The following is a 230,686-nucleotide window of genomic DNA, read 5'->3' as shown; positions in this document are numbered from 1 at the left end:
GCCTTAACTGGTTGAACTTTCGGCAATTCCAAGGGCTGGCTGACGCTGCTGGTTACTTTTGTTGCTGGCTCTGATTTACTCAATAAAGGCAACTGGTCGTAACTTACCTGTGCCCTACCTTCAGGAGTTCTCGCAGCCCGCTTCAAAGAAACGAGGTACTCATACTCCTCCTCTGGTAAGGTACTTTTAAGCAGACGGCTAATTGTCGAGTTGCTGACGCCATAGCGATCTGCCAAGGTTGAGGTTGTTTCAGCACTTTCTCGATATAATTTAAGGATTTCTTGTTTGTCAGAATCTGTTAGTTTTCTCACGGTAGACACCAAAAATCTTTTCTTCTAAGCTCTTTTTCGTCCGCGCTCCCGCCGCGTTCGGCTTAATGATGTGTCATATTCTAGGGCAGCGCCCATACCAAATAACACCCCACTAAACACCCAAAATACTTCTAGTACGTCCCCACTTTGATAGTTGGAACCTTGGGCGTATTTAAACCACATATCTGCAATGTATAGCGAAAAGGCCGCTGCTGCAATCATTCTCCAAGATTGGGCAAGTCGCCCCCCCCAAAAGGTTAACAGCAGAGTGGTGGCAATAATTAATATAGCCACATCGCTAACTATATAAAACCAATTTAAAATCGAGCCTAGCAGATCTAAGGTTGTTGCTTGTTGCAGAGAAATCCACCAAGCTAAAAGACTGCCAAACACTGCAATGGCCAAAACAATTAGCCATTGCCATTTTTCCAAATTGATTCTTCTAGAAACTGCTGCCAAAATCATGCCTACACCAAGGGATAAATAAGTCAGTACAAAAAACACATCGCCAATAGATACATCCGGTTCTTTCTTTAAAATTATTTCCGTATAACCGAAAAATATTCCTCCTAGGAAATAGGACAGCATACCTATGCCAATTGCGAGCCAAACATTGCGACCACTGACAATCTGTGGACTACGCCAATTCCTCAAGCATAAGATACCCGCACCCAGGTAAGCTACCGCTTCAAAAATATTTGTACCAATTACATACCATTCGGCACGACTTTGCGTCCCATCCGCTCCTGGAACTTTGGCACTAAACAATAAAAAGTATAACAGTGCTAGCACCGCCCAGCCAATATTCAGCAAAATAATGTTCCCAGTGGTAAAAATCGATGGCGGACGGTAGGAATTTTCGTAAGAACTACTCATAAGTCTTGGCTATGTGAATACACTCTGGCAATATTTTCGCGAGCAGGACCGTGTGGAAGCATGGATGAGCATCAAGTAGTACATTACCGGAGAAATAAAACTATCATTCAAAACAGCGCCCAAGCCTAAAATCAAAGCCTGTTGAAGTTTGAATTTTTAATTTTGCCCAGCGGTAGTAGTTCATGGCTTTGCCAAACCATACCCCATCGAGCGTCAAAAGCAAGTGCTGGTGACAGCAATTTCCTTCCACGTCCATGCTATTGCCACAGTTTACTCAGTGAAGACTGATTTAGCCAAGTGATAAACAGCGATCGCTCTGGTTCTGGCATATCTTGTAACCGATCAATCACTTGATAGGCAAAGTTAGCATTGCCAAAATACGCTTTTCCTAGTCTATACAGTTCTTGTAAGAAGCTAATCACATATTTTTCTGGCCAAACCGGAAGGTTGACTGTATCCAGTGGGTTGTTAGTCAGCAAGTATTTGACGGCTTCAGGTGTTGATACTCCCGGTAATTGCTTTTGGCGCAAAACCTGTGTAATATCTTTCTCAAATAAAGCCGCTTGACGATTCCCTAACAACTCTTCCACCTCCATATAGACAGCTTGCAGCAGCAAAATACTCCCTTGGATGAAAATCGCGATTTGGCCATCACCACCTGTATCGCTATCTAGCTGCTCTAAACGTATTTTACCCCAGACGCTAAACCGCTCTGGTTCTTCGAGCAAGACACAGGCTTTACCTTGATTATCGGTTAAATCCCTCCATAAGGCTCTAGCTTCTTCCTCTTGACTAGCTTTGAAAACGCTAATTAAGCGAAAGGCTTGCCCCTGATAATGGAGGATCGACACCTGCTGATCCCGTTTTGGGTGGTGAATAGTTGATATTTCAACATTCTGCCGTTTGAGAATAAACATAGAACTAGCAAATAACTCCTCTCAGGGGCATTCTCGATATGCGATCTATAATCGCATGTGGCGGCATCGCCAAGCGTGCGATTACTTAGCGTGCCCTAGGAGCAAGCCTCGCAATAACGAGAAGCTTTCTTATGGTTAGCCGCCCAGAGGGTGTTTACGCTAAGGGGTAAAGTACCCGTTGACAAAACAATATATCTAAATTAGCGCCCCTTTTGTTACATTTTTAGTGTATATTTACCAAATAGCAATTTGGATCTTAGCCTTGCCGATGAAAAATCTGCAATTTTTGCTTGCCTGTTGCTGGTAAAAAGAGGTATAATCTAAACAGATGACTCCTTAAAGAGCCACGTTTTTAGCTTGGGTGTGTAACTCAGGGGATAGAGTAACTGTCTTCTAAACAGTCAGCCGCAGGTTCGATTCCTGCCACACCCGTTTTAACTCAATACGAACCTTTGAGAAGCCTTTTTATGGTAAGTTGTCCTAGAGGCTTTAATTTTTGCATCAATGCACCACACGAAAGACAAAGGCGATATAGCTGCAGCTAAAGCAATAGCAGATTTAGCAATTAAAGGATACTCAATTTTGACACCACTGGTGTGTGAGCATTTACCTTTTGATCTGGTTGCCTACGACAATAGTAAGTTTTATAGAATTCAGGCTAAATATAACAGCGACGGCGAAATTAAAAATAAAACTAGTTGGGCAGATAAGAACGGCAATCATTATAGAAAATACAAACCTGATGACTTTGACTTTTATGGTCTTTATTTACCGGATATCAACAAAGTAGTATATCCATCAATTAAGTTTGGCGGTTGTCGCATCAGATCAACGCCCCCTAAATCTCCCAGTCCTTTTTATTGGTGGGAGGATTTTACAGAGTTTACTGAAGTAGCGCCTAAGCGAACCTACAAAGAATTTGGCGTTGATTTAACAACTAGGAAGGTTAGTCCAGATTCGAGAATTCACACCAGGAAAGTTGAAAGGCCATCAAAGGAAGAATTAGCAAAGTTGGTGTGGGAAAAGCCAACGGCGCAAATTGGTAGAGATTTTGGTGTGTCTGATAAGGCTGTAGAGAAGTGGTGTAAGGCTTATGGGTTGGATAAGCCGGCTAGGGGATATTGGGTGAGGAAGGCTTATGGAAGGGTTGAGGGATAGGTAAATAGTTTGTATTTTAGGCTACTAGCGCTATTTATTATCTGATATATATACATAATTCTGAGAAGGTTATAATCTATAGTCATGTTTTATACTGATTGTAATCATGAGGATACCCGACTATCAAAGCATCATGCTACCGTTGCTACAACTACTAGTAGACGAGAAAGAACATTCACTACAGGAATCTATTGAATATTTGGCTGAGAAGTTTAAGTTATCAGATGAAGCACGCAAAGAGTTGCTACCGAGTGGGCGCCAGTCTGCTTTTGATAACCGTGTTGGTTGGGCGCGAACATACATGAAAAAAGCTGGGTTATTGGAATATACACGAAGAGGATATTTCCGAATTACAGAACGTGGGCTGAAAATTATTAACAAAAATCCCCAGGATATAAATGTAAAATTTCTGGAGCAATTTTCGGAATTTATAGATTTTAAAAGTAACAGGAAATTAGAAAATAAATCAGGAAATAATCAGAGTGAACTAATAAGCAATCAGACACCGGAAGAAGATATAGAAACAGCTATACAAAAATTAAACCAAGATTTAGCAACTGATATTATACAAACAATCAAGAAATCTTCCCCAGCTTTTTTTGAAAAGCTTGTGGTTGATTTACTTCTCAAAATGGGATATGGTGGTACACGCAAAGATGCAGGACAAACGGTAGGAAGAAGTGGAGATGGTGGAATTGATGGAATTATTAATGAAGACCGTCTTGGACTTGACGTTATATATCTTCAAGCTAAACGTTGGGAAAATTCTATAGGTAGACCAGAAATCCAGAAGTTTGCTGGAACTCTACAGGGTTTCCGTGCTAAAAAAGGTATTTTTATTACTTCATCAACATTTACTAAAGAAGCGATAGATTTTGTATCAAGGATTGATAGTCGTATAATTCTCATAGACGGTCAAAATCTTGCAGAGTTGATGATAGAACACAATGTTGGAGTAACACCATTTGTTTCTTATGAAGTAAAGAAAATAGATTCTGATTACTTTACAGAAGCATAATGGATTTTAACTTTATGTATTTTACCTATTGATAACTAAAAAATAAAATCTTCGTATGGTGCGTCAGGGTAATAATTGCACTGATTTTCAAAGCTGTTGGCTGACGCACACTATAGAAACAATAATAAGCCCGTGATGAGGATTAAAATTATAAATATCAACTTTAGCAAGAGTGTGTAGTTGCTGCATAAATAAAAAAAATATATATTACAGCGGTTTCAATTGCTCCAATATCTGAGAATCAAGATATTTTTGCTCAATCATCTCCACTGAATTATCACACCATTTAGCAACTACAGCCGTAGGAACTCCTTTGGCGATTTGCTCAGATATGAAAGTATCACGACAAGAGTAGGGAGTTGTTTTACGTTCTACCAATGAGTCTACAATTTTATCCCATGCACGGCGCGAAAAGTTTCTGTAATGTATTGATAGTCCTTCCGGTGAGGGAAATACTAAAGATTCAGCGTGAGGATTTTCTGGTTTTATTTTCAATAACAATTCTTGCAATCTTTGGTTGCAGTTAAAAGTTCGCTTCTTATTGTTTTTCGAGCCATCAACTCTCACTCTTTCACCGTTCCCCACCTGAACTAATGCGCTGTCAAAGGTAATTTTGGAACAATCTGGTGTAATATGCTGCCATTGTAACCCAATAGCTTCTGAGGGACGGCATCCTGTTAAGAATAAAAACTCCACAAATGGTGCATAATGGCTGTAACCTATTCCTTTAGCTGGTTTGTGATTTCTAAAACTATGAATTATCTTTTGCTTTTCTTCTTCACTAAAAGCATTAGGTTGTGAATTATCTTGCCATTTATGCTTGGGAAGCTCGTTATACATTCCTTCAAAGGGATTAAATGTCACTAAACCGCGCTTCATTCCCCATTTACAAGCTGCTGATAGATACATGAGTACATCTTTGGCTTGTGAATTGGTTGTTTGTTGCAATAGTGAAATCCGAATTTTCATCCCTTCATCTAAAGCTTGATATGGACAGCGTTTAATATGTTTTTCTAATACCGCCAGTTTATCCAGTGTTGTCGGTTTGAGTGATTGGCGTTTGTAATCAATATATCTGTCCCATAGTTGAGAAATTGTTAAGACTATTTGAGGTTCATCGGGATTGACTATTGATAAGTGTCTTTGTGGCTTGTATTTGGCTAGTTTTTCGTCGAATTCGCCTGAGATAATGTCTAACTCTATCTCATGTGCTTTCTGTTCTGCTAGCTGACGATTTTCAGGTGTATCAGCTAAATTCAAAGTCAGATACTTTTGTTTACCTTCGTAAATTTGTCTTGGCAATCTCAGTCGTAATCTACCTTGAAATGATTCAATACCTACTGACCCCTTGGATATCTTTTGTATTCTATTCATAGATTTTGACTATTAAAATAAATTGCTCTACAAAAATCATAGTCAAATCATAGTCAAAACACAAGTACGATACCCAAAATTTTCACCCGATACCCAAATCATAGTCAAATCATAGTCAAATCATAGTCAAAAATATTAGTAAGGGACTCAGTTCCTAAACCCCTAAGTCACTTCCGAAGGCTCAAACCCTTACTCTACCGTTGATTAGACTCATGAAAAACAAGCCCGTGACGAGGATTGAACTCGTGACCTCACCCTTACCAAGGGTGTGCTCTACCACTGAGCCACACGGGCAAAATACACTTTTGATTTTTAAGTTAAGAGTTACAATGCTGTTACCTCAGTCATTATAACTCATAACTTTACAAGTGGTGGGCCGGGCTGGATTTGAACCAGCGTAGGCGTAAACCAACGGATTTACAGTCCGTCTCCATTAACCACTCGGACACCGACCCATTTGTCCCACAATTATTTACTTTAGCAGCAGTTTTCGGAAATTGCAAGGGGTTAGAGAAAAATTATTTTTCTTCCAGAAACCTGGTTTGTGTAGCCTAACTCAGGAGTTCGCCGGTTTCTTGCAAGGAGTGCAAGCGGCGATAAATTCCCTCTTGGCGCAATAGTTCATCGTGTCTACCTACTTCGACAATCCTTCCCTGATCTAGAACTACAATTTTATCGGCTTCCCGGACTGTACTCAGGCGGTGGGCAATAATAATCGTGGTGCGAGTTCCCTGAATTGATCGCATGGCTAGTTGTATTGAACGCTCTGATTCATAATCTAGGCTGGAGGTAGCCTCATCAAACACCAGCACGTCTGGTTCGACTAGCAAGGCCCTAGCAATTCCTAAGCGCTGTCTTTGTCCTCCTGATAATCTGACACCACGTTCGCCGACAACGGTGTAATATCCCTGGGGTAGTTGTTCTATCACTTCATCAACTCTGGCTATTCTACAAGCTTGCTGAACTTGCTCAAAATTGGCGTTTGGTCTGCCATAGGTGAGATTATTCAATAAGGTACCGTTGAAAATGTCTACTTCTTGGTGAACGATCGCCAATCTTCGTCTATATTTACCCACATCTAAGGTGCGAATATCTTGACCATCAATCAGTATTTGTCCTTGTTGAGGTTCAAAGTACCGCAATAATAGTTTGACTAAGGTGGATTTCCCAGAACCGGAACGCCCTACTAATGCTACTGTTTGATATGGCTCAATCAAAAGATTGATATCTTGTAAAACTTGGCGATTGGCATCATACCCAAAACTGATACCAGAAAATTCTAGTTTTCCAGAAAATTGATAAGGTAATTCTGTTGGCTGTTGCTCATTTAAGAACGAATCTCCATCAATAGCGGATGGTTCTTGCATAAATTCGTGAAACCGCACCATAGAAGAATAGCGCCGGGCGAATACTTCTGCTAGGTTACTAATTGGTTGAATTTCAGCATAAGCCATACTCGAAAGAGTTAATGTCATGATAAAATGACCTAAAGAAATCTTACCGCTGACTGTTTCTGCTAAAGTTAAACCTAGCACGAGAAATACAGCAAACTGTACCATCGTGCGTTGCCAACTAGCAAGTTTTACATAACCTTTGTGAATGCGATACTCTACAACTGTTAACTCTCGTTTTAACCTTTGACTTTGCCGCTTTAGTTCTTCAGGTTCAGTCGCAAAGGCTTTAACAGTTTTGATATTTGTGATAATTTCCGAAGTGCGACTTTCTGTATTTTCACTGTATTTATCCAGGATACTCTCGTGCAAAATTAGCCGCTGTAATTTCCGCAAGCTCAAGCTGAGGATAATTCCAAATGAAATCAGAAATAATATCGCAATCCGCCACTCAATAAACCAGATAAACACAAAAATTCCCAGCACTCGCGATAGTTTAGGAATTAACTGTCCAGCAATCTCTGGATAAGTCCATGTATGATTAGTAAGACCTCTAGATACTCTTCCTGCTATACGTCCAGGGTTATTTTCGTCATAAAATTCTAGTGGTAAACTGAGAATTTTTTCTATAGCTTTTTGTCCCTGAATACGACGCGCCCTTAATGGTATATCCCAGTGAAACCAATGGGTTAACCAAGCTTCAAACGGCGCTCTCAATACGGTGACAACGAAAATTAAACCCAGTAACACTCCCAAAGATAGAGGTTTACTGGCTGGGTAATTTATAATGTTTAAAAAAATTGCGATCGCGCCTTGAAGTGGTTTGTCTAACGGTTGTCCAGACAAAACGTTTAGAATCTGTCCGATAGCATAAGGTACAGTCAAATCAATAATTTCGTTAATACTGGATACTGTAATGCTGAAAATACTCCACTTCCAGTCGGGACGAAAGTAATTGAGTATATCTCTAAATTTTGCCATGATGCACACCTTCCAAGAACGCGAGCAGTAGCTTGTAATTTATTATATTACATATTTAATACATAAAATCAATAGCTCAATTAATAAATCATTCTTGTGGCTGAGAATTTGGGGATTGGGGATTGGGGATTGGGGATTGGGGATTGGGGATTGGGGATTGGGAAACGTTGATTTTGGTTCTTAATTATGGGATTTTACGGCGATAGGCTAACGCAAAAAAGTTCTGAATTATGGATGCGGAGTCATAATAAAAAACCTCATCCCTAATCCCTAATCCCTGTTTCCTGTGGTAAAAATTCTAGGCGATAGCGATAAAGGGCGACTGTTTGAGAGCCTGCTTTAAATTGACATACTCCCCGCCCTAAAAGGGCGGAGATTCTGGAGTCAAACAGCAATTGCTGGCATGGCCAGTCTAACATCACCTAACCCAATGGTTGATGCCCCAACCATTTGAATATTTCTCGCGGCGTTTTCATCACGTCCATTAATTGATTGACAAGATGGACAACGCCACTGTCTTATGGATAAATCTAGATTTTCTAAAATATGCCCACAATGAGAACAAGTTTTACTAGATGGATACCATTGATCTATATAAACAAGTTGTTTGTTTTTCTTTTTAGTTACCCATGACAATATTTGGAGAAATTCTCCAAAAGCCACGTCTGATATTTTTCTACCCCAAAGACGTTGCATACCTTTGAGGTTTAGGGTTTCAAAACATAAAACATCAAACTTGTCTGTCAATTGATCAGCTAATTTCCAGAACCAATCACGTCTACGGTTACAAACATTTTCATGTTGACGAACTAAATTCTTTCTAGCTCTTTCACGATTGTTTGACCGTTTTACCTTTTTGGAGTGGTTCTTACTAGCTTTCTTAATAGCATTCAGAGATTGCTTGAGAAATTCTGGAGAATCAATTAAAGTTCCATCAGAGCAAGTTAGAAATGTCTTCAACCCGAAATCAAACCCCGCTATTTTACCAGTCGTTGATTTAATTTCTGGTTCTAACTCATTATCAACTACAATCACCATAAATAACTCACCTAGTGCAGTGCGTTTAATGGTTAATGTTTTGATTTTGCCCTCTACCTCTCTAGATTTCCAAAATTGATAAACTCGATTGGCAATTTTAATTCTATTCCCACTTAAGAGTTTATAACCTGCTTGTTTAAGAGTGAATGATTTGTATTTTTTAACCTTTTTAAAATTCGGTGGTCTGACTCCTTTCTTATTATGTTTAAAAAATAATTGGTAGGCTTTCTCTATGCGTTGACAGATATCTTGCACTGCTTGAGAACCTATTGATTGCCAAAATTGATGCCGTTTTCTTAATTTGGCAATATGAGACTGGAGTTTTGCACAGTTTAAGTGTTTGCCCCACATGCGATAGTACCGTTTATGTAGAGCAATACAATGATTATAGATCACCCCTGCGGCGTTGATCATCCGTTTCAGGTGTCTATTCCTTTTGTGTTCGTACAGCTTAAACTTTAGTGTGATCATGGCAATATTATATCAAAGTCGCCCTAGAAGGGCGAGGCTTTAAACCCATTTCTTTGGTAACAATTTCTGGCGCTAATGGCGCAACTAAATCCACTAAGGTACTCGTAACCTTCCAAGAACCAGCCATCCAGTCAGGATAAACCAAATCCCCTGTAGCAGGTTGCACAGAAGTTAATTTTTCCCACCGAGGAAAATTTGTCAAGCGTTGAGATAATTCACCCGCTATGGCGTCTCCACTCCTGACGAGAAATAACACCACCAAGCAAAAGCTCCAAATTGCTTTCCTAGCAACGATTTGCATGATTTATTGCTAAGTATTAATTTTTTATGATTTAATACTCATTAAAGCAGAAAATATGTTGCTTTTTTTACTAAAATTAACCAATAAACAAATAAACAATATTAAGCCGAAATCAATGAGGACAAACGGATGATTAACGTTTCAATGCTACAAAAACTTCTGCAAAACTTTGTGAATGGAATACCTAATATTCAAGGTGCGGCTTTGGTCAGTCCTGATGGTTTAGCTTTAGCTTCTGTACTCCCATCAGACATGGATGAAGACCGCACTGCTGCTATGTCTGCAGCTATGTTATCATTGGGCGAACGCATCGGTAATGAATTGGTTCGTGGTACAGTTGACCGAATTGTTGTTGAAGGCGAAAAAGGCTATGGCGTTGTAGTTAGCTGTGGACAAGACGCAGTTTTATTAGTTTTAGCAAGTTCTGAACTCAAACAAGGAATATTGTTTCTAGAACTCAAACGTGCTGTTGCTCAAATTGCGCCTCTAGTGGCTTAATACCAATTCAATACCAATTCAAAAATTTTTTGCAACACATCGATAATCTGTAGGGGCGCAAGGCCTTGTGTCCCTACCCTGTGCCATTCTTTTCTCAAATTGGTATAATTATACAACAATACAGTCTTTGACCGTTGACCAAAAAGCGAGACGCAAGCCCCTGGCTTTAGACATGGGGATAAGTCGGTAGGAACTTTTAAGTTCCGTGAAACGATTGTGTGGCTTGGGCCACAGTGGTATAATTGAAGAGCTTGTGAGTAAGAACAACCATCTGCGCGTTGATTCATCCTAGTACGGAGCAATCCCGGCAACGGACATATCCAACTTGATTTGGAATAGTTAAAGGGCAAATAATGGCAGGATGTTGAGCGTACCTAACTGGCGTTGTGATGGACTCAGAAAACGAAAAAAGAAAAGTAAGCGCAATTGCAGCACTTCCGTGGTGGTTGTTATGAGCGTCTAGGGTGTCTTTGATAGCACCATTAAAAGTTCGTTTATGGACTCTTTAAGAATCCCCCGGCTTTAGACGTGGGGAGTATCAATGTCAACACTCAACGGTCAACATTATTACAGCAATTTTCATTCATTTGAACCACGCTTTTGGGGCGCAAGGCCTTGCGCCCCAAAAGCGTTGTCTATTTACCTGAAAATGGCTGTAAGATGTCTTACCGTTGATTCGCCAGTAGTATGCTTTTCTTTTTTGTAGACTGAGCAACTCTTGATTCTACGGTGAACGGTGGAATTTCTTGAAGTTCAGCCTCACTTAAGCTATACTGTTCACAAACTAAGCTAAGGCGATCGCCTGGGGTTTTGACACCATTTACAGAATGGGTTAAATCGCCCTGAAAGTAAAGTAAAGTATTCATTTGCGGCTTAATTTGTCCAAGTTGGCGTTTGTGCGATCGCAGTACCAGTTCTCCCCCCTGCATATCTGAGGGTACCCGCACATAAAGAACACTCACAACTGCAGGCGGCTCAATGGTTTTACAATAGGAACGCAAAGAGCGATCAATATGCGGATCGACACGGGAACCCTCTTTTAACAGTAAAGGATTGAGGTAAAAAGCATTACAATTTGGCTGCAAAGCTAAATCTAGATAAGGCTTGAAGTAGGGAAACTGCTGTTCTACCATTGACAGATGCGATCGCACAAACACCACAGAAAACCCTTTAGTACCGACAAAATCGCGGTTGAGATTATTAATACTAAAGTAAGGACAAGCATGGATTTCTCCCCACAAGTTATTTAAATAGTCGCTGGAAAAAGCGTTCGTTTGTTGTTGATAATATTTCACTATACTTTCTTGCAGTTTTCAACCTATAGCGATTCTCAGTTAAGTGAGGTACAAAATTGTATCACGCGGTGTAAGGGCACGGCAATGCCGTGCCCCTACGGGTGTACCTTACTAGGGCGAGAAACGCTATACAGCACTTTCCAGCAATGTGAAGTACAATATGTAAGATAGATAAATTATTATTATGAAACCATATTCCGTCGATCTGAGAGAAAAAATAGTCAATGCTTATCAGTTAGGAAATATTTCAGTTAGAAAGTTAGCTGTAAACTTTGGTGTTGGTAAAGCTTTTGTACAAAAAATGTTGAGACAGTATAAAGAGAAAGGACATGTTAATCCTGGTAAGCAAGGGACAAGAAAAAAAGCGGTATTAGCAGATTCTGCGGCTCAACTTGTTGCATTGGTAAAAAAGTATCCAGATGCAACTCTCTCTGAATATTGTGAATATTGGCTCTTAACTGAGGGGCAACTAGTGAGTTCCAGCATGATGTGTAGAGAATTGCAAAAATTAAATCTAACTCGTAAAAAAAAACGGTTCGCAGCAGTCAGGCAGCTACCGATAGAGTTCAATTGCTCAGGTGTGAATACAGAGAGAAAGTCAGAGATATAGAGCCGAAAAATCTGGTTTTTTTGGATGAAGCAGGCTTACTGCTTGGGTTAATGCGTCCAAAAGCTCGTAGTGAAAAAGGAAGTAGAGTATATGATGTAAAACCATTTTATCGAGGTAAAAAAGTCACTATTATCGGCGCAATCAGTATGGATAAAGTATTGGCTGTGATGACACTAGATGGTTCAATGGATAGTAATGCTTTTCGCGTGTTTATAGAAAAGTTGTTAGTGCCTCAATTATGGAAAGGTGCAGTTGTCATAATGGATAACCTATTTGCCCATAAGATCGATGAAATTACGCCCATAATTGAATCTGTTGGTGCCAGTGTCATCAATCTATCTTCTTATTCACCAGATTTTAATCCCATTGAACATTGGTGGTCACAGCTTAAAGCTTTTATCAAAACATTTTCTCCAAAAACTACTCAAATGGTAGATGTATTGATTGCAATTGCTTTAAATCTAATCAATCCTATGCATCTGCGAAATTGGTTTGCTAACTGCTGCTACTGTACTTCATGATTCAGGAAAGTGCTGTAATCAATAATTATTAATTCATCATTCACGTTTAATAGAAATTTTTAATCCCCAATCCCCAATCCCCAATCCCTAACTCAACGCAGAATCTGTTCAATCATTCGGTTAGCTTGCGATGCATAACCGCCCCCAAATAAATTGAAGTGATTGAGAATATGATACAAGTTATAGAGTATTTTTCTTTGTTCATAACCTGCATTTAGACGTGGTTTGCGACCTGGGGGCACGATGTGCGCTCCGACGCCTGAAAAATGCGCTAAAAAATATCGGATACCCTTAATGCTGGTGCAATTCCAGCCTTTGCTAATTACTGTGAAAGACATTTTTTTTCAAGAACATATATTAGACATCTCCAAAATAGAACCATTCTGTGCTAAAAGGGTATAAAATCATCTTTTTTACCACAAAAATATGAGTGACATGTTAAGTTATATTCAAAATAACCCTCAAGAAACACAGCGGTTAGTAGGCGTAAAGTATGACCAACTTGAGCAACTAATAAAACAGGCGATCGCCTTAGATACCGAAAAGCAACAAAACATAGAAAAAAAGAAAGTTAGAATTATAAATAAAGGTGGTGGTCGGAAGGTAAAGTTATCTAACGAAGACCAAATTCTATTAACGTTGACATATTTAAGACATATGACAACGTTTCAATTATTAGGCATACAGTTTGGAGTCAGTGAATCAACCGCCAATGATACATTTAATTACTGGCTTACAATCCTACAAGAAATCCTGCCATCAAGTTTACTTGAACAAGTAAAAAAAAACGCAAGTGATTACGAGATAGTTCAAGAAATTTTAACAGATTATGAACTAATAGTGGATAGCTGCGAACAGCCGAGAGAAAGACCAGGGGAGTATCAAGAGCAGCAGGATTATTACTCTGGAAAAAAGAAAAGTCATACATTTAAAAATCAAATTACTGTTCTACCTGATGGGAGAGATATTGTTGATATAATTGCGGGAGAGCCAGGACCTAAAAGTGACATAGCTTTATTTCGTCAAGGTCAGAAAAACTTTGAAACCCATCAAAAATTTCAAGGGGATAAAGGTTATGTCGGAGAGTCATCAATTAAAACTCTTACGAAGAAGCCGAAAAAAAGAGAATTAAGCGAATCACAAAAAAAGAAAAATAAACAAATGGCTTCCGACCGAATATTTGTCGAACATTTAATTCGGATATTAAAAATATTTAGAGTGGCGTCTGAAAGATTTAGATTAAATCCAACTAAATATGAACAAATAATTATGACGATATGTGGACTTGTAAGGTTCCGAATAGGAGCCTTAGTCTTATAAATACATGATAGGCGATTTTCACCTCATTAAAATGGACGTGCATCGATACTTATTTTTACCTTATTATCAACAGTAACTGTCTCAAAGCCTTATTTTTGCATTCAGCGTGGCTGATATTCGCAATTGGCGATGGCTACGCCCGCCGCAGGCATCGCTCCTTGAAAGCCAGTCATAGAGAGACATTGGTATTTTTCGGAGATGTCTAATCGACTTTTTGTGACCTTACATTCCACTGCAAGGTCACTAATTTTAATGGTTTGAAAGTGAAATTCGATAGCATCGGACCGAACCAACCATCATTACTTCCTTGTCTGCAAGCTTCACAGCTTTGCAGCGTGAAACCTTGATCATGGGGAATGAGCCATCAGCGGCCAGGCTGAAGACTTCGTAATTTTTGAGGGATGCCCACTCAACTGGTGTTTTGTCTACGAGTCCAGAAAAAGCGACCGTAGACATATCAGCAGCTGATGATGCGGTGGGCAAAGATGGTAAATGACGCTTCGGTTTGTCACCTTTAGCCTTGGTTTTGGGGTTGTTAAGTGATGCTTTGGTGCCATTGCTATTGAATTCCAGTGTGTCCATAAGTTGTGATTAATGGGGGTTTAGTGGGGCGATGCGCCCCATTTTTGTTTTGGGGTGAAAGGCTGTAATGCTTGCGGCTAGGAGTTTTTTATCGGCAGGATGCCTGTAAAATGCGGCTCTTCCGTACTTAGCGTGCTGAATTTATTAAATAATCAGCTTGAAACCCTTGCAGAGCTAAGATAATAGCCATTATTTTCTGTATTTTATATCATATTGCTAAAAATTAAATTATGAACGCCTGTAAGCCTTACTTTTAAAGCAAATTTATAAACTTTAATTAATAATTAAGCACGCTAAGTACGCAAGAACCAGAATTTGCGGACGAACACCATGAGCCAGATAATAGTCAAAGTGTTCGTCCGCAACAAGTGGAAGAATTTGCGGACGAACACACCCACTGGGTACAAGACTACTGGGTGAAGCGAGGAAACAAAAAACACCATTACTATAGGTATTGCTGGATGGTAGGGAGAAAGAAACATTGCATTCACATCGGCAATACTTCTTTGGCAAGTGCTAAGGAGAAAAAGCAGGAAGTTGAGTATGCGATTGCAGATGGTCAATCGCCGGATGAAATTAAAAGAATCATTAAATCCTACAATTCAAATTCAGGTAGTGATGCATAGTAATGATTTAAGCACGTAAATTGTTGTTATAATGATGAATGAAATACCAAATTGCCCCAATGTGATTGTCAATCGATTTTGAGAACGATAATGTTTTACGAACTAACCGCGAAACTCTTTGACGCAAAGTATTATTAAATCGTTCAATATAACTTGTATGACCGCTATCTTTACCAACTGAACAGTGGCGTTTGCTTGGTAAGACTTGTTCATAAGCCTCCCAGAAATCTGTGTAACAAACGGCACATTGACGATAAACGGGAGGAAGCGATGCGGAAGCCGCCGCTACGCGAACGCCACAATTGTTTTGCTGATTGACTAGAACGATCACCAATAAATACTCCAACAATTTCTCGTGTTGTGGCGTCAATTGCGAGCCAAATCCATTGTTTATTCTCTTTTGACCCCACATAAGACCACATTTCATCAATTTGGATGATTAAGCGACATGGTTTTTTTTTAGTTACTTCTACGGTTTTGGGAACTTGGTAGTATTTCTGATTTACGTAGTATTGAAGCCAACGTAATGAAACACCAGTAACACGAGCGATGTCTACGACGGGCTTCGCCTACGCCCTTAATGAAACCCGTTCAAGTAGAAGTTTATCAATCAAGGTACGTGTTGAGAGATCGATTGGTTGTCGGGTTGGGCTTTCAACAAATTGTCGCTCACAGTTGTGACATTTGAACCGTTGTTTACCATAATGAGTGTGTCCATTTTTGACGATGTTTTTTGAGTTGCATTTAGGGCAGTTCATAGTTCCTGTATTTAACGATACTTTTTTAGTATATCATTACTATGCATTACTACCTAATTTTTATCTTTTGTCGTATGAAGATTGATATAAATACATTAATAGCGTTTTTTAGTTTCGCTTTAGCCCTTTTCACGACTGGCACGGGGGCTATTCTCTGGTATGCCAATACAGAGAAAAAAAAGTACGCAGCAGAGAGAGATTTCGCCCATTTAAAACGAAACCAAGAATCTATATCTGAAGGGATTGATCATTTGTTGACCGAGTTAGATCGGCGATTAGATACCATTGAGCGGGATATTCTAGAGATCAAAAGCTGTTTGTCTCATAATCAAAAGTTATCACGGGGCGACGATTAAGCCTTGATTATGCCCGCTGGGGATTCCGTCCACATCTTAAAGTTAGGAGTTAGGAGTTAGGAGTTGGGAGTTGGGAGTTATGAGTTGGAAGCGCGGGGTTGGGAGTTTGGAGTCAGGTAAATAAACCACGCGGTAGGGGCGCAAGGACTTGCGCCCCTACGAGGATCTCTGGTTATTGCATGAAAATTGCACTAAAACTATAACTCATAACTCCTCACTCCTAACTTTAAACTGGTTTGACGACAACTACACCATAAGCATCTGGGGAAAGATACTGTTGAGCAGCTAGGATTAAATCAGTTGCATCCTGAGCTTGAATACTGGCTGGGTAGTTAAAAGCTGGTTCTAAATCTCCAATCAATGTCTGATAATAACCGTATAAACCGGCGCGATCGCTTGGTGTTTCGTTGCTAAAGATAAATTTGTTGGCGACTCGTCGCTGTACGCGAGCAATTTCTGATGTTTTGACCAACTCTGTTTGTAACATGCGGATATGTTGGGAGATCGCTTCCTCTACAGCTTGTAAGTTTTCGACTGCACACTTAGCTGAAATATAGAATGTTCCTTGTAGGCGATTGCTCATATTACTCACAGAAATCGAGGAAACCAAACCCCTCTCTTCCCGCAAATCCCTGACCAGCCTTGATGTCCGTCCATGTCCCAAAATTCCGGCTAAAACATCCAATGCATAAGTTTGATGGAGTTCAATCATCCCTGGAACCCGCCAAACCATGACCAGTCGTGCTTGCTGAAGACTTTCATCGATAAATTCCCGCCGTACAATGCTTCTAAAAGCTGATTCAGGAATAACTGTTGACTGTTGACTGTTGACTGTTGACCCTGGACTGTTTTGTGTAAATGCTTTGGCAATAATTTCGATTAATTCATCCGTAGGTAAATTTCCCACAGCTACAGCGGTAATTGATGGAGGTTGATACCAAGTATGGTGAAAATTCCGCATTTGCTGGGGTTGGAGTTGAGATATTACGGTTTCCGGTCCCAATACTGGACGACGATAAGGTAGCTGTTCATACGCTGTTTCTATCGCCCGGCGAAAAGTCCGCCGCTGGGGATTATCTTCAGAACGTCTAATTTCTTCCAGAACTACCAACCTTTCCCGTTCAAAGGCATCATCGGGAATACTAGCATTAACTACTACATCTATTTGCAGTGGCGCAAGTTCAGCAAAATCTTTAGGGGCAGCGGTTATGTAATATTGGGTATAGTCTTGACTAGTAGCAGCATTAGTTACAGCACCCCGCTCTTCAATACGACGTTCAAATTCGCCGCTAGCCAGTTGCTCAGTTCCCTTAAAAATCATATGCTCTAAAAAGTGCGCCATGCCATTAATGGCATCCGATTCTACTGCTGAACCTACTTTAATCCATAAACTGAGGTTAACAGCTTCAACAGGCATTTGCTCCGCGACGATTGTCAAACCATTGGGTAACTCATGGAGCGTTGGGGTATTGAGACGAGGAAATTTTGGTAGGGTAGAGGTCATTGGTAGTTGTGAATGGTGAAGAGCAGACAGAGAAGCTTCTAAGACCTACTCTGGGGGTACATTAATAATTGTAGGGTGCGTGACGCTTCGATAAATATTAGACATCTCCGAAAAATACCAATGTCTCTCTATGACTGGCTTTCAAGGAGCGATGCCTGCGGCGGGCGTAGCCATCGCCAATTGCGAATATCAGCCACGCTGAATGCAAAAATAAGGCTTTGAGACAGTTACTGTTGATAATAAGGTAAAAATAAGTATCGATGCACGTCCATTTTAATGAGGTGAAAATCGCCTATCATGTATTTATAAGACTAAGGCTCCTATTCGGAACCTTACAAGTCCACATATCGTCATAATTATTTGTTCATATTTAGTTGGATTTAATCTAAATCTTTCAGACGCCACTCTAAATATTTTTAATATCCGAATTAAATGTTCGACAAATATTCGGTCGGAAGCCATTTGTTTATTTTTCTTTTTTTGTGATTCGCTTAATTCTCTTTTTTTCGGCTTCTTCGTAGGAGTTTTAATTGATGACTCTCCGACATAACCTTTATCCCCTTGAAATTTTTGATGGGTTTCAAAGTTTTTCTGACCTTGACGAAATAAAGCTATGTCACTTTTAGGTCCTGGCTCTCCCGCAATTATATCAACAATATCTCTCCCATCAGGTAGAACAGTAATTTGATTTTTAAATGTATGACTTTTCTTTTTTCCAGAGTAATAATCCTGCTGCTCTTGATACTCCCCTGGTCTTTCTCTCGGCTGTTCGCAGCTATCCACTATTAGTTCATAATCTGTTAAAATTTCTTGAACTATCTCGTAATCACTTGCGTTTTTTTTTACTTGTTCAAGTAAACTTGATGGCAGGATTTCTTGTAGGATTGTAAGCCAGTAATTAAATGTATCATTGGCGGTTGATTCACTGACTCCAAACTGTATGCCTAATAATTGAAACGTTGTCATATGTCTTAAATATGTCGGCTCTTGCGTACTTAGCGTGCTAAATTGATAGGATAATGCCAAGAAAGTAAAGCTCTAATCTCAAAATTACGAAAGTTTCTAAATCCAAATCCACTTCGCTTTATTAACTTCAGTTTATTATTTATTCCTTCTACTACTCCACTGGTAGTCCTTCGTTCAAAATATCCGACTATTTCTCCAAACCACCGTTTAATTGTCTGCACACTTCTTTGATAATATGGTTCAGCTTTTTTTAACCAATTGATTAATTCTAGCGTTCCCGTTACCACATTTTTATTGTCTTCAAATAAATTGTGAAAATCTTCTTTTAATGAATGCATTCTAGCTATTAAAGGAGAAGCTTGTTTAATTCTATTTAATTTATCTTTTTGCTTTTCGGTGAGCTTATTCTCGGCTTTTAGAATTGTAAATTTATTTCCTTTTAAACTTTCAAATACTTTTTTTCTTTCCGGGGCATTTAACTCAGATGCTATTTTATTTTCTGCTATCCTAGCTCGATTTAATTCTTCATGTACTAATTTAGTAACATGGAACCTATCTACCGTTACAAGGGCGTTTGGACAAATCTTCTCAATTAAAGATTTATAATTGCCTGTCATATCAATACTTACTTCTTCTATTTGTGACAAAACTTTTTCTCCCCACATTCTCATGGTTTTTTTGATTTCAATTTGTTTTCTTTCTTTTACTAAACCTATCAATTTACCTGAATCTATATCTACTAGCACGACAATAAATTTTCCTTGTCCTTTGACCAAACTAATTTCATCTATTCCTAATCTTCTTAAATCTTTGACATCTATTGGCATCACATTTTTAGCTACATCTTCAAGCATTGATATGACTTCTTCATTAGTTAGTCCATTATTTCTGGCTCTTCCGTACTTAGCGTGCTGAATTTATTAAATAATCCGCTTGAAACCCTTGCAGAGCTAAGATAATAGCCATTATTTTCTGTATTTTATATCATATTGCTAAAAATTAAATTATGAACGCCTGTAAGCCTTACTTTTAAAGCAAATTTATAGACTTTAATTAATAATTAAGCACGCTAAGTACGCAAGAACCCTTATTGCTTTGTAGTTCTCATTTTGTTTGAATAAAGTGTCTAAGCTAGCTTGTGATTGAGTTCCCCATCCGTAGAAAAAACCTTGACGCTGAGTGAATTGAGCAGTGTTGTAAAGCTGCCGAGAAATAGTGGTAATGTCACTACAATAATCAAACCAGTCATGTCCTTCTTTGATTATGTGCTTTTCTACTTGACGCATATTTATACTGAGCGTAGTCAAAGTATTGATCAACTTTGGCAATGAAATTAGTATATCATTCAAGATCCAGTAAGATATGCTTGACTAGAAAACTTAATCAATCTGTTGGAGAATTTAAGGCTTCTACAATTTTTTCGGTTTTGCGCTTTGCCCTGATATCTTTTTCGGGTCGTAATCAACAATTACCGTACCCGTGGGCAGTTGCTCTGTTATGGTATTTTACCTGCTTTGTCATGTCGCCAAGCGGTAAGGTAGGAAATCCCCAAGGTTTTAGCATAATCAGATAATTTCATTAGGACTGTCTTTTAGACTATATCTGACTATGCTAGACTATATTTTGTTTAAAGTTTTATCATACTGCTCTATCTTATCCGCGACTCATGGTAGACATCTTGACTCTAGAGATTGGGGGCGGGAAACTGTAACTAAATTCCTCATCACCTCTTGTCATTTCTTCCGGAATGAGGAGATAATGGGATGTAGTCTCTAACAGAAAGCTACGATGGACAAATCCGGTGAAATGACAATCAGTATTGGAGACGCTGCACAACAGCTAGGTGTCTCAGTCATAACTTTAAGGAGGTGGGCAGACTCAGGAAAGATACGTTCAGAGCGTTCACCTTCAGGACAGAGAAGATTTTATCTAGCAGACATTAAACGCATTACTCCTAGAGATTTAAAGCAGTTAGATGACCGCGTAACCATAAATTACGCCAGAGTTTCAAGCCACGACCAGAAGGAAGATTTAGTGCGTCAAGTGCAGGTATTAGAAGCATTTAGTTCTGCTAATGGATGGCAGTTTGAAACCATTCAAGATTTAGGCAGTGGTTTAAACTACAACAAAAAAGGACTTCAAAAATTGCTCAAACGCATTATGCAAGGTGATGTCGGCAGATTAGTGCTGACTCACAAAGACCGATTACTAAGATTTGGCTCGGAAATTGTTTTTGCAATGTGTGCAGAGTTTGAAACTGAGGTTGTCATTATCAATAAATCCGCAGAGGAAACAACTTTTGAGCAAGAGTTGGTCACAGACATGATTGAGTTAATTACCGTGTTTTCAGCACGTCTGTATGGCTCTAGAAGCAAGAAAAATAAGAAATTGATTGATGGCATGACTCAAGTAGTAAAGGAGGTGTCATAGTGCTACTAGGTTTCAAGACTGAATTGAAACTGAATAATCAGCAACGCATTGCATTAGCAAAACATTGTGGAGTAGCACGCCATGCTTGGAACTGGGGACTTGGATTGACCAAACAAATCCTTGACCATAACAAAGATAATCCTGATTCTAAAATTAAGTTTCCTACTGCTATTGACCTACATAAGTGGTTAGTAGCATTAGTGAAATCTGAGCATGAGTGGTATTACGAATGTTCAAAAAGTACGCCACAGCAAGCATTAATGGCTTTGCGTGAGTCTTGGAAACGATGCTTCAACAAGACTGCTGGTGTTCCAAAATTTAAGAAAAAAGGTAAACGTGATTCTTTCACTCTAGAAGGTATAGTCAAAATCTTAAGCAATAACAAAATCCAAGTTCCTGTAATTGGTATTCTTAAAACCTATGAACGATTACCGCAGGTATTAACAAAGTCTTGTACAATATCTCGCCAAGCGGACAGATGGTTTATTAGTTTTAGGTTTGAGGTAGAAACGGCTGTAGGCACTTCCAACAGTGTTTTAGGCGTTGACCTCGGTGTCAAAACGTTGGCTACACTTTCAACAGGTGAAGTTATATTAGGAGCCAAATCTTATAAAAAATATGAAACTAAGTTAAGCAGAATGCAATGGTTGAATCGCCATAAAATTATTGGTTCAGCTAATTGGAAGAAGGCGCAAATACAGATTGCTAGGTTGCATAGAAAGATAGCCAACATCCGAAAAGATACGTTACACAAGCTCACGACACTACTAGCCAAGAACCACGGCACAGTAGTGATTGAAGACCTTAATGTGTCTGGAATGTTGGCTAACCACAAACTAGCGTCATCGATTGCTGATATGGGATTTTTCGAGTTTCGCCGTCAATTAACATATAAGTGCAAACTGTATGGTTCTAATTTGGTTGTAGTTGATAGATGGTTTCCTAGTTCCAAAACCTGCTCTAACTGCGGAACCAAAAAAGAAACGCTCTCGCTATCAGAAAGAGTGTTTGAGTGTGGTAACTGCGGTTTCACAATTGACCGTGATTTGAACGCTGCAATCAATTTGGTATTAGCTGTCAGTTAGACAGTATTAGCCTGTGGACTGGTTGATGCCGACATCTCCAGAATAAAGCAGGAAATAAACGAAACTCAAACTCAGTTGAATAGCTTTGATAGGTGTTGACTAGGTTTGAGTAGGATTTATGTAACGGTTGAGCGGTTTAATGCCAATTCAAAAAATCTTTGCAACACATCGATAATCTGTAGGGGCGCAAGGCCTTTCGCCCTACCCTATCTGTCCCATTCTTTTTTCAAATTGGTATAAGTTTCAGCCTCAAAGCCTCAAGTTTCAGCCTCAAAGCCTCAAGTTTCAGCCTCAAAGCCTCAAGTTTCAGCCTCAAAGCCTCAAGTTTCAGCCTCAAAAACACCCCAGCCCTAGCCCCTAAGCGCAAAGAGGGGAATAAGAGGTTTTTTAATGTGTTCTGGTGTACGCAGTTTATAACGGCTACTTATTCGAGATTTTTTTTAATTGTCAGTCCCTAAGACGATGCTAGAAATCAGATTTTTAGTTTCACAGATGTATAATCAACAGTGATATTTTTCCAGATCATAATACTAAAATCCTTGGTAGGTAAACTTTACAACCTATGTGTCACACCCTCAGAGATGAATAATATTAAACTGTTTGGTATGTCGGCGGAAAAGGGCAGATGGTTTATGATACCTCTTGGTGCAACTGTCTTACTCTGTTTGGGTACTGTTTATTCGTGGAGTATCTTTAGAAAACCTTTAGAAAAGTTGCTGAATATTGGTGCAACTGAAAGCTTATTACCATTTACAGTCCTGCTGGTACTTTTTGCCCTGTTAATGCCAATTACTGGCTTTTACATCAACCGCTTTGGTGCTAATATTGTCACCGCTGTTGGTGGTGTGGTCATGGGAATTGGTTATGTCCTTTCTGGTTTCGGTGACAATATCTATCAGCTAACTATCACTTACGGTGTAATTGCTGGTGTGGGTGTGGGGATAGCTTATGGTGTACCGTTAGCAGTTGCTGCTAAATGGTTTCCTGACAAAAAAGGTATTGCTATTGGCTTAACTGTCATTGGTTTTGGTCTGTCACCTTTTATTACAGCACCTTTAGCAAAATCACTGATTGAGACTTACGGAGTCAAACAAACATTTGTCATCTTAGGTATTGCTTTTACAGCGATTATTTTGGCAATTTCCACTGTACTCAAGACACCACCAGATGGCTGGAAGCCTGCAGGTTGGAATCCTCCTGTGTCCGTAGAGACAAATGCATCTAGCACCAGTGAACTACCAATCACACAAACCCCAGCATTTTATGGCTTATGGTTATGCTATACCATTGGCTCTTTTTCTGGACTGGCGGCGATTGGTATTGCTAGCCCTTTGGGTCAGGAAATTGTTAAACTAGATCCAACAACAGCAGCCAATACAGTTTCCTTATTTGCCGTTTTTAATGGTTTGGGGCGTCTGTTTTTTGGTTGGTTCACTGACCGTTTTACACCTAAATTTGGGGCAATTTTCGCCTTCGTCCTCGTTATCATCGCCTCGATTTTGATGTTGAAAGTTGGTGAGGGTGATGCAATTACTTATTTAGTCGCATTTTCTCTGTTTTATTTTTCTTTTGGTGGTTGGTTAGCCATTGCGCCAACGACAACTTTAATTCTGTTTCCACCAGCGGACTATGCTAAAAATTACGGCATTGTCTTCACCGCTTATGGTGCTGGTGCTTTAGGCGGGACTTTGCTAGCAGGCAGAATTAGGGATATATTCGGCAGTTACACTCTTTTCTTTTATCCCACTATGGCTTTAGCAATTTTGGGAATTGTGTTAGCTGTATTCATGCTCAAACGCAGTTTCTCTAGTGCTGTGGTTGCTGAGTAAGCAATAGGACAAATAAAAAAATACTCAACTAGTTATTGTGGGGTCGAACTGGAAGTCCGACCCCACAATATTGGATAATTAAGAAACATCCACACCGCTTTTTACCTCCACTACACAGCCTAATATTGTTGTATATCACCGAACAGTATTGCTTAAAAAAAGCATCTCTTAGACTGATATTTGTAATCAAATTTGCATTTTGTTACTGGATTTTATAGTAATTTTTAGCAAAGGGTAATAATTCATGACTTAAAGCCTTTTGCCCCGAAGGTTTTAAGAGTTTTTTATCAAAAAAAATCCTATTTTTGAGGATAAAATACTGATGGCTAGTGATTATAGTGATAATCAATTGTTGACAGATCAAGGACTAAATATTACTTCTGTCTCTTCAGGAAATACCTTTAATGACAGCGAAAACTACGGTTTAAGTCTCAATGGTCGTAGTAGCTCTCACACAACTAACAATGATTTGAAAACAAATGATGCTGATGTGCAGCAGAGCAGTAGTGATGTTAGCACTACAAGCTATAGCTCTAACTCTGGCTACGGCTTGGTGAATGCAGGAGCCGCAGTGGCTAAAGCTATTGGTCAGAATACCTTTGCTGATGTTCCTGATTTGGGTGGGAAAAATTGGGGCGCCGATATGGTAAAAGCCCCAGAAGCCTGGACAAAGGGATATACAGGAAAAGGTGTTGTCGTTGCTGTTGTGGATACTGGAGTTGACTACAACCACGAAGATTTACGGGATAATATCTGGACTAATACCAAGGAAATTGCTGATAATGGTATAGATGATGATGGTAACGGCTATATTGATGATGTCCGGGGTTGGAACTTTATTGAGAACACCAATGAAGTTTTAGATAAAAACGGTCATGGTACCCATGTTTCTGGCACTATTGCTGGGGAAAACAATGACTATGGTGTGACCGGTATTGCTTATGATTCCAAGATTATGTCGGTTAAAGTTCTCAATGATTCTGGTTCAGGCTCCTATAGTGGCATCGCTAATGGTATTTACTATGCTGTAAATAATGGTGCTAATGTAATTAACCTCAGCCTGGGTAGTAATTTTCCTAATAGCACTCTAGAATCAGCTATTGAATATGCCAGTCGCAAAGGTGTGGTTGTTGTCATGGCCGCAGGCAATAATGGTTACCCGATCACATCTTATCCCGCCACCTATGCAGATAAGTGGGGAATTGCAGTTGGGGCTGTAGATCGCAATAATAATATGGCTGATTTCTCTAATGAACCAGGAATCAGTCAACTTGCTTATGTCACAGCTCCAGGGGTAGATATCTACTCCTCAGTGCCAGGTAATAAGTATGCCTACTATAAGGGTACGTCTATGGCGACTCCCCACGTTGCCGGGGTAGTTGCTCTAATGCTTAGTGCTAACCGTAACCTGACTGATGCTCAAGTGCGTCAGATCATCACCCAGACTGCAGGAAATAGTACATCAAATCTCAACTCTGGCTTCAACTTCAACAATAATTCCCTAGTGGGTCAATTAGTTGCACAGATGCCAAACAATATTACACAAATACCAACCTCTAATTTCAACCTCAGTTCTATAACCGAGAGGAATACTGCAACTTTAGATTTGGACAGTATTAGTATCTCTAAATTGCAAAATAATGACCTATTTTCGGAGTTCACAACCTTAGACACAAGGCACTACGATAGCACTCTTAACAACAAATAGACATCTCCGAAAAATGCTAATACCCTTCTATGACTGGCTTTTAACAGGCGATGCCTGCGGCGGGCGTAGCCATCGCCAATGGTAAATATCAGCAACTCTCAACGCCAAAATAAGGGTTTGAGACAGTTTGTGTTGATAATCAGGTATAACTGAGTATTTATAAACGCCTATTTTCATGAAAGAAAAATCGTCCCATTTTATATTTATAAAACCAAGGCTCCTATTCGCAATCTTACAAGCCCACATATTGTCATAATTATTTGTTCGTATTTACTTGTATTTAATCTGAATCTTTCAGATGCCACTCTAAATATCTTAATTACACGAATCAAATGTTCAACAAATATTCGTTCAGATGCAATTACTTTATTTTTCTCTTTTTCTGACCGAGTTAATTCTCCTTTTTTTGGCTTTTTTGTCGGAGTTTTAATCGATGCTTCTCCTTCATAACCTTTATCTCCTTTAAACTTTTGATGAGGATTAAATGCATTCTGCCCTGAGCGAAACAAATTTATATCACTTTTTGGTCCTGGTTCTCCCGCGATTACATCAACAATATCTTTGCCATCTGGTAAAACAGTAATTTGGTTTTTAAAGGTATGGTGCTTTTTCTTGCCTGAGTAATACTTGGACTGCTCTTTATAGTCGCCTGGTCGCTCTCTAGCCTGTTCCGAAGTATCTACTATTAGTTCATAGTCGGTTAGGATTTCTTGCACTACCTCGTAATCACTGATGTTTTTTTTTACCTGTTGAAGTAAACTTGATGGCAGGATTTGTTGTAGGATTGGGAACCAGTAGTTAAATGTATCGTTTGCGGTTGATTCACTCACTCCAAACTGGATACCTAACAATTGAAATGTTGTTAAATGTCGTAAATATATCAAAGTTAAAAGAATTTGCTCTTCTGTTGATAGCTTTACCTTACGACCGCCCCCTTTATTTATGATTCTAACTTTCTTCGCTTCGATGTCCTGTTGCTTTTGGGTATGTAAGGCTATCGCCTGGTTTATTAGTTGTTCTAGTTGCTCATACTTTAGACCAACTAATCGCTGGGTTTCCTGGGAGTTATTTTTAATGTAACCTAATACGTCACTCATGTTCTTGTGGTAAAAAACTTAATTGTATACCCTTCTACCACAGAATGTTTCTATTTTGGAGATATCTAATGGATTGCTATCAATGAAGGTGATAGTGCTGAAATGTTTGTTCCTAGGGTGCGTTCTACCAATTTGAAAAAAGAATGGGACAGATAGGGTAGGGGCGCAATACTGCGTAGGTTTTGGAATTTCTTGGTTGAGGTACGGGGAGCAGGGGGGTATTTTGGCTTCCCCTGCAAATCCTACGCAGTATCGGGTAGGGGCGCAAGCAATACTGCTCGGTTAACCCCAAAAACCTTAACCCACGTAGGTTGGGTTGAGGAACGTAGCTTGCTTGCCGTAGGCTAACCCAACATTTGGGGGGCTTTGTTGGGTTTGCGGTGAGCCTCAACCCAACCTACGATTTTCCAAAACCTACGCAGTATTGGGGGCGCAAGGCCTTGCGCCCCTACAGATTATCGATGTGTTGCAAAGATTTTTTGAATTGGTATTAGTTCTGGGCGGGGTTTCGGGTAAAACCTACGCAGTATTGATATCTGTAGGGTGAGCATTTCCCACCCTACCTCAAGGGCTACGTGAAGTGCTGGGAGTAGCTTACCGCAAAGAAAATGCTTCGCTAAATCGCTTTGTCACAGGCTCAATGATAAATGTCAAAATTGACTTTTTCCGAGTGACAATTTCACCACTGGCGGCCATCCCAGGAGTAAATGTGACTGCTTGACCTCGGACGATCACGGAATGTTTACTCAGCTTAATTCTGGTAGGGAAAACTAAGCCTAATTCTTTGTCGGCAATTGCATTCGGACTGATTTGGACGACTGTACCATCAATAGTACCAAATTCCTGGAAGGGGAAAGTCGCCATTTTTACTTTTGCGTTCATCCCTCGGCGAATAAATCCGATGTCGCGGTTGAGGACTTTAACTTCGAGTAGCATTTCTTCGCCTTCTGGCAAAATTGACAGTAGTTCTTCACCTGCTTGTACTGGTCCTTTGGTGGCTTTAATTTTGTAAATTGTCCCGGAAACGGGAGCCTTGATTGTTTCTCCTGCTTGTTGCTTTCTCGCTTGCTCTAATTGACCAGCAACGTTGGCTAGTTCTTCATTGCGCTTGTTCCTCTGGGTCAAAATTTCACTTTGGCGTTCTGAAGCCAGACGCTGCGCTTGATTGCGAGCGCCTTGATAGGCTTGTTCGCCTTGGTGAATTTCTTGCACTTGAGCTGCAATATCTTTTTCTAAAGATGTTACTTTATCTTCGGCTTCTGTGATTCTATTTTGGGCATTGGTAACTTCATCTTGTGCCCTGGTAATTTCTGTTTTGGCACGATTTAATCTTTCTTGTGCTTCCAAGTAATCAACTCTGGGTACAGCACCAGGAGTAATGAGGGAGCGTAGCCCTTGTTCTCTTTGTTGAGCGATCGCCAGGTTGCTTTCTATTTTAGTGCGGATGCTTTGGGCGTTGACTAGGTTGGTTTTGGCGTTGACTAGGCTAGTTTTGGCGTTGACTAGGTTTTCTTGTAAGCGATTTAACCGCACTTTGGCCTGAGCAATTAACGCCTGTTGGCGATTGGCTTCGGCTTCAGCACCTGCTTGACGCGCTTTGTAGTCTGATAGACGCGAGTTTAACAATTCATTTTGTAGTTTTGTGCCGGTAGCTTTAGCTCCGATACGTTCTGCATCCAACCGTTCCAAGTCTTCCTGAATCAACTTCTTAGCGTTAGCCAGACGGACAACATCGCTTGTTTGTAAGTCAGGATCTCGTTGAATCAATACTTGGTCTTTGGTAACGCGATCGCCTTCTTTTACCTTAACAGTCACAATTGTGCCATTACCCAAGGATGTCACAGGTCGCACTTGTGTAGAAGCAATTAATTCCCCTTGCGCTGTCGCGACTTCATCGATTTGGGAAAAATGCGCCCAGGCGATCGCCCCAAATACTACTATGCTCATTGTTCCCGCTAATAATCTGGTGTAAAGCGGTGGTAATTCTTGTACCGCCTTACCCAATTCATAGGATAGTTGTTCGTCTGGTTTAGCAAATGTCTGTTTTGTTTGACGTGCTTGAGCAGCATTTGCTGCTAGGGAATATTTCATATATTGTCCTTTGTCCTTTGTCCTTTGTCATTTGTCATTTGTCCTTTGTCCTTTGTCATTTGTCATTTGTCATTTGTCATTTGTCATTTGTCGTTTGTCAGTTGTTTAATCATCAATGACCAATGACCCTTGACCCTTGACCCTTGACCAATGACCAATGACTAATGACCAATGACTAATGACCAATGACTAATGACCAATGACTAATGACCCTTGACCAATGACCCTTGACCAATGACTAATGACTAAAAATTCGATAGTAATGCAGATGGACGTAAAATAGTGAAATTTAACCCAGTAGCAGTCAAATATCCCTCTACGGCTCGTTTAGCCTTAAATGCGGGAGCATCTTCATAGGAATACGCGGGATGCGGGAAACTCAGCGTCTTCAGACCGCTCGTGGTCAGCGGCACGAGCGACTTCAGTCGCAGTGGTATTTGTGTTAAAATTAGATTGTGAGTAAGAACAAAAAACATCTACGTGTTGAAGCATCCTAGTATCGGAGAAATCCCGGCTCCTATGAAACAACGGTTAGGTTTAAGTCCTGGCGCAGTATGACAGGAAAGAGCAAATAAAGGCTTGTTGCGGAGCGTACCGCGTCTTGGCTTAGTGATGGATTCACCAAAGCATTGGAAAAAATAAAAGTAGCTAGAAACCTAAGCTTGACTTAGAGTGACTAGGTAGACGGCGTTTGACGGTCGTAGCGAGAGTTTTACTCTGTCTGTAGAATCTCAGTGTCTTTAGACCTGAGAGTGTCAAATCCTCTGTCTGCTTTCAGTAAGCAATTGATAGCCTGATCTCAAATCTCGACTTCGACAATCACTGGCGTATGATCGCTGGGTTGGGTCAATTTTCTGGGTTCAACATCAATAATGCAGCTTGTAGCACGCTCATACAGCCCAGGTGTGAGATAGTGATGGTCAATCCGCCAACCTAAGTTGCGACGAAAGGCGGCTGTGCGATAGTCCCACCAGCTGTAGTGTCCGCCAACTGTAGTAAATTTGCGAAAGGCATCAGCAAATCCCAAGGACAATATATCTCGTAAGGCTTGGCGCTCTGCTGCCGATGCCATAATGTGGTTGTCAGTCTTTACTTGATCGTGAATATCCTTGGCTTCGAGTGCGATATTAAAGTCGCCACACACGCAGATACTTGCTTGTGATTTCAGGAGTAATTGCAAATACTCCTGCAGCACTTTCAACCAGCCTAACTTGTATTCGTATTTCTCGCTGCCTACAGCTGAACCATTGGGAACATAAAGGTTGACAATCCGAATGCCATCGATTACACCAGTAATCACACGCTTTTGTGTATCCCATTCCGGTTCGAGATTGGGCAAAATAGCTGTGAAACCAGTGGTGACATCTGAAAGGGGTTGGCGACTGATTAAGGCGACGCCATTGTAAGCTTTCTGTCCAGAAATATAAAGTTGATAGCCCAATTCTTCAAAAGGCGATCGCGGAAAGTCGGCGTCTATAACTTTTGTTTCTTGTAAGCACAGGACATCAACAGGATTTTGACTTAACCAAGCAATCACCTGTTCTAGGCGTGTACGAATTGAGTTGACATTCCAAGTAGCAATTTTCATTAGTCAGTTCAGGCAACTCCAAAACCTAAATTATCCCACTTGAGGTTGACCGTTTACCGTTGACTGTCAACTGTTAAGCTGTGGCACATCTTGCTTGAAAATAGGGACTGGGGACTGGGGACACTTCGGCAAGCTCAGTGCATCGCTGGGGACTGGGGACTGTCCAAGAGAAATTCATGTTTGGTTGTGGAATTTTCCCGTGATTGACTGACTTGAAAATAAGACCGTACCCAATACTGCTCGGTTAACAAATGTAGAGACGTTACATGTAACGTCAAGACAAGGGTTTCACGCTTTGCGATTTTCAAAACCTACGCAGTATTGAGACCGTACCACGCCAGTTTGCACAACCTAGGAAAAGCAAGCCACTGGCTCCCTAACCCCTAAGCGCAAGTGAGGCGGGGAAGCGTTAGGTTTTTTCATGTGTCCTAGTGTATGCACTTTATCAAACATAAACAAATATGAAATTATCAAATTTTCATGATTGAAATTTTCATGATTATTTAATTTTTATAAATTTTCCATATTTGGCGTTATTTCCCCTAAATGAATCCTTCATAATATTCCTGATATCCCATTATTTAGTGTTTACAGATACAAAATATACAAATTTGTCAGATATACTAGAAAATATCATAATTGCTAATGATCCCCAAGATAGATGAAAATAGTAAGCAATAGGTTGTACATTAGAAATGTAGTTAAAAAATCGTGTCTACGAATAGACTGAAGTCTGGCGATGGTGTTTTGACAGTAAAGAGGCAATAGCACCGATAATTTCAGGATTACTGGAACTAAATCGCCAAATCACCCAAATATTTGTAGAAAACAACGTCAGCTTTACCCAAATGGCTAATTGATTGTTAAAAACAGAGCTACAAACAAATTATTTCAGACCGGATCAACTTAAATGAGTGCATTTATGTTGCCCTCATTGAATTTTAATCAATAATTTTTTTTGACCGTTTTAAACAACAACTCTTTTCAGGGAGGACATTGGATATGAGTATGAGAGCCAACAATTGCCCATGTTGTGGCGGTTCCCTCCTGCGTCACGTTCGTCATAGCGAACTTTATTGGTTTTGTCTATCCTGTCGCCAGGAAGTACCTCTGTTAACTATGACTCGATTGTCAAATCTAGAAACTCGTAATACAGGATTGACTCCCCAGCCTGCAGTTAATACCTAGTACCCCTACGCGGAATTTGGAATGACGCTCCTGCGCCGTTAACGCTCACAGGGATTAGTGCAAGTGAATTAATCGAAGAATGGGGACGGCGAATTAGTTCGCAGTTCGTACAGCCATCGGTTTCCCATCCTCATCTGGGTATTCAAGTGAACTACTGGATGAAACAAGAATCCCACGGCTTGAAGCCGTGGGAGCGTCAACAGACTCCAGTCATCTGGTTAAGTTACAGCAATTTTCACGCAATAACCACAGATCTTCGTAGGGGCGCAAGGCCTTGCGCCCCTACCCTCTGGTCTATTTACCTGAAAATGGCTGTAAGCCTAAAATTGAATATTTCCGTAGGTTGGCTTGAAGAAATAAAAAAAGACAGGCAATGAGCCTGTCCTGAAACTTAAAATTGATAATTGAGCAATGAATTTAGAAATTCATCTCAGCAGCTTGGACTTTCTCAATCTGCTTTTTCTTCAGTACCAACAGAACTTGAGCCATCATGACAAGCACAATGAAAGCAATTAACCATTGGATTCTCGAAGCATCTTGCAACACAATTTCTGCATCTCGTTGACCAAATCCGCCAACATTGGGGTTACTGGTCAAAGCATCACCAGTTTTCACAGCTTGGCCTTCAGCAACAATCAATTCTGGTCCTAAAGGAATTGTATCTGTTACCACTTCACCAGATTCTGGTTGGATGCTCACGAGATATTTGACGTTACCGTCTTCATCTTCCTCTTTCGCAATTTTGGTAATTGTGCCAGTAGCGGAAGCATTATATACTGTGTTGTTGCTCTTTTCACCAGTGGGGTAAACTTGTCCACGTCCCCGGTTCCCACCTACGTGAACTGAATATTTACCAAACTGGATGCTTTTGTCAGTTGCGGGGTTAGGAGAGAGAACTGGGAAGACAATTTCCTGATACTCTTCACCGGGAAGTGGTCCGACGATGACGACGTTTTCTTTGTCTTCGCTGTAGGGTTGGAAGGTAATATCACCAAGTTCTTCCTTCCATTCTTCAGGAATGCGTTCATCTGGAGCAATTTTGAAGCCTTCAGGTAGCATCAGTACTGCACCAACATTTAAGCCGACCTTAGAACCATCAGCACCCACCTGCTGCACATTGGTATCGTAGGGAATTTTCACCACCGCTTTAAATACGGTGTCAGGTAGCACGGATTGGGGAACTTCTACTTCCGTAGGCTTGGCTGCTAGGTGACAGTTAGCGCAAACAATCCGCCCGGTCGGTTCGCGGGGGGTTTCGGGATAGGTTTCCTGTGCCCAAAAGGGATAAGCAGCAGCAGATTGGGGAAGAGCGAGATCGCTGGTGAAGAAAAATGTCACCGTAGCGATCGCTATGAGCAATGTTTTTAGCATGGCTCTAGCACTGCGAGTTAAGCTCGCTGTAGTCAAAGCATTTCTCATCTCTATAAGGACAACGATTCTCTCATGAATTAGTTATTAGTCATTAGTCAAGGGTCATTAGTCAAGGGTCATTAGTCAAGAGTGTCGATTCCCGAACAAATGACTAGGGACAAATAACTCATGACAAAATGATTACGCCCACCAAGGTGCATCGCCGGTGCGGAAGTCGGTTTCAGTCCAAGGGGTCAAGACTACTTTGTCTTCTTGTACACTGGTATGAGCTAGAGCCAAAGATAGTGGTGCAGGACCGCGAACAACTTTACCAGTTGCGTCATATTGGGAACCGTGACAAGGACATTTAAACTTGTTCTCAGCCACGTTCCAGGGGACAACACAACCTAAGTGGGTACAAATGGCGTTAATGCCATAATCACCGATCGCCTCTTTGCTTTCTACCACCAGATAAGTCGGGTCGCCCTTCAGTCCTTGAACTAGGGAGCGATCGCCTACATTATGGCCTTCTAGAAATTTACTGACACTAACATCGTTGCCTAGTTCATCTTTTGCCGTTGTCCCGCCACCACTTCCACCAGTAACAGGTGGAATAAAGTACTTGACAACGGGATACAATGCACCCAGAGCCACTCCCGTTATCGTTCCAAAAGTGAGCAGATTCATGAATTGACGACGCCCCATATCGGGCACGTCTGCTGATTCAGAAAATTGAGCCATAATCTACGCGCTCTTTGTGTATTTTATTAAGCATTTAGACAAGAGTACCAGTACTTAAGCAACTCTTATCTGAATCGAAATGCTAGAGCCTTACAATAATGCCAAATTTCTCTATTCCAAGATATATTTAGCATCTTTTTTGTTAGCATTACATTTCTTTATATCCTTATCATACAAGAGTTACGGAACTTAACATCATAACTAAATGTAAAATCTAATTGAGACCAGCTATGACAGGACAGGAATTACGTCAAATTTTACTCGATAAGTGGGGACGCTCTTACGATATCCAGTTGCGGCGCTCCCAGGGGAAGATATTTTTGCAAGTGATGTGGAAATATCTAGAGCAAGCTTCCTTCCCCTTAAGCGAGGCTGAGTATCAAGGCCACCTCGATACAATCGCCAATTATCTTCATGCTTTAGGCGGCTCTAATCAAGTGCAAACTTTTATTACAAAAACGCGAGAGCGTCCACGACTCGGCAAAGCTGTCAGCATTCCGCTCGATTTGGGTGAACGCTCTTCGGAATGGATTTTATGATGGGACTGGGGACTGGGGACTGGGGACTGGGGATTGGGGATTGGGGATTGGGGACTGGGGACTGGGATTTGACACTCCTTAGCCTTTAGGCTAAGGATTGTTGGTTCAACGAGTCCACTTAGCCTAGACCCCTTGCGGTATCTAAGCCAGAGGTGGTTCTCTCCCCTAGCGTTAACTTTTGGTCTGCCCGACCATAGTTGCACATAGTGCAAAATTTGTTTGCAGTTTAATGCTGTTAGTCTAGTACCTGTAAATCTTTTACCTACTTCCAGGTGATACTAGAACTACGAAGTAGAACCAGCAAGATTTAGTTGTCTTGGCGTAGCCTCTCCCTTTGGGAGAAGGTGCAGCGTCTACTTGTTAGGTAGCAAATGGGTTTTTTATGTGGTTGATTACCCTGACACAAAGCCTATTATACCAAAAGCCGTCGTAGAACGACGGGGTTTTAGACCCAGATTTTTGATAAATCCAGTCATTTACCTGTCAACTTCACCAGACCAATACCACCAAAATAAAGTCCTAGCACGGCTCCTGCTAACAGACTTTGGGTTAGGGGGTCAGTAGAAGGTGTGAGAACTGCTCCTAAAACCACTGCGCCCATAATCACGAAGCGCCAACCAGAAAGCATTAGATCTGAAGAAACAATTCCTAAAGAACCAAGCAATAGTTGAATTACCGGAATTTGAAATGCTAAACCAGTGCTGAATAATAGCAGTAGCACGAATTCAAAATATTTATCAATTGACCATAATTGCTCGACAACATCAGCACCGTAGCTGATGAAGAATTTTAACGCTGCAGGGATGAGCAGCAAATAAGCAAATACTAACCCGCCGGCAAATAAAACACTCGATCCCAAAACCACAGGTCCGAGTAAGCGGCGTTCACGACGAGTCAGTCCGGGGAGAACGAACTGGATAATTTGGTAAAGTATGAACGGAGTAGAAAGCACCAAGCCGCTGTAAGCTGCGACTTTCAACGAGACAAAGAAATATTCCCCAGGAGCAAGTTGGAGAAATTTGACTCCCTGTGCGGGAACTTCTAAGAGTTGGACAATTGGCTTAACGACAAAAAAACAGCCGATAACGCCTACCGCTGCTGCAGCCAATGCATAAAATATCCGTTGTCGCAACTCCTCTAAGTGGTCGAACAGCGACATCTCGACTTCACCAGGTAAGTCATCAAGAGGATCAATTTCTGGGTCGATATCGCCAGGAGTTGAGACAGTGGCGTCTGGGGGAATTCCCAGTTCGTCAGACTGCGGTGCTGTGTCTAGGTCTTGTGGGGTCATGTTTTAGCTTGTCGGCAACATTTCTTAACTATTTTATCTACTTGACACTCCCCCGACAGAACAAGTGTTGAGAATCACCAATTTCTCAAATCTGATGCACCCTACTCATGTGCCACTAAGGGCGGTGTCAATAGGGCGCAAGGCCTTGCGCCCCTACAGATCATTGTCCTATTCCCGCGCCCCTACTGCGCCGGCAATTTTGGGTGTTCGGCGGAGTATTTGCCGACAATTTCGGAAATTTCGGGGTTGTAAAGTCTGAGATAATTCCAGTAGTTGCCTAAGACTTGGCGGACGTAATTTTTGGTTTCGTCAAAGGGAATTTGTTCGACGAATTCGTCTGGGTCTTTGGTGGTGATGGTTTGCAGCCATTTAGAAACATTACCCGGACCTGCATTATAACTGGCGATCGCCAACAAGGTATTATTATTATATTGCTGATGGGTATGATCCAAATACCAAGTCCCTAGCATGACGTTATCGTTAGGGTTCTCCAGGTTAATTTTTTTGAAGTCTACCTTGATTTGTGGGGCAATCCATTTAGCTGTGTCTGGCATTACCTGCATTAAGCCAGTCGCACCAACGATAGATTTAGCTTTTGGCTCAAACCGCGATTCTTGACGCATTAAGGCGGTGACTAGCAGGGGATTTAGCTGACGTTGGGCTGACCACTGTTTAATTTCTGGGAGATAGGGAAAGGGATAACGGGCTTGCCAATAGGTAATCTGTTTACTGAGAGCCTCATATTCAGCTTTTTCTGCTGGTGTTTCCCGGTCTTCCAATTTGGAGATTTTGTCAATTCCGATGAGATTTTCGCCATTTACCAGACGCATCAATCCTTCGGTAAATTGTTCTGCGACTGTGGGCTGGGTTTTGTTCTGAAATTCTGTCTCCCATTGCAACCAAGCATCACGGTCTTGACCTAATAGATACAGTTCTTTGAAGGTTTGTGAACCTGCGGTAGGTACCGGACGCTGGGGAGGGACGACTTCTGGGTTCATTTGGCGAACGGTGTTAAAGTTACCGACATTCAAGCCCAGTATTGATGCGGAGCGCCAAGCATAATAAGAGTAAGGAAATTTACTTATCACATATTCGTAAGCCTCTTGAGCTTCTTGCTGTTTCCCCAGTATGGTTGCCCATTTAGCTACCCAAAACCCGGCTCTGGGAGCCAATATGCTGTTGGGGTTGTTGGTAGGAATTGGTTCTGCAGATTGCCATGCACCGATGTAATCTTTAGCTTTGGCTTTATCTAGGGCATTTTTCCAGCGGTACTCTGCGGCTGCGTCAGAATTGCCGTACTTACTCAGTAGTAATTGCCAAGCGGCGTTAGCTGATTTATTCTCCTTAAGGGCTTCTAAGCTTTTGGCTTTGGCAACGATCGCTCTACTACCTAGCTCTGGAAATTTAGTGATTACTTGGTCAAGATATGGTATAGCATCTTTGCGGCTTTTCGCCATTTCTGCTAAACGCAGCAAAGCTGTCCCAGTTTCTGTGGCGTCTGGAAATTGTTTTACCAGTTGTTGATAACTGGCGATCGCCTTTTCTCGTTCTTTACCTCTGATCTGCAACCCGCGTCCAATGCGGTAAAGGCTTTCTGGTGTCTGGGGTGCTTTGGCGTAAGCGATCGCCGCTTTGTCAAATTGATTGTTTGTCCAATAAGCTGCGCCAATTAGTTCCCAGTCTTCAGGTTTGAGGTTGGGTTGTTTCACCAGGTCATCCAACACCCCAACTATTCCTGGTTGATCAGTGGCGTATTTTGCCAAAATTAACTGCAATTGTGGCTGATTCGGATTTTCTTGCAATCGCTTGCGGATAATTTCCCAGGTTAGGGGGTTGGAAGGAAATTTGGCGATCGCTGTATCTTGGAGTTTCGGTTGGGCTATGAGATATATAGCTTTGACTACCGCTGCTTCTTGAGGATATTGTTTGAGCAATTGCTGTCGAATATCCGAAGCTTTGCGGTTTTCGCCCAGCATGTCTTGTGCTTGCGCTTGTTTGAGCAAAATATAGGGAGCGAGAATAGGATAGTCTTTCTCTAGTCCTGTGAGTAAACTCAGCGCTTTTTTGGCTTGTGTTCTTTCAATGTAATCACTCGCCAAAATATAACGGGCGCGTTCTCGGTCTGGAAAGCCAGAATTCTGAGCTATATCTGTTAGTTTTGCCGCTCTTTCTGGCAGAGATTGTAACACCAGTGGGTAGACGGCTGATTTGGCTTTTGTCGCCTCAGATATTTGCTCAGGCTGACTCTTACCTTGTTTGAGCCATTGTCCCAAGGTTTTTCCAATCTCAGGTGCTGAAACCATCGCCCCTGCTAAAAAGGCACACAGTCCAGCACCAGCAATGAGAGGAATTGGATTTTCTTTAAGCTGCTTCAGCATGAATACCCGCTGAAAATTTCAGATGAATTTCTTGAAACTTTAGCATTACTAGCGCTCAGTGTTATCACTTTTCTATCTTAAGATTTTTCTTTCTATGGCAAAAAACCCAAATCCCTAATTTGACTGATGGTTGAGATTTGGCGACAATTTGCCCACACTCGACAGATAGTGCATACTTGATCCCATGACATCTATCTTAAGTATATAGTCTGCTGATTTCAGCCTAGCCGTATACCAATTTCAACGAAGAGGCAGGGGGCAGGGGGCAGGGGGCAGGGGGCAGGGGGCAGGGGGCAGGGGGCAGGGGGCAGGATCGAAGACCAAGGCGGCGCAGTCACCAGGGAAGAAATTCGCCGTCGCTTTGGGGATAATGTAACTGCAATTGTCGATGGTTGTACTGATGCTGATAGTATACCTAAACCGCCTTGGGAAGAGCGCAAAAAGGCATATATTGCTCATATTCCTACAGCATCCCCATCAGTGCGACTAGTGTCAGCCGCAGATAAACTTTACAACGCCCAGTCTATTCTTAAAGATTATCGCCTGTTGGGCGAATCGCTTTGGGAAAGGTTTGTGGGAGTTGACATACTCCCCGGCGTGAACGCACGGGGATTCTAATTCATGGTTCACAGAAATCCGCTTGCTATATCAAGTTTCCTATCAATAGTATTGGCGGTCTTCTCCCCATGCTTTTCATCTGGCGATGCAGATTCCCAATGCCCTTGGGTACTGTTGTTTTGCCACTCAACTCCTAATATCTTCATTCCTTTTTTGAGGATATTAATTGCCGCGTTCGTATCACGGCATATTTCAACCCCACAGTTATAACATGAATGAGTTCGGGTGCTGAGTGACTTTTTCACCCTATGTCCACAATTAGAGCAATCTTGGGAGGTGTAAGCGGGCGTTACTGCTACCACTGCCTTATCCCAGATTTTTCCGTAGTAGTCTAGCCATTGAGTGAACTGATACCAACTAGCGTCAGAAATCGATTTAGCCAAATGATGATTTTTGACCATGTTCGCAATCTTCAAATCTTCATAAACTACAACATCGTTAGATGTCACTACGCATCGAGCTTGCTTTATAGCCCAATCTTTACGCTGTCTTTGGATTTTTAGATGAACTTTACCTAATCGTTTCCGCGACTTGTGATAATTAATTGACTGAGGTTTTTTATCTTTAACAAACTTTTTGCTCAACCGTTTCTGAGCCTTGGCTAGTCTACGCTCAGACTTTCTCAAGAATTGGGGATAAATTACAACATTATCATTTTGGTCTTTAGTGAAATATTTTAACCCTAAATCTAACCCAACGACATTGCCAGTGAATTCCCCAACTTCTTTACGGTCAGCGTCAAAACAGAATTGGGCATAATACCCATCCGCCCTTCTGATTACCCGGACACGATTAATTTTAAGTCTATGAAGGTCTTCTCGCGTGGCTGAATTGCAGAATACAGATAAAGACCCAACTTTAAAGCCATCCGTGAAAGTAATAATCTTGCAATCATCAGATAGTTTCCAGCCTGATACTTTATATTCTACAGAGCGACAATGCTTTTTAAACTTGGGATAACCTTTCTTCTTCTCCTGCTTTTTACAACGTTTATAGAAACTTGAGATAGCAGCCCAAGCTCTTTCGGCACTGGCTTGACGCGCTGCGGAATTTAACTTTAAAGCAAAGTCAAATTCAATTGCTAAGTCCTTGCACAGCTTATATAAGTCAGCCTTACCAACCCCTTGGTTATCCATCCAGTAGCGAAGGGTCTTATTTCTAATGAATTGGGCAGTGCGAATGGCATCATCAAGAGCTTGGTATTGCTCCAGGGTTCCGTTTAGTAGCTTGGTTTCTCTGACTATCATGCCCGTATTTTATCACGGAATATTGCACATAAAACAATATTAGAAAATATAAAGCCGTCCTAGAAGGACGGGGCTTTTACCCATTTTTTCGGTAAAGAAGGTACTCTTTGGTATTATCGGGCACTAGCAGATACCTTCAGTCAGACAGGCTCAACTGCGCTAGTTGCAGAATTAGAACGGGTAGTATCCGCGCTAGAGGTATTGGTATCGCTTGAGATTATTCAGAAGAAATAAAGGTTGAAGCATGAAGAGTGAAAAATTCCTACTTCATACTTCATACTTCATACTTCTTCATATAAAACTGTAACAAAGATAACAGTTCTTTTTTGGCTAGCGAAACATACTACTTACTGAGCTATCTTCGTGAATTCGCCAGATAGTTTCTCCTAGTACATTAGCCACTGAAAGCACTACCAGTTGTGGAAAGTGACTGCTATCTGGGATCGGAATGGTATTGGTGACAATAACTTCCTCAAATACGCCACTGGACAACCGCTCAACTGCAGGTGGGGAAAATACTGCATGAGTGGCGCAGGCGTAAACTTGACGTGCGCCTTCTTCACGCAGTAGCTTGGCGCCTGCAGCAATTGTGCCGCCAGTGTCGATCATGTCGTCTACCAACACTGCTGTTTTGCCCTTAACATCGCCGATGACATTCATCACTTCAGCTATATTGTGAGCCTGACGACGTTTGTCAATAATTGCTAAGGGAGCATCATTCAGCTTTTTGGCAAATGCTCTAGCCCGTGCTACACCCCCGACATCGGGAGAAACAACTACAAGATCGGGTAGTTGTTTGCTCGCCAAATAATCCAGCAGGACTGGCGAACCGTAAACATGGTCTAAGGGGATATCAAAATAGCCCTGAATTTGAGATGAATGCAAATCCATTGCTAGAACACGGTTAGCACCTGCTTGTGTGATCAGGTTAGCAACCAACTTTGCAGTTATCGACTCACGTCCTGCGGTTTTGCGGTCAGCGCGAGCATAACCATAGTAAGGAATTACTGCTGTCACCTGTCGGGCCGAAGCTCGACGACAGGCGTCAATCATAATCAGTAATTCCATTAAGTGATCGTTGACGGGTTGACAAGAGGGCTGGATTAAATAAACATCACAACCCCGAATTGATTCTTGGATTTGAACGTAAAGTTCACCATCCGCAAATCTTTTGCGAATCATCGGTCCCAAGTCCATCCCCAGATAGCGAGCGACTTCTTGAGACAGTTGTAAATTAGCAGAGCCAGAAAATAGCCGCAGGCGATGATTTTCATTCACTCCTGTCGGCGCTGGTTGTATTTTTAAAGTTGCAGAACTGAGCACAGCAGATCCTCGATGTGCATTCATGGAAATCTTAACATCAGCAATTTATCAAATTTAACCGTAATAGTGTCAAAAAATATCTATTTAAGTTTAAACTTTTCTGTATAAAATTATAGATTGATAATTTTTCAGTAATTTCAGCAACCAAACTATTGGTAATTTATTAGGATAGGGCATGGGGCACTTGTACTGAGCGAAGCCGAAGTATAGGGCATGGGGAAAAGTCACCAATGCCAAAACTTGCCACCAAGTCGGCTCTTGAGCAACCTCAACCACCCACAAGGGGATGGATAAACCGCCGATTTCCAATGAATTTCTTTTGGACTAGCCCCTAGTCTAATGGCCCTTATTTTCAAGCTAGTTATCAGTTATCTAGTAGCCGCATTATCCCAGCTATGAAAGACTTTTGGCAATTGGCCGCAGGTGTTGGGGCGGTGAAACATGCGTACTTACGCTTCTACTATTCACTATTTTAACACCGTAGTTCTCCGTTCCACCACAGGAGGATTGCTGATGACATTTGGACGCTAGAACCTGGGCTGCGAATATTAGTGATCTCAAGTTGTGTCCAGAAATGGGAATTAGGTATGCTGGGAGGTGCGGGATACACTGCATACCCCCATAGCTAAGTTACTATTTTTAATGACATTTAGTATAAACTTTATACTTTCATCCTTTAGGTGATTTCTTCCTAAGTTGCTACTACACTCAATCAATCGATTATGCAACCACCGATTACAATTGGCACTGTCTTGCAAAACCGTTACCGCATAATTCAAATTCTCGGACAGGGAGGATTTGGTAGAACCTATCTCGCAGAAGACCCGCGACGCTTTAACGAACATTGCGCCATCAAGGAATTGATCACAACGACAACGGGGGCTTTCGTCTCCCAAAAAGCACAAGAACTTTTTGAGCGAGAAGCAGCAATTTTGTATCAAATCGAGCATCCGCAAGTACCTAAATTTCGAGAAAGATTTGAACAAGACCAGCGCTTGTTTTTGGTGGAAGATTACGTTGCTGGTAAGACGTACCGAACTATACTTTCTCAACGCCAAGCGGTTGGTCAAACCTTGACTGAAACAGAAGTATTGCAATTGATGCGCTTTTTGTTACCTGTGTTAGGACATATTCATAATCTAGGGATTATTCATCGAGATATTTCTCCAGAAAATATTATTTTGCGAGATAGTGACGCAATGCCTGTTTTAATTGACTTTGGGGTGGTAAAAGAACTAGCAACTCGATTACTATCTCCAGATAGCACAGCCTCAGTTACTACTGTGGGGAAATTAGGTTATGCTCCCAGTGAACAAATGCAAACAGGGCGAGCTTATCCTAGTAGTGATTTATATGCTCTGGCGGTGACAGCAATAGTTTTGTTAACTGGTAGAGAACCGACGGATTTATTTGATGAAACCCAACTTACTTGGAATTGGCAACGCTGGACAAGAGTTAATCCCCGATTCGCTGAAATTATAAATCGAATGCTGATTTATATACCGGGCGATCGCTACCAAAGTGCTGCTGATGTACTCCAAGCATTACAATCTGTAGATCAACCCAATGTTCCTGCACCTGAATTGTCGAATGTGCAAACAATTGCTGTTGGTCGCCGTCCTGATGAGCTACCGCCACATGTTCCCAATAAACCCAATCCGGTGATTCCCCCCAGCCAAAATAGCTCGGTTTTAGATAACCCTTTGGCAGTTGGGGTAATTGGGACTGCTGTAATTATTCTAGCAGGATTTGGTTCTTGGTCTTTGGTAAGTTCCATTCGTAGTCAGTCCAAAGCACCACCAGAAACACCACCACAAACTTTCCCTTCTCCAGTGATTGCTGGTGGAACTACACCTACATCTACACCTACACCTACATCTACATCTACATCTACATCTACACTTACACCTACATCTACACCTACATCTACTAATGGAAAATCTGTTTTATCTAGTAAACGCCTAAATCTGGAAGCATCTAATCCAACCAAAGTTGATGGTACTCTCACAGCTAATCAAGTAATTGAATACTCATTTTCTGGAAAAAAAGGACTTAAATTAAGTGTGCTAATTGAGCAGGGAAATGGTATTTTATTAACATTATTAGATGCTAATCAAAAACCAATTGATAGTAGTGCGGAAAAAGTTAAATTCTATGAAGGAACATTGCCTTTAACTGGTAAATATATTATGCAGTTAACTCTGTCCCCTGAAGTAGGGGAAAGTGATTATAGTCTCAGTGTTTCCTTAGAAAACCCAGTCGAACCAACGCCAACCGAAACGCCTATACAGACGCCCACACCAACACCAACGCCCAAGACAAGTCCAACTTCAACTCCAACAGCAACTCCAACAGAAAAAGCAACAGAAACACCAACTCCAACACCCACAGACACTGCTAATGAAGAAGAAAATAAACCTCCTGATGATACAACATCCCAACCAGATTTTACTCCCAAAAATTCACCGTAGTATGGTTGAATGCTGAGTACAGATATTGACAAATAAGAAATGACAAATGACAAATAACAATAGATTGTTGAACACACTACTGATTACTGGAACTGATACGGATGCTGGCAAAACTGTATTAACAACAGCGTTGGCTGCATATTGGCAAAAATATTACCCCCAGCGCAGTTTGGGGATAATGAAACCCATTCAATCGGGAGTGGGCGATCGCGAGTGGTATCAAAAGCTGTTTGTGCTGGAACAAACAGCCCAAGAAATTACACCTTTATATTTTCAAGCACCTCTAGCACCTCCCATCGCCGCAGCCAAAGAAAATCGTGATGTAGATTTAGCTATAGTTTGGCAAAGTTTGTCTAACTTGCGATCGCGTCGTGATTTTGTTTTAGTAGAAACCTTGGGAGGGTTAGGTTCACCAGTGACTGCAGAATTAACGGTAGCAGATTTGGCTGGACAATGGCGTTTACCAACAGTATTGGTGGTACCAGTCAGATTAGGGGCGATCGCCCAAGCAGTGGCCAATGTCGCCTTAGCTAGACAAACAAAAGTCAATCTCAAAGGCATCATTCTTAACTGCTCCCAACCCCGTACTGATGAAGAAATAGCAGACTTGACACCACCAGATTTAATTCAATCGCTTACTAATATCCCGATTTTAGGCTGCTTACCTTACCTAGATAAACCAGATGATTTGGATAAACTTGCCCAAATCACATCAAACTTAGATTTAGTTGATTTTCTGCTGCGTTAAAAATACCAAGTGCATCTATAACAATGGCAAAACCCGCAGATGTTAGCACCAAAAAACTAATTAGTCTAGCACCCGATAATTGGGTGCGATGGATAACACAAATTCCAGATATTACCGCTCTGGAAATTCTCTCTGGTGAATTTCAATGGATAAGTAGAGAAAGTGATGTATTAATTCGTGCTAATAGTCCTGAACATGGAGAATTTCTGGTATTAAACGAATTGCAATTACGCTATAGTGCCAAAATGCCCCGGCGAATACGTTCTTATACAGCACTGGCGGAAGAAAAATATGGCTTACCTACCTATCCCGTACTCATTAATATTCTACCAACAAATGATGTAATAATCCCCACTTCTTTTGCCTCGAATGTTGCGGGATTACGGGCGATTCAAGAATATCGCGTGATTAATTTGTGGGAAGTTGATGTGAATATTGCTTTTCAACAACCGTTACCATCTTTACTTCCCTTTGTACCAATTCTGAAAGGAGGGGATGACGAATCTACCATTAGGGAAGCATTACAAATTTTGCGTGGGAATGAAGACTTAAATCAACTGGAGACGGTTTTAGCTTTTTTTGCTAATTTTGTGTTAGAGAGTGCCTTAGTTCAAGAAATCATGAGGTGGGATATGGCTGTATTACGTGAATCACCCTGGTATCAAGAAATTTTACGTGAAGGAGAAGCGCGAGGAGAAGCACGAGGAGAAGCGCGGGGAGAAGCGCGAGGAGAAGCGCGAGGAGAAGCGCGGGGAGAAGCGCGGGGAATAATATCCAGTATCCGAACCAGTCTAGAGGCGAAATTTGGTAGCGAGGGATTGGAATTGATGCCTCAAATCTCCCAAATATCTGATTTACAGCGACTGCAAGGGATTTTACGAAGTTTAATATTAGCAAATACTGTTGAAGAATTGCGGCAAATTTTGTAATTGATCTTTATCCAAAAAAAAGTTGAAATACAGTAGGGTGGGCATTGCCCACCAAAACCAGAATGTGGTGGACAATACCTACAAATACTCTCCTAGGTCAACCAGATCAAATTTGATCGCAACAGATGAGTCCTATAGCACTTCCTATTCAGTGATGGTACTCAATTGTATCACGCGATGTAGGGGCACGGCACTGCCGTGCCCTTACCGATGTACCTCACTAGGGCGAGAAACGCTATAACGCTTCCTTTTCAACACAATTCCAAATCCTGCAGCCGTCAACGAGCCTAAAATCGTCAAAGGTTCAGGGACAGGGGAGGGGTTATATACAGTCAATACTCCCGCACCATCGCTGTTACTGGAAGTTTGCACTCGAAAGCCAAAGGTATCACCATTGTTGACGTTCAACGATACGGGGTTCGTGCTGTGGTCGCCATCTTTAACGGCTAATGGCGTATAGTTGCCATTGAGAAGATAGCCTGCAGAGTCAAATCCGGGAGTATCCAAGGTAAAATAACTCCAATTAAAGCTAATATTACCAGATCTAGATGGATTAATGGGGATAGTCCAATCTGTAATACCAGATGAATTGCTGCCGTTATCGCCCCCTGTGAGGATGACGCTGCCATTTGCGGCATTGCTGGTGTCTACAGTACCATTAGCATTAGTGTTAGTCAAAGTCCAATTACTAGCATTGTAACCACCATTGAACAGATTTGCAGCGGTTGCTTTGCTAGGAAGAGTAGACATAATGCCCAGTGTAGCAGAAGTTGCTAAACCAAAGCTGAGGATATGGCGATATTTGCTGGAGTTGATTTGAGAAAGCATATTCATTGGGTAAAGGTAGTTTGAAGGTTTACTTTTGCGTATCAGTTGCGGGTTGTTTTGAGATGCACGAAGATGAGGGAAGGGGGGAGTGTGAAGTTTTGAGTTCGTTCGCTGAAGTTCCGAGTTCCGAAGTCGAAGTTCCGTGTTCCGAAGTCGAAGTTCCGAGTTCCGAAGTCGAAGTTCCGTGTTCCGAAGCCAAAACTTCTTCCCCACGATAAAACTCAGCACTCCCCTGAGAAGTTAGACAAAGTAATTACTGGATACCAATGACCCAGGGGTTAAAGTACCGACTATTCCTGTCACCTCAATGAACAGGTCGCTGTTAGCATTAAAGCCTGCGGTGCTATCGTTGACAGCTAGATAGCTGCGTCGTGTCGGGACGGTAGCACCATAGCTAAAGAACACCGCCTGATTAGCGCCTAATGCTTGCGATCCTGGGGTTGTAGGGTCAGCATCAGCGTAGACTGCAGTGACAGCAGCTGTTAAATTGGCAGCAGAGATATTCCCTGCGTTGAAGGTAGCGGTGGGAATATTGGCTAAATCTATGCGATCGCCCTGACCGGGATTAAAACTACGAAGGCGATCTGGATTAGCAAATAGTGAATCGGTGAAGTTGTTGTAGACAAACCTATCACCACCATCACCACCGGTGAGGACATCTTTACCCGCACCACCATTGAGGATATCATTGCCAGCACCACCATTGAGGTTATCGTCGCCTCCTTGTCCACTGATAGTGTCATTCCCATCACCACCTGTAAACACATTGTTACCACTAGTACCTGCGAAGGTGAGAGGTAAATTTATATCATCATTCAAGATGTTGATAGTGCCTTGACTGGTGACGAGAATTGCTCCATTAGGATTAGTTAAGTTAACAAAGAAACTCTCATTAGACTCTACATTTGTATCACCCAAAATGGGGATATCTACGGTTAGCTCAGTAGTACCAGGAAGGAAAGTTAAGGTGCCACTTGTAGCGGTGTAGTCAGAACCTGCAATGGCTTTGTTAGCTCCATTACCATCAAGTGTTGCATAATCCACAGTCACAACCCCAGTGTTGGGACTGGATAGATTCACGAATAAGCTGGCGGTGCGGCTACCACTATTCCCTTCAGCTATAGTCGTACTATTGATAGTGACAAAAGATGTGTCCCCAACGTCGGTAACGTTAATCGTCAACGGTTTCTCGTAAGATAAACCGCCTTTATCTGTGGTTCTGACTCGGAGATTGTAACTATTCTTAGTTTCAAAGTCGAAGGAGGCTGTAGCTATGAGTTGATTACCTAAAATGATAAATTTGCTGTTATCGGAGTCACCTGTTCCAGAAACTAAGCTGTAGGTAAAGCTCTCAGACAAATCAGGGTCTGTCGTATCAAAAGAGCCTATTACTGTGCCAACTGGTTTATTTTCGGCAATTGTATTATTAGACAGACTGATATTTGTCGGAGCTTCGTTAACGTCGGTAACGTTAATCGTCAACGGTTTCTCGTAAGATAAACCGCCTTTGTCTGTAGTTCTGACTCGGAGATTGTAACTATTCTTAGCTTCAAAGTCGAAGGAGGCGTTAGCTTTGAGTTGATTACCTACAATGGTGAATTTGCTGTTATCGGAGTCACCAGTTCCAGAAACTAAGCTGTAGGTAAAGCTCTCAGACAAATCAGGGTCTGTCGTATCAAAAGAGCCTATTACTGTGCCAATTGGTTGATTTTCAGCAATAGTGTTATTAGACAGACTGATATTTGTCGGAGCTTCGTTAACGTCGGTAACGTTAATCGTAAACTGTTTCTCGTAAGGTGAATCGCCTTGGTCTGTGGTTCTGACTCGGAGATTGTAACTATTTTTAGTTTCAAAGTCGAAGGAGGCGTTCGCTTTGACTTGATTACCGTCGATGGTAAATTTGCTGTTATCGGTGTCACCAGTTCCAGAAACTAAGCTGTAGGTAAAGCTCTCATTAAAATCAGGGTCTGTCGTATCAAAAGAGCCTATTACTGTGCCAATTGGTTGATTTTCGGCGATGTTGGTATTAGACAGAGTGAGATTTGTTGGAGGCTCGTTAACGTTGGAGACCGTAATAGTAAACGGTTTCTCATAAGATAAACCGCCTTTGTCTGTGGTTTTGGCTCGGACACTGTAACTATGTTTCTGAGTTTCAAAGTCGAAGGGGGCTTTGGCTTGGAATTGATTACCTACAATCGTAAATAGGTTGTTATCGGTGTCACCAGTTCCAGAAACTAAGCTGTAGGTAAAGGTTTCAACCAGATCCGGGTCTGTGGTGCTGAAATTGCCTACGGTTGTTTGATTTTCGGGAATCTTGACTGTAGACAGCGTGATATTTGTCGGAGCTTCGTTAAGGTCGGTAACGGTAATAGTAAAGGGTTTGTCGTAAAATGAACCATTGTTGTCTGTGGTTCTGACTCTGACACTGTAACTATCCTGAGCCTCAAAGTCGAAGGGGGCTTTGGCTTGGAGTTGATTACCTGCAATGGTAAATAGGCTATTATCGGTGTCACCAATACCAGCGACAAAGCTGTAGGTAAAGGTGTTACCAGGGTCTGGGTCTGTAGTGGCGAAATTGCCTACTATTCCTTGATTTTCAGGAATTTTGACCGGAGATAGCGTGAGATTTGTCGGCGCTTGGTTGGAGATAATGGTTCCAATGACAGGGGTTGTTGTACCAATGTTGTAACCACTACCTGTGGCAAGAGTTACAGCAACGGTTTCATTAGGTTCAACTATGGTGTCTGGTGTTGGGTCAATGGTGAGAGTAGCAGTAGTTGCACCAGCATCAAAGGTAATTGTACCAGTGGTGCCGTTGAAACTGGCTGCACCAAGTTGGGTGTAGTCGCTGTTGAAGGTAGCAGTACCACCAACGCTATAGTTGACGGTTAAAGCATTGGTTATAACTCCCTTTCTGGTGAAGGTGTAAGCTAAGTTGGTTGTCTGATCTTCAACGACGCTGCTCGGAGAGACTGTTAAAGTAACTTCTGTGTCATCATTAACAATGGTTCCAATGACAGGGGTTGTTGTACCAATGTTGTAACCACTACCTGTGGCAAGAGTTACAGCAACGGTTTCATCACTTTCAACTATGGTGTCTAGTGTTGGGTCAATGGTGAGAGTAGCAGTAGTTGCATTAGGGGCAAAGGTAATTGTACCAGTGGTGCCGTTGAAACTTGCTGCACCAAGTTGGGCGTAGTCGGCGTTGAAGGTCGCAGTTCCGCCAACGCTATAGTTGACGGTTAAAGCGTTGGTTGTAACTCCCATTCTGGTGAAGGTGTAAACCAGGTTGGTGGTAGCATCTTCGGTGACAATGGCAGGATTTACCCCTAAAGTAATGCCCTGATCATTATCTTTAATGACTAAGGTGGTACTATTTGGTGTTCCGAGATCGTAACTGGTAGTATCAATTAATGACAGAATTAGAGTTTCATCCCCCTCTAGGACAGTATCATCAATGGGAGTAACTGTAATCGTGGCAGAAGCCTGTCCAGCTGGAATAATTATGCTGCCAGGCAAGGGGTTGTAATCGGCGGTAGTAGCAGTTCCCGAAATTGAGTAATTCACGGTGAGAGGACTGGCACTGCTACCTGTCCGACTGATAGTAAATGTCCCAGGATTGGGGGGTGTGCTTTCGCTGATGTCGACATCAGTAGCAGTCAGCGTGACAATAGTTGGGTTGCCAAAACTGTCTGCTTGAATAAAGACTGCCGAGTCATAAATACTATCGCTTGTATCGGCAATTGCCAGCTTTACTGTACTAGGAATGCCAGGAGTAAGATTGCTGGCAACTGCACTCAATATCGTCGTCAAACCATCAAATTGAGTATCGAAAGCGTTATTACCATTGGATCGAAAAAATTGCGAGTTATTGACATTGTTGACAGTATTGATACTAACGGGCGTTGTCGTACCAGGAATGAGAGCAATATTTTGACCATTGACGAAAAAAGCAAAAACGTCATTAAACGATGAACCGACAAACTCAAGATACTCTTCGGAAGCAAACACAAAGGCAAAGCTGGCAGTGGTAGATGCCGGAATAAAGTCAAACTTTAATACTGCCGCATCATTTGTGGTTAGAGGAGCGACTATGTTATTTAGATTTGTGTCACCTGGTGTACCGTTGTTAGTGCTGATACTACCACTGTTGTTTGGACCTATGGCATTAGCTATATTTCCACTGCTAAGAATGATCCCTTGATCGATGCGTAAACCTGCTGCTAGTCCTTGACTAAAAAGCCCTCCCGCAACATTACTACCCGTAAAACTTACATTGCTTACTTCCACGCCAGCACCGATTAAACTGGTGACAAGAGTTATGGGAGTTACGCTATTCAGATTGGTTGTATTCAAAGCCATAAAAAAGTTCCCTTTCGATTTAAATTACTGACTTTTCATATCCCCCCTCTTCGGGAGGGACTAGAACCGTTTCATTTTTCCCGCAGTCCTTTAGCTATCGACAATTTAATGCCAAGCCACTGCAGCAATTCTCAAATTTAGGAGAACTGTGGTTTAAAAAAAACAGCACTATCCACCCGCCAAGCGCTTTAAGCCAGGCGCAGGGTACACACAAAGGAAATAAAGAATCTCAAAAATCAGGAGTGCTGTATAGCCAAGATTCCGTAATTGCTATTTTATTAAGCAATATCACGTATACAGATTCGATGCTAAACAGTAACAAATAAACTCTTCCCACCAAATAAAGGTGGACGGAAAGACTTAATTTAAGCAAGTCAAGCACCTTAGAAGACGTGATTACGGCTTTTTAAGCAGCAAAAGCAGATATTTTCTTGGCAAATAAGTCTCATTTCGCACCTTAAGGCATGTACGAAATTAAACTTATGATCAAAATCAATGTAATTTATTTATCTGCAAGAAAAAATACTCTCTTACGTAAATTCATGAAATCTTTAATTATCTAATCAGATAAATTTGACTGCATAAAAGTTGATAATATTTTTTAAGGATATGGTAAATTTTACTGGCAGATATATTAAGAAATGTAAAGAAAGTTGTACTAATCGAGTAAAATAAAAGATCAGTTTTGCGAGGTGTTCGATGAGTATCCTTGACCGCCGCCGTCAACTTCAACAACAGATTGCTCAACTTCCAGATGACCAACTGACCCAGGTTGAGCAATATCTAGCATTTCTTGATTTTCAGAAAACAGTTCCATCTCAATCAGAAGTGACCAAATCACCTTCCACTGGAGCTTCGATTCTGGCATCTTTAGAGCAAGCACACATTCCGCCCGATTCTCCTGAGTCGGATGAGAAGAACGCACAACCACCGGAGGATTTTACCGCTAAGATCGCTGAAATAAAACAACGTGGCGATCGTTCTCAATCTATGATCCGACGAGGTTCTACAGGTCAAAACTTGCTCAAATTTGCTGGTACTTGGCATGGAGACGACCTAGAGGAGTGCCTAGCATTTCTTCATGCAACCCGCTCAAAAGCGAAGTTTTAAGCCAATAATTTATGTATTTGCTGGATACCAATCACTGTAGTTATCTCATTAACAACAATCCTCAAGTTGTCGCAACTGCTCAAAGCTATGCTCAAGATACTTTTGGGATTAGCATCATTAGCTATGGTGAGTTGCTCTACATGACAGAAAAATCAGAGCGTCGAGAGATGAATTTACAAGTGGTTCAAGCATTCCTGACAGAGATTGATATTTATCTGATCAACACAGAAATAGCTGAGATATACAGTCAACTGAAGAACCGCATTTTTCGTCAATTTGCCCCAAAAGAAAAAAACAAACGCCGTAGTACCCGCATTCAGGATCTCGGTTTTGATGACAATGATCTATGGATCGCCGCAACAGCAATTTATCATAATATTACTCTCGTCTCTGCTGACAGCGACTTCACTAGGATTCAGCAAGTTTACAACTTTTCAGTGGAATCCTGGATTTAATTGCTTCTCTATCCGTTCTGTGATTTGAACTTTTGTGCGGGTTCCTCCCAGATCGGGGATTCTTACAGCCGTTTTCAGTTAATTAAACCACAGACCAAAGTAGGGGCACAGCAGTGCTATGCCCAAGAGAGTGTGGTTATTGTGTGAAAACTGCTGTAATGTAGCCCTAACCGATGAAACTCGAAGGCTCTACAGTATTTGGTATTCCAAGTCAGTGGTGGTTACTTTACACTAAGAAAATAACCTGAGTCAGCTGTGTTAAACTAGCTTTTATTCACAATGGTTTCCACTTTCCCACATCCATCTACTGTTGACTTATCTCGCGTTCGACTCTCGATCCGCTCATTGCAACCTGAGTTGGTAGAATGGCGGCGGCGGCTACATCAAAAACCAGAATTGGGTTTTAAAGAAACACTCACCGCAGAGTTGATCGAAAAGAAGTTACAAGCATGGGGAATTGAGCATCAAACTGGCATTGCCCAAACTGGGATTGTTGCTATCATTAAAGGTAACAAACTCACCTCCGAAAAAGTGTTGGCGATTCGGGCTGATATGGATGCATTGCCCATTCAAGAACTCAATGAGGTATCCTATCGCTCCCAGCATGATGGAGTGATGCACGCTTGTGGTCATGATGGACATACGGCGATCGCCCTCGGTACAGCTTACTATCTCCAACAACATCGCGACGATTTTGGCGGGACCGTGAAAATTATCTTCCAGCCAGCAGAAGAAGGACCAGGCGGCGCAAAGCCAATGATTGCAGCTGGGGTACTCAAAAACCCTGATGTTGACGCCATTATTGGTTTGCATTTGTGGAATAATTTGCCTTTAGGAACCGTAGGTGTCCGTAGTGGGGCATTGATGGCAGCTGTCGAGTCTTTTGACTGTACAATTTTGGGCAAAGGTGGACATGGTGCAATTCCGCATCAAACTGTTGATACTGTCGTAGTTGCTGCCCAAATTATCAATGCCCTGCAAACCATTGTCGCTCGTAACGTCAATCCTATTGATTCGGCAGTTGTGACAGTAGGGAAACTTCATGCTGGTAGTAAGCGAAATGTAATACCTGACACTGCGAATATGTGTGGAACTGTCAGGTATTTTAATCCAGCGTACAAAGACTTTTTTAAACAGCGCGTGGAAGAGATTATTGCCGGGACTTGTCAGAGTCATGGGGCAAAATATAAGTTAGAATATTCGTCACTTTATCCACCCGTAATTAATGATCCTATCATTGCTGAACTAGTGCGATCGGTGGCAGAAGAAGTAATTGAAACCCCAATGGGTATTGTTCCCGAATGCCAAACTATGGCTGCTGAGGATATGTCATATTTTTTAGAAGCTGTTCCTGGCTGCTATTTCTTTTTAGGTTCTGCAAATCCAGCAAAAGATTTGGCTTATCCCCATCATCATCCCCGATTTGATTTTGACGAAACCGCCTTACCAATTGGTGTGGAAATATTTGTTCGTACCGTGGAAAAATTTTTCAATTAATATAAAAATAAGCCCCATATCCTTATCCGTTGCAGCGGTGTGGGGTTCTTCTTTTGGACTTTTGCAAGAGGTCTTATTAAGACTAGCATTGCTTGGGCTTTTGGCGTAGGCAAAGCCCGTCTTATACCGTTTCACTTTAAGTATGATACAAATACGTTGGTAGGGGCACGGCAATGCCGTGCCCCTACTGGCTTCTATATGTATCAGAGTTTTGGTGAAATGGTATTAAACATCGCTATTCAACTACTATTAGCCCCAAAAATGTAATTTTGGCATATTACAAAACGAAGTGCAGAATGTGGGGTTAAATAAATTACTTTTTTTACTGCAGAGGCACAGAGAACGCAGAGGCTTTATCGCTAAAAATAAAATTTTATGACCATTTTTTCTGCCCTATATGCAAGCTATTAATTAAAGGTTATTAGCCATAAATACTACCCAGATTTGCGCCAATGGGTTGGGGTTTCTATATAATCTGGTAGGCGAGTGGTGCGATCGCCGACTGCCATAGTAATCTGTTTTGATTCTAAGTTTTTGACTCCTGTCAGGATTGCGCCTTCTAGGTTAACATCAATCAGGTTAGCCCCCTCAAGGTTAGCGCCCATGAGATTTGCCTGGTACAAGTTGGCTTCATAGAGGATAGCCCCAGAAAAGTTGACGCCGATGAGGTTTGCCTGATACAAGTCAGCTTCTGTCAAACTGGCTTGGGAGAGATTGGCAAAAAATACCTCTGTCTGCTGTAGTTTAGCTGCATTCAGATTAGCACCACAGAGGTTGGCGCCATTGAGGTTAGCCCCGTGGAGATTCGCTCCAATCAGACCGGTCATGTGCAAGTTAGCTTTACCCAACTTTGCGCCGCAGAGGTTAGCTAGAAATAACTTTGCTCCTGAGAGGTTAGCGACTTTTAGGGTTGCTTGTTGTAAGTTGGCTTTATAGAGGTTAGCCCCTTGTAAATTAGCTGCACGCAGACTTGCTCCCGACAGGTTTGCAGAACGCAGGTTAACACTACAGAGATTGGCTCGATTCAAGTTTGCCAAACATAGGTTAGCTTCACGGAGATTGGCTTTGAACAAGTTGGCTTCATAGAGAATCGACCGGGAGAGTTTAGCGCTTTCCAGGTCAGCCCCAGACAGGTCTACCCCACGCAGGTCAGCCCCAGACAGGTCAGCCCCGCGCAGGTCAGCGCCACTCAGGTTAGCTTCCAGCAGGTCAGCCCCCCTGATGTCGATATTACGTAAATCCAGTTTTTGATTTTCCTGCTCTGGCTGCGAATTGCGTCTACCAATGACCGTCAGAGCTACTTGAATATCCGTCCTAAGTTTGGGTAATATTCCATTATAGTTCAAATCTAACTTGTCTGTAAAATCCTCGCTGCCCCTTTTTTCAGGATAGTATATAGGTGGTGAATCATCCTCAGTTTGCTGCTGTTCCTCACAGAGGGGAGCGTTCTCGCGCACAAAAGCAGTGAGTATTTGCATAATTGTCCAGTGTTCTTGGGGAAAATCCTGTGCGACTCGTTCTAAAGCATAAATTGCGCCTGTTCGAGTTTCAGTCCTTTCATGTCCCAGATGGGCAATAGCCGCCATAAAACGTTGAGCAATCAGTCTATCTTGAGAGACTTTAGCATTTTGCAGCCCAATTTCCAGATTTTTCTCCGCAGCGATCGCACTTTGATGCAAAGCTTGGGCACGCTTGGCGCCATAGTAAGCATTTATCATTACTGCCAATCCCAGGAACACTATAGCAATAGTCGTTAATGCTTGAAGTGCGTATTGGATTTGTTGCTGAATTGACAATTCCTTAATATTGGACAATGCAAAAACAATCAGAGTCAACAAAAGGGCAAATATAACTGTTATGGCTATTAAACAATTTAAGAGTGCGCCTGTCTTATTACCAGACATAGCAGAAATCTTCCTCACAACCAAGAGTTATTACTTAGATAATTGGGAAGAGTAGTATAGCATGTAGCTGGAAATTTGAATATATATTTTAGACTTTGGGGATTAGGGATTAGTCAAGCGTTGCAGAATATTTTTTATTTGAAAATTAGTTATCAGTTAACTGATTCTACTGTGACTTAAGGAGTTGTATATTATCTAGTAGACCAATTTTGCGATCGTCTCCTGCTTGGTATAGGGCATCCGTGAGGGATTACCCTTGAGATTGCTCCTAAAATCCCATCGCCTCAGCGACTGCATCCAGTTCTGCCTCAATGCCTTGTTTAAATTGACTGTGACTGTGTTTAATGGCTGTGTCTGGGTCTTTTAAACCATTGCCGGTGAGGACGCAAACTACTGTTGCGCCTGTGGGGATTTGGTCTTTAACCTGTAACATGCCGGCGACTGAAGCGGCGCTGGCTGGTTCGCAAAAAATGCCTTCAGATGATGCTAACAAGCGATAAGCGTCGAGAATTTCGGCGTCAGTAACGGCATGAAATTTGCCCTGGCTGGCTGATTGGGCTGCAACTGCTTTTTCCCAGCTAGCAGGATTGCCAATGCGAATTGCTGTGGCTATGGTTTCGGGATGGGCGACTGGCTGACCGTTAACTAAGGGTGCTGCACCAGCTGCTTGAAAGCCCATCATTTGGGGTAGGCGATCGCATTTTCCTGCTTGATGGTATTGACAAAACCCCATCCAATATGCTGATATATTCCCGGCATTACCTACGGGGATACACAGCCAATCTGGGGCATTGCCTAGAACATCGACAATTTCAAATGCTCCTGTTTTCTGTCCTTCTAGGCGGTAGGGGTTGACCGAATTCACCAAAGTTATCGGATAGTTTTCTGCCATTTCGCGGACGATTTCTAGGGCGCGGTCAAAATTCCCTTTAATAGCCAGTACCTCAGCCCCATAAAGCAACGCCTGCGCTAATTTACCCAAGGCGACGTAGCCATCAGGAATCAAGACAAAGGCATTCATTCCCCCACGCCTAGCATAAGCCGCCGCCGCTGCGGAGGTGTTGCCTGTGCTAGCACAAATTACCGCTTTGGCGCCAGCTTCCTTAGCCTTAGAAATTGCCATTGTCATTCCCCGGTCTTTGAAGCTACCGGTGGGGTTTAATCCGTCGTATTTGACAAACACACGCACTTGTCTTCCTATGCGTTCGGCGATCGCCGGCACTGGAATTAGGGGAGTATCACCCTCTAACAGGGTGACAATCGGTGTTTTTTCGCTGACCGGCAAGTATTGACGATAGGCTTCTATCAGTCCAGGCCAAGGTTGGCGATGAGATTTAGCAACAGACAGGTTCAAAGTCACGGGATTTATCAAACTTCTGAGTTTTACTGGGGACTGGGGACTGGGGACTGGGGACTGGGGACACAACGACCGCTCAGTGCATCGCTGGCGACTGTAAATATCTTCCACCACCGGATGCTCACAACACAAGCAGAAAATTATTTATTTTGGTGTAGGCATGACTACACCGAGGATTTTTCTACAGTGACAACTCCCACCGTCAACCGCTAAGAGCGGTCTAACGGGGGCTTCTCAAATTCACAAATGAGAGTTCTTGCCTCACAGGCTGTCTACTGACTAAGCCTCCGCAAGCAGCAAACGGTTGTCCTACCGTCCGTTTAAGTATATTTAGACTTGCGTTCAAATCCCTGTCCAAACTAATCTTGCAGTTTGGACAATCATGAACTCGAACAGACAAATCTTTAACTACTCTTTCCTGGCAATTAAAACACTCAATACTAGTGCCTCTGGCATCAACTTCTCTTGTATGCTTGCCGCGTCTTACCGCTACTGCTTGCAATATATTCAAGAATGTTCGCCATGCAACGTCAAGTATTGATTTAGCCAATCTAGTTCTAGCAAGACCCTTGATATTTAACTTCTCGAATCCAATTAAATCGTAAGTTGTACATAAATAATGAGCTACAGAATAATGAAAATCTTTCCGTTGTCTAGCGATATGCAGATGCAATCTAGCAACCTTATTCGCCTGTTGCTGATAGTTCTTAGACCAAATTTCCAGCCTAGCCAGTTTGCGCTGTTGGCGGGCTAGAACAGTCTGAGCTTTGCGATAGAACTGAGGAACAGCAATTGCTTGGGCATCACTAGTAGTTAAGAATTTCTCTAGCCCGACATCAATTCCGCAAACTGATTTAATTTCATCAATCGGCAAGGAAGTCGGAACAGTGTTATCTTCAATCGCAAAACTTACATACCAACCATCAGATTTACAAACAATTGTTGCCTGTTTAATCTCGAAGCCATTAGGTATCGGACGGTGCAGGATGACTGGAATTTCCCCAATTTTCGACAACTTTAAAATGTTGCCAACTTCATAAGCTCCAGCTTTAGGGCTGTTGACCCTAGGAAAGGTAAAAGAACAGATGTCACCTTGTTTTTTAAATCTAGGTTTACCGCCTCTGTTGCCGTTTTTATCAGGAATTAACCACCGTTTCCAGGCTTTATCCAACCGCATCAAATTCTGTTGTTGACAGTCAGCATAAATGTCTTTGTATTCAGGAAACAATGATTTTGTCTCCTTTAAATTGGCAGCCTGTGAATAGTAATCTACCTTGCTGGGAATATCCCCAATTGCCTCAGATATCAGGCTACATTGATCTAACAATGAACGAGTGCGGCGCAGGTAATCTAATCTCTCTCCTAAAGCATAGTTCCAGTGACGGCGCAACAATTCCCCCCAGTGGCTCAAGGTCGCCACCTGTTCAGGATTTGGTTGCAATCGGTACTGATAAGTTAGTAGCATAGAGTGATTATATCATGTTTAGTGCTGTGAGTTATAACAAAGGCTACCGTTGTATTTACTCTCTTAACATTCATTTGGTGCTAGTGACCAAATATCGGCGCCAGGTTATCAACCAAGAGATTCTAAAAAGATTGTATGAAATACTTGCTCTTCCCTTGATATCTGGAGTTTAGACTAAAAGCGATATGATAGAACGCAAACCAAATGGAATTAGCGGTTAAAAATATTCGAGAAGTCAGCCTCAAAGCATCCGCAATCTTTAATAATTATGTAGTATGCATGTTTAAAAAATAAAACAATAATGATAATCATGGAAAGGGTGGGAGAGAAACGAGTAATGCTCGTTTCTCTCCCACCCCCCCTTATTTGATTATCATTATCAACACGCTGGAGATTAGATGGGGAATGATCAAGAAAAAAAGGGGAGTCTGATTGAACACAGTCCCCATGAAGGCAGAAGCTGAGATAACGAACTACCATTACTCACCTGCCAATATGAAACGTGCCAGACTTGAAGAGTTTCGTCAATTAGCTTACAAACATTTAGGTAGAGCCAAAGACGCGACATTTGAATTAACAGATGCCATATTGCTGACCCGGAATGTTTACTCCTTAGCCGACTTATCTTTATCACCAGTATTTAGACGCAAGTGGTCAAGTATCTATGAGGCGCTACAAGATAGCCGACCGCAGCGACAGAAATTAATGCAGTTATACATCAAACAAATGCCAGTAGAGGGGCGTCCACTTTTGGCTGGAGATCATACTAACTGGTCGCGTCCGGATGCCGTAACACTGCAAGAGAGAACTTATGAGCATAGTGGCACATCCATAGCAGGAAATAAACCGATTACCATTGGTCAAGGATACAGTACAATTGCTTGGATACCAGAGGATTCCGGTAGTTGGGCATTACCTTTGAGACATGAACGGATCACAAGTGGGGAAAGTCCAATCTCAAAAGCGATTTGGCAACTAAAACAGGTGTGTAAATATTTACCCACCAGAGCGATTTCAGTTTGGGATAGTGAATATGGGTGTGCGCCTTTTGTCTTAAAAACTGCCAGTATTCCCGCAGATATTTTGGTACGATTGCGCTCAAATCTTTGTTTATGGGGTGAGCCTGAAGCTTATTCGGGTAAGGGACGTCCCAAGAAACACGGGTCTAAATTCAAACTTAATGAATCCACGACATGGAGTGATGCAGAATCTGTTTTAGAATTGGATGATCCGAAACTACAACGAGTAAGGGTTAGCCTCTGGAAGAATTTACATTTTCGTAAAGCGGCAGCGCGTCCGATGTTACTCATTAGGGTTGAACGTCTCGACGCACAAGGCAATGAACGAGTGTCCAAACCTTTGTGGTTAGCTTGGGTTGGAGAAGAAATGCCACCACTAGAGGAAGTTTGGTGTCTTTACTTGCGTCGCTTTACCGTTGACCACTGGTATCGTTTTTTGAAACAACGCTTACATTGGACTGCGCCCAAGTTAAGTACTCCTAAGCAGTGTGAGCGCTGGAGTGACCTAATGCCTCTAATGACTTGGGAATTGTGGTTAGCCCGTGATATCGTGACTGATAATCCTTTACCTTGGCAGAAGTCACTCGATAATTTGACTCCTGGACGAGTCGCTCAAGCTATGGGTGGAGTTTTTGCGGTGATTGGTACTCCAGCCCTTCCACCCAAACCTCGCGGAAAGTCCCCTGGTTGGGAAGCAGGAAAAAAGCGCCACCGTAAAAACCGATGCCCGATTGTAAAAAAAACCGTAACACGACCACGTAAAGAGCCATCAGTTGCGGTTTAATACTAAAGATTATTCATAATTTCGCTAAGTCTCTGATTAACTCAGCCCTGCTGGGTCGTTTTGCATAGCTTAGTCTAAACTCCAGTTGATATAAGTGGAGTAGCAAGTTAACAGATTTCAACGGTGAACCAGACCACGTTCACCTGGTCATTGACTTCCCACCAGATGTTGAAATCAGTAAGCTGGTTAACAACCTTAAAACTGTTTCAAGTCGATTAATTCGTAAAGAGTTTGCTGATGTTGTTAATCGAATTTATAGCAAGCCCGTGTTCTGGACAGGTGCTTATTTCGTTGCTAGCGGAGGTGGTGTTACCGTTGATCAAGTTAAAAAATATGTCGAGAATCAGAGTGAGATTGCGGAGTAATTGGCAATTCGTCACCCACCCCACTCACCTCTTTGAACGGTGGTCAAAATTGGTCGGGGGTGGGATTCCTTACTGCCCTGCTATCCCCCTCACCGCCAAACGGAGTACCGTTCTGGCGGGAGTACCTCGCAGTTTAGATGGATTGGCAATTATTAAAGATTGTGGTATACATACGACAGCTTCTGGACGGATTTGTTACCCAGTCTCCAGTCCATTTTTCCGGAACAGAGTCTTGGGAATTGTAGTCTCTCATTGTAAAAGCTCAAACCTATTAAAGTAAATGATTGAAACTATACAATCATTTAACAAAACTTAAAACAACATTATTATAATATCTTTAATGGTGTGAGTCGAGTTGTGATTTTAAAATTACCTATGTCAAAATCTAGTGTTTCTGAACGTAATACCCAGTCTGTACTTGCCAGCCAGTTAAACAAGTCTTACTATCAAGACGACCAGCAAGCTAAATTGATGAACCTGCAAGCAGAGGTAGATTCTCTGTTGCAGCAGTTGCAAGATATCAAACAGCAAAAGCTAACTACCAATACCCTAGACTAATAAATCACTAGATTTTAGATCCTTGGGATTGACCAACTGATATCAGTACAGGACTTACGCACTAGGCTATTCGTGGAGATCGGGCATAGGGCATTGGTTAATTTTTCCTGCCCCATGCCCAACCCAAACCCTTGATTTTCGTTACTCATGCGTAATTCCTACAATAGAAGAATTAGGCGTGCCCTAATAAATGAAGTGCCTGTTTATACAAACCGAAATGGCACTTACGTTGAAGAATACGGATAATAATTAGTACACCAAGTTGCCAGTACCACGTAACTGTCGCAAAGAATTGATGCAATACGGACAGTCGCACTTAAATAACCTAATTGCAGCCTCGCTTTCTTCATGTGTAAAATTAAGTTCTGCAACTGTGCTATCAGACGGCTGTGCTGAGAGTACCATCGATTTGCGTGCAGGAGCTGCCTTTGGATCTCTCTGGGAATCTCGAATACACACAAAATCCTTAAGACCGTGAGGATTAGTGATACAGGTACGACCGTCACCGGTGTGCATTAATCGCTGGTTAAGGTTAACACTAGCGTGAGCAGGATTGATTATCCCCAGCGTGGATATTAATGATGTAAAAATCGAGGAACTGGCGAGCAAATTAAGTATGAGTTTTCTGTTCATAAATTTCCTAAAAGGATATGACAGTCTAGGTTATTCGATTCATTATCAAATATCAAGTGAATTTTGGCACTAATTTGATTTCATTATGCCCGTTAACCAAAAATACTTCGTAATAACAACCAAACATTGAGCATGACGATAACAATAGCAACTCCCCAAGCTAAAAATTTGAGCCATAAGGGATTGACAAACTCACCCATTAAGCGACGGTTGCTAGTAAACATCACCAATGGAATCACTGCAAACGGTAACTGTAAGCTCAGTATAACCTGACTGAGAACGATAAGACGACTGGTACTATGTTCTCCAAAGATAATAATTGTCATCAAGGCTGGAACGATCGCTAACATGCGGCTAACTAGACGCCGTAACCATGATGGAAGGCGAAATTCTAAAAAACCTTCCATCACAATCTGTCCAGCCAGGGTTGCAGTCAGTGTGGAACTTTGACCAGAAGCAAGTAAGGCTATTCCAAAAATGGCACTTGCAGCACTAACGCCTAACAATGGTGACAGCAGTTTGTATGCATCTTGTAGTTCTGCTACATTCTGATGACCGGAAAAATGAAATGTTGCAGCTGAAACAATTAAAATTGCTGAGTTGATAAACAGTGCCAACGACAGCGCAAAAGTTGAATCAATTATGCCGAATTTGATCGCTTCCCATCTTTTTTCAGTAGTAGGTTCCCAATCACGGGTTTGGACAATAGAAGAATGTAAATATAGGTTGTGGGGCATCACTGTTGCGCCTAAAATGCCAATGGCAATGTAGAGCATTTCCGGATTTTGTAAAATTTCTGCCTTGGGCAGATATCCTAACAAAATCCCCTTCATATCGGGCTTGGAAAACACAACTTGTGCTATGAAACAGATGCCGATGGTTGCTACCGACATTGTTATCAAGGCTTCTGTATAGCGAAAACCTTTATGATGCAACAATAGCAATGCCAGGACATCCAGGGCAGTGATGCACACTCCCCATACTAAAGGAATACCGAATAAAAGTTGCAGGGCGATCGCACTTCCTAGTAGTTCTGCTAAGTCACAAGCGGCGATCGCAATCTCACACAGTACCCACAAAGTAAAGTTCACCTTTTGACTGAAATAGTCTCGACAAGCCTGGGCTAAATCTTTCCCCGTAGCAACACCCAAGCGTACACACAGCGATTGCAACAATATCGCCATCAGGTTCGACAGCAGAATTACTGACAACAGGGTATAGCCAAACCTAGAACCGCCAACAATATCTGTTACCCAGTTTCCTGGGTCCATATATCCAACTGAAACCAGATACCCAGGCCCTGCATAGGCCAGCATTTTGCGCCAAAAGCCTTTACCGTTAGGAATTTTAATACTGCGGTAGTTTTCAGGGAGACTGGGGCGATTTTCGGGACGAGTCATTTGTTTTGGGGGTAAATTTTTTCATATTCTTCTCATAATCTCATAAAATCAGGGTTCAACATCAACCTCTAGGTGCATCATTGAAGCGGCTGGGATTAAAACGATTGGTGATGCTAACAGGCGATCGCACCCCTGTAGCCCAGCAAATTGCCCAACAAGTTGGCATTACAGAGTATCAAGCAGAACTGCTACCACAAGATAAACTCCAAGAAATTCAACACATGCGCCGAGATGGGGTAGTAGGTATGGTTGGGGAAGGGGGGCTTAATTCCCTCCTTTTTAAGGAGGGTTAGGGAGGATCAAGCCTTAACTGAACGGTATTGATTTTTATTTTTCGTTTACTTAAGTAACTGAAATATTTTTTCAGAGTTTTTTTCAATATTGCAACTTGAACCAGATAAAATATTATTTACAACCAACAAATCAAATTGAATGACGCGCTTTATTCATGACAAATTCGCCAAGGACTATTTGGAAGAATTATTAAAAAATTATGGGGAGGTTAACTCCAGTGTAAAAGTTGCCGGAGAGATAAAAGAAATCGATGTGTTATTCACACCATCAGCACAACCAAACCCTAGTTTACACATCTTAGGCTTGCTAGGAAGATTTGCCGAATATCCAGCAATCTTCGAGCCATTTCGGAATGCAGCTACTGCTGATGAAATCTGCGACTGTGTTCTAAAATCATTGGAAGTAAAAGCTGGACTAAGACGAGAGGCTAAGGGAAATAAAACCAAACTCCCAGAAGAGAAAATACCTAAATTGTGGGTACTGACTCCAACTGCATCCGCAGCAGTATTATCTAGCTTTAACGTTAACCAAAAAGAGGGGTGGTTATCAGGAGTATACTTTCTCGGCGATGCATTACGGGCAGCAATTGTAGTGATTCATCAATTACCGCAAACACCAGAGACGTTGTGGTTACGACTTTTAGCTAGGGGAACTGTGCAATCACAGGCGATTGTGGAGTTGGAAGCGCTACCATTAAATCATCCATACCAGAAAGCAACGCTCGAATTAGTTTATAACCTACGCGCCAATTTGAGAATTAATCAAGATTTAGATGAAGATGACACGGAGTTAGTTATGCGATTAGAACCACTCTATCAGCAAGACCGCGCCAGAGCCATAGAAGAAGGAAAACAAGAAGGAAAAGAAGAAGGAAAAAAAGAAGGAAAAAAAGAAGGACAACAGGAAGGCGAACAACGTCTAGTTATACGTCAACTAAATCGTCGATTTGGTGAGGTTGATACATCGTTAATTGAACGAGTTCGAGGATTATCTATTGAACAATTGGAGGAATTAGGAGAGGCGTTATTAGATTTCGCTGTGGTAGCGGATTTAGAAGCTTGGTTGAACCAACAAGCAGGATAATATTTTTCACTTGTTTGTAGGGTGCGTCAGAAAACTAGACAACTGATATGTTTTCCATATTTTAGGTTTGACACACCCTACGCCCACTAAAATCTGGCAACATATTGAGACCTTTGTAGGGGCGCAAGGCCTTGCGCCCCTACGCAATTTATCTGTAGCATTCTTTTTTCAAAGTAATGTCTATTACTCAAAACGCTGATTTTTTTCTGACCAACGTTTGAGGCTGTAGTTATGGGCATTTTCGACTAATAAAGCGGGAGATTCCCCCTCTGCAATCTGGGCGATCGCAGTGAGTAATTGTCCGTTATTTTGCTGAAAATCTGTATAAATTACTTTACCACTATCAGACAGAATCAAGGTACGTGGACGGGATGAATTTTGTTCCGGTTCCTGAGTCTCTGATGCTGACTGCTTCAACAATGCAATGGCTTGGGCGGAGATAGTCAGGACGATTTCTGGCTTGGCGTTATTGGTTAAATCAATCACTTGAACTGGCCAATAGCCTAATTTTTGTTGCATCTGTGGCAAACTAGGCATAGCACCATCGGGAATTTGACCAGATTCCTGTAAATATCGCCACATAGTGGGTAGAATCGCCTTCACCTTTTGTGGATCTTGTTGCTGTAGTTGGGACAGAGTAATGGGAGATGGCTGTACCCATTCTAGGGCACTATTTGTCAGGGCTAAAGGTCGCGGTTGGAGAGGATGATTTTGTTTTTCGGGTTGATTTTCGGGAATTGGTTGTCCTGCAGCTAATAGCCGCAAAACCCCATGCTGCAATTGTACCGCTTTGACAGTAGCGATGGTGGTTTGCTGTTCGCCGTTGGGTAGCCAGATAACTATCTGGATTGTCGGGTCAAAACTCAAGCCTAAAGTTTCCCAGATTGGTAATTGCAAATTCCCAAAGGGGAAATTTAGCCAGCGTTTCCCGTCATTAAATGCACTCACTTCTACTTGATACCAAACTTCGTTATCTGTGAGTGTGAGGTCGGCTGTTGGGTCTGGTTGTATCCACTCACCGCTGGTAACTTGAGTCAGGGGTTGTACAGAACCGATAATTCTGCTAAGTTGATTAGAGGAGACTTGGGGTGTTGTGACTTCACCATTTAGCTTGCCTAACAGACCTTGAATATAGGTAAGAGTTTCTGAGGTAATTTTGGGTTGTGCTTGTAACCAGGAATTAGCCCGTTGTTCCCCATGCTGAACTGCAACCATCAGACACCCCCAAGCCTGCACCTGGGGTCGATTGGGGTCTACTCGCAAGCCAGCGGCTGTACGATTCCACAATCGTCCGCTATCGGCTTTGAGGAGAGTGACAACTTCTTGTAAATTCTGTGGAGATGCTTCAAATACCTGTAAAGCTTTCTCCCAGCGACCATCAATCAAATCTGCCAATACTTGTTGACCAGGACTTGCCCAATTTTTCTCGGCTTGGATTTTGGTAAGTTGGGAGTGCCTGCGAATTATATCAATTTGTGCTTGCACGTCCGCTGATATGACTGGTTTTCGCTGTTTGAGCATATATTGTAATCGCTCAAAGGCTGGGGTCCACAGTCCACTACGGGCGAGTAATAGGGCGTCTTGATAAGCAGAATCTTTCAAGTCTTGGCGTGTGAGGGAAATTTCCGCCAATTGCACAGGATTTTGGAATAATTCCGTAGCTTTGACTTGATAAACCCGCAAGCGTGGTTCTAAACCAACTGTTTGATCAATAACCAACTCCTTGACATCATCACCAGTCACCTGTTGCCATTTGGGTAGTTGTCCATTGGGACTTGTCCAAGACAATAGCTGTTGGAGATTTTGACGTTGGGGATTGTAATAGACAATATTACCATAGGCAATCGCCCCTGTTCCTTCTTGGCGCTGTCCTCGCAAATCAAACCAAATCCCTGGGGTTGGCGCCTCACCTTCAAAACGTTTGACTTGATTTAACGGTAAGGAAATGCTAGAATCTTGATGTTCTAATTCATTTCCGTTCAAGGGAGCCAGGACAAAAGATTCCTCTAGTCCAGTTACAGACAGTTGGGTGACGAGGTGATAGTATTTTTGCGGCTGGGATTGAAACTCCAAATCATCTGAGCGCTGATAAACCCGCAATTCAACTAAGTATTGACAATCAGACAAACAATTAGGACGCTGCTGAAAAACTGGCAGTAAAAACGAATCGTCTTTATCCTGATCCAAAACTATGGTTTCCCCAGCTATTTGTTGTTGTTGACTCAAGCTGAGTTGAATTTGTTTGAGAGTTTGGGGACTGTCGCTATTACCGAAAGAGATTTGCGCCCATTCCGGTAAAAATTTATTCAGCCAGGTAATTTGATGTGGATTAAAGATAAAGAGAATACTTATCCAGGCAAAAGTAATAAATAAACCTGCGCTACTGATCAGAAGTGCGATCGCCAGCATCGATGATAGCCAATTTCCCCCTTGAGCTTTTTTCTGGGGTAATTTGGGCACATGTTGGATTGCACCTGTACGAGGTGGATTTGATCGAAGGGATCTGTGGGTCAGCTTGTCCGACCGATTTGCCATATTAGTTCTCAGTCAATCCAGGAGATATACGCTCAGTGCTTTTTCTTTTATACTCCCGCTTTTCAATGTTGTCATTTGTTCTTTGTCCTTTGTCATTGGTCATTGACCATTGACCATTGACCATTGACCATTGACCATTGACCATTGAACAAAAATGTTTCGCGCAGTCCCCACCTAAAAATACTATAAAAATATCTACATTTTAGGTGGGGTAAGCGAAACCAGTATAAAACGCGCAGCAACAATTATTCTTTCATGCTATAATTCTGATAATTAGTTTTTGCGGTACTGTAAAAGCTTTACAGCCGGAGACATAGACCAATTTCACTAATTGTTTATAACGAGTAAAAAGTCATTATATTAATAATACTTTTTACTAGGGTGTTCGTAAGCGAAAGTTCTAACGACACACTGAGAACGCCAGTAACCCTGGTAACGCTCAAGAAGTATTACAGCTTCTTAGCGCACGAATCCCCATCTATAATCTTTGATTTAGATGGGGTGCGTTCAATAAAGAGCATTCATGCATGGGGTGAATCTAAAATCCAAAATCCAAAATCCAAAATTACAGCAATTTTCAGGTAAATAGACCACGCGGTAGGGGCGCAAGGCCTTGCGCCCCTACGAGTATGCGTGGTTCAAATCGATGAAAATTGCTGTAATTCACGTCCGCTGACGACGACAATACATCACCAACAGCACAAATAATCCCATTCCAGTCAGATATTTAATCGGACTTGGTACACTAGGATTAGGAGAAAAAAAGCCTTCAATAGTGCCAGCAATCATCAACATTGGCACAATCCCAAAAATTAACTTAACCGCCTGGGAACCATATAATTTTAGCGCATCACCCCGACGATATTGACCAGGAAATAAAATCGCTTTTGCGAGTAAAAATCCCGCACCACCAGCAAAAAAGATCGCGGGTAATTCTAGGGAACCGTGAGGAAAAACAAACGCCCAAAAGGGATAAGCCAGTTGATTTTGACCCACCAAAGTACCAATAGCACCAATCAATAAACCATTAAATACCATCAAATAGGCAGTGTAAGCCCCAGCGGTCATCCCACCAGCCACAGCCGCAAAGGAAACCGAAAGATTATTAATCATAATACTGCTAGATGCCACAGGTTCAATGCCGACTATCGACCCCATCCACAATTTATGCTCATCTCGCACCAGAGAAATTAACTGTTGGGGTACTATCAGCGACATAAACGTTGGATCTTGCCAAGCATACCACCAAGCGACTATTCCGCCCAAAAGGAATAAAGCCGTAGCAGTAGCAATGTATGGGAATGTTTGCTGGACTATATTGGGTAATCCCCAGCGATAAAATTCCACCACAGCTTCCCATTCGTGGCGCCGCGAACCTTGGTATATCTGCGTATAGCCACGAGTTGTTAAAGATTGTAAACTTTGAATCAGAGTATTGCCCACTTGTTGGGTACGCGCCCGTGCTAAATCTGCGGCTACTGAACGATATAAACTAGCTAACTCGCGAATTTGGGCAGATTTTAGTGACTTGAGTCCTTTTTGTTCTATCTGCCTTAATAAAGCGTCTAAACGCTGCCAATTTGGTTCTCGTCGGCCTATCCAACGTTGAATATTCATAAATTTCGCGAAGATTTTGGTTGAATGTACTTTAAGATAACCTCAAATTGATCTGCGTACTCTTAAGGAAGATTTGATATTATGTCTGGTAATTTTAATTCTCCCAGTTCCATACAACCACTAAGTTTGGGTAATGTAGTTAGCGCCGGACTGCGACTGTATCGTTCTCATCTAAAATCTTATTTTTTCCTGGCGTTAAAAGTTGCTTTATGGTCACTGCTGCCGTTTTTGATTTTCATTCCTGGAGGAATAATATTATTTTCAAACTCTATATCTGGTAATAATTCTCCTCTAGCTTGGTTAATTATAATGGTAATTGGATTAGGTTTGTATTTCTATGCCTTCGGTAGATCCTTGGTTAACACTACAACTATCTCACGATTAGCATTTGGTGAATTGGTTAATCAACCAGAGACTGTGAGTCATGCCCATAAACAAGTTTTACCTAAATTGTGGAGTTTGGTATTTACCGTAATTACGCTATCTTTAGGTTTTTTGATCATTTTAATATGTTTTGTTTTGTTTTGGAGCTTAATAGCTTTTTTTGGGGGCTTAATATTGAATGCAATATTGAATAGAAATTCGCTGATTATGGTGCTGATTATAGGACTACTAAATTTACTGATTTTCTTTGCTGCTTGTGCTGCTTTTATTTGGTTGTCTGCTAGGTTGTGTTTGGCTGTAGAACTGCTAGCAATTGAAGATAATCTTGGTCTAGATACTGCAATAAGCCGCAGCTGGGATTTAAGCAAAGGGTATGGATGGAGGATTGTTTTAATATTGTTTGTTGCCTTCTTAATTACAATACCTATCCAAATAATTGTTCAGTTGTTTATTCAGATATTTTCTCAACCATTAATTCAATATACAATATTAGATGCTATTAATGGTTCAACAAATGCAGTTATATTGGTGAGTATAGTTTACTTGCTGATATTATTAATAGGATTCTTAATGAACGCACTTATTTTACCGTTTTGGCAAGCAATCAAAGCTGTAATTTACTACGATTTGCGGAGTCGTCGTGAAGGGTTGGGCTTACAGTTACGCAATCGCGAAATTTAAACGCTAGTACTGAGACTATTATGCACCTATTTAATCGGGTTAAATTCAACACCCCAGAAAGTGTAGAGCTAGAATTTACTCTCGCCGGGATTGGTAATCGCGCCTGGGCTTTGCTGATTGACTATCATGTTTTAGCTCTAATTTTAGTGGTGTTCCTCATTGTTTGGGGCATAGTTTCAGTGCAGTTAATAAGTGTTGGAGAGCAATTTTTGGGTCCAGCCCTTCCTATTTGGCTTGTCGCGATTACCATCATCATTTACTTTGTCGTTTATGTCGGTTATTTTGTATTTTTTGAAACGATATGGCAAGGGCAAACCCCTGGTAAACGCTTGGCTAAAATTCGCGTTGTACGAGATGATGGTAGACCAGTGGGACTGCAACAAACAACCCTCCGCGCCTTACTGCGACCTTTTGATGAGTTTTTGTTTCTGGGAGCGTTATTAATTATCTTTAATCGCCGTGAAAAGCGCTTGGGTGATTTGGCTGCTGGGACAATTGTTATTCAGGCACAAACGCCCACTAACTCCGCGAATTTTAGGATTTCTGAACAAGCAAATTTACTTCATGAACAGTTAGTAGAAATTGCAGATTTTTCACAATTATTGCCAGATGATTTTGCCATTATTCGCGAGTATTTGCAGCGACGTAATGGCATGTCATCTAAAGCTAGAGCCTTACTAGCTACCAAATTAAGCCAACAGGTGCAAAATATTATTAATTTAGATAATCTGCCTCAAGGTGTTAGCTATGACGTATTTTTAGAAGCTATTTATCTTGCATATAGACAGAAAGAATTTTAGGGTGGGCAATGCCCACCCTACTTGACTGGATATTTAACTCTTAATTAATCACCAAACTTGCCCAATTTGATTGACGATAATATTTGGTCATGTCGTCAAACTTCCTTAATTCGACGCGGTGAATGAGAAATTCTGGCAAACTTAACAGCCATTTTTGATTTAACTCAGACAGCATGGTGCTGAAATTTGTCCGGTCTAAATCGGGAGCTACTTCGCCAAAATAGCCTAATGTGATATGGGCGGTAAAGTGATAGTGTTGTTCAATTCCCAAGGCGATTAACTTGGGATTTTGATAAATGGTACGGCGGAATTTAATAATCTCCTCATAGGAACGTGCATCTTGGGGTACTAAACAAACGGCGATAGCTCTGGGAAATACTATCAGTCCTAAGACCTGCCAAGAAATAGGATGATTTTCCTTTGTCAGGGATTGTTGATATTGCTGAAAAATTTCCGCGCAGCAAGAATGTAACTGCTGTTCAAAATCGGGATTTTTTTCGCAGGTGTCACGGTAAGCACTGTCCCAAATCAAGTCCGCCAAGGTTAGATGAAAGCTAGTAGGGGGAACAGGTACAATCAAATCACCATTCAAAGGTAACTGTAAGAGTTCCTGTTGATAACCTTCTAACTTTGTATAGAAACCAGAGTTTTCTGAGTCGTCTGCTGCTGGTGGGGTAATTAGGGTATAGCCAGGAAAAGGTGCTGCTTGTCTATATCCAGAATACGGCTGAAATTTAGAAGATTCCTGGATATGCTGGACTTGGGATCTGTAAGCTTCGGGTAGCGTCATCCGAGCCACTCGATTTAAGTAAGTTTGATAGATGTCGTCCAATCTTCTTGCCCTCGCGCTCTCACTTGATAGATTTTAGGCATATTTATCCTGATTAATAAAGTATTTAACTAAGTCGGAGGGAATAAACCGAACTATAGCGTTTCTCGCCCTAGTGAGGTACATCGGTAAGGGCACGGCAGTGCCGTGCCCCTACATCGCGTGATACAATTTTGTACCTCATCTGAATAGGAAGTGCTATATGTTATGAAACGAAAATATTTCCGGACTTATGCTAGTGTCACATTGAAAGAATGGTGCATGACGCCACAACTCTTGTAACTAGGTACAATATTTATCGCAGCGTCATGCAGTAGCGCCTATATTTGCCAAACCCTTAAGAATGAATTTTGACATGGGAATCTACGTTTACTGGGGTGAAGATGATTTTTTTCTCGAAAAAGCCGTGATGCTGCTGCGCGATCGCATTCTTGATCCTCTATGGACAAGTTTTAACTACACCTGTTTCCTTCCCGATCAACCCGATGCTGTCATCCAGGGGTTAAATCAGGCGATGACACCAAGTTTTGGTGCTGGTGGACGGTTGGTATGGCTAATCAATTCTACCCTCTGCCAGCATTGCCCAGAGAATGTATTAGCAGAACTGACGCGAACTTTACCAGTCATACCAGAAAACTCAAGTTTATTGCTCACCAGCCGTAACAAACCAGATGAACGCCTCAAATCTACGAAATTGTTGAAACAATACGCTACAGAGTTCCGAGAATTTCCGCTGATTCCACCTTGGAAGACAGAATTGCTAGTACAAGCAGTGAATCAAGCTGCTCAAATTGTCGGTGTCAAACTTACGCCCAAGATTGCGGAACTATTGGCGGAATCGGTAGGTAACGATACACGGCTTCTTTACAATGAACTAGAAAAATTGCGGCTGTACACTGCTAGCATCAATCAGCCTTTAGACATAGATATCATTACGCAATTAGTCAGAAATACTACCCAAAATAGTTTACAATTAGCAGCAGCCATGAGAACAGGGGATACAGCCAAAGCTTTAGTAACTTTGACTGATTTGATTAATGCTTCTGAGCCTGGGTTGCGGATAGTAGCAACATTAATTGGGCAATTCCGCACTTGGTTATGGATAAAAATTATGATGGAAAGTGGGGAACGCAATCCCCAAGCGATCGCCCAAGCTGCTGAGGTAGGGAACCCGAAACGCATTTATTTTTTACAGCAAGAAGTCAAGTCCCTTTCTGTCGAGCAACTCATGTCCACCTTACCCCTACTATTAGAGTTAGAAGTTAGTCTCAAGCAAGGATCTGCAGAAACTTCAACATTACAGACTAAAGTTATAGAAATTTGTCAAGTATGTCGTAGAAGCTGACAATCAATATAAAAGTTTGATGTACTTAGGTTTATCTGGAACTTCTCACTTCTAAAATAATTCAGAGTTATTATATATCCCTACTGTAGTTCTGTGTCACACATCCTATGAAGAAAAACGCCGTTTTCGTTCTCCGACTAAACCTGCAGCGGATGCTTTCTCAAGCCTGGTTTTGCGGTTCTCTCGCCACTGCAGGTTTAGTAGCCAGCACTTTGCTCTTGAGTGTCAAAGCTGATGCTCAAACTCCATCACCAGTTAATAATAATGAAATCAATAACTATGCTCAAGCGGTTTTAACAATGGAGTCAGAACGCCAACAAGCTTTTGACGACATTAAAAAACTTATGGGTGGAGACATTCCCAAGATTGTTTGTAATGACGCCAGAAGCATAAATGCTCTGCCACCAAAAGCTCAAGAGATTGCAATCAATTACTGTAAAAACTCCACAAAAATTGTCCTAGATAATGGTTTAAGTATTGACCAGTTCAACAAAATTACTTTACAGCTACAAAATAACAACAGCTTAAAAGATCAGGTTGAAAAGTCATTAATGCGCTTGCAAAAACAATCTCAAAATCCCTAGGTAAAACTTCACTCCAAACTCTAAATGATGACCTGAAAAATTCCTATTCTAAAATGCAGCTGATGGCGAAGAAATCAAACAGCATTTTTTCGCGACAATCTGGTAATATAGAAACGTGAGCAATGGCTACCTAAAATTTTTACAGCCATGTCAGAAACTACCCTAACTCCACCATCCGTCAGCCTACCCCCAACCCAGGCAGACTTGCCTTACGATGACGATATCCCAATGGAAAGCCAACGCCATAAATTGCAAATGGATCTACTGATTGATGCCTTGCTTCCTTGGCTGGCACAACGAGAAGATGGATACGTAGGCGGCAATATGTTTGTCTACTTTAGTATGGCCCAGCTAAAAAACCAAGATTTTCGCGGTCCAGACTTTTTCGCTGTCTTGGGAGTTCCCCAGGGAGAACGCCGCAGTTGGGTGGTTTGGGAAGAGGGTAAAGGGCCGGATGTAGTCATTGAGTTGTTGTCTGAAAGTACCGCCACTGCGGATAAAAATCAGAAAAAGCTGATTTATCAAAATCAGATGCGCGTACCAGAATATTTCTGGTTTGATCCGTTTAACCCTGATGATTGGGCTGGTTTTTCTCTACAACAAGGACTTTATCAACCAATAGCACCTAAGAGCCAGAGTCAATTAATTAGCGAGGCCTTAGGTTTATCATTGCTGCGCTGGAAAGGTAGCTATAAAGGTGTTGATGCAACTTGGTTGCGCTGGGGAACTTTAGCTGCAGAATTACTACCAACCGCCGAAGAAATTGCACAAGCAGAACGACTTCAGGCCCAAGCAGAACGACTTCGGGCACAAAGAGCAGAATCTCAACTGCAACAAACAGCACGCAACTTGCTGGAGTCAGGAATGACGGTAGAACAAGTAGCGAGGTTAACCAGTTTGTCTATCTCAGAAATCGAAGCACTTGGTCAGGACAGCAACCTCACATCCTAAGTGCGCCCGACAAGGCTAGCAACGACTGTCGCTAATTCTGCAGGCTCGATGGGTTTGGGCAAATGCAGTTGATAACCTTCTTGTATGGCTCGCATTCGATCCTCTGCTCTAGCATAGGCGGTCAAGGCTGCTGCGGGAATTTTTCCCCCTAGTTCTGGTGGTTGCGATCGCAGTTTGCGGATTAATGAGTAACCATCTTCATAGGGCATACCTATATCACTAACTAAAACATCTGGTTTCCACTGGGTAATAACCTGTAAAGCATCTTGTACAGATTCTACTGCTTGTACTTCGGCTTTGTACTGTTGCAGTACGGTGGTGATAAAATAACGGGTATCGGCTTCGTCATCTACCACCAGTACCCGCACACCTAAGAGGCAGAGAGGGGGAGGCGGATCGGGGGGAAGAGGGAGATTGTTGATTATTTGTTGATTCTGCAAAAGTGGTAGCTTGACTGTAAATGTCGCTCCTTGCTGCTCACCAGGACTTTCTACCTCAATGGTACCACCATGTAGTTCTACTAAATGACGCACAATGGCTAACCCTAACCCTAGTCCACCATGTGGCCTGGTGCTGGAACTATCGGCTTGGCGAAACCGATCAAATACGTAAGGCAGAAAGTCAGGAGTGATACCAATGCCTGTATCAATGACTTGAATCTGTGCGTAGCTATCTGAAGTCTTGTTTTGTTCTTGATTGCTGAGTGTCACCCTAATTTCCACCGCCCCGCCTTTGGGTGTAAATTTAATGGCATTGGAGAGCAGATTCCAGATGATCTGCTGCAGGCGCTCTGCATCGCCGGTAACTAAAAATTGGGAATTGAGATCCTTGGCTTGACCCAAGACGCTATTATTTGAGCTTCCAGAAATTTGATAGGTTTTGGAATTGATTTCCCTAGATTCGGGCTTTTCGCTATTGACATATGAACCCACACCTGCTTCTAGACACTTAGCACCAACAAGGGAGAATGAAAGATCGATTTCCTTGGCTTGGGCGGCTAGGCTAACATTATCGAGGCTGGACTGAATAATCGGAATTAAATCGCAAGTCCGGACATTGAGGCGCAAGTTACCTCTAATCATCCGCGAAATATCCAGCAGGTCTTCAATTAGCTGGGTTTGCGCCCTCGCATTGCGCTCAATTGTTTCCAGTCCCCTGGCTTTTTGAGGTTCGCTGAGATTGCGGGAAGACAGCAGCTGGGACCAACCGAGGATGGCGTTGAGGGGCGATCGCAATTCATGGGACAAAATCGCCAAAAACTCGTCTTTCATGCGGTTGGCTTCGCGCAGCTGTTCAGTTTGCTGTTGTAAAGAAGCAATTAAACCAGCCCGTTCCATTGCGATCGCTATTTGGTCGCAAACTGCTTGCATCATCCCTTTTTGATTGTCGGTGAAAAAAGAGCGACTGCGACTGCCAAAGGAAAGAGTACCTAACAGTTGCCCCTGAGCGATTAATGGGTAACTATAATAGGCTGTAATCCCTAAAGAGCGAATTATTTCTGTTTTGGGGTCAGTTGAATGCTGGACATCATTTAAAGCCATCGCCCGGCGTTCTTGGGCTACAGTTCCACACACACCTTGACCTAACTCTATCCACTCCATTTCTGTTGCGAATTTCTCGGAAATCCCTCTAGATGAGGCTAGATGCATTACCTGAGACTTTTCTGCAATCAAGTAGTTAAAGTAAAGATCCAAATCAATTTGCTCAGAAAGTTTACTGAACAGACTATCGATGAGTGCTACTGGCTGCTGGCTCGATAATAGCTCGCTGGCGGTGTCAAATAAAAGCTGGAGTCTTTTATAGCCCAAGGATAGCCGGTTTTCTGCATCCTTGAGATTGGTGATGTCGTGGAACACCATTACACAGGTAGCAGGATGACCGTGCATGGCTGGCAGTGTATCAGCAAATATCAGTAGGGAATGAATATCTCCGCTCGTGTGCCAATCTAGTTCCAATCCATCCAGCCGTTCGCCACGGGCAACGCGTACCCCTGGCATTTGGTCGTTGAGGAGACGATTACCAGCGGCATCGGTGTAATAGTAAAACTTATGATACTCTATTGCTGGGATGCCTTTGGGAAATTCCCCCCCGGCTAATTGGTCAGCAGCGCGATTGGCGAAAGTCACCCTGGCTGTACCTGGTTCAATAAATACCAGGGGTTTTGGCATCAAATTTAGCACGTCTTCCAACCATTTTTGCTCATTTCGCAGGACTACTTCAGCTTGCTTGCGCTCAGTGATATCCAAAAATGCACCGATGCAGCCTCTGGTTTTGCCCTCCTCGTCAAACAGTGGTGCAACGTACTCCAGCAGCTTGACGATTTTGCCATTTTCATGTATGATATCCAATTCAAAATCGAGAACCTCGACGCCTTTAGCAGCAGAGTACTGCATGGGGAGTTCCTCTGGCGAGAGTTCCCTACCTTCACGGTAAACTTTAAATCCTGGTCTTTGTTGAATGGGAGCGCTGAGGGAGGCATTCATTTCTAGAGAAATGCCTAACTGGTCGGCAAAAGCGGGGTTAACTTTGATATTTTCACATTCTGGATCTTCAGCAATTCCAATGCCAATGGGGATAACATCCAGTAAAGTTTGTAACTCAGCAACGCGGCGCTGAAGATTTTTGTTGAGTAGTTCTATTTTTTCTTGAGCATGTCGGCGTTGGCTCAAGTCTAAAATAAAAGCCACTGACTCTTGGCGTTGTTCTCCCAGTAACACATAACCAACTAATACGGGGACACGGCTACCATCTTTGCGAATGTATTCTTTTTCGTAGGGAGTACAAGCACCATTGGGATTTTCCTGAGCTTCGGCGATCTTTTGTTGATTCAGGGATAGATATTCGGGTGCTGTAATCTGGTTGGCGTCGATTCTACCTGCTAATAAATCTGAGCGGGTGTAACCAATCATCCCCAGAAATTCGTCGTTTGCTTGGTGGATAAGTCCATCAACCTCGCCCAGCGCAATCCCGATAATGTTCGCATCGACAAAACTCTTGAGTTTGTCTTCGTAAGCTCGCAGTGTCTCTTGGGCGCGATCGCGTTGGCGACTGAGACGTTCGACAATAGCTGCAGTATGCCAGACTAAAAATGCGAAAATCACAATCTGTACAATCGCAAACAGCGATACTGCAAACGCGCCATCGTATTGTTTGCTATGTTTACCTTGAACGATTATCCACCCCAAGAAAAAAGGTACGGCGATCGCAGCTAATAATAATCTGCGCGCAAACAAGCCACCATAGCTATCACTCATCACTACCCGCATCAATCCTTCATTTGGGTGTAGCCACCAAATGCCTATACACAATATCAAGAAGGTTAGTGCGGAGTGTAAGGCCATTGTTGTGGTAGGGGGAAGTACGCCGTAGATAATTTCTACTTTGTACGCAATGCCTATGAGAGCCGTAAAAGCAATCAAACCGACGATCAACGTGATCATCTGGGCATACCAATATCTACGACGGTGGTGTTTTTGGGACAAAAGCAGTAGGACTATGCCGAGAAGCATAAAATCCACGGACGAGTTTAACCCCATACGCCCCGGATGTGAAGTGATCTCTATCACTGATGAGTCACGGAACAGCAGATGATCAATTCCGAGATCCCAACGGAACACATATTCACTGACTGTGAGCGAACCAATGAGCAGCACAGCTACGGCACAAGCCCTAGCCAGCCCCATGTAGATCCTACTCCCAGGTGGACTTAATTGTTTGTTCTGTTTCCACCTGCCACCAAACCTTTTATCCCCTACTATCTGTAATAGCCACAGCGATACACCAGACAGCACAAAACACAGTGCTGCATTTGCTTTCATTGTTACCTGACTGGTATAGCAGCCGCTCTTGAGAAAATCGATATCAAAAGACCAGCCTAGCAATACCAAGCAGCCTACCAAAATGGCGATCGCTCCGCCCGCCCTAGGCATCGCACTAGCCATTTGTATTAGCAGTAAATCTACTCTAGCTCTATGTATATTTTGTATTCGCCAGCGGTCGTTTAACATTGAGTTTTTTGTAACCGCATCTATACTAACGTGGTCATTTGCAATATTTTTTTCTGGTAATTTTTCCGTAGTTTTCCTAAACTATGTTACTAAAGGCTATTTTTTTTTAAATCTATCTATATGCATATTTTCTCGACACTGGGGTGACATCTCCTACACTTCCGCAAGCGGTAAGTGTAGGCTTCCAACAGCCCGATGAAGGGTATGAAGGATTTCCTCCGTGGTACTATCGTCCATAGTTCCAACTATGTCCAGTTTCCCACTACGGCTTTTTATACTGGGGAAAATGCCCAACCCCAGTCTTTTCAAGTTGACTGCTGCATTAATGTCGCGGTCAACCATCAAAGTATTTTGCTCATCCCAATATTCTCTGATACTGCAATCAGTAAAAATAATTTCATTGCGGTAGCTGAGAATCATTGAACTATATTGTGGCTTCTGTGAAACTGCTACAGCACCAGCTTTTTCGGCTATGCACTCCAGAATTTCAAAGAAGTGTCCAAAAGCACCATCAGCCCATGACTTATTCAGACCTGATTTAGCAGACTGTCCATTGGGAAGATAACTGGTTCTTGCGTACTTAGCGTGCTAAATATGTTGAAAAATAAGCTTGAAATCCTTGCTGGGATAAGATGACAGCCATTATTTACTGCCTTTTAGGTCTGATGATTAAAATTTTGGCTATAAGCGCCTGTAAGCCTTGATTTTAAAACAAAGTTATCGACTGTAATTAAAAATTTAGCACGTTAAGTACGCAAGAACCACCTAAACGTAGGCGTAAGGTTTTAATAGGCGAAGTAGCCAAGCGAGTAAAACAGATATTTTATGATTTAGCAAAAGAAAAAGACTGGGATATTTTAGCCTTAGAAATAGCACCATATCATATACATTTATTCGTTGAATATCAACCTACTTATGCTATTAATCAAATAGTTAAATTCTTTAAGGGTCGGTCATCTTATCTGCTCAGAAACGAATTTCCCGACTTGAAAAAGATGCCTAGTATGTGGACTAATAGTTATTTTTATTCAACTGCTGGAAATGTTAGCGCAGCAGTAATCAAAAAATATATTGAAGACCCACACCACAAATAAAAAATATCACGTTTAATAAATTCACCGTTGGCGCTACATCCCTGGTCTAAAAGACGCAGGGATGTAGCGCCTATCGGGTTATTTTCATAAAGGTGAGATTTGGACATCTTCTGCCTTCTGTGTTCTACCTTCTGCCACTAGTTTACCGCCTTTAATTAACTTAAGTCGCTGTCCCCGCCATTGAATGGTGCTTCCGACAAAGCCACAGCACCAAATACCAAAGTGAATCAAATCTCGTATGGGAATCAGCCACAAATACTTTTTCGCCACTGGGTCTTGTAAACTTCTCACCCCAACTACCCAAGCCATTACCCACCGCATCACCCAAGTGATAATCAAGCCAGTCCAGCCTAATATTGAGCCTCCCGTAGCAATCAACAACAGCAAGCTGCTAACAACTCCCTGGGTAAACAGAAGTCCCAAATAACCCCAAGGACGGGAAACGCGGATACAACGCGCCCAACGAATCTGGCGTTGGATGGCGTCAGATAAGTTGCTGGTAGCTAAGATATGGTCAACTATATAATTAGATAGCACCACTTTGTAACCTGCTTGGGCTGGTAAGTAGCCAAGTTGGAAGTCGTCTGCTAAATAATCGGCAATTACCGCAAATCCACCAATCTCTTCTAATACTTGTTTGCGGATGACAATCGTGGAACCAAAGGCATATTTTATACCTTCCATCTGATTGCTGACTAAAACCCCTGTAGGGAAATCGGTAGCTGTTCCTATGGCTTCTAAGGTTGTCACCCAGCCTTGTGCTGAGGAACGATATAAACAGGTAACAACCGCCACATTGTGATCTTGCAAAGGTTGGACAACTCGTTGCAAATAGTCTGGACCAACGCGGATATCACTATCGGCGATCAGTAAAATTTGATGTTTAGCAGCAGTGACAGCATTGGCTAGATTACTCACTTTTAGGTTAGCGCCAATGATGCGATCGCTCACGACTAACTGAATATCTACATCGGGGAACTGCTGGATAATTTTCTCGACAACTTCAATACCAGGGTCAAGGCGATCGCGCACGGCAAAGATAATCTGGTATTCTGGATAATCTTGCTGACAAAATGAAGCGAGATTGTGTTCTGCATCACGATCAAGCCCACAAATCGGTTTGAGGATGGTAACAGCCGGATGAAATTCACAAATGATAGGATGGGGGTGACTAAAAAAGGCGATCGCCGCGTATATCCCATAGCTGTAAAAAAAGACAGCAGCTAGGCACAGTATAAATAGTATTATATCAATGATTGGCATGTGATTGTATAAAAGCTCGTTGATTTTATCTTAAATAATACAAATAATGATTTGTGTATAAAACTCCTATATTTTATTATTTTAGTATCGAGATTCAGTAAACACCCAAAAAACCCTTACCAATGACAAATGACAAAGGAGTAATGAGTAATGAGTAATGACAAATGACAATGAGTAATGAGTAATGAGTAATGAGTAATGAGTAATGAGTAATGAGTAATGAGTAATGAGTAATGAGTAATGACAAATGACAATGAGTAATGAGTAATGAGTAATGAGTAATGAGTAATGAGTAATGAGTAATGACAAATGACAATGAGTAATGAGTAATGAGTAATGAGTAATGACAAATGACAATGAGTAATGAGTAATGAGTAATGAGTAATGAGTTGGACAAATGACAAATGACAAATGACAAATGACAAATGACAAATGACCAATAACAATCCCTAGAAGAGCGAATTCAATCACTTATGAATCTGATATACTTTCTTTTACGTTCTTCTTGGGGGATGGTGGCGATCGCGATTGTCACCGGCTTCCTGAGTGGTGGTAGTAGTGCTGGACTGATTGCTTTAATTAGTGCGGCTGCAAATAGCGGTAAAAATTCACCCCTCACATCTATTGCTTGGGGTTTTTTGGGCTTAGTAATAGTGGCACTCATTACTAGTATCACGTCCCAAGTGATGCTAATTCGTCTTTCTCAAAATGCCGTTTTGCAATTACGAATGCGCTTGAGTCGCCAAATTTTAGCTTCCCAGTTGAGTCATCTGGAACAGTTAGGAAATCCTCGACTATTAGCAACCTTAACTGAGGATGTACAAGCAGTAGCCAATGCAGTATATATCATTCCTTTTCTCTGCATTGATTTGGCGATGGTTTTGGGTTGTTTGGTGTATATCACTTGGCTATCTTGGCTAGTATTTCTGTCGGTAGTGGTTTTAATGTTGGTAGGGATAGGTAGCTGTCAATGGCTGTTAAATAGAGGAGAGAAATTACTCGCCCTTGCTCGTGATGATCAAGATGTGTTATTTAAACATTTGGGCACTATCACCGCTGGCGTTAAGGAACTCAAACTTAACTATCAACGCCGGCAAATTTTTCTCACAAAAAACCTCCAATCAACAGCAAACAGATTCCGTCATCACAATGTTGAAGGACTAACCCTGTTTGCGACGACTACTAGCTGGGGTAAACTGCTGTTTTTCTTCGCCATTGGTTTTTTACTCTTCGCGTTACCTAAATTACTCACCATCAGTCCCCAAACCCTCTCTGGCTTCATCTTAACTTTTACATATTTAATGTTGCCGATGGATAATATCGTCAACAATTTACCACAAATTAGTAAAGCTAATGTCGCCTTACAAAAAATAGAGTCTTTGGGTTTATCTTTAGCAAATCGCGCTGAAGTATCAACAGTGCCACCTGCTGTTAAATCTAATTGGCAAAGGTTAAAATTTCAAGGCGTGACTCACAATTACTACAGAGAAACAGAAGAAAGCGGCTTTATTCTAGGACCGATAGATTTAACAATATTTCCTCAAGAACTGCTGTTTATTGTCGGCGGAAATGGTAGTGGTAAATCCACCCTAGCCAAACTAATTACTGGACTTTACGTCCCCGAAGCCGGGGAGATTTACTTGGATGATGAGTTAATTACCGAACAAAATCGAGAATGGTATCGTCAGCATTTTGCGGTGGTATTCTCTGACTTTTATTTATTTGACGAACTTTTAGGTTTAGAAAATAAAAATTTAGATATTCAAGCCAGAGAATACCTCAAGCTACTGCAACTAGACCATAAAGTGAAAGTAGAAAATGGGCAACTTTCGACCACAGCGCTTTCTCAAGGACAGCGTAAACGACTAGCTTTGCTGACAGCTTATTTAGAAGACCGACCAATTTATTTATTTGATGAATGGGCTGCAGACCAAGACCCAATATTCAAAGAGATATTCTACACGCAATTGCTACCAGAATTGCAGAATAGAGGAAAAACTGTGCTAGTCATCAGTCATGATGACCGATATTTTCATTTAGCAGACAGGATCATAAAATTAGACTACGGCAAAATTGAATATAGTAAGCAGTATCAAGGAATTGCAGATGACAGAGGCTAAAAACGTACTCGGTACAAATTTAGAAATTTGCTGTACTTCTCCCCTAACTGGATTTTACCGCGACGGGTTTTGTAGTACCGGTGGTCAAGATTTTGGGATGCACGTTGTTTGCGCCCAAATGACACCAGCATTTTTGGAATTTACTAAATCTCAAGGAAACGACCTGAGTACACCCGTTCCCCAATTTAATTTTCCTGGTTTACAGCCTGGAGATTGTTGGTGTTTATGTGCGGCGCGTTGGCAAGAAGCTTTTGAGGCTGGGGTTGCACCACCAGTTGTGCTTGCAGCGACCCATGCTAGAGCCTTGGAGGTCTGTAATTTAGAGGATTTGAAAAAACACGCTCTCACTGTCTCTTAGGGGTTATAGTTCGTAGTTGCGCTTGAGCGCTCAAGCCCTACTGCGAACATCAAAGCTACTAATTATAGCACTTCCTATTCAGATGAGGTACAAAATTGTATCACGCGATGTAGGGGCACGGCACTGCCGTGCCCTTACCGATGTACCTCACTAGGGCGAGAAACGCTATATCTAATTATGCGACGCTTATAACCCAATACGGTTCAGTTAAGGAAAATTGTAGGTTGGGTTGAGGCTTTGCGTTACCCAACAAACCCGCCAAATGTTGGGTTAGCCTGTGCTTCGCCCCTGCGGGTCTACGTTCCTCAACCCAACCTACATGGGTCAAGGTTTTTGGCTCTAACACCAAGCGTATTGTGATATAACATACCCCTAAATAAAAGGGTGCGTTAGGCTAAAGCCATAACACACCCTACTTCAGATTTGTTAAAGCGCTACTGCGAACTAATCAATATACCAATTGGAAAAATGATGGCGACATATGTAAGTACCTATTTGTCGCATTCTTTTTTGAAATTAGTATTACTATCCCTTACATTTATCTGTCCCATTCAAATCAGGGGTAGCATCGGGATAAAAGGTACGAATCCCGCCATTTTTAGCGACGAAAACGTTAGTAAAAATTTTCCCGTCATCAGTAACATTCAAAAGACAGGCGGCTTTTCCCTCGGATATGGGATTGTTTTTGTACGCTTTTGTGACTATTCTTAAAGTGTCTTCCGCATTCAGGGTGTAGCCATATCCTTTAATGGGAGATTTGACTTGCTTATTACCGTCCTGCATCACTACACCCAAGGTATAAATAACACCAGGAACAACCTCTGCTTTATTGTCAAAATTGGGTAAACGTCCAGCTAAACCTCTGTTTTGCAAATCTAAGTAGCGTCCAAAAAAATGTAATCCACCGATTTTATTTCCTTCTGGTTCACCGCAGAAGATGTGATCAAAGCCTTGGGTGTTAAACCAAATATCGGCCAAATCTTTGAGAAACTGAGTATCAGAAGTCCGTCCGGCTACTATAGAACCGCGAACATCTTGTTTAATATTGGCTAGAACATCGGGAAATTTTTTCAGCAAAAGTTGAAACTGAATCGGACTAACTACGGTACCGACATTACCGCAGAGTTGATTGATTGCTATATCAAAGTTGTTTAACTTAGGAGGAGGAGGAGTCAAGTCTTGTCTACCACCAACAGCAACCTTGATGGGATTGTTAACATTGTCAAAGAAAGGCAGGAATTTGGACTTAGACTGAGTTGGGGGATTTGAAGCTGTTGTATCAGATGTTTTATCATTAGTGGAAATTTTACCACTGCTGAGTTCGCCACAACTCAAATCAACCCAACGCTCACCAAAACCAGGAAATTTGATGTAAGCATGGGTTGGATCTGTTTCTTTGTTTAAACCAATCGCTGCGTAGGTTTCGTCAACAGTCAGAGGGACAGGATTTTTACCGCTGATGGAGGTCGTAGCGTTACAGGATTTGGTCAGCTTGAATGTACCGGTGTATGCTGTTTGCGCCCAAACAGGACTAGGTAAAGCACTGAGAACTAACAACCCCGTGACCAAAGTTAAGCAAACTAGACGATTTAAGTTCTTAACAAAGCGGGAAATTGTTTTTTTGCTCGGAAGGTGAAACATATTTGAGGTCGGTATATTTACCGTTAGCTGTTTTCGCCTCTAACCTACTCTGTAAAGAAATGTTTTGTCAAGAAATAATGAAAAAATTGTGAGTAGGTGCTTTTGTCTGGCGCTACATCAATTTATCCTGATACCAATTCAAAAAATCTTTGCAACACATCGATAATTTGTAGGACTTACGCATTGACAAATTAGATAAATAATGCACTAAGAGAAATTAGGAAAAAACAGGCGGTAGGTGGACGCAGCCATCGCTACGAACTTGTCTTGGTAACGAAAGTAGTTGTCTTGGTAACGAAAGTAGTTGTCTTGGTAACGAAAGTAGTTGTCTTGGTAACGAAAGTAGTTGTCTTGGTAACGAAAGTAGTTGTCTTGGTAACGAAAGTAGTTGTCTTGGTAACGAAAGTAGTTGTCTTGGTAACGAAAGTAGTTGTCTTGGTAACGAAAGTAGTTGTCTTGGTAACGAAAGTAGTTGCCTTGGTAACGAAAGTAGTTGTCTTGGTAACGAAACCACTTGTTTTCTTAACCTAGTTACTTGTTTTCTTAACCTAGTTACTTATTTTCTTAACCAATCGTTATGCACATAATAGCTAATTTGTACAGTGCATAAGTCCTAATCTGTAGGGGCGCAAGGCCTTGCGCCTCCACGTTCACTGTGGTTCAAAGAAATGAAAATTGCTGTAATCACAAGGAGAACGCTAGTAGTCTGTCAATTTTGTTTTGAGGGATTTTTGGTAGTGTGAGCGTCTGGCTCACGCGGGCAAGATGCCCGCACTACAGTCCATCATTTTTATCTTGACACAGTAGTGTGAGCGTCTCGCTCACGCGGGCAAGATGCCCGCACTACAGTCCATCATTTTTATCTTGACACAGTAGTGTGAGCGTCTCGCTCACGCGGGCAAGATGCCCGCACTACAGTCCATCATTTTTATCTTGACACAGTAGTGTGAGCGTCTCGCTCACGCGGGCAAGATGCCCGCACTACAGTCCATCATTTTTATCTTGACACAGTAGTGTGAGCGTCTGGCTCACGCGGGCAAGATGCCCGCACCACAGTCCATCATTTTTATCTTGACACAGTAGTGTGAGCGTCTGGCTCACGCGGGCAAGATGCCCGCACCACAGTCCATCATTTTTATCTTGACACAGTAGTGTGAGCGTCTCGCTCACGCGGGCAAGATGCCCGCACTACAGTCCATCATTTTTATCTTGACACAGTAGTGTGAGCGTCTCGCTCACGCGGGCAAGATGCCCGCACTACAGTCCATCATTTTTATCTTGACACAGTAATAGCTAAATCCCTTCTAACGATTAAACCACTCACTCAGCTTTCTCAGAACTCCCTGCGCCAAATCGCCTAAGAGTGATATGTTATTATCCTTGCTGTCTTTCATCTGGGAGCGAAGAATTGCCAGATTTTGGCGACAGGTAACTGTGTGAGGATGATTGACACCTAATTTTTGCTCTAAAATTGCCAAAGCTTGCTGTAACAAGGGTTCGGCTGCTGTGTAATTTCCTTGGGAATAGTAGAGTAAAGCCAAGTTGTTGAGGCTAGTGGCGACGTGGGGATGTTCTTCTCCCAGCAGGCGTTTTCTCATCGCCAAAGCTTGCAGATACAAGGGTTCGGCTGCTGTGTAATTTCCTTGGGAACGGTAGAGTTCAGCCAAGTTGTTGAGGCTAGTGGCGACGAGGGGATGTTCTTCTCCCAGCAGGCGTTTATACATCGCCAAAGCTTGCTGTAACAAGGGTTTGGCTGCTGTGTAATTTCCTTGGGAATCGTAGAGGGAAGCCAAGTTGTTGAGGCTTTGGGCGACGTCGGGATGTTCTTCTCCCAGCAGGCGTTTTCTCATCGCCAAAGCTTGCTGTAACAAGGGTTCGGCTGCAGTGTAATTTCCTTGGGAATAGTAGAGTAAAGCCAAGTTGTTGAGGCTTTGGGCGACGTGGGGATGTTCTTCTCCCAGCAGGCGTTTATACATCGCCAAAGCTTGCTGATATAAGGGTTCGGCTGCTGTGTAATTTCCTTGGGAACGGTAGAGTTCAGCCAAGTTGTTGAGGCTAGCGGCGACGTGGGGATGTTCTTCTCCCAGCAGGCGTTTATACATCGCCAAAGCTTGCTGATATAAGGGTTCGGCTGCTGTGTAATTTCCTTGGGAATCATAGAGGGAAGCCAAGTTGTTGAGGCTAGTGGCGACGTCGGGATGTTCTTCTCCCAGCAGGCGTTTTCTCATCGCCAAAGCTTGCTGATACAAGGGTTCGGCTGCAGTGTAATTTCCTTGGGAATCGTAGAGTAAAGCCAAGTTGTTGAGGCTAGTGGCGACGTCGGGATGTTCTTCTCCCAGCAGGCGTTTATACATCGCCAAAGCTTGCAGATACAAGGGTTCGGCTGCTGTGTAATTTCCTTGGGAACGGTAGAGTTCAGCCAAGTTGTTGAGGCTAGCGGCGACGTGGGGATGTTCTTCTCCCAAACGGGCTTTGACTGCTGATAAACACTGTTCATACCAAGGTTCTGCTAACCCATACAAACCCTGTCCTTCATAAAATCTACCCAAGCCAACAAACACCCAAATTAAATCTTCATCCTTGACAACATCAATTAAATTTTGGGCTACTTCTTGGAGATGGGGAATAGTATCTTGCACTGACTCGATAACTTCACGGGTGGGAGTTGCAGGAATTTCTTCTGCTTTTTTTACTATAGCTGCGGCAAAAGCTTGTTTAATCTCTACCCCTAACCCTTCATCGCCAACAATAAGGGGAAGTTGTGCTAATTTCCCTATAAGAAATTGCCGAATTAACGAATGAATTTGATAGCAAGCGTTTTTATCTTCTAATCTTTGAATAAGATGACGTTTGTAGAGTTGCTTTTTGGCTTCTGTGACATCCCCCTTTGCCCAATTCAACAACTCACTGGTAGATTCTACCAATTGCCAAGGAATGACACCAGGGGCAAATAAACTCAACAACGCACCGACAAGCTGGGTTTTTTCATTGAGTTCTCGCCAGCTTAATTCAAAGGCGGCTTTTACTCCTAGCTGTCTGCGTTCCAGTGCTTCATCCTCTAGCTGTTGTGCTTTCAGCCTTTGCAGCATTTCTGCTAAGGTTAAATCTGGATCTTCCGCTAAATACTGTCCGACTAATTCCAACCCCAAGGGTAAATATCCCAGCCATTGACATAATTCTTCAGCCCTTGTCTGTTCTCGTTGTATCCGCTGTTCACCGACAAAAACTGTCAGCAATTTTAAAGCATCTGCTGGTGACAGCACATCTAAGGGAATTTCCTCAACAAAATTGGGGTTGAGGTTGCGTAAGCGGGTGGTGATGAGTACCCGAAAGCGGTTGGCTGTTGGTAGTAAATCTCCCAGGTTTTCTAAAATCGTGACATCATCTAATATTACCAACACCAAACCCTCGGATGGTTGCCAATGTTGCCAACACCACCGCGCTTGTTCTTGGGGGTTCAGCAGTTTTCCGCCTAATTCTTTTGGGATTTCTTGACCGATATAAAACAGATAAAATTGCACAATGCTAGCTGCTAAGTCCGATTCTCTCACATTCAGCCAGCAGATACCCCCAGGATAATCAGGTTCATGTCTAAGTGCATACTGGGTTGCTAGTTCTGTTTTACCGACACCACCCATCCCAGCCACCGCCGAAATTGCTACTTTACCCGACTGCAGCATTTTCTGATGGATGAGGTTAAGTTTATCTTCTCGCCCGACAAAATTGACGGCGCCTTTGTAAGGAATGTATTTTGGGGGATTTATCTTTACCCGTTCCCGTTCGGGCGACTCTAGTCAATTTCGTGCTTCATGAATAATGATATTCCCTGAAGTAGTGTTGTAAACTCTACTATTATCGCGATTTTCCTGTTTTTCAATACCTATTGTGTCGGCTTTCTTCGTGGGACTTTGGGCTTTAATAGCTGCAGTTAACTCTGCAATCGCCTTTTTCAGTTCCGGGTTAGCTTCTGCAGCCTGGTTGACTTGATTTCCTAATGCTTCCACAGCCTCCTTAATTTCCGGGTCTGCTGCTGCGGCTTTTTTGACCTCTTCTATTAACACAGCTTCACCAATATCTTCTCGTTCTGCTGGTGGTAAAGCTGCTTGTGCGGCTATTTCGGGTGATTTTTCTTGGAGAACTTGCTTGGCTTTTTCGTAAACCACATCAAAAGCTTTACTTAGTGTCCATTCGGCGAGTGTATTGCCTGCAAAACCTAAAAGAAAGATCGCACCAGCAGTAATTGGGTCCATATAATTAAGTAGAATATTATACCTTTATTAGATATTATATAGCGTTGCCCATTCAGATATAGTAAAATACTATACCTTTATTAGATAATACATAGCGTTGCCCATTCAGATGTAGTACGAGGTGATGTCGCCTGGCGGGTTTGTTGGGTTTCTCCACAGTAAACCCAACCTACAAACCTGTGAATCAACGCGCTAATTTGGCATAATTTGTCAACTCAAACCCATGAACATTCAACACCTCACGTACTCGCCCACTCAACAGCGCCCCTAGTTCCACTTCCCCAGATGCTGGCGGTCCATTCAACGGTTCCCCAGGATTGATAACTGCTGGATGGGCATAAATCTCTACTAAATCTGCTTGAATTTGCGGAATCAAACCCAGCAAATATTCCTCACTTATATTACTAGTTTGCAACAAGCCGTATACCCGGTCAGCAAAACGAATATCATGAGATTTCAGCAACCCTTCACCATAACGCCGCAGTCCACCAAAGACAGCAGACCAAACTAACTTAGTCAGTAAGTCCCTGCGGTCAAGTTTGAGAGTCATCCCCAATTCTTCCGATGGTAGTCTGATGACGCGAATATCAAACTCCGGCGCTAACTCTACTAAAATGCGTAATATTACAGGATGAGCATGTAAATGTAAATGCCCATCAACATGAGAAAGCGTCAGCCCAGAGTCACGGAATTTTTGCAACTGAGCGCGGATTTCTTGGCGCAATTCCTCACGGGCGGCGGGTTGGAATTGGTAACGCAACCCAGCAACCAGGGGACTGTCGGCAAAATTGCCAGATGTATCAACTAAATGGGGAATTTGGCTGGGTGGTAAAACAGACCGACCACAAACCAGCACCAGATGTAAACCTACAGCTAAATTTGGGTGAGAACGCGCCCAGGCGATCGCTTCTTGAGCGGCATCTCCTGTTACCATCAGACTGGTGCTAGTCAGCACACCTTGCTCATGTGCTGTGATAATTGCTTGATTCACACCAGCAGAAAAGCCGAAATCATCACCATTAATAATAGCGAAGCGGCGACGTTGGAGATTGGGCATAGGGACTGGGGATTGGGGGGCTTACAAGGGTAGGTATTTTGTATTTTGAGTTACCGATGAATTTCTGATCATCCGATTCACAAAACTGAGATAATCGTCTAATTCCTCATATTCATCTAATTCTTTTTCTTCCTCGGAAGTAAGAGCAGATTCTTGTTGTTTAATCAATAATGCTTCAATTCGTCCCTGTACTAAGCTAGAAGCTCGAAATATAGGCACTCCTTCTACTAGCTCAATGCGGACAGCACCATCTAATGGTAAACTTTTGGGTAAGTGTAACAATTTCATAAATCAATGCGACTTTAAGAATTTCCTAGTCCCGCGATTTCAAAGTCTTATACAATACCACTAAAACGCTGACACATGTAGATTTCGCGTAGGGGCACGGCATTGCCCAGTGGTGTCAACTTAAGCAAAAAGCCTTGTAAAATCTCGTTTCCAGGCTCTGACTGGAAATGAGATCGCAGAGGCTCCGCCTCTGTTGCATTGAAGGCGGAGCCTTCTAGAATTCATTCCCATACAGAGTATGGGAACGAGAATGTATGTCGGGTAAGCGTTTGGCCTTAAGTTGACACCAATGGGCAATGCCGTGCCCCTACAGCTGGTATCATATCGTGTGGATTTAGGGGTATCTAAAAATTTATCCGGCTAAACAAATAGTTTGAAATCGCGGGACTAGCCCCCCGGAAGGGGGGTGGGGTGTTATTTTCAGATCAGCTAATCTTCTGGCGCGAAAGGGGTAATCTCCAAAATCAGACGACTGCTGTTTGACTAGATTTTGCATTAGCTACAGACTGAGTGCGACGTTCTTTCAAATAAGAGAAGAACTCACCACCCTCGCGCAGACGACGGACTAACATTTGTCTATCTGTCAACATTTCCCGAACAATTGGTATAATCGCTTTGGGACGAAAGTAGAATTTACGATACATCCGCTCAACTGCATCCTCAATTTCGGCACTCGAAAGTGAGGGATATTGCAATGTTGAGGTTTGAATACCGGAATTTGCTACTAAAGCTTGGTTGGTAAACCAGCCGTTTTCCTTAGCTTGTTCATATAATTCTGTACCTGGATAAGGCGCAGCAATGGAAACTTGAATTGTATGGGGGCTGAGTTCGCACGCGAAGCGGATGGTTTCTTCTACGGTTTCCTGGTTTTCTACAGGCAACCCAATGATAAAGGTACCATGTACAGTGATGCCGAGTTTATGGCAATTTTTCATAAATTCCCGCGCCACTTCTAGCTTGATACCTTTTTTGATGCGGTTGAGAATATCTTGATTCCCAGATTCAAAACCAACCAGCAGCAATCTCAGACCGTTGTCGCGCAGGGTTTTGAGGGTATCATAATCTAAATTGGCACGGGCGTTACAACTCCACGTGAGTTTTAACCGCTTCATATGTTCGCTAATGGCGATCGCCCGATGTTTATCTATTGTAAAGGTATCGTCATCAAACATATATTCCCGCACCTTGTCGCCGAAAATGGCTTTGGCTTCTTCCATTTCCCGTCCCACAGCTTCGGGAGTTTTATGGCGATAGAGGTGTCCACCAATGGTTTGCGGCCATAGACAGAAGGTGCATTTTGCGGGACAACCGCGCCCAGTGTAAAAGGAAATGTACGGATGTAGTAGGTAGCCGATGAAATATTTGCTGATATCTAGGTCACGGGCATAAGTTGGGAGTACGCTGGGCATAGCATCCCAGTCATGGATCAATGGACGCTCTTCATTATGGCGCACATGAGCATTCTGGTCACGGTAGCTCAAACCCTTGATTTCTTCCCAAGGTTTGCCTTCTGCTAGTTCCTTACAGGTATAATCAAATTCATTACGACACACAAAATCAATGACTGGGTTATCCCGCAGTGTGTCCTCTGGTAATACTGCCACATGCGCCCCAACAAAGCCAATTTGCAAATCGGGATTTTGCGCCTTGATAGCTTCAGCACACTTGACATCATTCGCCAGTGAGGGTGTACTGGTGTGCATGATAACCAGTTCGTAGTCTTTGGCAATTTCCAGCACATCTTGGACAGTTTGACCATGTGGTGGCGCATCCACCAGCTTACTACCGGGAACCAAGGCTGCAGGTTGGGCTAGCCATGTGGGATACCAAAAAGACGTAATTTCGCGTTTGGCTTGGTACCGGGAACCCGCACCACCATCAAACCCATCGAAGGAAGGAGGACTGAGGAAAAGCGTTTTTTTCACTGAATAGATCTCCTGATCATTAATTAGGATAATGAGTCCCTAAACATTTTTTGATGTAATGTAGTAATAGGCTAGGGCTATAATCACTCTTGACAAGAAATTCAAAGCTGAAAATCAACAGCTTTTTTGACTCCTGACTCTTGACTCTTGCCTATTACCTTTTGACTCAAAATATTAACTCGCTTTCATGTTGACACCCATTAGCTGTTGGATAAGTGCCAAAACATCATTACGGCTGAGTTTTTCTTTACCATTAGCTAGGGCTTCAAGGGTACCATAAGCTAAGGTAAACGGAATTTGACAAAAGTCTAAAGCCGGACCTGGAGGAAGGGACTTGATATAAGCATCTGCCAGTGTTAAATTTCTACTGGCATAATCTCGCATATTTTCTGCATTCCAACCATCAGGTAAGAACTTTACTCCCCGTCCCAAATCTTCAGAGTGGTTACGCAGAATGTTGATCGCTTGTAAACCCCGACCAAATCCTATGGCTAGGGTACGATTCGTTTTTGTGCCATCGTACCAAGCCCATAAGTCCGAAAGCAACAATCCCACCGCACCTGCAACACCAAAGGTATAACGATCTAAATCAGATTCTGTCTGAATTTTCCAGTTTTTTTCTGCCCAATAAGCCATTCTGTCTGCCATCGCCGCAGTCGCATCCCAAATTCGAGGTGCGATTGTCTCTGGTGCTAATATCGACCATTCTCTAATTCTGATGGTGACTTCTGCTAAAGTATTTTCATACTCGCTAAATCCTTGAGAAAAAGCATCAACCGCAAATCCATCAACACCTGCTTGCAATGTTAAGCTAATCGTGCGTAAAAGTTTCGCCTTAGTCGCGTTATCCAATGTTGGATGGTCTTCAATTTCATCAATGGCACGCATACATAAATATGCTGCTGCAACTGCTTCTTGCAATCCTGGCGGTAAAATACTAATTGGAATATAAAACGTTCGACTAGTCTCTTCAAGGATTTGCAGCGCATCTCTACGTAAATCCATATTTTCACTCCCCTCTTGATTGTCACACCACATGAAGTTAGCAGTTTCTTGATGATACTGGATATAGTTTTTACTAAACCTTAAAAACTAAATAAATGCTAGTATTTCCTCTAAAAATTAATAGCTATTGGTATTACAATTAACAAAAATCTCACATTTATCAAAGTCTAATCTAGTATATAAGGCTTTGTCCGCAAAAATGTGTAGTTTATAGTTCCAAATCACATAGTCAAACATAGTCAGACTTATGCAATTTAGCTTTAAGCAACTCTACTTTCAGCATGGACACGCTTAAATAGTGGAGTTATCCGCCTTGGATGTACTACCAGACACCCCCTATCCCTTAGAATAGACTGGAGACAGTCAAACCCTTCAGGATTACTTTTTCTGCCGATGTTGTAGCCTGCGTTCACGTCAGCATGAATCTTCAAACCATCTTTACTGATATACCACGCACGTTTGACACGTTTTCCTGAGAATACATGCTTGATCTTGTTGTTAGGTTGATAAGTTGGGATGATGTCCCAATCAATCGCTGAAGCCTTACTTGTGTAAGATTCTTCTGCTACCTTAACGGTAATACCGACTCTAACTAATTTATAAGTCAGCATTTCGATAAATATTGCGTGTGGTATCTGAGTAAAATTTTGGTTTGTACGTTTACCTAAATTAAGACGTGTTTTCCATTGTTCGTTTTTCCCGATTGAGACGTGAGTTACACCAAGAGATAGAAGTTCATCCACAATCATTTTTGTGGCTTGATGTAAATATGAAGAAACAAATTGATGGCGATTACGAACGATGTTTGCAATTCGCCTTGACCGAGCTTTCCTATTGGGTAGAAAACCTCGAAACTTGGCAATCTGCTTGTTATAAAACTGGTTGGCTGATTTCAATGGTTTACCATTTACAATAATTGGTTGTATTGCTAGATCATTGAAAACAATCGTCGCTAGATTATCTAAACCAATATCTATCGCCGCATTCAGTTCAGGATTCAAACTACAAAAAAACTCTGACAACTCGGTAATTTCATAGACTATTTCGATAACGAAGCATCCAGTTTTTGGGATAATTCGTACCTCACACAAGTCCTCAAACTTTAGTCCAGGCTTTACTGGAATCCTGATTGGCGACATTGATGGGATAATGAAACCTTTATTAAATTCTCTTTTACCAATTGCTTGATTATTGAATTTAACTACGTTTTTGTCATCAACATAATTAGGTGGTTTTGGTCTACCAGTGAACTTAGTTGGTTCAAGTTTATAAGCCACTAATGCTTTGTAGTAAGCAATCCACGCATCTGCATTCTGTTTTAATACGAGTTGAGCTACTTTTGCGCTTATTGCTTTGTAGTTCTCGTTTTGTTTAAATAAAGTGTCTAAGCTAGCTTGTGATTGAGTTCCCCATCCGTAGAAAAAACCTTGACGCTGAGTGAATTGAGCAGTGTTGTAAAGCTGCCGGGAAATAGTGGTAATGTCACTACAATAATCAAACCAGTCATGTCCTTCTTTGATTATGTGCTTTTCTACTTGACGCATATTTATACTGAGCGTAGTCAAAGTATTGATCAACTTTGGCAATGAAATTAGTATATCATTCAAGATACAGTAAGATATGCTTGACTAGAAAACTTAATCAATCTGTTGGAGAATTTAAGGCTTCTACAATTTTTTCGGTTTTGCGCTTTGCCCTGATATCTTTTTCGGGTCGTAATCAACAATTACCGTACCCGTGGGAAGTTGCTCTGTTGGATATGGTATTTTACCTGCTTTGTCATGTCGCCAAGCGGTAAGGTAGGAAATCCCCAAGGTTTTAGCATAATCAGATAATTTCATTAGGACTGTCTTTTAGACTATATCTGACTATGCTAGACTATATTTTGTTTAAAGTTTTATCATACTTTTATCCAGCTATATAGGCAAAAGTCAAGGGTCAAGGGTCAAAAGTCGGCTCTTCCGTACTTAGCGTGCTAAATTTATTAAATAATCAGCTTGAAACCCTTACTGAGATACGGTAATAGCCATTATTTCCTGTATTTTTGGTCATATTGCTGAAAATTAAATTATGAACGCCTGTAAGTCTTACTTTTAAAGCAAATTTATAGACTTTAACTAATAATTAAGCACGCTAAGTACGCAAGAACCATATTTATCGAAATGCTGACTTATAAATTAGTTAGAGTCGGTATTACCGTTAAGGTAGCAGAAGAATCTTACACAAGTAAGGCTTCAGCGATTGATTGGGACATCATCCCAACTTATCAACCTAACAACAAGATCAAGCATGTATTCTCAGGAAAACGTGTCAAACGTGCGTGGTATATCAGTAAAAATGGTTTGAAGATTCATGCTGACGTGAACGCAGGCTACAACATCGGCAGAAAAAGTAATCCTGAAGGGTTTGACTGTCTCCAGTCTATTCTAAGGGATAGGGGGTGTCTGGTAGTACATCCAAGGCGGATAACTCCACTATTTAAGCGTGTCCATGCTGAAAGTAGAGTCGCTTAAAGCTAAATTGCATAAGTCTGACTATATTTGACTATGTGATTTGGAACTATATTAGATGGCTTTATTTCCTAATCAAGATCAATAAAATACGATTGTGACAGTTTAGGATGCGGAATATCGGATGTATTAAAATAAGATGACGTGCTGAGGAGGTAGCAAATGGAGCCATTAACTGCTGGCGGCTTGGGTTCTGGCGGATTTCTGTGAACCATGAATTAGAATCCCCGTGCGTTCACGCCGGGGAGTATGTCAAATGATTTCAGGTTTGTTACCAAATATCACGACGTTATTACAGCAATTTTCACTCATTTGAACCACAGATCTTCGTAGGGGCGCAAGGCCTTGCGCCCCTACCCTGTGGTCTATTTACCTGAAAATGGCTGTAACAAACCGAAACCAAACCTAATCCCCCATACCCTTACTTAAACACGCTACCAAGGGCACGCGCCATATTTTGAGGCTGCATTGCATCCATCGCTGCAGTCGGTTCATAACCGCAGTGAACCATACAATCTGCACATTTGGGATTACCACTAGCGCGACCGTATTGACTCCAGTCTGTTTTGTCTAGCAATTCTTTAAAGGTTTTGTAATAACCTTCATTTAGCAGATAACAGGGTTTTTGCCAACCGAGAACGCTGTAACTTGGGCTACCCCAAGGTGTACATTCATAGTCCTTTTCTCCTGTGAGAAAATCGAGGAACAGCGGGTTATGGTTGAAGTCCCAATTTTTCTCCCCAGCTTTATATGGAGCCAAAATCGACCGGAAAAGGGCGCGTGTTTGTTCCCGCTTGAGAAAATGATCTTGATCTGGCGCCCATTCGTAACTGTAGCCAGGGGAAATCATCATTCCATCAAGATTTAGTGTGGTCAAAAAGTCAAAGAAATCCTGCATATCTTTGGGTTCGCAACCTTCAAAGATAGTCGTGTTCGTAGCCACACGAAAACCTTGAGCTTTAGCGGCGCGAATTGCTTTGACAGCAATATCAAAAACACCTTTGCGGTCTACACATTGATCATGCCATTCCCGCAGCCCATCTAAATGGACGCTGAATGTCAAATATTGGGAAGGTTGAAACTTATGCAGACTCTTTTCTAACAACAAACCATTAGTACACAAATAAATATACTTCTTACGCTCAACTAATCCCCGGACAATTTCATCAATTTGGGGATGTAGCAGCGGTTCTCCTCCGGGAATCGAAACGACCGGTGCGCCGCACTCGTCCACTGCAGCGAAGCACTGTTCTGGGGTGAGGTTTTGCTTCAACACTTCCGTTGGATGTTGTATTTTACCACAACCAGTACAAGCCAAGTTACAGCGAAACAGCGGCTCCAACATTAATACTAGGGGGAAGCGTTTACGCCCTTTTAAGCGCTGAGTTACAAGATACTTACCGATATCTATAGCTTGTTGTAAATTAACCGCCATGATTCTGAACACTCCTCTGTTATATCGAAAAACACCACATTGACATCCTCCCACCACTAATTCGGAGTACCGAATATAGTGGGGGATTCCAAAGATCGCTCTTTGGGTTTCCTCTTTCCACGAGTTGACTTGCTTAAAGGAGTTTCCTCACTCAAGTATTGGTCAGTCTCTCCAGAGGCGTTAGTTCCGACGTGACCCGCCGTACTCAATCCTTTTTCTAATATGTTCCGCGCTGCGTTCCAATCCCTATCTTGGGTATACCCACAATGAGGACAAACATGAGTTCTGGTGCTAAGAGTCTTTTTGACAACCTCTCCACAATTAGAGCAATTCTGTGAGGTATAATGTGGTGGAACGGCAACCGTGACAACACCAAACACCTTACCAAAATACTCAACCCATTCACGAAACAGCGACCATGAAGCGTCACTAATCGACTTAGCCAATCGGTGATTTTTCACCATATTTCGCACCATCAAATCTAGCCTTCGGCAACGGCTTCGCCGAACATACGCCACGAGGTCGTTAGACCTCACCACGCACCTTGCTGTCTTTACAGCAAAGTCTTTACGCTGGCGACTTACTTTGAGGTGTTTACGAGCAAGTTTATTTCTAAACTTAATTCTATTTTGAGAACCTTTTCTAGTCTTAGACATCCGCCGTTGCAAACGCCTCAAGGACTTTTCACTTTTACGAAGATGTCTAGGGTTGGCGACTGTTTCTCCGTTACTATCTGTATAGAAGTGGTTTAACCCCACATCAATACCAATAGTTTTACCAGTTGGTTCTCGTCTTTCAACTCGTTCATGGTCAATGCAAAACTGGCAATAATAGCCATCTGCACGACGCACAACCCGCACCCTTTTAAACTGTTTCCTGTGGTAGAAATGCAGGTCACGAGTTCCCCAGAGTTTGAAAGTTCCTGCTTGAAACCCATCAGAAAAAGTGATATACCTGCGGTCTTCAGAAAGTTTCCATCCACAAGTTTTGTACTCAACAGAACCATGTGTTTGTTCTTTCTTAAACTTTGGAAATCCCTTTTTTCCTGGCTTATTTTTCTTGCAGTTATCAAGGAACCGAGCAATTGCAGACCAAGCTCTTACCCTTCGGGAAGGCTTCGCCAACAGCACTGGCTTGCCTTGCCATCGAATTAAGCTTGGCGACCCAAGGAAACTCAATATTAGCCGCAAGTACAGCGCAGAACTTACTGAGGTCGTATCGCCCAATACCCTTGTTATCCATCCAGTATCTAAGGCTGGCATTGCGAACAAAACGGGCAGTTCTAATCGCTTCATCAAGCGCTTGATACTGTCCGTCTTCTCCCTCAAGTTTGGCCTCAAATACCAGCATATTTACGTCATGTACATTAACGTAAACCATAACATGGATTGGCAAAAAACTCAACTGTTCCCTTTCCCTTACTGGCTTGCAGCCAGTTGTGGTCGGGGAACGTTTCGTTTTTTGCCCTCGATTCATCTCGCCGCCAAATCAAAGATTATGGCGGGAGCCTTCTCTCCGATTTAGGTAAAAAGCAAAACTTAAGATTGCCGACTTCTTGAAGGATACCACTGGCGAATGGTAGGTTTAACGGTCATCGCCTGCTAAAACAAGATTTTTGGCAAGGTTCTTAGCAGGGTTTTTGGCGTCGAACGATGATCTTGGAGGGCGCAAGGCCTTGCGCCCCTACAGAATACTAATCTGCTGTACCCAGTCCCCAGTCCGCAGTCGCTTTAAACATATCTCTGACTGACAAACCAATCGACAGCATCTTTAAGGGCGGTTGTCAAGGAAGATTGAGGTAAACCCAACTCTCTGACCGCCTTGGATGCATCGTAATACATAGGTTGTTGCGCCATGCGGACACCATCTAAAGGTACTGAGGGCAATTTACCCAAAGGTGCGAGAATCTTTTCATCAACCCAAGCAACGCTTAAAGGTAGCCAAGCAGGTACAGCCTGCTGGGGCGCCTTTATACCTGTAAGATGGGCAAGTTGTTCGAGTAGTTCCTTTAGGGGAAGATTTTGGTATCCTAAAATATAGCGATCGCCTGATTTACCCCGCTGCAAAGCTAGTAAGTGCCCCCTGACCACATCTCGCACGTCAATAAAATTCAGACCAGTGTCCATATAAAAAGGCATTTGTCGCCGTAAGAACCGCAGGATAATATCACCAGTTGGGGTAGGCTTAATATCCAACGGTCCGATGGGACTACTGGGATTGACCACAACTATTTGCTGACCTGCAGCAGCTGCTTGCATAGCTGCTTGTTCTGCGAGAAACTTAGACTTTTTGTAGTCACCCACCAATTTGTTTAAGGGACTCTGATGTGTTTCATCTACGACTTTACCAGATTCCCCCACGCCAATTGCAGCTACAGAACTAGTATATACACTACGTTCAATCTCTGCTTTTTGCGCCGCATCCAACACATTGCGCGTTCCTTCCACATTGTGACGGTAAAGTAACTCTCGGTCAGTTTGCCACAAAGAATAGTGTGCTGCAACGTGAAATAGGTACTGACAACCAAGCATTTGTTTCCAGAGATTTGGGTCATTCAAATCACCAGAAACAATTTCTACCTCTAATCCTCGTAGATTTTCTAGATTACTGCTAGGGCGTACCAGCGCTTTAACTGTGTATCCCTCTTGCAGCAACAACCGCACCAAATGGGCACCAATGAAACCAGTGCCCCCCGTCACAAATGCTTGCATCAATAGCTACCCCTCTTTTTATACCGGGGGAACCAATCATCTAAAATAGCGTAGACTACAGGCACCACAATTAAACTGAGGATCGTGGAACTGACCAAGCCGCCAGCAATAGATACAGCCATAGGCGATCGCAATTCTGAACCTGCGCCTAAACCCAAAGCAATGGGCACCATACCTAAAATTGTCGCCGCAGTGGTCATAATAATTGGTCGCAGCCTTACTGGCCCCGCCTTGAGGATGGCTTCTGTTCGCCCCAAACCAGATTCCCGTAATTGGTTAATGTAATCGACAATCAAGATGGCGTTTTTGTTGGTAATCCCCAGCAAAAACACAAAGCCAATCAGGGAAATCATGCCAAAATCGCTCTTGGTGATTAATAATGCCAGCATTGCCCCAACCAGCGCCAAAGGTAAAGAGATACCAATTACTATCGGGTCTACCCAGCCTTTGAATAGCCAAATCAAAACGAAGACAATACACAACGCCGACAGACCAAGAGTAGTGCCAAAACTGCCAAAAACTTCACCCAACCGGGCAGAATCTCCTCCCAGGTCTAAAGAAACACCAGCAGGAATCACTTTTTTAGCTTCTGCTACCAATTTATCAGTGGCATCACCCAAGGATAAATCCTTACCAAGGTTAGCGCTGATATAGGCTACCCGCTGATTCTTCAACCGTTCAATGTGAAATACCTTGTCCTGTGGATTGGTTTCCCCAGTGACAGTGACATCAGCAAATCCTGGTAATTTCACCAGTTTGTCTTTAATATCCTTGGCTGCTTTGCTGAGTGCTTTTAAGTCATTACCGCGTAACGCCACCTGCAGAGGTTTTTGACCGCCTGTATCCACAAATTGAATATCTTCCACACTGGTAGTCACACCAGGAAGAATCGGCAAAGTTGACCGGAATTGGTCTTGTAATTCCGCCGTCTTGAGTTTGCGGTTATCTTTCAGCTTCACATAAAGCGTACCTTTATTTGGCTCACCACCGCGAGAACCAACAGTAGTAAATACCGTTTCCACATCTGGCGATTTTCTCACCACCGCTTCCAGTTTCTTCGCCACCACCAGAGAGTCATTTAAAGGATTGGGGATGGGGGATTGTGTAGGGGGAAGTTTTCCGGCTAAACCTTGTGGGGGTAAAATAGGTAGGGGTGCGGTGTAAGCAATATTGAACTCACCGCGATCAAGTTTGGGAATAAATCCTTTGGGAATCAGGGGAATTAGGGCTACACCTGCAACAAAGCTGAATACAGCTAACCCCAACACTATCTTGCGGTGACTTAAAGACCAACCCAGCAAGTCACGGTAAGCTTGGGCAAAGCGTACCCATAACATTCCTTCTCGGCGTTCGGTACGAGAAGATGGCGGTTTGAGCCAGTAAATAGATAAAACTGGTGATAAAGTCCGGGCTACCAGTAACGAAGCCAGCATTGCTGCTGATACAGTAATTCCAAAAGGCTTGAAGAACTGACCAATTACCCCACCCATCAAACCGATGGGTAGGAAAACAGCTACCGCCGTAAACGTGGCTGCGGTGACTGTCAGTCCAATTTCATTAGTGGCTAGAAAGGCAGCTTGGCGGGGAGTTTCACCCTCTTCGACGTGCCGCATGATATTTTCCACATCAACGATCGCGTCATCAACAATACTACCAATTACCAAAGCTAAAGCCAATAGGGTGATTGTCTCTAAGTTGAAGCCGAAAATTGCCATGACGATAAACGTCGCCAACAAAGAGGTAGGAATCGCTAACGCCGAAATTAGGGTGGCTTGCCAATTCCATAAAAAAGGAAAAATGACGATCACCGATAACACAATTGCTTCAATCAACGCATCAATCGTTGAATGGGTGGCGTTGCGGATATATTCTGCTTGCGTCGCCGCTAAAGTCAGTTTGACATCCTTGAGGGTAGAGCGTAGCCTTTGGACTTCTTGCTCTACCCGGTTCACCACTTCCAACGTGTTAGCTGTGCCTTTTTTGATCACCTGAAATGCTAAAGCATTTTTACCATTAAACCTAACTAATGTCCCTCCTCCTGTAGGTAGAGATGTTGTATTTGCCGATAACACAGGAGAAGATGTAATCGGAGCGCCTAACAATGATACTTTCAGGACTCCAGGCAATTTAGCGATCGCCGGCTGAATTTGGTCTTTAGTCAACTTAGTCAAATCCGTGAGATTCTTTGAGGAACTCTCAATGGCATAACTAATCGCCGCTGACTCGTTCAGGTTCAGGGGAATAATTTTCGTAGATGCACCCTGAGTTAGTTTAAACTGCTTCAGTGCAGTTTCGACTTGACGAGTCGAGGTGTCTAAATTCGTACCAACAACAAAAGACAAACTAACTGCAGTTTGTCCAGGATAAGTCGATGAGCGGATATCCTCAAGTCCTTCCAGAGATTTGAGACGCTGTTCTAATGGCTGGGTCAGTTTGGACTCAGTATCCAGGGCTGTAGCCAGAGGGGCTGTAGCATTCACCACCACCACTGGAAACGTAATATCTGGAAACAAAGCATACTTAAGGGAACTGAAAGCTAATAGCCCAGCTACCGTCACCGCAATCCAAAAACTGACCGTCAGCCACGAAAATTCAATCGCTAACCTGGAAATATTGAACCGTTCTCGTGCAGATTTTGAGCTACTAGACTTGACCATCTTGGAAAATTATCGTGCAGGTGACACAATTATTAGACATGCTACAGTAATCACCACAACTTTGCTATTTGTCTTTGCTCAATTCTCCCTCTCTCCCCATCCCCCATGACCCATATCATCCTCGTCCCCCAGGGAGCAGAGTATCAAGCTGTATGTCGCGGTTTGAGTCGTGTTAGCGGTTCCAAGCCAACTGTCATCGCCATTCGCGTTGGTATCAAATCCCTAACCACATATCTGCACAAATTGCAAGCACAGGGACAATTTCCCCATCATCCACAGATGAAAGTGCTGCTGATGGGTTTATGTGGTAGCTTAACCCCCATGCACACAGTTGGTGATATTGTCCTGTATCAAGATTGTGTTTATCAGGGAAAACAGCAAGAGTGCGATCGCACCTTCACAGCCGAAATTCACTCACACCTCAACTCCCCAGTAACTTTGGTCAAATCATTGACAAGCGATCGCCTGGTTTGGTCTGCAGCCGAAAAACGCCGTCTAGGTGAAAAGTTTGCTGCTGATGTTGTTGACATGGAAGGATTTGCCGCTTTAGAGTTCTTTAATGCATTGGCTGTGTCAGTCGCCATGTTGCGAGTGGTCAGCGATGACTGTCACCACGATATACCTGATCTGACCTCAGCAATTAGCGCCGATGGTTCTCTCAAGCCTTTTCCCCTAGCATGGGAATTACTCCGTCAACCTGTTGGAGCTACTCGATTGATTCGCGGTTCCTTACGGGGATTGAAAGTTTTAGAAAAAGTCATAAAACCTTCTTTGGGGGCACATTAATAATCCTAGGGTGCGTGACGCTTCGATAAATATTGTACGTAGTTACAAGACTTATGGCGTCACGCACCATTCTTTCAATCTGATACCAATTCAAAAAATATTTGCAACACATCGATAATCTGTAGGGGCGCAAGGCCTTGCGCCCCAAAAGCGTGGTCTATTTACCTGAAAATGCCTGTAAGTTAAGGAAAATTGTCGTAGGGGCACGGCATGAATAAAATTGTCATTAGAAGAAAAGATTTTGGATGTTCCCTACAGTGTATACCATTGGAGTCTAACTGAACTGTATTGAGCTAAAAGCTAGAAAACAACTACGACTCTTAACCGAACCGTATTGAGTCCTGAGTAAGTTTAAATTATCTCAAATTCAATTTTTCCTGATGGAGAGAAAAATCAGAGGGATATAGAGAAGGTAGATGCACTTTAATTCCATGACAGCCCTCAGCCGTAGACTGAGGGCTTTTATCATTTAAAAATACTTGGCAGTAAACCGGGAGCTAACCACAATCCATAGCCAATAAATCCAAATAATAAGGTAATTAATACAGTAATGATATAGCTAATGCACATCAATAACCCATCCGATTCAATTGTGGCAACTGCTAACAGTAAAATACCTACGGTGGGGATGGGATTGGTCAGGGGAATTGGTGAAATTAGTAATATTGTCAACCAAGAAATGCAAAGCCCATTTAATCGCCAAATCCAAGGATTATTTGCTATTTTCGCCCATCGGGGACGGGCAATTTTCTCTAATATCTTAGTGATTCGACGCAGGTTTTGCAAAATTATCTCGGCAAAAGGGCGAGGAAATTTGTAGTTAGCAATCTTTTGGGGTAACCAAGGCGATCGCCTCCCTAACACCATCTGCATTGACAACAGCAAGCAGGCACCACCAAAAGGGCCAGTTAATCCTGGTGGCATGGGAAACAAAAATGGCAACACTAATAATGCAATCACCAAGCTAAAACCCCTTTCGGAGGTTTCTGCGAGAATATCGCCTAGTGTCAGTGGCTGTTCGGCTAGGCGTTGCAAAAGTGACTTGATGTCTTGAGAAAATCTCAGATGCATTTGGTGTCAGTTAATTGCTATTTTCCACGATAGCTGCTTTTACCTTTTAAATCTATGGTAATGGTGGCACGAAAACCGCTAAAGCTTGAGGTATAACTCGGAAGTGGGCTGGTGTATGGGTTGTAATTTCACCATCCGTATTTATGGGACGCTCTTTACGAGTATACACTTCAATTTCTTGACCCTGAAGAAACCTGACTTGTCGCCGATTTATATGTCTTCCTTGTCGCAGTGCTGGGAGTAAAAGTATTATTTGCCACCAATGTTCAATTTCTAAACTGTAAAGATCTAGCCTTTGGTCATCGATTGTAGCATCGTGAACTACTGCCATCCCACCGCCATAATAACGACCATTTCCTACGGCTATTTGTACCGTTCGCCCATGAATTGATTCGCCATTGACTCGAATTTCTGCGCTAAAAGGTCTAGCTTCCCAAATCACCCGCAATGCAGTGGCTAAATAAGCGAATATTCCCCAACGGCGCTTTACTTCTTTGGTCAGTCGTTGGGTAATTTTTACACTTAGTCCTAAACTAGCAACATTAAAAAAATATTTGCCGTTTACCCACCCTAAATCAATACGTCTTTGTTCTCCGTTGGCAATGATTTTACAAGCTTCGAGTAAAGAGTTAGGAATTTTTAAAGTCCTGGCCAAATCGTTGGCAGTTCCTAATGGTAAAATTCCCAAAGGTAACTCGGTTGTAACTAAAGCATCTACTGCCGCATTCAGGGTACCATCGCCACCACCAATGATGACTAAATCAACTTCATGCTGATATTGCAAGATGACTTCACGAAGGTGTTTGGCGTTTTCTGTCGATTCCTCGATTAAATCAATACCTAGGTTCTCTAAGCAATCAATTGCTTCTCTGAGACGTTTTTGTCCTTGGCGAGCATGACGATTTATTAACAGAAGTGCGCGGGGACTCATGGGAAGGACCTTTAGATGATTGGGGAATTGGGAAGCAGGAAAGTAGAAGTGTACAGATTTTGTTGAAAAATTAAATGTGTGGCTTATATCTGCTGCGGTTGATAATTAAACAGGGGTCAAGTGTTATGAAAAATACCAATAACTCAGGTGTTCACCGCCTCTTATGTCGTTGTAGTCGTTACTTTTTTGGGTTTGTTTTATCGAGTTTAGCTTTATTAGCAATTGGGTTGTTAATACCTAGAAAATGGGGCACTTATTCACATGCTCATTGTGATGTAGATATTTGTGTTGCTAATAGGGGGATTCATTCTGATATTATAGTACCTACAAGAAATTATGTTTTTGATTGGACTATATATATATCTCTAGATAGAATCGGTGGAATAGATAATTATCATGATTACAAATATTTAAGCTTTGGTTGGGGCGAACGCGATTTTTATATGACAACCCCAACTCTTGCATATTTAAATTTATCCACGACTTTTAGAGCCTTATTTTTACCAACACCCTCTATAATCTATGTTCAAGGTTATCAATTAATTCCAGATTATCTCGAAGTTAAATGTATTAAAGTAAATCAGACAGATTATTTAAACTTAATGGAATTTATTCAAGCTACCTTTGAACAAGATGCACAGGGTAGAAAAATTCGCCTAGGTAATGGTCACACTGCTAATGCAGGTTTTTATGCAGCGGTGGGAAGTTACTCTATATTAAGAAATTGTAATACTTGGACAGCAGAAGGCTTGCGAAAAGCTGATGTCAATACTCCCCTTTGGGATGGGCTACCTGCTGGCATTATGTTGCATTTAAGAAGTAGTTGCAAGTGAAATCCCCTCACAAGTTCCTCATTTTCTTACTCTATCATGAGTAAAGTTTCTCAACTTTGAGAAATATTACAGCTATTTGCTTTTATACAGACCAAAATGTAAATACATTAAACGCAACGTTTCTACATAGGTAGGAACTTCAGGTATATATTATATTTATGTGACAATGGTAATTAAAAAAAACCCAGGACTTACGCACTAGGCTATTCGTGGAGATCGGGCATAGGGCATAGGGCATGGGGCATTGGTGAATTTTTCGATCCCTCTGCCCTATGCCCCATGCCCAACCCAAACCCTTGATTTTTCGTTACTCATGCGTAAGTCCTAAAACCATATTAGTGACACTCCTACACCAATTGCAAGCAATGTGGTGTAGGCTTCCGAGTCCTGTTAAGGATATCAGGAACTTCTTTCCCTGCGGGACGCTACGCGAACGTGGTACTCCATTTTTCCCACCACAGCATTTTATAGTGAGGTACGTGCCCTGCCCCACTTTTGGTCTTAAAAAAATTCCAAGTTCAAACTAGTTTCCTTGAAAATTTTACTTACAGGAGGCAGCAACGCATACACGGTTGCATTTCCCTATAAAACCCCATATTTTCAGTTTTCTTGGCGTACCTTCTCCCTTTGGGAGAAGGTACTATGTTAGACCAGCATTTTAGGCTTTGTCGTCACTGAATACAATAGCAAGAAGTGATTACCTATCTCAAGATATTGAGAAAAACTCAACTGCCCTCTAATCTGTTTTACCTGCGGTAAAAAACAATTAGAGGGCGTCTCGTTTTTATCCCGTCATTCATCCCACACCAACTTCGGGTATGATGTGGGGCTTCTGCCGGGTTAAGCTAAAAATAAATATACCTGAAACCCTCTTACTACCCCTTCCCACTTTTAAAACATCCTCTGAGGGATTTTTGCAAGAGGTCTAATAAGCCCCAATTCAATTTGTAAGAAATGCGGGGATAAAACCATACTGAAGGTATAAATATCAAAGCCAAGAAAGTCGCACCTAAAACACCTCCAGAAATACAGATTGCTAAAGGTCCCCAAAATGATCCACCATAGAGAAATAGTGGCATAAACCCAGTCACAGTAGTTAAGGTCGTGGTTAAGACATGGCGAGTTGAAGTAACAATGACTTCTCGTATTTCTTGACGGTTGTTTCGAGAATCAAGAGGTAAATCTTCTAAAGCAGCTAATATAAGAATGCTATCGTTCATTGCTAGTCCAACTAAGCCAATGGTTCCCACGATTGACATAAATCCTAATGGATACTTAGATAACCACAGAGATAATAATGCTAATCCAATAGAACTGATTCCCACGAAAGTAATTAAAGCTGCAAAACGGAAAGAGTTAAAAGATAGAACCAGAGTGGATATGAGCAAAATCGTCAACACACCTACACTAGCGACCAGACCAGCTAATGCACTATTTCTTTCTTCTTCTTCTCCTCCAAATTCGAGGGTATAACCCAGAGGAAGACGAAAATCTCCTGAGTCTAGATTTGCTCGGAATTCATCTAAAACTGTGGAAGCTAAACTATCTGGTTGAATAAAACCTTGAACTGTATTAACTCGCTTACCATTGCGTCGAGGAATAACCGCTAATTCTGGAATCAGTTGGAAATCTACAAGCGATGAAACAGGGATATTGGGTCGTCCAGACTGAGATTCTCCTCCCAACAGATCTAAAGAAGCAATTTGTTGAAGATTTGAGCGATTGCTGTTACTCACCCTGACGCGCACAGGTAATTCTTCCGTTGATTCTAAAATCGATCCGCCCACAGATCCTTCTAAGAGGGTATTGAGTTGATTAGCAATCATGGCATTATCTAACCCGGTCAGCCTGGCTGTTTCTTCATTAATTTTTAACCCTAATTTGGGTTCAATTTCACTTAAATCAGCGACTGAATAGGAAATATCAGGGAGTTTAGCAAGTTCTGTTCTCAATTCTTCTCCTACTTCTCTGAGAATATTCACATCTGAACCATAAATTCGTAATTCGATGGGAGCGCTAACAGGTGGACCTTGTTCTAGAAGACGTACCGATACCCTTGCCATTGGTAGTATTTGCTTCAATTGTGATTCTAAACTTTGAATAAATTTAGGATTCTCGGTAGCAGAATTAAGCTGAATCAAACCTTGAGCAAAATTAGAGGTATCTCTAATTCCATCCGACAAATTGTAATAAAAGGGTGGAGCATTACGTCCTAAAAACCATTGAACTGCTTTAACTTCCGGATTATTGAGGAGAGTTTTTTGTGCTTGCTTGACTTTTTCTGTGGTTACCTCTAAAGCAGTCGTGGATGAAAGTTGTATTTCAATGGTTAATTGATCTCTTTCTGCAGGTGGGAAAAACTGTTCCGGTAAATCCGCAGCTACGACAAACCCAGCCAGAGGTAGGAGTAATCCTAAAATAATTCCCAGAATTGGCACAAACAAAATCCCACTCAGAATCCGGCGGTAAAGCCAAGTTAAAGCAGGAAAACTAATTCCTGCATTCCACCATGCACTGAGCAAATGGTTTTTGGGTCGGCTCAATTCGTGTAGTCGGACACTGAGAACGGGAATAATTGTTAATGCTAAGAACAGAGAGCTAACTAAGGCTAACATTACACTTTGGGCAATGGATCTCACAAATTCCCCTGTTCCTCCCTCTAATAAGGCAATTGGCATAAAGGACAAAATTGTGGTGAGGGTAGAAGCCATTAAGGGAATGCCCAAATATTTTACCGTTTGCGGAATTACAATCTTGGCAGAAATCCCTTCTTGTAAGCCTTTTTGTATTTCATCAACAACGACAATGGAATTATCAATCAAAATTCCCAAAGCAATCACAATTCCAGTCACTGACATTTGATGCAGGGGAATTTGGAAGAAATTCATACCCCCAAATACCATGAGGATAGATAAGGGTAAAGACGTTCCCATGACAATTGCTGCTCGCCACCCCATCATCACAAAAGCAGTCAACATAACGCAACCAACACCTAACCACATATTGGCAAATAATCCCTCTAGTCGCGCTACTACATAGCGATTTTGCTCAAAAATGATATTTAGGCTGACACCATTAGGAAGTCCTTGACGAAAGCGATCTATTATTTTTTCCGCAGCTGCAGTCCATTCATCAATCCGTTGACCTGATTCCATCATCACGGCAATGACAATGGCAGGTTTTCCATCAATTATGGTTAATTCTGGTGGTGGGTCTTCAATGCCCTTAGTCACCAAAGCAATGTCCCCTAAGCGGGTAAATTGTCCTCCATTACTGTAACGAATGGGAATCTCTCTAATTCTAGACAGAGATTTTAAGCTGGTATCTACTTCTAATAACAAATCATTGCGGTTACTGCGAAGTTGTCCTGCTGCCACTTTGGCATCACTAGTTTGAATTTGCTGGGAAACCTCTGCTACTGTTAAACCTAATGCAGATAACTTATCTGGATCAATAGTGACCATGATTTCTTCAGCAGGAACACCCACTAATTCAACTTTATCTGTTCCCCAAAGGTTCTCAAAGTCATCAAATAATTCCAGACCAATGCGACGCAAAATCGAGTAATTAGGAGGTGTATCCAATTCCCAAGTTAGAGCGGTTAATAAACTAAAGGCTTGACTATCTCCTTCTTCATATATCGGTCTTTGAGCTTCTGGGGGAAGTTGGGGAATGATATCAGCTATTCGATCTCGAATCCGTGACCAAACTGGATCTGTATCTGTAATTTCATCCTTGAGGGAAATACCCACTCTCGATTGTCCTAACTCGGACGTAGAGTCAATGGTATCAATTTCTTTAATACTAGATAGAGATTGTTCAATCTTTTCGGTAATCAAGGATTCCACTCGATAGGGACTAGCACCAGGTAAAAAGGTGGTGATGTCTGCCGTGCGATTAATAGTCGGTGGATCTTCCATGCGAGGGATTAACTCAAAGGAAGATAATCCCCATACGACAATGAGAGTTAAGGTGAGAATTAGCAGCTTAGAGTTGCGATAAAATAAGTCTTTCATTCCAGTCCATAAAATTGAAAATATGCCAGTTAAATGCTCCAACGCTTATGCAAAACTCAATACACGTTTTTATTGTTAGTGAACCAAAAAAAAGCATTTTAACGCGAGTGGCAAAGATTAAATCTTTTTACAAAAACATAATCTACGGATTGACCGCTTATACCCTGGGAGCTTTTTTGTTAAAATGTAACTTTTCAAACATTCTCTTAGGGAGAAGAGCTTACCAAACTTGTACCATTTGATCAGCAACAATGCGATCTGCGCCTTCAATAATGACTTGATCACCAGGGGTTAATGTCCCTCTCACTAACAGGCGATCGCCTTGAATGGAGAGAACCTCTAGATCTTTGCGTTTAATACTAAACATTCGAGGATTCTTGGGATTTGCTTTTCCTAACACATAACAAGACCATAACCCCCGCGTTCCTTTAACTAAAGCTCCTGTTGGTAACCAATAGCCTGATAAGGGTATAGACTGGGATAGTTCTACACTGACGATTTGCCCTGAGCGAATTCCTCTAGTCTGATTTAAGTTGAAAATGACAGTAACTGTGCGGGTTGTGGAGTCAAGCAGGGGTAAAATCGAGGTCACTTTCCCAGTAATCACCTGTTCTGCGATTTTTAAGCGATGGGTGCTACCAATAGGCAATTTATTCGCTGTTTCTGAGGGAATACCAATCCTAGCTTCTAGACTATTATCTTCTACTAAGCGGACAATGGCTTGACCAGAAGTGACAACAGTACCAATATTGACATTTTGCTGGGCAATAGTACCACTATAGGGAGCTTTGAGTTGGCTTTTTTGAATATCTAGGTAAATCCTTTCAATTTGAGCATTAAATTGGTCAATCACGGACTTTTGCAAGGAAATCTGTTCGGGGCGACTTCCAGCCAGGAGTTCATCTACCTGACTTTGTGCCTCATCAACTCGCGCTTGTTGGGCTTTGACATCTGTCCTCACTTCTTCAAGTTGTTCTGATGAGATTGCACCAGCTTTGAGCAAATTTTGTCTTCTTTCGAATTTGGCCTGGGCTAAAACCATTTGTTCTTTAAGATCCCTGACTTTAGCTTTGGACGCTGCAATGGCTTGAGAACGAGGACCGGCTTGTAATTCTTGCAGTTGAGCCACAGCTTGTGCTCGCTGTGCTAACAGTTCTCGTTTTTGTACTTGTAAATTTCTAGTATCAAGGATGGCAATTAACGACCCTTTCTTGACCTCTTGGCCTTCTTCAACTAATAAAGAAACTAATGTCCCAGATTGCTCAAATCCTATGTCACTAGTACGTTTAACTACAACATTTCCTGCATAGCGACGGGATTCTTGATGATTAGTAACTGGATTAACTACTAATGTTCTCACAGGAAGAGCCTTAGAAGCGACAGTATTAACAGCAACAGGATCAGCTTCTGTCGTACTTCCTGAAGACGTGATTCTTTCTAAGATAAAATTACGGCTAGAGGGATAAACCAAAGTTGATAAAAACCCCAATAAACCTAAAAGGATGAGTCGCCAAGGCAATTGAGAATTCTTTTTCTTTGATTTGCTTATGTCTGATGGTGTGTCTGATGGGGATACAGAATTGTGGTGATTCATGGTGTTAATTACATCTGGATAGAAACCTAGCATCTTAGCAGCACCTAGAGATAATAAGCCTGCAAATAGAAAGGCAATTTGAACTCCCCAAGGATTACTCGGCGTTTTCCCTAACATCAAGATTAATCCAGTCAATAATGATCCGAATCCCTGACTAAATTGAATAATTAGTCCTCGTGTACCAAAAAATATAGCTTCTCTTCTACTTCCCTCTTTTTCCGTGTCTTCCTCAATAATATCAGATAAAATGGCATTAGGTAAACTAAAAAAGCTTGCTAAAGCTAAATGGGATATAATGATAGTAATTAACCAAGGCAGAAGGGAATCTTGAAACCAAAAGCGACCTACTGCCATAATAATCATCCCTACACCATACCAGATCATTGAGCCTTGAAAAACTCGTTTTTTGCCATATTTTTTCGATAGAGGGATAACAAAAGCAAATCCAGCGATCGCACTGCCAATCATGGCAGTATTAATGACTGCTCCAAAACTTACTTCTCGTTTCAGTAAAGCAATGACCAAAAAAGTGGGAATTACAGAAATAATACTAATTACCATCCAGGCGAGAATCATCGCCATAATATAAGTACGAAAACTGGGATTGGAAAAGGCAGAGGATACAGCAGTTTTAAAAGTCGGATATTTCCCTTTAGGGGGGGCATATTCCTCTTTTTCTAAAATTGGCATAGCTAGGGTAATTAATCCCATAAGACTAATCGTTATTCCCATTCCCATAAAACCATATGCATCTGTTAACCAAGGCGCGATAATGCCTCCTATAGTTGCACCAACTAGTCCGAAAACCCCAATTTGGGTGGAGAGTTTCACCCGTCCTTCAGGTGTTTTTGCCAAAGTGGGTAGCCATGCAAGATAGGGGACATGATAGATTGCCATTCCCACATAAAAAATCCAAAGCATTAACCCTAAATAGAAAACGCTGGCAATTTGATTAAGATTAGTTGGTGGATTAAAAAGGAAGAAAAACCCTCCAATTAGAGGTAATAAACTAATCAGTAAAAAAGGCCTCCTTTTACCCAAAGGACTCCAAAAGCGATCTGATAAATAACCAACAAATGGCTGTGCAAATGCTCCACCAATTCGACTCACCATCATTGCCATTCCCACTAAAGCTGATGGCACTAAAATTGGTAAATTATTATCATTAGGAATACCTGGATCATAACGATAAATTAGCATCGCTAACAAAGCATTGTTGAGAACAAAATTACCAAACCACCCTATAATATAAGGTATGTAATCTATTTGTAATCGGTGCGTTTTATTAGAACCAATAGGAGTCATGGGAGAAATATTTAAGGGGTTACTGAATAAGTAGTCTACAAATTGAATCCAGGTGTGACAGAAACTTTGTTTATTGATCTGTAAAAGGTTCTTTCTCAATTTAGGATTCAACCAGAAAATAAACTTAATACAAATTTGAACAAAGATAGGATTTGGAAAAATTTCCCAAAAGATTTGAGGTGGTAATCAGGTAGGTAAACAAAAAGTTCAGCTTGCAGGCTTGTCAGGCTATAGTTTGACCTCTATGATTACCTTGAATTCGTATCACGAAAATTCATACCTACCAGGTGAGAGGATGCGATAAGGATCTAAACTGTCTTTAATTTTCCTCATAAATATCTGATAATCATCTTTTGGAGTAGGTAAACTATCCATTGACTGAGTACTGAGGCGATAGGGATAATAGCCTTGAACCATTAAAATTTGAAGTAGTTCATCATGACAATCTAAGGCTTTTTGATCTTCCCCTTCTACTAAACGATCATAAAAAATGGTAGCATTAATATTAATATTCCGAGCAGTAACACAGTTCATTCCGATATTAGGTTCAAAGCCATATTTTTGAGTAATACTGCTAATAATTTCTAGGGCTTTTCTGACGTGATTCCCTTGAAATGGAACAGCAGGAACACACCAAATCATGCCACAACCATCTTCATCTAAGTTAAAGTTAGGGCTAGGAGGAGTTTTTTTGCGCCAATAAGCCATTTGTAAAACTCTCTCTGTAATCATTCCCCGTTGCGGATTTTTATTATAAATTAAATCCACTTTATCTTTAATTTCAACTCCAGTAAATATTTTGAAAATCGGACTTAATTTTTTAGCCATTTCAAATTTATTTGCGTCAAAAAACATTAATTTATTGACGATTCCTTTGAGGGCTTTTGCAATCAATTTACGTTCTACTTTTCCTTGTTCAGGAGTTGCTGAATATAAAGCTCCTTCACCTATCCAAACTCCTCCTCCCCATTGATGACTTAATTGTTCTAATAAATCAGCAGGTAAGGGACTTTTTTCTTGAGTTTCTTGCCAAGGATATTGTTGTTGAATAGACAACATCCGGTAATCATTATTAATGTGAAAGGTAGTTTTGATTATTCCTTCTAATTTAAGACGGCGTAAAGCATCAATTAATGCCTCTAAATTACTATCTTTGTCAATACTATAGAAAAAGGCTTGAAAATACTTGGGATAGGGTATTAACCACAAGGTCATTTGTGTGACAATGCCGAGATTAGATTGAGTAAAAAGTCCATCAAAATAAGGTCCGACTCCCCAACGATTTACCGCTCCAGCTTGGGGATTTTCAAAGCGATTAAATCCGGTATGAATACACTCGCTAGTAGGTAAAACAACTTCCATCCCACAAACATGATTAAAGCGATCACCTAATGGACCTTTGGCTTCTCCCCTTTCCATAATATTGCCAATTAGACTTGAATCAGGGGTACTGCCTGTCACACTCATGAGTAATTTATTACCTTTTTCTTGTAAAAACTCATAAAGTTGTCGTTGTGTTACGCCTGGTTCAATTGTGACATAAGCTAAGGTTTCACTGTAATCTAAAATACGATTTAGACGACTCAAATCCATTAAAATACAACCATCTGAGGTAGGAACACGAGAACCGTATCCCCAATTTTTTCCGGTACTAATCGGGTAAATAGGAGTTCGATATCGATTAGCAATTTTCAGACATTCTTGGATATCTTCGCGATTGCCAGGACGAATAATAGCAGGAATTTTAGCTGTCGTTTGATAAGTAGCTGTTTCAGCCTCTAGACGTTCTTTGGCATCAGTAATAACATACTCTGAACCTAATAAATTTTCCCATTCTGTTAGGGCATTACCTAAACTTTCACCAGTTGAACCAGAAGAAATTACATAATTCATGGTATTATTTGTCTAATAAATAGTTGCAAAGCTTATGGAAATTTAATATGAAGCTGCATATAAAAGAGCTTCTAACATAAAGTTATAAATCGATTTCATCTGTAGAAAGTTACTAGTTTGGACAACGATAGAGGAGACAGAAGTTTTGAGGAGATTCAAGAAAATTTTCAGCGATAAAACCTATTGTTTTGTCTCTTGAAAACAAGTCTTCAATAAATTATCCTGACTCCGAGACTTCTGGCTCCTTCCTCCCTAATTAACTTTGAACAGTTTGCTCATTTCTAGAAAAAATTGAGCTAAAAGTCGGAATGAAACGAGGCCGGTTGGCAAAAACTTCTTGATAATTGGTATCCTCAATTAAGGCTTCCTCTTCGGCGGGAACACGTTGCGTCATTAACCAACCGTTAATTAAAGTAAAGACAATTGCTGTCAGATAGGCTGTATGAAATAAGGGAACAACAGCCAATTCAGTCATCATGGCGCACCAGTTCGGATGACGAATATACTGGTAAATACCCTTGTCAATCACGGGAGTACCAGGGACAGTGACCACTTTATGAATCCAGCGATCGCCTAAAGCCCGAATAGAGGAATAGCGCAAGCTTTGGGCGCAGAAGGTGGCAATGATGGAAAATATGCCTAAAGCCGGAATAAATGGTCTATCCAAGAGATAAACTTCCGCAATCATACACAACATCCAGCTAGATTGAAAAATCTTGACAAATCCCACATAGTTAGAACTATGTAGTTTGCCACCATTTTCCAAGACTTTGGTCATATTTTGCTTACTCAGACGAGTCACACGAACGCGCTGCACAATAATGTAGAAAATAAGTGCAATAAACGATATTTGGCTTAACATGGTAAAAATCCTTAAAATTGGACTAGAATAGCCTCTAGAGCGAATCCAGGACCCATAGAAATCATCAATCCATAGGAACCACTAGGGTGTTGTTGACGAGATAGGGTTTCATCAAGAATGCAGAGAATAGTAGCTGAAGCAATATTGCCAATTTTCCCTAAAACATCCCAACTAACCTGTAGAGCATCTGATTCTAGGTTAAATTCTTCAATTACTGCATCAAGAATCTTCGGACCCCCTGGATGTACCATCCAACAAGAGATTTGATCAAGTTTAACGCCCTGTTCTTCCAGTAGGGATTCAACGGCTTTTCTGACTCCTCCTTTGACGTAATCGGAGACTTCAGGACGTAAAATTTGGCGAAAACCATAGTCGGTTAAAGGTAATGCCATTAAATTCTCGGTATGAGACAGTAAAAGTGATTGAGTCCCTAAAACCTTGAGTTTTACTTGACCCTGCTTCACTAAAGGATGTTCATCTCCTGCTAACAGAACTGCTCCTACCCCATCACCGAATAAAGCAGCCACCACTAAGGTCATGATGACATTGCTATATTGAGAGGTATCTTCAGGTAATTCCCACAATAATTCTGTTAAATCACTGTGAATTGATCCTTGCCAAAGTCCAGATGAGGGATCAGTGGTAAACAAAATTGCCACTTCGGTGGGATGCCCATCAAGATAGTCCGTCACCCGTGCTAACCCCTGCGCTCCTCCTAAACAACCTACTCCTGATAAGGCTGCTCGTTTGACGTTTAAGGGAAAATCGATGCGGTTTAGGAGCAATCCCTCCATTGAAGGGACTGCAGGAAGAACGCTAACAGAGGTGATATGGGAAATGTCTTTTGGAGAAATATCCGCTTTTTTGAGCAGATCACTGACAGTAGATTCAACTAAATCCATTGTTCTATCGACCATAGCCCTAAAGGGTTCAGCGATACCTGGTGGTTCATCTGGATCAAAATCATCAAGGGGAATGGTAAAGTATCGCCCATTAATTTTGACATTACTGAAAAAACGATTAACTTGCTCTAGGTCAAAGAAGGTTTGTTCAGTAAAATCCAGGTTATTTTCTTGGCAATATTCACGAATAATGTTAGCGCAATGATTACGAATATTTGCTTCTAGGATTTCTTGGGAATAGTAATGATTAGGAAAGCCAGTTGCCGTCTCAATAATGTAAGTCATTTTTATTGTCCGAAACCAGAAATCTTGGTGTTTGATTAATCAGCAATCTATTACTAAAAACGATGTCTACTTAAGCTAATAATTTTTTAGCTAGTTGTTTTGCTTGTCGCATATAACCCAGTTTGTCAATAACAAGAGAATGAGTTCCGCTATGGGATTTACTTTCTGAGGGCAAAACTGTTTTTAGCTGATTTTTAAGGGATTCAAATTTTTTAGCAAAACGAGAATTTTTATCTTGAGCCTTAAGATAAGCAGCTACTAATTGACTTTGTTCTTCAAAAACACGCCAATGTGTTCCCGTCGGATGTACCATCCCAATCACAAATAGGTTGTTTTCATCGGGATGAAAAACATTCATGTAGAGATTAGGATGAGGTTTACCTTCTTCCCAATTTAAGGCCAGTTTGTCAATAAAGGGAAATTCAACTTTATAACCTGTAGCATAAATTATAACATCAATTTCTTCACTTGTGCCATCTTCAAAAAATACTTTTTTGTCAGCCATTTTTTGAATATTAGGCTTATGGGTCACATCTCCATGAACATAGTAACGGTAAATTTGTTGGTCACTATTGGGAATGATTAAGCCATTACTTTTGCAATTAGTAGGAATGTTGTATTTTTTTAAGTTAACTCCTTGCAAAAATAGCGTAATTGGAGATAAAAATGACATCATTTTCATGTGTTCTTGAGCCGGAATCATATTCATTATCGGGGTGTTAATCATGACCCATTCCGGAGGTAAGCCAAATAAAAATTTGGGCATACATAAGAATCCACGGCGTGTACTATGGAAGGTTTTACGTCCATTAATAGCAGCTTCTACCACTAAATCCATAGCTGATTGTCCTGCTCCTACAACCAAAACTATTTTATCACTTAATTGGAGAGGATCATCATAGTCTTTGGAGTGTAATATATCTCCTGAAAAGTCACCAGGGAATTGAGGAATATTGGGTTTATTGTGATAACCACTGGCAATTAATACCCCTTTATAGCGTCTTGTTTCTCCATTGCTCAAGGTGATATCCCAAAAGCTACCTGCTTTTTCAACTTGCTTAACAGCTATCTCAAATTCAATGTGATCATATAACCCAAAATGACGGGCGTAATCTTGGAGATATTGATAAACTAAACGATGATTTGGATAATCAGGATAATGATCAGGCATCGGAAAATCCGAAAAAGGCTGGGTTGTTTTATGTCCAATTAAATGGGTGTTTTTATACATTGGACTATCATCACGATCATAAATCCAAATTCCCCCAACATCCTGAGCATATTCAATTACGTTAAAGGGAATCTTGGCTTTACTTAAAGCTCTAGCGGCAGCTAATCCCGCAGCGCCAGCCCCAATGATACAGTATTGGTGTTTGTAATCTAAAGTCATGTTTTGTCCTCTTTTGATAGGTGTAACTCAAGCAGTTATTTGTTCAGAAAAGTTGAGAAGAGTTTGGGCGATCATTTGCAGAATTATTTCAGTATGTTGATTTATAAAGAAATGTCCCCCCGATAATAAATGCAAAGTAAATTGTTGATTGGTTTGTATTTGCCATTGTTCAATTTCAGCTTGAGAAACCTTGGTATCATTACAACCTCCTAAGACAGTAATGGGACAATTCAAGGGATGATCTTGACGATAAAAATAGGTTTCTATTAGTTTAAAGTCTGCCCGTAATATGGGTAGATAAACTGCCATTAAATCTGAATTATTTAACACCGTTTCTGGTGTTCCTTGATAGCGGCGTAAAGCATCTAAAAATAGCTGATCAGCAAGGCGGTGAATAGGCAAATCTGCGTTAGGAAGTTGAGGTGAGCGAAATCCCGACATAAATAAATGTTGGGGCATTCTTTGCTGATGTTTAGCTAATTCTCTAGTTAATTCAAAACTAATTAATGCCCCCATGCTGTGACCAAAAAAGGCATAAGGTTGATCTAAATAGGGCTTGATGACAGGAGTTAATTGGTTAATTAGAGATTTGAGAGAGGTAATTGGGGTTTCTTGAATGCGATTTTCTCGTCCCGGTAACTGAATTCTACAGAGTTCAATTTGCGATGGACAATGATTCACCCAAGTTTGGAATGAGGATGCAGATCCTCCCGCAAAAGGGAAACAGAACAGGCGTATTTTGGTATTAGGATTAATGTTTGTGCGAATAATCCAAAGGTTTGGATCTGTGGAAATATTTTCTACTTTTGCGACTTTCTTGCCTTTTTTTAGTCTCTGTTTCACTGAGACTTTAGGAGTTGAAGCAATTTGAGTATCTTGGAAAATTAATCCCAAGACTTGTGGTAAAAACTGATTAACACTCAATCCAGCTAAATATTCTACTGGCACGGTGATTTTTAAATCTGCCTCCATCTTCCGTCGTAATTCAGTGGCCATGAGAGAATCAAGTCCCAGACTAGATAGAGGCTGAGTTTTATCCAGTTTAATCTTCGATGATCCCGTAATTTGTCCTAAAACACGGGTTAAATAGTTTTCTAACTTTTCTAACCGTTCATTGGAGGGACTGGCTAAAAGGGAATCTATAGAGAGTTTAGGGGAAGAATGATTAGATTTAGAGGATTTTGGAGCATCTGAAGACTTAGATCTGATTTTAGCCAAATATTCCAGCAGTTTTGGCAATAACTTTACCTCTTCTGGAGTGAACTCTCCCGTCTCGGCTAACTGCTGCGCTTGAGTTAGGGGTTGACTAATTAAAGATAAATTCCGTGAATCAAGGTAATTATCAGCTATTTTTAGCCAATAACTAGACTTTTCAAAGGGGTAAGTTGGTAAGGTGCAAAGTTTACTTGCTGAGTTAACCATGATCCCTTGCCAATTGATATCAATACCTTGAACATAAAGCTGGGCAACACTCTGCAACAGTTGTTGTAGGTCGGGATTATTTCGTCGTAAACTAGGCAACCATAGGCGATCGCTTGAAGGATCTATTGAGCGTCCCATTCCCAATAAAACGGGATGGCAACTACATTCAATTAAAACCTCATATCCCTTATCTAATAAAGTTTTTAAGCCATCAGCAAAGCGAACCGTAGAACGCAGATGACGACACCAATAGTCTGGGGTTTGGATTTCTGACTTGATCAGTTTGCCGGTGACATTGGAGATTAAGGGAAGTTGGGGGGAATGATAGGTAATGGTACGGGCAATTTGATGAAATTCTCCTAAAATTTCTTCCATGAGGGGGGAATGGAAGGCTTGCGACACCTTAAGCTGAGTAATTTTGATATCTTTGCCCTCTAGCTTAGTGACAATAGCTTCAATGTCCGAGGATGCACCCGAAAGGACAATATTGTTCTCCCCATTGATCGCTGCGATCGCAACGGTTGTCGGATAGTCAGCAATTAGAGGTTCTATCTCAACTTCTGAAGCAGATACAACGATCATTGAGCCAGATTGCTGCACAGAATCCATCAATTTTGCTCGATGGACGACTAATTTTAAGCCATCTTCTAAACTAAACACCCCTGCTACACAAGCCGCCACATATTCCCCTAAACTATGCCCCATCACACCCTGGGGCATAATTCCCCAGGATTGCCATAGTTGTACGAGGGCGTATTCAATGGCAAATAGAGCAGGTTGAGTATAACAGGTTCGATTTAAGCGATTTTCAGATATTTCGTCTGATTTTTGCGGATAAATTAAGTCTAGTAAAGAAAAATCCCAGTATTCACTTAAAATAGCATCACAGTAATCCAGAATTTCACGAAACAAGGGATAGGACTGATAGAGTTCTTGTCCCATGCCAAGATATTGAGAACCTTGTCCCGTCAACAGAAAGGCAATTTTTGACCGTTTTTTACCGTTGGTATAACCTTGTTGGATGACAACAGAAGGATTATGGTCAGCAAATTCTGTCAAATGTTCTTGAAGTTCTTGCTGAGTAGATATGACACAAGCCAAACGATGGTTTAGTTGAGAACGACTAAAATTGCTGGTGTGGCAAATATCCGCAAGAGAAAGATGGGGCTGATTTTTGAGATAACCTGCGTAGGTTTCAGCTAATTTAACTAACGCAGATTCAGTTTTAGCAGAAAGGGTGAAGAGATATTTACCAGGAACTATAGAAGCAGGGGGCGTGTTTTCTTCTGGTTGAAATTCTTCGACGATAATATGTGCATTAGTCCCGTTTAAGCCAAAGGAACTGACTCCTGCTAATCGATACTGATTATGGGATACCCAAGGCAGGATTTGGGTGGGGATTTTAATCTTTTGGCTATCCCAGTCTACATGAGGGTTAGGGTTATGAAAGTGAAGATGAGGGGGAATTTTTTGATGTTGCAAGCATAAAATCACTTTGATTAGTCCAGCAATTCCCGCAGCACCTTCTAAATGTCCAATATTGGTTTTGACAGATCCCACGAACAACGGATGAGGATTTGTAGCAAAAACTGTTGACAATGCCCCTAATTCAATGGGATCTCCCAGAGATGTTCCAGTACCGTGGGCTTCAATATAACTGACATTTTCTGGTTCAACCTTGGCATTCTTCAAGGCTTGACGAATCAGTTGTTCTTGGGCTACTTGATTAGGAACCGTTAAACCACTACTCGCGCCTCCATGATTAACAGCAGACCCTCTAATTAAGCCTAAAATATGATTATTATTTTCAATAGCAGCAGATAAACGTTTTAAAATAATTACTCCACAACCTTCTCCTCTCACATAGCCATTTGCTGAACTATCAAAGGTTTTACAGCGTCCATCAGGAGATAACATTTGAGCGCGGGATTCCATAATGCTCACCAAGGGAGTTAGCATTAAATTGACTCCTCCGGCTAAAGCTATGTCACACTCTGAGTTGCGTAAACTCTGACAAGCCAAATGAACAGAAACTAAAGAAGAGGCGCAAGCAGTATCGACAGTTAAGGCGGGTCCATGAAAACCAAAAAGATAGGATAACCGTCCAGCCGCCACACTGATGGCATTTCCGGTTCCCGTATAAAGGTCAATAAGTTCAGGATTTTGGCTAAAATCGGAGTAATCTTGGGTCATCATGCCAATAAAAACCCCTGTTTGACTTCCTCGTAAATCTAATGGTGAGATTCCTCCTTGTTCAAATGCTTCCCAAGCAACTTCTAAGAGTAACCTTTGTTGGGGATCTGTTTGTTCCGTTTCTCTAGCAGAAAGACCAAAAAAGTCAGCATCAAATTGATCAATCGGTTGATTTAAAAAGCCTCCGTGACGAGTATAGACCTTACCTTTGGCATCGGGTTTCGGATCATAATAATCATCAATATTCCAGCGTTGAGGGGGAATCTCGGTAATTCCATCCGTTCCTGACTGCAATAATTCCCAGAAAGCTTCAGGAGAATTGGCACCACTGGGAAAACGACAACTCATCCCCACGATGGCAATGGGTTCAGTTTGAGCTTTTTCTAAGGCATTTAGTTTAGTTTTCACTGCCCTAAGCTGATTTAAGGCATCTTTCATCAAGGTTGCTTGATCAGGTTTTGAGGGAGTCTGTGTCATGGTGAATTAGTAAGTGTGAGTAGCAGTTGATCAATCAGTGGATAAGAATGCTTTTAAATAATGAAACAGCCCTGCGCTAAACTAGGGGCTAGGATTCGGATAGAGAGCGTGAATTTTGTCTATTTCTGCTAATATTTCTGGATATAATTCTAGATTCACACTGGAAATATTTTCCTGTAACTGTTCTAAAGTGGTTGCACCAATAATTGTGCTAGTTACAAACCAACGCGATCGCACAAAAGCTATTGCCATTTTTGCTGGACTCAGGTTATATTTCCTAGCAATATCCACATAACTTTTGACTGCTTTTTCAGAGTTTGTTTTCTCATAGCGACGACCAATACCTTTAAATAGTCCATAACGAGATTTTTCTGGAATTCCATTGAGATATTTTCCAGTAAGTGTGCCAAAACCTAAAGGACTATAAGCTAGTAAACTAACATGATGAAAACGACAAGTTTCTGCTAAATTAATGTGAAAAACTCGGTTAGTTAAGTTGAAAGCATTTTGAATAGATACGACCTTTGGCAACCCTAATTTTTCCGCTATATGACAAAATTCGCTCACTCCCCAAGGGGTTTCATTGCTTAAACCCAAATACCTGATTTTTCCTGCTTTAATTACATCAGCAAATACTTCTAATTGTTCGGCAATTGGTACTGTTTCTCGCTCTTGAGTTTGGTCATACTCAGGCGCATTAAAAAAAAGAGGAACATAGCGATCTGGCCAGTGAATCTGATAGAGATCGATATATTCAGTTCCTAATCGTCTTAAACTGTCTTCTACTGCCTTGGTAATATTTTTACGATCTATGCGATTATCTTTTCTTATATAAGATAAGCTATCGCCTGGTCCTGCTATTTTAGTTGCAACAATTATTTTATCCCGTTGTTGCTTCGCTAACCATTCACCAATATATGCTTCTGTTTTTCCCTGAGTTTCTGCTTTTCTTGGGACAGGATACATTTCTGCTGTATCCAAAAAATTAATCCCTGCACCAACACCATAATCTAATAGTAATTTAGCATCTTCAATAGAGTTTTGTTGTCCATAAGTCATAGTACCTAAACACATTTCTGATACTAATATATCACTATTTCCTAACTGATTATATTTCACTGGTTTTTCTCCTTATTTCATAAAAATTGAAGTCTGGATAATGCCATCGAAGATAATATTTTGAAATCTTGCAAAAATCAAAAGAGCTTAAAATATACAAATCACTTTTTATCATTTTATAATGAATTTAATTCCTGTAACAGCAAATCAGCCACTTCCTCTTGAGACAAGTCATCTAATTCGTCATTGACTACAGCTGTTGAAGGGGATTTATGACCTATTCGCAAAGGTTTTAAAGCAAAATCTAGGAGAATAATCTCAACCATGAGGTAATCTACCAAAGTTTCCACGGTTGGATATTTAAACGTTAGGGTTGAGGGAAGAGATTCTCCTAAGTCTCTACCTAAACGGTTTCGCAATTCCACTACCATCAATGAATCCATTCCTAAATCAAAAAAGCCCTGATCCACTTGGGTAAATTCTGTAACTGGAATACCTAGAATTTCCGCAACCACCTTCTGGACATGATAGGTGAGGGCATCCTGGCGTTCATTAGCAGGAATTTCACCTAAAAACTGCAGGAAACTCCCTTGTTTTTTCTCTTTTTGATGTGATGGCTGTTGTAAATCGCTGAAAAAGGGAGGAATTATTTGACTTGCTAAGGCATTAAAAAAGGTATTCCAATTTACAGAAGTCACCGTAATTTGGGGTGAAGAGAGTTTCATCACTTTTTCTAACAGATTTAAGCCTTGTTTGGGATTTAGATAAGTAAATCCTTGCTTAAATAATCGTCTTTTCTCTTTTTCATTTAACTGTTGCACCATACCACCTTCTTCCCAGGGTCCCCAATTAATAGTTAGAGCAGGAAGTCCTAAAGAGTGCCGATAATGGGCTAAACTGTCCAAAAAGGCGTTAGCACTGGCATAATTTCCCTGCCCTGATGAGCCTAAAACCGAAGCAACAGAAGAAAATGATACAAACCAATCCAGTTGATCCCCTTGACTGAGAGTGTGTAAATTCCAAGCCCCCAGAATTTTGGGCGCAAATACACGATTAAATTTTTCCCAGGTTTGCTGTTGTAAAACGGCATCGTCTAAAACCCCTGCGGCATGAATAATTCCTTTCAAAGGAGGTAACTGACTATGGATAAAGGCGAAAACTTGACGCATCTGAGATATTTTGCCCACATCCCCTGCTAAGACCTCTACTTTTACTCCCTTTGCTTCTAATTGACTGATAATTGGTTCAATACTTGGATTTATTCCCCGACGACTTAATAAAACTAAGGTTTTCGCTCCTTTTTCAATTAACCATTGTGCAGTTTGCTGTCCCAATGCACCTAAGCCTCCAGTGATGAGATAGGTAGCATTTTTATCAATGGTTAGAGAATTTGTAGCGGATTTAGGTTTCAATTTTCCTAAACGGGCAACATATCGCTGACTCTTACGCCAAGCAATTTGTTGTTCTCCATCCTGACTTTGGAGAGAAACAAATAATTCTGATGCCAGGGTTTTGCTATCATTCCCACCATCACCATCAATGCACAGACAACACAACTCAGGATATTCTAAAGCTATAGTACGTCCTAGACCCCATAGGGAACTTTGTTGGATAGTAACAGCAGCGGGATGAGAGGGGATATTTTGAGCAGATTGAGTGGCAATATAGAGCCGAGGATGATGACCAATGTCAATCTTGGTTAATTGCTGTACTAAGTATAGCAATGTTCCACAAAGTTGTTGCTGACTTTCTGCCAACATATCACTATTTTCTGGAGATTTGTCATAATCTAATCCCCACAAATAAACAATGCCTTGATAAGTATTTTCTAGCAGGGTTTGCCAATTTTTAGTTGACTGGGTGACAAGGCTACATTCATGTCCTTGTTGTTGTAATTGTGCTGCTAGTTCTGCTCCTACCCCTTTTTGATCAGCAAAAATTAACCAATTTCCTGTCTGAGTAAAACCTTGGGGAATCATAGGTAATGCTTGCCATCCCACCTCATATAAGCTATCTGTCAACCTCTGGCTATGGGATAATAGGGTTTGAGGTGTAACAACTTGAAAGGTTAATCCGTCAATTTCGCTGATTAATTGCCCTGATTCATTGCAAATAGTCAAATTGGCGGTAAAAATTCCATTTTTCTCATTGCTGTGATTTAATTGACCATGACAATACAAAGAGGTTTCCTTAGCCCCATAAAAAACTAACTTATCTATTGCTGTGGGCAGATAGGTTGTATTTCTTGGCAGCGATGGAAATAATGCAAACATGGCATGAAAACAGCCATCAAGTAAGACTGGATGTAGTTGGTAACTATTCTTTTGAGAAATTAAGTGATCTGGAAGTTCAATTTTGGCAGTTATTTCGGTTTGATTGCGGAAAAGTTGGGTAATAACCTGAAAACTACTGCCATAGTTCACCCCTTGATCCAAACATTCTTGATAATAGCTGTCAACATCAATTTCTTCTTGACAGCCTTGCTGAATCTCTGCCCAATTGATGGTTAACGGATCACTTTCATAGCTAGCTAATTTTCCTGATATATGCAGAACCGGAGATTGATTTCCATCTTCCGATAAGCTGACAATTTCAAACTTGCGACCATTAAGCAAGCTTAATTGCACCTGTTTAAGTTGATCTTCGGGAAGAACTAAGGCTTTTTCTAGACTAATTTCCGTCAGGCTTATTTTATTTCCTTTATATTGCTCATTTCCTGCGGTTAACACCATTTCTAGATAGGCTGTGGCAGGAAAAATGGGAGTATCAAACACCAAATGATCTTGTAAAAAAGCTGGGTTAACTTTATCAAATTCGGATTGATAGTGAATTTCATTTGCACCCAAAAGACAGAAGGATTTATGCAAGAGGGGATGGAAAGCATTGGCTGTCACATTAGAGTTTTTGGCTTCAGGTTCAGGGTAATCTAACCAATATCGCTGTCTTTGAAAAGGATAAGTTGGTAAAGCCAGTTTTTGGCGATGATAATCTTGATTAAAGCCCTTCCAATCAATTTTTACACCTTCAACATAGAGTTTTGCTAAACTCTTTAACAGAGTTTCCCAGTTGGAGTATTTGGGACTGAGACTACCTAACCAAACTCCATAATCGGGTAAGATTTGTTGTCCTAGAGAAATTAAGGTTGCTTTTGCGCCAATTTCTAAAAATATATCGGTTTTTAACTGACTTAATTGCTCAATTCCCTGAACAAATTGAACTGGAGACAGAAGATGATGAACCCAGTAATTAGGGTTAGTTATCTCTGCATTAATTACATTCCCTGTAATATTAGAAATAATGGGCAGACTAGGAATATGATAGGTAATAGTTTTGGCTATCTCTTGAAATTTCCCAATCATTGCTGTCATTAGCGGAGAATGAAAAGCATGGGAGACCGTTAAGGGACGACTTTCAATATTTTTGGCTTTAAATTGCTGTAATAATCTGTTAATAGCTGCCGTTTCACCAGAAATGATAGTATTCTCTGGGCTATTTATCCCAGCGATCGCCACGATTCCTGTTGATGTTTTCAGTTCATTACTCACAGTCTCCGCATTGGCAAACACAGCAGCCATCATCCCTGTTTTAGGTAATTCTTGCATTAATCGTCCCCGATGGGCAATTAATTTTAAGCCATCTGCTAAACTAAACACTCCAGCTAAACAAGCAGCTACATATTCTCCTACACTATGACCAATCAGATAATGGGGCTTAACTCCCCAAGATAACCACAATTGGGCGAGGGAATATTCTACGGAAAATAAGCAGATTTGAGTATAAAAAGTTTGATCAATTAAGGGATTATCTGTTTTTTCCCCATATAAAATTTCTAAGATAGATTGCACCCCATATTTTTGTAAAATTTGATCGCACTTATCTAAAGCCCGACGGAAAGTAGGTTGGGTTTGATACAATTCCTTCGCCATTCCCTGGTATTGTGAGCCTTGTCCTGTGAACAAAAAAGCTACTTTAGGAGGCTTCTTCCGTGTTAATACCTTTTTTTGACTTAAATATAATGTTTCTCCTCTATAGACAGCATTTAGTTCTTGCTGAAGCTGTTTTTGATTCTGAAAGGGGATTGCTAAACGGTGATCAAAATGCGATCGCCCAGTATTGGCAGTATAAGAGATGTCTTCGTTGGATAGTTGGGTATTTTCACTCAAAAAAGTCTCATACCGTTGGGCTAATTCCTGCAAAGCTTGGTCATTTTTGGCGGAAAGGGTAATTAAATGCCAAGGGAGTTGTAAATTTTCCTTGTCTTCTGCTTTTTTTTCGTTTTTACTTTCTTCAACAATTAAATGTACATTTGTGCCACTCATCCCAAAAGCGCTGACTCCTGCCATCCGAGATACCTTCACTGGAGACCAAGGCGTTAATGTTGTCGGGATCTTGATTGGTAGTTTGTCCCAAGGAATATAGGGATTAGGAGTATTAAAATGAAGATTAGGGGCAATTTGTTGATTTTTTAATTGTAAAACCGTCTTGATTAGGGCAGCAACCCCAGCGGCACCTTCCAAATGCCCCATATTTGTTTTTACTGTCCCCAGCATTAAGGGATTGTCTGGACTACGACCCTGACTATAAACCTTCCCCAAAGACAACACTTCAATGGGATCACCTAAAGAAGTTCCTGTGCCATGAACTTCGACATATTGCAGGTCTTTGGCCTCAATTTTTGCTCTTTTTAGAGCTTCTTTTAATAAAGATTCTTGTGCTTGTCCATTGGGGGCTGTTAAGCCATTACTACGTCCATCATGATTGACAGCCGAGCCACGAATCTGGGCTAAAATGCGATCGCCCTCTTTAATGGCATCAGCCAACCGTTTTAACACCACGACACCGCAACCTTCTCCTCTGCCATAGCCATTAGCAGAAGCATCAAAGGTTTTACTACGACCATCGGGAGAAACTGCCTTTAATTTACAGTTGCTGATGGCGGTAGCAGGAGTTAACATTAAATTGACTCCCCCTGCTAAAGCTAGATTACATTCTTGATTACGTAAACTCTGGCAAGCTAAATGAATGGACAACAATGAGGAAGAACAAGCGGTATCCACTTGCATTGTTGGCCCTTGAAACCCAAAAATATAAGATAATCTACCAACTGCAATGGCGCGACTAGTTCCTAAACTGTTATAAGCATCAATATGGTCAAGAACTGCGTCATGAAAACATAACTGAGCATAATCATCGCGGAAAATGCCCATAAAAACTCCTGTTTGACTATTCATCAAACTTTCGGGAGCCATTCCGCCATTTTCCAAGGCTTCCCAACAAACTTCTAACAATAATCGCTGTTGAGGATCCATGCCAGCAGCTTCTCTAGGACTGATGCCAAAGAATGAGGGATCAAATTCGTCAACCTGATCAAGAAATGCGCCGTGACAGCTATACATTTTTCCCGGTATGTCGGGATCTTGATCATAGTATTTCTCTAAATCCCAACGGTTAGTAGGAATTTCCGTCATGGCATCAATTCCATTAACTAATAGTTGCCAATAGCTATCTGGATCATTCACACCTCCTGGAAAACGACAACCTAGCCCGATAATAGCAATGGGTTCAGTTTGTGCTTTAACAATGGCATCAAGTTGTTGATATCTTTCTAAAAATGCTTTCTTTTGGTCATTCATAATATTATTACTATCAAATTTTAAATACTAGGTGGTAGCGGAACCTGAAGTTGTAGATAAATATGAATTAGTGACAAGTGCCGAAGTTAAGAAAATAGTTGTTTTAGGCATTATCTTCCACGCGTTCGACACTGTGACTCTTAAGCAATGAGTTATTAGCAGTCTAGTTGCCTAATAAGGCAGACATTTCCTCGTCTGATATTTGACCTAAAACTTTCAAGACTTCTTCTTTCTCTGGTAAATTAGCTGAAACAGTAGAAGCATCTGTGTGATTGAGACCTTCAGCTAAATAGTTAGCTAAAGCTTCAACGGTGGGATAATTCCAAACAATAGTAGCTTCAACCTCCAATCCACACCAATCAGTAATATCTTGGGCTAGTTCCACTGCAAAAATAGAATCCAAACCAAAATCAGCAAAAGACAGGCTGGGTTTAATGGTATCAGGATCAACTTTGAGCTTTTTATTCAACCATTCACAAATCCAAGTTTCCAGCATTTCTGGAGTTTGATGATTGAGAGTAATGGTTTGAGTGGCTTCATTACCATTGCTTATAGGCTTGCTGGCAAATTCCACCACAGCTAGAGGATTAATTTTTGTCTTAGCTTCTGGATTTAAGACTAGTAACTCATCTAATTCATAATCTGATCCTGCCAAGCTTTGCTCAATATCATCAATAGACTGAGTATAATCGTTAATTCGTTCGGAAATTGTCTCAACTTTAGAAAATAAAGTTTCCGCGTTGACTCCTGTACGTGCGCTTTGCAGACATTGCTCAAAGTGTAACTGACTCCAGGCTAAAGCATGATCTCGTTTCTCACTGGGATGAATTTCCCTGATTTTCGCTGTTGCTGCTACTAAAGTTGCATAACAAGCTAATTCTCCAATCAAGGAATAAGCCCAAGCGATCGCAGAGGAGCGATCATTAAATATCTTCAACTGAAGACAACGCTGATTAATCTCTTGGGTTGCTTCTTGAAGTTGGGATGCTAATTCAGGTGCATCGAGGATATCTGCCAAAAATTCAGCCAGTTTTTGAGTATGAGTAACGCTTTTACCTAAAAAGATTTTCAAACTTTCATTAGGTCCTTCACCGATGCGTAAGACTCTGGCATCCCGGAGAATTTGGGGGGCAAGATTGGTTTCCATGTAACCTCTGCCTCCCATCATTTGCATTAAACTATCGGCGGCTTCCCATAAATAATCAGCGCCAACAATTTTGGCAATTACTGCCATTTCTCGTGGTACAGCGACCTGACTATCTAAAGCTGTGGTAACACATTTTAATAAACTTTCTGTTGCTACTGTTGCCCCAGTTAAATGGTCAAGTTTGGCAATAGTAACGGGATTTTCTAGTAACCTACCAGTAGCGACTGAGCGACGGGAAGCATAGCGCAACATTAACTGTAAGCAGCGTTTCATACCACCAACGCCCATCATGCCAATTCCTAACCGGGCATATACTAAAGCATCATCAGCGGGTTCAGTACCATTGCCCAATTCTCCGAGTAATTGTTCTTTAGTGACGAGGACATCATCGAAATAAATGGCATTTTGCATAATTCCTCGTAATCCCATGCTTAAGGATTCTTTCCCTAAGCGTAATCCAGGGGTACCTTGACGAACAATAAACCCAGTCAAGCCATTGTTACCAGATTCTTCAGGATCAATTAAACGGACAAAGACATTAATCATTCCTGCCCATCCAGAACCATTCCATCGCTTCATACCGCGAATTCGCCATTGATCCTTACCATCTGGTATGGCAACGGTACTAATTGCACCAATATTTGCACCTGCTTCTGGTTCAGTCATACCAAAGGAAGACAATTCTCTGCCAGTTGCCAATAGAGGTAGTAATTGCTCCTTAATGGATTCTGTTCCATAATTTACAATCGGACGAATACCCAAAGTATTATTGAGACTCACCATTGTAGCCAGGGTGAGATCAATTGCAGATATTTGTTCCATTACCCGCATAAAATCACGATTATTGAGAGCAATTCCCCCATATTGTTCGGGAATCTGCATTCCCATAATCCCGTGATTACCAAAGTCCATGACAATGTAGGGAGGAACACAACGGCGATCATCAATTAAGTGGGAATTAATGCGATTTTTGGCATAATCTCGTAACCAATCCAGGATTTTATCCGCTTTTTGTTGACTGGTTTCGGTAGTAGAAGCTTTTGGTTTAGATAATGGTTGTTGTAGGGTGGGCATCGTCGAATTTATAATTAATTTGAGTTGATTGTTTAAAAATTGATCGCGGCAAGCATGGCGCTGAATCTTCCCACTAGAGGTTTTGGGAATAGAAGCAGGTTTAATTAAAACAATGGCATAAGCTTGCAATTCGTGGTCTTGGAAAACAGTGCGACGAATTGTTTCTATTACTTCTTGCTGGTTAAAATTCCGTAAGGCTGTTCTTTCGACTTCTTGAACAATAACTAACCGTTCTTCTCCCTCAATCTCTATACCAAAGGCGGCTGTACAGCTATGGCGCAAATCTGGATGACATTGTTCAACACTCTGTTCAATATCTTGGGGATAATAATTACCTCCACGAATGATAATCATATCTTTGAGCCGTCCCGTGACGTAGAGTTGCCCTTGATGGAGAAAGCCCAAGTCTCCTGTGCGTAAATAGGGACTTTCAAGAGTATCTGCAATCACTGCTTTAAAGGTATGTTCTGTTGCTTCTGGACGTTGCCAATATCCTTGAGCTACACTTTTACCTTTGACCCAAATTTCCCCGACTTCATAGGGTTGACAACGTTCGCAAGTATGAGGATTAACAATGGCAATTTCTGTCTCAATTTCCGTTTGTCCACAACTAACTAAAAGTTGGGAATTTTCGACTTCTTCAGTAAAAAGAATTTGATTACGACTTAAAGCTTCTTTGTCAACTTGGCAAACTTGAATAGACTGATTTCTACTGACAGCCGTTACTTTTAAAGTCGCTTCTGCTAACCCATAACCTGGACATAATGTACTGAATTTAAAACCACAGGCAGCAAATTTTTGAGCAAATTCAGCGAGAATTTCATATCTGACCGTTTCAGCCCCATTTAAAGCTACTTGCCAATTGCTTAAATTTAAATCTTGAAGCTGATCATCTGTAATTTTATCTACACAACGAGCATAGGCAAAATTAGGGGCAGCAGTATGGGTAGCACCATAATTAGATATTGCTTTTAACCAACAAATGGGACGTTGCAAAAAGGCTATAGAGGGCAACATATAGCAGGGGAATCCTTTATAAAGGGGAAGCAACATCCCATAAATCAACCCCATATCATGAAAAGTTGGCAACCATGTTACCATGCGGCTATTTTCATCATGATCCCATCCTAAATCTAGATCCCGTAAGGTTTCTAACAGATTTTCATGATTAACCATTACTCCTTTGGGAGTGCCAGTCGAGCCAGAGGTATATTGTAAAAATGCTAAGGTATTACTCTTAATCTGTGTTGGTTCCCAATCATGACTATTTTGGATGTTTAAGGTATCAGTAGCTAGATAGGTAACATCTGTTGGCCGGAATTGGGTTTTTAAAGCCTCTAATTGGGATTCGCTAGTTAAAATCAGACTAGATTGGGCATTAGCAATGATTGAAGTCAACCTTGCCATTTTCTGATTTTTTTTGGGTAAATTAACGGGAATTGCCACAACTCCTGCTAATAAACAACCAAAAAATCCACTCACAAACTCTAAGCCAGATGGATAGAGTAATAATACACGTTCACCTGGTAATACCAAAGATTGCAACTTAGCGGCGATCGCTTTGGCTTCCTGTAGTAACCCCTGATATGTCAGACATTTCCCTTCGGTTTTTCCATCCACCAAAAAGGTGTAAGCCATCCTATTGGGTTGATTTTTGGCTCGCCAATTTAAAATATCAAGTATACTGGCTAATTCAGTGATATTGAATTTTTGCTCTAGAGAAATAGTCATTGTCCCCCTCTAAGTAGTATTCATGATTTTTTTGGTTCTTCATTACTTGTTATGCTAAAAACATAAATTAGCTCATATCCCTTGATGGGCAAGAAAGGCGGCTTTTAATCTTGACGTTTTAGCTTTTGGGAAAAATCTAGGTTTTAACTACCTGAAACACTGGATTTTAAAGACCAGTCCCTAATTTGAGTTGAAAATTCAGCATAACGCCTACGAAAGACCCATTTTTTTAGGCTAAATTAACAGACTCTCCATAAATTTCTCCATAACACAGCTTATCTGTCCCAAAACGCCCTCCATACTGACTGAATGGTTCATCTGCATAACCCAAAGCCAACAGACAACAAACATCCACTGATTCAGGAATTTGAAAATATTCCCGTAATGGTTTGGCCACAAAACCTTCAATTGGACAACTATCAACCCCTAAACTTTGTGCAGCTATCATTAGATAAGTAACAGCAATCATTACTTGTCGGTTTGTCCAAGACTCATAAGACTGATAACAGGGTTTGAATTGGAAAAAAGGCGGAATAGCCATATGCATAAACTTAGCCCGTTTTTCTGAGATAGTACCGATTTGCCGTCCTAACTCAATCACTTCATTTATATAACGACGATTGCTTACAGTGCGATCGCCACAACAAATTAAGACAACAGGTGCATCTACTAACTTATCCTGTTCAAAGCCAAATTCTCTCAACTTTGCCTTATTTTCAGAGTCTCTAACTACAATAAATCGCCAAGGTTGCAAATTGTAACTTGAAGGAGCTTGAAACCCTAAGTGAAAAATCTCGTTTAAAATTTCATTAGAAATTGGATCAGTCCGAAACTTACGTGTAGACCGCCTTTTTTCAAAAATTTCCTTGATATTCATTTTTGTTTATCCTCTTTTTGTAATCGTTATCCTAAAAAGCTCTCAGGAATCGCTGAACCCCATTGATAGAGAATGTCTAAACCCCCAGCATGAACTGATGTTTCGGTGCTTTCATTAAATACATCCCCGTCTGTAAAATGTTCAATCAAGCTGCCAAATGGATCTTTCCAATAGTCAAATACCTGACTTCCCAACAAATGGCGACCAACTCCCCAAACTGGAGTCCATCCTTTTTCAAGTAACCAGTGATGACCAATGCTAACCGCGTCAAAATCTTGTACCTCAAAGGCGGTATGATGCACTTTCGCTTCAGATCCTTGTAACATAGCAATGGTATGATGATCGACCCATTCGGAACCTTTTTGACAGCGCAAAAACCCCCCGACTGTTAAACTAGGATGTCCGTAGTAAATCAAATCTGATGCTTTTAAGCCAAACGTCTTTTGATACCATTCATAACTTGTTTCAAAGTCTTTTACATCAATTCCAATATGTCCTAAACGTAAAATCGGACTCGGCTCTTTCTTGGGACGTTGAGTAGTACCAAACCGTGTTTTAACACTACCATTATTCCATAGCATCGGTTCAGGCATGGGTAATGGTTCTACTTCTTCAATCCCATATACTACTTCTATGTTAAATCCATTTGGATCAGTTATTATTACCCGTTGACCACCACCTGGTGTCTTCATCTCTTCAATTGTCGATGCTTCAGATAATTCTGCCAGTTCTTGTAAAACTTTTTCAGAAATTGCTTCTAATGCAAACCCAACAAATCCAGGTGTTTCCGCCAAATTGACCACATATATATGGTGGCTTTTCCCTCTTCCTCGAAGGTACAAACTATTTTCACTCTTAAAAGAGGTTATCATTCCGAAATCATTCAGAAATTGTTCACATTCCCTTAAATTAGGATGCTTATAAGTAACATAAGCTATATCTGCAATCTTAGTCATAATTTACTTACTCACGAAATTCAACTTTAATCTTTTTCTTCTGTTTTTTCTTCTGTAATCAGACTTACAATTTACAATTTTTTTGTTTCTTAAATAGAAAAAAGTAATTAAGCTTAAGTTGTATTAACGAAATTCAGTTTTTATTTACTTATCTTAATATAGTTTGGGTTTTTCACACCCATCTACTTAATCTTTCCAATTGCTCGGCTCATCTTCCACCATTGGTCGCTGTTTCTTTTTTGCGTGGTCTCTATTGGTTTTTTTGCTGGTGGTCATAGCTGGTCTCAATCGCTCAATTACTTGTCTAGATTGAGTTTCCCACTATTTTTGACCTCTGCAAATACTCCCCTTGACCGAAGAGGCGGAGGGGCAGGGGGCTCTTAGCAGGGGGAGCAATCCCTGTCCCGGCTACGCAACGCTACCGCGAACAACACGCTCTGCGCGTTCGCCCAGAAGCCGTGAAGCGGAGCGGAACATGGGTATCAACGCGAGTGCGTCTGTCTCCGACACGCACTCGCGTTCGAAGAGAAGCCCCGCCCATAAGAGGGCGTTCTCGATTGGTCGGAGTACAAGATCCGTTACTACCTCCCCCTTGCCCCCTGCTAAGAGATCCCCTGCCTCTTGTGACAATTTTCCCTTTTCCTTAACTTGTCACCAATGCAGGGTAGGCGCAAAGAAGTCTCCCAAGTTTTTATCGTAAGTAATTTAGACGAACCTGATATAAATTGTAAAGAGGCTTTAAACCCAGTTTTTCGGGAATCTTAGATCCGCAAGAAAGTATTCCCCTCCTCGCTTGCGGGGAGGGGAGCAATACTGCTCGGTTAACGAATTTCTTGGTTGAGGCAAGCTCTTGGAGCAGGGGGAGAAATGGAGGCTGGCGTTGAGTTTTGCCTCCCCTGCTTCCCCTGCCTCCCATGCCTCCCCTGCAAATCCTACGCAGTATTGGGGAGGGGAGCGTTTGCGTTAGCAAATGCGGGGTGGGGTTCCGGGTATTATGGTTAATTGCGCGGACATCATATCAACCAACGTCATCATGGGCGAAGCGGTTAAAGAGGAAGTCTAGAGCATGGTTACGCAGTTTGTAATACTCTGGATCTTCCATGATGCGGGCGCGATCGCGTGGGCGTGAAAAGGGAATTTCCATAACTTCGCCAATCTTGGCGTGAGGACCATTGGTCATCATCACCAATTTGTCAGCCAAGAACAGCGCCTCATCGATGTCGTGGGTAATCATCAAAACCGTACAGCGATTATCACCCCAAATTTTCAGCAATTCTTCTTGTAATTCTTCTTTGGTAATCGCATCTAGCGCTCCAAAAGGTTCGTCTAAAATTAATACCTTGGGACGAATCGACAAAGCACGGGCGATAGAAACCCGCTGTCTCATACCGCCAGACATTTGCATGGGTTTCTTTTCCATCGCGTCACTCAGACCGACCATTGCTAAATTATCCCGCACAATTGCCCGCTTCTCAGCTTCTGCTTTATTGGGGTAAACCGCATTCACCGCTAAGTAGATATTTTCAAATGCAGTCCGCCAAGGTAGCAAAGCATAGTTTTGGAATACTACCATTCTATCTGGGCCAGGCTTGGTAATGGGTTGTCCTTCTAACAACACTTGTCCAGTGGTGGGAAAGTTAAAACCGGACACCATATTTAACAGCGTCGATTTACCACAGCCAGAGTGACCAATGACGCAAATAAACTCACCTTGATTAACGTTAAGGTTAACACCATCAAGTACAGTGAATGGCCCTTTCTTTGTGGGGTAGACTTTGGTAACGTCTTTAATTTCTAGGAAAGGCTGACTGCTGCTAATTTTAGTTGTTGCTAATGGTTTTCCCAGTGTGCGGTTTTGCATGGCGGTTTTATATTTAAAAAGTTTAAGGTTAAAGTTCAAAGGCTCATCGTCGGAGCAAAAAGCCTCATCGTCGGAGCAAAAAGCCTCATCGTCGGAGCAAAAAGCCTCGTCATCGGAGCAAAAAGCCTCGTCATCGGAGCAAAAAGCCTCATCGTCGGAGCAAAAAGCCTCATCGTCGGAGCAAAAAGCCTCATCGTCGGAGCAAAAAGCCTCGTCATCGGAGCAAAAAGCCTCATCGTCGGAGCAAAAAGCCTCATCGTCGGAGCAAAAAGCCTCATCGTCGGAGCAAAAAGCCTTATAGTAGGGTGTGTTATGCCGTAGGCTAACGCACCACCAGGGACTTTCGGTGCGTTAGGACTAACGTCCATAACGCACCCTACTACTATCCTCTGGACTCAAGCTACAGTCTTCCTTGGTGCATCCAGGATGACTTCAGCAATGGAAATATCGCGTTTAATCTTCAAGTTGTTAAGATAAGCCATTGGATCATCAGCATTAAAGGGCGTACCATCGAATAGTTGGATGGGTTGGCGAGTGTAGCTAATATCTAAACCTAATTCTCTCGCTGCGGTGCTAAATACACGCACTCGACATACCCGTTCTACAACCTCCACCCAATTTCTGGGGAAGGGAGTATCACCCCAACGCGCCAATTGACTCATAATCCAAAGTTGTTCTGTGCGGCTGGGACGGTTGATGGCAGAATCAGAATAAAATTGGTGATGGGCGTATTGCCGCATGGGATGGTCTAAGCTGCAGCTATCACCATTGGGATCTTCGAGTTGAATGTATTCTAAATCAGTGCTGACGTATTCTCGACTTGCCAAAATGCGCCGAACTTCTTCAGCATTGTCTGGCTGAGAACAGTAATAGCAAGCTTCTAACAAAGCTTTGGTCAAAGCAATGTGGGTGTTAGGATAGGCTTCTGCCCAATCTTCCCGCACACCGAGAACTTTACCGGGGTGTCCCAACCAAACTTCTAAATCAGTGGCGATGGTAAAACCGATACCTTCAACGGCGGCGCGGTAGTTCCAAGGTTCACCTACACAGTAACCATCTATACTTTTGTTTTGCAGGTCGGCGACCATCTGCGCTGGGGGAATGGTCTTCATATCTACGTCCACATCCGGGTCAATTCCACCAGCAGCCAGCCAGTACCGCAACAGCAAGTTGTGCATAGATGCGGGATGTACTACCCCCATTGTGTGCCTTTGGTCACGGGTGCGAAGCAGATAATTTTTTAAGTCTGATAAATTTTGGACGCCTTCATCATAAAAGCGTTTAGCTAAAGTGATGGCGTTACCGTTGCGAGCCATCGTCAGGGCGGTAACAACGGGTATGGGTTGGTTATTATGTCCTCCCAATGTTAACCACATTGGCATACCTGAAGGCATTTGGGCTGCATCCAAGTAACCACCACTGATACCATCAACGATACCCCGCCAGCTGCTTTCGCGCAACAGATTAACTTCATCTAAACCATGCTTAGTGAAGAAACCTTTTTCTTTCGCAATGGCTAAAGGCGCACAAGCAGTCAGGGGTAAGAAGCCAAGATCTAAGTTGACTTTTTCTAGACCATGACGGGCGATCGCTGTTGTTTTTCTCGCCCGCAGTTTTTTGATGCGCTTCTGCTGGTTGAGGAAATAAATCATCTCACTTCGCAAGCTGTAGTAGCTGGGATGTTCTACTACTTCCATGCGTTTGCGGGGTCTGGGAATATCTACTTCTAAGATGTCACCAATTTTAGATGCTGGACCATTGGTCAACATCACAATTCTGTCAGACAACAGCACCGCTTCATCTACGTCATGAGTTACCATCACAGCGGTAACTTGGTTTTCTTCGCAAATTTGCATTAGCTGTTCTTGCAAATTCCCCCGTGTCAGCGCATCCAAAGCACCGAAGGGTTCATCTAACAATAGTAACTTGGGACGAATAGCTAAAGCACGTGCGATCGCCACCCGTTGTTTTTGTCCACCCGATAACATCCCTGGCTGTTTATCAGCATGGGGACGCAAACCCACCATATCGATATGTTTGTCAATAATAGCTTTGCGTTCAGCATCGGGTAAACCTTTCAACACTGAGTCTACAGCCAGGGCAATATTTTCGCGTACTGTCCGCCAAGGTAGTAAGGAATAATTTTGGAATACCACCATCCGGTCTGGCCCTGGTTTGCTAATTCTTTGTCCTTCCAGAGTTACCAAACCTTCAGTAGGTAAATCCAAACCAGCAATCATGTTTAATAAAGTGGATTTACCGCAACCGGAGTGACCAATCAAAGAAACAAATTCGCCTTTTCTAATCTCGAGGTCAATCCCTTTGAGGGCGATATATTGACCACCACCGGTTAATTCAAAAACCTTATCAATTTGATCAACACCAACAAATACGCTCATGTGTCATTTGTCCTTTGTTATTTGTCCTTTGTGCTTTGTCATTTGTCCTTGGTGTTTTTTCATTAGTCCTTAGTTTTTTACAAATGACTAATGACTAATGACGAATCACTATTTTTGTTCTGGTAAAATCTTGTTTTGCACCCAAGACATTAATTTATCAAGCACCAGACCAACAACGCCGATGTAGACTAGAGCTAAAATTACTTCACTCACTTTGTTGGCTTGATAAGCATCCCAGATAAAGAAGCCAATACCGACAATACCGGACATGACAATTTCTGCCGCAATAATCGCTAACCAAGCCAAACCAATCGCAATTCTCAAGCCTGTGAAAATGTAGGGTAAAGCTGCAGGGATGAGGATATTAAAGAAGTATTCTTTTTGGGAAAGTTGCAGGACTTTAGCAACGTTATTGTAATCGCTGGGAATTTCTTTGACGCCTACGGCTGTGTTAATTAAAATTGGCCAAATTGCGGTGATGAAAATTACGAACAGTGCTGCAGGCTCGTTTTGACGCAGTGCGGCTAAGGAAATTGGCACCCAAGCTAGAGGTGGTACTGTACGCAATAACTGAAAGATGGGATCTAAAGCTTTGGACATGGTTTTATTCACGCCAATTAAGATACCCAAAGCAATACCAATAATTGCTGCCAAAGTGTAACTAATAGCTACCCGTTGCAAACTGGCGAGAATCTGCCAAAACAGACCTTTGTCAATACCGCCTCGGTCATAAAATGGGTAGATAATCAGTTCCCTAGTTTCTTCTACTACTTGTATTGGACCGGGTAAAGTACCACCAGCAAAAGAAAATACTTGCCAGATAACTAGAAAGATAATCAGGGCTATAGTTGGAGGTATTAGGTCAGGCAATTGTTTTTGGATAGATGCTATAAAGCTATTATCTAAATTATTATTGGGACGGCGTTTGGCTGAAAATGTGGTCATGGGTTTTTCCTCTGGTTAGTTCGGTGTTCTCTTTAAGTTACAGATTCATCTGTGTTTATCTGTGGTTGATTAAATTTTGTATATTACACCCAAATGCCAAAATTTTGAATTGAAATTACGTTTCTTTAACCGCCGATAAACGCCGATAGACGCAGATAGGTTATCTATTTTTTTTGCACAGAGTCTATCAATTTTGTGCATCTTGATTATACGTTAACTTTTTTGATTTTGAGACTCTTTAAGTAAGCAGTCGGATCTTCTGGATCAAAGGTGATGCCATCAAAAAAGGTTTCGACGCCACGAGATGTGCTTGTGGGAATATCCGCACTATTAATTCCAGCTTCTTGGGCTGCTTGTCGCCAAATATCTTCTTTGTTAACTCTGTCGATCAAATCTTTGCCTTTAGTTAAATATTCTGGTGGTAAAAATCCCCAGCGGACGCTTTCTGTGATGAACCATAAATCATGGCTCTTGTAGGGATAAGAAACGCTACCTCTTTCATCTTTCCAGTAATAAACGGCCATTGATTTATCATTAATTACACGCCCATTGCCCATGTCGTAGTTACCTTGTAGTGCATCCCTGAGAAATGTTGGTGTTAAATTAAAGTAATTGCGGCGTCCCAAAATTGCGGCAGCAGCGTCGCGGTTTTCAAAGTTATCTAACCACTGTTGCGCTTCCATAATTGCTTTTAAAATTGCTTTGGTTGCTTTGGGATGTGTATCCACCCAGTCTGCTTTCATCGCAAAGTATTCTTCGGGGTGATTTTTCCACATTTCGGCTGTTAATACTGCCAAAAAACCAATTTTGTCTTTGACAATGCGGTAAGGCCAGGGGTCGCCTGTGCTGAAGGCGTCCATTGAACCTGTTCTCATATTGGCGACGGTTTGCGCTGCTGGTACGGGAATTAATTTCACATCTGTGTCGGGATTAATTCCAGCCGCTGCTAACCAATAACGAATCCAAAATTCTTGGTTGACTTTGGCAAAGGTAAATGCAGCAGTAAAGGGATTTTTTGTGGATTTTAATTCGTCAAAAACGATTTTTCCCCCTTTAGATAAATCTAGTTCAACGCCTTTACCTGCGTGTTTGCTAGAAAGCGCAATTCCATTACCCTGGGTGTTTAATTGTGCCAAGAGATACATGGGAATTTTCTGCTTACCCTTGGTGATTAAACCTTCAGTTATTAAATGCGGCATTGGCATTTGATATTGTCCACCATCTACGCCACCACCAGCCGAACCAATTTCGGTGTTATCGCGCATCGAACCCCAAGAAGCTTGCTTGGAAAGGTCTACATCGGTCATCCCCCATCTTTTAAAGAAGCCTAATTCTTTAGCAATAATCAGGGGTGCAGCCTCAACAATTGGGATATATCCCAGCTTGACTTTGGTGGTTTCTGGTGTGGTTTCTGGTGTTAATTTCACCGCTTCAACTTCTTTTGCTTGCGCTGCACCACCGGGTTCTGGAGGATTTCCCAAACAACCTTTGAGCAATACAGCCCCGGCTGCTGTCCCAGCTGTTAGAATAAATTTACGGCGAGAGAATTGATTAAAAAATTCTGTCATCACATCTCCTTGAAACTGTTTTTATTGTTTCTCTACATGACAATTAACACAAGGTAAACCTATCGTTTCTTGCACAAACAAAAAAAATTTCCAACTATAGCTATTGAGCCGAATACAACCTTGTCCCTAAAGAAAAGGCTATCTCGAGATCTTGTTCAAAAATTGGCTGGCTGGATTAACTTTAATCTGGTGTGATGTAGATGCATCACTCAGGTTGTTTAAATTAGTTTACAGTGTTTCTGGTAAAAATGGCTCATCCTTAAACAGGATTTATTAAATAAATATTAGATTGGATATATAAGTAAAAACTTATCATGGTTGATAAATCATGGGTAAGCTCTCTAACGTATAGATTTTTATCGATGATAATTATTATTTTTTTCATGGGAGGTAATGCTTTTTGGCTTTATTCAATAGATTTTAATGAACAACTATAGATAAATTATGATATGAGCCATTGAAAAAATATAGATAGACAAAATTTACACACTTATATACCAATACAGTTCAGTTAGGCTCGAATGATATACACTGTAGGGGCACGGCATCCAAAATTTTTTCTTCTAATGACAATTCTATTCGTGCCGTGCCCCTACGACAATTTTCCTTAACTGAACTGTATTGACTTATATACCAATCCGGTTTGATTGTTGCCAAAATATAAGTATGTCTAATATCGAATCCGGTAGCATCTGAATCAATACTCTCTACAAGGGTTTCACGCTTTGCGATTTTCAAAACCTACGCAGTATGGGGTAGCATCTGAATGATTAAAAAACCACAGAGGCGCTGAGGGCGCAGAGTTAGAAAGAGGAGTAATGTAGTTCAGCAGGAAACGTAATCATTCTGGTCTCAAATCATTAGATAGTTCCACAATACCTCTAGACCCATCAATCCGTACTCGTTGACCATCTTGCAGCATCCATGTAGCTCCCCGCACATCCATGACTGCAGGAATTCCGTACTCACGCGCAACTATCGCCCCGTGAGAAAGTCGCCCCCCAGCTTCAGCAATCACGCCGCCAGCCCTGACTAAAAGGGGTGCCCAGGCTGAATCGGTGTAAGGTACTACCAAAATTGTCCCCCGATCAATTTCTGGGATGTTTTGTAAATTTCGCAACACCTTGATTCGTCCCTCGGCTTGTCCATGACTGGCGGGAATACCTTGTAAAATTTGGTCAGAGTAGATCGCGGAGGGGGCGAGGGGGTGCGGGGGTGTATTACCGTAGACTAGGAGGGGTATTTGATTGAATTGACTATCTTGGAGAAATTGCGATCGCCTGTTTTGCACTAATTCCTCTAACTGATTGATCAAGTCTGAATCATTACCCGCAACTAGACGCCGCACTTCATCCAACTCTAGAAAAAAGATATCCCCAGCCTCTGTCAGTAATCCAGATTTTAACCAAATTTTCTCTAGGGCGACAAAACTCCAACGCAATTCGGCTAATAGTCGAGAATAAATTTCGGTGACTCGACCTTTGAGATCCACCCGTCGTTGCACAAATCCCCGTTGCTTTTTTGCTGATAAGGCGCTATTAATCGGATCTATACCGCCTTTTGGTGGTTCGTTTCCCTGCATCAACTGTATAAATAACTGTTTTACGTACTGGGGGTCTTCCCGCCAAGTCAGAACAGAAATATCAGTCCCAACTTCACTTAAATAGCCATAGTCCTGAAGCAGTTCATTAAAGTCAGATAAAATATTTTCACCCTCTGGGGTTTGCGCCAATTTGTCGAATACCAACTCTGGCTCAATGTCCTGTAAAATTTCCTTGGCATCTATAGCTAAAGCACTGAGCGATCGCAATACTGCCACCTCTGGTGTTAAACTGTGATCGATTTTACCATCTTTGACCCGAAAAATTGCCTGTCTTAGGGCAGAACTGATGGGGGCGAAAATGCTGTAATATGTGCCCCGCTGCAGTAATTCCAGGATGATCTCAATTCTGTTCATCAGTTGGTGTGGTTCCTGCTGATCTATTAATTGATCAGCCAATTCCGATAAGGCTGGAATAAACCGTTGGCGATAATCTTCTTTAAATTCTTTTTCTAAACTTAATTCTCGCTGTAGCAAGCGTAATAATCCTGGTAGATTCTGGAAGGTAGAATTTAAGGGCGGTGTACTTAATTTGGCGCCTCTGGTTAAAAATTCCAGACTTTCGGGCGGTAAACCCATCCTTAAAAAAATATCTCCTAAGAGGGATGCATTAAAATAGGCTCTGGAGTAATGCAGTGTGGCGGTGGCTGTGAAATCTAATCCTATGGCGCGATCGCCCAAAACTATCGTAAAAATTTGTCCCCAAACACCACAAGTTAAAGGACGATTAATCGACCAAGTTAACGGGTGAATCACACCGGGGATAACTTCGGCGGCTATTTTTCTTGTCCAGATGGGTAAAAGGGTGGTGATGGGTCTAGATTGTAATACCCACAGGGTTTGACCGTCGTAACTCCATTCGATATCTTGGGGAATGCCGTGGTAGCGTTTTTCTAGTCGCCGGGATAAGTATGCTACTTGCTTGATTAATGCCTGTGGAACTTGTCCGACGCCCTCTAATTGGATAGATGAATGATTTTCCGTTTCGATGACAAAGGCCCGATATTGTTCTGGTGTTACCTTCCCCGATACGACTTGACTGGCGCTACCTGGCAAAGCTTCAATGATCACAGCATCGCCTTGCTGGGTAATTGGATCGCGACTGAAAGCTACACCAGAAAATACACTCTGGACTTGTTGTTGAATTATTACTGCCATTGCGGCTTCTGGTAAACCGCGATCGCGGCGATATTGCACGGCAGTAGGATGATTATAGGAAGCTTTAACTTGGGCGATCGCTGCTTGTAATCCCTGTTGACTAGTAACGTTCAATACAGTTTCGTACTGTCCTGCAGCGGAAGCATGTTCTGAGTCTTCCCCAATAGCTGAGGAACGGACTACTAGGGGTGATAATTCCGAAGGCCCAAAAAAATCACTCAATACTTGGGGGTCATTGACTGAGGTGATTACCCAGCCTTTCGGTACTGAGTAACCTAATCGCTTAATATCAGATAATGTCGCTGCCTTTTGTCCGAAGATAGCAGCATCCAAATCATCATCTAGAGAGACGATGGTTTGATTGCCTCGCAAAAATTCCAACATCCCTTGAGATTCTGTTTGTGCTTCTTGGGTTGGGAGGTTCAGGTCATCGGGGATTTGTGTGTAAATCCAGGCGAGTAATCCAGCCAGGGTAATCGCCGCCATGATTCTGGCAAAATCGCCAAGGTGCAATAATGCCACCAACAGGGGAAATAGAACCAAAACCCCATATTTTATTATCTGTCTTGAACGCAAAACTGTAAAGCTAATGGCTGCGAAAAAACAGACAAATGATGTCACCAGTGGATCATGTACCAGAAAACCCCAAGCTACATTTGTCGTGCCGGCGCCTCTGCCCAGCCAGTATCTACCCCATACTAGGCCAATCAGGGCTATAATCTCCCAAGTTGACCCCTCGCCAAAGAACGCACGGGCGATGAGAACTGCCACAATTCCCTTTAAAGCTTCTGACAACACTGCCAGAATCCCAGCCAGCTTACCACCGTGGTAAAAAGCCGCTGAGACGCTAATATTTCCTGTACCCATTTGCGTCAGACGCCGCCGCTTTAGGGCATAGGTGATCCAGGCTATGATTGGTAATCCGCCCAAAAGGGGGCAGGCAATTAATATAACTAAGACACCCCAAAGTTCATGCATCGTCAATTTCGCATTTTAGATTTATTCTGCTGCTTGCATCTTAAATGTCAAATCCTAAATCTAAAATCTTACGGAAATTTTAGTCATGGTTTTAAGGGCGCTTTTATTTGTTGGTGATGGACACTTACCTGTGGTAGAACCAGTTGGCGCAAGTGTCCGCCTCACCAGCCAATAACTAAACTATAATTAGTTAGTTTATCGCATAAGCAGCCTGCAATGCCCAAATAATCAAACCAGCTATAGATCCCAAAAGCAACACGGTAGAGATAGTGACTACTTTAGGGGAATCAGCGCCCTTAAACTTCATAATTCCGCGATTTAAGTCGGACATAGCTTTGTAATACTCCTTTGTTACAGTGCTAATTTGCCCGTCTCGATTGTAATCTTTCTATTTTCAGATGATGTTAAATTACTATTATTATTTTGTTTAAGCTTTCCCACATACATCAAGTTGGGGGCTGGGGACACAACGACCGCTCAGTGCATCGCTGGGGACTGGGAAAACATTGCAAAATATGTCCTGGGTCGAAACCCTTTTATTCCTGTATATAAAAATCATCTAGTGTAACTCTTCACGGTAATAATATCTACACAAATCAAGCATACAGGTCGTTAGACATCTTGGGAAATGAATGTAGAGACTGCAGGATACCGACTCTACAAGGGTGTTACAGCAATTTTCACTCATTTGAACCACAGATATTCGTAGGGGCGCAAGGCCTTGCGCCCCAAAAGCGTGGTCTATTTACCTGAAAATGGCTGTAAGTAACGGATCATTAATTTCACCAGATATCTATTGGTCATTAGTCTTAGTTTAGGGCATATTTACATTTTGTAATATAGTTCGGTTGATTGCTGGGCGATTAATTTTCGCAAATTATTGGAGGGTGTTGCAGGTGAAAATGGTGCTAATCATAATTTTGACAGTGGTTACGGGATTGTTGATGGCGATAGAGGTAGGACTGCGATCATTTTTTGGCTTTGGGAATCCCCTGATTTACATTGGGGATGAGGAGATTGGTTATTTGTTAGCGCCTAACCAGCGCACTCGCCGCTTTGGTAATCGCATTGAGATTAATGAGTATTCTATGCGAAGTGCGCCGATTCAAAAGACGCCAGCAGCTTCTACATTACGAGTGCTGATTTTAGGAGATTCTATCGCTAATGGTGGCTGGTGGACAGATCAGGATCAGACAATTTCTAGCCTGATGATGCGTTCGTTAGTATCAACCAGTGTTGGTAAATATCATGGTGCTGAAGTATTAAATGCGTCAGCAAATTCCTGGGGACCGAAAAATGAATTAGCCTATTTGCGGCGATTTGGCAATTTTAATGCCCAAGCAGTGGTGTTAATTATTAATACCGATGATTTGTTTGCTATCACACCAACTTCTTTACCAGTAGGACGCGATCGCAATTATCCAGATAGTAAACCCCCTCTGGCATTAGTGGAAGTCTGGCAACGTTATCTGGTTAAGCAAAATCCGATACCCGAAATCACAGCATTGCAAAATGAACCAGGCGATCGCGTGAGGATGAATCTCGAAGCTATCGGCGAAATTCAAACCATTGCTCGTGAAACTAATAGCCAATTTTTGTTAGTTATGACTCCTTTACGACGAGAAATTGGCGCACCAGGCCCCCGTAATTACGAAATTACAGCACGCCAGCGCCTCAGTGATTTTGCTAAAGCCCAGCAAATTAGTTATGTAGATGTGCTACCAGTATTCAACTCCCACAAAAACCCCCAAGCTTTGTACCAAGACCACATTCATCTCAACTTGCAAGGTAATCAGCTGGTCAATCAACTTATGGTGCGATCGCTTTTAGACATGTTGGGTCAATCAATACCGCAAAATGGTTCTCCTGTCAAGTAAATCAACAATATATCTACCCGACTGTAGAAACCGTACGGCACGGTCTGCTACAGATCTCGAATCCAAATAGCCAATCCGCCCCCACGACCGCGAGCTGCAATTATATCTTGAGTCACGAAAAAGAACGCAAAGAAGGGCAGTTTAGCTATAGGCTGGTTGTAGAAATCCCCATTCTTTCCTTTAGCAGAGCGAATTTGCTTATTGACCAAAACACGACCAAAAAGACTGATTTGCATTTGGGTAAAGTCAAACGCCAAGATATTTTTTTTGCCTAAATATTGCGCTGGTCCAGTAAGCTGTAGCAAAACCGAACCCAATTGAACCTGATTACCAATTTCGCCTCTACCTGCAGCCTGTTCTAAACTGCTACTGAAGGAAATATGAATTCCGACAAATTTGGGTAAATACAAACCCTTACCCAAGACAATTCCCCCACGCTGTCTAACTTTTTTCGTCCCAGTCACAAAGCACAGTCTCCATTGACCAATCAGAGACTCAAACGGATAATTCAGCCGTTGCTGCTTGGCAGTTTTTTCTGCTTCTAGTAACGCATTTACCAGCACATCAGCCCTAGGGCGTTTACTCCCCTCTCGATACGCAACCGCAGCCTGGGATAGGGTGCTGACACAATCAGGTGTAGCCGTAGATGTCAAATTAGCAGTCATAAGGTCACTCTTGATTTAACTATTTATTTGCATTTACATTAAGTCCGTATTACAAATCCTCAAAAATATAGCACAATGTAATTAGAAGTTTTTGCTGATTTTCCCATTAGGGACTTCCAATTAAAAAATATCCCATAAGTAGAGTGCCTCAGGAGCGAGAAAACTTGGGTTAGACAAGAGATTACTGGTACTAACGCACCCTAGGGACTCAAATATAGGGTAATTTATTTTTTGGTAGTCCATTACTGGCAACTCAACTAACTGTTTTTAGTGTAGTGTGGGTAGAGTGAAGCTCACAACTAGTACTATACCAATTAAACTTTGCGTTTTTTGTAGTCACCGCTTTAGCGCTCAACTTAAGGACTAAAGTCGTTACTACTTACTCACAATAATGGTGTTGAATTGGTGGATTACTAGACTTGCTTACTTGTAAACATTGCGAGGTGACAATATGGAAAATAACAAGATCCTGAGTCAATATGCAGTAGGAGAACGGAATTTTAATGGAGTCAATCTGCATCAGGTAAACCTTTGCGAAGCTGATTTGAGAGGTGCAAATTTTGCAGCAGCTGACTTAAGTGGCGCCGACCTCAGTCGAGCTAATTTAAGTGGCTGTAACCTAACTCGCGCTAATCTGACTGATGCAGACCTAAGTGGTGCCAACTTAAACGGTGCTAACTTGAGTGAGATAAATTTAATAGGTTCAGACCTAATTAGCGTTAACCTAGAGGGAACAAACCTGACTCGTGCAGATTTGCGGAGTGCGAATTTAGTTTTAGCAAATTTGTTTGGTGCAAATCTCAGCGAAGCCGAAATGAGTGGAGCCGATTTAACTGGTGCCAATTTGAAGAGAGCAAATTTAATTGGCGCAAATCTCAGCGAAGCAGAATTTAGTAATTCAGATTTAACTGAAGCAATCATTACTGAACAAGAAATGACTGGGGAAATTTTGCACGTCGGTTTATCTCATAAATGGATAACTTGGGCTGGTAGTTTCTAATTTTCTAATGTGTGAGGATACAAAAAACTTTCAGGAATATCGCCTGGAAGTTTTTTTAGTAATTTATAGCAATTTGAAAAAAGAAGGGGACAGATAGGGTAGGGGATCTACGCCTTGCGCCCCTACAGATTATCGATGTGTTGCCAAGATTTTTTGAATTGGTATTAATTATAAATTAAGTCTCATGTTTCTACTATATAGCCTTGCCACTTTCTAGAGAGTGAACTAAAATTTGGCAATTGGGTCTATAGGTTATAAAAATAAAAAACTATCATCTACAAAAAGGAGTAAATAAATTATATTATGCGAATACTCATGATATCGTCAACTTTTCCCTATCCACCTAGTCGCGGTGGCACGGAAATTAGAACTTTTAATTTGCTCAAATACCTCCAGCAGAAACATTCGATAATTTTAATTACTCAATATAACAAAGACGTATCAAATGCTGAATTAGAGGAATTACGTAAATATGTCAGTGAAATGATAGCGTTACCTTTACCAGCAGAACCCCAAAATCAAGGTGGTATGAGAGGATTATTGCCAAAAGTAGGGCGCTTTATGGAATCAGTCATGAAAGCAACGCCACCAAACGTTTTGCATCGCTATTCTCCAGAAATTCAAGCGGTAGTGGATAGTTATGTTCAGGCGAAAAAGTGTGATGTGATTACCTGTGAACATAGTGTGAATGAAATATATATAAGACCAGAATATCGCCACAATATGAATACGGTTGTTGATGTACACAGTTCGGTTTATGGTTGGACTCGTGACCATCTAGAAATGGACGCTTCACAGAATCCGCTACGCGATCGCCTGTATTTGGAGTTGGTCTTAGCCCGTTACGAAAAGCGGTATTGCACTAAATTTTCCCAGATTGTCGTCACCACAGAGGACGACCGCCAAGAATTTCTCAAACTTCGTCCTGACATTGATATTCAAGTAATTCCTAATGGTGTAGATTTAGAATTATTTCCCTATCGTTCACAAGATATAGGCGGACATCAGTTAATATTTGTCGGAGCAATGGATGCATCTCATAACATTGATGCAGCTCGTTTTTTTGCTTTAGAAGTATTGCCAGAACTGCAAAAGCTTTATCCTGATGCTACATTTAGTATTGTCGGTGCTAGACCAACACCAGAAGTTTTAGAACTGAAAAATATTCCTGGAGTAGTTGTCACTGGTTCTGTACCTTCTATGGTAGAATATCTACATCAATCTACTGTTTGTGTAGTCCCGCTACGAACTGGTTTTGGGATTAAAAATAAAACTTTAGAGGCAATGGCAGCTGGTGTGCCAGTAGTAGCAAGCAATCGCGGTTTAGAAGGACTAGCCGTAGATGGTGCGGGAACATCGCTACGCGCATTACGAGCAAATGTCCCCACCGAGTATATCACGGCTATTAGTCAACTATTTGATAACCCACAACTACGCTCTCAATTGTCTGCTAATGGTAGACAATTAGTAGAAACGGAATTTACCTGGGATATAGCCGGTCAACGCTATGAGCATATTTGTCTTGGGAGTAACTGCTAACCGTTAACCGTTAACAGTTGCGATTAAATATCAGGACTTACGCTAGTGTCACATTTAAAGAATGGTGCGTGACGCCACAAGTCTTGTGACTACTTACAATATTTATCGCTGCGTCACGCACCCTACGATTATTATTGTGCCCCCAGAGTAGGTCTTAAAAAGAATACTCTGGATAAATAAAAAAAAGAGTGCATAAAAAATTACATTAACAAACTAACTGTATTCACGCTCACAGAACAACTTAAAATTCATCCTATGTCTGTGGTATTAGAGGCTTGATTCCTACGGTGGAAGTTAGGCTAGGCTGGCGAAGTTATGCTGTTAAATAATCGCAATTATCTTAGGTCAGCAACTAGTGCATTATATTTAACTAATTTATAAGATTTTTATCACCAAAGGTAGACGCAATTTTTAGCAACAAGCTGCAAACTGTTTTCTGGCAATTTATCTGCGACTGTAAATGAAGTATCAACCCTATATCATTGCTATATTATTAATTTGCGGACGACATCTAGATTCAGCATATATATTGAGTTGTAACTACCTGGTGATAGAACTAATCGGATACCAATACTGCGTAGGTTTTGGTTAAAAAATAAAGTTCCTCAACTCAATCTACGAATATTGTTAACCGAGCAGTATTGAATCGAATACTAGTAGTTTAGTAGTTAAATAATTGGCAATCACCCAGGATAAATGTACAGTTTTAGACTTTATTTTGGCAGATATCACTTAGTAGCTAAAGGAGCGCTGCAATTTATTTCAGATATATATTGGACTTTTCTGCTTAACTTCTGCAAGCAAGTAGCGGTGATTTAAGGTGAACATAGAACAATTTATCCAACGCGCAGAAACATTGCATACACGATTAGCAGATTTGTATCAAACTGCTAGTGTCTTACCTTGGATTCCACCGGATCTGCTACCGCAAGCTTTTAAGGAACTCTATACCACCTCAAGGATGGTACAGTTAGCAGCAGAGGAATTGTATCAAGAAAACGAAGAATTAATACAAACCCGAAATTGGTTAGAAGCACAACGCCAGCGTTATTATGATTTATTCGAGTTTGCTCCCGATGGCTATTTAGTAACTAATTCCGAAGGTATCATCGAAGAAGCTAACCTGACTGCGACTCAGTTGCTCAAAGTTTCAAAGCACTTTCTGTTAGGTAAATCCATGATTAACTTCGTCCCTTTAGAAGAACGTCAGCGTTTTTGTAGCGAACTCATCGATCTTTCTCAATCAGACAAGGTTAGAGAGTTAGTTATACGCTTACAGGAACGTCATGGCGATATCTTTGACGCAGCTTTGACAGTAAAAGTTGTGCGGAATCAACAGGGAAAAACTATTTCTATACGTTGGCTAATGCGTGACATTACAGAGTATCAACGAGCGGAATCTGTCTTAGTAAAAAACGACACTGATATTAGCCAGGATCGCCCTATACAAAAATATTCTAAAGGAGAAATTATAGTTCTCAATCCGTTGGTGATTTGCTATGTTCGTCAGGGTTTAGTTAAGTTGAGTACATTTTGTGAAATGGGTGAAGAAGTGCTGATTGGATTAGCAACAAAAGGTATGATTTTTAGCTCTAGTATGACCTCTTTACAGATTTACCAAGCTATAGCTATATCGGATGTTGAATTAGTGTCAATTTACTTAGCAGAAATAGCAAATTCTCCAATACTGAGCCATATTCTTTTACCAAAATTCAATCAGCGGTTACAGCAGACAGAATCTTTATTAGTCATTGCTGGTAGACGCAGGGTACAAGACCGGTTACAGCATTTCTTGGAGCTTTTGAAGCAGGAAGTTGGTGAACCTATGCTTGAAGGAACTCGTCTCAGTGTTCGCTTCACTCATGAAGATATTGCTAGCGCTTGCTGTACTACTAGAGTTACGATTACACGCTTGATAGGTAAATTACAACAAGAAGGTTTTATTAGTTTTGATGCTAAAAAACATATGATTTTGAAAAATATATAAATTGGTTGATTGTTGATTGTTGACCTTAAGTAGTAGTTAGTAGTAGGGTGGGCAATGCCCACCACAAGCTGGATTAGGTTGTCTTAGCCCTACGTGGATTTCAAAAATCAAATATGAGTCTTATATATATAGCGTTTCTCGCCCTAGTGAGTACATCGGTAAGGGCACGGCAGTGCCGTGCCCCTACATCGCGTGATACAATTTTGTACCTCATCTGAATAGGAAGTGCTATATCCTGATTTTATCTTAAATTGGTAAAATCGCGATCGCAGTATTCAAAGCGGCTATGCAGACACTTGGCAGTACAATTGGATCATCGGGCTATATTCTGGCTTTGGACTTGGGCACAACGGGTAATCGTGCCTTTGTGTTAAATGCAGAGGGTCAGATTGTGGGGCACGCTTACAAAGAACTAACTCAGTATTATCCCCATCCAGGATGGTTAGAACATGATCCTGTAGAAATTTGGCAAGATACTTGCTCTTTGATGCAAACGGCGATCGCTAATTCCCAAATTCTCCCTGGGGAAATTGTGGCAATTGGGCTGACTGTGCAGCGCGAAACTTGCCTAATTTGGGATAAAATCACTGGTAAACCCCTCCAACGGGCAATTGTCTGGCAAGACCGCCGTACTGCTCCCCTGTGCCTGCATTTACAACAGCAAGGCTATGCTGCGGAGATTTACGATCGCACTGGATTGGTGATTGATGCCTATTTTTCGGCTACTAAACTGAGCTGGCTATTAGATCAGTTTCCTGATGTTGACCGCACCAACTTGTTAGCTGGGACAATTGATACTTGGGTGCTGTGGAACTTGACAGGACGCAAAATCCATGCTACAGACCACAGCAACGCCAGCCGCACCATGTTAATGAATCTCAAAACGGGGGAATGGGATGAAACCCTATTGGATCTGTTCCAGATTCCGGCGGAAATTTTGCCGCAAATTCAGCCCAGTTTGGGATTATTTGGCGTCACCGACGCGGCTTTATTGGGGGCGACCATTCCCATTACCGCGATTTTGGGCGACCAGCAAGCGGCGTTGTTTGGTCACGGCTGCGATCGCCCTGGTTTGATGAAATGCACCTACGGCACTGGTAGCTTTTTAGTCGCTCATACTGGTGCTGAAATTGTCCGTTCCCAACATCAACTCATTTCCACCGTCGCCTGGACGCAAAACCACAGCGGGACAATGGAAGTCGGCTATGCTTTAGAAGGCAGTATGTTTACCAGTGGAGCTTGTATCCAATGGCTAAGGGATGGACTTAAACTGATTAAAACTGCTGGCGAAACAGAAGCAATGGCGAATCAAGTTACAGATAATGGCGGAGTATATTTTGTCCCCGCCTTTAGTGGGTTGGGTACACCATACTGGGATATGAGCGCCAGGGGAGCCTTTTTTGGCTTAACAGCTAACGTCAAACCCCAGCATTTAGTCCGCGCCGTCCTCGAAGCGATCGCCTATCAGGTTCTGGAAGTAGTACAGGCGATTAATGCATCTAGCAGCACGCCGGTGGGGCGATTAACAGTAGATGGTGGCGCTTGCGAGAATAATTTTCTCATGCAATTCCAAGCAGATGTCTTAGGTATTCCCATTGAACGCCCGATGATGCGTGATACTACCGTGCAAGGTGCAGCATTTGCAGCAGGTCTATCTGTGGGTTTTTGGGATAGCTATGCAGCACTAGTGCGCCAACGGCAGATTGAGCGCGTGTTTGAGCCTAGTGACAGGAGAGATAATGCATTGAAACAGTTTGTTAATTGGCAACACGCGGTTAAACGTACTTTGGCGTGGGTAGAGTGCTGAGTCGAGATGGGGACTAGGGATTGGGGATTGCACTTCTGGTGCGGACGCTACGCGTAGCTTGCTTCCACGTAGTGGTACGGCTCCGCTCAGTGACCAGGGATTGGGGATTGGGATATGGGGCGACAAATGACAAATAACCAATGACAAATAACCAATGACAAATAACCAATGACAAATGACCAATGACAAATGACCAATGACAAATGACCAATGACAAATGACCAATGACAAATGACGCCCCACAAAATATTCACCCAGAGATTTTCTGACCAATTAAATTTGAGTCCCAGGTATAAACACCAATTTTGTCTGGAACCCTAGAAAATCTTCCTGTGCGATATCCTCTCGATAACTCATTCAACACCTTACTTTTGACCTCTCGAACCTCCTGTGCATCGAGTTCTCCATAAAGTCCGCTGATGATTTCGGCGACCGTGAAAGCTTTCCCCGAATTTTCCTCTAACAGAGAGGTGATTGCATCAATTAAAAATTGACCATCAAATTCTCTCAGCATTGGTACTACCCTGGTTTTAGGCATTATCAGAGGCTTTTTCTTTTTAGGTCTGATAATCCTGGGAGAGCCGTTAGCATTCGCCCTGAGCAAAGCTAAATCAAGAGTATAACAACCAGGCTCGTCAGGAATAGCAAACCAAACATTTCTTTCTCTACCCTGTGTCAGAGAAGATTGGACTCTACCTTTAACTACCTTAAAGATATAGGGTTGTAAATCTCCATAAAGCGATCGCACAATGAAATCTATATGGCACACAGTACCAACATGTTCTTGCAATAGCTGTTTGATCGCTTCCATCCGACTAAGCGGGTGAAACTCAGCCAGCATGGGAATATCAGCCCCTTTGATAGAGTTATAGTTACTCTCGTCGAAGGTAGTGAAAGCTTGATACTCCTTTGTTTGTGTAGCAGCAGTTGGGGAATTATCTGGCTCTAAGTTATCAGAGTCTTCAAATTCAGATTCAACAGACTCCACTAAATCGATATTAGCGATCTGATCATGTGAAACAGATAAACGCTTTTCTTCCTGGGGTGGTAGAGACAAAAGCCTCTCTTCAGGTAGAGTGCGGATTTCATGAGTTACATCATGTGCTATTAGTTGGTTGTTAGCATCTGATGTTGACCAAGTAGATAACAATGCTTCCACATGATTCAGCTGCGATCGCGCCTGGGTGTAGAGGCGTTGGTACTCTTCGACAATCTGAGCATAGTAGTCTCGTAACTCGACGAGTGGCCTGACGAAAGCGTCAGGGGGTGGTTCTATACGTCCCTTTGTCATAATTTCTTAATCAATCCAAATCACTGATACTTTTGTAAGTCATTGGTCTAGGTTTAGCCTTTTTGCTTTGCTCCTGCAATCTCTTAGGTGCTTGCGGAGGGCGGCATTGCTCGCAATATAATGGTCTAGGACCGAAAGTCTCGCGTTTTGTCGTCTCATTGCACTGCTTGCAGACAAAGTTGAAAACACGAGTGTGAATCTCTCTTTTGTGCGCTCTGACAGTATATTCTCTAACGTCAATTACCTTACTAGCCATAATCACCTGTTGTGAATTTTTGTCCTATCAATATAGCTATTCAAGCAAATCAAAATCCATCAGTGTGTATCAAGTTGCCAGTTTTCTTCAAATTAGTCATTTAACTTCATTGAAGACCACTGTCTAATAACTCAATTATGAGTGATTAAATACAGGATACATGTATCAGAGAAGTCTAAAGCTATTAAACCTGTAACTTCTTTTAAACAAGAGTAAGGGGTGTGATATCTTCCCCGGATTTGTGATTTGTGATACATGATGCCATGTCTGACCATCAGTTGGTATCTGTCTATGGTCAAGCGATGATGGGAGGGGGGATGGCAGTATACAGTGTAGGGGCACGGCACGAATAAAATTGTCTGCTATTTGAAAATATTTTGGATGCCGTGCCCCTACTACGACTTTAATCACTAAGTATTGATAAATTTTTGCTGGACTCACAGTCCGCCAGGGACTACAAGTCCCTGTCTCATAGCTTAAGTCCTCTATAAGAGGACTTGAAACTATATTTTTTTTAATGTAAGATGCATCACATATTTTTGGTGGATTCATGGTTTATGCGTAAAGGTGCAAGATCTGAGCTACTTGCGATCGCCCTTTTTCTCCTCATCCTCTAGCTGCTTGGCGCGTTCCAGAACGGGGAAGCATTGGTTAAGTAGCCAAATCATCACTTCAATTGCTGCGTCGCCTTGCTGGATGCGGTCTTTGGCTTGCATACCCAGGAGGGAGATTTGCACAACTAGCAAGAAAGTGATGATTTTTTTGCGCGGGTTTTTTGTTGAAAGTATTTTTTTGACGGCTAGAGTAGCAAATTGTTGAGATGGACGTGTGGACATTGTTAAAACTCCTAACTGATTACTTAACAAATATCCGCAGCAACCCATAACCCACTAGAAGCCAGTCAATGCGAATTGATGCGAGTACCCATCTGCACCCTAAAATTTCCTCCATGACTCAATACAGTTCAGTTAGGCTCGAATGATATACACTGTAGGGGCACGGCATCCAAAATTTTTTCTTCTAATGACAATTTTATTCGTGCCGTGCCCCTACGACAATTTTCCTTACAGCGATTTTCAGGTAAATGAACCACATTTTTATATCTCACGCATTCGCGCAGCGTCCCGTAGGGAAGGCGCATTCGCGGAGCGTCTCGAAGAGAAGGCGCAAAGGAAGAAAGAAATACAGATATCGAGGTGTGGTCTAAATACCTGAAAACTGCTGTAACTGAACTGTATTGCTCCATGAATGGCTAAATTATAAATATCAGCCCTGGGGATGAGAAATCGCGGCTATAAAAACAAAGTCCGCCTTTGCTGACTTGATGTAATACCATTTCACCAAAACCGTGATACATATATATGTGGCGTAGGGGCACGGCATTGCCCAGTGGTGTCAACTTAACGCGAAACCTTGTCCCGACTCCGAATGAATTCGGAGTCTAATAGCAAAAGTCATCTGAAGATGACTAAATACCCCCCGCCAAATCTTGAGTCTACTTCAGTAGACTTTAGCTATTAGCCTTGGAATTCATTCCAAGGTGGGTAGGTTAACCTTGCAATAAGCCATCTGTAGCTTAAGTTGACACCTATGGGCATTGCCGTGCCCCTACCAACGTATTTGTTTCATAATGAAAATGGTATAACCCGCGCAGGCGGGTTTGGTCTGTGTAGCCGCGAATTCCATTCGCCCGGTTTAGAATATGACTACGCCAAACAACTCTACTGATGAACCCAACGCGCAGACCTAAAGGTTTTCTTGGTAGTAACGAAGGTTTGAAAAAACTCCAGGCGAAAAAGCGTGAGAAACGTTACACCTATGAAAACATCAGAAAAGAAGCAAATGTAACTCTTGATCAGGTTAAGCGACTTTTTAACCCACAATGGGGATACAAAATTGGGACAGAAGCTATTGAGTTAATTGCTGCTGTTCTCGACTTGCAACCAGAGGATATTGTTGGCTTTGATGCGTGGAATTCATCAGCTAACGTTAGTGAGGTAGAGACAACAGAGATTAACTGGCGCCAAATTTGCAACGCTATGCTAGAAAGTCAGCAAGCAGCAGCAAGACTGAGACGCCAAGCTACAGAACGAGGTTTTGAACTTAACGTTTATGTTCCCTTGGGGTTGGTGGAACGCAAACAGCAACAACGCCGCCAGCAAGATGAACAACGAGAACGGGAAAAGGTTTATGAGTTAACCGAAGAAGTTATTGTTAAAACTTATGAACATGACGCCTTTCTCAATCAAGTAATTGGACAACAACCAACGGGAAACAATAAACATATAGCCATCATCGGCGAACCGGGAGCAGGTAAGACTACTTTATTAAGCACAATTGCTACTTATATTAAAGACCAAACACAAAACTTATTTATCTATATTTCTCTTGCTAACTTGCAGGGAAGAACGATAGAAGAATATTTACTTCAACGATGGCTACCGGAAGCACTGAGATTCGTTAAATCTGATTTTATTGTTACGCCAGCCGAAATTGAACGTCAATTAATTGAGTGTTTTGGTAAACTACGAATTTGGCTACTGTTAGATGGCGTCGATGAAATGGGGGAAAATTCACCGACGCAAGCATTAGCCAAAATTAATCAACAACTGACAGAATCTTTGAGACAGGCGCGGGTGGTGTTAACTTGTCGGTTAAATGTGTGGGATGCTCAAGTTAAGAATACACTGTCAGGATTTGATACTTATAAAACTCAAGAATTTCAACCAGAACAAATTTATGACTTTATTCAGCAATGGTTTACCTGTGCTAAGAATTGCCAAAAAGGGGAAACACTACAGGCGAAATTAAAAGCAGATAGGCATGACAATATTCGTAAATTGGTAACAAATCCTCTGCGGTTGGCGCTGTTGTGTCAGACTTTTGATTTGGATAGTCAGGGAGAATTACCAGAAACTAAAGCAGCGCTTTACCAAAGGTTTACCCGTTATTTTTATGATTGGAAATCAGAATTATTTCCTGATTTGAGTGACTCTGATGATTTAAAAGATGAATTACACAGCGCTTTAAGCAAATTAGCTTTCGCAGGCATTAACAGTAGTAGTAGGTTTCGCTTACGGCGGCGTTTAGCGCGTCAAGAAATAGGTGAGGAACTGTTTAAATTAGCTTGTGATGTTGGTTGGTTGAATTTAGTAGACAGATTAGCACAAAGCGATGAAGAAGTTTACGCTTTCTATCATCCCAACTTTCAGGAATACTTTGCCGCGTTAGCGGTGAAAGATTGGCACGAATTTCTTAACCATATTCCCGATAACCCAAAACAAGGAACTTATCGCATTTTTGCACCGCAGTGGAAAGAGGTAATTTTGCTGTGGTTGGGAAGGGAAGATGTGAGGAATGAGGAAAAAGAAGCGTTTATTCGGGAGTTGGTGGAATTTAATGATGGGTGTGGTGAATGGAATAGGGAAGATATAGACAAAGGCTTTTATGACTATCGCGCCTATTTTTTAGCAGCAGCGGGAATAGCCGAGTTTAAACATTGTTCCCGAACAGATGAAATAGTCGAGCAAATTGTGAAATGGCGCTTTGGTTATTTCAACACTAATCAACACAAGTGGGTGAAGTTTCTTGGTGTTATTGTAAATGAAGCTGAAACAGCACTACAACAAACAGAACGCACAAAAGCGATCGCTACCTTGGTGCAACTGCTGCAATCACAGGATGTGGATGATGACACCCGTAGGCTGCCAGCATATGGCTTAGGGAAAATCGACCCAGGCAATGAAAATGCGATCGCTGCTTTGGAGCAACTGCTGCAATCACAGGATGTGGATGATTACACCCGTTGGCTGGCAGCATATAGCTTAGGGAAAATCGACCCAGGCAATGAATTTGCGATCGCTGCTTTGGTGCAACTGCTGCAATCACAGGATGTGGATGATTACACCCGTAGGCAGGTAGCAGAAAGCTTAGGGAAAATCGACCCAGACAATGAAAATGCGATCGCTGCTTTGGAGCAACTGCTGCAATCACAGGATGTGGATGATTACACCCGTAGGCAGGTAGCAGAAAGCTTAGGGAAAATCGACCCAGGCAATGAAAATGCGATCACTGCTTTGGAGCAACTGCTGCAATCACAGGATGTGGATTACCGCACCCGTAGGCTGGCAGCAGAAAGCTTAGGGAAAATCGACCCAGGCAATAAAAATGCGATCGCTGCTTTGGTGCAACTGCTGCAATCACAGGATGTGGATAATTTCACCCGTAGGCAGGCAGCAGTAATCTTAGAGAAAATCGGCACAGGCAATGAAAATGCGATCGCTGCTTTGGTGCAACTGCTCCAATCACAGGATGTGGATGATGACACCCGTAGGCAGGCAGCAAAAAGCTTAGGGGAAATCGGCACAGGCAATGAAAATGCGATCACTGCTTTGGTGCAACTGCTGCAATCACAGGATGTGGATGATGACACCCGTAGTGACGCAGCATATAGCTTAGGGGAAATCGACCCAGGCAATGAAAATGCGATCGCTACTTTGGTGCAACTGCTGCAATCACCGTATTTGGATAATTTCACCCGTTGGCAGGCAGCAGTAAGCTTAGGGAAAATCTTACAAAGTAATGAGCAGCGGTTTTTAGCGGTAAAAGCTTTAAAGGATTATTTGCAATTTAATGCTAACTACAATGTCATCTGGAAATGTGCCCAAAACATGCCCTACCCTGATTTCTACAATGCATGGCATGATGGCTAGGGTTCTTCTACCTCAGTCAACACAGTAGGACTTACGCACTGTACAAATTAGCTATTATGTGCATAACGATTGGTTAAGAAAATAAGTAACTAGGTTAAGAAAACAAGTAACTAGGTTAAGAAAACAAGTGGTTTCGTTACCAAGACAAGTACTTTCGTTACCAAGACAAGTGGTTTCGTTACCAAGACAAGTAGTTTCGTTACCAAGACAAGTACTTTCGTTACCAAGACAACTACTTTCGTTACCAAGACAACTACTTTCGTTACCAAGACAACTACTTTCGTTACCAAGACAAGTACTTTCGTTACCAAGACAACTACTTTCGTTACCAAGACAAGTGGTTTCGTTACCAAGACAAGTAGTTTCGTTACCAAGACAAGTAGTACTCTGTCAAGATAAAAATGATGGACTGTAGTGCGGGCATCTTGCCCGCGTGAGCGAGACGCTCACACTACCAAAAATCCCTCAAAACAAAATTGACAGACTAGTCAAGATAAAAATGATCGACTGTAGTGCGGGCATCTTGCCCGCGTGAGCGAGACGCTCACACTACCAAAAATCCCTCAAAACAAAATTCACAGACTAGGGCGTGTTTTCAAACTATTTGTTTAGCCGGATAAATTTTTAGATACCCCTAAATCCACACGATATGATACCAGCTGTAGGGGCACGGCAATGCCGTGCCCCTACGCGAAATCTACATGTGTCAGCGTTTTAGTAGTATTGTATAAGACTTTGAAAACACGCCCTAGTACTTTCGTTACCAAGACAAGTTCGTAGCGATGGCTGCGTCCACCTACCGCCTGTTTTTTCCTAATTTCTCTTAGTGCATTATTTATCTAATTTGTCAATGCGTAAGTCCTAAGTCCTACACAGGAACCGCTATAAAGGAATTTTCGCCTTTTGAAACACCTGCTCAACGGTAAACTCCCACCCTTCAAACAAAGAATCGGTGATGATTTCATCTCCCATATAAGTTTGTGGCGCCGCATCAGGATAAAATACAGTAATGCTTCTGGCTTTGCTATCTACCACCCACACCCGCAAGACTTGAGCATCTAAATAATTTTTGGCTTTGGCTGCCATTTGTCCAAAGGTTTGACCGGGGGATATAATTTCAATTACCAAATCAGGCGGAACAGAACAAGCTCCTTCCTCATCCCAATCGGCGGGTAAACGTTCATTAGATATATATATTAGATCTGGTGTTGGTCCCCAATCTTTACCCCGATGAGTTAATGCGAGAGTCAATTCTGGACAAACTTCTCCTTTACCAGCACACAATTCCTCAATCAAATGGATAAAGGCGCGAGTCAATTTTGAGTGGAATTTTTTAGGTGACATCTTCGGAATTGCTTGACCATCAACAAGTTCGTAGGTGATATCTCCATCGCCTGGGGGAAGGTTGAGGAACTCTTGCAATGTCAATTGATTACTGGCTTGGAGTATCATAATCCAAATTCGGGAGTGGCTAATAAAATTGTAATTACATATCCGCAACACCGCATTTACCCCCACCCCCAGCCCCTCCCCGCAAGCGAGGAGGGGGGAGAGTAATTTATGAAGTTGCTTGCATTGTCTGCAGCACTTGGCGGATAATATCCGTTGGCACCTCATCGGTAATTGTTACTTTACCAATTTGTGTAGGCAGGACAAACCGCACTTTACCCCCTTGGACTTTCTTATCTAATTGCAACGCCTCAATGATGGCTTCAATATCTACCCCTGCTGGTAATTGCGTGGGTAAACCGGCTTTTTGAATTAAGGCGTTTTGGCGTTCTGTATCTTCTTTTTGCCACAATTCCAGTTGTGTAGCTATGTGCCCCGCTGCTACCATACCAATGGCAACGGCTTCACCGTGATTGACTACTCGATAACCCGTAACGCTTTCAACTGCATGGCCGATGGTGTGACCATAGTTAAGAATCGCCCGCAGTCCGCCTTCCTTCTCATCTTCTCCCACGACATCGGCTTTCGCTTGACAAGAATGATTTAATATGTATTCAATCAGTTCTGGCTTAACGTAGCGGATTTGATTCAGGTGTTTACTGGCTTCCAATTCGGTAAACAATTCAGCGTCCCAAATGACGCCGTATTTGATTACCTCCGCCATTCCCGCCCGAAATTCGCGCATCGGGAGAGTTTTCAGAACCGCTGAGTCAATTAATACGAAGCGTGGCTGATGAAATGCGCCAATCAAGTTTTTCCCCTGGGGATGGTTCACTCCAGTTTTACCCCCCACAGAAGAATCTACCATTGCCAAGAGGGAAGTAGGCACTTGGACGACATTAATTCCCCTCAGCCAGGTTGCGGCTGCAAAGCCTGTGATATCACCAATTACACCTCCCCCCAAAGCCACCATCGTTGAGGAACGTTCTAGGCGATTTTCTAAGGCGATATCGTAGAGTTTTTGGATCGAGTTGAGAGTCTTGTAGTGTTCACCCGCTGGGAGATTGTAGCTAGCTACTTCAAAACCAGCGGCTTTGAGCGAAGCGATCGCTCTTTCTCCATAATGCTTGAAAATCGTCGGATTAGAAACCACTAGTACCTTTGAGCCTAGCTGCAAACTGGTTAAATGTGTACCCAGTTCGTCTAAACTTCCAGGTGCGATCGCAATCTCATAAGACTGCTGTGGTAAATTGACATTAATCACAGAACTCATTACCCACCCTCAAACAAGCGCCAGTGCGCTGTATTCTATCGCAATCTGGGACGTTAGGGATTGGGGAGTTCGGGATTGGCGATTGGCGATTGGGGATTGGCGATTGGCGATTGGGGACAACTGACCAATGACCAATGACAAATGACAAATGACCAATGACAAATGACCAATGACAAATGACCAATGACAAATGACCAATGACAAATGATTCAATATAGATATTGAAGTATTGTGGAGAAAGGTAAATGTTTGCAGTTGTAGCTTATATCGGTTTCTTGGCTTTGTTCGTGGCGATCGCTGTTGGTCTATTGTTTGGTCTGCGTGCTGCTAAGGTACTGTAGCACAGATCCTCGTAGGGGCACGGCATTGCCGTGCCCCAAGCGCGTGGTATATTTTTGGTGTCGCTGTTGGTCTATTGTTTGGTCTGCGTGCTGCTAAGGTACTGTAGCACAGATCCTCGTAGGGGCACGGCAATGCCGTGCCCCAAGCGCGTGGTATATTTTTGGCGATCGCTGTGACTCTGTTGTTCGGTCTGCGTGCTGCTAAGGTACTGTAGCACAGATCCTCGTAGGGGCACGGCATTGCCGTGCCCTTGTATCACAGATCCTCGTAAGGGCACGGCATTGCCGTGCCCCTACAGCGTGGTATATTTGCTGTATTGTTATTTAACCGACAACGGCTGGAATTACCACTTTCGCGTCTCTTTGTACAGGAGGACGCATTTCCATTCCCAGCAAATTCAGCATTTCTTTGTCAGCGTCGTAATCTGGACAGGGTGTTGTCACTGTTAACATTTTGTTGTCGTCGCTGGAAAAGATCGAATTTGCACCAGCCATAAAGCAGAAGGCTTGTTCAACTGAGGAAAGTCTGGCTCTACCGGCACTGAGACGCACATCAGCAGTTGGCATGACAATTCTGGCTGTGGCAATCATTCGCACTATATCCCAAAAGGGGACATCTGGCTGATCTTCTAAGGGTGTGCCCTCTACTTGGGAGAGAATATTAATTGGGACGGATTCTGGATGCGGCTGTAAATTTGCCAGTGTCTGTAACATTCCTACACGATCATCTACGGTTTCGCCTAAACCGAGGATGCCGCCTGAGCATACGGTAACATTTGTTTGACGGACATTTTCAATTGTGTTTAGGCGATCATCGTAAGTTCGAGTGGAAATGATTGTGCTATAATGCTCCGGTGAAGTATCTAAGTTATGATTGTAGGCGTATAATCCTGCATCTTCCAATCGCTTGGCTTGGTCTGCAGTCAGCATTCCCAGAGTACAGCACACTTCTAAACCCATTGCGGTAACATCCTTGACCATATCTAGGACTACCTCAAATTGAGAATTATCCCGCACCTCACGCCAAGCAGCACCCATGCAAACGCGGCTGACACCTTTGAGTTTAGCTGTTTGCGCTATACTAACTACTGTTTCTTTTTCTAGAAGTGCTTGGGGCTTGACTTCTGTTTTGTAGCGGGAAGATTGAGCGCAGTAGCTACAATCTTCGGGACAACCGCCTGTTTTAATAGAGATGAGCTTACAGACCTGTATTTGTTTGGGGTCATGATATTGGCGATGCGCGCTAGCAGCTTGATAAATCAGCTCTAGCAATGGTGTATTATATATCGCCTGGATCTCTGTTTTCTGCCAATCGTAGCGTATTCCCACCGACATCTTTATCCTTTTTGTAGACTGAACTTACAACAATTAAACTTGTAAATATTAGACATCAGCTTATCAAGATTTTCGTGATGTGGCAGATTGGCAGTACAAATACTCACATTAATATTTGAAATAAAAGAGTTCATCTGGTATTTTTAAAGCCATTACTATTTTGTTACTTTTGAGTTTTCTCACCGCCCTAGGATAGCCCACCCAAGGCTGCTCCTGCTAAATTTATGAATTGTGGGCAATGCTCATGATATTTCTGTAAACTGCGTCACATATTTCTTCTAAAGCTTGCAAATCTATGAAGACACAGCCTCACGAAATCATTAAACCGTCTAAAGCATCTTCCGCTACCACACCAATTCCTTTGACTAGTTATGTTATCAGAACTATAGAAATATTAAAATCAGTTATTATTTCTATCGAAATTCCCAAAGAAGCAGTCTGGCCACTTATCGGTGGCGTGATTCTGACAGCAGTCATTTTTGTCATGATTGTTGTGGGAAATATCACTAACGGATTAAACCAACCATTATACCAATTCCCAGGATTTTTCGCTAATAAGGTGGAATTAACTGCTGATTATCATCGTCAAGCTATCCTCTCCGATTACCTCAAGACGATGACCCAGATTATGTTAGAAAAAAATCCCAGACTTGTTCAAGATAAATTATCTATTTTTCGGGGGATGACTCAGGCTACTTTACAGGAGTTAGATCCAGGACGCCAGCGCTATGTCGTTTTGTTTTTACAAGATGCAAATTTACTCCAAGTCTCATCGAGACATCAAGCACCACTGCTTTTTGGAGCCAATCTCGTGGGAGCTAATTTACAAGGTATAAATTTAAAATCTGCTAACTTGCAAGGTACTAATCTCACTCGCGCAGACTTGCGGGGTACTGACTTACGGGGAGCTAATTTAGCCAATGCTAATCTGACTAATTCATGCTATAACAATTTTACTGTATTTGACAAAAAATTTCTCCCAAATAAACTAGGGATGAGAGAACTTACAAACTCCCAAAAATGTTCTTGATGGTGAGTGGTAAAAATCAAGCAAATACAATGTTTCAAAAGCCTATATTCCCAGGCTTTTGAATTTTTCATTGTACGAACCCGCAACATCTCCCAGATAATTGCTACTTTATGCAGTCAGAACTACCTTTGATATCGAGCGATCGCCTGTTATTAAGACTGGCGATCAAAGAGGATATACACGAACTTGTAAGATACTTTACTGTTAACAAAACCTATTTAACGCCATTTTACCCTACCTGGACTGATAATTTCTTCACGGAAGAATATTGGCAATATCAAATTGAGAGCAATTTACTGGAATTTATCAATGACCATTCTTTAAAACTATGTATTTCCCCAAAAAGAAATATAGCTAAAATTATTGGAATTATCAATTTTACTAATTTTGTCCGGGGAGCCGCCCAATTTTGTTATGTAGGATATAGCCTAGCGGAAGCTCAACAAGGTAAGGGTTATATGACAGAAGCTTTGAAAGCAGCAACTCAGTATGTCTTTAACGAATTAAATATACACCGCATCATGGCCAATTATATGCCCCATAATCAGCGTAGCGGTAATGTCCTCAAAAGACTCGGCTTTGTAGTTGAAGGATACGCTAGAGACTATTTGTTAATTAACGGACAGTGGCAAGATCATATCATGACTAGTCTCACAAATCCTAACTGGCAAATGCCATAAATTGGGATTGGGGATTGGGGATTGGGGATTGGGGACTGGGGATTGGCGATTGGGGACTGGGGACTGGGGATTGGGGATTGGGGATTGGGGATTGGGGACTGGGGATTGGCGATTGGCGATTGAGACAAATAACAAATAACAAATAACAACCGTCAACCGTCAACCGTCAACCGTCAACCGTCAACCGTCAACCTACTTAACAGAGGTACTATAAAAGGAAGAATAAATTAAACTCTAATCCTAATGACTTTGGCAGAAACTCCCAATCCTTTTCTTACTCTCAACTACGAAAGTGCTTTAGAATCTCTAGGTAATGACTATTATGACGAAGTAGCTGCAGCGGAATTTCCTCTACATATCCTGCGCTGGCGTAATGACGCAGTACTACCCCGTTTAGGATTAGATCCCCAAGCAGTCACAGACGAAGATTTTATCACAGCATTTGGCAAATTTGCAGAACGTAAACCATTGTTGGCGCTGCGTTACCACGGCTATCAATTTGGTGAATATAACTCGGCTTTAGGGGATGGTAGAGGTTTTCTCTATGGACAAGTACGCGGTGTTGATGGTGAATTATACGACTTTGGTACAAAAGGTTCTGGTAAAACGCCCTACTCCCGTGGTGGCGATGGTATGCTGACACTCAAAGGTGGAGTGAGAGAAGTTCTCGCAGCAGAAGCATTACACCATATGGGTGTACGCACTTCTCGCTGTTTGAGTATGATTGAAACAGGTTTATCTTTGTGGCGGGGTGATGAACCTTCACCTACGCGCTCATCTGTCATGATTAGGATGAGCCTTTCTCATATTCGCTTTGGTACTTTTGAACGATTGCATTATTTCAAACGTTCAGATTTAACCCAAAAGCTGTTAGACCATGTAATTGAGCAGTATTACCCGCATTTAATCGCCGAACAAGATAAATATACCCTATTTTATGCCGAATTAGTCAAACGAGTTGCAGAATTAGTAGCGCAATGGATGGCAGCAGGCTTTTGTCATGCAGTTCTAAACACTGACAATATGTCGATTACGGGGGAAAGTTTTGACTATGGCCCTTATGCTTTTATTCCTACTTATGACCCATATTTTACCGCTGCATACTTTGACTATTATAGACGTTATTGTTACAGCCATCAACCAGGTATTTGTAAATTAAATTTAGAACTTCTTCAGGAACCATTGAAGTCAGTTATTGACCAAGGAGATTTAGCAGCGGGATTAACCAGATTTGATGATTATTATCACGCTGAATACCGCTGTTTGATGTTGAAGAAGTTGGGTTTTGAGCAGTTACCATATCCAGAAGCCGATGAGCTTTTACAGCTAACGATTGAATTTTTACAAAATAGCCAAGTTGGTTATCATCAGTTCTTTTATGAAATCGCTCGTACCTTTTCGTCTAAATGGCGAGATGACCCTGGTTTTGTGCTGCATGGTTCAGATATTGCACCCGCTGCGGGAGCTTCGGCAATTTTTGATAATTGGTCAATTTTATACCACAAAATTTTGAATAATTTTGACCCAGATCAACTAGATACAATTGCCAAAACATTGACTGTGCAAAATCCCAAAACGGTATTATTAAGACCTGTGATTGAATCAATTTGGGAACCAATAGCACAAGAAGATAATTGGCAACCTTTTTATGAATTAGTTAAGCAAATTCAGTCTCGACATTAAGTAGTATTGGGGGCGCAAGGCCTTGCGCCCCTACAGATTATCGATGTGTTGCAAATATTTTTTGAATTGGTTTGAATTGATATTATCCCCAGTCCCCAGTCCCTATTCCCTATTCCCTATTCCTTCTTTTATAATCTAGAATAGAAATTATAGACGAAAATAGAGAAGTAATACCGTTTCACTTTAAGTATGATACAAATACGTTGGTAGGGGCACGGCATTGCCGTGCCCTTACGGGAAATCTATATGTATGATACAAATACGTTGGTAGGGGCACGGCATTGCCGTGCCCTTACGGGAAATCTATATGTATCAGAGTTTTGGTGAAATGGTATAACCTCTATTTCATCTCGACCAAGCCAATTTTAGATTTTAGATTTTAGATTGTTTCGGTTCGAGCAAAGCCCCTTGTGTGCCTAACAAATCCAAAATCCCAAATCCAAAATCCTCGAGCAAGGTACCCTTGTGGTCGGGGTCAATCCAAAATCCAAAATCCAAAATCCAAAATCGTTTGACTCCAGCCAACCCAGTGCGTAATAACCTGCAAGAAACTCATTTAAACCGCGCTCGTGCTAGTCTCCGCCAAGCTTTGTCTTGGTATGGATATCTTCGTAAATCAGGAAAGCTGTCATCGAACCCGGAATTAGTTGGTTTGGTGAAGCCGGAATTAGAAGCTTTGAGCGCCACACTCAATAAGCTAGACTCGAACGTGATTAGAATTGCTGCTTTTGGTTTGGTGAGTCGTGGCAAGTCGGCGGTGTTGAATGCCTTGCTGGGTGATAGAATTTTGCAAACAGGCCCGTTAAACGGTGTCACCCAATGGCCTCGTTCGGTACGATGGCAGCCTGGCGGTAAGGTTCAGGTAGAATTAATTGATACTCCTGGTTTAGATGAAATTGAGGGCGAATCACGGGCGCAAATGGCGCGAGATGTGGTGTTTCAGGCTGATTTAATCTTATTTGTAGTTTCTGGTGATATTACCCAAACAGAGTATCAAGCACTACTAGAATTGCGGCAGTCACAAAAACCCCTGATTTTGGTGTTTAATAAGATAGACCTCTACCCAGATACAGATCGCGCAGCGATTTACAAAAATTTACAACAATTGGGTGCAGGTCATCACGCCACTTGGTCTACCTTGGGAAACCCCAAGACCGCAGTGGCTCCCCAAGCCAAGCCACTACTACCGGATGAAATTGTCATGGTGGCTGCTGAACCAGCACCAATGGAAGTAAGGGTGGAATGGCCTGATGGTCGCGTCAGTTATGAATTGGAGACACCACCACAGCAAATAGAAGAACTACAGCAGACTATTCTCAATATTCTCAATCGTGAGGGGCGATCGCTGTTGGCTTTAAATGCACTGATTCAAGCACGGGATGCAGAAGCTGCGATCGCCCAAAAAACCATTGACTCACGCGAACAAGAAGCTGAAGAAATTATCTGGCAATTTACTAAGTATAAAGCCTTGGCAGTTGGTCTAAATCCTATTGCCTTTTTAGATATTATTGGCGGCGCTATTGCTGATTTATTATTAATTCGTTCGCTAGCACGGTTATATGGTTTACCAATCACAGGTTATGAAGCCGGAAAGATTTTCAGAACGATTTTATTGAGTTCCGGTGGCTTATTGTTAGGTGAATTAGGTAGTAGTTTTCTCTTAGGTTTAGGGAAGAGTACTGCTGCTTTAACTAGCGGTGATAATCCCATCAATATTACTACTTTTGCCGGCAGTGCGATCGCCCAGGCTGGTATCGCCGGTTATGGCGCCTACGCCATAGGTAAAGCTGCACAAGTCTATCTCGAACAAGGCTGTACTTGGGGACAATTAGGCGCAAGTACCGTAATTCAAGAAATTCTTTCACAAGTCGAACCCAATACAATTTTGTATCGTTTGCGTCAGGAATTAGGCGGACAATTTGGTGACCTGTGAAATTTGTTGTCAACCTAGGGGCGCAAGGCCTTGCGCCCCTACCATAGTCTATTGACATCCAAAGTGCTGTATATTCAGGGTTGGAAACAAAATTTTTAGGTAATTAGGTAAGCGATGCCATTCGCACAATGTCTCATAGAGAAGGAGGGCTACGCCTAGGCGTAATCTTGATCCACCACATCATTACATTGTCGCTGGCAAAATTCAATACAAGAGTTATCTTAATACCTCTACAATGCCAAAGTTTTCAGTATAATTTCTAATTGACAAAATTCGTGTGATTTGAAAACTTCACAGATCACCTATATAAGCACTTCCAAGTAAAAAAATATCCAATTTGTAGGGTGTCTCAGCAGCGAGAAAACCTGAAAATAGGAACAGATTACTAGTACTGATGCACCCTACGGACTCAAATATTGGGTAATTTATTTTTTGGTACTCCCATAGAAACGTAAAGGAAAAATATGCGAACTCTCCTAAACCTATCTCGCGTTCTCATGCAGCCTGCTCAGACAAAGCCTGAGTCGGATATACGAACCCAAACCTATGAGGATGTCCTCGTCATTGGTCAGGTGGAGCGAGTAGCCATTCGTGAGATAGCCCCAGAAAAAGCTATATCCGTGCGAATTGATGTTTCGGGTGAAGTTGAAGTAGCTTCACTGTCATTAGATAAGCCGTTACCCGTAGGAACCATCCTATCCCTAGACAAAGCGCCCGCTGAGATTGCTATCTCTGCTCAAAATATCAGTGAAGCTATCAACGATCGCTCCCTCAAGATTTCTTTCTTGGACAGACAGGATAAAACCCTTGTCAGTTACCGACTTCGGTTGACCGCCCTCCGAATTTGCCTAGATGTAGACGCGGATCGAGACGACCGGGTTGAGGAAGATAGCCCTGATAAAGCCCATTGGCGATGGGGTCCCGATGGACATGGTGCCGTCCTCCTGGTGAACAACGATCAGGATCGCAATAGCCCCAGCGATCGCTCGGATTTTTTAGATGACCGGATTAACGGGCCTCTCGATCTCAAAGATCTCAGCCGGATGGTCGTTAACCAACCCGGACCAGACGTTCTCCCGGCTGGTTGTGAACTGCGCTTGCACGTCACTGATGATGCGGCTAAACGCATCCGCGTCTTTGACAGATTCACCCCAGGGGGTCGTCAGTTGCTCGGTCCAGGTGTTCCCACAACAACCTTACCAGATATTCAGCGAGAGATCCGGCTGGTAGTAGAGGGGCTACAGTATCCAGATGTAGGGTTTGATGGACTGGTCACCATCAACCTGAGCCTAGTTCGCCGTCAGCGACAACTTTACTCGGATCGCGTTGTTTTTCGGGTCGCGCCGTGGATCATGACCCCCAACACCCTCCGGCCTATCCAAGTTTACGTTTCTCGGCTAGCGGACGGCTCGAATCAAAAGTTTATTCGCAGTCTCGCTCTGGTCGTCAAGGAAGCCGGTGCCAAATTGGTGGAAGTCCCGCCCGATTTAAACCGAGGCGATAAATGGATGCAGGACGAGACCGAAATTGGCTACTCCCAATCTGCTCGGATAAAACTCCCCGTGGTTCTCGATTCTCCGCGCAATCGAGGCCTAGATATCTTCCCAGAGAAGGGACTTCTCGGACCGGACTTCGGTTATGTCACGCGGGGTAAAGACAAGCCCAATTCCCTAGATTCTTTTGGCAATCTGGAGGTCAGTCCTCCCGTCACAGTGAATGGGGTTGACTATCCTCTAGGTCGGATTATCTTTGGAGGAGCAATGCCTGTAGCGACGGCGGGGCGGCGCTTAATGCGGGCGGTGCGTGACTTTCTCTATGCCCAGAAGGTACAGGCACCGATTGAAGTTTATTCGGACTGGCTAACTGTCGGTCATGTGGATGAATTTATGAGCTTTGTGCCTGCACCTACTGCCAAAGGATTTAAACTCTTGCTGGCGAGTCCAAATAAATGCTATGCTCTATTGAAGGGTTTAGACGAAGATGGTCATGGTCGTGCCCTCCTCCGAGAAGGAAAGGAACTGGGACGAAAACGAGCCGATATCAGCGTTTCCAAGTTGCTCGATCTAAAAGATCTTGCTGGCGACAACTACCGTTACCAGGGATACATTGACTGGAATCGCATGGTACTCAAGCAGGAACTAGGACTCGAAGAAGAGGATATTATCGACTTACCAGCCCTCTATGAGTCGGGAAAACTCGCTAAAGCGGAAACTTACCTGCCGAATATGGTGAATATGATTGTCCTCGGTAAGCATCTTGGCATTGCCAAACCCTACGGACCAAAAGTCCAGGGTAAATGCCAGTTTGAAGCTTATGTAGAGGATGTTCTAGGCAAGCTTGGTCTAGTTTGTCACTTTCTTGATGACTTTGATGTCTACTTTCGGGAATTCGGGGACGTACACTGCGGCACTAATGTCCTACGGGAGTCCTTTACCGAAAAATGGTGGAATCTGAAGCCACCGGCAACTTTCGATGTTTAAATGTAACTCCCTCGACCGAATGGCACTAAGATAATCCCAAAGGCTTGTGTCGTCTTCCAGCCTCCATCCTGGGAATATCTTCTCATAGGCTCTGCCTCTTGTCAAGCTACTGGAGGCGGAGCCTCCCAGTTTGTTTAGTATACTTGATGCCAAATTAGATAAGCTTATCCTGGCTGTATATTCCTGGTAATGACAGGTATAACAGGAATTTTTGGCTGCAATAATATCATGGACAAGCCACAAAAGTATAGAGAATAACTAAAACCTGATTTTCTATTTGTTACGCTGTTTATATTAGAGTTAAGCAACTTCTACCAAAGTCTTCTGAGAATTTATTTAGCTTGGCAATCTCAGATACAAAATTGAAAAATTGATTCGTTTTTACTAGTGATTACTAGTGAATTTAATCTTGACATTTGGTCGCATTAAAGATTAGGCAAGGGTGATTATAACTCAAATTTTGCTAACTATAGCACAATACAGTTCAGCTAGGCTCTAATGATATACACTGTAGGGAACATCCAAGATTTTTTCTTCTAATGACAATTTTATTCGTGCCGTGCCCCTACGACAATTTTCCTTAACTGAACTGTATTGAACTATAGCAATCCTAATTAGGGTGTGAAAAATATCCGTGGAGGCTACTGACTGTTAACAGTTAACAGTTAACAGTCAACAGTCAACACTACAAGATACCTTGACTGTGACACTTTTGTAAGTCCTCTTTCTATCTCAATACAAAAAGGTAAAACTATCATGCAGAAACCAACAGAAGTAGTTCAAGCTGCTGTTAACGCCGAGCTAAATGGAAGTAAAACTCTTGAGAAATCCATTCTAGACGCCACTGTTGAAGCTCGTACAACCTGTGAGCAAAACGGTGATAATTCTCCTGACTGTGCTGTAGCGTGGGATATTGTGGAAGAATTGCAAGCTGAGAAATCCCATCAACAGCAAACAAAAAAACGCAAAACCCAACTCGAAACTTACTGTGAAGAACACCCAGAGGCGATTGAATGTTTAATTTATGATGTCTAATTTTATCTCAAATCAGCTATTGCTGATTGAGTAATTTGCTCAATTGCTTCTAAATCTGGCGCTGGTGTTTCGCTTTCCATTTTCAACCATAAAAGATATTCGATATTTCCAGCAGGTCCAGTAATCGGCGACCAAGTTAATCCTTTGTATTTCCATCCTAGCGCTTGAGCCGCTTGCAACACCTGGAAAATCGCGTCTGCTTGGTCATGAGAATCGCGCACCACGCCTTTTTTTCCCACACGAGACTTTCCAACTTCAAACTGTGGCTTGACTAGTAAAACTGCTTCTCTAGGAGGTTGCGTCAGTGACCACAAAGCAGGTAGAATCTTACTTAATGAAATAAACGAGACATCGACTACTGCCAAATCAGGAATCGGATCACCCTCAGCATACAACTGGGCTGGTTGTAGCTGTCGTAAATTGGTACGTTCCCGCAAAATCACCCGCTGATCATTTCGCAGACGCCAATCAACTTGTCCGTAACCGACATCAATACCGTAAATTTTTATTGCGCCAGCTTGTAACAAACAATCAGTAAAGCCACCTGTAGAAATTCCACCATCAAGACAAATACGTCCCGCTACAGGAATTGTAAAGAATTCTAAAGCCTTCGCCAGTTTCTCTCCGCCACGAGAAACAAATCGCGATCGCTCCTTAATCTTAATTTGAGCTAAAATATCAACTTCTGTACCAGCCTTATCAACAACTTGCTGATTAACAGTCACTTCCCCCGCTTGAATTAGCCGCTGTGCTAAGGCGCGAGAAGCACATAAATTTAACTCTACTAATAATATATCAAGTCGTTGTTTAACCAATTAACTGGACTCTCCTGGTAATATTAGACCTAAAGCACGATTGAGAATTTCTTCTTGGTTAACCAGCTTTTCCAATTCCTCTAGCTCATAACGACCTTCTTCAACTTCCAGGGAAGCTTGATCAATGGCATTTGAATAAGCTTCTACCAAAGTCTCCCATAGTTCTTCTGGTGTGAGATAATAACCTCCAGCCTGACGCCGCTTATTTTCTCGCTGAATTTCCCTAACAGAATTCCGAATTGACACATCCCAAGAGCGAGTAGAACGATTTTCAGCTTGTTGTTTAATCAAATGCAACAGGAGAATCACAGCATAGCTACGAATCGTCTTGATGATATCATTTCGGCTCATTTCGGTTAATTCTTCCACAATCATCAAAGCGCCTTGAACATCGCCTTGAACCAGCAAGTCTTTCAGGGTTAATAATTCTTCCATAGCTAGCGCCTCAAATATGGGCAACTTCTATTGTCGCGTATATCTACCCATAGGGTGGGGGACGTAGCGGTTTAGCAATGCTAAAGCCCCACCCCGCGTCTACGGAAAAAAGCAAACGCACCTTGGCAAGAAGTCAAAGTGCGATCGCTCTATTATCTTTCTTGTAGGGTAGCCTTTGACACTCTCAGGTCTAAAGACACTGAGATTCTTTAAGACTTGCTTAAAAGGGATAGTCAAGTATCCCCCTAGACGCTCAAAACAACTACCCAAAGGTATTGCAATTGCGCTTACTTTTCTTTTTTTTGTTTTCCGAGTCCATCACAACGCCAGTTCGGTACGCTTCATGTTTTCCCATTACAAGTTTTACCCAGAATCGCAACCTGTGCGAATGCGAGGTAAATCAGGGGTTACTCCTTACAAAACACTTCAACACGTAGATGGTTATTCCTACTCACAATTTGATCATATCATTTTCCACACTTGTTAAAACAAGCCGTGGCGTGTTTCCTCCACGCATCTATTGCCAAGTGGCTTCTACACGACCCGTGATGTTTTTGTGACTGGCTAAATATCAGTCTCGCTCAACTCACGGGTTAAGTGGTCAAATGGCTCATCCACAAAGGCAACATTAGCTACACCAGCCGCCGCAACTTGTTCCTTAACGATATCCTTGATAATTTGGATACCACGAACCGTCGGACTAATAGGTACGCTCAAGGAATTGTAAGTTTCCCGCAGCCCTTGCAGCACGCGCTCATCCAACACATTTGTGTTACCCGCAACTAAAGCATAGGTGGCGTAGCGCAGGTAGTAGTCTAAATCTCGCAGACAAGCCGCATAACGACGAGTTGTATACGCATTTCCACTAGGACGTATCAACTCTGGCAGTTCTTCAAATAACTTCAAACCAGCCTGCTTGACAATTCCAGCCGCATTGGAATTGATTATCGCCGCTGCTTGGACTCTAGCTGTACCACTTTCAAAATAAGACTTGAGGCTGTCGATCGCATTCCGATCAAAATACCGCCCAACTACGTCATAATTCTTAATTAAAGTTGTTACTGCATCACGCATTTCTTTTTCTCCCAATCATTACTATTTATGGTTTGATATTTATTTGGCTGCAGTTACGCACCAGCAGCCTTTTGTGCCAATTAATCAAAATATATAAAAAAATATATATATTTGGATTTGGCACAAAAACAATCTATCCGCTATTAAAGGATTCTATGCCAAAGTTGTCCCCATGAGATGAACTTTCCTGTTTTGTGCAAATGGTTACGGAAAGGTTAATTTAAGTTGCAAATTCAAGATTCTGTAACAAAGGCTACAAAATTTCCTAATGTCTACTCTTTAGGATATTGCAGGTGTGCGACAATTTAGTTCATCACAGCAGGGTCAGCATGGTTTAAAGATTCTGGTTTTAGTTTAGTTAATTGGCAGAGAAGGAGTTATAATGACAACCCCACAAGAACTCTTGAAGAAAATTCAAGACGAAAAGATTGAACTGATTGATCTCAAATTCATCGATACAGTAGGCACTTGGCAGCACTTGACTGTGTACCAGAACCAAATCGATGAGAGTTCATTCACTGATGGCGTACCTTTCGACGGTTCCAGCATCCGGGGTTGGAAAGCGATCAACGAATCGGACATGACAATGGTTCTCGATCCGAACACTGCCTGGATCGACCCCTTTGATAAAGTTCCGACATTAAGTATAATTTGTAGCATTAAAGAACCACGTACAGGCGAATGGTACAACCGTTGCCCACGGGTTATTGCTCAGAAAGCAGTAGATTATCTCGTGTCCACTGGTCTTGGTGACACAGCCTTCTTTGGCCCTGAAGCAGAATTCTTTATCTTTGATAGTGCCCGTTTTGCACAAACCGCTAACGAAGGCTACTACTTCTTAGACTCTCAAGAAGGTAGTTGGAATTCCGGTAAAGATGAAAGCCCTAACCTAGCCTACAAACCACGCTTTAAAGAAGGTTACTTCCCAGTTTCGCCCACGGATTCTTTCCAAGATATCCGTACAGAAATGCTGTTAACAATGGCAAAACTAGGTGTACCCATTGAAAAGCATCACCATGAAGTGGCTACTGGTGGTCAGTGCGAACTCGGTTTCCGCTTTGGTAAGTTGATCGAAGCTGCTGACTGGTTGATGATTTACAAATATGTCATCAAGAACGTTGCCAAGAAATACGGCAAAACCGTTACCTTCATGCCTAAACCACTGTTTGGTGACAACGGTTCCGGGATGCACACTCACCAGTCTATCTGGAAAGATGGCAAGCCTCTGTTTGCAGGTGATAAGTATGCTGGTTTGAGTGACATGGCATTGTACTACATTGGTGGTATCCTCAAGCACGCACCAGCGCTGTTGGCAATCACCAACCCCAGCACCAACTCTTACAAGCGCCTCGTACCTGGTTATGAAGCACCCGTGAACTTGGCTTACTCCCAAGGAAACCGTTCGGCTTCTGTGCGGATTCCTCTGTCTGGAACTAACCCCAAAGCCAAGCGCTTAGAGTTCCGTTGTCCAGATGCTACTTCTAACCCCTACTTGGCATTTGCAGCCATGCTATGTGCAGGTATCGATGGGATTAAGAACAAAATTCATCCCGGTGAACCCTTAGATAAAAACATCTATGAACTCTCTCCAGAAGAACTGGCGAAGGTTCCTTCTACTCCCGGTTCTTTAGAATTGGCCTTGGAAGCACTAGAAAAGGATCACGCTTTCTTAACCGAATCAGGCGTGTTCACCGAAGACTTTATCCAAAACTGGATTGACTACAAGCTAGCTAACGAAGTCAAGCAGTTGCAGCTGCGTCCTCATCCCTACGAGTTTTACCTCTATTACGATGCTTAATGATTCTTTAATTAAGTATTGTATTTGACGCTATATGTTCTGCCACCCTCAAGGGTGGCTTTTTTTGCTTAACGGAATCACGGAAGTCCCCACCTTCAACGAAGTAAAATGAGTACGCCCAACAGAGCAACGGCGAACGAGACGCGAAACGATGATGGTTGTTTCTTTTGAAGCTCCGGCTTCAGCGGATCTTGCCGGAGTACTTCACACAGACACAAGCCCCTACAAAAACATAGCCGTAAAGACAGGCTGTTACAGCGTTTTTCGGCTAATTTCGGCTAAATAGACCACGCTTTTGGGGCGCAAGTAAGGCCTTGCGCCCCTACTGAAAATGTGATGCCTACTAGCTCATCGTCGCGTTGCTGTGTCCATAAATCATGCGTGTAGTAGGATCTATCTTCCCTTGAATCGGGTTCCAGTAGTGAGATAGTTCTTCATGAAAACCGAGTTCTTGTGCAGAACGCATCAGCATTGATTGTTGACGATTCTTAACTTGCTGATATTGACGCGCCATGATTGCACGAGATTTTTCTTGAATAGACATACTCTGTTCTCCCTAGTTTTTTAGTTATATTTGATTGACTTACTCTCTCAATAATTAATCTAGCGTAAATTCTGTAGCTTAAGTTACAGAATTTAAATTCTTAACAAAAATTAATAATTGACTACTTGTTTCTTAAAATTAATCGCTGATAATCATTAATTAGTTACAATTATTTACATTTATGCAATTAATGTCACAAATATCTAAGTTATTTTCATGTCTGACACTTTAACGAAGCTCAGTTATCAGACCCTTCAACACGGCAAAAATTACTTTAGTCTGGCTCACAAAATTTTAAGTTCGCGCCTGAGAAGCCTAATTTATCCTACCTTTGAACAGAATACCAAACCTTTCGCAAACGAGGTTGTACTCCAACTGCAACAAAGGCTGAATCAGCTACTAGAAAAAGATTGGCAGGATGCTGAACAGGGTATATATCCCAATAGCTCACTGTTTGATAACCCTTGGGAAGACTTTTTGAGCTTTTATCCACTTGTATGGCTAGATTTACCTCAAATCTGGGAGCGGGAGCAAAAAAATAAATATCAAGATTTTGCACCGGAAATCGAGACAGATGGATATCCCAGCTACTACGTGCAGAACTTCCATCACCAAAGCAATGGCTACTTGAGCGACTTGTCAGCCAATTTATATGACTTGCAGGTGGAAATTCTCTTTGGTGGGTCTGCTGATGCGATGCGAAGGCGTATTCTGGCTCCTCTAAAGCAAGGAATAAAAGCGTTTGAGTCTGTTAAACCACGGCAAATCCGGATTCTAGATGTAGCTTGTGGAACTGGGCGGACTCTGAAGCTGATTCGGTCGGCCTTACCTCAAGCATCCCTATTTGGGACGGATTTGTCACCAACTTATTTGCGAAAGGCAAATGAATTACTAACCCACATTCTGGGAGAATTACCCCAACTTTTACAAGCAAATGCCGAAGAGTTACCCTACCTAGATGACTACTTTCATGCTGTAACTTCTGTTTTCCTCTTTCACGAGTTACCAGCGACAGTGCGTCAAACAGTGATTGAGCAATGTTTTCGTGTGACAAAACCAGGGGGAGTGTTTATTATTTGTGACTCAATTCAGTTGAATGATTCACCTGAATTTGCTCCTGTTATGAACTATTTTTCCCAAACATACCATGAACCCTACTACAGGCATTACACTACTGATAACTTAGTAGAACGTTTAGAGAAAGCAGGCTTTGAAAATATTGAGACAGAATTCCACTTTATGAGCAAGTATTTCATCGCTCATAAACCAGCTTGAGAATGACTGTTGACTGTTGACCGTTAGCAGTCAACAGTCAACAACTGTTAGTTGGTAGATTGATTTTTGCAAGTTTTCTAACGCGAAAGCTATTTCATACATCGGCAAAGGATGCCAAATATATACCGGAGCGAAAAATATTTCCTAGAGTAGAGCATCAAATGCTCGACGCATGAGAAAACCTTTGAGGGAATAAAGTGGAGCTAGGGGAAGGCTATTGTTCTAGCCTCGAAAATCTCGGTCATATACCAAGTTGAACAATAATGGCGACAAATCGATAACTGAAAGCTATTATTGAATAACTCTTTCACAATCCAAAATCCAAAATCTCAAATCCCAAATGGTATGATAAAACTTTAAACAAAATATAGTCTAGCATAGTCAGATATAGTCTAAAAGACAGTTGGCAGAAGTCACTCGATAATTTGACTCCTGGACGAGTCGCTCAAGCTATGGGTGGAGTTTTTGCGGTGATTGGTACTCCAGCCCTTCCACCCAAACCTCGCGGAAAGTCCCCTGGTTGGGAAGCAGGAAAAAAGCGCCACCGTAAAAACCGATGCCCGATTGTAAAAAAAACCGTAACACGACCACGTAAAGAGCCATCAGTTGCGGTTTAATACTAAAGATTATTCATAATTTCGCTAAGTCTCTGATTAACTCAGCCCTGCTGGGTCGTTTTGCATAGCTTAGTCTAAACTCCAGGATATCAGGGCAAAGCGCAAAACCGAAAAAATTGTAGAAGCCTTAAATTCTCCAACAGATTGATTAAGTTTTCTAGTCAAGCATATCTTACTGGATCTTGAATGATATACTAATTTCATTGCCAAAGTTGATCAATACTTTGACTACGCTCAGTATAAATATGCGTCAAGTAGAAAAGCACATAATCAAAGAAGGACATGACTGGTTTGATTATTGTAGTGACATTACCACTATTTCTCGGCAGCTTTACAACACTGCTCAATTCACTCAGCGTCAAGGTTTTTTCTACGGATGGGGAACTCAATCACAAGCTAGCTTAGACACTTTATTCAAACAAAACGAGAACTACAAAGCAATAAGCGCAAAAGTAGCTCAACTCGTATTAAAACAGAATGCAGATGCGTGGATTGCTTACTACAAAGCATTAGTGGCTTATAAACTTGAACCAACTAAGTTCACTGGTAGACCAAAACCACCTAATTATGTTGATGACAAAAACTTAGTGAAATTCAATAATCAAGCAATTGGTAAAAGAGAATTTAATAAAGGTTTCATTATCCCATCAATGTCGCCAATCAGGATTCCAGTAAAGCCTGGACTAAAGTTTGAGGACTTGTGTGAGGTACGAATTATCCCAAAAACTGGATGCTTCGTTATCGAAATAGTCTATGAAATTACCGAGTTGTCAGAGTTTTTTTGTAGTTTGAATCCTGAACTGAATGCGGCGATAGATATTGGTTTAGATAATCTAGCGACGATTGTTTTCAATGATCTAGCAATACAACCAATTATTGTAAATGGTAAACCATTGAAATCAGCCAACCAGTTTTATAACAAGCAGATTGCCAAGTTTCGAGGTTTTCTACCCAATAGGAAAGCTCGGTCAAGGCGAATTGCAAACATCGTTCGTAATCGCCATCAATTTGTTTCTTCATATTTACATCAAGCCACAAAAATGATTGTGGATGAACTTCTATCTCTTGGTGTAACTCACGTCTCAATCGGGAAAAACGAACAATGGAAAACACGTCTTAATTTAGGTAAACGTACAAACCAAAATTTTACTCAGATACCACATGCTAAATTTATCGAAATGCTGACTTATAAATTAGTTAGAGTCGGTATTACCGTTAAGGTAGCAGAAGAATCTTACACAAGTAAGGCTTCAGCGATTGATTGGGACATCATCCCAATTTATCAACCTAACAACAAGATCAAGCATGTATTCTCAGGAAAACGTGTCAAACGTGCGTGGTATATCAGTAAAAATGGTTTGAAGATTCATGCCGACGTGAACGCAGGGTACAACATCGGCAGAAAAAGTAATCCTGAAGGATTTGACTGTCTCCAGTCTATTCTAAGGGATAGGGGGTGTCTGGTAGTACATCCAAGGCGGATAACTCCACTATTTAAGCGTGTCCATGCTGAAAGTAGAGTCGCTTAAAGCTAAATTGCATAAGTCTGACTATGTTTGACTATGTGATTTGGAACTATTAGATGCCCTTGACCTCAATGGATAGTCTGAATGACATCCTTGAGATCAGAGGGAATAGAACTGAAAGTTGGTGATGCAGTTAATACAGGCAGTATGCTTCGCCCTATAAATACAAAGGTTTACTCGGACTATATATACAGAGCTTACGGATAAACTACTGGGCAAATGCGGAAATTTTGACATACCTCCTCTTCCTAAAGGAGCGAGGATTCCTTGACACTTCGCGCTGGGTTGCGCCACAAGTGGTCTTACCATCCCTCCATGTCCGTTTAAAGTCTCCCAATGCCCTATGGCGACTATACCTGAATTTTATCATAAAGCCGTCCTAGAAGGACGGGGCTTGAATCCCATTTTTTTGGTCAGTAGATCAACTGTCATATCTCAACTAGAGAAACTGTGTAAAAGGATGTTAAATATAACATCCCAACTGACTGTACTATGAATCTCTTAGTACAATAGAAATCCCGCGTCTACAGAAGTACTGAGCGTGGGGTTGTTACACAGCAGGATGAATGTTACCGTAATATTCCATTAACTCTCTGCGTCCACTACCGCGATGCGGTGCAGGCTTTTCTGGCTGATTGGCCTTAGGTTTAGGTTTCACTGAGAGCAGCTGTTGTGAAGCAGAGGGGGAAAGGCGCAGATTGGAAAAGCGATAGACCATTCCTTGGCAGTTCAAAGCTAAGGAGCCGAACACCAAACCCGAGACTAAAAGTGAAATTGCAGCACGCATAGCAGATGTCTATTTTAGAACTCTCTAGATTACTGCTACTTAGTTTTCATTACTGCATCCGGATAATTTGGTAAAAAGTATTGTTTTTTACTGAAAATAAATCACATCGATAATTCCTCAAGATTTTCCACTAGTAACCAATTACCAGAGGCATTCGGGCGACCCCAAATTTGGAGCAATTGCTTATGGGGATAGGCTTGTAGCTGTTGATCAATATGCGATCGCAAGGTCACAAGCTGCCAAGTTTGTCCTTGATTACTCACCGGGGCTGTGATAACGAATCTGTAGTCTTGCTGATCTTGGCGATGAAAAATCCCTACAAAACATTTACATTGCCGTAATATTACTTGATCATCATCTGAGTGATCGTACGTAACCAAAGATAAAGCAGGATAATTGCCACTCAGTGGATAGGCTTCTGGATTACTTAAGTAATACATTTGCCAGTCCAGCCATCCCGAATTATTCCGTAGTAAATTAAATAAAGGAATAATTGCCGCTCTTGAGCGCTCATCTTGCAATAAAGCTGCTTGCAGCGCCAATGCTTGTAAATCCCTCGGCTGACAGTCCAACTCAACACACATAGCAGCCGCCATTCCCGCTGCTTGACCTATACCCATCACCACAGGTTGCAATCTGGTTGCTCCATTGGCAATATGGGAAACAGATATATTCTTTTCACAGACCAAAAAACCATCTGTGGCAGATGGAATCAGGCTACTATAGGGAATAGTAAAGGGCGTTCCCGTCCAACGTCCCCCCCAACGGATAGATTTCGGTTGTAGTGGCCAGGTGAAACCAGGATAATGGTGGTCATTCGCATAGTTACCAATAGCAACAGCATCTGGCTGCAAAGATGCAACCCTACCCCCAGACATGGGCAAAATATCCTGTTCGCGGATAGTGGTTAATCCCACCAACCGGCGACTTTCTCGGTAATAGGGATGCAAGCCAAACGCAGGCTGGTTACTGGGAAAGACATCTTGCGCCAAGCCGTAGCGACGACCAAGCTGATTTTGGATGAAATGGGCAAAATTTTGGCTGTGCCAGCGGCATTCTTGAATAAACTCCCTTCTAGAGGAATCTGACTCTATCAGACGCCCTAACCCTTCGCCGTAGTCATTGCCACAAATCGGCCAATTCATCATGAATAGACCCCCAGGTAAACGTCCATAATTTAAAAATGTCTCTGGACCATAGCCATCCCAAGCCCCAGCAAACAAAGACGGATCATAATTAGGCGCTTGGGGAATTTCTGGAGCAATTTCTGCACCAAAATCTTGCATTAACACCACCCCAGTAGGGGCTTGCACGGGATATCTTTCTGTGAGAGAATTAAAATCATCTGGTGCGCTTGGTTCTCCCCACTCCGATTTCAATTCCCAGCCCCAGCGATAAGGAATCTCAGCTAAAGGCAATAAATCGCCTAACTCTGTGGCGTCAAGAGTAATTTTTGCCTTGACAATAAAATCAGCAAACCTGACGCCAGTTATACAATTACCCTCACGGAAAACCTCTAATGGCACTTGGCAAGAAATCCACTGCAGATTGGGCAATTCCTGCACCCAATCGGCAAAAATTTCCGCACCAATGCGCGGGTCATAACTAAAAAAGCTCACCCAGCTGTGATCTAATCCTCCCGGTTGGCGCCGTCGTAATTCTTGTAAAAAGGCACCCCATAAACCGGTTTGAAATGCTTCTAATTCATTACCATCGGGGACAGATACCCCAGCGGAGGTTAACATTCCTCCCAACCAAGGAAATTCGCTCACCAAAATAGTTTTCGCACCCCGTCGCGCTGCTTGGATTGCTGCAGCGGTGCCACCGGTGCCACCACCGACTACTAAAACATCAGCTTGATATTGATTAATCATTTTTTACCTCTGGGGAATGGGGATTGGGTTATGTGTTACAGCGATTTGCAGGTAAATGAACCACATTTTTATATCTCACGCAAAGGCGCATTCGCGGAGCGTCCCGTAGGGAAGGAAGAAAGAAATACAGATATCGAGGTGTGGTCTAAATACCTGAAAACTGCTGTAATGCAAACCGGTATAGAATATATCAAATTTTTGAGTGACTATTTTATAAGTGAGCTAGCATAATTGTGTATACATTACCGATGTTATACTGCGTATTATTATGGATGTAGCTTTAATCGTTAAATTTCTGGCTCCCTGTCTACCCTTTCTGCTGAATGTGGGGAATAAAGTCGCAGAAGGTGCATTACAGACAGTCGGTGAGGATGTTTGGAATAAAGGAAAGGCGATTTGGGCTAAGTTACAGCTGAAAGTCGAAGCTAAGGAAGCTGCGAAAGAAGCTGCGGCGGATGTGGCGCAAAATCCAGAGGATGAAGATTTACAAGCGAGTTTGCGGGTGCAATTAAAGAAGATTTTGGATGCTGATACAACACTGGCTGAGGAAATAGCTCAGATTTTGCAAGCGTCGGCTGACAAACCTGCTGACAATATTTCGATGAGTGCTAATGCTTACGACAACAGTACGGTAAAGCAAGTTGGGAAAATTGAAGCTGATCAGGTGACTTTTTAACTCAGCGATAGCGCTTCCCATTCAGCTAGGGTACAAAATTATATCGTTACATGTAGGGGCACGGCACTGCCGTGCCCTTACCGCCGTGCCCTTACCGCCTAGATTACAAAATTGTATAATTCGGGCGGGCAAGATGCCCACCCCACAAGAGTTTTATCTTAGTTGCAAATACCAAGTTTCCAGTTCCAAACAGGAACTTTCCAGTTCCAAACAGGAACTTTCCAGTTCCAAACAGGAACTTTCCAGTTCCAAACAGGAACTTTCCAGTTCCAAACAGGAACTTTCCAGTTCCAAACAGGAACTTTCCAGTTCCAAACAGGAACTTTCCAGTTCCAAACAGGAACTTTCCAGTTCCAAACAGGAACTTCCGAGTTCCAAACAGGAACTTCCGAGTTCCAAACAGGAACTTTCCAGTTCCAAACAGGAACTTCCGAGTTCCGAACACCAAGTTCCGAGTTCCTAGCACCAACATCAACCATAATTGTTACTTGCTATCAGCAATGACAGAAAAACCTCACGCCAGTAACTCGAACAATATTGAAATGAACGTCACCGCCCACGATAACAGTACGGTGACTCAAATAAGGCAGATAAATGCTGCAGAAGTCAACATTGTCAACATTATTGTTGAGCCACCAGAACAAATCCCTCAACTAGAATCGCCCGGTGTTCTCAAAGCGGGGAACCCTCAAAAAAGTTTAGCTTACTGGCAAGGAAGAAAAACAGAAATTGCCCAAATACAACAATGGTTCCATGATCAAAATACCTTCTTAATTGGCATAGAAGGCATCGGTGGTACTGGTAAATCGATGCTGGCTGCGAAAATTTATGAAGAAATTGCAGGTTTCCCTAAGCGATTTTGGGGTGATGTCAGTAATGGCGCAGGTTTTAGCGATTTAGCCCGCCAAGTATTAACAGAATTTGGCTTTCGCGTTCCCGAACAAGAAGTGCAATTAGTAGACGCCCTGGTTAAGTGTTTACGCAGCGGTGAATTTTTACTGATTATTGACAACCTGGAGAGTTTATTACAACCAAATAGACAGTGGGGAAGTCAATTTTTCGGCGACTTTTTCAACGCTTGGGTGGAATCTGGCGGTAATAGTAAGGTGTTAGTCACCACCAGAGAAAGACCAGAATTAAAAGGCTTTGCATGGCTACCTCTGAAAGGTTTGCAAGTTGAAGAAGGGGTAGCACTGTTAGTAGAATTGGGCATTCGGGGAGATTTAACGCAGTTTGTCGCACTGGTAGATGGGCATCCCCTACTGTTAAGATTGGTAGCATATTTATTAAAAGAAGAATATCCCCAAGACCCGGATTTAAAACGATTAGCAGATTTAGGCTTAGGCAATTTGCAGCAGTTGTTAACAGATTCCCACGTGGTAGGTGTGCATCGCCGCCGGGAAAATGTGGGGATGGTTTTGGTGTTGGATGCCAGTTTTAATAGATTGAATGAATTACAAAAAGCGTTATTACTGAATATTAGTGTTTATCGTGGTGCGGTTGACAGTGCAGCCGCTGCAGCGGTGTTGCTGGGGTATTCAGCAGCAGAGATTGAGGGAGAATTAAGGAATCTGGTTAAGCGTTCTTTGTTGGTAGAAAAGCTTAATGGTAAGCGGCGCTTTGAGTTTCAGCCTGTGGTTTTGGAGTATGTGCGGTATAAAGCTGGTAATCAAACAGAGGCGCATGAACGAGCCATTGATTATTATCGCTCAATTGCTAAACAACCCCCTTGGAAAACGAAAGATGATGTTAAAAAATACTTGGAAATCTTTCATCACTTTTATGAGTTGCAAGATTATGACTCTGCCTTTGTTGCGCTTCGGGTTTGCGATGAATTTTTAACCTTGCGGGGTTATTACATCGACCAAGTAGAACTATATGGGCAATTGATCAGTAAATGGCAAGAAATTGGCGATAGAGAAAACTGGAATTATCGAGCTTCTCTCATTTCATTAGGTAATGCTTACAACTCCCTAGGAGAGTACCAACAAGCGATTGATTACCACCAGCAGTCTTTGGAAATCTTTAGGGATATAGGCGATCGCAATGGCGAAGGTTTATCCTTAATGAATTTGGGTCTTGCTTACTTTTTCCAGGGGCAGTACCCACAAGCAATTGATTTGTTCCAGCAGTCTTTGGAAATTGCTAGGGAAATTGGCGATCGCAATACCGAAGGTAAATCCTTAGCTAATTTAGGTCTTGCTTACCTTTCCCTGGGACAGTACCCACAAGCAATTGATTTGTTCCAGCAGTCTTTGGAAATTGCTAGGGAAATTGGCGATCGCAATACCGAAGGTAACTCCTTGAGCAGTTTAGGTAGTGCTTACTTATCTCTGGGAGAGTACCAACAAGCGATTGATTACCACCAGCAGTCTTTGGAAATTGCTAGGGAAATTGGCGATCGCAATTCACAAGGCAAATCTTTAATGAATTTGGGTCTTGCTTACTTTTTCCAGGGGCAGTACCCACAAGCAATTGATTTGTTCCAGCAGTCTTTGGAAATCGCTAGGGAAATAGGCGATCGCAATTCTGAAGGTAAATCCTTAGCTAATTTAGGTCTTGCTTACTTTTCCCAGGGGCAGTACCCACAAGCAATTGAGTTGTTGCAGCAGGGTTTAGAAATCGCTAGGGAAATAGGCGATCGCAATGGCGTTGGTAAATCCTTAGCTAATTTAGGTACTGTTTACTTAAAACAGGGACAGTACCAACAGGCGATAGAGTTCTACCAGCAGTCTTTGGAAATATTCAGGGAGATTGGCGATCGCAATGGCGTTGGTGCTTCCTTAATTGGTTTAGGCATTGCTTACCGTTCCCTGGGAGAGTACCAACGGGCGATTGAGTTGTTGCAGCAGGGTTTAGAAATCGCTGGAAAGATTGGCGATCGCAATTCTGAAGCTAAAGCCTGGTTTAATTTAGGTTTGACATTAGAAAACGTCAACCGAGAATCAGACGCGCTTGGTGCTTATCTCAATGCCTATGAACTATATCAAACAATAGGACTTTATGCCGATGTGCAACTTTGTAACAATGAAATCGAGCGTCTGTCTCAACCAAAAGCGCGTGTAGTTTCTCGGCGTGGGTTTTGGGGGTGGTTGCGGCGGTTGTGGCGTTGGGTTTGCGGTTGGTTTCGGCGGTTGTGGCGTTGGGACTAATAGTTTGCTTACAGGTATTGGAGCAGAAAGCCCACCAGTAACAGACTGAAAATCCAAAAAATTTTCAGTCTGTTACGCCCTTCAGGGGTGGGGACGGGCAGTTTCCTCAAGTCGGGAAACCCGCCCACGGAACTGCCCTCATGAATGCGTTGCACCTTTAGGTGCAGTCCCACTGCTAGCGAGTTTTTTGATTAGCAATATACTTTTTGATTGTCTCACTTGAGGCATCACCCGCAGTTCCACAAAAATAACTTCTTGTCCACATTGAAGGCAGTCTCAATAAATGTGGAAATTCTTGCCTTAGCACCCTAGAGGTATATCCCTTTAATCTAAACATAATTTGATCTGGGGCTAATGTTGGGGGACAGCTAACAAAAAGATGTACATGGTCTTGCATTATTTCAAGAGCTAGAATTTCGCACTCTAGCTCTTTTGTCTTTTCATAAAGTAACTCTTCAAGTCTGATGGCGACATTTCCAATCAACACTTTTTTGCGTCTTTTTGGTATCCAAACGAAGTGGTAATTAATCAGGGTGACTGATGTTGTCTTGTGCCTGTAATTTCCTGGCATATATGAAGTATCTGTAAAGTTGTGGTCAATAGCTTGTATCTATCGACCATACTGTACTATATTATTTCTGTCATCACAAGGTCGTTCGCGCAGCGTGCCGTAGGCAAACGATGTTAGTCTTAGAAGCAAAGTTAAAAGGTAAACAAAGTCAGTACAATTTAATAGATGAAGCTATTAGAACTGCTTTGTTTGTCCGTAACAAAGCTCTAAGGCATTGGATGGATAACAAAGGTGTCGGTAAAAATGACCTACAAAAGCTTTGTGCTGTACTAGCCAAAGAATTTGGTTTTGCCGATAAGCTTAACTCTATGGCTCGGCAGGCTTCTGCTGATAGAGCATGGCTTGCGATTAAACGTTTTTACGATAATTGCAAAGCCAAGAAACCAGGAAAGAAAGGATTCCCTAGATTTAAAAAACGTGGGCATTCTGTTGAGTACAAAACATCAGGGTGGCAACTTTCTGCTGATAAAAGATACATCACATTCAGCGATGGTTTTAATATTGGTAGGCTTAAATTAGTTGGGACTCGTGACTTAAGTTTCTACTCTATTAAACAGATTAAACGTGTCAGAATAATTAAACGCGCTGATGGTTATTATTGTCAGTTTTGCGTTGATATTGAGCGTAAGGAACAGCATCAGCATAGTGGGAATCAAGTAGGAATAGATTTAGGCTTAGAGTTTTTCTACACTGATTCTGAAGGCAGAACAGTAGAAAATCCTAGATTATTGCGTAAGTCAGAGAAGGCTTTAAAGCGTAAACAAAGAAAGGTTTCTAAGTCTAAAAAAGGTTCATCTAATCGTCGTAAAGCTGTTAAAAAATTAGCTAAAAAGCACCTCAAGGTAAGTAGACAGCGTAAAGATTTTGTAGTTAAGACTGCAAAAGCGCTCGTCCAGTCAAACGATTTGGTAGTCTATGAGGACTTGCAGGTGAAGAACATGGTTAAAAACGATCATTTAGCTAAATCTATCAGTGATGCATCATGGTCATTGTTCACTGATTGGGTAGACTACTACGCCAAAGTTTTTGATACTTGGGCGATAGCAGTTGCACCCCACTACACGAGTCAAGATTGTTCTGTTTGTGGGACACGGGTTAAAAAATCATTGTCTACTCGTACCCATAAATGTCATTCTTGCCCAACAGTGCTACACCGTGACCACAATGCAGCGATTAGAATTTTGGACAAAGGATTGAAAAGTACCGTCGGGCGGACGGAATCTAAAGCTTGTGGACAGAACGACCTCTATCTAGGTGGGGAAACTCCTCTAGACAAGTCGGCTGGATGAAACAAGAATCCCACCCCTTCAAGGGGTGGGAGCGTCAATTCACCAACAACTCACCCACCACCAAAACTCTCAACTCCGTCACCCGCTTTAAAGCTGCATCATTGGTCAAAAAAGCCTCACAACCAGCAATTATTGCCGTCGCCACCTGCAACGCATCGGGTAACTGAAGGTTATAACGCACCCTAATTAAAGCCGCTTCTCGCGCAATAGTAGCATTAATGTCCATAAAAACTACTTCATCCTGCTGCAATACATCTACAAAAGCCTGCTCTAAATCTACTAACCCCTGACGGATAGCACCCACCAAACACTCTGATAACGTTATTCCAGATGCTACTGCTGTAATGTCAGCTTCTAAACGCTCAAAAATTGGATCGACTAAATCGACAAACTGCGGATTACGTTCTACAAAATAAATTACGGGTGCTGTATCGAGAAATAAGCGAGAAACTCCAGCTAAAGCATCAGCAATTCTCATTCCTCTCCTCGCAACAAACGTTCTCGCTCCTCATCTCCTTTGCGTCGAGTCCGCGAAACCCATTCCTGAGCATCCTCACCCAATAGCGGATAGGGTGCCATACCCTTCAAATCGCTCCACTTGCGTTTTGGTTGCGTTTGGGTGATGTGTTTCTTCACACGTTCGACCAAATACTCCATCACTGTCAATTGCTCTTGAAGAGTCAGTTGCTCAATCTCGCTGAAAATTTTTTCAAGTGACGGACTCATTAACTTAACCCTTGTCCACTGCTGTAAATTTTAGCTTCTTTAATTCATAATAACTAATTGTAATTGTAGCTGTGAAAAAATCTTTAATTGATACAGATATTGTATCGGAGATTCGCAAAGGTAAAAATTATCAAATAAATGCATATTAAAACTATGAACACAAATCAAGCACTATATACAAAGAATATCGCTGAGTATTTCAACTTTATCGCGCCTGGAGATATTAGACTACAAAACACAAGAATAGGAATAGAAACAATTCTTTATGAATACATTGATTGTGGACGTTCGCCGGAGGAAATCGCCCAAATTTATCAATCAATTTCCTTAGAACAAGTATATGCGACTATTCTTTACTATTTGCAAAACAAAGAATTTGTCAGTGCTTATATGCAAAACTGGTTAGAACATGGTCATAGAATGAGAGAACAACAGCGACTTAATCCGCCACCAGTATCAGAAAAGTTACGCCAACTCCGAACTGAAAGACAAGCTAAAAAACAAATACATGACGCTGAGATATCTGATTGATGAAAAGTCAAGCCCGCACAATGGTTACAGAACGCCCATTTGTTGTAGTTGTAATGGATGTTGTTAATCGCTCCTCAATGGGCAAAGCTTTGGTACGTAAATCGAAAATAATCAACCAACCAAAATTTACCCCCAACCTGGCCAAATAGGAATCTAACTGTTCAATCCCTGATTCCATTGGGTCTCTCCTTTTATCCCGCCAAGCTTTTAACTCGATTCCCAATATTACATTCCCATATTTGAGACGCAAATCCATGCGATCGCGTCCAATCGCATATTCCCGTTCCAGGGTGCCACCCCCATTCACCACACGATGCAAAAATGCCATTAGTACCAAATGTGGTGCTATCTCATGGTAGGATGCGCTACGAAGTAACGGTTCCCCATGCTGTCGCCAGAATGCTAAAAATGCTTGTAATAAGTCATCCGTATTTAACTCACCTGACTTAGTTAACCAAGTAGGTGCGATTTGAGGTAAAGAAGCCATTGGTGTCACGGTTAATACTCTAGGTAACACCTCTCGATAAATCGGATTTGCGATCGCCAGTCCTCCCAAGGGGTCCATTTTACATAAACCCAGGTCGATGACAAACTGAATATCATCATTTGGTACATCACCCAATTCTAAACCTGCAAGTATCGGTTCAATAATTGCCTTTACCCTTGGTTCTCGTAGTCTTTCGGCTAAGGAATCAAGATGAGTATCTTGCCTTTTAATTAGCACTTCTTTAGCTTCGTGAATATGCTCAGGTGTAATTGCGATCTTCGTATCTGTTACCATTTCTTCGACAATTTCTTTAGCAAGAGCATTTACTAACCAAGGCTGTCCCTGAGTCAAATCAAACGCTGTCTCAATTGCTTGTGAGGTAAAAACTTGTCCCGTGTCATCGGTATGTTGTTGGTATAGTTGCGCCACTTCTGTGGCATTAAAATCTCTCAAAGTTAGGGAGCGGACTTTGATATTAAAGGGACTGGCTGTATTTAATCTATCGCTACCACCAGAAGCAACCTTATAATCCCGCACATCTCGTAAACCGATTAACCCGACAGATAAGGGAAAGTTTTTTGGACGTTCTGGATAACCATCGCGTAACTGCCGCAAAATCGAAATCAGTGCTTTATCCTGCAAAGAGTCAATTTCATCTATAAACAGAACTAAAGGTCTGGGTGTTGCCTGTGCCCATGCCTGCAAACTAGCTCTAATCCTTTGTCCTGCATCCTCGAACGACCAAGTAGGTGGTTGTAGTTCTTGAGGCAAACGGATTGCAATTGTATCACGCCAAGCACCAAGAATTGCTAATTCGGCTGCTCCTGGATCATCACTAAACGGTGCCCCTACTTCCACAGATACCATGACTGCGGTGTAGCTTCCGCTTTCTGTAAGCTGTTTTGCTAAAGCCATCATTGCCGTAGTTTTACCAGTTTGGCGAGGAGCGTGGATGACAAAATAGCTTTCTTGAGCAATTAGTCGCTCTAAAGAAGGCAGCCGAACAGTTGGCGGTAGCATGTAGTGAATATCAGCCTTACAAGGCCCTGCGGTATTAAACCAACGAGGCATAGGGAGTTGAGGACTTTTGGGGGATGTTCTTACTGTAGCGCTTCTTTTGACCCGGCTTCTACCCGCCAGCAGAAATAGGCGTTGCTGAATCAGAGTATGAATTGGGATTTTGCGACATGACTAAAAACGATTCTTTGCGCCTTTGCGCCTACCCTGCGGGAACGGCTCCGCCGAATGCGTGAGACTAATTCATACTTTAAATCAGCAACGCCAGAAATAAAGACTCAAAATGAACCAGGTAGACTACCTCCGCATTAGCCTAATCGATCGCTGTAATTTCCGCTGTCAATACTGTATGCCAGAGGAGACGGAACTTGATTATATTGTCAAGCAACAATTATTGACTGACTCCGAACTCCTGACGCTAATTCAAGAGGTGTTTATCCCTGTAGGCTTTACTCGTTTTCGTTTGACTGGGGGGGAACCCTTACTACGTCCCCGTGTGGTGGAATTGGTCAGACAAATTGCTGCTTTTGACCAAACCCAAGACCTCTCAATGACCACCAATGGGTTTTTGCTTGCACCCTTGGCACAAAACCTTTATAATGCTGGTTTGCGGCGTATTAATATTAGCCTAGACTCTCTCGATGCCGACACCTTTGACCAAATTATCGGCAATCACGGACGTTCGCGCTGGCAAGAGGTCTGGGATGGTATTCAAGCAGCTTATCGCGTCGGCTTTGACCCTCTGAAGCTGAATGTAGTGATAATTCCAGGGGTCAATGACCACGAAGTTTTAGATTTAGCCGCTTTGACCATTGATAAACAATGGCACGTCCGGTTTATTGAATTTATGCCTATTGGCAATTGGGAATTATTTGGCGATCGCGGTTGGGTATCTTCCGCAGAACTGCGACAACGCATCCGCCATCGCTGGGGCTTGACAGATTCGCAAATTCGTGGTAATGGTCCAGCCGATGTCTTTCAAATACCGGGAGCGAAGGGAACATTAGGATTTATTAGTCAGATGTCCGAGTGTTTTTGCGATCGCTGTAACCGGATGCGCCTGAGTGCTGATGGCTGGCTACGCCCCTGTTTATTGAATGAAAAAGCTCAAATTGACCTGAAAACTGCTCTGCGTCATGGCATTAGCACCACCCAATTGCAAGAGCAGGTCAGGCTATTACTAGCAATCAAGCCAGAAATTAACTTTAAGCAACGCGACTCTGGTACGGCAGCCGCTTACACTCGTACCATGTCGCAAATTGGCGGTTAGTCATTTGTCATTTGTCATTTGTCATTTGTCATTTATGAAAGACTAAGGACGAATGACCAAGGACTGATAATTACGCTTGTCGTGAGTAGTATTCCACAACCAGCAGTTCGTTAACTTGTAGCGCTACCCATTCCCGCTCAATCACGCCGTTGACTTTAGCAAGCAATTTGTTTTTGTCAAACTCCAGATGGCTGGGGAGGTTAGCTAAACCGGGATATTGTAAGTTAGCTTCCGCCAATTTGCGAGATGCTTCTTTATTTCTGACAGCTATTTCCTCACCGGGACGGATTTGGTAGCTGGCGATATCCACTACACGACCATTGACAGTTATATGACCGTGATTTACCAGTTGACGAGCTGCTGGAATTGTGGGAGCTAGACCCAAGCGAAAAATCGTATTATCTAAACGCATTTCTAGCAGTTGCAACAGCACTTGTCCGGTAGAACCAGTTACACGTCTGGCTTTGCGGACATAGCGTAGTAGTTGCTTTTCTGTGAGACCGTAGTTTAAGCGCAGCTTTTGCTTTTCTTCTAGACGAATGGCATACTCAGAGCGCTTCTTACGGTTCTGACCATGCTGACCAGGTGGATAGGCGCGTCTAGCGCTTTTACGAGTTAATCCTGGCAAGTCGCCCAAGCGACGTACTATTCTGAGGCGGGGCCCTCTATATCGGGACATGAGTTTCCTTAATCTAATCCTGTTTCAACTTTATTTATCCAGACATACCATTTTGACACACCTTTTTCAATTTTAGATTTGGGATTGAAGATCCAAAATCTAAAATTTAAGATTTTAAATCTTAAATCTTAAATCTTAAATTTCGTCATTTGAGGTAGCATAACCTTGGTTGTTTGGAGAATAGTAATGTTACAGAGCAAAACAGAGGTTAGCAGAGGTAGAAAGCAACTAAGCGCTTTTACCTACGGAATGTTACAGACTAAAGTAATTCGGGTGACAGCACCTGTTTTGGCTATAGCTGGATGGTTGGCAACGATCGCCCCTGGAATAACTGCCCCTACCTCCTACAACAATGATTACCGTGGCTGTGCGGCTCGACTCTTGAATGTGGGTGTGAGTCCAGAAGCAGCAGCAGCAGGCTGTGCCACGGCACTGCGTCCGAGGGAATTATCTGCCTGTGTGTCTAAAATTAGTAAGCAGGCAAAAATTAGCGGGGTGGATGCCCTTGCTACCTGTAGACAAGCGCGAGTCCCGGAAGATTTAGCCACTTGTGTAGTTGGGTTAAGTCAAAATACTGAAGAGGCTGCTAAACCAGCAATTTTAAATTACTGTGGTCGGAGTTTATTGCCCGTGCGCTTTGCTCAGTGTGTGCTGGGCTTGCGTAGTGAAATCAAATCGACCGTCACTGTTACCCTTGATACTTGTATTGATGGTAGCGATCGCCTTGGCAGTGTTACACCCGGTTCTGTACCGCCAACTCAACGCCCCACAGAATTTCGTCCCACTTTTGAGACTACTCCAATTCCAGCACAGCCTGGCAGTAAGTAAAAAAGCAGGGGAGAAAACAGTTAACTGTTAACTAGGGGATGGAGTTTCCTGGCGACTTCCAATAAAAATTCACAAAAACATCACGGGTCGTGTAGAAGCCACTTGGCAATAGATGCGTGGAGGAAACACGCCACGGCTTGTTTTAACAAGTGTGGAAAATGATATGATCAAATTGTGAGTAGGAATAATCATCTACGTGTTGAAGTGTTTTGTAAGGAGTAACCCCTGATTTACCTCGCATTCGCACAGGTTGCGATTCTGGGTAAAACTTGTAATGGGAAAACATGAAGCGTACCGAACTGGCGTTGTGATGGACTCGGAAAACAAAAAAAAGAAAAGTAAGCGCAATTGCAATACCTTTGGGTAGTTGTTTTGAGCGTCTAGGGGGATACTTGACTATCCCTTTTAAGCAAGTCTTAAAGAATCTCAGTGTCTTTAGACCTGAGAGTGTCAAAAGTCAAAAGTCCACAACTAGTGTGGACTTTTGATTGTTGATTTTGACTGCTGCTAGTAGTGCGTAAAAAAAAATCGTACGCAGTCTTCTGCATCCTGATTATTAGTCTTCTTTTTTACCAAAAACCATCTGTAAAATCATGGGAACGCCACCGTCTTGGTGATATTTATCTGCCCAAGCGCGGATGACTTCATCCAATTCTTCTTGAGCCTGATCCCATCGTTCTGGTGGAATATCCAGCTCTTCCAACACTCGCATAGCATTTGGTCGCCGTTCTGCCCAATCTTTCATTATCCGAAAATACCGAGCGGTATCTTCGACCATGATGTAAGTACGCTCCTGATCGTCCGCTGGCGCATAAAAAGGACGGGTCAGAGCATAAAAGGGCATTCCCCAAGGAGAATCAATCCGCGTAACAGTGCCTGAGTATAGCAGACGGCGCTTAATATGCTCCGCCAAAGCTTCACTTAAAGGCATCTGGTTCTGGGGAGGCATATCCTCTTGCGATCGCTTGTGCAGAAATTCAATTAATTCCAGAAACTCAAAGGAGGTGATTAACTGGGCGTCAGGCAGATTACTGGGCAATTTCTGCTCAATTTGCCTTTTTTCTTCGGTTGTCAGACTTGTGCCGGGAATACGCGATCTCCCCGGTCGCCAAGGATATTTTTCCATCCAGACGTAAGGCAATTGAATTAGATAACGCGGTTCCTGAGAACCGAGCATCTTCAACAATTTGCCCTCAGTCAGGGCTTGTCTGACTTCCTCTACAATGATTTTCACCCGCTTTGGCTCTAAGTGGTGCAAATGCCCTGTCATCCGCAGGTTTTGTCCCTGCTCCAGATAGGTCATGTAAATAGCACACTTAGCCGCTGTTGCTGCTGCATCTAAAAATGCCCCATGCCTGTGCCCACTCGTCCGCATGGCACTGAAAGCCAGATAAAGCATGATCTGATCCATCGCACTGGGGCCGAGACGTTTGATCAGATCTATGTCGTTACTCATATTACAGACAATTGAATAGCACGTTTACAGAGTTATTAGTCAAAGGAAAGTAAGTAGTATACACCCGACTGAAGGCAATATTTTCACCAAACCCTCCGCGTCGTGTAACCAAGTGGCTTTAGACGTGGAGGCTAAGGCTCAGGCACTTAACTGTTGTCCTCCTTGCGGGGTTGAATCAGCACAGGAGTAGTGCCTATTTATTTCCCTGTGTGCCGGGAATCGCCTTGCTAGGTCAGTATTGTTAGCCTTGACAATGTTTAAGGTCGGTAACTATCTAGGAGAGACTGGCTTAAACCTTAAGCCTGTTTAATCCCTTAGTTCTAGAGCCTGGAACTGGCTAGGTATTCCAGGGTAGGTCTTGAACTCTTACCTTAAACTTAAGTACCAGAGGCGCGCAAGTAGCTCGCCGAAATGTACTTAGTCTGGTCAGGTTAGGGCAATTTCTGCGCCCCCGCTTTTAGGCGTGGGGTTCCTGACTCCAGATTATCTATTATGCTTTAACTATATGATTCTTGGTAGTCAGAATTGTTATTTTATGCGTAATTTATGGTACACACCTATAAGAAGTATTTTTGCTTAATAGAACCAAGCATCACATGGATAGATTCCGGTCATCCCGAAAGCTTTTGCCAGTAAGCTCTTACGCCATCTGAGTAAACTTTATTGTTTCCAGAAAGCTAAAAAAGCCTGTCATGTGTATCCTAGTTTTCTTGCTTCTTTAGCAGTGGCAACAGACACAGTGATTTTACTTACATGCGTCTTTGTCCTGCCTAGGCAAGATAGCACTGTGAAAACTACTTAATTTAATGTGGCTGAGGAAAAATAGCTCTCTGACAAAAGACTATTCCCCTGCTCATCAACTAAACCCGCAAGGAGTCCCACACCGTAATCTTCTCTACGTTCGCGGAGCGTGTCGCAGACAGACGCTGCGCGAATGATTCGGTGTCGGGACCAATTGCGGGGTTGTTTTGTCGCGTCCTGTGACCATTTTCTGGTCACTGAGCGTAGCCGAAGTGTTGCACAGCCAGAAGAGGGAGGAGGACAGCGACAAAACAACCAATCTTTTATACACGAATCATGGAGATAATCCTTTCGTGCAAGTTGTAAGTCCCTTAGCTCACCACTACCAAAATGTCCTTTCTGCAAGCACTACTAATCAGGTAGTTTGTAAATAGTCCAGACTAGGGAAACATCTGTTCGTACGTGTCAGGTAATGGCTTGTGAGCTAGTCATCTCTTAGTTACAAGCTGATTCTTGTAAGCCTACACACAACCATTGGTCAGTGTAGGTAGTTGACAATACCTGTTAATTTTTTACAAAAAACTATTCTCAATTATAGCATTTTTTTATTAATTTTCTCTGAGGTTATATATTCTAAACAATTAGCTAATTTTTATTAAAAAAAATTATACTAAAAATAAAAATCTAGATTTATTGAGATTTGTGTAGCAAATATTCCCTAGGAAAAATCAGGACTTACGCTAGTGTCACATTTAAATCAGTAGTCAACGAACAGTGAACAGTTATCAAGGCGTAACGATAAACACATCACTCTTGAGTGATAACTGATAACTGATAACTGATAACTGTTAAAATGTTCCCTGTTGGTCTGTCCCATTAATTTTGATAGGTTGTTCGTAGTTGCGTTTGATCGCTCGGACAATCAAGAGCGCTCAAGCGTAACTACGAACAAATCAATTCACCTATCAGAATTAATCTGGTGGAGTAACAGGGCTATTTCATTCTCATCTAGCCCGCCTCAGAATGAATTCTGAGTCTAATAGCTAAAGTCGTCTAAAGACGACTGAGAAAAGGTTATAGTCCGTTTTAACGGACTTTAGCTATTAGCCCTACACTTCAGTGTAGGGCGGTTTATGTCTAGAATGAAATAGCCCTGGGTGGAGTAATAGCACAGCGCGGCGTAAATAAACCACCCATTAGAAACTTGACAAACCCTGAGTAAAAGGTAATTACGTGCTTCGTAGCGGGGCGTAGCCCATGACGAATTACGAATTATGAATTACGAAATTTAATTTGTGGAACTAGAGGACTTAACTTGATTTTGCAAGCTTTCAAAGCTGAAAGCAGCGGCGCTAAAAGTTACTAGTAAAACTCCCAAAATCTGGACAATTTCCAAGCTGTCCTGAATAATCAAACCAGCGAAAATGACGGTTAAAATTGGGACACTGGCGCCGATAATCGCTGACCGAGATGCACCTAGTTTACTAATCCCAATATTATTCAACACATAACTGCAGAGAGTCAGTACACCCAAAATAAAAGCAGTTAAAATAATTTCCAATATCTTAGTCATGTCAATGTTCAGACTCCAGTCGCTCGGTAAAGGTATGAGCAAACAGATACAGCTCAAGAGCAACATGGTAGTGAAGTTAATTAGAGTCAAAGAGACAGGATGGACTTTATTAGCACACAACCTTGTTAGAATAACGTAGGCAGAAAAAGCGATTCCCGCAAAAATAGCGGCGCTGCTCCCCAGCACAACATTACCTGTACTCGTACTGGATGCACCTCCCAAAACTAGCAGTTCACCGCAAAAAAGAGCGCCGATCGCACCGGAACGGAATAAGCTAGGGCGATCGCGAAATAAAAGCCAAGACAACAGTCCGCTGATAATCGGATAGATAAAGAAAAGCGCGATCGCCGCGCCAGTTGTAATTTGACCAATCGCAATGTAAATTAGCACCTGGGAGAGAAACAAACAGCATCCACTGGCTATTGACAACTGCAAAGTTTTCGGTTTTTTCCCATCAGTAGAATTTGGTTTAGCTCCTGCGGAATCAAACAGATTTTGCAAGTCTTCCCATATTTGTGAATGCATCATCGGCGCTAACATTAACATTAGTGGCACAACGACCAGCAACCGCAGCATTAAAATTAAGAAAGTATTCCCCAAGTTCGGCAAAATCAAGCCCTCTACCGTCACTCCTAGAACCTGAGAACCTTCTTGAAACAGCACTTTAATGGCGACGTTATACAGCGATGACAACACCGTAGACAACACAATCAACAAAAACCCTATCTGAATAGGTGACAATGTTTGAGCGCGGGGTGTGCTTGGTGTTGGGGGTGTTGCTTTTTCTCTGCGCGATAGTGGAGTAGGCTCTCTCCTAATTTTGCGTTCTGGTAATTCTCTGGGAATAACAGAAATTGGCTCAGGGGAGTTTTCTGTTGGCGCTGGTGTCATTGTTGATGACAGCACAGGCTCTAATGTCGTTTCACTGGCTGGTAATTCTCTGGGAATAACAGAAATTGGCTCAGGGGAGTTTTTTGTTGGCGCTGGTGTCATTGTTGATGACACCACAGGCTCTAATGTCGTTTCACTGGCTGGTAATTCTCTGGGGATGACAGAAATTGGCTCAGGGGAGTTTTCTGTTGGCGCTGGTGTGATCAGCGATGACACCACAGGCTCTAATGTTGTTTCACTGGCTGGTAATTCTCTGGGGATGACAGAAATTGGCTCAGGGGAGTTTTCTGTTGGCGCTGGTGTGATCAGCGATGACACCACAGGCTCTAATGTTGTTTCACTGGCTGGTAATTCTCTGGGGATGACAGAAATTGGCTCAGGGGAGTTTTCTGTTGGCGCTGGTGTGATCAGCGATGACACCACAGGCTCTAATGTTGTTTCACTGGCTGGTAATTCTCTGGGGATGACAGAAATTGGCTCAGTGATTTGACTCGTTACTCCTCCCAGCTGCGGTGATGGTTTAAAGTAACCATTCTGTTCTGGCTCACTCAGTTGTAATACAGTAGGTGATGAAACTTTTACTGCTGGTTGTTCCGGCGATCGCGACTCACGAGACGGTGAAACATTTACTACTTTTAGTGAAGTTTCCTCAACTGTTTTTTCCAACCCCTCCAGACGATTAATTAACTCCGTTAAAATAGCTTCCCCTTGCTGTTGTTGGCTCCGCATCTGAGACAACTGTTGGGAAATATTACCTTGATAGCTCTTAATTTCCTGTTGTAGGGAGTTAAAGGTAATGCTGAGGGTGTTATCCAAAGCACCAAAAAGTTGTTCAACCTTTTCATTGTTCACAGTTTCAGGGGTGCTGAGGGACTGTTCTGACTTCAGCCCCGCTCTGGGGGTGTTCTCTAATGTTTGGCTAGCTAAAGTAGTCAGAGATGATTGCAGCTGCGAAGATATATGCTTGGCCAAAGCTTCTGCTAGCTGACGAATTAGCACCTGCTGCTCTGTGATTTGTCGTACTTGTTGTAACTGTTGTTTTTCATCGACCAGGCGTTGAATCTCATCACTTAAACGGTTTTTGTCCGCCTGAAGCCGCTTTACGTCTTCCTGTAACGACCTGAGGACATGCTGCTGAAGATTTTCTAAATCCTCAACTACACCCCATAAAGCAGTTTCTGCTGCTCTGGATATCTCGCCTCTTACTCGCGGGTTGTCTGGTTGCTTCTCAAATCGCCCCATTAGCTTTTAACCTCTAACACCTTGACGATAAAGCTGCTTCCTGTATACTGATTTGGCACTCATCCTCAGTTCTCGTATTTTCTCAGATAAACCAAAAATTCTAACAGGACTTATGCATATCACCGTAATTCTTTCATGCTGAACACAAGGTTGGCAAAGCATATAATGTAGCAAATAAGTAAATCGGTCAAATGTAACTTGTGTGACAGTTTAAATCTCTGATCGAGATTAAAATATGCGTATTTTTTTGTGAAAATTACCAAATCTTACCTTCCCCTCGAAAATATTCTAGTTAATTAGCCGCTATTGTGCAAAGATTAAGCCGATCCAAAAAAGCTAACAAATGTCCGCTTTTTCTTCCTGCAACGACTAGGAAGTGTCGGCACTATCCAGTCCACAGGCTAACACGGTCAATCTGACCGCTTCTTTTCTTAAATTAATAGCAGCATTCAAATCTCTATTACACTCAAAAATGCCCTATGCCCTATGCCCACAAGTCCTATCTCCACGAATAGCCTAGTGCGTAAGTCCTGTCCAAGTCTGGTTATGATTATTGTACCTATGCTATCCCCCCGGATGGGATAATGATAATATATATAGTCAGGGAAAGTATAGATATCTTTCCTAGTTACCAAAAAAAACTGAATCACCGCCCTAAAAGTGCGGTGAGAACGTCAATGCATCTCTCCATTCTGGTTATATTGAGGAACTCATTGTGGTTGCCACGCCGGAAAAAACACAACACACCCACGAGCATCTATCAGCTAAAGACCGTGTAGCCGTATTGCTTATGGGCTACGGCGAAGTCGAAAGCTATGAAGATTTTGCTAACTATAACGAACAGGCTTTAAATCTACTGACAGCAAAATTTGCACCTGTCCCCACTTGGATTTATCCGCCCCTCGCCAAGCTTTTGGCGTTATTTGACCGTCATGAGTGGGGACACACACACCACGATTTTATCTCCCCACACAACGCCATCTTTGAAAAGCAACGTGCTGGAATCGAGCATGATTTGCAACATAAGTGGGGTGAAGGGGTCAAAGTCTTCAAGGCTTTCAACTTTTGCGCCCCTTTCTTACCTAACCAAGTTTTGGCGGAAATTAAAAACCAAGGCTTTGAAAAAATTCTGATTTATCCTTTACTGGTAGTTGATTCGATCTTTACCAGCGGGATTGCGGTTGAGCAAGTTAACAATGCTTTAGCCGAGTTGGCTGATGGTAATGAACACTGGTTAAAAGGACTGCGCTATATTCCTTCTTTCTTCAATGAGCCAGCCTACATCAATTTGATGGCTCGTTTGGTAGAAGAGAAAATTAACCCTGACATAGCAGCAGCTTACCTACCTTCTCAAATCGGGATTGTGCTGATGAATCACGGTTGTCCCCACAAAGCTAAAGGCTTCACCTCTGGGATTACCGAAAGTCAAGCACTGTACGACTTGGTACGTGATAAGTTGATTAACCGCTATCCTTTAATTTCTGTCGGTTGGCTCAACCATGATACACCCCTAATTGAATGGACTCTGCCCAATGCCGAGCAAGCAGCCAATAACCTGATTCAATTGGGTGCAAAAGTGGTAATTTTTATGCCGATTGGCTTTGCGACAGAAAACCACGAAACTTTATTAGATGTGCATCATATCATCCATGCTTTAGAGAAAAAGCATCCCCAAGTGGACTATGTGCAAATGGCTTGTGTCAACGACCATCCCGAATTTTTGGCTATGGCTGCTGAATGGGCGAATGCTCATATTGGTGAGTTGCTGTCGGCCGAAGCAATGACGGTTAATCCCCAGTTAACCAATCACCATCACCACCATCATCATTAAAGTTAGGAGTTAGGAGGTGGGCAAAATTTTGCCCACCCCACTAGTAGTCTGTCAATTTTATTTTGAGGGATTTTTGGTAGTGTGAGCGTCTCGCTCACGCGGGCAAGATGCCCGCACTACAGTCCATCATTTTTATCTTGACAGAGTACTAGCAATAATTAATCGCCTCTCAACTCCCAACTCCTAACTCTAACTAACGCCTCGCAGCTTGCGGGTGTTGTCAACTAAACTTTGAGCAAATTGATCAAAGCGTTGGGAAAGTTTTTCATCTAATAGCTTGCCCTCTGGACTGAAGGCAGCGTAAGCTTGTCCAATGGCAATTTGTTCTGGTATTACCCAACCATGTACCCAGCGGACAATTAGCCTTAGGTCGTTGAGGGCGTTGCTATTCGACTGACCACCTAATACGCTAATCAGTCCAGTTACTTTACCAGACAGTTCTTCAAAGCTCATCAAATCTAGGGCATTTTTTAGCACGCCACTAACGCCGCCATGATACTCAGGTGTGGCTAAAATTAACCCATCGGCATTGTAAACGCTATTCCGTAATCGCTGAACGTCTGGATATTCTGGATACTCCTTACCGCCATGACAAAAAGGTAACTGCAACTGGCGCAAATCCAGAATTTCTATCTCTGCGCCTAGCGCTTCTACCCTTTGTGCTGCTATTTGCAAAGCCAGATAGGTATAGGAGTTGGGTCTTAAACTACCACCAATAGCAACAATTTTCACCATAATTAACCCACAAACTCTTAATCTACGAATACAATAATTATTAAAAAACGGAATCGTTATGATTATGTTTATTTTAGCGATTTGTGGCCTAATATGTCAATTGACACTCCTCAGCCTAAAGGCATGAGGATTCTTGGTTCAACGAGTCCACTTAGCCTAGACCCCTTGCGGTATCTAGACCAGAGGTGGTTCTCTCCCCAAGCGTTAACTTTTGGTCTGCCCGACCATAGTTGCACAGCGTGGCGTGCAAAATTTGTTTGTTAGAGGCATACTGCTATATGCCCATACAATGCCGTTCGTCTAGTACCTATGAATCTTTTACCTACTTCCAGGTAATACTAGAACTACGAAGTAGAACCGTCTAGATTCAGTTGTCTTGGCGTAGCCTCTCCCTTTGGGAGAAGGTACAGCGTCTACGTGTTAGGTAGCAATAGGGTTTTTTAAGTGGTTAATTACCCTTCCACATCTCATATTGTACCAAAAGCCGTCCTAGAAGGACGGGGTTTTAAACCCAATTTTTCGATAACCTGACTTGTAGGGGAATGACCCACCCAAATTCTCGTTATTACCGCCAGTAGGGGCGCAAGGCCTTGCGCCCCTACAGCATGGTCTATTGACCTTAAGTGACTAGTAAGGCCCAATGTGTGGCAATAAACCAAATATTGGCAGCAAATACACTAAGGCTATCAAAACGACTATAGAAGCTGCTAGCCATAAGACAACATCTCTGTCAGAACTACGCAAGAATGTTTGTAGAGTCAATGGCTGAACTTGCTTGTATCCTCTCATGGACAATGGTAACTTGTCACGATAATCGGTGCCGTAGCGTGCCATCCGCTCAAAGGGTAACTCGCCCTGAGAATGCTGGGGTAAAACCCGACGCCGTTGATAAGGAACCGTATCGTTACCAAAGTTGTTGATATATTCTTCGCTGTTGAGCAAATCGTTAATTAAACCTTTGAGTCCTTTAGTAGCCAGGACTATTGACCAAGCAAATTTTTCGCGATCGCCATAAATCTTCCGTCCCAAAATCCGTTGTACACAGATTTCCACAAAGCGATAATTATTGTTGGCATCGTAATTAAGCCGACGAAAAGAATCGGATAAGACTAATCCGTAAATAAAGTCTTTCACCGTAATCTGTCTGGCTTTGAGTTGAGATTCCAAAAAGATTTGTCGATTACTAGACAGCATCTGCTGCTCATGAAAAATTTGCCGATACGCAGCAGTAATCAAGTCATCCATTTCCGTGGTTGACAGCAGGTTCTCTGTTGTGTAAATTCTCGGTTGTTCATCACCAGGCACCTCAAAGCCAATAACACGCTGATTTTGAGATGAAGGAGCATACTCCAACAAAGGAATTGACATAATAAATACCTCTATGCTAGAATTAGGAACAAAAAATCACGGCATTGATCGAGTTAGTCGCACTCAATAATCGCAGCCTGCCATCCACATTCGGATTTCAAAATTCAGAACACCCCTGTTGAGAAAATTCCCCTTAAGATTTGCGGGAGAAAGTAGTATTTCTGAATATCCAATAGACAAGCTGATTCTCCTCGCCAAAACGCGAATCAGGATAAGATTGTAGGTGAGATTCCGTAATAGATTTTGGTTTGGGGGCACAATTCCCAATGGGAGGCTCAGATGAGTAATAGGATTTGTTTGCAGATTGCAGAGAGCATCAATCCCAAAAGACTGAGCGCAGGGAGCAGGGAAAATTTGAATAGTAGGTTACTCCAGGGGTGAAAACAATGATGGCAAGCCTGAAGATAGTTTTCCAGTTGTTGATTCACAACCCTGGTACACAGAGAAATGTAGTCATCCAAATTATAAACCACATGAATCATTTCTGGATCGAGAGATAGACTCAGAACTCCATACAGCCGTTAATTAACCCTAGTGTAAATGGGTCAGTTGTTTAAAGTATTATTTAAAACTGGTATGAAGATCCGTGAGCATGGCTTAATCTGGAAGTTAAACTAGATGAGAAAAGATTTATTTCCAGTTATTTCAATTTTTGCTAGAAGAATAGGCATAAAACCAGCGATCAGGTAATGCCAGCCAGACACAAGGTAATTATTATGACAAATTTCGGGAAAAAAGCATTGAAAAAACAGCCATCGGTAAAGCGCGTTCATTGGACTGGGGCCCTAGCAGCGAGTTTGATTGTATTACCAGGGATTTTGGGGGGTTATCCCGCATTAGCGCAAAAAGCAGAGCGCAATAATTCTCCCTTAACTTATGGCCAGTTGATTCAGAAAACAGACCGAGGGGAAGTCAAAAAAGTAGAACTTGACGAAGCCGAACAAATAGCAAGGGTATATTTAGCCGAAAAGCCAGATTCACCGGTAGAGGTGAGGCTTTTGGAACAAAACACAGAGTTAATTAATAAGCTTAAAGAAAAAAACGTTGATTTTGCTGAAGTTTCCTCTGCCAACAGTCGAGCTGCGGTGAGTTTGTTGATTAACCTGATGTGGATTTTACCACTTTTGGCGTTAATGCTATTGTTCCTCCGCCGCTCTACCAATGCTTCTAACCAAGCGATGAATTTTGGTAAATCCAGGGCTAGATTCCAAATGGAAGCAAAAACTGGTGTAAAATTTGAGGATGTGGCTGGGGTAGAAGAAGCCAAAGAAGAACTACAAGAAGTTGTTACCTTCCTCAAACAGCCAGAAAGATTTACCGCTGTAGGCGCACGTATTCCTAAAGGCGTGTTGTTAATCGGTCCTCCTGGTACTGGTAAAACTTTATTGGCAAAGGCGATCGCTGGCGAAGCTGGTGTACCATTTTTTAGTATTTCCGGCTCGGAATTTGTGGAAATGTTCGTGGGTGTGGGTGCTTCCCGCGTCCGCGACTTGTTTAAAAAAGCTAAAGATAATGCTCCCTGCTTGATTTTTATCGATGAAATCGATGCTGTAGGACGACAAAGAGGTGCTGGAATCGGTGGTGGTAACGATGAGCGCGAACAAACCCTCAACCAACTACTGACGGAGATGGATGGTTTTGAAGGTAACACTGGCATCATTATTATTGCTGCCACCAACCGCCCGGATGTTCTTGACGCAGCGCTATTGCGTCCCGGACGCTTTGATAGACAAGTGATAGTTGATGCACCAGATTTAAAAGGGCGACTAGAGATTTTAAAAGTCCATGCGCGGAATAAGAAAATTGATCCGGGCGTATCATTAGAGGCGATCGCTCGTCGTACTCCTGGTTTTACGGGCGCTGACTTAGCCAACCTACTCAATGAAGCTGCAATTCTCACCGCCAGAAGACGCAAAGAAGCGATTACCCTGCTAGAAGTTGATGCTGCTGTAGACCGGGTAGTCGCCGGGATGGAAGGTACCGCCTTAGTAGACAGCAAGAGTAAGCGCTTAATTGCCTACCATGAAGTAGGACACGCCTTGGTCGGCACCTTACTCAAAAACCATGACCCCGTGCAAAAAGTTACACTCATCCCCCGGGGACAAGCCTTGGGATTAACTTGGTTTACGCCCAATGAGGAGCAAGGATTAATTTCCCGTTCCCAACTCAAAGCCAGGATTACTGCCACTTTAGCAGGTCGCGCTGCCGAAGAAATTGTTTTCGGGAAGCCGGAAGTTACCACTGGTGCAGGAAATGACCTGCAACAAGTAACAAATATGGCGCGACAAATGGTAACACGATTTGGTATGTCTGAATTAGGGCCATTGTCTCTAGAAAATCAGAGCCAAGAGGTATTTTTGGGACGTGATTGGATGAATAAATCAGAATATTCTGAAGAAATTGCTGCCAAAATTGATTCCCAAGTCCGCGAAATTATTAACCATTGCTACCAACTATCAAAAAAATTGTTGCAGGACAACCGCAAAGTTTTGGAGCATCTAGTAGATTTGCTATCAGATGTAGAGACAATTGATGGCGAACTATTTCGGAAAATTGTCGCTGAAAATGCCCAATTAGCCGAGGCCAAATTGACTGTCAGTCTGTGAAATGAAGTCTTATATCCCCCTAAATGCCCCTTAAAAAGGGGGACTTTGAGGACTTTCTGCCCCTCTTTTCCAGGGGGGGTTGGGGGGTATCTGCGCCCAATTTTAGCAATAACTAGTCGTTTGAAATCGCGGGACTAGTACCTATCTATAATTCTAGTTTTTGCGAGAAATATATCTATTGATTGATAGCTACCTTGGATATTAGTATTCCTGATGGACTTGGACTTGAATTGTAAGAGTAAATCGGATTATTCTCAATAGTCATAATTGTTGTTTAAGGAAACAAATGAACAAATTTATACTCAGTTTGCTTTCGACTCCCGTGCTTCTTGGCTCAATCCTATCTGTGGGAGTGATGATCAATCAAGCCCAAGCCATAGAGCCTGCAAACAGATCAACTGACCGTCTATCTTGTATCCGCAATAAGCATAAAATCGGTTTGGTATGTGCCAGAGCTTCCGTATTAGCTGAAATTCCCGATTATCAGCCAGAAGCAGGGATATCTAAAGATGATGTTCCCATACTAGAGTTCAATAACCAAGAAAGCGATATGGCAATTACTTTATTTGGCTGCGATTGCCCTGCTTGTATAAATTCTTTACGTGCGATGCGTGGCGCTACACCTTTGGTTTACTGAGGGGTATTAACACTTATGTAGGGATATCAGGCAGTTAAAAACGAACCACCCTACCCTACGCCATACTTTTACCCAGGTTGGCGTAGAAGATATCACCAAGCTAGTGGTCTGTCCCATTAATTTTGATGGATTGTTTGTAGTTGCGTTTTAGCGCTTTTAATTGTCGCAGCGCTAAAACGCAACTACGAACAAATCAATACACCTATCAGAATTAATGAGACGCACCATTAGGTAATATTCCTGCCCAAAGCGAGTAATCTTACCTGATTGCGTTTACCTATTGCCTATAGCCTCTTGCCTATTGCCTGTATTTACGAGTAAGTTCTTGAATCAAATAGGACTGCCGTATAGGTTTATGATTTCTACACAAAGAATAATTTATTGCGTAAATCCCATCTGTACTCACCCGATGAATCCTGTAGGGAATCGTAGCTGTGCAAATTGTCACACGCCCCTAATTCACCGCTATCTCTGGGCGTCTGGGACATTAGCAGCGACAATTCCACCAGGAACAACGGTGGCTAATAGATATGAGGTAATTACGCAGCAGATTTGGCTGGATACTCAACCGGGAGTACCGCCAGAGGTACCGGAAGAATTACCCGAAGACGTTATTCCTTATCTACGGTTATATCAAGAACGACTACATCTGCCGCAAGCATACGGGTTTACTCGCGCCCTAGAACCTAATGCGGGTGATATCCTATTGCTGGAAAATGCACCGATAGATGAGAGTGGGCGCCTTTACCCCATCATCGCCGATGCATGGGAACAAGCAACAGCGGTACGACAAGTTTACTGGTTATGGCAAATCATTGAACTTTGGACACCTTTATTAGAATTGGGAGTTGCTAGCAGTTTGCTGCTACCAGATAACCTGCGAGTCCAAGGTTGGTGTGTGCGACTGTTGGAACTTCAGCAGACATCAGAAACTATGCCGCCTAGTTTACAGAATCTGGGGCATTTTTGGCAGCCTTTGGTAGCGACAGCGAAAACAGCAGTAGCCCCAGGGTTACAGAACATCGTCCAGCAATTGTGTAGTACAGAAGTCGATTTAAGGGGAATTACAACTCAACTCAATGCTTTACTACTATCATCGGCGGCAGAATTACCATTAAGACTTGAGGTGATCGGCGCGACAGATACAGGTCCACAATTGAGGCAAAATGAGGACACTTGCTACCCTGTTGGTAATCTAGATGACTACTTATTGCCGTTATCGATTGTTTGTGATGGTATTGGTGGGCACCAAGGCGGTGAAGTTGCTAGTCAATTGGCTGTGCAGTCCTTAAAGTTGCAAATCCGTGCTTTATTAACTGAAGTAGCAGAACAAACAGAACTGGTATCACCAAATTTGTTAAAGCAACAACTAGAAGCCAGTTTGCGGGTAGTGAATAACCTGATTTCCGTCCGTAATGACGAACAGAAACGCCAAGGTAGAGAACGCATGGCGACAACTCTGGTAATGGCGGTGCAAATATCGCAACGAGTGCTAAGTACGTCTCTTGATCAGATAGAAAATGGCCATGAACTTTACTTGGCGAATGTCGGCGATAGTCGTGCTTATTGGATTACTCGTAACTATTGTCAGTTACTGACAGTAGATGATGACGTAGCAACGCGGGAAGTACGCTTTGCCAGGACTCTGTATCGAAAAGCACTATTAAGACCAGATGCAACTGCCCTGACTCAAGCATTAGGAACAAAAGATGCCGAATCTCTGCGTATTTCGATTAAACGCTTCATTGTGGAAGAAGACGGCATATTGCTACTATGTTCCGATGGTTTAAGCGATAATAACTGGGTGGAACAGTCCTGGCAGGATTACGCACTACCAGTTTTAACAGGTAAACTAGCTCTAGAAAATGCTCTTAGCAATTGGATTAACCTGGCAAATCAAAAAAATGGTCATGATAATACATCAATTGTTCTCACACTTTGCCGTGTTTCCAAAGAATCTTTAGTACCGATTGCTTATACACAGCCTGCTGTAGAAGTTGTAGAAGCTGAAATAGAAGAAGAACCAGCATCTTTGGCTGAAACTGCATCAGGACTTGTAGCGGTGGAAGTCAGGGAGGAATCAATCAATAGCCAATTTAAAAAATCACATCTGGGTAAGCCTTTGGTGCTGGTTGGGGGATTTTTGGTATTGCTGGTGGGGGGTACAAGTGTAGGATTATTAGTTTGGGCGCAACTTCAACCCCAAGCATTCCACCGCATGTGTCAACAACTTCCCCCAAGAGTGCAGCAGTTGTGTCCGCAACGGAATAGGGACTAGGGATTGGGGATTGGGGATTGCACTTCTGGTGCGGACGCTACGCGAACGGCTCCGCTCAGTTACCAGGGATTGCACTTCGGCTCCGCTCTGTTACCAGGGATTGGGGATTGCACTTCTGGTGCGGACGCTACGCGAACGGCTCCGCTCAGTTACCAGGGATTGCACTTCGGCTCCGCTCTGTTACCAGGGATTGGGGATTGCACTTCTGGTGCGGACGCTACGCGAACGGCTCCGCTCTGTTACCAGGGATTGCACTTCGGCTCCGCTCTGTTACCAGGGATTGGGGATTGGGGATTGGGGACTTGTACTGAGCTTGTCGTACCACTACGTGGAAGCAAGCTAGGCGTAGCCTCTGTCTCCGACACGCTCCGCGAACGTAGAGAAGTATTGGGGATTGGTGAAAAACAACAAATGACAAATGACAAATGACTAATGACTAATGACAAATGACTAATGACAACCTTCAACAGTCGAAAAAAATCAGGTCAATCATGAGAAAATAAGAAAAAGCTAGGTGTAAAAGTGGTTATGAAAATTGGCGATCGCGTCCGAGTTAAAGAGTCGATAATAGTTTACCATCATCCTGAACATCGCAGTCAGGCTTTTGACCTCAAAGGCACAGAAGGCGATGTTGAGGCTATTGTTACCCAATGGCAAGGTAGACCTGTAAGCGCTAACCTGCCGATTTTAGTCAAATTTGGTAAAAAATTTAAAGCCCATTTACGCCAAAATGAGCTAGAAATCAGTCAACCACCCATCACTTCCCTTCGGGTAAGTGAGGGCTTGTAAAAGCCTAGTTGACCAGATTAAGCCTTAATTGGCTACGTTAGAGGCAGGACGATTGTAGGTAGGGGCGCAAGGCCTTGCGCCCCGGAAGATCATTCAACAACGCCAAAAACCCTGATTTTCCCCTACGGTGAGGGATCAGACTTACCATTCGCGACTCCTTATCCTTGATGAGTGGGGATGAGGAAGTAATGTTCCCATACTCCATGCCCAATGCCCAATGCCCAATGCCCAATCCCTCTAAAATGAAAATATGCTGGACTTTTTCAATCCCCTCTTAAATCGCCATCCAGAGCGAGTCAATGCCAACGTTGAAATCTACACTTGGCAAACTTGTCCTTATTGCATCCGCGCCAAGTTGCTGTTGTGGTGGAAAGGTGTCAAATTCACTGAATACAAAATCGACGGTGATGAAGCAGCCAGAGCGAAAATGGCTGAACGTGCTAACGAACGCCGCACCGTACCGCAGATTTTCATCAATAACCAACATGTCGGCGGCTGTGATGACCTTTATCTGTTAGATACGAAAGGTCAACTTGACCAGCTTTTAGCCCAAGCATCTGCTTAGGAATCAACCTAGAGCATTTTTCTGATAAATGAAGTACAGAGCTAGGGGCACGTTTTGCCGGCGCCTGACAATAATCTGTAGCTCATGAATTTGCAATCTGCTCTAATTATAAATTATCAGTTATGATTTTTTTTAATTGCTAGATAATGTAATATTTATCACAATTGTTCGTGGATTTTCAGTCTAGGGGCTATTTAAAATATTTTAGCAATAATTAATATGTTAATTAAAGACACACAATATCTTATACATCGGCAATGGATGAGTCGCGCCCTAGAATTGGCACAAACAGCAGGTGAAGCTGGTGAAATCCCGGTAGGTGCTGTAATTATTGATTCGTCAGGTAATATGGTTGCCGAAGGTGAAAACCGCAAAGAACGAGACATAGATCCCACCGCTCATGCAGAAATTATCGCTCTTAGGGCAGGTGCTAAAAATTTACAGAGCTGGCGTCTTCATCAATGCACTTTGTATGTAACTTTAGAGCCATGCCCGATGTGTGCTGGTGCGATCGTACAAGCCCGCTTAGGTTTACTTGTCTATGGCGTAGATGATACAAAAACTGGTGCGATTCGTACGGTTGCAAATATTCCCGATAGTGCTGCTTCTAATCACAGTCTACAAGTCATCGGCGGCATTTTAGAATCGGCCTGTCGTCAGCAGCTGCAAGCTTGGTTTGCTACGCGGCGGACTAAGAGAATATAACGGACAGAGGTAAAACTGTCCAATAGGTATGACACAAGTCACGGAAGAAAATCTACGGTGTAACTAATCAAGCTTTCGTTATATTTTATCCGACTATCAGCAGCCACCGTCATGATGGAATTTTACTCTACTGAAAATGCCTGCCAGGAAAAACCAGTAAATACTCCAGCTGTAACAAATCCTAGGGTGTCTTATACTACGTCGCGGGTTTCTCCTTGGTTAAGCCCCTTGGCGTATCTATTAGGGCGTCACTTCCTTCTACCATTATTTTTTCGCCGCATTAAAATTATCGGACAAGAACATATCCCTACCACTGGTCCTGTGATCCTTGCGCCTACCCATCGGGCGCGTTGGGATGCCTTGCTGGTACCCTATGTGGCTGTAGGTTGTATCACAGGCAAACACCTGCGGTTTATGGTCGCAATTACTGAATGTCAAGGATTACAAGGCTGGTTTGTCCGACGTTTAGGGGGCTTTCCTGTAGATATTAAACATCCCTCAATTACCACTTTGCGCCACGGAGTTGAACTACTTCAGCAGAAAAAAACCGTGGTGATTTTTCCCGAAGGCGGGATTTATCGGGATGGTGAAGTTCACCCATTGAAGCAGGGAATTGCACGTCTGGCTTTGGCTGCTGAATCTAGTCAGCCAGGACTGGGAGTTAAAGTTGTACCTATCAGCATCAATTACAGCCAACCTTATCCAAAGTGGGGTACAGATGTTTGTATTCAGATTGGACTGCCAATCAATGCCGTAGATTACACGAATGGCTGTGTCAAAAAGAATGCCAAGCACATGACAGCTGATTTAGCCCTTAGTTTACAACAGTTAAGCCATCAAGAATCAGAAATCGCCAGTCAAGCATTTGCAGAAATTCCTAATTCTTAATTTTGTCCTTTGTCAGTTGTCCTTGACAAATGATTAATGACCAAAAAGCGAGACGCAAGCCCCTGGCTTTAGACATGGGGATAAGTCGGGTGCGGCTTTAGCCGCATTGAAAAGATGTATAGTAGGATGACTTTATATAATCTTGGTTCTTGCGTACTTAGCGTGCTAAATATGTTGAAAAATAAGCTTGAACTCCTTGCTGGGATAAGATGACAGCCATTATTTACTGCCTTTTAGGTCTGATGATTAAAATTTTGGCTATAAGCGCCTGTAAGCCTTGATTTTAAAACAAAGTTATCGACTGTAATTAAAAATTTAGCACGTTAAGTACGCAAGAACCGAATCCCCCGGCTTATAGCCGTGGGGAGTATCAATAAGTTCCCAAATTTAAGGCCCAGCTATTGAGTTTGCCTATATCTTGTAACGCGTAGTCGATGACCCACAATTGCCAACGTCCTTTTGCTGGTAAGGATAGTAGCTGTCTGAGTCCTGGGTGCGATCGCACTGTGTAAGTTGTTCGTAAATCGGTACGCCGCCCTAATGTACGATTTTGCAGCAACACACTTTGATTATTGGGCGCTATTAAATAAATTTCTAAATCACCTAAAAAATTATGGGTAATATTTACCGTTACCTGAATATCTTGGACTGGACTTGCATCAGCAATCACAATCGCACTCTTGATTCCTTTTGTGTCATTATCGGGAATTGCTAAGAGGTTTTTATTTTCTCCTCTGATTTGCTTTGTGCCACTTGCAGCAAGTGGCCTCATCTGTTGTGCTAATAACACTGCATTAGCTGCATTGACTTTGCCATAACCAAACCATTGGGAATGGCCATTTTTATTGTAAGTACCTTGACGCAAACCCAGTTGGGAGTCAGGATTCGGGTCTACAATTTTATCCGCGCTGTCTTGGAGAATCCGTTTGACCTGTTGGGCAGTTAGGTCAGGATTTGCTGACAAAACTAGTGCAGCAACTCCCGCAACTACAGGAGTTGCACTAGAAGTACCACCAAAGTTATTCGTAAAGTTGCCTGGATCGTAGCCTGCTGCACCCATTTGGTCGGTAGTTAATATTCCCAATCCAGCGAGGGAAGTAGCGATCGCCGGTTGGGTTTCCATAAAACCGGTATCTTGAAACCACATACCTGGTGGTGCATTGTTACTAGGGGCACAAACTGAAATATTCACTCCCCAATTACTGTAAGCAGCTTTCTTATTTAAACTAGTGGAAGCAGCCACGGCAATTACATCTGGATGTACCGGAAAACCACTGAGCCACTCTGTATTACCAGCTAACAGGTTTTTCGGCCAATTCCGCTCCAACACAGTACCGTCAATGGGGCGGTTGGCGTTCCCGGAGGCAAACACAATCACACAACCTTTACCATTGCGTCCTTGGGTAGCAGCACGGGTAATAGCAGCGCGTTGGCGCAAAGACAGGGGGAAATAAACAGCCGATGCTCCCCAGCTGCAAGAAATAACACTAGCTCCCTTGGCGATCGCCCAGTTAAATATGTCCTCAATTGATTGATCATCCAAAAACCCAGTGGTACGAATTGGCATTAACGCGCAACCAGGAGCAACCCCGACAATTCCCGCACCATTTTCTTCAGCAATGGCTATTCCTGCACAAGCTGTACCGTGACTAGTTTCCTCTTCAGCCGGCAAGGGTAAAAAGTCATTTTGCTTCAAATCTCTGGGGGCGACAACTTTTCCCCGACCTTGAAAATCTGGGTGGTTCAAATCAAAGGAATCATCGACTATAGCCACAACCACCGAACGGACACCGCGAGTGATATCCCAAGCTTTTTCTACAGAAATATGAGAACCCACACCCAACAGTTTACCACCATTGTGGTTAAGATACCATTGCTGGGCATAAAGAGGGTCACGGGGTTTGTAATGCGGCTCCTGTTGCACGAGGATGTTAGGTTCAGCTATTAAAACCTCTGGGAGTCCTTGCAGCTGGTTGGTAATTTTCAGGGGATTTTCGGTTGCTTGCTTACTCACAAGAAACACGAAAGTGTTAGACAAACCCAGGACTGGTTTGTCTTGGACTAAGTTTAAAGCCGATATTATAGCATTAATCCTACCAGCATCAACCCCAGGGGCAAATTGAATTGTGATTTGGTTACTGAGATAAACAAAAGTCCCAGGATTATCTTTAATTTTGTAAACATGACTGGCAAAGGCAACATTTTCCGCAGCCCGTGCTTGGGACATCCCCTCGTCTAACAGGTTGGGTGCAATCGTGAAAACTTCTAGCTGTGCTTGGGGAATACTGCGACGCCAAATAGCCCAACTAACCTGAGATAATTGTTGGGAAGATACATTTGTCACAGGGCTGACGGTGAAGCAATCTAAAGCTTTTTCTAAAATCAGTTCTTGACCACCGCGTTGTAAAATCAGCCCCTGACTGTTGGCTGGTATACCCGGATTAGCAAAATTAGATGAATTTAGGGGATCATTCATAGGCGCAATTTACCTACTATGCAGCAGCAATGGGAACTCTCATCAACCAGTTCTTAGTCTAAAACAAAGAAACTTAGTATGTAGCTTTGCTTTGTTATAGACAAAAACAGAGTTAAGATACCCGAAGTTTACATTTTGTTTATACTTGTCGCACAAATTCAACCCATGAACTTTGCTACAGATGTTCCCTTAATTCGCAACACTTGCTTATCATTCATAGCAGCCCTTAGCCTGCTATCCCCAGTTTATGCCCAGACACCAACACCACCAAGCACAAATACTCAACCACCACAACCTATTGACCCCAACGATCCTAATACTCTGCGTCCTACAGTCGAAAATAACAGCGTATTGAGTATTAAAGGCGGTCAGCGGCTCCTACAAGAGGCAGATGATGCCGTTTCTGCCCAAAAATACGATGTGGCTGCCAAAAAGCTCCAAGAAGCACGTCAGATTTTTAATCAGCTATCTAATTTTTATCAGGATTTAAACTCCAGCTTCACTGGAATTGACAACAGAGTTTCTGATTCCCAGCGGAAAATGGCTCTAAATACTGCCCAACTACGAGATGAAAGCACTTATCGCCTAGCATTGGTGCATCGGGCGCTCAATCAGCCAGAACTAGCTGTACCATTATTGGTGCAAATTATCAAAAGTCAAAACCCGACACGGGAATTAGGTAAGAAAGCCTATCAACAGCTATTTGAGTTGGGTTTTGTGGATGCTCCCTATCCTAGACAAGGTAGCAATTCCTCTTCCTCATCTCAAAAATAATGCTATTAACAAAGCAGTGCGATTCATTATTAATCAATGCCTCAGTGACCGAGTAGGTAACATTGTAATTGGTTGGAATATTGGACAGAAACAAAATTCCAGCATGGGAAAAAGAAATAATCAGAATTTTGTAGTTATCCCAACCAGTCGATTAATAGACAGGCTAAAACAACTATGCCCAGAGTACGGAATTACTTTAACAATAACTGAGGAGGCGTATACTTCTTTGGCATCATTCCTTGATTGCGACTCCCTACCCAAATATGGCGAAAAGCCTGAAGGGTGGAAAGCAAGTGGAACCCGTACAACTAGGGGACAGTACAAAAGTCATGATGGCTCCATTATTAATGCCGATTGCAATGGAAGTGCTAACATCATGAGAAAAGTAGCCACACAGCTAGGATTAAACCTAGCCGAGGTGGGTAGGGCATCTTTGACAGTGCCACAACGAATTGATTTGTTTACGAGATTAGATAAATCATATCGCAAACGTTGCGGAGTGCGGCTTATAGCCGCCGTAGCAACATCAGTTTAGAATCCTCCGGTTTCTAACCGGGGGAGATGTCAAATATTCTGTTAATAATAGAAAAGAAGTTTTTTCAGGAATTGCGATGATTAGTCCCCAGAAGGTTGAGGAAATGATCAAAGCGGAACTGCCAGACGCCCAGGTTCAGGTAAAAGACTTGACTGGTGGCGGTGACCACTATCAGGTGACAGTAGTTTCATCGCAGTTTGGCGGTAAGGGACTGGTGCAACAACACCAGTTAGTTTATGATGCGGTCCGCGAAGCTATGTCAACTGAAGCCATTCATGCCTTGGCAGTAAAAACCTATACTCCTGAAGCATGGCAGGCAACAGCCGCTTCGTCAAGTTAAGAGTTATGAGTGAGGACATCACTCCCTACTCCTCAATACTGAACCCTCACTTTTGAACGCAAACAAGGAAACGAAAAACTATGACGCCAGAACTCAAAGAACAAATTGATAAGTTAGTAACAGACAACAAAATTCTAATTTTCATGAAGGGAAACAAATTGATGCCTCAATGTGGTTTCTCCAACAACGTTGTACAGATTATCAATACATTTGGAGTTCCCTTTGAGACGGTTGACGTACTAGCAAACTCCGAAATTCGTCAAGGAATTAAGGAATATTCCAACTGGCCGACAATTCCCCAAGTGTATATCGATGGTAAATTTATTGGCGGTTCCGACATCCTGATTGAAATGTATCAAAATGGTGAATTAGAGCAACTTCTAGCAATTGCTCTAGCTTCGTAAAATTCTCTTGGTTTCTAGTCGCCTCTAGGCTAAAATAACGGTTTTTGGCGTCGTTTGTAGGGGCGCAAGGCCTTGCGCCCCAAAAGCGTGGTCTATTTACCTGAAAATGGCTGTAAGTTAAAAGTCCCCTCAGTCGAATGTAAAAACCAAAACATGGCTGAGGGGATGGTTTTTCTATTCAAAATTTCACACCACCACACCTCTTGCTCAATTCAGATAATATGCTATAATTATCTGCGTTGATGAGCAAGTTACTAAAAATGACCGGGCCGAGGGCATTAGTAGTAATCGTGTTGTCGTTCTGGTTCTGGTTGTGTCATGGCAAAGTTCGATGCGTCGTACAAGTAGCGGCTTGCTTCCTCTTCTAGACGATGAATCAGATAGGGTTCGATAACGTTTCCATGTCGCAGCGCGGCTAGATATCCATCCAAATACATCCGCATATCATCCATGCGATAACCGCGATTCCATAGCTCGACGAAGGCGTCGGTGATTCTTTGGTAAAAGCGGATGGTTTGTGTGTCTTGGAGCATAACTGCTGTGTTAATCTCTTTGGAATGAGAATTGTAAATGATCCCGCACCAAATGTGAAGTATTAGTTCCCATTTGGCTTCAAGTCGTAGCCAACCGATCTACTTTGGGCAACACCCCCCAGCAGTTACAAGGTATTCTGATCCTATTCCAGAAAAGACAAAATATGATTATACGGTAAGTTAATTTTATGAATTATTTGGTCAACATCCCCATGCTACTTATGGATGTAGGGCTAAAAGTTGCCAGTAGAAAATGCGCTTTCACCAGCAAGCTGAAAGACTGATTTCGACAGGTTTAGCTTTTTTGGTGATAGTGTTTTAGTGCATTCCCCCCTTCCAGGAGTAGTAGTCTGTCAATTTTGTTTTGAGGGATTTTTGGTAGTGTGAGCGTCTCGCTCACGCGGGCAAGATGCCCGCACTACAGTCCATCATTTTTATCTTGACAGAGTAGTAGGATGTTTGAGCGGAAGTTATTTCCTAAAAGTCTAACAAAAATTTAAGAACATTACTAATCCGCTTTGGGCAAGGCTTAACTTAAATTTTTTGCCCCAATTTCTATGAGGAAATGTAAAGCTAATAGCAATTGGAGTAACAAAGACTACAAAACATTGGCCTTGGGCTTGTTACTTTGAAAATCATCGACGCTAAGGGATCTTGCCACCGTGGGTTCGGTTTGTATTGAAATCGTTGAGGGAAATCCCCATCTCAGGTCGTTGCTGGGTTGGCACTTGCAGCAGTTGGAATATCGTGTGCATCAGGCCGCCAGCATTTATCAAGCAAGGGAAGTGTTTTTAAGCCAGCAACCGACACTAGTCATTCTTGATGCTGATTTACCTGATGGTGATGGCATTGAGTTTTGTCGTTGGTTGCACCGTCAGCAACAACCTTTAATTTTAATGCTATCAGCCCGGACTAATGAAGCCGATATCGTCGCCGGCTTGAAAGCAGGGGCTGATGACTACTTGAGCAAACCTTTTGGGATGCAGGAGTTTCTCGCACGGGTAGAAGCGTTAATTCGCCGCAATCGGACACCTATTGCGCCGGCTTATTTAGATTATGGCGCTTTGCAAATCGATTTAGTACAACGTCGTGTGCGCTTCCAAGGGGAGTTTATTGATTTAACGCCCCAAGAATTTAGCTTACTCTACGTTTTAGCACAAGCAGGAGGTGTACCCCTATCTAGATCAGAATTGCTGCGTCGCGCTTGGCCTGACGCTATTGATAACCCGCGCACTATTGACACTCACGTTTTATCGCTGCGGAAAAAAGTCGAACTTGATCCCCGACAACCTAGCTTGATTCAAACTATTCGCAATGTGGGATATCGATTTAACATGGAAATTTTGAATACTAATATTCCCCAATCACAAACAAAGTTACCTAAAGAGAGATTTAGTAATCCACGTTCTACCCTGAGTACTCAACGGTTGTAGGGGAGATGGGGATATGAGGGCGATGGGGATATGAGGGATATGGGGGATATGGGGGAATAACCTTGACCCTTGACCCTTGACCCTTGACCCTTGACCCTTGATACTTGCCTAACTCCATTCTTCAGCGTCTTGATCTGCTGCGTGTATCAAGCTAGCTCGTAGATTAACCCAGTCTACCTCAGAGGCTGTTGTATCTGCCAACAACTGACCTTGTTGTAGGTGCAATAGTCGTGTGCAAAATATCTGTGCTAGGTCTAGCTGATGATTGACCATTAAAATTGTGGTGTAATGAGTGTGAGCCAGCTGGGTTAAAACGAACAGCAGATGGGAAGCTGTACCGATGTCTAGGGCTGAGGTTGGCTCGTCTAATAGTAAAATTTTAGGTTGGATGACTAAAGCACGGGCGATCGCTACTAGTTGTCTTTGTCCTGCTGAAAGTTGCACTTCAGTTTTGGCTAACCAATCACTGGGAATGTGTAGTTGTTCTATCCAATAATTTACTCGTTGCTGAATTGTCTGTTTGGGTAAACTACGCAAAACTAATGGATAAGCCAAGGCTTGTTGAACTGTCATCCCCAAAAGCTTTGTTTCTTGCAACACAAGTGTCACGTCTTGGCGTAGCTGGATAATCGGAATTTGCTGATATTCCTGATTTTCTAAATATATTTTGCCGCTAGTGGGTTCATTCAGGCGATTGATTAGTTGTAATAAGGCAGTTTTACCAGCGCCAGATGGACCTACAATGGCAATGCATTCACTAGGGAATATCTTCAAGGAAATATCCTGCAATATGGGGTATCCTCGTTGATTACCTTTAAGCTTGGTATATAGATTAATTTGTTCTAGGCGGAGTTGGTCATTTGTCATTTGTCATTTGTTATTTGTTATTTGTTATTTGTCATTTGTCATTTGTCATTTGTCATTTGTCATTGGTCATTTGTTATTTGTCATTTGTCATTGGTCATTTGTCATTACTCATTACTCATTACTCATTACTCATTACTCTTTGTCATTGGTCATTACTCTTTGTCATTGGTCATCCCCCCAGTCCCCAGTCCCCAGCGATGCACTGAGCTTGCCGAAGTGTCCCCAGTCCCCAGCGATGCACTGAGCTTGCCGAAGTGTCCCCAGTCCCCTGCTATAACTGATAACTGTTAACTGTTAACTGATGAGCTGTGGTGATAGTCCAAGCGTCTATCAACAGCAGGAGTAGGGTAAATATAAGTAAAATAAAATACATCCAAGGTTGGGCTAAGGGGCGAACGTCTGTGGTATCAATGCCGGTCTTGGCTTGTACTTGTCTTACTAGTTGGGTAAATCCGGCTACACGCATGGGGAGTAAATACGCTTGTCCTTCTTGGCTGAGAAAATAATAAACGATACCTCCTTGACCTGTGGTACGAGGTTTTAATTCTTTTACTTGTGACCAAGATAAAGACCAACCTTTACGGAAAAAGCGAGGAACCCAGGTGGGGTAAGTAACTTGAATACCCTGGTCGTCTAATATTACTCGTTCTGTTAAGACTGCATACAAAGCAACTAAACCGATGCTAATTCCTAGCCATAATAAGGCTGGTGGTATGGATGCGGCTGTTACTTGGGCTAAAAAAGGTAATGGTACGGTGAGTGCTACATAGAGACTCAGGAGGGTGATCCGAATTAACGGTGATAGGCGAAAAATTGAGGTGTTGGTTGAGTTGGCTGTCACGGTTCAATTAGGGTGGTCTTCTCTTTAATTATCGCGGGAATTTCCCTCGACTAGACACTTGAGCCTTTGAGCCTGACGGTTGAGGGTGTAGGGTGCGTCAGACCTAAAATATTGAAAGCACATCTATTGTCTCGTGGTGTGACCCACCCTACAAATTATATCAAATCCGGTTACGGTCACACAAACGTTTTGGGCACAGCAGTGCTGTGCCCCTACAAATACCATGTGCAATCACCCGGATTTGATATTATAGGCGATAACCGAGACTGAAATAAAATCCATTGTCTTGAGTATTATCACCTTTATCATCCAATTTCACCAGCCCAAGACCATAATCTAAGCGCAGATTAAAGTTTGGTGCTGGTTTCCATATCACTCCTAATCCTGTGCTGGCTAAAAGGTTCTGTTTTAGTAAGCGGTTGGGGTTATCATCGACATTCCAAACTACTCCCAAATCAAAAAATGGTGCTAGTTGTAAGACGGGGTTTTTGCCTTGGTCGCGGCTTACAGTAATCTGGTCTTCTAGAGAAAGTCTAAATCCATTATCACCCGCCCGCACATTTTGCCGATAGCCGCGTACTGATTGACCACCACCAATGACAAATTGCTGACTAGATAATAAACCATTGGGTGTTAGTTGCACATCAGCTTGGATAATTAGGCGATTATTTTCATCGAGGTTTTGCACTCGTTGCACTTGTCCTAACCAACTGAAAAAGTTACCATCAGGCGTGGGGTCAACATTAATCGTAGCATCGAATAAACCAGTACCAAAACTGAATTGCGATCGCAATGCCCAAGCGCCTTGTAAATCACGCTTGACGTAATCTTGACCAAATTTAATTACGCGGGTACGGCTGTTACCTTCTGCATCTGGGCCACTATCGAAGCGGCTGGGTTGACCAAAGAGAAAGGTTTGTCCATTCTGCACTGCAAAAGCTAAGGATAAGGCAAATTCTTCTGCAAGCGATCGCACTATGGGTTGGCGATAACTAATTTCATAAAGTTCGGATTCTCCCCGAATGTCGAGAACTTCAAAAGGCGATTCGGTGACTTTATTATTGTTAATTGTAGTTCGCAATTGTAAAGTCCCATTCATGGCATTTAATGGCACTCGATAACTGAAATCATAAAGATTGGAACCGCCTGTGGTTGTGCGGTAATAAGATGCAGCTAATTCATCGCCAAGTCCTGTGAGGTTACGATAAACACTACTGATTCCCAATCTTTCGGAACCAACGCTAGGTGGTGAGTAATTGTCAATACTTAAGGCTGTGTTAAAGGATTTGGCTTCGGTGACGCGCACTCTGAGGATACTTTTACCTTCGCTACTCCCTGGACGTAAACTGGCTTCCACATTTGCGAAGAGTGGATCACTCCGCAGCAACCTTAATTGGTCTTCTAGTTTAATTGTTGAAAGCGGTGTTCCCGCACCTAGAGAAATTCGCGATCGCACATATTCAGGATTTAATCTTGTGATTCCTTGAATGTCAATTTTCTCTAAACTACCTTCAATTACCTGAATTTTAACAACGCTATCGGTAATTGTTTGCGCTGCTAAAATTGCTCTGGAAGTAATATAACCCCGCTTCAAATACAACTGGGTGATTTGATTAGCAACTTCTTGGAGTTCTGCTAAAGTGACTTTCTGTCCTATTTTCGGCTGCGTGTATTGATTCCAGTCAGCTGCGGTAAAAATTGTACTCCCTTCAACCTGAATTTCTTTTACCTCAATAGTCACCGCAGCTGGCGCCGGAGAGGTTTCTGGAACAGGAGGCTTTTGTAATTCTGGCTGTGGTTGTGGTGATAGGGGTTCTGGGATTGGTGCTGGTTGGGGAAGGCGATCGCGATTGGGATCTCCTTGTGGGTTCGGTGCTTGTGCGAATGTCTCTATAGCATAACTTGGTGATAGATACCCAACTAAGACAGCGGTGGGAATTAAAAACACACACGACAAAAATCCTAGTTTGAAGATAGGGACTGGAGATTGGGGATTTTTATTTTTTATTTTTGTATCAAATTCATGGGGGTTGGACGGGAAATTGTCTCGCATAAAATCCTACTAATTTTTATTTTTCTGTAGTAAATAACCATGAGCAAATATAGGATTCCTATTTGATTTTTGAAATATACTTGTGCTAGGCATTGCCGACCAGATATGGCTTTTGGTGGGCAATTCCCACCCTACAGATAGTTTGGTTTATTTCAAAAATCAAACTGGATTCCCATGACATTGTTAGTAGTATTAAAACAAACTAGAGAAAATATTGAAAGTTGGTAAGAAGACAAAAACCATCTATTGAATAAATATCCAAGAAAGAAAAAAACAACTATTTTTTTGATGGATAATAAGTATAAATACACTTACGTAGCACAGGAACTACACGATATGCTCTTAAGAGGAATCACTCAATTTTCTTTGGAGAATTTTATATGTTACGTAGATTAATGAGCGTTGTTGCTGGCGCTGCAGTTTTGAGTAGTTTAACAGCAGTATTTAGCACTCCTAGCTATGCTGCTGATGTACGATTTTTTTGTGGTGAACAAAATGGTAAACTGTTTACCTTTGCTCAACGCCCCGGTCGTGATCCTGTCAGAGTAGTTAACTGGAATTCCAGAGAATTTTCTCGTTCTGGATATAATCCCTTAACCCGCTGTAACCAAGTTTCAGAAAGATTTCAGAAAGAATATAACCGCAATGGGTTAGCATATATAACCGTTGGTATCGTTAATGGTTACCGTGTGGTTTGTAACGCCGAACCTCTGGGTAGTTGCAACTCCGACAATATTTTGTTCACCGTCAATTCCAAAAATGATGCAGTAGTCTCTGTGCAACAAATTTTTGTCATTCGTGATGGTAATGCTAGTTCTAGAATCTATGTCCAAGAGTCTTCTGGTCGGACTTATTTAGACTTAGGTAAAGTCATCAACAGTGATGCTGCTCAACCAAGCGATTCCCCAGAGGCTACTCCAGCAGCAGAACCATCTGCTAAACCAAATTCTGGTAGATTTTAGGAATTTAGGACTTACTTACATGTCACAAAGAATGGTGGGTGACGCCACAGGTCTGGTAACTACGTATAATATTTATTGAAGCGTCACGCACCCTAGGAGTTGAGACGATGAATTGCATCTATGGTCAGCACTTTTGAGGGTGTAATTGAATTCTGGAATTAGGTAAAATATGCGTTTTCCCAACAATAGTATTATTGCTTGTGTTGGCAGTCTGGTTGTCGGCTTGTCAACACAGGCTGCTTTTTCATTAGAGGCAAATTTTAGTGAAACGGCTAGTAATGGTCTGGAAATTTCTGGGGAATTGTCATTAACACAACTACAGAATCGCGCTCGTGCAATTACAGTTAAAGTAATAGCTGGTCAAGGTTGGGGTTCAGGTATTTTAATTAGAAAACAGGGTGAAAATTACACGGTTCTGACTAACGCCCATGTCATCAGAATTGCCCATAGGTATCGAATTCAAACCCCCGACGGGAAAATTTATTCAGCGCAACAAATTACAACCAGATTTCACGATGATGATTTAGCATTGCTCAATTTTAGGAGCGCGAATAATTATGCGATCGCCCGCACTACATCATCGTCAATATCAGTCGGTGATGAAACTTTTGCAGCGGGGTTTCCTGATGATGAACAGGGATTTGCATTTACAATCGGCAAAGTTGACTATGTTTTACCTCAACCTTTCCGCGATGGCTACCAATTAGGCTATAGCAACGATATTCGCAAAGGTATGAGTGGTGGACCAGTCCTAAATAATCGGGGTGAATTAATCGCTGTTAACGGTAAACATAAGCATCCACTTTGGGGAAATAGTTACATTTTTAAGGATGGTTCTACACCAGTTTTAGCAATACGTCAACAACTAGAAAATTCCAGTTGGGCGGTGCCAATACAAACATTTTTACGACTCGCTCCTCAATAAAGGGGCATGGGGGATGGGGCATGGGGCACTTGTACTGAGCGAAGCCGAAGTATGGGGCATGGGGCACTTGTACTGAGCGAAGCCGAAGTATGGGGCATGGGGCATGGGAGGAATAATAACTCCTTACTCCTTACTCCTTACTCCTTACTCCTTACTCCTTACTCCTTACTCCTTACTCCTTACTCATTACTCCTTACTCCTTACTCATTACTCCTCACTCCTTACTCCTCACTCCTTACTCATTACTCCTCACTCCTAACTCCTCACTCCTCACTCCTTACTCCTTACTCCTTACTCCTTACTCCCCTGGAGGAATACACACAATGGTAAATCGCTATCTGTTACCGGCTTGCTTGCTCGGCGCGACAATGGTGATTGTCGCGAGTCCGGCTTTTTCGCAAAGCGCCTCCCAGCCAAAACCAGCGCCTGAACCGCAGGAAATAGCCAGGCTGGCTAAAGCTACAGTCGTCAGAATTGAACCTACGGTAAATTCCCCAGGTTCTGGTGTGATTATTGGTCGCTACCAGGAAGGGGGAAAGAATGTTTATGTGGTATTAACGGCAAATCATGTTGTTCAGTACGAAGATGATGAGTATTATGTTGTCACACCATTACCTCAAGGTGGGAGACAACGCCAAAGAATTGGGATTTCTACTGATAAAGATATTGAAAGATTGCCTGGTGTCGATTTAGCAATTGTCAAATTCAGGAGCGATCGCATTTATAAAACTGCTACCATTGGCGATTCTAAGTATATAACAGAGGGCGCTCTAATTTATGTGGCAGGATTTCCTAACCCTGGCGCAGCAATTAAAAAGCGCGTCTTTCAATTCACTGGTTCTCTGGTTTCTAGTCGCTTAGATGGCGAGTCTGTTGAGGGCGACAAAAATACCGCCAGTGACCAAGGATACACTATTGTTTATACCGCCAATACCAGAGCGGGTATGAGTGGTGGTCCAGTATTAGATGCATCAGGGCGAGTTGTGGGTATCCACGGTCAAGGTGACAGAGACCCAGGTAATAACGGTCAAGTGTCTCAATCAGGTAATCAAGAAAGTGGACCTTCTGCAGGTACAGACAAAACCGGATTTAATTTGGGGATTCCCATTGAGAAATTTTTGAGCAAAAGACAAAGAAATAGTAACAGGCTTGGTCTGAGGTTTGATACTTCAGCGCCTGGTGTGTTTAATGTGACTATTTCGATTAGAGGTGGAGGTGGTCGTCCCAGTGTACCAGCGTCAATTCAAGAAGAAGAAGATGCGGCGGTGGAAAATGTGAATGACAAACCTGCAGCATCATCAAAACCGGTGCCATCTCAGCCTACAGTTCCCCAAAATACTGCTCCTGCTCCCAGTCAACCGGCTTCTGGTTCAGGACGGCTTTTTTAACTCACCGTAGCAGCCGTAGGGTGCGTTAGCCAACGGCGTAACGCACCACCAAGATTGACTAAAAGCTCCGCTCACGAGGCTAAAAGCTCCGCTCACGAAGCTAAAAGCTCCGCTCACGAAGCTAAAAGCTCCGCTCACGAAGCTAAAAGCTCCGCTCACGAGGCTAAAAGCTCCGCTCACGAGGCTAAAAGCTCCGTCCACGAGGCTAAAAGCTCCGTCCACGAGGCTAAAAGCTCCGCTCACGAGGCTAAAAGCTCCGTCCACGAGGCTAAAAGCTCCGTCCACGAGGCTAAAAGCTCCGTCCACGAGGCTAAAAGCTCCGTCCACGAGGCTAAAAGCTCCGTCCACGAGGCACAGGGCACAGCAATGCTGTGCCCCTACGAACCGATAGAGCCGTAGGGTGCGTTAGCCAACGGCGTAACGCACCACCAAGATTTGCAGCCGTAGCAGCCGTAGGGTGCGTTAGCCAACGGCATAACGCACCACCAAGATTTGCAGTGCATCAGCGTAACACACCACCAAGATTTGCAGTGCATCAGTTAAAGATTTGCGGTGCGTTAGCCTGCGGCGTAACGCACCCTACAAATTACTACAAATTTCTACCACTATATTGTTTGAGGAAGTTTATGAAATCTGTCACACCCAAAATTAACTTACTATTGTTGATGGGCACAATTGCTCAAGTACTTGTTCTGGGAATGAGTGCATTTGCTCCGGTGCAAGCTCAATCTATCACCCCTGCAGCCGATGGCACAAATACTGTTGTCACTCCTAACGGTAATAGCGTTGATATTAGTGGGGGTACTCTTTCGGGAAATGGTGCTAATCTGTTCCACAGCTTTCAAAAGTTTGGTGTTGACTCGAACCAAACGGCTAATTTTCTCTCTAACCCGAATATTCAAAATATTTTAGGACGGGTTGTTGGTGGCGAAGCATCTATTATTAATGGACTAATTCAAGTCACGGGTGGGAACTCAAATCTGTTTTTGCTCAACCCATCTGGTATTATCTTTGGTGCTAACGCTAGTTTAAATGTCCCTGGTGATTTCACCGCTACTACTGCTAATGGAATTGGCTTTGGTTCAAATTGGTTTAATGCTTTTGGTGATAACAACTACGCGGCTTTGGTGGGAACTCCCAGCGGTTTTAATTTCACCACAGCGCAACCAGGAAGCATCGTTAATTTGGGTAATTTAGCTGTAGGTAACGGGAAAGATTTAACTTTAGTTGGTGGTACCGTCGTCAGCACGGGAGAATTATCTGCACCAGGAGGTAATATTACTATCGCCGCAGTCCCCGGTGAAAATGTGTTACGCATTAGCCAACCGGGAAATCTTCTGAGTTTAGAAATTACTCCTGGTGCGAATACATCTGGTAATATATCCGTTGCCAGTTTACCTGAACTGTTAACAGGTGGAAGCGTCAGCAATGCTAATGGTTTAACAATCAACAGCAACGGACAGGTAGAATTGACTGCTGGTAGCATTCCGGTAAATAGTGGCGATGTCGTCGCTAAAGGGGTGACAGCAAATACAGCAACTTTATCAGCAGCAAATAATTTAACTTTGTCAGAAAGTCAATTGGTAACAACTGGCGATTTAAATTTATTGGCTGGTAATACTGTCAAGGTGCGCGATAGTGTGGTCAATCCCTTTTTAGCGCAAGCGGGGGGAAATCTTTATATTCAGGGTAATCAAAGCATCGATATTTTAGCTTTAAATCATCCCCAAACACCCTTTATTAGTGGGGGGAATTTAACTTTAGTTAGTGATGGTAATGTTTCTGGCGATGCACATTTTGCCAGTGGGGGACAATTTGCGATTAAAAATTTAGCCGGTGGTGCGGGTAATTTTGTCAGTTTATTTGACCCAATTATTCGTGCTAACGGTGATGTTAGCTTTGGTAATTATACAGGTGCGGCTTTAAAAGTTGAAGCAACGGGGAGTATTCAGGCTGGAAATATTACGATTAATTCACCAGATACGAGTGAGAGTATTCCCAGTTCTGACCCGGATTTTACAGCTTTAACTACTAGCAATGCTTTAATTTTACGCGCTGGTTTAGCTTCAGTTTCTCCTACTGGTCTTCCTAGTTCTGCGGAGGGAACAAGTTTTACAACACCAGCCAGTCCCTTGTTACCAACGGGAAGCATTCAGGTGGGGAGTATCAACACCTACACCTCATCAAATGGAATAATCAGCAATGGTGGCACTGTAATTCTCCAGGCTACAGGTAATATCACCGCACAATATATTAATACTTTTGGTGGAGATATTAACCTCACTAGCACTAACGGTGAGATTAACCTCACTAGCACTAACGGGATATATACTGGTGGTTATTATGCAAATTCGCAAAATCAACAAAATGGTGGCAATATCACCCTCAATGCCTACGGCAATATCAACACAGGGTTTATATCTTCATATGGAGGATATGGTGGATACATTAATAATGTTAATCAGAGTAATAGTCGTAATGGCGGTGCTATTAACATTACTTCCAGCAATGGTAACGTCACCACAGGATATATAAGCTCAGACTCAAATAACTACTACTACAATTCTTCAAACTCAACAGCCTATTATGGAAATGCTGGTAATGCAGGTGCAGTCACTATCACGGCAAATAATGGCAGCATAACTACAAATAGCATATCGACATCCTCATATGCTGGGTCTTATAATAATGCAATTCCTGTTAACAGTGGTAATGGTGGAAATATCACCCTCAATGCCAAAGGGAATATCAACGCAGGGTATATAAATACAGGTTCATACTTGTACAATAATAATGGGGGTAATGCTGGTAATGGGGGTGCTGTTAACATTACTTCTACCAATGGTAACGTCACCATAGAAGATATAGACTCAACCTCATCAGCCAACAACTCTGGAAGCTCAACAACCGACAATTCTGGTAATGCTGGTAATGGA

General features: G+C 42.3%; 178 protein-coding genes, 3 tRNA genes and 10 pseudogenes (2 of these 191 cut by a window edge). 88 read left to right on the top strand and 103 right to left on the bottom strand.

Annotated features, from left to right (window positions below):
* The 3 genes from HEQ19_19920 to HEQ19_19910 all read right to left on the bottom strand — a co-directional run.
* Positions 1-311, bottom strand: partial view of a transposase gene (locus HEQ19_19920; protein ID WYM01423.1) — the beginning only. The gene continues 715 nt to the left of window position 1, outside the view; only the first 311 of its 1,026 coding nucleotides appear in the window; it begins with the start codon at positions 309-311; its stop codon lies off the left edge, out of view.
* Positions 312-335: 24 nt separating this feature from the next.
* A complete protein-coding gene (locus HEQ19_19915; GenBank protein WYM01422.1) occupies positions 336-1,187 on the bottom strand; it encodes a hypothetical protein in 852 nt (283 codons plus the stop codon).
* A gap of 257 nt (positions 1,188-1,444) precedes the next feature.
* A complete protein-coding gene (locus HEQ19_19910) occupies positions 1,445-2,104 on the bottom strand; it encodes an Npun_F0813 family protein (protein WYM01421.1) in 660 nt (219 codons plus the stop codon).
* 359 nt (positions 2,105-2,463) lie between these two features.
* Between HEQ19_19910 and HEQ19_19905 the strand changes: the two genes are divergently transcribed.
* From HEQ19_19905 to HEQ19_19895, 3 genes are all read left to right on the top strand, one after another.
* Positions 2,464-2,536 (top strand) — tRNA-Arg (locus tag HEQ19_19905).
* 72 nt (positions 2,537-2,608) lie between these two features.
* The gene (locus HEQ19_19900) at positions 2,609-3,262 is read left to right on the top strand and encodes a group I intron-associated PD-(D/E)XK endonuclease (protein WYM01420.1); all 654 of its coding nucleotides are present in this window, start codon (positions 2,609-2,611) and stop codon (positions 3,260-3,262) included.
* A gap of 133 nt (positions 3,263-3,395) precedes the next feature.
* Entirely contained in the window at positions 3,396-4,280 is an 885-nt protein-coding gene (locus tag HEQ19_19895) for a restriction endonuclease (protein WYM01419.2), read from the top strand.
* A gap of 207 nt (positions 4,281-4,487) precedes the next feature.
* Here HEQ19_19895 and HEQ19_19890 read toward each other — a convergent pair whose 3' ends face one another.
* From HEQ19_19890 to HEQ19_19865, 6 genes and pseudogenes are all read right to left on the bottom strand, one after another.
* Positions 4,488-5,654: a DUF3596 domain-containing protein gene (locus HEQ19_19890; GenBank protein ID WYM01418.1), complete on the bottom strand. Its 1,167-nt coding sequence runs from the start codon at positions 5,652-5,654 to the stop codon at positions 4,488-4,490.
* Positions 5,655-5,876: 222 nt separating this feature from the next.
* Positions 5,877-5,948: transfer RNA gene (locus tag HEQ19_19885), tRNA-Thr, on the bottom strand.
* Positions 5,949-6,023: 75 nt separating this feature from the next.
* Positions 6,024-6,109 (bottom strand) — tRNA-Tyr (locus HEQ19_19880).
* 96 nt (positions 6,110-6,205) lie between these two features.
* A complete protein-coding gene (locus HEQ19_19875) occupies positions 6,206-8,026 on the bottom strand; it encodes an ABC transporter ATP-binding protein (protein ID WYM01417.1) in 1,821 nt (606 codons plus the stop codon).
* 384 nt (positions 8,027-8,410) lie between these two features.
* Positions 8,411-9,535 (bottom strand): transposase, encoded by a 1,125-nt coding sequence (locus HEQ19_19870; GenBank protein ID WYM01416.1) that lies wholly within the window; start codon positions 9,533-9,535, stop codon positions 8,411-8,413.
* Positions 9,536-9,590: 55 nt separating this feature from the next.
* Positions 9,591-9,836, bottom strand: a pseudogene (locus tag HEQ19_19865) (DUF6816 family protein).
* Between the two features lie 129 nt (positions 9,837-9,965).
* On the opposite strand from HEQ19_19865, the gene HEQ19_19860 reads away from it, so the two are divergent.
* Complete coding sequence (locus HEQ19_19860) at positions 9,966-10,334, top strand: roadblock/LC7 domain-containing protein (GenBank protein WYM01415.1); 369 nt, start codon at positions 9,966-9,968, stop codon at positions 10,332-10,334.
* Positions 10,335-10,999: 665 nt separating this feature from the next.
* Here HEQ19_19860 and HEQ19_19855 read toward each other — a convergent pair.
* On the bottom strand, positions 11,000-11,629 hold the full coding sequence (locus HEQ19_19855; GenBank protein WYM01414.1) for a 2OG-Fe(II) oxygenase: 630 nt from the start codon (positions 11,627-11,629) through the stop codon (positions 11,000-11,002).
* A gap of 184 nt (positions 11,630-11,813) precedes the next feature.
* Between HEQ19_19855 and HEQ19_19850 the strand changes: the two genes are divergently transcribed.
* Both HEQ19_19850 and HEQ19_19845 read left to right on the top strand, forming a co-directional pair.
* Positions 11,814-12,239, top strand: coding sequence for a transposase (locus HEQ19_19850; GenBank protein WYM01413.1), 426 nt, complete (start codon positions 11,814-11,816; stop codon positions 12,237-12,239).
* A complete protein-coding gene (locus HEQ19_19845; GenBank protein WYM01412.1) occupies positions 12,200-12,760 on the top strand; it encodes an IS630 family transposase in 561 nt (186 codons plus the stop codon). The genes HEQ19_19850 and HEQ19_19845 overlap by 40 nt, the downstream gene beginning before the upstream one ends.
* Before the next feature lie 92 nt (positions 12,761-12,852).
* Here HEQ19_19845 and HEQ19_19840 read toward each other — a convergent pair.
* Positions 12,853-12,978 (bottom strand): annotated as a pseudogene (locus HEQ19_19840) (fructosamine kinase family protein).
* Between the two features lie 208 nt (positions 12,979-13,186).
* Between HEQ19_19840 and HEQ19_19835 the strand changes: the two are divergent.
* Entirely contained in the window at positions 13,187-14,080 is an 894-nt protein-coding gene (locus HEQ19_19835; protein ID WYM01411.1) for a transposase family protein, read from the top strand.
* 249 nt (positions 14,081-14,329) lie between these two features.
* Here the strand turns inward: HEQ19_19835 and HEQ19_19830 are convergent, their stop codons facing one another.
* On the bottom strand, positions 14,330-14,662 hold the full coding sequence (locus HEQ19_19830) for a hypothetical protein (GenBank protein WYM01410.1): 333 nt from the start codon (positions 14,660-14,662) through the stop codon (positions 14,330-14,332).
* 368 nt (positions 14,663-15,030) lie between these two features.
* Between HEQ19_19830 and HEQ19_19825 the strand changes: the two genes are divergently transcribed.
* Entirely contained in the window at positions 15,031-15,288 is a 258-nt protein-coding gene (locus HEQ19_19825) for a hypothetical protein (protein WYM01409.1), read from the top strand.
* Between the two features lie 7 nt (positions 15,289-15,295).
* On the opposite strand, the pseudogene HEQ19_19820 reads toward HEQ19_19825, so the two are convergent.
* Positions 15,296-16,046, bottom strand: a pseudogene (locus tag HEQ19_19820) (IS1 family transposase).
* A 74-nt stretch (positions 16,047-16,120) separates the two neighbouring features.
* Between HEQ19_19820 and HEQ19_19815 the strand changes: the two are divergent.
* Entirely contained in the window at positions 16,121-16,402 is a 282-nt protein-coding gene (locus HEQ19_19815; protein ID WYM01408.1) for a hypothetical protein, read from the top strand.
* 226 nt (positions 16,403-16,628) lie between these two features.
* On the opposite strand, the gene HEQ19_19810 is transcribed toward HEQ19_19815, so the two are convergent.
* The 4 genes from HEQ19_19810 to HEQ19_19795 form a co-directional block, all read right to left on the bottom strand.
* Positions 16,629-17,906, bottom strand: a complete 1,278-nt coding sequence (locus HEQ19_19810) for a pitrilysin family protein (protein WYM01407.1) — start codon at positions 17,904-17,906, stop codon at positions 16,629-16,631.
* Positions 17,907-18,209: 303 nt separating this feature from the next.
* On the bottom strand, positions 18,210-18,932 hold the full coding sequence (locus tag HEQ19_19805) for a transposase family protein (GenBank protein WYM01406.2): 723 nt from the start codon (positions 18,930-18,932) through the stop codon (positions 18,210-18,212).
* Positions 18,902-19,726 carry an ISL3 family transposase gene (locus tag HEQ19_19800; protein WZI66966.1) on the bottom strand — a complete coding sequence of 275 codons (825 nt, stop codon included), beginning with the start codon at positions 19,724-19,726 and terminating at the stop codon, positions 18,902-18,904. The genes HEQ19_19805 and HEQ19_19800 overlap by 31 nt, the downstream gene beginning before the upstream one ends.
* Positions 19,727-19,921: 195 nt before the next feature.
* A complete protein-coding gene (locus HEQ19_19795) occupies positions 19,922-20,158 on the bottom strand; it encodes a hypothetical protein (protein ID WZI66965.1) in 237 nt (78 codons plus the stop codon).
* A 502-nt stretch (positions 20,159-20,660) separates the two neighbouring features.
* Between HEQ19_19795 and HEQ19_19785 the strand changes: the two genes are divergently transcribed.
* The 4 genes from HEQ19_19785 (at position 20,661) to HEQ19_19770 (ending at position 25,924) form a co-directional block, all read left to right on the top strand.
* Positions 20,661-21,302: an IS607 family transposase gene (locus tag HEQ19_19785; protein WYM01404.1), complete on the top strand. Its 642-nt coding sequence runs from the start codon at positions 20,661-20,663 to the stop codon at positions 21,300-21,302.
* Positions 21,302-22,387, top strand: coding sequence for an RNA-guided endonuclease TnpB family protein (locus HEQ19_19780; GenBank protein ID WYM01403.1), 1,086 nt, complete (start codon positions 21,302-21,304; stop codon positions 22,385-22,387). The genes HEQ19_19785 and HEQ19_19780 overlap by 1 nt, the downstream gene beginning before the upstream one ends.
* Positions 22,388-22,968: 581 nt before the next feature.
* Positions 22,969-24,216 (top strand): OFA family MFS transporter, encoded by a 1,248-nt coding sequence (locus tag HEQ19_19775; protein ID WYM01402.1) that lies wholly within the window; start codon positions 22,969-22,971, stop codon positions 24,214-24,216.
* Positions 24,217-24,538: 322 nt separating this feature from the next.
* A complete protein-coding gene (locus HEQ19_19770; protein WYM01401.1) occupies positions 24,539-25,924 on the top strand; it encodes a S8 family peptidase in 1,386 nt (461 codons plus the stop codon).
* Positions 25,925-26,127: 203 nt separating this feature from the next.
* Here HEQ19_19770 and HEQ19_19765 read toward each other — a convergent pair whose 3' ends face one another.
* The gene (locus HEQ19_19765) at positions 26,128-27,021 is read right to left on the bottom strand and encodes a transposase family protein (protein WYM01400.1); all 894 of its coding nucleotides are present in this window, start codon (positions 27,019-27,021) and stop codon (positions 26,128-26,130) included.
* 594 nt (positions 27,022-27,615) lie between these two features.
* Positions 27,616-29,112 carry an HlyD family efflux transporter periplasmic adaptor subunit gene (locus tag HEQ19_19760; protein WYM01399.1) on the bottom strand — a complete coding sequence of 499 codons (1,497 nt, stop codon included), beginning with the start codon at positions 29,110-29,112 and terminating at the stop codon, positions 27,616-27,618.
* 3 nt (positions 29,113-29,115) lie between these two features.
* Here HEQ19_19760 and HEQ19_31195 point away from each other — a divergent pair, with 3 nt between their 5' ends.
* Entirely contained in the window at positions 29,116-29,238 is a 123-nt protein-coding gene (locus tag HEQ19_31195) for a hypothetical protein (GenBank protein ID WZI66964.1), read from the top strand.
* Between the two features lie 125 nt (positions 29,239-29,363).
* On the opposite strand, the pseudogene HEQ19_19755 reads toward HEQ19_31195, so the two are convergent.
* Together HEQ19_19755 and xth are read right to left on the bottom strand one after the other, a co-directional pair.
* Positions 29,364-29,468, bottom strand: a pseudogene (locus tag HEQ19_19755) (SDR family NAD(P)-dependent oxidoreductase).
* A 443-nt stretch (positions 29,469-29,911) separates the two neighbouring features.
* Complete coding sequence (gene xth / locus HEQ19_19750) at positions 29,912-30,700, bottom strand: exodeoxyribonuclease III (GenBank protein WYM01398.1); 789 nt, start codon at positions 30,698-30,700, stop codon at positions 29,912-29,914.
* A gap of 1,002 nt (positions 30,701-31,702) precedes the next feature.
* Here xth and HEQ19_31190 point away from each other — a divergent pair.
* The gene (locus tag HEQ19_31190) at positions 31,703-31,888 is read left to right on the top strand and encodes a hypothetical protein (protein ID WZI66963.1); all 186 of its coding nucleotides are present in this window, start codon (positions 31,703-31,705) and stop codon (positions 31,886-31,888) included.
* A 417-nt stretch (positions 31,889-32,305) separates the two neighbouring features.
* Here HEQ19_31190 and petA read toward each other — a convergent pair whose 3' ends face one another.
* Positions 32,306-33,307 (bottom strand): apocytochrome f, encoded by a 1,002-nt coding sequence (petA, locus tag HEQ19_19745; GenBank protein WYM01397.1) that lies wholly within the window; start codon positions 33,305-33,307, stop codon positions 32,306-32,308.
* Between the two features lie 132 nt (positions 33,308-33,439).
* Positions 33,440-33,979 (bottom strand): cytochrome b6-f complex iron-sulfur subunit, encoded by a 540-nt coding sequence (locus tag HEQ19_19740; GenBank protein WYM01396.1) that lies wholly within the window; start codon positions 33,977-33,979, stop codon positions 33,440-33,442.
* 230 nt (positions 33,980-34,209) lie between these two features.
* Between HEQ19_19740 and HEQ19_19735 the strand changes: the two genes are divergently transcribed.
* Positions 34,210-34,518, top strand: a complete 309-nt coding sequence (locus HEQ19_19735) for a DUF3067 family protein (GenBank protein WYM01395.1) — start codon at positions 34,210-34,212, stop codon at positions 34,516-34,518.
* A 472-nt stretch (positions 34,519-34,990) separates the two neighbouring features.
* On the opposite strand, the gene tatC is transcribed toward HEQ19_19735, so the two are convergent.
* Together tatC and HEQ19_19725 are read right to left on the bottom strand one after the other, a co-directional pair.
* Complete coding sequence (gene tatC, locus HEQ19_19730; GenBank protein ID WYM01394.1) at positions 34,991-35,809, bottom strand: twin-arginine translocase subunit TatC; 819 nt, start codon at positions 35,807-35,809, stop codon at positions 34,991-34,993.
* A 182-nt stretch (positions 35,810-35,991) separates the two neighbouring features.
* The gene (locus HEQ19_19725) at positions 35,992-38,187 is read right to left on the bottom strand and encodes a transglycosylase SLT domain-containing protein (protein WYM01393.1); all 2,196 of its coding nucleotides are present in this window, start codon (positions 38,185-38,187) and stop codon (positions 35,992-35,994) included.
* A gap of 312 nt (positions 38,188-38,499) precedes the next feature.
* Between HEQ19_19725 and HEQ19_19720 the strand changes: the two are divergent.
* Positions 38,500-38,760 (top strand): annotated as a pseudogene (locus HEQ19_19720) (HD domain-containing protein).
* Positions 38,761-38,813: 53 nt separating this feature from the next.
* On the opposite strand, the gene HEQ19_19715 reads toward HEQ19_19720, so the two are convergent.
* Together HEQ19_19715 and HEQ19_19710 are read right to left on the bottom strand one after the other, a co-directional pair.
* Entirely contained in the window at positions 38,814-40,052 is a 1,239-nt protein-coding gene (locus HEQ19_19715; protein ID WYM01392.1) for a transposase, read from the bottom strand.
* Between the two features lie 330 nt (positions 40,053-40,382).
* Positions 40,383-41,399, bottom strand: coding sequence for a ribose-phosphate pyrophosphokinase (locus HEQ19_19710; GenBank protein ID WYM01391.1), 1,017 nt, complete (start codon positions 41,397-41,399; stop codon positions 40,383-40,385).
* Positions 41,400-42,097: 698 nt separating this feature from the next.
* Between HEQ19_19710 and HEQ19_19705 the strand changes: the two genes are divergently transcribed.
* From HEQ19_19705 to HEQ19_19695, 3 genes are all read left to right on the top strand, one after another.
* Positions 42,098-43,846: a serine/threonine-protein kinase gene (locus tag HEQ19_19705; protein ID WYM01390.1), complete on the top strand. Its 1,749-nt coding sequence runs from the start codon at positions 42,098-42,100 to the stop codon at positions 43,844-43,846.
* A 67-nt stretch (positions 43,847-43,913) separates the two neighbouring features.
* On the top strand, positions 43,914-44,594 hold the full coding sequence (gene bioD / locus HEQ19_19700; GenBank protein ID WYM03514.1) for a dethiobiotin synthase: 681 nt from the start codon (positions 43,914-43,916) through the stop codon (positions 44,592-44,594).
* Positions 44,595-44,617: 23 nt separating this feature from the next.
* Positions 44,618-45,523 carry an Rpn family recombination-promoting nuclease/putative transposase gene (locus tag HEQ19_19695; GenBank protein WYM01389.1) on the top strand — a complete coding sequence of 302 codons (906 nt, stop codon included), beginning with the start codon at positions 44,618-44,620 and terminating at the stop codon, positions 45,521-45,523.
* A gap of 204 nt (positions 45,524-45,727) precedes the next feature.
* On the opposite strand, the gene HEQ19_19690 is transcribed toward HEQ19_19695, so the two are convergent.
* From HEQ19_19690 to HEQ19_19680, 3 genes are read right to left on the bottom strand one after another with little or no spacing between them, the layout of a single operon-like run.
* Positions 45,728-46,351, bottom strand: coding sequence for a PEP-CTERM sorting domain-containing protein (locus HEQ19_19690; protein WYM01388.1), 624 nt, complete (start codon positions 46,349-46,351; stop codon positions 45,728-45,730).
* A 28-nt stretch (positions 46,352-46,379) separates the two neighbouring features.
* Positions 46,380-46,550, bottom strand: coding sequence for a hypothetical protein (locus tag HEQ19_19685; GenBank protein WYM01387.1), 171 nt, complete (start codon positions 46,548-46,550; stop codon positions 46,380-46,382).
* A gap of 41 nt (positions 46,551-46,591) precedes the next feature.
* Entirely contained in the window at positions 46,592-50,713 is a 4,122-nt protein-coding gene (locus HEQ19_19680) for a choice-of-anchor L domain-containing protein (protein WYM01386.1), read from the bottom strand.
* Positions 50,714-51,412: 699 nt separating this feature from the next.
* Between HEQ19_19680 and HEQ19_19675 the strand changes: the two genes are divergently transcribed.
* The 3 genes from HEQ19_19675 to HEQ19_19665 all read left to right on the top strand — a co-directional run bounded on the left by HEQ19_19675 (position 51,413) and on the right by HEQ19_19665 (position 53,775).
* The gene (locus tag HEQ19_19675) at positions 51,413-51,823 is read left to right on the top strand and encodes a hypothetical protein (GenBank protein WYM03513.2); all 411 of its coding nucleotides are present in this window, start codon (positions 51,413-51,415) and stop codon (positions 51,821-51,823) included.
* A gap of 11 nt (positions 51,824-51,834) precedes the next feature.
* Positions 51,835-52,278, top strand: a complete 444-nt coding sequence (locus HEQ19_19670; GenBank protein ID WYM01385.1) for a type II toxin-antitoxin system VapC family toxin — start codon at positions 51,835-51,837, stop codon at positions 52,276-52,278.
* 279 nt (positions 52,279-52,557) lie between these two features.
* Positions 52,558-53,775: a M20 family metallopeptidase gene (locus HEQ19_19665; GenBank protein ID WYM01384.1), complete on the top strand. Its 1,218-nt coding sequence runs from the start codon at positions 52,558-52,560 to the stop codon at positions 53,773-53,775.
* Positions 53,776-54,209: 434 nt separating this feature from the next.
* On the opposite strand, the gene HEQ19_19660 is transcribed toward HEQ19_19665, so the two are convergent.
* Complete coding sequence (locus HEQ19_19660; GenBank protein WYM01383.1) at positions 54,210-55,679, bottom strand: pentapeptide repeat-containing protein; 1,470 nt, start codon at positions 55,677-55,679, stop codon at positions 54,210-54,212.
* Between the two features lie 268 nt (positions 55,680-55,947).
* A complete protein-coding gene (gene thrC, locus HEQ19_19655) occupies positions 55,948-57,039 on the bottom strand; it encodes a threonine synthase (protein ID WYM01382.1) in 1,092 nt (363 codons plus the stop codon).
* On the opposite strand from thrC, the gene HEQ19_19650 reads away from it, so the two are divergent.
* The gene (locus tag HEQ19_19650; protein ID WYM01381.1) at positions 57,007-57,249 is read left to right on the top strand and encodes a hypothetical protein; all 243 of its coding nucleotides are present in this window, start codon (positions 57,007-57,009) and stop codon (positions 57,247-57,249) included. The genes thrC and HEQ19_19650 overlap by 33 nt on opposite strands.
* Positions 57,250-57,256: 7 nt before the next feature.
* Here the strand turns inward: HEQ19_19650 and HEQ19_19645 are convergent, their stop codons facing one another.
* Entirely contained in the window at positions 57,257-58,501 is a 1,245-nt protein-coding gene (locus tag HEQ19_19645; GenBank protein WYM01380.1) for a transposase, read from the bottom strand.
* A 14-nt stretch (positions 58,502-58,515) separates the two neighbouring features.
* Between HEQ19_19645 and HEQ19_19640 the strand changes: the two are divergent.
* The 4 genes and pseudogenes from HEQ19_19640 (at position 58,516) to HEQ19_19625 (ending at position 61,227) form a co-directional block, all read left to right on the top strand.
* A pseudogene (locus HEQ19_19640) lies at positions 58,516-58,644 on the top strand (transposase).
* A 352-nt stretch (positions 58,645-58,996) separates the two neighbouring features.
* The gene (locus tag HEQ19_19635) at positions 58,997-60,304 is read left to right on the top strand and encodes an NF041680 family putative transposase (protein WYM03512.1); all 1,308 of its coding nucleotides are present in this window, start codon (positions 58,997-58,999) and stop codon (positions 60,302-60,304) included.
* A 107-nt stretch (positions 60,305-60,411) separates the two neighbouring features.
* A pseudogene (tnpA, locus tag HEQ19_19630) lies at positions 60,412-60,669 on the top strand (IS200/IS605 family transposase).
* A gap of 375 nt (positions 60,670-61,044) precedes the next feature.
* Complete coding sequence (locus HEQ19_19625) at positions 61,045-61,227, top strand: hypothetical protein (GenBank protein WYM01378.1); 183 nt, start codon at positions 61,045-61,047, stop codon at positions 61,225-61,227.
* Between the two features lie 249 nt (positions 61,228-61,476).
* Here HEQ19_19625 and HEQ19_19620 read toward each other — a convergent pair whose 3' ends face one another.
* Both HEQ19_19620 and HEQ19_19615 read right to left on the bottom strand, forming a co-directional pair.
* Entirely contained in the window at positions 61,477-61,860 is a 384-nt protein-coding gene (locus HEQ19_19620; protein ID WYM01377.1) for a hypothetical protein, read from the bottom strand.
* A 92-nt stretch (positions 61,861-61,952) separates the two neighbouring features.
* Positions 61,953-63,260, bottom strand: coding sequence for an Nramp family divalent metal transporter (locus HEQ19_19615; protein ID WYM01376.1), 1,308 nt, complete (start codon positions 63,258-63,260; stop codon positions 61,953-61,955).
* A gap of 80 nt (positions 63,261-63,340) precedes the next feature.
* Here HEQ19_19615 and HEQ19_19610 point away from each other — a divergent pair.
* Together HEQ19_19610 and HEQ19_19605 are read left to right on the top strand one after the other, a co-directional pair.
* Positions 63,341-63,520 (top strand): annotated as a pseudogene (locus HEQ19_19610) (HAD family hydrolase).
* Positions 63,521-63,692: 172 nt separating this feature from the next.
* A complete protein-coding gene (locus tag HEQ19_19605) occupies positions 63,693-64,637 on the top strand; it encodes a DUF4351 domain-containing protein (GenBank protein WYM01375.1) in 945 nt (314 codons plus the stop codon).
* A gap of 183 nt (positions 64,638-64,820) precedes the next feature.
* Here the strand turns inward: HEQ19_19605 and HEQ19_19600 are convergent, their stop codons facing one another.
* Both HEQ19_19600 and HEQ19_19595 read right to left on the bottom strand, forming a co-directional pair.
* Entirely contained in the window at positions 64,821-67,172 is a 2,352-nt protein-coding gene (locus HEQ19_19600) for a hypothetical protein (GenBank protein ID WYM01374.1), read from the bottom strand.
* A 663-nt stretch (positions 67,173-67,835) separates the two neighbouring features.
* Positions 67,836-68,789 carry a stage II sporulation protein M gene (locus HEQ19_19595; protein ID WYM01373.1) on the bottom strand — a complete coding sequence of 318 codons (954 nt, stop codon included), beginning with the start codon at positions 68,787-68,789 and terminating at the stop codon, positions 67,836-67,838.
* Between the two features lie 81 nt (positions 68,790-68,870).
* Here HEQ19_19595 and HEQ19_19590 point away from each other — a divergent pair, with 81 nt between their 5' ends.
* A complete protein-coding gene (locus HEQ19_19590; protein WYM01372.1) occupies positions 68,871-69,854 on the top strand; it encodes a DUF975 domain-containing protein in 984 nt (327 codons plus the stop codon).
* A gap of 20 nt (positions 69,855-69,874) precedes the next feature.
* The gene (locus HEQ19_19585) at positions 69,875-70,654 is read left to right on the top strand and encodes an RDD family protein (protein ID WYM01371.1); all 780 of its coding nucleotides are present in this window, start codon (positions 69,875-69,877) and stop codon (positions 70,652-70,654) included.
* A gap of 40 nt (positions 70,655-70,694) precedes the next feature.
* Here the strand turns inward: HEQ19_19585 and HEQ19_19580 are convergent, their stop codons facing one another.
* Positions 70,695-71,486, bottom strand: a complete 792-nt coding sequence (locus HEQ19_19580; protein ID WYM03511.2) for a DUF1868 domain-containing protein — start codon at positions 71,484-71,486, stop codon at positions 70,695-70,697.
* A 352-nt stretch (positions 71,487-71,838) separates the two neighbouring features.
* Between HEQ19_19580 and holA the strand changes: the two genes are divergently transcribed.
* The 3 genes from holA to HEQ19_19565 all read left to right on the top strand — a co-directional run bounded on the left by holA (position 71,839) and on the right by HEQ19_19565 (position 74,363).
* A complete protein-coding gene (gene holA, locus HEQ19_19575; GenBank protein WYM03510.1) occupies positions 71,839-72,828 on the top strand; it encodes a DNA polymerase III subunit delta in 990 nt (329 codons plus the stop codon).
* Positions 72,829-72,935: 107 nt separating this feature from the next.
* Positions 72,936-73,412, top strand: a complete 477-nt coding sequence (locus tag HEQ19_19570) for a DUF4168 domain-containing protein (protein ID WYM01370.1) — start codon at positions 72,936-72,938, stop codon at positions 73,410-73,412.
* A gap of 147 nt (positions 73,413-73,559) precedes the next feature.
* A complete protein-coding gene (locus HEQ19_19565; protein WYM01369.1) occupies positions 73,560-74,363 on the top strand; it encodes a Uma2 family endonuclease in 804 nt (267 codons plus the stop codon).
* Here the strand turns inward: HEQ19_19565 and HEQ19_19560 are convergent.
* Positions 74,360-78,370: an ATP-binding protein gene (locus HEQ19_19560; GenBank protein ID WYM01368.1), complete on the bottom strand. Its 4,011-nt coding sequence runs from the start codon at positions 78,368-78,370 to the stop codon at positions 74,360-74,362. The two genes, HEQ19_19565 and HEQ19_19560, sit on opposite strands and share 4 nt — an antisense overlap.
* A gap of 764 nt (positions 78,371-79,134) precedes the next feature.
* Between HEQ19_19560 and tnpA (HEQ19_19555) the strand changes: the two are divergent.
* Positions 79,135-79,464 (top strand): annotated as a pseudogene (gene tnpA, locus HEQ19_19555) (IS200/IS605 family transposase).
* Between the two features lie 84 nt (positions 79,465-79,548).
* Here the strand turns inward: tnpA (HEQ19_19555) and hpnI are convergent.
* Both hpnI and HEQ19_19545 read right to left on the bottom strand, forming a co-directional pair.
* Positions 79,549-80,727: a bacteriohopanetetrol glucosamine biosynthesis glycosyltransferase HpnI gene (gene hpnI, locus HEQ19_19550; protein WYM01367.1), complete on the bottom strand. Its 1,179-nt coding sequence runs from the start codon at positions 80,725-80,727 to the stop codon at positions 79,549-79,551.
* 81 nt (positions 80,728-80,808) lie between these two features.
* A complete protein-coding gene (locus HEQ19_19545; protein ID WYM03509.2) occupies positions 80,809-81,198 on the bottom strand; it encodes a hypothetical protein in 390 nt (129 codons plus the stop codon).
* Between the two features lie 2 nt (positions 81,199-81,200).
* On the opposite strand from HEQ19_19545, the gene HEQ19_19540 reads away from it, so the two are divergent.
* Both HEQ19_19540 and HEQ19_19535 read left to right on the top strand, forming a co-directional pair.
* Positions 81,201-82,847, top strand: coding sequence for a cyclic peptide export ABC transporter (locus HEQ19_19540; GenBank protein WYM01366.1), 1,647 nt, complete (start codon positions 81,201-81,203; stop codon positions 82,845-82,847).
* Positions 82,834-83,205, top strand: coding sequence for a DUF2237 domain-containing protein (locus HEQ19_19535; GenBank protein WYM01365.1), 372 nt, complete (start codon positions 82,834-82,836; stop codon positions 83,203-83,205). The genes HEQ19_19540 and HEQ19_19535 overlap by 14 nt, the downstream gene beginning before the upstream one ends.
* Before the next feature lie 525 nt (positions 83,206-83,730).
* Here the strand turns inward: HEQ19_19535 and HEQ19_19530 are convergent.
* Positions 83,731-84,846, bottom strand: coding sequence for an EndoU domain-containing protein (locus HEQ19_19530; protein WYM01364.1), 1,116 nt, complete (start codon positions 84,844-84,846; stop codon positions 83,731-83,733).
* A gap of 267 nt (positions 84,847-85,113) precedes the next feature.
* On the opposite strand from HEQ19_19530, the gene HEQ19_19525 reads away from it, so the two are divergent.
* The gene (locus tag HEQ19_19525; protein ID WYM01363.1) at positions 85,114-85,377 is read left to right on the top strand and encodes a hypothetical protein; all 264 of its coding nucleotides are present in this window, start codon (positions 85,114-85,116) and stop codon (positions 85,375-85,377) included.
* Positions 85,378-86,150: 773 nt separating this feature from the next.
* Here HEQ19_19525 and HEQ19_19520 read toward each other — a convergent pair.
* From HEQ19_19520 to HEQ19_19485, 8 genes are all read right to left on the bottom strand, one after another.
* Positions 86,151-88,592 (bottom strand): tetratricopeptide repeat protein, encoded by a 2,442-nt coding sequence (locus tag HEQ19_19520; protein ID WYM03508.2) that lies wholly within the window; start codon positions 88,590-88,592, stop codon positions 86,151-86,153.
* A 48-nt stretch (positions 88,593-88,640) separates the two neighbouring features.
* A complete protein-coding gene (locus tag HEQ19_19515) occupies positions 88,641-89,096 on the bottom strand; it encodes a hypothetical protein (protein WYM01362.1) in 456 nt (151 codons plus the stop codon).
* A 184-nt stretch (positions 89,097-89,280) separates the two neighbouring features.
* The gene (gene hpnK, locus HEQ19_19510; GenBank protein WYM01361.1) at positions 89,281-90,153 is read right to left on the bottom strand and encodes a hopanoid biosynthesis-associated protein HpnK; all 873 of its coding nucleotides are present in this window, start codon (positions 90,151-90,153) and stop codon (positions 89,281-89,283) included.
* A 21-nt stretch (positions 90,154-90,174) separates the two neighbouring features.
* Positions 90,175-90,441, bottom strand: coding sequence for a hypothetical protein (locus tag HEQ19_19505; GenBank protein WYM01360.1), 267 nt, complete (start codon positions 90,439-90,441; stop codon positions 90,175-90,177).
* 464 nt (positions 90,442-90,905) lie between these two features.
* Positions 90,906-92,366, bottom strand: a complete 1,461-nt coding sequence (gene hpnJ / locus HEQ19_19500; GenBank protein ID WYM01359.1) for a hopanoid biosynthesis associated radical SAM protein HpnJ — start codon at positions 92,364-92,366, stop codon at positions 90,906-90,908.
* A gap of 174 nt (positions 92,367-92,540) precedes the next feature.
* Positions 92,541-93,371 (bottom strand): phytoene/squalene synthase family protein, encoded by an 831-nt coding sequence (locus tag HEQ19_19495; GenBank protein WYM01358.1) that lies wholly within the window; start codon positions 93,369-93,371, stop codon positions 92,541-92,543.
* Between the two features lie 260 nt (positions 93,372-93,631).
* Positions 93,632-94,915 (bottom strand): transposase, encoded by a 1,284-nt coding sequence (locus tag HEQ19_19490; GenBank protein ID WYM01357.1) that lies wholly within the window; start codon positions 94,913-94,915, stop codon positions 93,632-93,634.
* Positions 94,916-95,038: 123 nt separating this feature from the next.
* Positions 95,039-95,212 carry a hypothetical protein gene (locus tag HEQ19_19485; protein ID WYM01356.1) on the bottom strand — a complete coding sequence of 58 codons (174 nt, stop codon included), beginning with the start codon at positions 95,210-95,212 and terminating at the stop codon, positions 95,039-95,041.
* 321 nt (positions 95,213-95,533) lie between these two features.
* On the opposite strand from HEQ19_19485, the gene HEQ19_19480 reads away from it, so the two are divergent.
* Complete coding sequence (locus HEQ19_19480; GenBank protein ID WZI66962.1) at positions 95,534-95,884, top strand: zinc ribbon domain-containing protein; 351 nt, start codon at positions 95,534-95,536, stop codon at positions 95,882-95,884.
* Between the two features lie 418 nt (positions 95,885-96,302).
* Here the strand turns inward: HEQ19_19480 and hpnH are convergent, their stop codons facing one another.
* The 4 genes and pseudogenes from hpnH to HEQ19_19460 form a co-directional block, all read right to left on the bottom strand.
* Positions 96,303-97,316: an adenosyl-hopene transferase HpnH gene (gene hpnH, locus HEQ19_19475; GenBank protein WYM01355.1), complete on the bottom strand. Its 1,014-nt coding sequence runs from the start codon at positions 97,314-97,316 to the stop codon at positions 96,303-96,305.
* Positions 97,317-97,372: 56 nt separating this feature from the next.
* A pseudogene (locus tag HEQ19_19470) lies at positions 97,373-98,666 on the bottom strand (transposase).
* Positions 98,667-99,046: 380 nt separating this feature from the next.
* Complete coding sequence (gene hpnA / locus HEQ19_19465; protein WYM01354.1) at positions 99,047-100,027, bottom strand: hopanoid-associated sugar epimerase; 981 nt, start codon at positions 100,025-100,027, stop codon at positions 99,047-99,049.
* Positions 100,027-102,684, bottom strand: a complete 2,658-nt coding sequence (locus HEQ19_19460; GenBank protein ID WYM01353.1) for an efflux RND transporter permease subunit — start codon at positions 102,682-102,684, stop codon at positions 100,027-100,029. The genes hpnA and HEQ19_19460 overlap by 1 nt, the downstream gene beginning before the upstream one ends.
* 105 nt (positions 102,685-102,789) lie before the next feature.
* On the opposite strand from HEQ19_19460, the gene HEQ19_19455 reads away from it, so the two are divergent.
* Positions 102,790-103,470 carry a phosphorylase gene (locus HEQ19_19455; protein ID WYM01352.1) on the top strand — a complete coding sequence of 227 codons (681 nt, stop codon included), beginning with the start codon at positions 102,790-102,792 and terminating at the stop codon, positions 103,468-103,470.
* A 465-nt stretch (positions 103,471-103,935) separates the two neighbouring features.
* Here the strand turns inward: HEQ19_19455 and HEQ19_19450 are convergent, their stop codons facing one another.
* Positions 103,936-104,541, bottom strand: a complete 606-nt coding sequence (locus HEQ19_19450) for an exopolysaccharide biosynthesis protein (GenBank protein WYM01351.1) — start codon at positions 104,539-104,541, stop codon at positions 103,936-103,938.
* 52 nt (positions 104,542-104,593) lie between these two features.
* Entirely contained in the window at positions 104,594-105,472 is an 879-nt protein-coding gene (locus tag HEQ19_19445) for a lipid kinase (protein WYM01350.1), read from the bottom strand.
* A 125-nt stretch (positions 105,473-105,597) separates the two neighbouring features.
* Between HEQ19_19445 and HEQ19_19440 the strand changes: the two genes are divergently transcribed.
* Positions 105,598-106,305 carry a TIGR02117 family protein gene (locus HEQ19_19440; GenBank protein WYM01349.1) on the top strand — a complete coding sequence of 236 codons (708 nt, stop codon included), beginning with the start codon at positions 105,598-105,600 and terminating at the stop codon, positions 106,303-106,305.
* A gap of 875 nt (positions 106,306-107,180) precedes the next feature.
* On the opposite strand, the gene HEQ19_19435 is transcribed toward HEQ19_19440, so the two are convergent.
* From HEQ19_19435 to HEQ19_19375, 13 genes are all read right to left on the bottom strand, one after another.
* Positions 107,181-110,321: an efflux RND transporter permease subunit gene (locus tag HEQ19_19435; GenBank protein WYM01348.1), complete on the bottom strand. Its 3,141-nt coding sequence runs from the start codon at positions 110,319-110,321 to the stop codon at positions 107,181-107,183.
* A 220-nt stretch (positions 110,322-110,541) separates the two neighbouring features.
* Positions 110,542-113,220: an efflux RND transporter periplasmic adaptor subunit gene (locus HEQ19_19430; protein ID WYM01347.1), complete on the bottom strand. Its 2,679-nt coding sequence runs from the start codon at positions 113,218-113,220 to the stop codon at positions 110,542-110,544.
* 264 nt (positions 113,221-113,484) lie between these two features.
* A complete protein-coding gene (locus HEQ19_19425; GenBank protein WYM01346.1) occupies positions 113,485-115,113 on the bottom strand; it encodes an FAD-binding oxidoreductase in 1,629 nt (542 codons plus the stop codon).
* Between the two features lie 256 nt (positions 115,114-115,369).
* Complete coding sequence (locus HEQ19_19420; GenBank protein WYM01345.1) at positions 115,370-115,975, bottom strand: isoprenylcysteine carboxylmethyltransferase family protein; 606 nt, start codon at positions 115,973-115,975, stop codon at positions 115,370-115,372.
* An 11-nt stretch (positions 115,976-115,986) separates the two neighbouring features.
* The gene (locus HEQ19_19415) at positions 115,987-117,162 is read right to left on the bottom strand and encodes a 3-oxoacyl-[acyl-carrier-protein] synthase III C-terminal domain-containing protein (protein ID WYM01344.1); all 1,176 of its coding nucleotides are present in this window, start codon (positions 117,160-117,162) and stop codon (positions 115,987-115,989) included.
* A 70-nt stretch (positions 117,163-117,232) separates the two neighbouring features.
* Entirely contained in the window at positions 117,233-118,552 is a 1,320-nt protein-coding gene (locus HEQ19_19410) for an NAD(P)-binding domain-containing protein (protein ID WYM01343.1), read from the bottom strand.
* A gap of 27 nt (positions 118,553-118,579) precedes the next feature.
* Positions 118,580-122,644, bottom strand: coding sequence for a beta-ketoacyl synthase N-terminal-like domain-containing protein (locus HEQ19_19405; GenBank protein WYM01342.1), 4,065 nt, complete (start codon positions 122,642-122,644; stop codon positions 118,580-118,582).
* Between the two features lie 81 nt (positions 122,645-122,725).
* On the bottom strand, positions 122,726-123,763 hold the full coding sequence (locus HEQ19_19400; protein WYM01341.1) for an aldo/keto reductase: 1,038 nt from the start codon (positions 123,761-123,763) through the stop codon (positions 122,726-122,728).
* A gap of 116 nt (positions 123,764-123,879) precedes the next feature.
* The gene (locus tag HEQ19_19395) at positions 123,880-129,336 is read right to left on the bottom strand and encodes a type I polyketide synthase (protein WYM01340.1); all 5,457 of its coding nucleotides are present in this window, start codon (positions 129,334-129,336) and stop codon (positions 123,880-123,882) included.
* Positions 129,337-129,499: 163 nt separating this feature from the next.
* Positions 129,500-133,288 carry an AMP-binding protein gene (locus tag HEQ19_19390; GenBank protein ID WYM01339.1) on the bottom strand — a complete coding sequence of 1,263 codons (3,789 nt, stop codon included), beginning with the start codon at positions 133,286-133,288 and terminating at the stop codon, positions 129,500-129,502.
* A 229-nt stretch (positions 133,289-133,517) separates the two neighbouring features.
* Positions 133,518-134,165, bottom strand: a complete 648-nt coding sequence (locus tag HEQ19_19385; protein ID WYM01338.1) for a nitroreductase family protein — start codon at positions 134,163-134,165, stop codon at positions 133,518-133,520.
* Between the two features lie 26 nt (positions 134,166-134,191).
* Entirely contained in the window at positions 134,192-135,121 is a 930-nt protein-coding gene (locus HEQ19_19380) for a VOC family protein (GenBank protein ID WYM01337.1), read from the bottom strand.
* A 1,018-nt stretch (positions 135,122-136,139) separates the two neighbouring features.
* Positions 136,140-136,982 (bottom strand): nitrate ABC transporter ATP-binding protein, encoded by an 843-nt coding sequence (locus tag HEQ19_19375; protein WYM01336.1) that lies wholly within the window; start codon positions 136,980-136,982, stop codon positions 136,140-136,142.
* On the opposite strand from HEQ19_19375, the gene HEQ19_19370 reads away from it, so the two are divergent.
* Positions 136,977-137,303: a hypothetical protein gene (locus tag HEQ19_19370; protein ID WYM01335.1), complete on the top strand. Its 327-nt coding sequence runs from the start codon at positions 136,977-136,979 to the stop codon at positions 137,301-137,303. The two genes, HEQ19_19375 and HEQ19_19370, sit on opposite strands and share 6 nt — an antisense overlap.
* Before the next feature lie 74 nt (positions 137,304-137,377).
* Here HEQ19_19370 and HEQ19_19365 read toward each other — a convergent pair whose 3' ends face one another.
* The 4 genes from HEQ19_19365 to HEQ19_19350 form a co-directional block, all read right to left on the bottom strand.
* Positions 137,378-139,381, bottom strand: a complete 2,004-nt coding sequence (locus tag HEQ19_19365) for a nitrate ABC transporter ATP-binding protein (GenBank protein WYM01334.1) — start codon at positions 139,379-139,381, stop codon at positions 137,378-137,380.
* Positions 139,382-139,489: 108 nt separating this feature from the next.
* Positions 139,490-140,326 (bottom strand): nitrate ABC transporter permease, encoded by an 837-nt coding sequence (ntrB, locus tag HEQ19_19360; GenBank protein ID WYM01333.1) that lies wholly within the window; start codon positions 140,324-140,326, stop codon positions 139,490-139,492.
* Positions 140,327-140,532: 206 nt separating this feature from the next.
* The gene (locus HEQ19_19355) at positions 140,533-141,894 is read right to left on the bottom strand and encodes a CmpA/NrtA family ABC transporter substrate-binding protein (protein WYM01332.1); all 1,362 of its coding nucleotides are present in this window, start codon (positions 141,892-141,894) and stop codon (positions 140,533-140,535) included.
* 841 nt (positions 141,895-142,735) lie between these two features.
* The gene (locus HEQ19_19350; GenBank protein ID WYM01331.1) at positions 142,736-145,630 is read right to left on the bottom strand and encodes a glycerol-3-phosphate acyltransferase; all 2,895 of its coding nucleotides are present in this window, start codon (positions 145,628-145,630) and stop codon (positions 142,736-142,738) included.
* Between the two features lie 896 nt (positions 145,631-146,526).
* Between HEQ19_19350 and HEQ19_19345 the strand changes: the two genes are divergently transcribed.
* Positions 146,527-147,507 (top strand): SGNH/GDSL hydrolase family protein, encoded by a 981-nt coding sequence (locus tag HEQ19_19345; protein WYM01330.1) that lies wholly within the window; start codon positions 146,527-146,529, stop codon positions 147,505-147,507.
* Between the two features lie 47 nt (positions 147,508-147,554).
* On the opposite strand, the gene HEQ19_19340 is transcribed toward HEQ19_19345, so the two are convergent.
* On the bottom strand, positions 147,555-148,172 hold the full coding sequence (locus HEQ19_19340) for a hypothetical protein (GenBank protein WYM01329.1): 618 nt from the start codon (positions 148,170-148,172) through the stop codon (positions 147,555-147,557).
* Between the two features lie 451 nt (positions 148,173-148,623).
* Between HEQ19_19340 and HEQ19_19335 the strand changes: the two genes are divergently transcribed.
* The 4 genes from HEQ19_19335 to glpK all read left to right on the top strand — a co-directional run bounded on the left by HEQ19_19335 (position 148,624) and on the right by glpK (position 154,505).
* Entirely contained in the window at positions 148,624-149,172 is a 549-nt protein-coding gene (locus HEQ19_19335; protein ID WYM01328.1) for a pentapeptide repeat-containing protein, read from the top strand.
* A gap of 303 nt (positions 149,173-149,475) precedes the next feature.
* A complete protein-coding gene (locus HEQ19_19330) occupies positions 149,476-150,711 on the top strand; it encodes a glycosyltransferase family 4 protein (protein WYM01327.1) in 1,236 nt (411 codons plus the stop codon).
* An 820-nt stretch (positions 150,712-151,531) separates the two neighbouring features.
* Positions 151,532-152,698 (top strand): PAS domain-containing protein, encoded by a 1,167-nt coding sequence (locus HEQ19_19325; GenBank protein WYM01326.1) that lies wholly within the window; start codon positions 151,532-151,534, stop codon positions 152,696-152,698.
* Positions 152,699-152,984: 286 nt separating this feature from the next.
* The gene (gene glpK / locus HEQ19_19320) at positions 152,985-154,505 is read left to right on the top strand and encodes a glycerol kinase GlpK (protein WYM01325.1); all 1,521 of its coding nucleotides are present in this window, start codon (positions 152,985-152,987) and stop codon (positions 154,503-154,505) included.
* Between the two features lie 86 nt (positions 154,506-154,591).
* Here glpK and HEQ19_19315 read toward each other — a convergent pair whose 3' ends face one another.
* From HEQ19_19315 to HEQ19_19300, 4 genes are all read right to left on the bottom strand, one after another.
* Positions 154,592-154,759 carry a hypothetical protein gene (locus HEQ19_19315; protein WYL98124.1) on the bottom strand — a complete coding sequence of 56 codons (168 nt, stop codon included), beginning with the start codon at positions 154,757-154,759 and terminating at the stop codon, positions 154,592-154,594.
* Positions 154,756-155,796 carry a hypothetical protein gene (locus HEQ19_19310; protein WYM01324.1) on the bottom strand — a complete coding sequence of 347 codons (1,041 nt, stop codon included), beginning with the start codon at positions 155,794-155,796 and terminating at the stop codon, positions 154,756-154,758. The genes HEQ19_19315 and HEQ19_19310 overlap by 4 nt, the downstream gene beginning before the upstream one ends.
* Before the next feature lie 10 nt (positions 155,797-155,806).
* The gene (locus HEQ19_19305) at positions 155,807-156,052 is read right to left on the bottom strand and encodes a hypothetical protein (protein WYM01323.1); all 246 of its coding nucleotides are present in this window, start codon (positions 156,050-156,052) and stop codon (positions 155,807-155,809) included.
* Positions 156,053-156,633: 581 nt separating this feature from the next.
* Complete coding sequence (locus HEQ19_19300) at positions 156,634-156,888, bottom strand: hypothetical protein (GenBank protein ID WYM03507.2); 255 nt, start codon at positions 156,886-156,888, stop codon at positions 156,634-156,636.
* An 891-nt stretch (positions 156,889-157,779) separates the two neighbouring features.
* On the opposite strand from HEQ19_19300, the gene HEQ19_19295 reads away from it, so the two are divergent.
* The gene (locus HEQ19_19295; protein ID WYM03506.2) at positions 157,780-160,764 is read left to right on the top strand and encodes a HEAT repeat domain-containing protein; all 2,985 of its coding nucleotides are present in this window, start codon (positions 157,780-157,782) and stop codon (positions 160,762-160,764) included.
* Positions 160,765-160,874: 110 nt separating this feature from the next.
* Here HEQ19_19295 and HEQ19_19290 read toward each other — a convergent pair whose 3' ends face one another.
* The 4 genes from HEQ19_19290 to HEQ19_19275 all read right to left on the bottom strand — a co-directional run bounded on the left by HEQ19_19290 (position 160,875) and on the right by HEQ19_19275 (position 163,639).
* Positions 160,875-161,138 carry a hypothetical protein gene (locus HEQ19_19290; protein ID WYM01322.1) on the bottom strand — a complete coding sequence of 88 codons (264 nt, stop codon included), beginning with the start codon at positions 161,136-161,138 and terminating at the stop codon, positions 160,875-160,877.
* A gap of 508 nt (positions 161,139-161,646) precedes the next feature.
* Positions 161,647-162,216, bottom strand: coding sequence for a Uma2 family endonuclease (locus tag HEQ19_19285; protein ID WYM01321.1), 570 nt, complete (start codon positions 162,214-162,216; stop codon positions 161,647-161,649).
* Between the two features lie 106 nt (positions 162,217-162,322).
* Positions 162,323-163,426 carry a 3-dehydroquinate synthase gene (aroB, locus tag HEQ19_19280; GenBank protein ID WYM01320.1) on the bottom strand — a complete coding sequence of 368 codons (1,104 nt, stop codon included), beginning with the start codon at positions 163,424-163,426 and terminating at the stop codon, positions 162,323-162,325.
* 9 nt (positions 163,427-163,435) lie between these two features.
* Entirely contained in the window at positions 163,436-163,639 is a 204-nt protein-coding gene (locus tag HEQ19_19275) for a hypothetical protein (GenBank protein ID WYM01319.1), read from the bottom strand.
* A gap of 32 nt (positions 163,640-163,671) precedes the next feature.
* Here HEQ19_19275 and petL point away from each other — a divergent pair, with 32 nt between their 5' ends.
* Positions 163,672-163,767: a cytochrome b6-f complex subunit PetL gene (gene petL, locus HEQ19_19270; GenBank protein ID WYM01318.1), complete on the top strand. Its 96-nt coding sequence runs from the start codon at positions 163,672-163,674 to the stop codon at positions 163,765-163,767.
* 324 nt (positions 163,768-164,091) lie between these two features.
* Here petL and bioB read toward each other — a convergent pair whose 3' ends face one another.
* The gene (bioB, locus tag HEQ19_19265; protein ID WYM01317.1) at positions 164,092-165,102 is read right to left on the bottom strand and encodes a biotin synthase BioB; all 1,011 of its coding nucleotides are present in this window, start codon (positions 165,100-165,102) and stop codon (positions 164,092-164,094) included.
* Between the two features lie 295 nt (positions 165,103-165,397).
* On the opposite strand from bioB, the gene HEQ19_19260 reads away from it, so the two are divergent.
* From HEQ19_19260 to HEQ19_19235, 7 genes are all read left to right on the top strand, one after another.
* A complete protein-coding gene (locus HEQ19_19260) occupies positions 165,398-166,132 on the top strand; it encodes a pentapeptide repeat-containing protein (protein WYM01316.1) in 735 nt (244 codons plus the stop codon).
* A 110-nt stretch (positions 166,133-166,242) separates the two neighbouring features.
* Positions 166,243-166,812 (top strand): GNAT family N-acetyltransferase, encoded by a 570-nt coding sequence (locus tag HEQ19_19255; protein ID WYM01315.1) that lies wholly within the window; start codon positions 166,243-166,245, stop codon positions 166,810-166,812.
* Positions 166,813-166,819: 7 nt separating this feature from the next.
* Positions 166,820-166,951 carry a hypothetical protein gene (locus HEQ19_31185; GenBank protein ID WZI66961.1) on the top strand — a complete coding sequence of 44 codons (132 nt, stop codon included), beginning with the start codon at positions 166,820-166,822 and terminating at the stop codon, positions 166,949-166,951.
* 104 nt (positions 166,952-167,055) lie between these two features.
* Positions 167,056-168,495, top strand: coding sequence for a YdiU family protein (locus tag HEQ19_19250; GenBank protein ID WYM01314.1), 1,440 nt, complete (start codon positions 167,056-167,058; stop codon positions 168,493-168,495).
* Between the two features lie 529 nt (positions 168,496-169,024).
* Positions 169,025-170,428, top strand: a complete 1,404-nt coding sequence (locus HEQ19_19245) for a GTP-binding protein (GenBank protein WYM03505.1) — start codon at positions 169,025-169,027, stop codon at positions 170,426-170,428.
* Positions 170,429-170,892: 464 nt separating this feature from the next.
* Complete coding sequence (locus HEQ19_19240; protein WYM01313.1) at positions 170,893-172,908, top strand: protein-arginine deiminase family protein; 2,016 nt, start codon at positions 170,893-170,895, stop codon at positions 172,906-172,908.
* Positions 172,909-173,664: 756 nt separating this feature from the next.
* On the top strand, positions 173,665-173,943 hold the full coding sequence (locus HEQ19_19235; protein WYM01312.1) for a Calvin cycle protein CP12: 279 nt from the start codon (positions 173,665-173,667) through the stop codon (positions 173,941-173,943).
* Between the two features lie 2 nt (positions 173,944-173,945).
* On the opposite strand, the gene HEQ19_19230 is transcribed toward HEQ19_19235, so the two are convergent.
* From HEQ19_19230 to apcB, 3 genes are all read right to left on the bottom strand, one after another.
* On the bottom strand, positions 173,946-174,758 hold the full coding sequence (locus tag HEQ19_19230; GenBank protein WYM01311.1) for a TlyA family RNA methyltransferase: 813 nt from the start codon (positions 174,756-174,758) through the stop codon (positions 173,946-173,948).
* A complete protein-coding gene (locus tag HEQ19_19225) occupies positions 174,759-175,193 on the bottom strand; it encodes a DUF29 family protein (GenBank protein WYM01310.1) in 435 nt (144 codons plus the stop codon). It abuts the gene before it with no gap.
* Positions 175,194-175,757: 564 nt separating this feature from the next.
* Entirely contained in the window at positions 175,758-176,267 is a 510-nt protein-coding gene (gene apcB, locus HEQ19_19220) for an allophycocyanin subunit beta (GenBank protein ID WYM01309.1), read from the bottom strand.
* 382 nt (positions 176,268-176,649) lie between these two features.
* Between apcB and glnA the strand changes: the two genes are divergently transcribed.
* Positions 176,650-178,065, top strand: coding sequence for a type I glutamate--ammonia ligase (gene glnA, locus HEQ19_19215; GenBank protein WYM01308.1), 1,416 nt, complete (start codon positions 176,650-176,652; stop codon positions 178,063-178,065).
* A gap of 343 nt (positions 178,066-178,408) precedes the next feature.
* Here the strand turns inward: glnA and HEQ19_19210 are convergent, their stop codons facing one another.
* On the bottom strand, positions 178,409-178,609 hold the full coding sequence (locus tag HEQ19_19210) for a hypothetical protein (protein WYM01307.1): 201 nt from the start codon (positions 178,607-178,609) through the stop codon (positions 178,409-178,411).
* Between the two features lie 216 nt (positions 178,610-178,825).
* On the opposite strand from HEQ19_19210, the gene HEQ19_19205 reads away from it, so the two are divergent.
* From HEQ19_19205 to HEQ19_19195, 3 genes are all read left to right on the top strand, one after another.
* Positions 178,826-179,884: a methyltransferase domain-containing protein gene (locus HEQ19_19205; protein ID WYM01306.1), complete on the top strand. Its 1,059-nt coding sequence runs from the start codon at positions 178,826-178,828 to the stop codon at positions 179,882-179,884.
* A 425-nt stretch (positions 179,885-180,309) separates the two neighbouring features.
* Positions 180,310-180,501 (top strand): hypothetical protein, encoded by a 192-nt coding sequence (locus HEQ19_19200; protein ID WZI66960.1) that lies wholly within the window; start codon positions 180,310-180,312, stop codon positions 180,499-180,501.
* Between the two features lie 245 nt (positions 180,502-180,746).
* On the top strand, positions 180,747-182,030 hold the full coding sequence (locus HEQ19_19195; GenBank protein WYM01305.1) for a transposase: 1,284 nt from the start codon (positions 180,747-180,749) through the stop codon (positions 182,028-182,030).
* A 547-nt stretch (positions 182,031-182,577) separates the two neighbouring features.
* On the opposite strand, the gene HEQ19_19190 is transcribed toward HEQ19_19195, so the two are convergent.
* Together HEQ19_19190 and HEQ19_19185 are read right to left on the bottom strand one after the other, a co-directional pair.
* Positions 182,578-182,745: a hypothetical protein gene (locus HEQ19_19190; protein WYM01304.2), complete on the bottom strand. Its 168-nt coding sequence runs from the start codon at positions 182,743-182,745 to the stop codon at positions 182,578-182,580.
* Positions 182,746-182,915: 170 nt separating this feature from the next.
* Entirely contained in the window at positions 182,916-184,688 is a 1,773-nt protein-coding gene (locus HEQ19_19185) for an FAD-dependent oxidoreductase (protein WYM01303.1), read from the bottom strand.
* Positions 184,689-184,718: 30 nt separating this feature from the next.
* Between HEQ19_19185 and HEQ19_19180 the strand changes: the two genes are divergently transcribed.
* The 4 genes from HEQ19_19180 (at position 184,719) to HEQ19_19165 (ending at position 188,516) form a co-directional block, all read left to right on the top strand.
* The gene (locus HEQ19_19180; protein WYM01302.1) at positions 184,719-184,919 is read left to right on the top strand and encodes a hypothetical protein; all 201 of its coding nucleotides are present in this window, start codon (positions 184,719-184,721) and stop codon (positions 184,917-184,919) included.
* A 37-nt stretch (positions 184,920-184,956) separates the two neighbouring features.
* Complete coding sequence (locus tag HEQ19_19175; GenBank protein WYM01301.1) at positions 184,957-185,364, top strand: hypothetical protein; 408 nt, start codon at positions 184,957-184,959, stop codon at positions 185,362-185,364.
* Between the two features lie 133 nt (positions 185,365-185,497).
* Positions 185,498-185,827, top strand: a complete 330-nt coding sequence (locus tag HEQ19_19170; GenBank protein ID WYM01300.1) for a hypothetical protein — start codon at positions 185,498-185,500, stop codon at positions 185,825-185,827.
* A 37-nt stretch (positions 185,828-185,864) separates the two neighbouring features.
* Positions 185,865-188,516, top strand: coding sequence for a tetratricopeptide repeat protein (locus HEQ19_19165; protein WYM01299.1), 2,652 nt, complete (start codon positions 185,865-185,867; stop codon positions 188,514-188,516).
* Positions 188,517-188,691: 175 nt separating this feature from the next.
* On the opposite strand, the gene tnpA (HEQ19_19160) is transcribed toward HEQ19_19165, so the two are convergent.
* Positions 188,692-189,087, bottom strand: coding sequence for an IS200/IS605 family transposase (gene tnpA, locus HEQ19_19160; protein ID WYM01298.1), 396 nt, complete (start codon positions 189,085-189,087; stop codon positions 188,692-188,694).
* A gap of 110 nt (positions 189,088-189,197) precedes the next feature.
* On the opposite strand from tnpA (HEQ19_19160), the gene HEQ19_19155 reads away from it, so the two are divergent.
* The gene (locus tag HEQ19_19155; GenBank protein ID WYM01297.1) at positions 189,198-190,376 is read left to right on the top strand and encodes a transposase; all 1,179 of its coding nucleotides are present in this window, start codon (positions 189,198-189,200) and stop codon (positions 190,374-190,376) included.
* 34 nt (positions 190,377-190,410) lie between these two features.
* Here the strand turns inward: HEQ19_19155 and HEQ19_19150 are convergent, their stop codons facing one another.
* Together HEQ19_19150 and HEQ19_19145 are read right to left on the bottom strand one after the other, a co-directional pair.
* A complete protein-coding gene (locus HEQ19_19150) occupies positions 190,411-190,854 on the bottom strand; it encodes a PIN domain-containing protein (GenBank protein WYM01296.1) in 444 nt (147 codons plus the stop codon).
* Positions 190,851-191,102 carry a hypothetical protein gene (locus HEQ19_19145; protein ID WYM01295.1) on the bottom strand — a complete coding sequence of 84 codons (252 nt, stop codon included), beginning with the start codon at positions 191,100-191,102 and terminating at the stop codon, positions 190,851-190,853. The genes HEQ19_19150 and HEQ19_19145 overlap by 4 nt, the downstream gene beginning before the upstream one ends.
* Before the next feature lie 153 nt (positions 191,103-191,255).
* On the opposite strand from HEQ19_19145, the gene HEQ19_19140 reads away from it, so the two are divergent.
* Positions 191,256-191,633 (top strand): DUF433 domain-containing protein, encoded by a 378-nt coding sequence (locus HEQ19_19140; protein ID WYM01294.1) that lies wholly within the window; start codon positions 191,256-191,258, stop codon positions 191,631-191,633.
* A gap of 7 nt (positions 191,634-191,640) precedes the next feature.
* Here HEQ19_19140 and HEQ19_19135 read toward each other — a convergent pair whose 3' ends face one another.
* Entirely contained in the window at positions 191,641-193,191 is a 1,551-nt protein-coding gene (locus tag HEQ19_19135) for an AAA-like domain-containing protein (GenBank protein ID WYM01293.1), read from the bottom strand.
* A 229-nt stretch (positions 193,192-193,420) separates the two neighbouring features.
* Between HEQ19_19135 and moaA the strand changes: the two genes are divergently transcribed.
* The gene (gene moaA / locus HEQ19_19130) at positions 193,421-194,407 is read left to right on the top strand and encodes a GTP 3',8-cyclase MoaA (protein WYM01292.1); all 987 of its coding nucleotides are present in this window, start codon (positions 193,421-193,423) and stop codon (positions 194,405-194,407) included.
* A gap of 70 nt (positions 194,408-194,477) precedes the next feature.
* Here the strand turns inward: moaA and rpsD are convergent, their stop codons facing one another.
* Positions 194,478-195,086 carry a 30S ribosomal protein S4 gene (gene rpsD, locus HEQ19_19125; protein ID WYM01291.1) on the bottom strand — a complete coding sequence of 203 codons (609 nt, stop codon included), beginning with the start codon at positions 195,084-195,086 and terminating at the stop codon, positions 194,478-194,480.
* 186 nt (positions 195,087-195,272) lie between these two features.
* On the opposite strand from rpsD, the gene HEQ19_19120 reads away from it, so the two are divergent.
* Complete coding sequence (locus HEQ19_19120; protein ID WYM03504.2) at positions 195,273-195,914, top strand: hypothetical protein; 642 nt, start codon at positions 195,273-195,275, stop codon at positions 195,912-195,914.
* 556 nt (positions 195,915-196,470) lie between these two features.
* Here the strand turns inward: HEQ19_19120 and hetR are convergent.
* Together hetR and HEQ19_19110 are read right to left on the bottom strand one after the other, a co-directional pair.
* Positions 196,471-197,370 (bottom strand): heterocyst differentiation master regulator HetR, encoded by a 900-nt coding sequence (gene hetR / locus HEQ19_19115; GenBank protein ID WYM01290.1) that lies wholly within the window; start codon positions 197,368-197,370, stop codon positions 196,471-196,473.
* A 2,029-nt stretch (positions 197,371-199,399) separates the two neighbouring features.
* Positions 199,400-201,817, bottom strand: a complete 2,418-nt coding sequence (locus HEQ19_19110; protein WYM01289.1) for an EamA family transporter — start codon at positions 201,815-201,817, stop codon at positions 199,400-199,402.
* A gap of 715 nt (positions 201,818-202,532) precedes the next feature.
* Between HEQ19_19110 and HEQ19_19105 the strand changes: the two genes are divergently transcribed.
* Positions 202,533-203,648: a ferrochelatase gene (locus HEQ19_19105; protein WYM01288.1), complete on the top strand. Its 1,116-nt coding sequence runs from the start codon at positions 202,533-202,535 to the stop codon at positions 203,646-203,648.
* 189 nt (positions 203,649-203,837) lie between these two features.
* Here the strand turns inward: HEQ19_19105 and HEQ19_19100 are convergent, their stop codons facing one another.
* Entirely contained in the window at positions 203,838-204,383 is a 546-nt protein-coding gene (locus HEQ19_19100; GenBank protein WYM01287.1) for an NADPH-dependent FMN reductase, read from the bottom strand.
* Between the two features lie 627 nt (positions 204,384-205,010).
* Entirely contained in the window at positions 205,011-205,751 is a 741-nt protein-coding gene (locus HEQ19_19095) for a phycobilisome rod-core linker polypeptide (protein WYM01286.1), read from the bottom strand.
* A 716-nt stretch (positions 205,752-206,467) separates the two neighbouring features.
* On the opposite strand from HEQ19_19095, the gene ftsH reads away from it, so the two are divergent.
* The 8 genes from ftsH (at position 206,468) to HEQ19_19055 (ending at position 214,219) form a co-directional block, all read left to right on the top strand.
* Positions 206,468-208,357 (top strand): ATP-dependent zinc metalloprotease FtsH, encoded by a 1,890-nt coding sequence (ftsH, locus tag HEQ19_19090; protein WYM03503.1) that lies wholly within the window; start codon positions 206,468-206,470, stop codon positions 208,355-208,357.
* Between the two features lie 286 nt (positions 208,358-208,643).
* Positions 208,644-208,994 carry a hypothetical protein gene (locus tag HEQ19_19085; protein WYM01285.1) on the top strand — a complete coding sequence of 117 codons (351 nt, stop codon included), beginning with the start codon at positions 208,644-208,646 and terminating at the stop codon, positions 208,992-208,994.
* Positions 208,995-209,349: 355 nt separating this feature from the next.
* The gene (locus tag HEQ19_19080; GenBank protein WYM01284.1) at positions 209,350-211,272 is read left to right on the top strand and encodes a protein phosphatase 2C domain-containing protein; all 1,923 of its coding nucleotides are present in this window, start codon (positions 209,350-209,352) and stop codon (positions 211,270-211,272) included.
* Positions 211,273-211,275: 3 nt separating this feature from the next.
* Positions 211,276-211,701 (top strand): hypothetical protein, encoded by a 426-nt coding sequence (locus HEQ19_19075; GenBank protein WYM01283.1) that lies wholly within the window; start codon positions 211,276-211,278, stop codon positions 211,699-211,701.
* Between the two features lie 99 nt (positions 211,702-211,800).
* Positions 211,801-212,061 carry a ferredoxin-thioredoxin reductase variable chain gene (locus HEQ19_19070; protein WYM03502.1) on the top strand — a complete coding sequence of 87 codons (261 nt, stop codon included), beginning with the start codon at positions 211,801-211,803 and terminating at the stop codon, positions 212,059-212,061.
* 250 nt (positions 212,062-212,311) lie between these two features.
* The gene (gene grxC / locus HEQ19_19065) at positions 212,312-212,626 is read left to right on the top strand and encodes a glutaredoxin 3 (GenBank protein WYM01282.1); all 315 of its coding nucleotides are present in this window, start codon (positions 212,312-212,314) and stop codon (positions 212,624-212,626) included.
* Positions 212,627-212,845: 219 nt separating this feature from the next.
* Positions 212,846-213,331, top strand: a complete 486-nt coding sequence (gene tadA, locus HEQ19_19060; GenBank protein WYM01281.1) for a tRNA adenosine(34) deaminase TadA — start codon at positions 212,846-212,848, stop codon at positions 213,329-213,331.
* Positions 213,332-213,442: 111 nt separating this feature from the next.
* Complete coding sequence (locus HEQ19_19055; GenBank protein ID WYM01280.1) at positions 213,443-214,219, top strand: 1-acyl-sn-glycerol-3-phosphate acyltransferase; 777 nt, start codon at positions 213,443-213,445, stop codon at positions 214,217-214,219.
* Between the two features lie 370 nt (positions 214,220-214,589).
* On the opposite strand, the gene HEQ19_19050 is transcribed toward HEQ19_19055, so the two are convergent.
* Entirely contained in the window at positions 214,590-216,695 is a 2,106-nt protein-coding gene (locus HEQ19_19050) for a S8 family serine peptidase (GenBank protein ID WYM01279.1), read from the bottom strand.
* Between the two features lie 165 nt (positions 216,696-216,860).
* On the opposite strand from HEQ19_19050, the gene HEQ19_19045 reads away from it, so the two are divergent.
* The 4 genes from HEQ19_19045 (at position 216,861) to grxD (ending at position 218,748) form a co-directional block, all read left to right on the top strand.
* The gene (locus tag HEQ19_19045; protein WYM01278.1) at positions 216,861-217,469 is read left to right on the top strand and encodes a hypothetical protein; all 609 of its coding nucleotides are present in this window, start codon (positions 216,861-216,863) and stop codon (positions 217,467-217,469) included.
* The gene (locus HEQ19_19040; protein ID WZI66959.1) at positions 217,417-218,004 is read left to right on the top strand and encodes an IS200/IS605 family accessory protein TnpB-related protein; all 588 of its coding nucleotides are present in this window, start codon (positions 217,417-217,419) and stop codon (positions 218,002-218,004) included. The genes HEQ19_19045 and HEQ19_19040 overlap by 53 nt, the downstream gene beginning before the upstream one ends.
* Positions 218,005-218,080: 76 nt before the next feature.
* Entirely contained in the window at positions 218,081-218,344 is a 264-nt protein-coding gene (locus HEQ19_19035) for a BolA family transcriptional regulator (GenBank protein ID WYM01277.1), read from the top strand.
* 80 nt (positions 218,345-218,424) lie between these two features.
* Positions 218,425-218,748, top strand: coding sequence for a Grx4 family monothiol glutaredoxin (grxD, locus tag HEQ19_19030; protein WYM01276.1), 324 nt, complete (start codon positions 218,425-218,427; stop codon positions 218,746-218,748).
* A 278-nt stretch (positions 218,749-219,026) separates the two neighbouring features.
* On the opposite strand, the gene HEQ19_19025 is transcribed toward grxD, so the two are convergent.
* Entirely contained in the window at positions 219,027-219,281 is a 255-nt protein-coding gene (locus HEQ19_19025; protein ID WYM01275.1) for a DUF6761 family protein, read from the bottom strand.
* A 662-nt stretch (positions 219,282-219,943) separates the two neighbouring features.
* Between HEQ19_19025 and HEQ19_19020 the strand changes: the two genes are divergently transcribed.
* The gene (locus tag HEQ19_19020; GenBank protein WYM01274.1) at positions 219,944-220,714 is read left to right on the top strand and encodes a response regulator transcription factor; all 771 of its coding nucleotides are present in this window, start codon (positions 219,944-219,946) and stop codon (positions 220,712-220,714) included.
* 108 nt (positions 220,715-220,822) lie between these two features.
* On the opposite strand, the gene HEQ19_19015 is transcribed toward HEQ19_19020, so the two are convergent.
* On the bottom strand, positions 220,823-221,581 hold the full coding sequence (locus HEQ19_19015; GenBank protein WYM01273.1) for an ATP-binding cassette domain-containing protein: 759 nt from the start codon (positions 221,579-221,581) through the stop codon (positions 220,823-220,825).
* Between HEQ19_19015 and HEQ19_19010 the strand changes: the two genes are divergently transcribed.
* The gene (locus HEQ19_19010; GenBank protein ID WYM01272.1) at positions 221,575-221,787 is read left to right on the top strand and encodes a hypothetical protein; all 213 of its coding nucleotides are present in this window, start codon (positions 221,575-221,577) and stop codon (positions 221,785-221,787) included. The genes HEQ19_19015 and HEQ19_19010 overlap by 7 nt on opposite strands.
* 65 nt (positions 221,788-221,852) lie before the next feature.
* Here HEQ19_19010 and HEQ19_19005 read toward each other — a convergent pair whose 3' ends face one another.
* Positions 221,853-222,422: a hypothetical protein gene (locus HEQ19_19005; GenBank protein WYM01271.1), complete on the bottom strand. Its 570-nt coding sequence runs from the start codon at positions 222,420-222,422 to the stop codon at positions 221,853-221,855.
* Positions 222,423-222,669: 247 nt separating this feature from the next.
* Positions 222,670-224,475, bottom strand: coding sequence for a ShlB/FhaC/HecB family hemolysin secretion/activation protein (locus HEQ19_19000; protein WYM01270.1), 1,806 nt, complete (start codon positions 224,473-224,475; stop codon positions 222,670-222,672).
* A 380-nt stretch (positions 224,476-224,855) separates the two neighbouring features.
* Between HEQ19_19000 and HEQ19_18995 the strand changes: the two genes are divergently transcribed.
* The 4 genes from HEQ19_18995 to HEQ19_18980 all read left to right on the top strand — a co-directional run.
* Complete coding sequence (locus HEQ19_18995; GenBank protein WYM01269.1) at positions 224,856-225,437, top strand: COP23 domain-containing protein; 582 nt, start codon at positions 224,856-224,858, stop codon at positions 225,435-225,437.
* A gap of 169 nt (positions 225,438-225,606) precedes the next feature.
* Positions 225,607-226,362 carry a serine protease gene (locus HEQ19_18990; GenBank protein WYM01268.1) on the top strand — a complete coding sequence of 252 codons (756 nt, stop codon included), beginning with the start codon at positions 225,607-225,609 and terminating at the stop codon, positions 226,360-226,362.
* A 323-nt stretch (positions 226,363-226,685) separates the two neighbouring features.
* A complete protein-coding gene (locus HEQ19_18985; protein ID WYM01267.1) occupies positions 226,686-227,750 on the top strand; it encodes a serine protease in 1,065 nt (354 codons plus the stop codon).
* Between the two features lie 371 nt (positions 227,751-228,121).
* Positions 228,122-230,686: the 5' portion of a CHAT domain-containing protein gene (locus HEQ19_18980; GenBank protein WYM01266.1), read on the top strand. It continues 1,962 nt past the right edge of the window; 2,565 of the gene's 4,527 nt are visible here — the first part of the coding sequence; the start codon lies at positions 228,122-228,124; the stop codon falls past the right edge of the window.

This window comes from Gloeotrichia echinulata CP02 (genome assembly GCA_038087035.1).
Lineage (GTDB): Bacteria > Cyanobacteriota > Cyanobacteriia > Cyanobacteriales > Nostocaceae > Gloeotrichia > Gloeotrichia echinulata.
Note: the sequence above shows the minus strand (reverse complement) of the source record. Positions and strands in the feature narration are given on the sequence as shown.

Bases quoted from the DNA above. Each gene is read 5' to 3' on its own strand.
- HEQ19_19915 (WYM01422.1), bottom strand. From the start codon at position 1,187: ATGAGTAGTTCTTACGAAAATTCCTACCGTCCGCCATCGATTTTTACC.
- HEQ19_19910 (WYM01421.1), bottom strand. From the start codon at position 2,104: ATGTTTATTCTCAAACGGCAGAATGTTGAAATATCAACTATTCACCAC.
- HEQ19_19900 (WYM01420.1), top strand. From the start codon at position 2,609: ATGCACCACACGAAAGACAAAGGCGATATAGCTGCAGCTAAAGCAATA.
- HEQ19_19895 (WYM01419.2), top strand. From the start codon at position 3,396: ATGCTACCGTTGCTACAACTACTAGTAGACGAGAAAGAACATTCACTA.
- HEQ19_19890 (WYM01418.1), bottom strand. From the start codon at position 5,654: ATGAATAGAATACAAAAGATATCCAAGGGGTCAGTAGGTATTGAATCA.
- HEQ19_19875 (WYM01417.1), bottom strand. From the start codon at position 8,026: ATGGCAAAATTTAGAGATATACTCAATTACTTTCGTCCCGACTGGAAG.
- HEQ19_19870 (WYM01416.1), bottom strand. From the start codon at position 9,535: ATGATCACACTAAAGTTTAAGCTGTACGAACACAAAAGGAATAGACAC.
- HEQ19_19860 (WYM01415.1), top strand. From the start codon at position 9,966: ATGATTAACGTTTCAATGCTACAAAAACTTCTGCAAAACTTTGTGAAT.
- HEQ19_19850 (WYM01413.1), top strand. From the start codon at position 11,814: ATGAAACCATATTCCGTCGATCTGAGAGAAAAAATAGTCAATGCTTAT.
- HEQ19_19835 (WYM01411.1), top strand. From the start codon at position 13,187: ATGAGTGACATGTTAAGTTATATTCAAAATAACCCTCAAGAAACACAG.
- HEQ19_19830 (WYM01410.1), bottom strand. From the start codon at position 14,662: ATGGACACACTGGAATTCAATAGCAATGGCACCAAAGCATCACTTAAC.
- HEQ19_19815 (WYM01408.1), top strand. From the start codon at position 16,121: ATGAAGATTGATATAAATACATTAATAGCGTTTTTTAGTTTCGCTTTA.
- HEQ19_19810 (WYM01407.1), bottom strand. From the start codon at position 17,906: ATGACCTCTACCCTACCAAAATTTCCTCGTCTCAATACCCCAACGCTC.
- HEQ19_19800 (WZI66966.1), bottom strand. From the start codon at position 19,726: ATGCTTGAAGATGTAGCTAAAAATGTGATGCCAATAGATGTCAAAGAT.
- HEQ19_19795 (WZI66965.1), bottom strand. From the start codon at position 20,158: ATGCGTCAAGTAGAAAAGCACATAATCAAAGAAGGACATGACTGGTTT.
- HEQ19_19785 (WYM01404.1), top strand. From the start codon at position 20,661: ATGGACAAATCCGGTGAAATGACAATCAGTATTGGAGACGCTGCACAA.
- HEQ19_19775 (WYM01402.1), top strand. From the start codon at position 22,969: ATGAATAATATTAAACTGTTTGGTATGTCGGCGGAAAAGGGCAGATGG.
- HEQ19_19770 (WYM01401.1), top strand. From the start codon at position 24,539: ATGGCTAGTGATTATAGTGATAATCAATTGTTGACAGATCAAGGACTA.
- HEQ19_19765 (WYM01400.1), bottom strand. From the start codon at position 27,021: ATGAGTGACGTATTAGGTTACATTAAAAATAACTCCCAGGAAACCCAG.
- HEQ19_19760 (WYM01399.1), bottom strand. From the start codon at position 29,112: ATGAAATATTCCCTAGCAGCAAATGCTGCTCAAGCACGTCAAACAAAA.
- xth (WYM01398.1), bottom strand. From the start codon at position 30,700: ATGAAAATTGCTACTTGGAATGTCAACTCAATTCGTACACGCCTAGAA.
- HEQ19_31190 (WZI66963.1), top strand. From the start codon at position 31,703: ATGAGTATGAGAGCCAACAATTGCCCATGTTGTGGCGGTTCCCTCCTG.
- petA (WYM01397.1), bottom strand. From the start codon at position 33,307: ATGAGAAATGCTTTGACTACAGCGAGCTTAACTCGCAGTGCTAGAGCC.
- HEQ19_19740 (WYM01396.1), bottom strand. From the start codon at position 33,979: ATGGCTCAATTTTCTGAATCAGCAGACGTGCCCGATATGGGGCGTCGT.
- HEQ19_19735 (WYM01395.1), top strand. From the start codon at position 34,210: ATGACAGGACAGGAATTACGTCAAATTTTACTCGATAAGTGGGGACGC.
- tatC (WYM01394.1), bottom strand. From the start codon at position 35,809: ATGACCCCACAAGACCTAGACACAGCACCGCAGTCTGACGAACTGGGA.
- HEQ19_19725 (WYM01393.1), bottom strand. From the start codon at position 38,187: ATGCTGAAGCAGCTTAAAGAAAATCCAATTCCTCTCATTGCTGGTGCT.
- HEQ19_19715 (WYM01392.1), bottom strand. From the start codon at position 40,052: ATGATAGTCAGAGAAACCAAGCTACTAAACGGAACCCTGGAGCAATAC.
- HEQ19_19710 (WYM01391.1), bottom strand. From the start codon at position 41,399: ATGAATGCACATCGAGGATCTGCTGTGCTCAGTTCTGCAACTTTAAAA.
- HEQ19_19705 (WYM01390.1), top strand. From the start codon at position 42,098: ATGCAACCACCGATTACAATTGGCACTGTCTTGCAAAACCGTTACCGC.
- HEQ19_19695 (WYM01389.1), top strand. From the start codon at position 44,618: ATGGCAAAACCCGCAGATGTTAGCACCAAAAAACTAATTAGTCTAGCA.
- HEQ19_19690 (WYM01388.1), bottom strand. From the start codon at position 46,351: ATGCTTTCTCAAATCAACTCCAGCAAATATCGCCATATCCTCAGCTTT.
- HEQ19_19680 (WYM01386.1), bottom strand. From the start codon at position 50,713: ATGGCTTTGAATACAACCAATCTGAATAGCGTAACTCCCATAACTCTT.
- HEQ19_19675 (WYM03513.2), top strand. From the start codon at position 51,413: ATGAGTATCCTTGACCGCCGCCGTCAACTTCAACAACAGATTGCTCAA.
- HEQ19_19670 (WYM01385.1), top strand. From the start codon at position 51,835: ATGTATTTGCTGGATACCAATCACTGTAGTTATCTCATTAACAACAAT.
- HEQ19_19665 (WYM01384.1), top strand. From the start codon at position 52,558: ATGGTTTCCACTTTCCCACATCCATCTACTGTTGACTTATCTCGCGTT.
- HEQ19_19660 (WYM01383.1), bottom strand. From the start codon at position 55,679: ATGTCTGGTAATAAGACAGGCGCACTCTTAAATTGTTTAATAGCCATA.
- HEQ19_19650 (WYM01381.1), top strand. From the start codon at position 57,007: ATGAGATTTAGCAACAGACAGGTTCAAAGTCACGGGATTTATCAAACT.
- HEQ19_19645 (WYM01380.1), bottom strand. From the start codon at position 58,501: ATGCTACTAACTTATCAGTACCGATTGCAACCAAATCCTGAACAGGTG.
- HEQ19_19635 (WYM03512.1), top strand. From the start codon at position 58,997: ATGAAACGTGCCAGACTTGAAGAGTTTCGTCAATTAGCTTACAAACAT.
- HEQ19_19625 (WYM01378.1), top strand. From the start codon at position 61,045: ATGTCAAAATCTAGTGTTTCTGAACGTAATACCCAGTCTGTACTTGCC.
- HEQ19_19620 (WYM01377.1), bottom strand. From the start codon at position 61,860: ATGAACAGAAAACTCATACTTAATTTGCTCGCCAGTTCCTCGATTTTT.
- HEQ19_19615 (WYM01376.1), bottom strand. From the start codon at position 63,260: ATGACTCGTCCCGAAAATCGCCCCAGTCTCCCTGAAAACTACCGCAGT.
- HEQ19_19605 (WYM01375.1), top strand. From the start codon at position 63,693: ATGACGCGCTTTATTCATGACAAATTCGCCAAGGACTATTTGGAAGAA.
- HEQ19_19600 (WYM01374.1), bottom strand. From the start codon at position 67,172: ATGGCAAATCGGTCGGACAAGCTGACCCACAGATCCCTTCGATCAAAT.
- HEQ19_19595 (WYM01373.1), bottom strand. From the start codon at position 68,789: ATGAATATTCAACGTTGGATAGGCCGACGAGAACCAAATTGGCAGCGT.
- HEQ19_19590 (WYM01372.1), top strand. From the start codon at position 68,871: ATGTCTGGTAATTTTAATTCTCCCAGTTCCATACAACCACTAAGTTTG.
- HEQ19_19585 (WYM01371.1), top strand. From the start codon at position 69,875: ATGCACCTATTTAATCGGGTTAAATTCAACACCCCAGAAAGTGTAGAG.
- holA (WYM03510.1), top strand. From the start codon at position 71,839: ATGGGAATCTACGTTTACTGGGGTGAAGATGATTTTTTTCTCGAAAAA.
- HEQ19_19570 (WYM01370.1), top strand. From the start codon at position 72,936: ATGAAGAAAAACGCCGTTTTCGTTCTCCGACTAAACCTGCAGCGGATG.
- HEQ19_19565 (WYM01369.1), top strand. From the start codon at position 73,560: ATGTCAGAAACTACCCTAACTCCACCATCCGTCAGCCTACCCCCAACC.
- HEQ19_19560 (WYM01368.1), bottom strand. From the start codon at position 78,370: ATGTTAAACGACCGCTGGCGAATACAAAATATACATAGAGCTAGAGTA.
- hpnI (WYM01367.1), bottom strand. From the start codon at position 80,727: ATGCCAATCATTGATATAATACTATTTATACTGTGCCTAGCTGCTGTC.
- HEQ19_19540 (WYM01366.1), top strand. From the start codon at position 81,201: ATGAATCTGATATACTTTCTTTTACGTTCTTCTTGGGGGATGGTGGCG.
- HEQ19_19535 (WYM01365.1), top strand. From the start codon at position 82,834: ATGACAGAGGCTAAAAACGTACTCGGTACAAATTTAGAAATTTGCTGT.
- HEQ19_19530 (WYM01364.1), bottom strand. From the start codon at position 84,846: ATGTTTCACCTTCCGAGCAAAAAAACAATTTCCCGCTTTGTTAAGAAC.
- HEQ19_19515 (WYM01362.1), bottom strand. From the start codon at position 89,096: ATGGACCCAATTACTGCTGGTGCGATCTTTCTTTTAGGTTTTGCAGGC.
- hpnK (WYM01361.1), bottom strand. From the start codon at position 90,153: ATGCCCAATCTCCAACGTCGCCGCTTCGCTATTATTAATGGTGATGAT.
- HEQ19_19505 (WYM01360.1), bottom strand. From the start codon at position 90,441: ATGAAATTGTTACACTTACCCAAAAGTTTACCATTAGATGGTGCTGTC.
- HEQ19_19495 (WYM01358.1), bottom strand. From the start codon at position 93,371: ATGGATTTACGTAGAGATGCGCTGCAAATCCTTGAAGAGACTAGTCGA.
- HEQ19_19490 (WYM01357.1), bottom strand. From the start codon at position 94,915: ATGCGTCAAGTAGAAAAGCACATAATCAAAGAAGGACATGACTGGTTT.
- HEQ19_19485 (WYM01356.1), bottom strand. From the start codon at position 95,212: ATGAAATTATCTGATTATGCTAAAACCTTGGGGATTTCCTACCTTACC.
- HEQ19_19480 (WZI66962.1), top strand. From the start codon at position 95,534: ATGCTGACTTATAAATTAGTTAGAGTCGGTATTACCGTTAAGGTAGCA.
- hpnH (WYM01355.1), bottom strand. From the start codon at position 97,316: ATGGCGGTTAATTTACAACAAGCTATAGATATCGGTAAGTATCTTGTA.
- hpnA (WYM01354.1), bottom strand. From the start codon at position 100,027: ATGCAAGCATTTGTGACGGGGGGCACTGGTTTCATTGGTGCCCATTTG.
- HEQ19_19460 (WYM01353.1), bottom strand. From the start codon at position 102,684: ATGGTCAAGTCTAGTAGCTCAAAATCTGCACGAGAACGGTTCAATATT.
- HEQ19_19455 (WYM01352.1), top strand. From the start codon at position 102,790: ATGACCCATATCATCCTCGTCCCCCAGGGAGCAGAGTATCAAGCTGTA.
- HEQ19_19450 (WYM01351.1), bottom strand. From the start codon at position 104,541: ATGCATCTGAGATTTTCTCAAGACATCAAGTCACTTTTGCAACGCCTA.
- HEQ19_19445 (WYM01350.1), bottom strand. From the start codon at position 105,472: ATGAGTCCCCGCGCACTTCTGTTAATAAATCGTCATGCTCGCCAAGGA.
- HEQ19_19440 (WYM01349.1), top strand. From the start codon at position 105,598: ATGAAAAATACCAATAACTCAGGTGTTCACCGCCTCTTATGTCGTTGT.
- HEQ19_19435 (WYM01348.1), bottom strand. From the start codon at position 110,321: ATGAAAGACTTATTTTATCGCAACTCTAAGCTGCTAATTCTCACCTTA.
- HEQ19_19430 (WYM01347.1), bottom strand. From the start codon at position 113,220: ATGACTCCTATTGGTTCTAATAAAACGCACCGATTACAAATAGATTAC.
- HEQ19_19425 (WYM01346.1), bottom strand. From the start codon at position 115,113: ATGAATTATGTAATTTCTTCTGGTTCAACTGGTGAAAGTTTAGGTAAT.
- HEQ19_19420 (WYM01345.1), bottom strand. From the start codon at position 115,975: ATGTTAAGCCAAATATCGTTTATTGCACTTATTTTCTACATTATTGTG.
- HEQ19_19415 (WYM01344.1), bottom strand. From the start codon at position 117,162: ATGACTTACATTATTGAGACGGCAACTGGCTTTCCTAATCATTACTAT.
- HEQ19_19410 (WYM01343.1), bottom strand. From the start codon at position 118,552: ATGACTTTAGATTACAAACACCAATACTGTATCATTGGGGCTGGCGCT.
- HEQ19_19405 (WYM01342.1), bottom strand. From the start codon at position 122,644: ATGACACAGACTCCCTCAAAACCTGATCAAGCAACCTTGATGAAAGAT.
- HEQ19_19395 (WYM01340.1), bottom strand. From the start codon at position 129,336: ATGAATGACCAAAAGAAAGCATTTTTAGAAAGATATCAACAACTTGAT.
- HEQ19_19390 (WYM01339.1), bottom strand. From the start codon at position 133,288: ATGACTATTTCTCTAGAGCAAAAATTCAATATCACTGAATTAGCCAGT.
- HEQ19_19385 (WYM01338.1), bottom strand. From the start codon at position 134,165: ATGAATATCAAGGAAATTTTTGAAAAAAGGCGGTCTACACGTAAGTTT.
- HEQ19_19380 (WYM01337.1), bottom strand. From the start codon at position 135,121: ATGACTAAGATTGCAGATATAGCTTATGTTACTTATAAGCATCCTAAT.
- HEQ19_19375 (WYM01336.1), bottom strand. From the start codon at position 136,982: ATGCAAAACCGCACACTGGGAAAACCATTAGCAACAACTAAAATTAGC.
- HEQ19_19365 (WYM01334.1), bottom strand. From the start codon at position 139,381: ATGAGCGTATTTGTTGGTGTTGATCAAATTGATAAGGTTTTTGAATTA.
- ntrB (WYM01333.1), bottom strand. From the start codon at position 140,326: ATGACCACATTTTCAGCCAAACGCCGTCCCAATAATAATTTAGATAAT.
- HEQ19_19355 (WYM01332.1), bottom strand. From the start codon at position 141,894: ATGACAGAATTTTTTAATCAATTCTCTCGCCGTAAATTTATTCTAACA.
- HEQ19_19350 (WYM01331.1), bottom strand. From the start codon at position 145,630: ATGCATGAACTTTGGGGTGTCTTAGTTATATTAATTGCCTGCCCCCTT.
- HEQ19_19340 (WYM01329.1), bottom strand. From the start codon at position 148,172: ATGACTGCTAATTTGACATCTACGGCTACACCTGATTGTGTCAGCACC.
- HEQ19_19335 (WYM01328.1), top strand. From the start codon at position 148,624: ATGGAAAATAACAAGATCCTGAGTCAATATGCAGTAGGAGAACGGAAT.
- HEQ19_19330 (WYM01327.1), top strand. From the start codon at position 149,476: ATGCGAATACTCATGATATCGTCAACTTTTCCCTATCCACCTAGTCGC.
- glpK (WYM01325.1), top strand. From the start codon at position 152,985: ATGCAGACACTTGGCAGTACAATTGGATCATCGGGCTATATTCTGGCT.
- HEQ19_19310 (WYM01324.1), bottom strand. From the start codon at position 155,796: ATGACAAAGGGACGTATAGAACCACCCCCTGACGCTTTCGTCAGGCCA.
- HEQ19_19305 (WYM01323.1), bottom strand. From the start codon at position 156,052: ATGGCTAGTAAGGTAATTGACGTTAGAGAATATACTGTCAGAGCGCAC.
- HEQ19_19300 (WYM03507.2), bottom strand. From the start codon at position 156,888: ATGTCCACACGTCCATCTCAACAATTTGCTACTCTAGCCGTCAAAAAA.
- HEQ19_19295 (WYM03506.2), top strand. From the start codon at position 157,780: ATGAACCCAACGCGCAGACCTAAAGGTTTTCTTGGTAGTAACGAAGGT.
- HEQ19_19285 (WYM01321.1), bottom strand. From the start codon at position 162,216: ATGATACTCCAAGCCAGTAATCAATTGACATTGCAAGAGTTCCTCAAC.
- aroB (WYM01320.1), bottom strand. From the start codon at position 163,426: ATGAGTTCTGTGATTAATGTCAATTTACCACAGCAGTCTTATGAGATT.
- petL (WYM01318.1), top strand. From the start codon at position 163,672: ATGTTTGCAGTTGTAGCTTATATCGGTTTCTTGGCTTTGTTCGTGGCG.
- bioB (WYM01317.1), bottom strand. From the start codon at position 165,102: ATGTCGGTGGGAATACGCTACGATTGGCAGAAAACAGAGATCCAGGCG.
- HEQ19_19260 (WYM01316.1), top strand. From the start codon at position 165,398: ATGAAGACACAGCCTCACGAAATCATTAAACCGTCTAAAGCATCTTCC.
- HEQ19_19255 (WYM01315.1), top strand. From the start codon at position 166,243: ATGCAGTCAGAACTACCTTTGATATCGAGCGATCGCCTGTTATTAAGA.
- HEQ19_19250 (WYM01314.1), top strand. From the start codon at position 167,056: ATGACTTTGGCAGAAACTCCCAATCCTTTTCTTACTCTCAACTACGAA.
- HEQ19_19240 (WYM01313.1), top strand. From the start codon at position 170,893: ATGCGAACTCTCCTAAACCTATCTCGCGTTCTCATGCAGCCTGCTCAG.
- HEQ19_19235 (WYM01312.1), top strand. From the start codon at position 173,665: ATGCAGAAACCAACAGAAGTAGTTCAAGCTGCTGTTAACGCCGAGCTA.
- HEQ19_19225 (WYM01310.1), bottom strand. From the start codon at position 175,193: ATGGAAGAATTATTAACCCTGAAAGACTTGCTGGTTCAAGGCGATGTT.
- apcB (WYM01309.1), bottom strand. From the start codon at position 176,267: ATGCGTGATGCAGTAACAACTTTAATTAAGAATTATGACGTAGTTGGG.
- glnA (WYM01308.1), top strand. From the start codon at position 176,650: ATGACAACCCCACAAGAACTCTTGAAGAAAATTCAAGACGAAAAGATT.
- HEQ19_19210 (WYM01307.1), bottom strand. From the start codon at position 178,609: ATGTCTATTCAAGAAAAATCTCGTGCAATCATGGCGCGTCAATATCAG.
- HEQ19_19205 (WYM01306.1), top strand. From the start codon at position 178,826: ATGTCTGACACTTTAACGAAGCTCAGTTATCAGACCCTTCAACACGGC.
- HEQ19_19195 (WYM01305.1), top strand. From the start codon at position 180,747: ATGCGTCAAGTAGAAAAGCACATAATCAAAGAAGGACATGACTGGTTT.
- HEQ19_19190 (WYM01304.2), bottom strand. From the start codon at position 182,745: ATGGTCTATCGCTTTTCCAATCTGCGCCTTTCCCCCTCTGCTTCACAA.
- HEQ19_19185 (WYM01303.1), bottom strand. From the start codon at position 184,688: ATGATTAATCAATATCAAGCTGATGTTTTAGTAGTCGGTGGTGGCACC.
- HEQ19_19180 (WYM01302.1), top strand. From the start codon at position 184,719: ATGTGTTACAGCGATTTGCAGGTAAATGAACCACATTTTTATATCTCA.
- HEQ19_19175 (WYM01301.1), top strand. From the start codon at position 184,957: ATGGATGTAGCTTTAATCGTTAAATTTCTGGCTCCCTGTCTACCCTTT.
- HEQ19_19170 (WYM01300.1), top strand. From the start codon at position 185,498: ATGCCCACCCCACAAGAGTTTTATCTTAGTTGCAAATACCAAGTTTCC.
- HEQ19_19165 (WYM01299.1), top strand. From the start codon at position 185,865: ATGACAGAAAAACCTCACGCCAGTAACTCGAACAATATTGAAATGAAC.
- tnpA (WYM01298.1), bottom strand. From the start codon at position 189,087: ATGCCAGGAAATTACAGGCACAAGACAACATCAGTCACCCTGATTAAT.
- HEQ19_19155 (WYM01297.1), top strand. From the start codon at position 189,198: ATGTTAGTCTTAGAAGCAAAGTTAAAAGGTAAACAAAGTCAGTACAAT.
- HEQ19_19150 (WYM01296.1), bottom strand. From the start codon at position 190,854: ATGAGAATTGCTGATGCTTTAGCTGGAGTTTCTCGCTTATTTCTCGAT.
- HEQ19_19145 (WYM01295.1), bottom strand. From the start codon at position 191,102: ATGAGTCCGTCACTTGAAAAAATTTTCAGCGAGATTGAGCAACTGACT.
- HEQ19_19140 (WYM01294.1), top strand. From the start codon at position 191,256: ATGAACACAAATCAAGCACTATATACAAAGAATATCGCTGAGTATTTC.
- HEQ19_19135 (WYM01293.1), bottom strand. From the start codon at position 193,191: ATGCCTCGTTGGTTTAATACCGCAGGGCCTTGTAAGGCTGATATTCAC.
- moaA (WYM01292.1), top strand. From the start codon at position 193,421: ATGAACCAGGTAGACTACCTCCGCATTAGCCTAATCGATCGCTGTAAT.
- rpsD (WYM01291.1), bottom strand. From the start codon at position 195,086: ATGTCCCGATATAGAGGGCCCCGCCTCAGAATAGTACGTCGCTTGGGC.
- HEQ19_19120 (WYM03504.2), top strand. From the start codon at position 195,273: ATGTTACAGAGCAAAACAGAGGTTAGCAGAGGTAGAAAGCAACTAAGC.
- hetR (WYM01290.1), bottom strand. From the start codon at position 197,370: ATGAGTAACGACATAGATCTGATCAAACGTCTCGGCCCCAGTGCGATG.
- HEQ19_19110 (WYM01289.1), bottom strand. From the start codon at position 201,817: ATGGGGCGATTTGAGAAGCAACCAGACAACCCGCGAGTAAGAGGCGAG.
- HEQ19_19100 (WYM01287.1), bottom strand. From the start codon at position 204,383: ATGGTGAAAATTGTTGCTATTGGTGGTAGTTTAAGACCCAACTCCTAT.
- HEQ19_19095 (WYM01286.1), bottom strand. From the start codon at position 205,751: ATGTCAATTCCTTTGTTGGAGTATGCTCCTTCATCTCAAAATCAGCGT.
- ftsH (WYM03503.1), top strand. From the start codon at position 206,468: ATGACAAATTTCGGGAAAAAAGCATTGAAAAAACAGCCATCGGTAAAG.
- HEQ19_19085 (WYM01285.1), top strand. From the start codon at position 208,644: ATGAACAAATTTATACTCAGTTTGCTTTCGACTCCCGTGCTTCTTGGC.
- HEQ19_19080 (WYM01284.1), top strand. From the start codon at position 209,350: ATGATTTCTACACAAAGAATAATTTATTGCGTAAATCCCATCTGTACT.
- HEQ19_19070 (WYM03502.1), top strand. From the start codon at position 211,801: ATGAAAATTGGCGATCGCGTCCGAGTTAAAGAGTCGATAATAGTTTAC.
- grxC (WYM01282.1), top strand. From the start codon at position 212,312: ATGCTGGACTTTTTCAATCCCCTCTTAAATCGCCATCCAGAGCGAGTC.
- tadA (WYM01281.1), top strand. From the start codon at position 212,846: ATGTTAATTAAAGACACACAATATCTTATACATCGGCAATGGATGAGT.
- HEQ19_19055 (WYM01280.1), top strand. From the start codon at position 213,443: ATGATGGAATTTTACTCTACTGAAAATGCCTGCCAGGAAAAACCAGTA.
- HEQ19_19050 (WYM01279.1), bottom strand. From the start codon at position 216,695: ATGAATGATCCCCTAAATTCATCTAATTTTGCTAATCCGGGTATACCA.
- HEQ19_19045 (WYM01278.1), top strand. From the start codon at position 216,861: ATGAACTTTGCTACAGATGTTCCCTTAATTCGCAACACTTGCTTATCA.
- HEQ19_19040 (WZI66959.1), top strand. From the start codon at position 217,417: ATGCTCCCTATCCTAGACAAGGTAGCAATTCCTCTTCCTCATCTCAAA.
- HEQ19_19035 (WYM01277.1), top strand. From the start codon at position 218,081: ATGATTAGTCCCCAGAAGGTTGAGGAAATGATCAAAGCGGAACTGCCA.
- grxD (WYM01276.1), top strand. From the start codon at position 218,425: ATGACGCCAGAACTCAAAGAACAAATTGATAAGTTAGTAACAGACAAC.
- HEQ19_19025 (WYM01275.1), bottom strand. From the start codon at position 219,281: ATGCTCCAAGACACACAAACCATCCGCTTTTACCAAAGAATCACCGAC.
- HEQ19_19015 (WYM01273.1), bottom strand. From the start codon at position 221,581: ATGACAAATGACCAACTCCGCCTAGAACAAATTAATCTATATACCAAG.
- HEQ19_19000 (WYM01270.1), bottom strand. From the start codon at position 224,475: ATGCGAGACAATTTCCCGTCCAACCCCCATGAATTTGATACAAAAATA.
- HEQ19_18995 (WYM01269.1), top strand. From the start codon at position 224,856: ATGTTACGTAGATTAATGAGCGTTGTTGCTGGCGCTGCAGTTTTGAGT.
- HEQ19_18990 (WYM01268.1), top strand. From the start codon at position 225,607: ATGCGTTTTCCCAACAATAGTATTATTGCTTGTGTTGGCAGTCTGGTT.
- HEQ19_18985 (WYM01267.1), top strand. From the start codon at position 226,686: ATGGTAAATCGCTATCTGTTACCGGCTTGCTTGCTCGGCGCGACAATG.